Origin of the sequence: Bacillus sp. Root131, assembly GCF_001429475.1 — a bacterium.
Classification (GTDB): domain Bacteria; phylum Bacillota; class Bacilli; order Bacillales; family Bacillaceae_G; genus Bacillus_A; species Bacillus_A thuringiensis_S.
Genome location: NZ_LMJQ01000001.1, coordinates 2,267,873 through 2,498,558 on the forward strand (window position 1 = coordinate 2,267,873; position 230,686 = coordinate 2,498,558).

The window sequence follows — 230,686 nt, forward strand, 5'->3', positions numbered from 1 at the left end:
CCATAATATTACGGGTACAACTCCTAAACTAGTTCGTCCGCCATATGGATCTGCACCAGGATTAAAGGGCGAGGAAATTCGTAACCAAATTGTAGAAGCAGGAATAAAAGTTTGGGATTGGACGATAGATTCAAATGATTGGAAATTAAAAGGTAATCCACAGCAAATTATAGAGAATGTAAAGCGTACAACAACAGAAGATGTGGAAGTAGTTCTAATGCATGAAAAACCACAAACATTACAAGCGCTTCCTGAAATTATTAAATTTTATAAGGAAAAAGGATATGAATTCGGGGTATACAATGAAGCGGATCATTTTCAACTAAACTTCCAGAAAGATCAACGTCTATAGTATAAACATAATTATCTTAAAAAGGTGTTTTCCATTACTAAATCAATAACTAAGCCAAAAGTTGATTTCTTATTTTATAAAGAAATCGGCTTTTTCGTTTGTATATTACGTTACAAGAGTTTTCTTATTTTCTCCGGAATGTCCTTTTTAGAAATGTATGCAACAGAGTCTTTATAGTAAGAGTATTATGTTGGAAATAATCAAAAAAACGTATATTGCAATATAAAAATTCACTTTAATACTAAAGGATACATGACAACGATTCCTATAAATTCTTCTCAATAATTGAAAATAAAATCAATCCAGATTATTATATTGTTATTGTAATTACATTTTATTGAAGGAGGATACAAAGATGAAAAACTCAAAAGGCTCTATTGAATCAGAGATAAGCAAAGCAATTACTCACTGGGAAAAGGACTACCTAGGACGCGGGTCTATATCCGTTAAGACAGATATATTACGGGATATGATTATCGTAAATTTACAAGGTGTTTTAACGCCGGCTGAATATACGGTTTGCGAAACAAAAGACGGTATGCTAACGATAAAGAAAAATCGTTCGGAGCTAGTTGAATCTGGAATTGATGATCTGAAAGAGATTATACTAGAATTAACTGGAGAAAAAGTGAAAAGCTTTCATACGGATATAAGCTCCCGTACAGGCGAACGAGTAATGATTTTTAAATTGCTTCATAATCTTGAGGAGAAATTTTAAAAATACCTTAAGGTTAGTGGAAGGATTAAGAAACCTACAAGTTTTGCACTTTATTAACAGGCTAATAATTAAAAACTTGAAGTTATTTAGGTATAATAAATCTTAATTCTAATAACTCTTAAAAAACGGATAAAGAAATTGACAAACTGCTTAATATGGTTTATCTTATAATTGTTTTAAAAAATTGATAGATGCTCATTTTAACAGTTTGCTATAATTAAGGCTTTAGCATTTTTTTAATATGTAATATTGACTAAATGAAAAAGTTTCTTAATTAAAAGATAGCTTATAACATAAATTGATATATTGATTGCATAGTCTAGGAGATCAGAAATATACATTTCTTTTTAACAGGAGTAATACATACATTATTATCCTCTATAAAATGGGAGCTCTTCAAAAAACTTTATTGAAGTTAGTTGAAGGGAAACCGACAATCTCCATAATTCAATGATGATATAAAATCATTGAATTATGGAAGTTGTCGGTTTTTTTATGGGAAAAAACGATGTACTAAAAAGAGTGAATGAAACTTGAAATTAAAGAACTATCTTACTTAAAAGGAATTTTTATAGGTTATTTTCGTTTGGAAGGGAGTATTGTACATGTTAATTTCGCTGAGTTCATCAACACTGTTAACATTATTTTTTATGGCGCTTAGCGCTTCTTGGCTAAGTGGATTATTGTTTTTACATGCAAGGATACCTTTACGTTTTGTTCATATCCATATTGGTATCGCTGCATTGCCTTCATTGGTTTCTTTACTCGCACTTGTTAATAACAATGGAGATAGAGTTGTGGGACCTTGGCATCTAGATACTTTAGCTTGGTTAATGGCTTTCTTTGTTCTTACAATTGGCTTAATTATTCAGCGCTTTTCTGTACGTTACTTAATGGGGGATCACTCATATCGAAAATACTTTGCACTTTTTACATTTACTACAGGTGTATCTTCGGTTGCATGGTTAAGTGACGATCTTCGCTTAATGCTCATTTGTTGGGGAGCAACGCTTATAGGATTGGTTCTACTCATAGGGCTAAATAAAGGTTGGAAAGTAGTTAGTGAAGCAACTAAAATCTCTGGTTATTTATTTACAATAAGCTGGATCGCCTTGCTATCAGCTATCATTTGGCTTTTTCAAGGCACTGGACAGTGGCAGTTAACATCAATTTTAACGAATGAAAATGTAGCGCTACATGGAACATTGGAGAGAACAGGAATTAACTTATTAATTATATTAGCGGTGATGATTCCAGCAGCACAATGGCCTTTTCAAAGATGGTTAATTGAGTCAGCTGTAGCTCCAACTCCTGTGTCTGCTATTATGCATGCTGGTTTAGTAAATGCTGGCGGTATCATGTTAACTAGATTTTCACCTCTTTTTCATGATGATATTGCACAAATCATTTTACTAATTTTCTCAAGTATTTCTATCTTAATCGGAACAGGAATTAGCCTAGTTCAAGTTGATTATAAACGTCAGCTAGTGGGATCAACTATTGCACAAATGGGGTTTATGCTTATTCAATGCGCATTAGGAGCCTATTTAGCGGCTGTTATTCATTTGATTTTACATGGTTTGTTTAAAGCTACACTGTTTTTACAAGCTGGTTCTTCCGTGCAACGTTTTGGGGCAGTGAAGCAGTCTAATGAAAAGATATCTGATTTATGGATTATGGTCGGACGTGTTTTCGGATTATTTATAGCGATTGCTTTTTGGTTTACGACTTCTGGAGAAGGGTATGAATTAGTTAGTGCGTTCATCTTAGGGTGGTCATTATACTTTTCATGGAAACAGCTTGTTGTTTTTGGAGAGGGAAGAATGGGACGAATTGTTGGCGTATTTATTTTAGCTGGTTTTTCTCTCATTTATTTTACCGTTCATAATTCTTTTTACAAATGGTTGCATACTGACATGTATCAAAGTGTTCAACCTTCAGCTCCAGCTGTTATCTTTGTTATATGTATTTTACTATTTAGTAGTGCTATTAGTACTTTCGTTACTCGTAATCAATCTTCTACTTTATTCGCTGTACTTTATCTTTGGTTAGTTCGAGTAGGTGAGGCGAGAAGAAAGTCAGTAGAAAGTCACCCAGGCTATCTGAAACATTATGTATCAAAGGGAGGTAATTCGTGATGAGCATATTGTCAATATTAAAGAAAGATACAAATATTGATATGCAAGAAAATAATATAAATGATTTAGTTGCATCTGCTAGCCGAGTGATTGCACCACTTTGGCCTATCTCTACGTTTGCAGCTCACCACCCTTGGATGGGACTTGAAAAACAATCATTTGAACAAGTTGCAGATTGGTTAAAAGAAATTCGTAATGTGGATATATATCCGAGTGCTGCTATGATTCATTCGGCAAAGGCAAAAGGGGAGATTGAGGAATCATTTTTACAAAGTGGCTTGTCTCGTTGGCTTGATTCACAATCTTTTCATATCCCGCGAAAGAAAGTGGAGCAGTTTTGCCAAGTAGCTTTAAAATTAGAGGAATTACCTTCTAGTCTATTATCATTGCCAGAAGTAAATAAACTGGCAGAAGAAATGAGTTATATAAATACAGAGAGTATGAAAGACTCTTCTTTGCAACCTGTAAGTTCACTTATAGAGAACCAAAAGGGTGAAAACCTATCTGATATTCTTAATTATCATATCATTAAATGGTGTAAATTATATCTTGATGACTCCGGATCAAGTTGGACGATGCCAAATCGAGAGAAAGGTTTTTATCGTGCATGGCAACACCTTATTAAATTTGATCCAGCGCTCAGTAAAAATGAGCGTAAAGTTTTAAAAGATTGGCCACAAGATGCCCAAGTAGCTTTAGCGAGAGCATTATCTGAACTAGGAATTTCTGAATCTAACATACAAGCTTACCTTGAAGGGCACTTACTTTCTTTGCCTGGGTGGGCAGGAATGATACGATGGCGCTCACAACAATCAATTCAGGAACAGGAACTCCTAATAGAATATTTAGCAGTTCGAATTTCTATGGAGCTGGCTATTACAAAGCCTTATTTACCTTTAAAAAATCAAAAGGTTGAGAAAAAAGTTGCAATCGTCCCGCTTATAGCTTCTTGGATCTATTGGGGGAATATTTCAACACGGGAATGGTTACAAATGCCTGCTGCTGAACAAAGTGAATTATTAGTATTCGCTTATCGTTTTGATGAAAATATTCGTAGGAAACTTTGGCTGGAAGCTTGGGAACAGACGCATGCAGAGCAATTAAGGAAGAAGATTGCTTCTAAACAACGTGCAACTAATGATAAAAAGCGTGTATTAGCTCAATTAGCATTCTGTATTGATGTACGTTCAGAACCGTTTCGTCGCCACCTTGAAAAATTAGGTCCGTTTGAAACATTTGGAATAGCTGGTTTCTTTGGATTACCAATTGCAACTAGTGAACTAGGTAGTAATAACAACCATCCTTCTTTGCCAGTTATACTCAAACCGAAACATCAAATAAAAGAGCTCACAAATGAAAATGAACTTAAATCTTATGAGCAACGTAAGAGGGTAGGCAGTTCGGTACGTTATACATTTAAAACGATGAAACAGAACGTACTGACGAGTATGGCGCTACCTGAGTTAAGTGGTCCTTTATTTGGTCTACAAATGGTGACAAGAAGCTTTGTCCCAAGAGGAGTTGGTGGTTTCATTCGTAACCTTCGTAAAACTATGTTACAAAAACCTGATACAACATTCTCCCTTAATCATGTTCATGACACAAAAGGTGAGATACCTATTGGTTTTACGAAAGAAGAAAAAGTGAATTATGTGCGTCAAGCTTTAAAAATGGTGGGACTGACAGAAAAATTTGCTCCTTTAGTTGTAATGTGCGGACATAGTAGTCAAAGTACGAACAATCCTTATGCGGCAGCACTTGAGTGTGGTGCTTGTGGCGGAGCAGCAGGAGGATTCAATGCAAGAGTTTTTGCGACTTTATGTAATCTTCCAGAAGTGAGAGAGGCGTTGTTTGCTGAAGGTATTAAAATTCCTGAGGATACCATTTTTGCAGCAGCTGAACATAAAACAACAGTGGACGAATTGGAATGGATTTACGTCCCAAAACTTTCGAAAACTGCGCAAGAAGCGTTTGATTGTATTGAGACGATTATGCCAAATGTGAGCCAACATGCAAATAGAGAACGTTTAACGCAATTACCTAATTTTAAAACGAAAATAAAAAATCCGAGTAAAGAGGCACATCGATTTGCAGAAGATTGGAGTGAAATACGTCCAGAATGGGGATTAGCCCGTAATGCATCTTTTATTATCGGACAGCGTGAATTAACTCAAGATTGTGACTTAGAAGGTAGGGCTTTCCTTCATAATTATGATTGGAAACAGGATGAAAGTGGGGATATATTAGCTAACATTATTGCAGGACCAGGAACAGTTGCGCAGTGGATAAATCTACAATATTACGCATCAACTGTAGCTCCTCATTATTATGGTAGTGGAAATAAAACAACCCAAACCGTAACGGCGGGTCTCGGTGTTATGCAAGGGAATGCTAGTGATCTGTTGCCAGGCTTACCTTGGCAATCGGTTATGCAGTCAGATAGTGAGACGTATCATTCACCACTTCGTTTACTAATTGTCATTCAAGCACCTATTGAATATATAGAACGTTTGTTAAATAATGATTTCACATTTCGAGAAAAAGTTCAAAATGGATGGGTTAGACTTGCAAGTGTTGATCCAGAGGGACGCTGGAAAAACTGGTAACAATTATTATTGTTACTAGCTTAAAAGTTTCATAAATACAATAATGAAGAAGGAGTGCTCCATATGAATTCAAAGAATAAAAAAGTTTTATTATTAACAGACATTGAACACGGAATAGAGCCTAGCATCCAACAAGTAACTAACATTCAACAAGAAAACATGTTGACTATACACAGCTATGATTCTGTAATTGTACATCCTTATGGAGATATAATGAGATCTATTATTATTGCTATTTATCAAGAAAATGTTGAAGAAATTTTTGTTGTAGGAATAGAGGATAAAGAAACTTCTCCAGTTAATCTACAAATTCAACGTGATTTCATAAAAAATAACAGGGAACTAGACTATCTCTTTGAAAATTGCATGCCTGAATTTTCAAGTGGTAGCCTCGATGAATGGCTAAGTGGAAAAGAAAATGTTAGTGAAAATATTGAGAAGAGTATAGATATGATTTGTCATCATCCACTAGTACCGTCTGATGTTAAAGTTCATGGTTTCAAGATTGATAGAATAGGGGAAAAAGAAACGGTTGTTAAAATTCCTACTAATAAAATAGTTGAAAAAGTTAACTAATTTATTAAAGACAAATAAATTCTTATGTATAAATTGCTGTTGTATAATAAATTTTATTATGTTTTAAGAATCAGAAGAGGTAGCCATGCAAAATAAAATTATCGCTATGTTTCAAAAAGATTTTCGTTTATATGATAACCCAGCGCTATTTGAGGCTGTTCAGTCCGGTGAGGTTCTTCCGGTATATGTACAAGATGAAGATTTTTTAATGGGGGAGGCGTCAAAGTGGTGGTTGCACCATGCTGTAATAGATGTAAAGAAGCAACTTGAGGCATTGGGCTCTACTTTAATAATTCGTAAAGGACGTACGGAGGAAGAAATACTTTCTCTCATAGAACAATTAGATATAACGGCTGTATATTGGAATATTTGTTATGATCCGGACAGATTACAATCTAATCAAAAAATGAAAATGATGTTAGAGGATAAAGGTATTATTTGTAAGGAATTTAATTCGCATTTATTATTAGAACCGTGGATTATAAAAAAGAAGGATAACACTGAATATAAGGTGTTTACGCCTTTTTACAATGCATTTCAAAAGCAGGTAATACCTAAACCTATTAGCAAAGTGCAGAGTATAAAATGGGGAAGCTCTTTACCAGCAAGCTTATCTGTTTCAGAATTACACTTGCTGCCAACTATACCGTGGACATCTCATATTGAATCAATATGGGAGCCTACAGAGGAAGGGGCATACAAAACATTCAAGAAATTTTTCTCTAGCAAATTAGCCTCTTATAGTGAAGGAAGAGATTTTCCAAATCAAAATGCTCATTCGATGTTGGCGCCATATCTTTCATTTGGCCAAATATCAGTGAAGTTAATGTATCATTACTTAATAAATAAAAGTACCGAAAGACAATGTAGTCTTTTTGAAAAACAAGTGAATAGTTTTATACGCCAATTAATTTGGCGAGAGTTTTCTTATTATTTGCTATATCACTATCCGTTTACAGTATATAAACCTCTTAATAAAAACTTTGAACATTTTCCGTGGAATAAGGAAGAGGAGTTATTAAGAGTATGGCAAAAAGGTGAAACTGGTTATCCGTTTATTGACGCGGGAATGCGGGAGCTTTGGCAAACAGGTTTTATGCATAATCGGACAAGAATGGCTGTAGCCTCTTTTCTTGTAAAGCATTTGTTAATTCCGTGGCAAGAAGGAGCAAAATGGTTTATGGATACACTACTAGATGCTGATATTGCAAATAATACAATGGGATGGCAATGGGTTGCTGGAAGTGGAGCAGATGCATCANGAAGGAGCAAAATGGTTTATGGATACACTACTAGATGCTGATATTGCAAATAATACAATGGGATGGCAATGGGTTGCTGGAAGTGGAGCAGATGCATCACCGTACTTTCGTATTTTTAATCCTATCACACAAGGAGAAAAGTTTGATAAAAATGGAGAGTATATAAGAAAATGGGTACCAGAATTAAGAGATATACCGAATAAGTATATACATAAACCTTGGGAAGCACCTGAGCATATTTTACAAAAGGNTGGAGAGTATATAAGAAAATGGGTACCAGAATTAAGAGATATACCGAATAAGTATATACATAAACCTTGGGAAGCACCTGAGCATATTTTACAAAAGGCCAATATAGAGCTTGGTAATACATATCCTTTGCCAGTCGTTGATCATAAGGCAGCAAGAGAGAGAGCACTGTGTGCATATAAAAGTATGAAAGAGTTCGTATAAAATAGATTAAACGATATGTATTTGAAATTTAAATATTAGAAATTTATCCATTACAAGGACATACTAATCATATAAAGTTTCTAAAACCTTCTATTGAAAAAGGAGAATATTTATGAAAAAATCTAGTATTATAGTATTTTTACTAACATATGGTTTGTTTTATGTTTCTAGTGTTTTATTCCCTATTAATCGTACTTGGTATGATGCGTTAGAAAAGCCGTCTTGGACACCTCCTGGTATGACAATCGGAATGATATGGGCTGTATTATTTGGACTTATTGCATTATCAGTTGCAATTATTTACAACAACTATGGATTCAAGCCAAAAACATTTTGGTTTGTATTCCTTTTAAATTATATATTCAATCAAGCATTCAGCTATTTTCAATTTAGCCAAAAGAATTTGTTTTTAGCAACAGTAGATTGTTTACTAGTCGCTATTACTACGTTACTTCTCATTATGTTTTCTTCCNTTCAGCTATTTTCAATTTAGCCAAAAGAATTTGTTTTTAGCAACAGTAGATTGTTTACTAGTCGCTATTACTACGTTACTTCTCATTATGTTTTCTTCCAATTTATCTAAAGTATCGGCATGGTTGCTAATCCCTTATTTTTTATGGTCTGCATTTGCTACATATTTATCTTGGACAATTTATAGTATAAATTAAAGACGGAACTAAAAATTTGAGCACAATAAAAATGCTCGAGTTTTTATGTTTATTAATGATAATCTAAAGTATAGAATATATACATCTTAGGGAGGTCATACATATGAAGAAATGGATGAAAATTGTTCTGTACTCTTTACTTGGTATTTTACTTATAGGGAGTATTACTTTTTTTACTTGGTCCCAGTTTACTTACAAACCAACGAAAGAGGCTTTGTCGTTAGTGGATGATAAAAAAGATGAAGATAATATAGTTTTTGGACAGAAAGATGCTAAAATAGGGGTTATTTTTTATCAAGGTGCTAAAGTAGAAGCTGAAGCTTATAGTTACTTAGGAGAAGCTCTTGCAAAAGATGGGCATTTTGTAGTAATGCCTAAGTTACCATTAAACTTAGCGATACTTGGAATCAATGCGGTAGATAGTGTAATTGAACAGTACCCTGAAGTTCAAAAATGGTACGTTGCTGGACATTCAATGGGCGGAGCTATGATTTCTAAGTATGCCTTTCAGAATGAAGACAAGGTAGATGGGATCATTTTCTTAGGCTCTTATCCTGCAGATGATTTCTCTACAAAATCGATTCCAATGTTATCTATTTATGGAGAAGTAGATGCTTTAGCAACTGTAGAAAAAATAGAGAACAATAAAAAGTTAATGTCAAAGAATACAACTATGCACATGATAAAAGGCGGAAACCATGCTCATTTTGGCATGTATGGTGAGCAAAAAGGTGATAATGCAAGCTTAATTACGTCAAAAGCACAACGGGATGAAACAGTTAAAGTAATTGAAGAATGGTTGTTAAAACAATGATAACGAACTTAATAAATCGATCGAAAGAATTCTCCAAACGGTAGATGGGAGCGATAATAAAGAGCCAACTCGTACGAATTGGCTCTTTTATTTCTTTGCTATCTCCAATTGTCCCCTTATTTTCTCTGGAATGTCCTTTTCAGAAATAATATCGTAGGAATAGACATACTTACCTTTCACATGAATTTTTAAGTAAATTTTTCTTGTAAAATCATTAGGCGTGTTCGTTCCAACTTTATATTCTTTTTCATTGCTTAATTCATCAACACCTTTTAGTGAGTACATAGCTCTTCCTTTATGATGATAATCTGGAACACCATATCCTTTCGCAACGGCATATACATTCTTTTCTTCAGCAATCGGATTAAATCTGTCTAAATCTCCGCGTAATATGAAAGGTAGTAAGTATATAGGGAGGCCTATTCCTAGTATGCAAATTACAAATTTCTTCATGATCGTTTCTCCTCTTGTTCATTTACATGATTCAGTATAGAAAAAAATTCTTATAAATATAGAGGGAAATTCCTTAAGGTTTTCTTAATAAAGTTTAACCGTGTGAAAAAAGACTAACTTGAGCAGTAAGCTTACGGAATGAATAGCCAAATAACCTGTTTTCTTTATTTTTTGAGGATAGGTTATTAGGTTTTATATTGGTATGAGTGAATTAAGAAATAAGTGAGATTTAGGAAATAGAATAAATTTATTTTACAGTAATAAGAGAATTAACTAAATAAATGAGAGTGAGAACAATTAAAGAAAGCATCTAGTGGGGTGCTTTTTTCTTTTGAAACAGAGAATCTCATGGGTCATTTACATGTAAATTAGTGCTGTGCTTCTAAGTCCTTGGAAAATCCAACAATAAAAAAAGAGGGGGAGGGCATTTTTTATTGAAGTTTGTTAATGATAGATTTTTAATTAGTTAGGGGGGATCGTAAAATAGATTATTAATCTCTTTGATAATTTTTATTTTCCTTATAGTTGGCATACTGTATTAGAAATTTTAAATTTTGAAAGGAGAATCAATAAGTATGGGTAAGAAAAGAAGAACAAGTAATAAGTTATTACTTGTTAGTGCGATTTTTTCAATAACAATTCCCTCAGTCTCATATGCGGAGGAAGTAATTTTACCTGAAAATTTTACGAGTTCTTCAAGTTTGTATGAGGGACGGAATACGGAAGTATTGAAAACAGGATTATATCCTGATACATATAATTATCCGTTTAACCATCAATTTATTTCGAAATTAAAGGAAGCAAACACAACTATAAAAAAAGTAGACAATAGTGATGATGAAAATCCTATTATATCTACTACTCTTTCATTTATTCGCCATATGAATAGTGAAGATTATAAATCTGCATTTGATTTAACCTCAAGGTCATTACAGAAAATAATATCCGAAGAATGGCTGAAGAGCTATTGGGAGGGACTCCCAGTTCAATTACAAGCAGGTTCTTTTATAGAAATTGGAGAGGTTACACAAAAAGAGACAAATCCTGTTCATACAAATGTGGAGATTCAATTAGTTTTTGAAAAAATGACTGTACCTTTACTAATTAAACTAGATCCATCTGGAAAAATAGACGATTTTCAACTCAGCATGTCGTTTAGTCCTGTTGCTGAGCGTCCGTCATATAGTAAGCCTGAATCATTTGTTGATAAAGAAGTAGTAGTTGGAAGTGGTGCATTTCCATTACCAGGAACATTGTCGGTTCCAAAAGGAAATGGTCCTTTTCCAGCGGTTATTCTTGTTCAAGGATCAGGAGCAACTGATCAGGATGAAACAGCGTTTGCTTTAAAACCGTTTCGCGATTTAGCTGAAGGTCTTGCATCGAAGGGAATTGCTGTCCTTCGCTATAATAAAAGAACTTATGAACATGGGTTGAAAACACAATTTAGTCCCTTTTATACAGTTGATAAAGAGACAACAGATGATGCTCTTCTTGTAACTCAATTTCTTAAAAATGAGCCTCTAATAAATAAAAATCAAATTTATATTTTGGGTCATAGTCAAGGTGGAATGATGCTTCCGAAAATGATTGAAAAAGACCAAAATAAAAATATTGCTGGAGCAATTGTAATGGGAGGGCCAGCTCGTACGATCCAAGACGTTGTTTTAGATCAATTTGAGTACCTTTTCTCTATTGGAGCAATGAACCAGGAGCAATATAAATTCTACAAATCGCAATTTGAATTATTAAATGATCCAAATTTCTCTGGTCAGAATCCTCCAAAAGATTTTTACTTAGGATCAGCAATATTTTGGGATTCTATCCGAAAAATTAAAGCAGCCGAAATGTCAAAAGAACAAAAGACACCGCTTCTTATTATTCAAGGGGAAAGAGACTATCAAGTTCAATCAAAAATCGAAATTCCTCTTTGGAAAGAACAATTAAAAGAACGAGATAACGTCGATTATCGACTATATCCGAAGTTAAATCATTTCTTTACAGAAGGTGATGGAGAAATAAGTAAACCGGATGAATATTATAGTCCTGCTAATATCCCTGAGTATGTTATAAATGACATTGCTGCTTGGGTGCAAGGAAGATCGCAATTAAATTAGCAACTATATGTTTTAATAAAGACTTTCTTTCTGTAATCAAACTAGAAACATTATTAGGTTATATGTTTTTTAGCACTCTTTTAAAAAGAGTGCTTTTTTATTTTCCTAGGATTTAATTAACGAAAAAAATATCTTGTACTCCTTTTGTAACTTTTTCTAAATAGAAATTTTCTATAAAACAATGGGCTTGCCTTCCAAACAAATCGTTATTTGTAGCACTTTTATCAAAGCAAACTTCTCGTGACATCGCTGTGATATTCAAAAACATTTATAACTTATTTTATGAAATTTTTTGAAAATTTAGGTTTAACATCTTTAAAATAGGTGTATTACATATTACATAACAACTAAATAAAAAAATAAAAAATCTAAAGGAGGAAAAATACAATGCACAAGAATGAAAGAAAACCGGTGGTTCATGAATATGAAAATGAACAGGAAGTAGTTATGAAAGTAAAAGAGCTAGAATTGCAAGGGATTCACCAAGATGACATGTATGTCTTAACACATGAAAAACATCTAACAAAAAAGATTGCGGATGATACAAACACAAATACGATTGGAGTAAAAGAACAAGGATTGGGAACAAGTATTATCAACTTTTTCTCCAAAAAAGGGGACGAACTTCGAAATCAAATGGAAGAAATGGGATTGTCGAAGGAGGAAGCTAACTTATATGAAGAAAAACTAGATCAAGGGAGGATTTTACTCCTAGTAACAGCTGAAACACCAATGGCGAGTGATAGGAAGTCGCAAACCTATCATTCTCTCTAATAGATTGCAATAGGTAAGGTAATTATTTTAAGTTGTAGCATTGAAGAAAATAAAAGTAGAGAAGGGTGAGAAAAATGAAACATACTATATTTAAATATGCTGTGATTGGGATTACGACCGGAGTCATCGTCTCCCTATTAAAAAAAGAAAATCGGAAAGCTATACAAACAAAAGGAAAAAGCGTAAAAGAAAAACTACAAGAAGGAAACATAAAGGAAACATTGGAGAAGGTAACTGAGACAAGTAAACAATTCTCTGCAACTGCAGCTAATGTTGCAAAACAAACATTACCACAATTGCTTACAGCCACACCAGTTGTCATTTCTACCATTAAAGACTTAACAGAAAACGAAAGTAACAAAAAGAAAAAAGATGAAAAGGATTACGAAATAAATGAAAATAGTAGGAACCTAGACGGAGAAAAAACGAAAAATGAAAAGAAATATGTGAAAGAAGGGAAAGAAGAGAGTGCCTAGATTTAATTCTTAAAAGAGAAAGTGAGGAAAAAAGTATGAAATCTCTGTATGCAATTGATGTAGGAATTGGCTTTACCAAGCGGGCATATCGACAGGATGTAGATTCTGAGATGACGATTAAGAGTGAAGCTTCCACACTAGCCCCTGTACCTAATCATACTGACAGTGAAGATTTAACAAAGGTGAGTTTTATAGACTTAGACTTTGCATACTACATGGGAAATGAAGCACATCAATCTGACGCTTCATTGCTTCCTCCATTTAATGAAGAAATAGAAAATTATTATGAAAGCGAACGTTTTAAACAACAAATATTTGGTTGCATTGCAAAGGATTATAAAGAAAATGTCGTGTTACCTTTAGTTGTTACCGGGCTTCCAGTCACTTGTTTTGGTAGTCAGCACGAGCAATTACAACATGCACTAAAAAAAGAAACTTCCGTGCAAATTGATGGGAAATTTATTAATATTACGGTGGAAAATGCTTTGATTCTTCAGCAACCAGTCGCTTTACATGCCTATTTCTTAAAAGAGGGAATTATTCAGGAACAAGATCGCATCTTAATTATTGATGGTGGATTTCGTACATTAGAAATGGCAGATATGAAACAGAATCTCATTTTAAATCATTATGAGACGGAACTAGGATGTAGCAAGCCTTTGAAAAATATTAAGAATATCCTGCAGAATCATGCGGGTGAAAGTAATCAATTGCATATTAACGACATGCCAAAAATATTAGAAAAAGGATATGGAGATCGAGACGAAAATTATGAGACAAGTCAGGTGGATATTTTAATTCAAAAAGAGTTGGATGCACACTTCCAAGACGTCATGCGTGTATTACAAGAACAATTTAAGTTAGACCAGTATGATACTATTATTTGGACCGGAGGAATAGTAGATATCCACAAAAAACGAATTGAAAAAATGCAAGGTGAAATTGCTTCTTTCCGTATGGTAGACGCTTCAAAAGAGGCCGCGCTTCATGGATACTATATTATTGGGAGTCAAGTATTTGAGGACATCACCAATCAATCTGCACAAAAATCCCAATTATAATAACGATCGAAATGAATTTTGTTGAATAGAACTGCTAAATTATAGGGCTTGATTTCCATATATAATAAATTATTTATAAGAAAAGATAAAAAGTGCTTGTATAGAGGAAATGTTTAAAATTGAGAATAAAAATAACTAATATATAGGGGGTCTTTCTTTTAAAAGAATAAGACCTCCTATGCCATTTATTTTGTAATTTAGATAATCTAAAAACTTTTCCTTCAAGATATGAATACCTACATACAAATTTCATATTACGGATATGATTCGATCAAACATAAAACTATTTAGAAAGGAAGAATAATATGGAATGCATAAAAATGACGAAATGGAGTTGGTATCATGTGAAAACTAGTGAGCTTGAAAAACTTTCTTCTATAATCCCTCGTGATGTAACATCTTATTTCTCTCAATTTGTAAAGAAAATAAGTTCTCCTTGTGAAAATGGATTATATGTTTATACGTTATCACCAAGTCAAACTTGTGTATATGGTTCGTTTTTATATGATCAAGATAAAAAGGATGCCAAAATTCAAAAATTTATTCATTATTTCGTAGCTCATGGAATACTGATAACAGTCCAGGAAAAAGAGGAAGAGGATTTCCAAAAATTAATACATAATTTTCCTATGGGTATAAAAAATTGTAATAGTTCCGCTGAAGGAGTATGTGCTATCTTATCAATATTTATATCTCACTATTTACGAAAGGTTGACTATTTTGAAAACAATTTCAGAAATGTATTATGGGATTTTTATCATCATAATAACATAGCAGTTTTAGAAAGAATTTATCATATTCGTCATGAATTATTTATGAACACACATGTGTTTCGCTTAATACAGGAAGTGTTACAAGGCTTGGAGGAAGCTTGGTTAGAAAACTTAACAAACACCCTTTGTTATAAACAAACACACGTAAAATTAGAGCGTGGATTACAACTTGTTAAAGAGTACCAAGAAGAATTAGACACGATGATTCATTTACAAGAAGTTGTTTCTTCTCATCGTGGGAATGAAATTATGAAAGCTCTTACTGTATTAACTGCTGTGAGTACGCCTTTGACAGCTTTAGGAGCATTATGGGGGATGAATTTTAAATACATGCCTGAACTAGAATGGAAATATAGCTATTTAATCGCTCTCTTATTTATTATTTTCACAACGGTAGGTATGTATATGTATATGCGATTCAAAGGGTGGACAGGTGATTTATTACGAGTAAAGAAAAAGAAATCTTTTTTTAAATCTAATTAGTCCTGTTTATAAAAAATATGATAGATATATAGTTAATAATATTTATTAATTGGGGTAGTGCCATATCCCTATCAAGTTAAAGTTTTGATGTCCCCGCAATGATAAAAATTGTGAATATTTATATGAAAGATTAGAGCTCTCCTTCTTGTAGGAGGGCTCTAATCTTTGTTTAAAAACTATAGCATATACATGGGCAGACTCAATATGTGAACTTTGTCCGGATTCAATTTAGAATATAAAAAAGGAGAACTTGCGTTAGAATACAAGCTCTCTTTAAAAGAAATAACGTAATTGAGATACTTATATATTAACAATTTTTTCTTCTAATTCCATATTTCTTATGTTGAGAAATAAATGATAAGGGGCTTAATAAAACTAAAATGAATTATTGACATAATATTTCGACGATAATATAATAAATCTCGAATTCAAGATAACTTGTAAAGGATTGGTAATTATGAGTGTGATTAATGATGAGAGCTTATCTTTAAAGTTATTTGTTACATTATCAAGGGCAGCACAGGCAATTACTAAGCGTATTGAAGAGGATATAAAAAGTTATGGACTTAATCCAACTGAATTTGCAGTGCTTGAGCTACTATATAGTAAAGGCGATCAGCCTATACAAAAAATTGGAGGGAAAATATTACTTGCAAGTAGTAGTATCACGTATGTAGTGGATAAGTTGGAAAAGAAGAGGTTCTTAATACGAAAACCATGTCCAAAAGACCGCCGTGTCACGTATGCGTCAATTACTTCAGATGGTATTCAGTTAATGGATAGTATTTTTCCTCAGCATAAAGAGGCGATTCGGCATATATTTGGTGGTTTGGACTATATTGAGAAAAAAATGATAATCGAAAAGTTGAAAAAATTAGGGTATTATGCACTCGAACTATAAATTTTTAGAAATATATCTCGAATTAGTAATGTCCTAATTAAATCTAATTTAAATAAATAGGAGGAAAAATTAATAAATGGTAGTAAATTTATTATAATACAAAATGAATAAACCATGTAATTTCAATTGGTATAGCATGAAATAAAGTTGTTATGTTAACGTATACATATCGTCCTTTAAATTATAAATCTTTCATAAAGCGGAGAGTGGGTATCAAGAATGGAATTACGTCATTTAGAGTATTTTATTCAAGTTTGTAATAATAATAGTTTCACTAAAGCTGCGGAAGTTCTAGGTATTTCACAGCCGACTTTAAGTCAACAAATCCGTGTTTTAGAAGGGGAACTTGATACACCCTTGTTTCATCGAGTTGGAAGAGGTATCAAAATGACAGAAGCGGGTAAGCTGCTATTTGATAAAGGAAAATTTATCATGCAACAATTTGATGACGTGTATAATGAAATTTTTGAATTAAAGGGTGTAAAAAGAGGTGTGATTACTATAGGAGGTTTATTAGAGGATCTCACTTATTTAACACCTTATATTATGAAGTTTCAACAACATTATCCCAACATTGTAGTAAAGATTATAGAATCCGAAGTTGCTGTAAATCAAATCGTTGACAAAAATATTGATTTCGGGATTACACGTAGTGCTCAAATTCCAGACATATTAACAAGCACCCTTTTGTATAGTGAAGAGCTCGTCCTTGTAATTCCAAAAAATCATCCTTTGAATGAAAAATCATTTGTTTCTTTTCGAGAATTAGTAGGGCTGAGTAGAATAATGGTTTCATGTAGTTGTCGTGAATCTATTAAGATATATTGTGAGAGTTTAGGGTTATCTTTATCTGAAGCAAATATAGAAACAAAATCTTCTATTTCTCTATTGAGCCTTGTATACAATGGACATGGGGTTGCCATAATACCTCTTTCACTGGTTAACTTTGTTAATAATGATACTTTGAGCATAGTTCGTATTACTGATCCAACACCAAGCCAAGATATTAATCTTATTCACTTTGATGATAAATTTTTAAGTTTTGCAGCACGTATCTTTATGCAGAAGTTAAATGATTCGCAAAAAGTATCAGTGTAATAGAAATAATAATGATTCTAGTGTAACAATTGAAAAATTAAGATCTATATTAAAGTCAAAGGGCAGTGGATTTATATGTGTGGTGTAGTCGATCAAGAGGGGGATACCATTGACTTTTAATTAAGGAAAAAAGGACAGACTTTGCAAGGAGAGAAGGCTATCAAAAACAAGTTAAGTTAATCAATCAATTCTTCGGTCTTATCGCATAGTAACACATTCCATGTAGGGATATACAATGCTATTTCGAATCTACATACCCTTATTGCAGAAAGAAAACCACCGGCATTATACCGGTGGTTTTGACTTAGAAAGCAAAGCAAGTACAACCGATACCCCATGTAGTTCCATCTTTTCCTATTACGGTATGAGTGTGTTGATGGAGAGGGTTACTGCAACTATGTAACTTGTTATCATGGGAATCGTGGGAAAGTATAGTGTTGGCTAGGTTAGCACCACCATAACCATAAACGCCCGTCGGTGACCAATCAGGTGATGCTGGCGGCAATTCAGGTGATAAATTTTTAAATTCATCATTTCCATAAACAACCTGCCCACCCATAATGGTGAGTAATGATTCAAGGTTTTTGATTTCTTCTTCTGGCACAGTAAAGTAGTCAGCAGACAATACAGCAAGATCAGCAAACTGACCTACTGCCAGGGTTCCCTTTTTACCTTCATCATCAGAGAACCACGCACTTCCTTTTGAATATAATTCCAGGGCTACTTTTCTATCAAGTTTATTTTTTTCATCGTATATGGAAAGCCCACCAATGGTTTTTCCGGCAACCATCCAGTAAAGGGCAACCCAAGGGTTATAGCTGGAAACCCTAGTTGCATCACTACCGGCGCCAACAGGTATACCAAGGTCTAACATACGATAAATCGGAGGAGTACGCTTTGCAGCTTCCTTTCCGTATAAATCAACAAAGTATTCACCTTGAAAAGCCATGCGGTCTTGGATGGCAATACCGCCATTTAAAGCCTTAACACGTTCCATACTACGATCTGAGATTGTTTCTGCATGGTCAAACCACCATCGTAGACCATTAAAAGGAATTTCACTGTTAACTTCCTCAAATACATTTAAGAAACGTGTGATTGACTCATCATAAGTTGCATGTAAACGGAAGGGCCAACGGTTTTCCACCAATAGAGAAATTACTTTCTTTAAGTCAGCTTCCATCATCGTAGCTAGTTCAGGCCGTGGCATTTGAAATTTTTCAAAATCGGCTGCTGAGAATACTAACATCTCTCCGGCACCATTCATTTTATACTTATCACTTCCTTGACCTGGAGAAACAATTTTTGCCCATGAAGCAAAGTCTTCATATTCATGATTTGGATTTTGCGTAAATAGATTATAAGCAATACGCAAAGTTAATTGTTCCTTCTCGGCTAAATGTTCAACAACTTTGTAATCATCCGGATAATTTTGGAATCCACCACCTGCGTCAATAGCACTTGTAATACCTAATCTATTTAATTCGCGCATAAAATGGCGAGTTGAGTTAATCTGGTCGTCAAAATTAAGTACTGGTGCTTTACCCAAACTTGAATAAAGAATAGAAGCGTTAGGATTCGCAATTAAAAGGCCTGTTGGATTACCTCGTTTATCCCGCTCAATTAAGCAGCCTGGAGGGTCTGGTGTATCTTTCGTATATCCCAGTGCATGCAGCCCTGCACGATTTACAAGTGCTCTATCGTAAAGATGTAGCACAAAGACAGGAGTGTGTTCAGAAACGGCATTAATTTCTTCCAAAGTTGGCAACCGTCTCTCTTTAAATTGAAATTCAGACCAACCTCCAACTACTCTTACCCACTGAGGAGCAGGTGTACGCCTTGCCTGTTCTTTGAGCATTTCTAGAGCAATAAAAAGTGATGGCACGCCTTCCCAACGTAATTCCATATTATAATGTAGACCACCACGAATAACGTGTATATGAGAGTCATTCAGGCCTGGAATAGCTCTCTTTCTTTTAAGGTCTATTTTCTTTGTTTTTTCCGTGGCACTATTAAGAAGCTCATCTCCACCTACTGCAGTGACTAAACCATCAGTTATGGCGATAGCAGATACCTCAGGTTGAGAAGGGTCAAGGGTAGTAATTTTTCCGTTATATAAGATCATATCCGGTAAAGTCATGTTCACACCTCGTCTACTTTCTATTATTTTGTAACCATGGATGAAATAATTTACCGAAAATCGGCATGACTACCCATGATAGCAAGGACACTATACATACAGAAACAAAAAAAGCTGACATAATAGGATTCATATGTTTTATAATAGGTCCTATCAATTTAGGAACTAACATGCTAAGAGGCCATACACCCAAAAGGGTAACGATAGACATTTTCCATTTTGGCGGTGGAACTGGCGTTTTCGGAGTAACAAACCAATAAGCCAAACTGCTTTCAGTTTTGTAAGTTGGATTAGTGGCTTGAAATTGCTCGGCCGTTTTTAACAAATCCCGGCGAACATCTGATTCTTGCCAAGCACGTAGATGCTCATACGTATCAAAGCGAAAAATAACAGTATACTCTCTGGATTCGTTACTTGGGACTATTAGATTTACACCTAAATGTCCTGGGAATTTAGTAGCCGCAGCCTCAATTTCATGTCTCCATGTTTCAAACTGTTTTTCTTTACCCTGTTGAATTTCCCATGTAACAATCGTTGTTACTGGATTAGCAGCATCCATTGTGTTCTCTGTATGAGTCTCTTCGACAGCTACTCCTTCTAGTTTCATATTTTTCTGCTTGGAAGCGCGCCGTGAACCATAGTATATGCGTATTCTACACCTTGACCATAAGCGCCAGTGTGTTCTTTTACAATCTCCATTACAGCATCATAAGTGTCTTTGTGTGCCCAATCACGTTGGTATTCAAGTAAAACTTGAATTGCTGTCACTGGAATTGCACCAGCTTGTTCTACACGACGCATAGCAGCGTTATGTGCTGTCAAACTAGTACCACCTGAAGCATCATCAACTGCATACACCTCATAGCCAGCTTTAATTGCTTCAAGCACAGGGAATGCAAGGCAAACTTCAGTCCAAAGTGCTGCAAATATTAATTTCTTTCTACCTGTTGCTTTAACTGCTTCAACAAATTTTGGATCTTCCCAAGAATTCATTGAACTGCGTTCTATAATTTCATGGTTTGGGAATATGTCAAGAATTTGCGGCCAAAAATAACCAGAAAAGCTGCGTGTTTCAACTGTAGTAAGAATAGTAGGTACGTTAAAAGTTTTTGCTGATTTAGCAAGCAGCATAACGTTATTAATCAATGTTTGTCTATCAATACTTGCAACTCCAAAAGTCATTTGAGGCTGAAAATCAATCAAAATTAAGGCACTGTTCTCCGGATTTAACAATTCTAAATTACTCATAATAAAACGCTCCTTTTTTAATTGTTTAAAATCAATATTATTGAAAATAATGTTTTTTCTGTTAATTAAAAAGAGAGTGCTGATTTAATCAGCACTAAATGTATACTATCCATTTTTTAAAAAGTGATTTAAAGCTATTTCCTTGAAATACATTTATGCATTTTGTTTACTAAGATCTCGCTGTGCGCCCATATAGCTTCCAATTATATTTTGATAGCCTGGAAGATTGCTAGCAAGCAAATTGCCAAAACCTTCGACATCGTTGCGCCAATCGCGTTGTAATTCGCAAGCTACGCTAAACCAGTTCATAAGTTGCACACCACTATGTGCCATACGAGTATTTGCAGCATCTGCAACTTGTTTATTGAAAGTACCTGAAGCATCAGTAACAGCAAATACTTCATATCCAGCTTTTATAGCGGAAAGTGCAGGGAAAGCAACACAAACGTCCGTAACTACGCCGGCGATGATAATTTGCTTTTTTCCAGTTTCTTCGATTGCTTTTACAAAATCATCATTATCCCATGCGTTAATTTGTCCAGGTCGAGCTATTTTTGGTGCATGAGGAAAGAGATCAACCAATTCTTGCATTAAAGGTCCGTTAGGTCCGTTTTCAAAACTTGTTGTTAAAATAACTGGTAAATCAAAAAACTTAGCAGTATGAGCAAGAGCTAAAACATTGTTCTTGAATTCATCAACACCATAGTCACGTACTAGTCCGGACATAAGACCAGTTTGATGATCTACTAAAAGCACGACAGCATCATCTTTGTTAATACGAGAATAGAGATCAGTCATTATGTATTCCTCCTAAAAATTAAGTAATCGAAGAAAGTTTAAATAGTCGAATACTATCATAAGTTTCTTCGTTTATAACTAAGCTGACCAATAATATTGGTTATAGCAGCATTCACAGAACATGAAGTGCTATACAAACTTATAGTATTTGAAAACTGATTCATTAATCAATTCTAAATTATCTATAATTTGTATAGGTCGTAACTATAGTTGTTTTCACTATAAAATAGATTGGTTTTACCTATACATCCTATAGATAGAACAATATTGATAGTCACCTATTTTTGTTATTACAATTGAATATGAGTAATGTTCAGTAATTATTTTATGATGAAAAAGGTATTAGAGGGGGGATTGTTCCAAACGGAGAAAAAATGCATTGGAACAATAGAGTTTCATACTTAGAGTTCACAACATAAACGTGCATGAATAGCTTATGAGATTCATCCGAATTATTGAAGAAAAGGATACATATTAAAGGAGGTAGGAGAATGGCAAAAATTACTGTAGGAACCGAAAATCAAGCACCAATTGAGATATATTATGAGGATCATGGTATAGGAAAACCAGTTGTACTCATTCATGGTTGGCCGTTAAGTGGTCGATCTTGGGAATATCAAGTTCCCGCTCTTGTTGAGGCTGGATACAGAGTTATAACATATGATCGTCGAGGCTTTGGAAAATCATCTCAGCCGTGGGAAGGGTATGAATATGATACCTTTACTTCTGATTTACATCAACTATTAGAACATTTAGAGCTTCAAAATGTCACACTTGTTGGTTTTTCTATGGGGGAGGCGAAGTAGCCCGGTATATTGGGAAATATGGAACCCATAGAATAGAGAAGGCTGTATTTGCCGGAGCTGTACCACCATTCCTTTACAAGTCAGCAGATCATCCTGAGGGTGTATTAGATGATGTAGCAATTCAAGGATTTGAAAATGGAGTGAAAAGTGATCGCATAGCATTCCTTGATGAGTTTACGAAAGGTTTTTTTGCTGCTGGAGATCGAACTGACTTAGTTAGTGAACCATTTCGACTTTACAATAGGGATATCGCTGCGGGTGCATCACCTAAAGGAACATTAGATTGTATCGCTGCTTTCAGCAAAACAGACTTCAGAAGCGATTTAGCCAAGATTAATATACCTACCCTTGTCATTCATGGTGATTCAGATGCAACTGTACCATATGAATATAGTGGGAAATTAACACATGAAGCAATTCCTAATTCTAAAGTAGCATTAATAAAGGGTGGTCCACATGGGCTCAATGCAACGCATGCTAAAGAATTTAATGAAGCACTCCTATCATTTTTAAAGGACTGATTACAACTATATAATTGTTAATTGAGACATTATAAATAAGTTAAAACAAAGCTTTATAAAAGATGCTCTTGGATAAATCCAGGAGCATCTTTTTAAATATTGATATTGAGATGTTAGGTTAATAAATCGCCATTAGTTTTGGATTGAATATTCTTCTTAACAGCTAAAATGTATTGATTAGAGTTTTTTAGATTTCTTAGAAGTATTGTTATATTACTATCAAGATAATATTTCTTCCTCAAAACAAAGAAATATACATTTTTTTGAGGAAAAAATATCTTGTCAGAAAACAATAAAATCTTATTAATTTTTATAATTGGTAGAATTTTTATGGAAATAATTCTCTTAATATATTAAAATAACATCGTATTATGTCAGATTTTAATTAGGGGAGAGAAATTTTATGTTGAAAAAAATCATTCCAGTTGCTTTAGCATTAAGTACAGTTACTTTTACTAGTGTATTTGCTGCGCCTTCAATCCAAGCGAGTACAGAACCAAACCGCTACATAGATGTGCAAATGCTCGGTATTAACGATTTTCATGGGCAACTAGACACTGTAAAAAAAATTAACAATAAAGATGCAGGGGGAATTGAGTACTTAGGGGCTTATTTACGTGATCGTGAAAAACAAAATCCGAATACATTAAAGGTACATGCTGGCGATGTTGTTGGAGCAAGTACTCCTGTTTCAGCATTATTACAAGACGAACCTACGATTGAATTTCTAAATGATTTGAAATTCGATGTTGGAACTATAGGAAATCATGAATTTGATGAAGGTGTTGCGGAAATGAACCGCCTTATTTATGGTGGATATCATGAGAAAACAGGGAATTTTAAAGGAGCAAAATTCCCATATGTTGCTGCAAATTTCTATAATAAATCCACCGGTCGTTTATTTTTACCACCATTCACTATAAAAAAGGTACAAGGAGTTCCTGTTGGATTTATCGGAGTTGTAACAACGGATGTTCCTAACCTTGTTATGCCTACTATGCTAAAGAATGTGGAAATTACAGATGAAGTTGAAGCTATTAACAAATCCGTAAAGCAATTAAAAAAACTAGGCGTTAAATCTATCGTTGTTCTTGCACATAACGGAGGTACAACAGATGGGAACGGCGTAACGAATGGTGATATCGTCCGATTAGCAAATGAGACTGATCCAGAAGTCGATGTTATTTTTGGTGGGCATAGCCACACGTATGTAAATGGAACTGTTAATAATAAACTTGTCGTACAAGCAAATTCTTATGGTATGGCTTTTGCTGATGTTGATGTAAAGATTGACCGTAAGACACAAGATATTGTTGAGAAAAAAGCAGAAATTGTTACAACTTACCATGAAGGCATGGAGCCTGATAAAAAAATAAAGAAGAAGATGGAGAAATATCAAGCAAAAATCGCACCTCTTGTTAATGAAGTTGTAGGTAAGTCTATTGCTCCACTAGATCGCAAACTCAATACGGCTGGTGAATCTACTCTTGGAAATTTAGTTGCTGATGCCCAGCGTACAACAATGCAATCCCAAATTGCACTTATGAATCCTGGTGGTATTCGTAATGACTTAGATGCTGGTGATATTACATGGGGCGAGATATATGGTATTCAACCATTCGGAAATCAATTAATAAAAGTAAATTTAACAGGCCAAGACATTCGTGATATTTTAAATCAACAATGGCAAAAAGACATAACAAGAATGCTTCAAATTTCAGGGATCCAATATACTTGGGATGCGAACAAGCCTAATGGAGAAAAAGTAACAAGTATTCGCTTAACAAATGGAGAAGAAATTATTCCTTCGAAAACTTACAGCGTCGTTGCGAACGCATTTTTAGCTTCAGGTGGAGATGGATTTGTATCTTTTAAAAACGGTAAAGATGCTGAAAGAGGACCAACTGATTTTGAAGCATTAGTAGATTATATAAAAAAATCAAAAGAACCAATTCAGTCTATTATTGATGGAAGAATTCAAAAAATAAATTAGGTTTTTATTAATCTCAAAAAAAAATAGATTACCTATACTTTTTATTGTACAGGTAATCTATTTTTTGTGGGTTTGAAATAAAGTCTTACTGTGGCCAATTAATAGTGACGGTGAATTTGGCCCCTATGGAACATTAAAATTGGATGATCCAAACAGTTATAACTACATTTTTGGACAGGTCAAAAAAGATCAATTTTTTATTGATTTACGTAAGGCGAACGGCGTGACAAAAACTTGGTTACACGAACAACATCCAATTTTCGCTGGAATAACTACCGAAGGGCCTGATATACCAAAAACTGTTGATATATCATTAGGTAAAGCGTTTGATATACTTGTTCAAATTCAAAAAGTGAGTCCATCTCAAGTACATCAATAAATTTAGAATAATATGCCTTAATGACAAATTTCATAGTGTTTCATATAACACAATGAAATTTGTTTTATATAGCAAGAAGAATAATCGCATTAGAAAAAATTAGCAGTTTAACCTGTTAAGAGTAAAACGAATCTTCAATATGTAAAGCGCAAAAACACTGAAGCGAAAAGCATCGGTGTTTTTTGCGCTTTCGGGCACAGATGCTACTTCAACCCTAGTGTACAAGTGATTTTGTATGTAAGGAATTTGTAAGGAATAGGTAAGAAAAAAGAGATTTTCATTGTGTAGGATAAAAATATAAGGAGTCGTGAAGGGGGGATAAGTACGGCCTATATATAACAATCAGTAACAAGAGTGTTTTGTGAAAATAATGAGTACAATGATTGCAAATGCATTGTTGCCTTTTCATCATTGGGAGAATGGATAGCTGTGTGGTTCGTATATGACACTGCTATCAACTATCTATACAATTTTAATAGAAGAGAGGAATTCTTTATGAAAACACGCAGTAAAATTACATGTGCAAGTCTAGCACTTTTAATAGCTGGAAGTTCCCTGTTATACATAACACCAACATCAATTGTAAAAGCAGAACCTACGCAAAATGTATCTAGTTCGTTACAAACAAGTACGAAAAGCGATCGTACTTCCGTTAAGAAAGCAATGCGAGATGAACTGCAACTTGGATACCCGGGAATACTCGCTCAAATTTCTAAGGGGGGTAAAACTTGGAGTTATAGTGCTGGGATAGCGGATTTGAGAACTAAGAAACCAATGAAAGCAGATTTTCGCTTTCGCATTGGCAGTGTGACGAAAACGTTCATTGCAACAGTTCTACTTCAATTATCTGGAGAGAACCGTTTGAATCTAGACGACTCAATTGAAAAATGGTTACCTGGTGTGATTCAAGGAAACGGATATGATGGTAACCAGATTACTATCCGGCAAATATTGAATCATACAAGTGGTATTGCTGACTATATAAATTCAAAAGACTTTGATATTACGGATATAAAAAAATCGTATACGGCTGAAGAATTTGTAAAGATGGGGATTTCACTTCCCCCAGACTTTGCCCCAGGAAAGGGTTGGTCTTATTCAAACACAGGATACGTATTACTGGGGATCCTTATTGAAAAAGTAACTGGCAACAGTTATGCCGAAGAGGTTGAAAATCGGATTATTGAACCGCTTGATTTGTCAAATACATTCCTACCTGGCAATTCAAGCGTGATTCCAGGGACTAAGCATGCCCGTGGCTATTTGCAACTAGACGGAGCGAGTGAGCTAAAAGACGTTACTTATATTAACCCAGGTAGCTCGGATGGAGATATGATTTCTACTGCTGACGACTTAAGCAAATTCTTCTCTTACTTACTAGGTGGCAAATTACTGAAGGAACAGCAGTTAAAACAAATGCTTACTACAGTTCCTACAAATAGAGAGGGAACCGGATATGGTCTTGGAATCCTTGAAATTAAGCTTCCGAACGGTGTCTCGGTATGGGGACACAGGGGGGCCGTTCCAGGGTTTTCCACTTTTGTTGGTGGAACACTTGGAGGTAAACATATACTCGCTATCAATTCGAACAGTTTAAACATTAATAACCCGGAATTTTTTAAAAACATTTTACTTGCTGAATTTAGCAAGTAGGAAAAACGGATAAATTTTGTCATTTGTAATTTCCATCGGAATGGATTACCGCTTGAAATGAGTATAGAGGGATTAAGTATCTAGAAACAATCAAGCCAATCATGAAGGATGGCTAAGTAAAAGGATTTGTTTATACATTGGCCAATTAAAAGAGCAACACATATAATGAGTGATTATGTATATAGTATTGCATTTGTGTTGGTATCGTCACGGATTGTAAATTTGTATAAGGTGCGAAGTCTAATTTAAGACTTCGCACTTTTGCTGTTTAACAGCTTTTATTACGAAGCTATTAACAATAGAAAAAGGAGAATGTAACTAGTTATGTGGATACTACTGTATGATTGGTGCAACAAATTGTGACTCTAACGCATTTGAAAGGTTTGATAAATTCACCGTTTATCGTCCTGACATTGATATTAAAAAGGCATTTAGTGGTACTGCAAGACATCTTGCTTTTGGATCAAGTATCTATAATTGTGTAGGAGCAGCATTTGCAAAATTAGAAATTGAAATAGATTCAACGATCAAAGATAATATTAGCGGAAAAAAATTGAGGGACATTAAAGATTTTGTGAAGAGGACTTCAAAAATGAAATAACATTGTAATAAGTTATATTTCTATTATTAATTGAAAGTTATTACCCTATAAATTCAGTCATTTATTATATAACTGAGTGCATAAAAAATGAACCGAACTCTATTAAATAACGTAAAAGCTAAAAGGTTTTCGCTTTGGGAACATCTCAAAATATTAAATTGATGGTAACTTTGTTGTAGCTCTTTAAACATACCTATATTAAAACCCAAATTTCTCAATTTAATGCTGAGAAATTTGGGTTTTAATATAGGAATCAATTTTTTAAAAAATTTTTAGAAATTTAAAGATAAAGTATTGTATACATGTAAGTATGATTAAAAATGAAAAGTTGTAAATGCTAAATTTAATTAAATATGCCTTACTCTCTTTAACATTGGCCTGAATGAATAGTTTATAGGAGATTACACTGGCTAAAGATGCGATAATTGTTCCAAGCCCTCCAATATTTACTCCTAGTAATAAAGCTTTCCAATCAGAAGTAAAGTTTGATAGAAGAATTGAAGTAGGAAAATTGCTAATCAATTGACTCAAAAATATGGAACTAAAGAAGACTGAAGTATCTCCTCTTAAATTAGCGCGAGCAAATGTCCCCAGTGCATCGGAATGGGAAATGTTTCCGATAAAAATAAAAAAACAGACAAAGGTTATTAGAAGAAAGTAATCGATCTTAAATAGTAAGTTTCTATCTAACGTAAATGCTGCTATCAGTGTGACTATTAGCGCGATGTAATAATTAATAACACCAAAAATAGATGCAATGATAGTAATAAGTATCAAAATCCAGACGGTAGCTTTTTTTCGATTTTTCACGGTAATAACAGGTAGTTCTATTTTCAAATCTGTTTTTTGAAGTTTTTGAGTAAATATAAATAATAAACTAATTCCAAGTACAGCTAAAAGCAGAATTGAACCTAAAAATGGGATGAGCTTAATTCCATAGTAAGAATATAGGTATAAATTTTGTGGGTTTCCCATAGGCATCAAGCTACTACCGATGTTTGCTGCAATTGTCTGCAGGATGATTGTATCCATCATGTTCATTTGTGTTTTTTTACTAATGAAAAGTGTTATTGGTACAAAAGTGAGGAGAGCAACATCATTTGTTACAAACATGGAGCAAATAAAGCATAACAAAATTAGAATAATAGATATTGACCTGCTGTTATTGCATTTATTTAAAATCGCAACGGCAAGTTTGTCTAATATCTTTAGCTGTTCCAAGGCCTTAATGGCTACCATCAGATTAAATAAGCTAATTAACACTTCAAAGTTAATATATTCGATCTTTGGCGAATGTATTAAGCAGCTTACAATTGCTAGTATCAGTGAAATGGTAAGCACTAAATCCTTTTTTAAAAATTCGAATTTCATAAGGAGTCTTTTTTTATTTTGAACGAATACTATTTCTTTCACAATACACCACCTGTAATCTATGTTAGTAAATATACGTTTTTTGGGATAACTCGATATTGCTAGAAAAGAGGATGTCATAAGGTCCTAAATAAGAGTTTTGTAATGTTTCATCCCTTCAACAAAATCTTTTTTTCTTAGTGTCTTTCATGTTGTAAATATGTGCAATATAGACGAATCCAACTAGGGGGATTAATTGAGAAAACAAATGTTTTTTGTATGATAACATAAATAAATTAAATGTTTTATTTTTTTAATATTCTTATAATATTCCATTGATTCTTGATTTCAAATACTTTATGTGAACTTCTAAAAGAGAAAAAATATGCATGTTTTTATGAAGAAAATAGAGGCTTGTCAGAGGTTAGGTAGAACAGCATCCGCGACGTTTGGATACTGTATAAAATTCACAAAATCTCACTGTTTTTTTAGATGAAAAATCTTAAAATATTTTTTTGTTTTTATAAAAATCTGTACTTTTTCGTAACATTCTGTACTTTTAATTATAAATTAAAGACAAGCTTCTCTTAGTTGAAGATTGAAAGCGCTTCATAGTTTTTCTATAAATTTTTTATCTAGCCTATTTTTGAGATTAGTAGTGAGAAAGGAGATATTTCCATGTTCTTGAGAAAATTAACAAATAACCAGTTAATCACTATTGATTTTATGATTTAAATCACCGGTAAACGAAACAAACATAATAGTACAACAATGTTAGTGGATAAAAATATTAGTTTGCAGAAAGGGGTAGAGCATCCGTTTGTATAAGCGTTAAGTACTTCAAAATTTCAGTTTTACGGTTACATGTTGTGCTGTTTGCTTAAACAGGCCAATCCGATTAATATAGAAAATTTTTATCCTTGTTGTATTTGAATATGAAAGAGGTATTTATACCAGGAAATATAGGTGATTTTATATAAATTATAATATATAAATTTTGGCGTGGAGTGATGATATGGAAAGGTTTTTTGTAGAGTTAGTCGGATCAACAAATGATTTTTTATGGTCTAAATTGTTAATTATTATGCTTGTTATTTGCGGAATTTATTTTACATTTAAATTGAATTTTGTACAGTTTCGAATGTTAAAAGAGATGGTCCGTGTATTAATGGAGGGGAAAAGTGGTTCTAAAGATCAAATCTCTCCTTTTCAAGCGTTTTGTATTGGTATGGCAGCCCGCGTTGGGACAGGGAATATTACAGGAATTGCGATTGCAATTGCATTAGGTGGTCCTGGAGCTGTATTTTGGATGTGGATTATTTCTATTATTAGCTCGGCATCTAGTTTTGTCGAAAGCACATTAGCACAGATATATAAAGTAAAAGATAAAACTGGTTTCCGCGGTGGTCCATCCTATTATATGGAAAAAGGGTTGAATAAACGTTGGATGGGAGTATTATTCTCTATTTTAATCACAATTACTTTTGGACTTGTATTCAATTCAGTACAATCAAATACAGTTACAATTGCTTTTCAAAACTCATTTGGTACAGATCGTCTAACAGTTGGGATAATCATGGCCATTGCTTTCGCTGCGATTATTTTTGGTGGTGTACAACGTATTGCAAAAATGGCTGAATACAAGGTGGTATTTTTAGCGGTATTATACATTGGAGTTGCATTATTTGTTGTAGTTACCAACATATCAAAAATGCCGGAAGTTCTTTCTCTTATTGTTCAAAACGCATTTGGTTTTAAACAAATAGCAGGCGGTTCAATTGGTGCAGCACTTATGAATGGAGTTAAACGCGGTTTATTCTCAAATGAAGCTGGTATGGGAAGTGCACCAAACGTTGCTGCAACAGCAACAACAAGTCATCCGGTGAAACAAGGACTGATTCAAGCATTTGGTGTATTAACGGATACACTAATCATTTGTACTAGCACCGCCTTTATTATTTTGCTGTCTGATGCATATAAACAACCGGGGTTAAATGGTATTGCACTTACACAAGCAGCATTAAGTGAACACATAGGCCCTTGGGCATCGGGTTGTCTTGCTATCTTTGTTTTTTTATTTGGATTTGGTGCGTTAATTGGCAACTATTATTATGGTGAAACAAACATTCGCTTCTTACATACAAGTAAAGTGTGGTTAATGATATACAGAATAAGTGTGTTGGCTATGATTGTATTTGGTTCTGTTGCAAAGATTCAAATTGTATGGGATTTAGCGGACTTATTTATGGGCTTTATGGTTATTATTAATTTAATTGCTATTACCTTACTTTCAAAAGTAGCATTTGCGGCGTTACAAGATTATATAAACCAGAAAAAAGCTGGTAAAGATCCTATTTTTTATAAAGAAAACATTAAAGGACTTGAAAATATTGAATGTTGGGATAGTTATGAGAAAACTTCAAAAAAGAAAAGTGTGTAATAAGAAGGATATTCAGACTGCAATATGTCTGAATATTTTTCTTGGTTCTAGTGCAAATATTATTGATTATAGTAAAGAAAAAATCATTCTATATAAAGTTAATAGTACGGGGGAATATTATTAAATGATAAAGGATTCTAGCGTTCAAGTTGAGGGGCAAGAAAAAGTTTGCTTAGATCAATGGGTAGCTCATTATCGAGCGTATGCAGCTAAGGGACGAAGCGCCAGTTATATTCCCGCTCTGGGGGAAATAAATGTATCGCAGTTAGGTATTTGTATAGTAAAGCCAGATGGAACAATGATAAAATCAGGAGATTGGGAGATACCTTTCACATTACAAAGTATATCAAAAGTAATCGGTTTTATAGCCGCTTGTTTAAGTCGCGGTATTTCTTATGTATTAGAACGAGTTGACGTAGAGCCAACTGGAGATGCCTTTAATTCAATTATTCGTTTAGAGATACATAAACCAGGAAAACCTTTTAATCCTATGATCAATGCTGGAGCGATTACGATAGCTTCACTTTTGCCAGGGACATCGGTGCAAGAAAAATTAGAATCTCTATACGTATTAATTGAAAAAATGATAGAGAAGCGTCCCGCTATTAATGAAATAGTATTTCAATCAGAATGGGAAACGGCTCATCGTAATAGAGCATTAGCATACTATTTAAAGGAGAATGGTTTTCTAGAATCAGATGTGGAGGAGACACTAGAGGTTTACTTAAAACAATGTTCGATTGAAATAAATACAGAAGATATTGCCTTAATAGGGCTTATACTAGCACATGATGGATATCATCCTATTCGCAAAGAACAAGTGCTCCCTAAAGAAGTAGCTAGGTTAACAAAAGCTTTAATGCTTACTTGTGGAATGTACAACGCTTCTGGAAAATTTGCTGCTTTCATTGGATTACCAGCTAAGAGTGGGGTATCCGGCGGAATTATGACACTTGTTCCCTCAAAATCTAGGAAGGATTTATCGTTTCAAGATGGATGTGGTATTGGTATTTACGGACCAGCCATTGATGAGTATGGGAATAGTTTACCAGGAATTATGTTGTTAGAACATATTGCAAAAGAATGGGATTTAAGTATATTTTAAAAAGGAGCACAGATATTTTGGTGTTAGAGCGAGTCCAAAAGTGTTCAGACCTTATATTGTGTCTGAACATTTTTGAGTTATAAAGTATCTTTCTAAAGTAGAAGAGTGTAATGAATACTCACAATCTATAATGCTTTCGTTTATAACTTATTTATCAGTTTTTGAAAAAAATAGAGTAAGTATTGTATTAATGCAAATAGGTTTGTATACTGACTGTTAGGCGAAAGTGAGAAGTGATTATTTTGAATCTTAGTAATTTAGTAAAAAAAGACATCTATATTCTCGTTTTAATGATACTTACAGTACCCTTAGTAGGTGAAATAAAGTCATTTCCCTTAAATGAAACATTTAGAATGAGCTTTGGTGCACCAACATTTTTCTTTTTTTTATTATTGTTTCGACGAGTTCCAGCATTTTTACCGGGTTTTTTAACAGCGATAGTCGTGGTAGTATTTCGTATCTCAATGGATGTCATTATAAAGGAAAATATGGATTGGCTAGCCGCTTTTCATACTCACTATCCTAGTTTTTTCTTTTATTTTACTTATTCGTATCTCTTTCATTTAGCAAAAATCAAACGTTTTTATCATCAACCACTAATGATTGGTTTTATTGGTTGCATGATTGAAATACTGTCAGACTGTGTGGAATTAATGATTCAATATTTCGTATTAAAAACATCGATCACATCCGAGGCAATAAATGAGATCATTGTTATCGCATGTTCCCATAGTTTTATAGTTCTAAGCTTTTTCAATATGATGAAATTGTATGAAGCACAATCAAGGGAGCGACATATAAAGAAACAAAATGAACATATGCTCATGCTCATCTCTAATTTATATGAAGATGCTGTTCATTTAAAAAAAACATTACAAGATGCTGAGAATATAACAAAAAAATCCTATGATTTATATAAAACTTTAGACTCTTTTGAGCATAAACAGATGGATTTTCAGTTTGAGGATTTAAGGCAACAGGCATTACAAATTGCTGGTGAGGTCCATGACGTTAAAAAGGATAACCAACGTATTTTTGCGGGACTTTCAAAACTAATTTCTGATGAAAGTTTTACAGATTATATGTCTGTACATGAACTAGTAAATATCATTATACGGGCAAATACGAAATATGCACAGTTGTTAGAGAAAGATATCCAATTTGTGTATAAAATTGATGGTGTGCATCCTCATTATCATATTTATACAATCTTATCTATTATAAATAATATCGTTACAAACGCTGTAGAAGCTATCCAAGGTATGGGAACCATCACAATTGACATTAATAAAGACCACCATTTTGTTGAATTTCAAATAGGCGATAATGGTCCTGGTATTTCTTCAAAATATAAAGATTCAATTTTTGAGCCTGGGTTTACTTCTAAATATGATGATTTAGGCAATCCATCGACAGGTATCGGATTATCGTATGTTAAAGAAATGGTTGCACAACTTGAAGGTGATGTTACGCTTGAGGACAGAACCGAAGGAAAAGGATCAATTTTTATAATTAGATTAGGGATTGATCATATAATTTCGAAAGGGTGATTCTATGTATTTTTATATAGTAGATGATGAAAAAGCGGTTCGCTCAATGTTGGCTCAAATTATCGAGGATGAAGATCTTGGGGAGGTTATAGGAGAAGCTGAGGATGGTTTATCTTTAGAGCAACAAATGGTAATCCTTAAAAATATAGACATTTTATTTATCGATTTGTTAATGCCGAATCAAGATGGAATAAAAACAATTCGTCAAATAAAGCCTTCGTTTAAAGGGAAAATCATCATGGTCTCTCAAGTAGAATCAAAAGAATTAATTGCTGAAGCTTATTCGCTTGGTGTTGAATACTATATTATTAAGCCAATTAACCGGATTGAAGTATTAACAGTTGTTCGGAAAGTCATTGAACGAATTCGTTTGGAAAAATCAATAAAAAACATTCAAGAATCGCTTAATATGGTACTAAAATTGGATAGTAATTCAAGTGTGCAAGAAAAATACCGTAATGAAAAACATTTAAATACTTTCAATCATTTTCAAAATTCCATTCATTTTCTTTTGTCTGAATTAGGAATAGCCAGTGAAAGTGGAAGTAAAGATTTAATGGATATGCTAGATTATTTATATAAATATGAACAAGATAACACGTTGGAACAAGGCTTTCCCTCACTAAAAGAGATTTTTATGAATTTGGCTCAAAAAAAACTTGGGGATTCAGCTGAAGATGCCGAATTAAAAAGGTTCATAGAAGCTTCCAAACAACGGATTCGGAGAGCTATTTATCAATCATTAAACCATTTAGCATCCCTTGGACTTACTGATTTTTTAAACCCGAAGTTCGAAAATTATGCTTCTAGATTTTTTGATTTTACTACCGTAAGGAGAAAGATGACAGAATTGAATAATGAACCAACATTACCTGCTCGTATTGATACGAAAAAATTTATTCAAGTTCTTTATTTTGAAGCAAAACGAATACACCTGGAGTTAAGATGATAAACTCTTGCTAATTATTATTTTCAATTGCTAGATTGATAATTGTTTTCATGTTATTTGTTTTATATAGTTTTTCTAAGAGAGTATTTTCCTTTATTTCATATTGATTTTAAAATCAGAAAATTCCGTATCGATTCGGTAGAAGTGTATGAACTTAGAACAAAAGAATATGTATTTTTTATTTTTTTAAACATTAATATTCATTAAAAAAAACGAGTATTTTCACAATAAAATATAAATACATAGTAAGTTGAATTTAAAAAAAGATGCTATCTTCTAGCATCTTTTTTTCTTTAAGAGGAAATATCATTGATCCTTATATTATTTGAAATTCAAATGCGGGCATATAAATAACGGAAAAGGAGATAATATTTAACAAATTATAATTGGAAATGGTATTTTAGGTCAGAAATGTTTTTATACTAATTAGGTTATTGGTACTAAATAAGCATAATGTCTCGCTTTTCTGCTCTTTAATCTTATCGTTATTTTTTATTAAGTACATATCGTTTTTTAGAAATCTCAATCCTAGCAGAGTATATAAATTGGGTGATAAAAATGTGGAACATAATTACTTCTTATCTTCCAGATTGGAAAGTCTTTGTACAAGCTTTTATCTTGTTTTTAATTCCGTATACTATCTCAAGAGTTTTTCATTGGGTTCGTATGTCAGAGAAAGAGTGGGAAGAATGAGTTGGTGGAAGTCAAGAGACAAACAAGTGAAAAAAATAATATTCAAAGTAAAACGAAACAAGAGCATAAACCTTCTCAAAATGCAATCGTTCATTTCACAAATGATTTTGCCTCTAACTTAGAACTTATAAAGCAACAAATCGGACATAATTCTGATGTTCGCTTTCGGAAGTTTAATATTGGACGCACAGATATTCAGGCTGGGATCGTTTTTGTTGATGGCCTATCAGATAAAGAGATAATTGACAAACATATTATGAAATTACTAATGGATGATTTTTCTGATGAATATAAAAATGAAACTTCTTATGTGGAGGGGACTGTTTCAAAAGAATATATTAAAAATAAAGTTCTTACAATTAGTGAAGTAGCAGAAGTCCATTACATAAAAGATTTAATACCCAAAGTATTGATAGGTTCAACAGCTCTTTTAATTGATGGTTTAGCAGATGTGTTTATTCTTGGTACAACAAAAGCAAATAAACGAAACATTGAAGAACCAGTATCGGAGGCATTAGTCAGAGGGCCACGGGTCGGTTTTACTGAAGTATTAAGTGATAATACCTCACTTTTGCGACGACATTGTGCGGATGAGAGCTTATCATTAGTAAAGCTACCAGTAGGAGAACGTGCAAAGAAAGAGTTAGTTGTCGCATTTATTAGAGATCTTGCTAGTACAGAATTGGTGGATGAAGTAAAAAACAGAATTCAGAAAATTGACATAGACAGTGTACTCGAATCTGGTTATATAGAGCAACTCATTGAAGATAATTATCTAAGTCCTTTTCCACAGATTCAAAATACAGAACGACCTGATCGTGTTATTAGTGCTTTAATGGAAGGTCGAGTAGCTATTTTGTTAGATGGAACACCATTTGTTTTAATTGCTCCAGTTACATTTAGTATGCTGCTGCAATCACCAGAAGATTATTATGAAAGGTGGCTTCCTGGTACGCTTCTCCGCTTATTACGCTTCATGACAGCTTTTGTTTCATTATTTGCTCCAGCACTGTATATTTCTTTTATTTCATTTCATCCAGGATTAATTCCCACTAAGCTCGCTATTTCTATTATCGGATCGCGAGAAGGAGTTCCTTTTCCCGCTTTAATAGAAGCGTTAATTATGGAAGTAGCTATCGAAGTTTTGCGAGAAGCAGGTTTACGTCTGCCTAAACCGATTGGACCTGCAATGGGAATTGTGGGCGGTTTAATAATTGGTCAAGCTGCTGTAGAAGCAGGAATTGTTAGTCCAATAATGGTTATCGTTGTTGCGGTAACAGCTATTTCTTCTTTTACTATTCCACAATATAGTGTAGGAATTACGTTACGCATTCTTCGTTTTGTAGCTATGTTTTGTGCTGCGATATTTGGTTTGTATGGAGTTATTCTCTTCTTTCTTTTACTTTGCAGTCATTTAGTGAAACTGAAAAGTTTTGGCGTTCCTTATACCAGTCCTGCTGTTCCATATCGATTCAGTGACTGGAAAGATTTTATGGTTCGCATGCCATTAAAAATAATGAGACGTCGACCAAAAATAATGCATACCCAAAAAAATATCCGCAAAAGGTAGCTGATGACGAAAGGAAGTGGCCTTCAGTGATTACTAAACTTAAAGACCGAATAACAACTTCACAGGCAGTTGTTATTATTGTAAATTACATACTTGGGACAGGAATTCTCACTCTGCCTAGAGCATCTGTGGAAAAAGTGAAAACACCAGATGTATGGATAAGTGTGATATTAGGTGGAATACTGGCAATGGTTTCAGGAGTAATTATGGTCAAATTAAGTCAGCAGTTTCCAGAAAAAACATTTTACCAATACAGTCAAGATATTGTAGGGAAATGGATAGGCAGGTTGCTTAGTTTTCTTATTATAGGGTATTTTCTTACAACTTCAGCATTTCAAATTCGTTCAATGGCAGAAGTAATAAGCTTTTTTTTGCTCGAAGGAACCCCCACATGGGCTATTGTTATGCCTTTTATGTGGATAGGTCTCTATTTGATTATGAGTGGTATTAATTCAATTGCACGGATGTTTGAAATAATATTTCCTATTACTGTTTTTATTTTTTTAATCATTTCCTTTATGAGCATCGGAATATTCGAGATAGATAATCTCCGTCCCGTATTAGGTTTGGGAATTAAACCAGTATTAGATGGGATAAAAACAACGTCTCTCGCATATACAGGTCCTGAAATTATGTTAATTCTTTTGGTATTTATGGAACAACGAAATAAAGCAGTAAAAGCTATTTTAGTTGGAATTTCTATTCCGTTAATCTTTTATGTAATAACTGTTGTAATGGTCATTGGTGCATTATCAATTGATGGGGTTGTAACAAGAACATGGCCGACAATTGACCTTATGCGCAGTTTTGAAATTTCTGGATTGATATTTGAACGTTTTGAATCTTTACTGCTTGTAATATGGATTATGCAAATATTTGCTACCTATACGATTAGTTATTATGCAGCTGCATTAGGATTAGCGCAACTCTTTAAAAAGAGTATTCATCCGTTTATTTTTGCTTTGATTCCAATCATTTACATCATTGCTATGACTTCGAAAAATATAAATGACTTGCTTAAATTGGGGGATATGCTCGGTAATGCTGCTTTATTTTTATTTGGTTTACTGCCACTGCTTCTTCTTATTATTACGCGATTAAAAGGAGGAGTAGTGTGAAAAATAAATTTAATTATATGCGGTTCTATTTTGCTTTGTTATGGACGCTTTTGCTTCTATTTTTAACAGGATGTTGGAGCAGTAAAGAAGTAGAAGAGTTGAGTTTAACTGCAGGTATAGCACTAGATAAAGGGAAGAATTCAACAATTGAGAAAGAAGATGAGGAAGGAGGTTATCCTAAAAGAAATCTTATAACAGCTACTTATCAAATTGTTAGTTCGCAAGCACAAAGTAAAGGAAATGGACAACAAAAACGTTATATTAATGTTTCTGAGACAGGTGATTCCATTCATCAAATTGTTCGTGAGTTTTCATTGAAAAGAGAGAGCACAATGTTCAGCCCACATTTAAAAAACATTGTTATTAGTGATAGTCTTGTACGTACATACAGTTTAGAACAATTACTTGAACAGTATCTCCGTGACAATGAAGTTCGGCTTAGCTGTATGCTCTTAATTAGCAAGGGGCTAGCGAAGGAGGTACTGGAATCAAACAAAAAAGGAGAAATTCCAGCATTTCGTTTGTCTGGAATTGCAGATAATAGAAATAGAACAACAAGGATTTTACCTCCTGTATCGCTCGCTAAATTGGAAGGAAAGATGCGGTCAGGGTCCAGTTTTCTTTTGCAAAATGTAATCTCGATAAAAGGGGAAACAAAATTTGCAGGAGCTGCTGTAATTAAAGGGAAGACAAAAAAGTTGATGGGCTTTTTAAATGAACAGGAATTGGAAGGAGTAGTATGGATAAACGGAAAAAGGAATGGTGGTGTGGTAAAAACTTTTGATAAAGAATCAAAGAAACTCATTATATACGAAATAAAGTCAATAAAAAGCAAAATCATACCACATGTTAACGGAAATAATATTTCCTTTGATGTAAACATTGAATCAGAAGGGCGTTTGTCTGAAAATTGGATGCAATCAGGAAAAGATTTTGAAAATGAATTTTTAAAAAAGGAAGAAAAAGCTATTGAAAAAGAAGTAAAGCACTTAGTACATCATGTTACAAAAAAATACAAAAAGAATATCAAGTCGATATTGCGGGTTTTGGCAACCAATTAAGAATTAAACACCCGAGAACATGGGAGAAAGTCAAAAAAGATTGGGATCAAACATTTAGTAAAGTACCGATTAAATATCATATAAATGTAACTATACAAGATTATGGAGCGTCAAGTTTAAAACGATGAGATACCTTAATTGAAATTATATTTGAATCAAAACAAAAAGTTATAAAAGTTTTAATTTGAAAATTTTTGTAACTTTTTGTTTTTTTATGTCCTTCTTATTATAGATTAAAGAAATGATTTTATCCCGCTATTTGCCGGGCAGTAAGACTCACACCTCAAAATTCAGCGAAAGCAAAGAAGTTATTAGAGGTATATGTAAGCTCTATATAGGAAGGAGAATTTTGAAATTCTATTGATAAATCAAGTAATTGTAATAGCCCTTATTTAGAATAATAATTTCAAAATCAATAAAATTTAGAGTAGAAGGAGCAAGAGCAAATTATTATGAATAAACAAATAGGTTTTATCGGATGTGGAAACATGGGTATTGCTATGATAGGTGGGATGATTAAAAAAAATATAGTTTCTCCAGATCAAATAATTTGTTCAGATTTAAATGTCATTAATTTAAAAAATGCTAGTAATGAATATGGCATAACTATAACTACTAACAACAATGAAGTCGCTAACAGCGCTGACATTTTAATTTTATCAATCAAACCAGATTTATACTCATCGGTAATTAACCAAATAAAAGATCAAATAAAAAATGATGTAATCGTTGTAACTATTGCTGCAGGAAAAAGTATTAAGAGCACTGAGAATGAATTTGGTAGAAAGTTGAAAGTTGTTAGAGTAATGCCTAATACACCGGCACTTGTTGGAGAAGGAATGTCTGCGTTATGTTTTAATGAAATGGTTACAGAAAAAGATATAAAAGAGGTACTGAACATATTTAATATTTTCGGCCAGACGGAGGTCATAAATGAAAAACTAATGGATGTTGTTACATCTATTAGTGGTTCTTCTCCAGCATATGTGTATATGTTTATAGAAGCCATGGCAGATGCTGCTGTACTTGGCGGTATGCCGAGAAAACAAGCTTATAAATTTGCGGCTCAGGCTGTATTAGGTTCTGCAAAAATGGTATTGGAAACAGGAATACATCCAGGTGAATTGAAGGATATGGTTTGTTCTCCAGGTGGAACGACGATAGAAGCTGTAGTAACGCTAGAAGAAAAAGGTTTAAGAACAGCTATCATTTCAGCTATGAAACGTTGTACGCAAAAATCTATGGAAATGTCTAGTTTAACTAGTAAGTGAGAAGCGAATTTATATAATATTTCAAATCTATTTAATGTAAAAGAAATATTATGAGGCTAGTTAATAACTAAGTAAATTTATATACAACACTAACGAGAAGAATAAACCTTATTTTAAAGGGGATACAGAAAATATGAGTAATTTACTAAAAAAGAAATCCGTTACACAATTGTTGGAGCATAATCAAAGCAAGACTTTAACGAAAACATTAGGAGCATTTGATTTAATTATGTTAGGGGTAGGCTCGATAGTTGGAACGGGTGTTCTTGTGTTAACTGGATTAGTAGCAGCAAGAAATGCTGGTCCAGCAGTTGTTTTTTCATTTATACTTGCAGCAATTATATGTGGATTTATAGCATTATGTTACGCGGAAATTGCTTCTACACTCCCGGCGTCTGGTAGTGTATATACGTACTCATATGCAACAATTGGTGAGTTTGTTGCTCATCTAGTAGGTTGGTCATTGCTGTTAATATATATCGTGGCAACAGCGGCTGTCGCTGCTGGATGGACAGGCTATTTCCACAATTTAATAAAGGGATTTGGATTAGAGATACCTAAAGCTCTAGTAACGATTCCTTCGCATGGTGGTATTGTGAATCTACCAGCAGTAATCATTACATTGATATTAGCATGGATGTTATCCCGTGGTACGAGGGAAAGTAAACGAATCAATAATACAATGGTATTGATTAAAATTGGAATGATTTTGTTGTTTATTACGGTTGGTATATTCTATGTAAAACCAATGAACTGGATACCAATTGCACCATACGGTTTAAGTGGAGTTTTTACGGGTGGAGCAGCTATTTTATTCGCTTTTACGGGTTTTGATATATTAGCAACTTCAGCAGAAGAAGTAAAAGACCCGAAACGTAATCTTCCGATCGGTATTATTGCATCATTAATCATATGTACAATTATTTATGTTATGGTATGCCTTGTTATGACAGGAATGGTTTCCTATAAAGAATTAAATGTCCCTGAGGCAATGGCTTATGTAATGGAAGTTGTAGGACAAGGAAAAGTCGCTGGTGCAATTGCTGCAGGTGCTGTAATTGGCCTTATGGCTGTTATTTTTTCCAATATGTATGCGGCAACACGAGTATTCTTTGCAATGAGTCGTGATGGATTGTTACCGAAATCATTTGCGAAAGTTAATAAGAAAACTGGAGCACCCACTTTTATAACTGGATTGGCAGGAATAGGGAGCTCTATAATAGCTGGGTTTATTGATTTAAAAGAATTGGTTAATTTAGTTAATATCGGTAGTTTGGTGACGTTTGCGTTAGTTTGTCTATCAGTTATTATTCTACGTAAATCACACCCAAATTTAAAACGTGGATTTATGGTACCTTTTGTACCTGTATTACCAAGCGTTTCAATTGTATGTTGTTTGTTTTTAATGCTAAATTTACCGTTAAGGACATGGATGTACTTTAGTATTTGGATTACTATTGGGGCAGTCATATATTTCTTTTATTCGATAAAACACAGTAATTTAAATGAGGAAACGATCTCGAAATTACATGATAAAATTGCGAGATAATAACGATAGAAAATTTTATTAATAATCATATTGATAGTTGAGTAACATAGAAACAGTTTTTTGACATTTAGCAAGAGATAAAATAAGAGATGCTAGGGCAGCTAAGTACTTTTTTAGAAACCTTGCTTGTTTTTTACGATTTAAAACTGCTAAGGAGAGAGAAGTATGAGTGAATTGCATTTTATGAGTATAGAAGAATTGGATAATAAATTGAAAAAATCTGACAGTGGTATTTATTTCATTAAAGATTATAATGACAATATTATTTATGTAGGCAAGGCTTTTAGTATAAAAAGTAGAGTATTAGCTCATTTTAATAGTTATTCCAATATTGAGGAATATGTACATTTATTTAATAAAGTAGCGTATCTCATTGAAGATAGTTTGTTAAAACGCTCATTGTTACAAGTTACTTATATGATTAAATATAAACCAGTATTAAACAAAGAAGTACAAAAAGAATTCCCAGAGTTGTATACTCAATACATTAAGCAGACAAATAAAAAATCTATGTTGTTAGAAATTGATGAAGCTAAAGAAAAAGGGGAGGAGTTAAAGAATAAATTAGTAAAATTAGTGGGTGGAAAAACTATGTTTTATGACATAATTTCTCTGTTAAACAATGGATATAACTATCATGTTCTCGCAAAAGTATTGAGCATAGAACTTCAAACTTTAATTATAATAAAAGAACACCGAAATAAATTCCCGATACCACATAATTATAAGAGGACAATAAAACATCAAGATATAATGTATGCTTTATCTGGAAAAAAGAATTTAAGTACTTCAAGGTTAAACACTTAACTTTAAAATAGTAAATTCGTTGCTTTTGTAGCTTTTATTGTTATATTGAAATGTAATGTACATTTGTGTTTCAAATTTAATTGGTGGAATAAGGGGAGGGAAAGGGTTCCTATAAAAATACTGGAAGAAATTAGGTCGCTTATGCATAAATAGCATAAGTAGGCACATGTTATTTATAAATATATTGGAAGTGCAATTATAAATATTCAAAGATACGAAAGTAATACAAAGGAAATTCTTATTTCTGCTACTACAAGTACTATTGAGCAAATGAAGTATGAAATTGCTTTTGAACTAAGAGTCACACTGGGACCTGATACATCACATCATCTACAAATGGTTCGGATCGGTGGAGAGTTTACAAAACGCTTAGTTTGAATGGCTGAAAAACAGTTAACAGGTCAATACAGATTACACTAAGAAAATAATCCGTATATATACGGATTATTTTTCCTTTAATTTACAAAAAAATAAATTTCGAAATTGAAAAAACCTCTCAGATTCCTTTGTAATAATCTTTTTTAGTTGTGTTAATGACATAGGTATCGAAAGGTGGTAAATTCGATACGAACGATGTATGATCCCTTAAAAGGGTTTTTGTGTTATTTATAATTTTAATTCCATAATACTTAAGCCGATATAATAAAATGTTTTATGTCTAAATTGATATAAAGTAATAATCATTAAGTGATATTTCTTTTTTTATAGAATAAGTAAAAACTGATACTGTAGTAATTACTGTTTTGAGATCAATTTACTGTGTACCTTAATTATTGAAGTTTTTTGTTGATTAACAACTATTGTGTTTGGAAATTAATAATAAGTTTATCCCGCTATTTGCCGGGCAGTAAGACCCCCACCTCAAAATTCAGCGGAAGCAAAGAAGTTAGGTGGGGGATCAACTGTCTGTAAAAGCCCGATTTGTGTGGGCTAATAATCAGTGGGGGATGAACAAAACCCCCACTGATTAAAGTTTCACTTTATGTGATGCGGTAATAAAACTAGCTATTTTGCTATTCTTAGTATTTGTAAAGTCTATATATTTTTCCCTCTTTTGTGGAAAGTAAAACTAATGTTACGACCAGTAATATAGTGTCATTTTTTGAATATTCCATTCGTTTTTTATTTTTATTTTTAGTTGATGAAAAGACCTTTCTCTCAATTAAATGTTTAATTGAGCACTTGAATTTCCTCCACCTTGTACTTTTCAAAACATAGTGTTTCAAAAATAGCCGTATCGCTTTCCTCTTTTTCCGATTTCACGACTTCTTTATTATCTTTTTCTAAAATTTGGAGCAAAATAGTTTTTCAGTTTCATATTTAAATTAGCAGTATTTATTTTTTGAATTCAATTTGTATAAATGATTGAATTGGAACTTTGACTGTTATTTCTTGCGGTGGTACAGTATCTCCTGTTACTTTCGTTTTATTTGTAATATTTTTCTATCTCGGTCCTCGCATTGACTACCACTGTATTTTGTAGTGCTTCACTGTTTTCTCAAGTTCAATAATTATATCTTGTAGAATTAAGAAAAGAACTTAGCTTATTTCGTTTACTTATCTACTCTGATATTTAGATGCTAACTACAATTAAATAATATATGATTTTTATAAAAAAGATATAGTAATATTTTGTTGTGAATTGTACTAATTTGATATTTTATAGTATTATTTGTCGTGAATTATATCTAACAGAATATATTTTATGGATCTATAAAGGAGAATGTAATGAATACTTCTATCGATATACAACACTTGTGTGATCTTGCACATAAAGCATTTAATGCCCCTGTACATATTTTATCTGCAGACAGAAAAATTTTATATCATTCTACATCTGATAATGTTTGTAGTCCTTTTTATTCTTCAAAAGAAGAACATCTTAGTGATATTTATCAAGAAAACGATCCCTTTAACTTGCCACTTTTCCGAAGTAACAACTATCTTGAAAATTTTGTTCTAATTCATATAGAAAATCATGATGATATTAAAGGGACTATTATAATCGGTCCTACTATACATCCAAAAGATTCAGATGATATGATCATAAAATTTCAGAAAGAATTTAAATCAAATGATAACATTCAAGAAAGACTTGCCTATTATCAGTGTTTATCTGAGATTAAAAAAACTACATTAATTGATATGGGAATTTTATTACATTACATGATTTTCAATGAAAAGTTAGATGTAGATATTGTCTTGGAAAAAAATAAAGTACTAGAGGAAATTCCTAATAAAAATGTGAAACCTGATTTATATATTTTAAAACGTCGACAAAACAAACCTAAAACGCACAATATGTCATTAGTAAATGATTTCTTTTCGACTATTAAAGAAGGGAATAAAAAAAAGTTAATACAGTATATGTATGCGGTTTCGCAAGAAGATGTTGAACTTATGCTAATAGAGGATCCGCTCAGGAATCAAAAAAACCTTGGAATTATTGCGATTACCTTAGCCACTCGATATGCAATAGAAGGAAACCTGCCACCAGATATTGCTTTTGCTCATAGTATTTTATATATACAAACCCTGGAACAATTAGATAATGTAGAATCTGTAAAGCGATTGTCAGGGGATGCTTTACGTACTTTTGCAGATCGTGTGAAAGAATACAATGCAAAAAAGTATTCTTACGCGGTTACTACATGTATAAAACATATTAATAAAAATGTTTACGATGGAATATCTCTGAATGAACTTGCTAATCATTTAGAAATTACGCCTACTTATCTGTCTAAACTATTTAAAAAAGAAATGGGAATTACTTTAAGCGAATATATTCAAAGGGAACGAGTGGAAGAAGCAAAGAAATTATTAACACTCACTACTTATTCGTTATCAGATATCTGTGCTTGGCTTAACTTTAATGACCAAAGTTATTTTATAAGAGTTTTCAAAAAAATCACTAGCATGACCCCTAGGCAGTACCGTGAAAAATATACAATAATATAAGTTTGTTATCTACTGTCTCCAATGTAAAGACTTAAACATGGGTGTAAGTATCCCAAAAAATGAAAATTCACTAACCATTATTTTGCTAAAGGAAACAAAAAGATAGAAGGCTGCAAAGTGTTCCAAGGAAGCTTTGCAGCTTTTTTGTAATTTAAAACCTATGTTTATAACGATGAGAAGTTTATAGACTAATATCTTCATATTAGATATTTATTAATAATGATATTAGGATATTTCGTGAAAAAATCAATAATATAACATATATTACTAAATATATCTACATTTTATGCAATTATATATAACTAAATAAAGGTAAAAAAGTATAAAAAAACCTATTATATTATTCTATAAGTATTTTTTCTAAAATAAAATTTCTTGGTTGAGCTAAAATAGTTATTTTTAACCGTATACACATTAATTTGTAATCATTACAATTACAGAAATGAAATTTACGAATAACTATATTTATATAATTTTTTTCGGTTCATATTTTTATTTAACAGTAAATTATCGAGCATAATCGACAAAATTTTTCTATTTACGCATTAAAAATTTAATGTTTTAATGAACAACATAACTGGTATGACCAGACAGAAAGGAGAAGGTTACGCTAATAGGAATTATAGTGAAGTTATAAGTAACATTATGTCTTTAATAATTTTCTAAATAGTCAATTTATTTACAAGAGGTCAAGAATCAAATTGGTAATAAACGTGTTCTAAGTTTCTGCATAACAAAAGTGAAGTTATTCCGCAATAAAAGTATAAGCAATGTACAGTATAATTTCACCTTTTGTTGTCTACTAAGGAATTTGCTGACAAAACTAAGAGGGATATTATCAAATTGAAATTAAACAATGTTATGACAAGATTAACTGTAAGCATTGGTTTATTGATCCTCACGATTCTGTAAGTTAAACCGCAACTTTAGGAAAGAATTAATAATTTACTACTCATAAGGTGCCTGATTCAAATATAGTTAATAAATTTTTGTTATTTATATTTAAAAAAATAGAGTATCGAAATGAGAGATAAATAAAATCCTTACATCCTATTAGAAGTAAAAAACAACGATATTAACGTATCTGAAAGATTTCTCCTTCTTATCCAGTTTACAAAGAGAGCGGTCGTACAAGTTATATGAATTAAGTTATAAAAACAATGGTAAAGGAGTGTACGGAATGAAAACTAAAATAATGACAGGATTATTAGTCACATCCATTGTAACTGGAGCAACTATTCCTATCAATACTCTCGCAACACCAATCGTTCAAGCGGAAACTCAACAGAAAGGCATGGATATTTCCTCTTCATTACGAAAATTAGGTGCGCAATCTAAATTAATCCAAACGTATATTGATCAATCTTTAATGAGTCCTAATGTACAGCTAGAGGAAGTCCCAGCTTTAAATACCAATCAATTCCTAATCAAACAAGATATGAAGGAATGGTCATCGGAACTCTATCCACAGTTAATTCTATTAAATTCAAAAAGTAAAGGATTTGTAACAAAATTTAATAGTTATTACCCGACATTAAAATCGTTTGTAGACAATAAAGAAGATAGAGAAGGGTTTTCGGATAGACTTGAAGTACTTCAAGAAATGGCTATGACGAATCAAGAAAATGCGCAACGACAAATCAATGAATTAACAGATCTTAAATTACAGCTTGATAAAAAATTAAAAGATTTTGATACTAATGTGGCAACTGCGCAAGGCATACTAAGTACAGATGGAACAGGAAAAATAGATCAGTTAAAAAATGAAATATTAAATACCAAAAAAGCAATTCAAAATGATTTACAGCAAATTGCATTAATACCAGGAGCTTTAAATGAGCAGGGATTTGCTATATTCAAAGAAGTTTATAGTCTTTCAAAAGAAATTATTGAACCAGCTGCTCAAGCAGGGGTGGCAGCGTATAACAAAGGAAAAGAAATTAACAACTCTATTCTAGAAGCGGAGAAAAAAGCGGCGCAAGAAGCGACAGAACAAGGTAAAACTGCTCTAGAGATTGAATCAGCAAAAAAAGCAGCTCGTGAAGCAATTGAGAAAAGCAAACAAGGTGAAATAGCAGCCGCAGCCGCAGCAAAAACACAAGAGTATGACCTGATGAAGGTCATTGATACCGAAAAGATTAAGAAAACATTTGGCGTTTTTGCTGAAGTAAATAAATTAACAGCAGAACAGCGAGCATATTTAGATGATTTAGAGAAACAAAATCAAAAAATATATGATTTAACAACGAAACTATCAATAGCTGATTTACAAAAATCAATGCTTCTTCTTACACAAAATGATTTGCATACGTTTGCAAATCAAGTAGATGTAGAACTGGATCTACTAAAGCGCTATAAAGAAGATTTAAATCTAATAAAAAATAGCATTACAAAATTATCTACTAATGTTGATACAACTAACGAGCAGTCTCAAAAAGATACATTAAGACAATTAAAAAATGTAATAAGTTACCTTGAAGAACAAGTATATAAATTTTAATATTGCGTTTTTAGGGAATCTATACAGATTATAAGCATTTAGCGAAAGAAGGAGAATAGTCATGAAAAAATTTCCATTCAAAGTACTAACTTTAGCTACATTAGCAACTGTTATAACTGCTACTACCGGTAACACTATTCATGCATTTGCACAAGAAACGACCGCTCAAGAACAAAAAGTAGGCAATTATGCATTAGGCCCCGAAGGACTGAAGAAAGCATTAGCTGAAACAGGGTCTCATATTCTAGTAATGGATTTATACGCAAAAACAATGATTAAGCAACCAAATGTAAATTTATCTAATATCGATTTAGGCTCAGAGGGGGGAGAGTTGCTCAAAAATATTCACCTTAATCAAGAGCTGTCACGAATCAATGCGAATTACTGGTTAGATACAGCGAAGCCACAGATTCAAAAAACTGCTCGTAATATTGTAAATTACGATGAACAATTTCAAAATTATTACGACACATTAGTAGAAACTGTACAAAAGAAAGATAAGGCAGGTCTAAAAGAGGGTATAAATGATTTAATTACTACAATCAATACAAATTCAAAAGAAGTTACAGATGTGATTAAGATGCTACAAGACTTCAAAGGGAAACTATATCAAAATTCTACAGATTTTAAAAATAATGTTGGTGGTCCAGATGGGAAAGGTGGATTAACTGCAATATTAGCAGGTCAACAGGCAACGATTCCACAACTTCAAGCTGAAATTGAGCAACTTCGTTCTACTCAGAAAAAACATTTTGATGATGTATTAGCATGGTCAATTGGTGGTGGATTGGGAGCAGCTATTTTAGTTATTGCAGCTATTGGAGGAGCGGTAGTTATTGTTGTAACTGGCGGTACAGCAACACCGGCTGTTGTTGGTGGACTCTCGGCTCTTGGTGCAGCTGGTATCGGTCTAGGAACTGCGGCTGGTGTCACAGCATCTAAGCATATGGACTCCTATAATGAAATTTCTAACAAAATCGGAGAATTAAGTATGAAAGCAGATCGTGCTAATCAAGCAGTTCTTTCGCTTACTAACGCGAAAGAAACATTGGCATATTTATATCAGACTGTAGATCAAGCGATATTGTCTCTAACAAATATTCAAAAGCAATGGAATACAATGGGCGCAAATTATACAGATTTACTGGATAATATCGATTCTATGCAAGACCACAAATTCTCTTTAATACCAGATGATTTAAAAGCCGCTAAAGAAAGTTGGAATGATATTCATAAAGATGCAGAATTCATTTCAAAAGATATTGCTTTTAAACAGGAGTAGAACTGAAATTTAAAACCTAAATTGGAGGAAAATGAAATGATAAAAAAAATCCCTTATAAATTACTCGCTGTATCGACGCTATTAACTATTACAACTGCTAATGTAGTTTTACCAGTAACAACTTTTGCAAGTGAAATTGAACAAACGAACAATGGAGATACGGCTCTTTCTGCAAATGAAGCGAGAATGAAAGAGACCTTGCAAAAGGCTGGATTATTTGCAAAATCTATGAATGCCTATTCTTATATGTTAATTAAGAATCCTGATGTGAATTTTGAGGGAATTACCATTAATGGATATGTAGATTTACCTGGTAGAATCGTACAAGATCAAAAGAATGCAAGGGCACATGCTGTTACTTGGGATACGAAAGTAAAAAAACAGCTTTTAGATACATTGAATGGTATTGTTGAATACGATACAACATTTGACAATTATTATGAAACAATGGTAGAAGCGATTAATACAGGGGATGGAGAAACTTTAAAAGAAGGGATTACAGATTTGCGAGGTGAAATTCAACAAAATCAAAAGTATGCACAACAACTAATAGAAGAATTAACTAAATTAAGAGACTCTATTGGACATGATGTTAGAGCTTTTGGAAGTAATAAAGAGCTCTTGCAGTCAATTTTAAAAAATCAAGGTGCAGATGTTGATGCCGATCAAAAGCGTCTAGAAGAAGTATTAGGATCAGTAAACTATTATAAACAATTAGAATCTGATGGGTTTAATGTAATGAAGGGTGCTATTTTGGGTCTACCAATAATTGGCGGTATTATAGTGGGAGTAGCAAGGGATAATTTAGGTAAGTTAGAGCCTTTATTAGCAGAATTACGTCAGACTGTGGATTATAAAGTAACCTTAAATCGTGTAGTTGGAGTTGCTTACAGTAATATTAATGAAATGCACAAGGCGCTTGATGATGCTATTAACGCTCTTACTTATATGTCCACGCAGTGGCATGATTTAGATTCTCAATATTCGGGCGTTCTAGGGCATATTGAGAATGCAGCTCAAAAAGCCGATCAAAATAAATTTAAATTCTTAAAACCTAATTTAAATGCAGCGAAAGACAGTTGGAAAACATTACGAACAGATGCTGTTACATTAAAAGAAGGAATAAAGGAATTAAAAGTGGAAACTGTTACTCCACAAAAATAGGGAAATATTAATTCTGCGTAAAGTGAACTAAAACATAGAAAGTCTATGATTACACTGTTAAACAGAAAAGTAATAATTAATAAATCCTTATATAACAGAAAGGCGGAGTCTCATTAAAGACTTCGCCTTTCAATTATATATAAGTATGATTCGAATAAAAAATAACCTTGTAGTTTAATTGCTTTTTTAAAATTTGCAACAGAATCGGTTAATTTGAAGCAGATTATATACATTTTCTTTAATACTTAATGATTTGAAGGCTGCTAAAGAAAGTTCAAACGATACTGATAAAAGATGTAGAACTCATTTTGAAAGACATCGCTTTTTAATAAGATTAGAACTTGAAACCATACCTTATATAGGAGGAATACGAAATGATGAAAAAAATCCCTAATAAACTACTCGCTGTATCAGCGTTTTTAACTATAACAACTACTTATGCAGTCATACCACTAGAAACTTTTGCGATTGAAATTGAACAAACGAACAATGAAAATATATCTCTTTCAGCAAATGAAGAACAGATGAAAAAAGCTTTGCAAGATGCTGGTTTATTTGCAAAAGCTATGAATGAATATTCTTATTTGCTAATTAATAATCCAGATGTGAGTTTTGAAGGAATAACTATTAATGGAAATGCAGATTTACCTAGTAAAATTGTACAAGATCAAAAGAATGCAAGAGCACATGCTGTTACATGGAATACACAAGTGAAAAAACAGCTTTTTGATACATTGACAGGCATTATAGAATACGATACAAAATTTGAAAATTATTATGAAACATTAGTAGAGGCGATCAATAATGGAAATGGAGATACTTTAAAAAAAGGGATTACAGATTTACAGGGAGGAATTCAACAAAATCAAAAGTCTGCAAAAGCATTAATAGAAGAATTAATTCAATTAAAAAATGCTATTGGAGAAGATGTTAGAACATTTGGAAGTCATAAAGAGACATTGCAATCGATTTTAAAAAACCAAGGTGCTGATGTGGAGGCTGACCAAAAGCGTCTAGAGGACCTTTTAGGACAAGTAAAATATCAGAAAGACATAGAATCTAAGGGGTTAGACATGGTAAAAATCCCCTTTATTCCAACCTTGATTGCTGGTGGCATAATGATAGGTGATGCAAGAGGTAAGTTAGGTTGGCTAGAACCTGAATTAGCAAAATTGCGTCAGACTGTAGATTATAAAATAACATTGAATCGTGTAGTTGGAGTTGCATTTCATAATATTAGTGATATGCATAGTACGCTTGATAGTGCTATCACTGCTCTTACTTATATGTCTACGCAATGGGAGGATTTAGATTCTCAATATTCGGGTGTACTGGGACATATTGATAAAGCTGATCAAAAAGCTGATCAAAATAAATATAAATTCTTAACCCCTAGCTTGAATGCAGCGAAAAACAGTTGGAAAACATTAAAAACAGATGTTGTCACTTTGCAAGAAGGGATAAAAATTGCAGAGAAAAAAGAACAGGATTTTTTGAATCAGCTTCGTCCATCAAACGTTTTCTACTTTTATAAAAAAATTCATAACGCATACACTTTTGAAATAAAGACTGGAACAAATGCGCCAAATGCGTCTTATAAAGTTATGAATTTAACTAAAAACACTGTTCATAATATGTGGAGTGGAGGGGCTAATACTAACATGTGGGCTGATTGGCTTTCATTCAATCCAAATGATGAATTTGCGGTAGTAGCAGTAGTGGATGGTAAAGAATATGTTGTGTATAAAGACAAAGTACAAAATATAATGAACTGAATCTGAAAGTAACGAAGTAATTGGAGCTGGAGAATAAACTAGACACCAAGTTAATTGAAAAATCTCCTTATATCCTAGAATATTTTGCTCAAGAAAAAGAATTTGTTCAGCGAAAAAGTAAATATTGAACCAAGGAGTTAGTTGTATTATGTGTATGGTTTTACCGAAAGGTTTCAAGTACATTACTCATACAATTATGTAGTTATCCTGAAGCATCTACAGGTGTTCTTATCGACCTTGAAGAACTACTTAGCTTCCTAAGTGGAGTGACTTTATGCAAAATTAAGTGAACGTTTTTGTACATAGATTAGTTGACATTTATATAGATTTTTTCCATTTTCAAAGATAGTTTTGTTTTTTTATGTTATTTTTCAAAAATTACTGTTGAAGTTTCTATATTCATGACTCAGCATATAATCATTGTTTGATGAAATGACATACCACGTCCCTTAGAGTTTCATACGTATTACGATAACTTAAAGAAAAAAGATAATAGTAGTCAACGGTTACTATTATCTTTTTTGAACTATTTTTCATTAAAATATCTCATCTGCTGTGCTCCTTATTTACTTTTCCAGATTTTATCCTAGTTTAAAATTTATGCATTTGAACTGTTTATACAATTTGTAGGATTTTTAGCTTTTTTGTCGAATACACTTAATGCAAGGAGGGACATTACATGATTATTAAAGATTATTTCATCAACCTTTCTATTTTTTCTTTATTAGTTAGCGCAGCAATATTTATTCAAGTGTTTACAATTAATTCTAGTCGATATTTCGAAAAGCTCTATGGAGGGATTATTGCAGTTACGTTAATGTTCTTTTCTTTTCCATACATGGGATTTTCTTACGATCTTCGAGTTGTTCCTCTTATTCTATCTTTTATTTACTTTGGTCGTATTGCTGGTTGGATTACGTTAATTAGCATAATTGTAATGCGTATCTTTTACACAGGAGGGTACTGGGAACCTCCTGTGATTGCTTATTTAGGTATGGGGATTCTATTTTCTACCTTTAAAACTTATTTTAAAAAACTACATCCTTTTAAAAGTGCATCGTTATATTTTTCTGTTTTTATTGGAATAAAGTGGTTAGTTGGCGTATTATTTAATACTACATTACTTTACACAGGAGGCTTATTATATATAGCGTTAGGACTTTTAATTGGGCTATTTCTTATGGAAGCCTACCAGAGATTGTATTATTTAACACAGGACTTATCTAAAATGAATCGAGAATTAAAAAAATCGAAGCAAGAACTTGCAGATACCGTACATGAGCTTCAAGGAGGAATTTTTAAATTTAAAAAAGTGGGTAAGCACTTTATACACACTTTATGTGATGGACAGTTTTATTATCAAAACGGATTTTATTCTGAACAGGTGGTAGGAAAAAGCTTACGTACTATTGATGCTTCTATTGTTCCTCCACATTTAGTTCCACAATTGATGAAGTACTATCTTCAGGCATGGGAAGGAAAAGAAATTATATTTGAATTACCTTGGCCAAATGATAAAACTATTATTCTTATTGCGCTTAGGCCGATTAAACGAAATGGACAAGTTATTGAAGTTGTTGGTTCTACAGTTGATATAACCGAAAGGAAAAAGGTAGAATCAGAATTAAGCGCTACCAAAGAATTATTGGAATCATTTATAAAGCACAATCTAGATGCTATTACCATTTCTGATCGAGAAGGGCATATTTTACAAGCGAATAAAGCTTATGAAAAGATATTTGGGTGGTCATCACAAGAAATCATAGGTAAGAGATTACCTTGTGTACCAGATTTTTTAATGGAAGAATCGCTTAAAAATATTCAGAAAATTCTAACAGGAGAATCTGTGGTTACTAGATTAGAAACTGTTAGACAAAGGAGCGATGGGAGTCTTCTTGATGTCAGTCTGACAGTTTCTCCTATACTAGATGTAAGAGGAAATGTGATAGCTTTATCAGCAATATGTAGAGACATCTCTGAAAGAAAACAAGCAGAAAGAGAACGACATCGATTACACCAGCAATTAAGAGATAGTGAAATGAAGTACCGTGCACTAATTGAACAAGCAACTGATGCGGTATATGTAGTAGAGCTGAATGAAGATAATGCTCCAAGTCGATTTATTGAGGTAAACCCTGTTGGGTGTAGAAGATTTGGATATAGTAGAGAAGAGTTGCTCTCATTATCATTTTCAAATATAGTACCACAAGATTCTCAAATGATCGTAAGGCTATTAGAAAAAATTAAAAAGGGACAAACTTCCTTCACTTTGCAAGATGAATATGTTTTTCCAACAGGAAAAGTAATAACAGCTGAGTTTAGTGTTCGTGTTTTTAACTTAAATGGTAAAAAGGTTTTCCTAAGTATTTCTCGTGATATCACTGAACGGCTAAAAACAGAAGAATTATTACGAAAATCTGAAAAACTTGCTGTTGTAGGACAATTAGCGACTGCAATGGCTCATGAGATTAATAATCCATTAACTGCAATGAAAGGGTTCATGCAATTACTAAAATCAACAGAAAATGAGAATAATCAGGGTTATATTAATATAGTATCATCAGAGATTGAGCGTATAGAGAGCATAACAACTGAATTTATGGCGGTAGCCAAACCACAGGTGGTAAAAATACAACCTAATGATATTAGTTTGCTAATGGATCAAGTTTTAATGCTACTACAACCTCAAGCAATGATGCATAATATAAAATTTAGAATCGATCTTAACCCTGGTATTCCATTGATTTCATGTGAAGGAAATCAATTAAAACAAGTATTTGTTAATATATTAAAAAATGCAATTGAATCTATGCCGATGGGAGGGGAAATTCTGATTCAAATAAATATACTTGATAATAATCAAGTAAGAATTCGTTTTATCGATCAAGGGTGTGGGATTCCAAAAGAACGTATACCATACCTTGGAGAACCTTTTTATAGTATTAAAGAAGAGGGGATTGGCTTAGGGTTAATGATCTGTTATAAAATCATTGAAACACATCAGGGAAAGGTATTTATTGAGAGTGAAGTGAATAAGGGGACTACAGTTGAAGTCACTCTCCCTATTTGTACACTTCAAAATTAATATATTCTTTTACTGAAATTTTTAAAGAAACCATACAGAATGTAATGCTAATGTTACTTAATGAAATAATAAAGAGAAGAACACTGGTAAATTTACCCTATAGAATAGACAATTGAAAAAGCTTGTTATAAAAACATCCTTTCTTTAGAACTAAAAGAAAGGATGTTTTTAATATTGTAATTATGCTCGAAAACATTTCTTATTTTTACTTTTAATACATTTTTTAACTAATTTTGGTTAAGTTATTTTCAAAGGCGTTATTATTAATTCAATAAGTATATTTACATATCACCATCCCTAATTTTAAAAATAGCAATTTCCTGAAAACTATATATAGTTTCTTTCTGAAAGGAAGGGTATTATCAATTGAAACCACATGAAAGAATATCTGTTTACTCTATAGAATCTTTGCAGGATTTAATGAAATTACTAAAAAAATCTAAAGATTTTATAACGTTGGAAATTGCTTCTAATAATTCCTCTATAGTCATTTCATATTTTAGAACATTAATCGATGTAAATATATTTCATGAAGAGGTTTTGACTTATATAAAAGAGAAGAGCTTCGATTCGTTACAAGATATTCACTCTGTCTTACCTTTTGAGAATTCAAAAATAACAAATCAAATGGAAGATATTCAGGATAGTATTTTAAATGGCTATATACTGATTCAGTTCGATACAGATAAATTAAATTGTTTGTTAGTAAATGTGTCAAAGAAAGAAAAAAGGGATATTACAAAAGCCGAAATTGAATACAATATTGTGGGTCCGCAAATCGCATTTGTCGAAGATTTAGATGTAAATTTAAATTTAGTACGTAGAAAGCTTCCAACACCTTATTTACAAATGAAAGAATTGAAAGTAGGATCTCTCTCTAACACAACTGTTGCGATTGTATTTATTGAGGGAATTGTAAATGATCAAAATCTACAAGAAATTATAAAAAGGGTAAGTCAAATAAAAACAGACCATGTTTTGGATAGTACTTATTTGATGCAGTTAATTGCAGACAACCCGAATTCTATATTCCCTCAATTTTTGAATACAGAACGTCCGGACCGTGTGGCAGCTGTATTAGCAGAAGGGAAAATTGCACTTTTTGTAGATGGCTCGCCTTATGCTATCACTCTTCCAACGACATTAATTGACTTTTTTTCTACGACAGAAGATTACACCATGCCTTGGATTATTTCCTCCTTTTTTCGACTGCTAAGGCTTTTTGCTTTTATTTTTTCTGTCTTAACAACTCCATTATATGTTGCAATTTTAACATATCATTACGAGCTAATTCCGAGAGAACTTCTTGAAACGTTAATCATATCGAGAAGTAAAGTACCTTTTCCTCCAGTTATTGAAGCACTTTTTTTAGAAATAACGATTGAATTACTGAGAGAAGCGGGGGCACGTTTACCAACTAAAGTGGGTCTAACTGTCGGTATAGTAGGTGGTATTGTAATTGGACAGGCATCGGTAGAGGCAAGTCTTACAAGTAATGTACTTATTATCATTGTTGCACTTTCAGCCCTTAGCTCATTTACAGCACCAATATATCGAATTGGTAATACAATTCGAGTAATTCGTTTTCCTTTTATAATCGCCGCACACCTGTTGGGTTTATTAGGAATTGTTTTAACAAGCTCTTTGCTTTTAGCACGTTTATTACGTACAGAATCATTAAGACGTCCTTATTTGTTTCCTTTTTATCCTACACGCCTTACAGATTGGAAAGACAGTATTGTACGTATGCCGATTTCAGCGATGTTTCGACGTCCTATTTTTTCAAGGTCTAAACAGCGTTTTCGCTTTAATCCAGAAGAGGTAGAGAAAAATAAAATACTATCAAGAAATGATTTTGATGATTGAATTTAACAGGGAGGAGCATTATGAAACAGATCCCAATTGAGTATCAAGTCTCTCCATATATGGTATTTTTTTTAATTATTACTATACAGATGGGGGTTGGTATGCTTGGTTTTGAAAGGATTAGTGCAAAATTAGTTGGAAATGATGCGTGGATTAGCACGCTACTTTTTGGAATATCTGTTAATCTTATGATTTGGATCATATATCAGATTTTAAATCAGGGTAATGGAGACATCATTGCAATCAATCAAAACGTACTTGGAAAATGGATTGGTGGAATATTCAACTTCATTTTTTTATCCTATATTGTATTGTTAGGTGCAACAACACTACATACTTATATCGAAGTAGTACATGTTTGGATGTTTCCTTCTATTTCATCTTGGGTTATAGCTGGGGCTTTTTTGGGTTTATGCTATTACATTGTTACTGGAGGATTTCGTGTAGTTGCCGGAATCTGTTTCTTTGGAATCGTTATCCCAAGCATTCTAATCTTCACATTTTTTTATCCTTTGCAGTATGCAGATTTCCGAAATTTATTTCCAATTGCACAGCATTCATTCCTAGAAATTATGAAAGGAATGAAAGGAAATATGTTTAGTTTTTTTGGATTTGAAATGTTATTGCTGTACTACCCATTTATTAAAAAGGCAAAAACGTCTCAAAAATATGCGCACTATGCAAATTTAGTAACGACTATTGTCTACACATACCTTATGATTTTAACTCTTGCGTTTTTTAGTGAAAAACAACTAGCGAGTGCGATATGGGCATATTTAAGCATGATTAAAATTATACAATTTCCCTTTATAGAGCGGTTTGAATACATTATTGTTTCTGTTTGGGCTTTTTTTATATTACCCAATGTTTCCTTTACATTATGGGGAGTAAGTCGTGGTATAAAAGAGGCACTGGGAATAAAGCAAAAATATGTTTTGCCAGTTATCATCCTATTCATCTTTGTTTTATCATTTTTCTTGAATAACCGTAATAAAATTAACTTATTAAATACTTGGACAGGTCAAATGGGCTTTATATATATATATGTATACCTACCTGTACTATGGCTAATTCAAACCGCCAAAATAAAGTTAAGGAGATAAACATGAAGCGATGGATACTTTTCCTTATAGTAAGTGTCTTCTTAATAGGTTGTGCTAAAACGAAAATTGTGGATGACATTGACTTAGTTCAAGTTGCGGCATATGATACCGAAGCAAAAGGTAAGCTAAAAGGAACCTTTGCGATTTCAGCTTATAAAGGAGGCGGGGAAGGTGAAACGAAAATCTATTCAGCATCAGGCCAGACTGGTAGAGAAGTTCTTGCAAGAGCATCCGAAAAATCTTCTGGACCTCTAGAGTTGGGGCAATTGCGTGTTATTATATTTAATGAAAAAATAATTGAAAAGGGAATGCAGGAAATTTTAGAGACTTTGAATCGAAATCCTAGTGTAGGAAATGCAATTTACTTAGCAATTACAAATGTAAAAGGGGAATCACTATTAAAGGGGAACTATTCTGAAGAAAAAGAAATTGCTTCCTATCTATCCTCTTTACTGGAGCAAAATATGGATAATGGAACGCAGCCAAAAACAAATTTTTTTATGTTTTTAAACCAACTTAATGATGATGCGAGAGATTCATATTTACCGATAATATCTAAAAAAGGTAATGTGTTGGAGTTAGATGGAATAGCACTTTTTAAAAGATGTAAAATGGTTGATAAAGTAAACCCTAAAGATTTATTTGTATTTAAATTGTTGACAGATAATTTTAAACAAGGTACATACCAATTCAAACTACCTGGTTCCCCAAATACTTACGCCACGATAGAGAATATAAAAGCTAGAACAAAATATAAGATGGAGGGGAATAGTAAGCATCCATTCGTAAATGCTCATATTCAAGTTAAAGCTGAAATTCAAGAATTTACAAAAACAAAAAATCTAGATAATCCTAAAGAAATAAAAAAATTAGAAAAAATTATGGAAAAAGAAATAGAGAAAAAAGCAACTACATTGATAAAGAGATTTATTAAAAAAGACACAGATCCTATAGGACTTAGAAAGCTTGGTAGAACTCACGTAAGAAAATGGAACAGTCAAGAATGGGAAGAATCCTATAAACATTTACGTTTTCGTGTAACAGCTGATGTAAAAGTAACCCAATCTGGTGTTACAGAATAAATCAAATAAGATATGGGGAATTTTAATGAAAAAATATAGTCTCGCAGGAGATTAGGGAGAAGAGAAACGATTAACAAAGAATTTCATAAACATTAAGATGCTTTGTTAATCGTTTTTATACCTGTAGCTTTATCACTTATAGTAATCATAATTATAATAAAAGAACACCGAAACAAATTCCCGATACCACATAATTATAAGAGGACAATAAAGCATCAAGATATAATGTATGCTTTGTCTGGAAAAAAGAATTAAGTACTTCAAGGTTAAACACTTAACTTTAAAGTAGTTGTAGCACTTCAACTAGACTGTGCCCCCGAAAGTTAGAAAGGTCGGTTTATTAAGTAGTCTCTAGGGAATGAGCCTAGTACAATACTGGATTCATTTCCTTTTATTTTTCCTTGATTCTTTCATGATTATAGTACTTTATCTACTTTATCTACTTTGCTAATTCTTGTTTGAATTCTGTTATAATTTCAAATTCTTTCGATACAGAAATAGACATACAAAAACGCCATTCTTTCTTATAAATCTACAGAAAGAATGGCGTATTCTTCAAAAGTGAGTTCCTTTATTGAAAAGCTTTAGTTCTATATGACAGATAAAAGGGCAAGCAACGCTAAAATAGCGAGAAATCCTTGTTTCATGATAATTGATTTATTGGATGTGAAACCTCCGAAAATAGCTGCTACCACTACACAAATGATGAAAAATAATTGAATCATATAACCAATGGGATTATTTCCAAGTATAAGTCCCCGAATGAGGCCAGCTGCTAAGAATTCATTATATAAACCGTTTGCAAATTAATTGTCTAAGTATTTCTAAGTTTAAAGAGTACAGTGTCTTCGTTTTTTATTGAATCAACTTTTACATGTTGGTTCAATATTTTCTATTCTCTTGGAACTTAGTTCTCGTTTACTTCTCACAAAAGCAATAAAATCTATTATCTCTTCTGTTGACAGTGCTTCTCCATCTATTAAAAGTGTTGGATCTGGATCGTTTAGGAGTCTTGTAATATCAATTACATCTTTGTGTTGATGTGAATGTTCAATTCGACCTAATATATAATCTACAGATGTATCAAATAAATCGGCTATTTTTGATAAAGATTGTAATGAAGGTAATCTATAACCATTTTCATACCCGGCATAGGTGCTTTTCGCAATCCCAAGTCGATCTGCTGTCTCTTGTAAGGACCATTTTTGATTTTTTCTTAATTTAGATAAACGTTCCAGCATTCGTCTCATACCCCATCTAATTTTATTAAATTAATTATAACATAGAAAAAGAATCAAGAATAGAAAAAAGTACGCGTATTGAATACAAAATCTTGATTAATTCAAATTAAGTTCTATAATGATAAATATAAATACGCATTACGCGAACGATATATCGTTGTTTATTTTATGGAGGGGTTGTGTATGAAGAAAATTTTATTACTTGCAACTGGTGGGACAATTGCATCTGTGGAGGGGAATGAGGGGCTTGTTCCAGGATTGTCCGCTGAGGAATTATTGAATTATTTTTCGAAGTCTTCTCGAAACTTAGAAATAGATTGCAAAATCTTAATGAATATTGATAGTACCAATATGCAACCTGAGCACTGGAAAGAAATAGCTAATGCTGTTTTTAATCACTATGATGACTATGACGGGTTTGTGATTACACATGGAACGGATACGTTAGCTTATACATCTTCCGCGTTATCTTATATGCTTCAAGGTTTAAGAAAACCAGTTATTTTAACAGGTTCACAAGTACCTATTAGTTTTAAAAAGACAGACGCAAAGAAAAATGTAGCTGATGCTCTTAGATTTGCCTGTGAGGATGTTGGGGGTGTATTTATTGTTTTTGATAGTAGGGTGATTATTGGGACGAGAGCAGTTAAAATGTGAACAAAAAGTTATGATGCATTTGAAAGTGTGAATTATCCATATGTTGCTGAGGTAAATGAAGATGAACTGAAATATCATTGGAAGCCAAAGTCCTCCCATAATGAACTTTCAATAAATACTAATTTATGTACGGATGTTTTTCTTATGAAATTGTATCCAGGTACAAAACCAGAGATATTTGATTGTTTAAAAGATTTGTATAAAGGGGTTATTATTGAAAGTTTTGGTAACGGTGGATTACCTTTTGAAGGAAGGAACTTGCTTTCGAAAATTCAAGAGTTGACTGAAATGGGGATTGCTGTAGTGATTACTACTCAATGCCTGGAAGAAGGAGAAGACATACTTCTCTATGAAGTAGGACGGAAAGTGGCACAACATCAAGTAATATTATCTGGAGATATGAATACGGAAGCCATCATAGCAAAATTGATGTGGGCGCTTGGGAAAACTAATAAATTAGAAGAGATTAAAAAAATTATTGAAGAGCCTTTAGCCTACGATTTAACAATAAAATCTGATAAGGATTGGTAATGACTTCATATGATTTATTTAGGTTTTACATTTAATATGGGGGAGAAATTAAAATGGCAATGACAAACAAGAACGTGCGAGTGGAGAATGATTTTTTGGGAGGAAAGGAATTACCTATTGAGGCATATTACGGAATTCAAACTTTACGCGCTGTTGAAAATTTCCCGATTACAGGGTATAAAATTCATGAAAGTTTAATTAAAGCGTTCGCAGTTGTAAAAAAAGCTGCAGCGCTTGCCAATACAGATGTAGGAAGATTGGAATTAAACAAGGGCGGTGCCATCGCAGAAGCTGCTCAAGAAATTCTTGATGGAAAATGGCATGATCATTTCATCGTAGATCCAATCCAAGGCGGAGCGGGTACTTCAATGAACATGAATGCAAATGAAGTCATGGCCAATCGTGCTCTTGAATTATTAGGGATGGAAAAGGGAGACTATCATTATATTAGTCCAAATAGTCATGTAAACATGGCGCAATCAACAAATGATGCATTCCCAACGGCGATTCATATCGCAACATTAAACGCATTAGAAGGCTTATTACAAACGATGGGTTATATGCACGATATATTTGAATTAAAAGCAGAACAGTTCGACCATGTGATTAAAATGGGTCGTACACATTTACAAGACGCTGTGCCAATTCGTCTTGGACAAGAATTTAAAGCATATTCTCGCGTACTTGAACGTGATATGAAACGNAAAATGGGTCGTACACATTTACAAGACGCTGTGCCAATTCGTCTTGGACAAGAATTTAAAGCATATTCTCGCGTACTTGAACGTGATATGAAACGTATTCAACAATCGCGTCAACACTTATATGAAGTAAATATGGGGGCAACTGCAGTTGGTACAGGCTTAAATGCAGATCCAGAATATATTGAAGCAGTTGTAAAACATTTAGCTGCAATTAGTGAACTCCCGCTTGTCGGTGCAGAAGATTTAGTAGATGCGACGCAAAATACGGATGCGTATACTGAAGTATCTGCAGCACTGAAAGTATGTATGATGAATATGTCTAAAATTGCGAATGACCTTCGCTTAATGGCATCAGGTCCTCGTGTTGGTTTAGCTGAAATTATGTTACCAGCTCGCCAACCAGGTTCTTCTATTATCCCAGGGAAAGTAAACCCTGTTATGCCAGAAGTAATTAATCAAATTGCGTTCCAAGTAATTGGTAATGACCATACAATTTGCCTTGCTTCAGAAGCAGGACAATTAGAATTAAACGTTATGGAACCAGTACTTGTTTTCAACTTACTGCAATCGATTAGCATTATGAATAACGGTTTCCGTGCCTTTACAGATAATTGCTTAAAAGGAATTGAAGCGAATGAAGATCGCTTAAAAGAGTATGTTGAGAAAAGTGTAGGAATTATTACAGCCGTGAACCCTCATATCGGTTATGAAGCAGCAGCTCGCGTTGCGAAAGAAGCAATCGCGACAGGGCAATCCGTTCGAGAACTTTGTGTGAAAAATGGTGTACTGTCACAAGAAGACTTAGAATTAATTCTAGATCCATTCGAAATGACACACCCAGGGATTGCAGGAGCAACTCTTTTAAAGAAAAATTAAAAGAAGAGGGGGGAGAAGTCCCTCCTCTTTGTTTACAATATAAGGATGTTATACGTGAATAGAGGTAGGGAGATTATAAGTAAGTATACAGTGGCGTTTAATGGTTCATAGAAACAAAATTAAGAGGAGCAGCAATATAATCAACATCACTTTTAAATAAAGAGGATTTATTAAAACATCCTATCATGTTAACAACAAGTTTACATGAATCTTTATAAATAACTATGACCAACCATGAATCAATAGTTGGCCATAATGATCTTAAAGACCCATATCTTTTAATCCAGGACTATGCTCATTTGGCATTTCAGGAAGTTCTGGTACAGGAAAACCTTTTGGCGGGTCAGTTACTGCTAATGTTCCTTTGTTTCTACTTGGTGATTCACCTTGGAATATTTCTCCCATTCTTGTTGGATCTAAGCTAAAATTAAATTGTGCGTTATGGAATCCCATGTCTACATACTTTCTGCACTCTGGGTATTTATTAATATCATAGTTCGGCACAGGGAAGAGTTTTCCCCATTCAACACCCAATGTCTCTAAAGCTTTTGCGAAAGCATTTTGATGTGCATTATCACGTACAATTAAAAATGCAAGAGTTTCTCTAAATGTTTGATTAGAACTCATTTCATAAATTCTAGTCTTTTGAAGTACGCCTGTAGATTCAAGTACGACATTATCTAGTAAATCGCTAATTAAGTTTCCATGACTATATACCCAAGATCCATTCCACGGATTTCCAGCTGCATCAACAGGCAATGAACTTTGAGCACCTACAATAAAGTGGTGAGGGTTTGCATGTTTAACCGCTTCATCAAGCGGTGCTTTGTCAATACCAGCATTTCCTGGCGTAGGTTCACCAGATCCAGTTAGTAGCTGATTAATTGTATGTTGTACAAGTTCTACATGGCTTATTTCCTCTAAAAAAACACCTCGAAGTAAATCGCGATATTGCTTCTCTTTACCTCTAAAATTTGAGCTTTGGAAGAAATATTGCATCATTGTACGCATTTCCCCATAATGCCCGCCTAATATTTCTTGTAAAACTTTTGCAGCAGCTGGGTCTGGTTTATCCGGCTTAATCATATTAATTATTTCCTCTTTATAATAAAACATGAAGTACACCTCTTTTAAGTTAGTTAACATTGTTATCGTGTCCGCTATTTGGTTGCTTAATACTTTAATTCATGTTTTTACCAATTATTTATTAACTCAAAATGCAAAGTTTTTGAAAATAACTATTTTAGATTTGAGATGAAAATAGGGGATAGATACTTATCTTTTCATTAAGAATAATGAATTGTAGCTTCAAGGCTTCAGAATGACTTTTATACAATCATCTTCACGATTATTAAAAATTTGATAACCGTAGCTCGCTTCTTCAAGGGGGATTTTGTGTGTAATAATCTCTTTTGGATCAAATTCTTTATTTGTTATTTTTTTAAATAGTTCCGGCATAAAATGAATGACAGGTGCTTGTCCCATTTTAAGATTAATATTTCTAACCCAAAATGCCCCGAGTGGAAATGCATTATAATTGCCACCATAAACGCCAGTCATTTGAACCGTTCCATATTTCCTTACGGCTTTCGTAGCGATTTGAATAGGGCCGAGAGTTCCGCCTTGTAGTTTCAATTTTTGTTCCAGAAATTCTAGAGGCGATTTTTTTCCATCCATTCCCACGCAATCAATGACTACATCGGCACCGCCATGTGTAATTTCCTTTAAATGTTCTCCCATATCTGGAAATTTTGTAAACTCAAATACCTCAACATTGTTAATCTTTTTTGCGTAATTCATTCGATAATCTAAGTAATCCACTGCTATTACGCGCTTAGCACCTTGCATCCAGGCAAATTTTTGTGTCATTAATCCAACAGGTCCACAACCAAGGACGATAACGGTATCACCTGGCTTAACGCCTGCGTTTATTACACTCCAATAGGCTGTTGGTAAAACATCTGATAAAAATAGTAGGGATTCATCTTCAAGATCGCATGATTCCGGTATAACAAATGGAGTGAAATTTCCAAAAGGAACTTTTAAATATTCTGCTTGTCCGCCTGGATGATTACCAAATTTCTCCGTATAACCAAAGTATCCACCAGAATCGTAATGAGGGTTTGAGTTATCACATTGACTTTCCATTTCATGTTGGCAATAGAAACAATGTCCACAAGAAACGTTGAAGGGGATGACAACACGATCGCCTTTTTTCACTTTAGTGACATCTGGCCCGACTTCTTCAACGATTCCCATTGGTTCATGGCCGATAATGTATCCTTGAGGTAAGGGCATGTTACCTTGATATAAATGTAAATCAGAACCGCAAATAGCGGTTGAAGTAATTCTTACAATAATATCATCTTTTTTCTCTAACTTTGCATCATCAACTTGTTTAACTTGTACTTGATTTGGTCCTTGATAGGTTACAGCTTTCATCTCATATCTCCTTTTGGATTATGTCTCAAAACATAATTTTATTTAATCTCTTGGTGAAATAGAAATCTTTCTTTTATTTACTGAAGGGAATTAGGAAGTATACATAGTGTTGTTATGAAAGTATGTTATATCAGTTATTCTTTCTTATATGTTTTGCCCTACTTTAAGAAAAAAATCAATTTTTATTCATAATCTAATTCCCACAAAAAGGATAATTATTATTTCATAATTTGTAGCATATTAAAAACATCGGAGGTGAAACAATATGGCAAACAATAATAGTGGAAGTCGTAATGAATTGTTAGTTGGAGGTGCTGAACAGGCCCTTGATCAAATGAAATATGAAATTGCACAAGAGTTTGGTGTACAACTTGGTGCAGATACAACAGCTCGTTCAAACGGATCTGTTGGTGGTGAAATTACAAAACGTTTAGTAGCAATGGCTGAACAACAACTTGGTGGTAGAGCTAACCGCTAAGTAAATTGGCATACAATATAGCAGATATGTAAATCAATTTCTTTTGTATATGTATAAAAATAAAAACCCTTATAGTAAATGGATTCTCACTCAAAGATTATTGATAATCTTCTTTCATAATCTTTGAGTATTTAATTTGTAAACTACTTTCCTAAACAATAAACACGCAGTGTTGGAAAGGTGTTTTCCATGCATAATAGAAAATCTTTTGCAGGAAAAAGCATACTTAAAAATTTGATTTCAATATTGAAATCAATATTGATTATGATATTTTCGAAAGGGAGGAATTTAAAAATGGGTATTTTAAGTGGAAATCCTCAAAATGAACCGTTACATTACGGAGAAGTATTTGATATTTGGAGTTATCTTCTAGCTGCACAAGGTGGAATCGCAAGCCATCAAGTGTTTATGAATCACACAGGTGACGAAGATTTGAAGAAGTTTTTAGAAAGCTTAATTGAAAATGATATGAACTCGGAAATAGAAGAGTTAAAAACTCTTTTAAAGGTTAATGGCGTAGCTTTACCGCCTGCTCCTCCAGAACGACCAGTTGCATCTATCGAAGACATTCCCCCAGGGGCACGTATTAATGATGCTGAAATAGCAGCAGCTGTTTCTACAGGATTAGCAGCTGGACTTGTGACATGTAGTCAAGTGATGGGAAAATGTCTTCGAGAAGATGTAGGGATGTTATTCGGACAATTTCATATGAAAAAAGCGCAAGCAGGTGTAACTTTGCTGCGTTTAAGTAAGAAAAAAGGGTGGGTAGTTCCACCACCGTTACATGTAAGAAACTCTGATCAAGCTTAATAACCAAAAATAAAAAAGTGGCATTGGCCACTTTTTTATTTTTTAGATGTATCCCCAATTTTGGATTTATTTATTGTAGAAGAATCCATATATTCATCTGACATTTCCATAGCATATTTATCATGATGAATATGCTTGTGATTTCTTAATTCATCGTCGTTACGCAGCACTAGTCTCTTCATATAAATGTGGAAGAAAATTTCTGTTCCACCAATAATTAAAGCGGCTATAAATGAAGAAAGTCCAATATTACGAGTAGTGTCTAAATTAGTGAATAAGTATGTTAGTAACCAAATTCCGAAAAAAGTTAAGCCGAAATCTGCAATTGTAGCAATCATATTTCCGTATTTAGGTAAAATGAAGAGATCGCCGATTAAATAGGCAGCCCCTGTTAAGAAAAGAGAAATGAGTAATACTCTAGGAATTGAAATGCCTTGAAAGATACTGAGTACGATAAGTAATACTGCAGTTATCGCTGTGTATTTAATTAATAAAGCAACAATATGTTTCATCATTTTCCTCCATTATTTAAACGTATATGGAATAAAAGATTTCATTAAAAACGGGTTATGCTATATAGCGTAACCCATTTTAATCAACCTTTAATGGTAAGAAGTACAACCTGGGTAAGAAGCGGGCTTATACTACAGATAGTATTTGAGGAATATCGAGTTTTATTCACAAGGCGTAGTTCTATTCTAATAATAGAGATGTTGCCTAAGTACAGTGTTTTTTATTAAACTTAATAATTTTTTCCGTTTTGATTTTGTTTCTTAAATATAAGAATAAAAATTATTTTCATGCTTAATGTATCTTTTAGTCTACATATTTTCCATAATCGGGTAAAGCGATTTTATCAAATTCTTGAACGAGTGTTTTGAGGCTTGTTGATAGCAATTCACCCGACATCGGTATCCCATGTCCAGTAACAGCGGTTAGAGGCTTTAACTTCTCTAGCTTAATAACTGACTCTTTAGCGGCTTTCCAGTCTGTTGTTAAATAACGAGGCGGACCGCTTATTTCCTGTTCTTGAGTTATTACTTTATACAGATACTCCTGTTTCACTGTAACAAAAGCGTCCCCAGCAATTAAAGTTCGTTCTTTTTCTCGGAATAATGAAATATGCCCTGGAGTATGTCCTGGTGTATGAATCCATCTAAACTCTGGCATATGGGGAACAGTTCCATCGGTAGGTAGCGCTTTTACGTTATTTCCTAAGTCAATTGGTTCGTCTGGGAACAGAGGAGACATTTTTGCTACCATACCACCTTCAACTGTAGGGTCTGGTTCTGGATAGCTTTGTTGTCCGGTCAGGAACGGTATCTCCATCTGATGTGCATAGACGGGAACATCCCAATACTTGATGAGTTCAATTATTCCCCCAACATGATCAAAATGGCCGTGAGTTAAAATAATGGCTTTTGGGCGACTATTGGTACCAAATCGATCCTCAGCGATAGAGATAATTTTATTTGCACATTTAGGCATTCCAGCATCAACTAAAACAAAATCATTGGTCTCAGGATTTCCAGCAAAGCATATATTGACGATTTGAATCGTGTAACAAAATAAATCAGGCAATACTTCAATGCCATGACCACTTTCAATTGAAGTTGCTGGAATAAACTTGTAATCACTTCCATAATTCATTTCATTGTCCAATTTTTCTCCCCCTTAATATATTTTAATACGACATTATAGTTCCCTAATCTTGAAAATTCATTTTGGCGAATTTGAGAAAAGAATTAATGTGGGATTAAAAAACAATAATTTAGTCCTAGAATTAAGAGAGATTCATATCAATTTATATAAAGTGCAAACAGGAAATATTGATTTTACAATTGTAGTTTCTACTATTTTTTGAGGAGGGATTACGAGTTAATAAAAGATTCATCTGGATATTATAATGTAAGTTTATACAAAAATTACATAACAGTAGCTGATATAAATCCATTAAATAAGACGATTACTTGTATCGATGCTTTTCATAATCAAAGAATGTTTAAGTTTGGAGATATAATTGAAGTGAATTCGAGGGGATAAATAAAAAAGATTATCTCTTCCTAACTTAATTATATCATGTAAATTAAGTTCGAAATAGACTGTTTCTTCTCATTTACTACTGATACAATCAAGAACACAAGTAAAGTAAGGAGAGATGTTACATGAGTTCTTTCGTTCTCGATTTTCAGGAAATAGAAAACACGTACCTTTCACTTGTCGGTGGAAAAGGTTTGAATTTAGGGGAGTTATCCAACATTCAAGGGATACAAGTGCCAGAAGGATTTTGTGTTACAACGATAGGGTATGAAAAGGCCATCGAGCAAAATGAAGGGCTTCAAATTTTGTTGCAGCAGCTAACGATGCTAAAAATTGAGGAACGAGATCAAATTTGTGAAATTAGTAAGAAGATTAGAGAAGTCATTATGGCGGTGGAAATTCCAGTTGATGTAGTGGAATCAGTAGCTCATCATCTCTCTCGCTTTGGCGATGAACATGCGTATGCAGTGCGTTCGAGTGCTACTGCTGAAGATTTACCGTATGCCTCGTTTGCTGGTCAACAAGATACGTATTTAAATATTATTGGAAAAGAAAGCATTTTGCAGCATATTAAAAAATGCTGGGCTTCTTTATTTACAGATCGAGCGGTTATATACCGAATGCAAAACGTTTTTGATCATAATCAAGTTTCTATATGTGTTGTCGTTCAAAAAATGGTTTTCCCTGTGGCTTCAGGGATTTTATTTACTGCCGATCCGATTACTTCGAATAGGAAGGTGTTGTCAATCGATGCCAGCTTTGGACTTGGCGAGGCGCTAGTATCTGGATTGGTTTCTGCCGATAATTATAAGGTAAAAGAAGATGAAATCGTCGGAAAGGTCATCGCAACGAAAAAATTAGCCATCTATGGACGAAAAGAAGGCGGAACAGAGACAAAGAAAATTGCTCCTAATCAGCAAAAAGTTCAAACACTTACTGAACAACAAATTTTACAACTAGCACGCATCGGAAGACAAATCGAAGTTTATTTTGGTTGTCCGCAAGATATTGAATGGTGTTTAGTTGATGATACATTTTATATAGTCCAAAGCAGGCCGATTACGACTTTATATCCAATTCCAGGAGTAAATGATGGGGAAAATCATGTGTATATATCGGTTGGTCACCAACAAATGATGACCGATGCGATGAAACCACTTGGGTTATCTTTTTTCTTGTTAACGACTAGTGCCCCTATGCGTAAAGCGGGAGGCAGGTTATTTGTTGATGCTACGCAACAATTAGCTTTACCTGCTAGCAGAGATTACTTAATAAACACTTTAGGAAAATCGGATCCACTCGTAAGAGATGCATTAACGACTATAATCGAGCGAGATGATTTTATTCAATTGTTACCGGATGATGAAAAAGGAAAGAGTGCTAGTAAAAGTAAGCAACCTGCAAGTTCGCAAACAGAAATCGAAAATAATACGGCAATCGTTACGAATTTAATACAGAATAGTCAAGAATCGATCGAAGAGTTAAAACGAAACATGCAAACGAAATCAGGTGTGGATGTATTTGATTTTATTTTGCAAGACATCCAGCAATTAAAGAAAGTATTATTTAACCCGCAAAGTATAGCTGTTATTATGGCTGGTATGAATGCTTCAACATGGATGAATGAAAAGATGGAGCAATGGCTAGGTGAAAAAAATGCAGCAGATACACTTTCTCAATCCGTACAAAATAATATTACTTCAGAAATGGGTTTAGCATTATTAGATGTTGCAGATGTGATTCGGCCGTATCCAGAAGTCATTGCGTATTTACAGCATGTAGAAGATGACAGCTTTTTAGATGAATTAGTTCAGTTTAAAGGCGGGGAAAAAGTTCGGGATGCAATCGAGGCGTTTCTAAGCAAATATGGAATGAGATGCAGCGGAGAAATCGACATTACGAAAACGCGCTGGAGTGAAAAGCCAACAATCATTATCCCGATGATTTTAAATAATATAAGAGACTTTGAAGCTGGCGCTAGTAAGCGAAAGTTTGAAGAAGGACTACAGGAAGCTTTGAAAAAAGAAGAAGAGTTAGTAGATCGATTACAAGACTTGCCGGATGGAAAACAAAAAGTAGAAGAAACGAAGCGAATGATTCGCAACATCCGTAATTGTATCGGTTATCGTGAATATCCAAAATACGGCATGATTAATCGTTATTTTATATATAAGCAGGCGTTATTGAAAGAAGCTAAGCAACTTGTGCAGAGCGGGGGCATTCATGAAGTTGATGATATATACTACTTAACTTTTGAAGAACTTCACGAAGTCGTCCGCACAAATAAACTAGATTACGAGCTTATTCATAAGCAAAAAAATGAGTACAAATTATATGAAAAACTAACGCCGCCGCGAGTTATGACGTCTGATGGAGAAATCATTACAGGTAAATATAAACGAGAAAATCTCCCAGCTGAAGCAATAGTAGGTTTGCCTGTTTCTTCTGGAGTGATTGAGGGGAGAGCACGCGTTATTTTAAATATGGAAGACGCGAATTTGGAAGAGGGAGATATATTAGTTACGGCATTTACCGATCCTGGCTGGACACCTTTGTTTGTTTCTATAAAAGGGTTAGTAACAGAAGTCGGTGGGCTTATGACGCACGGAGCAGTAATTGCACGTGAGTATGGATTACCAGCAGTCGTCGGAGTAGAGAATGCTACGAAACGAATAAAAGACGGTCAACGAATTCGGATACATGGAACAGAAGGGTATATTGAAGTGTTGTAAGTAAAAGAGCATCCACTATTATAGTGGATGCTCTTTTATTATATAGCTGACTTATTTCTTTAAACCAGCCGCATAAAAAGGTCCATGAACTGCAATAGTTGATAAAAAGCGAGCAATCTCCTCAGGTGTTTCTTTTTGTCCATTATTTAACCATTGCTGTATGACACCTATATGTGCAGATGCCATATAAGAAGTTAAGTATTCGCTTGGAACAAGTAAATTTTCCTTATTAATGAGAGGACCATTCGTATCTTCAAATAATGTTTTCCACATAAAATCTTTCAGTTTTGTTTGGAAAGATAAATCTCCATTTGGGCTAAGCACAGCTCTCATAAAATCACTATTTTCATTTAGAAATTCAAGAATAGAAGTGATAAGTATAAATGGCATTGTTGGAGAAGGATTTGTTCCAAGATCAGCAATAACTTCCGGGAATTTCTGTTTGGCAATTTTAGAAAACTCGTACATAATGTCTTCTTGGCATTTTGTCATTAAATCAAATTTATCTTGATAGTGCGCATAGAAAGTACCGCGATTAATGTTTGCTTTCGTTGTAATATCTTTCACTGTAATGGCGTCAAAACCTTTTTCTTCAATTAGCTCCACCAATGCATTTCGTATGGCGGTTTTCGTACGAACAACACGCAAATCTAAATTGCTATCGCGCAACGCATGTCCCTCCTTAATTTTACTCAACACATTTAGAAAATGTGTCTTATAACCGACACATTCCCGATTTTTGATTATTGTATATGGTTCAACTCGAACATATAATTCAAAATATAAATAAACAACACGTTGTTGATTATTATAAATCAAATTAAAGGAGGAAAAAAGAAAATGTTTAAAAATAAACTTTTATTTTTATCACCAGTTATTGCACTGCTTGTTGTTTTTATTTTTTCATTAACGTTATTTCCAACTGTTCAACCGCAGCCGAAAAACTTGCCAATTGCAATTGTAAATGAGGATCAAGGTGTAGAAATTCCAAATCAACCGAAAATGAATATGGGGCAAACAATTGTTGATACGGTGAAAAAATCATCGAAATCAGATGAAGAACCTGCGGTAAAGTGGGTAGAAGTGAAGAATAAGGAAGCAGTTCAAAAAGGGCTAAATAATAAAGAGTATTATGCAGCGTTAGTCATTCCGAAAGAATTTAGTGCAAAACAAGCATCGTTACGAACACCACAGCCATCTTCACCTGAGATAGAAATATATATTAATCAAGGAATGAATACGGCTGCATCAACTATGGCAGGACAAATATTACAGGCGATCGTTGATAATATGAACAATAATGTCCGTACACAAATATTAGAAGGGTTGAAAACAAAAGGAGCTACTGTAACAACAGACCAAGCTGAGAAATTAGTAACACCTATTGTAAAGAACGTGAAAAATGTGAATGAGGTCGGCAAAAATAGTGCGAACGGTAACTCACCAATATCATTATTCCAGCCGTTATGGATTGCAAGTTTAGCTAGTGCAGCGATTATTTTTATTGCGATTAGTAAAATGCCAGTAAGCTCAAGAAAAGAAAACTTTCTGTTAAAAGTAAAACAAATCGTAACAGGGGCTATTGCGACACTTGTAATTGGGTTTGGTCTTACATGGATTGCAGATGGGATGGTAGGGTTAAATATTTCGAACTTTACGGATACAGCTCTATTCTTATCTATTACTTCTTTTAGTTTCTTCTTAATGATATCTGCGGTACTTTCATTAGTTGGACTAAAAGGAATCGGTTTATTCGCTTTATTACTATTCTTCGGAGCGCCGTTATTATCGTTAGCACCTGAGATGTTGTCTCCGTTTTATCAAGACTGGGTTTACTCATGGTTACCAATGAAATTTATGATTGAAGGCCTAAGAGAAATCTTCTTCTTCGGAAAAGGATTAAGCTGGAATACACCTGTTACTGTACTCGTTTGGATTGGTATAGTAAGTATGGTTACTATATTAGCAACTACATTCAAACGTAGTGTAGTAAAAGGGCATAAAACAGAATTGAACGCTTAAAAAAAGCCGTTTCACTAAATTAGTGAAACGGCTTTTTTGTGATGAAATCTAAAAGCTGAAGAATGAGTATCTGCTGTTGTCGCCTTAGAATTAAGTCGGAATCTCTAAAAATCGCGTACGTTCCAAACAATCTCACCACGTTCATCATCCCACGTACTGTGATGACGCTTAAATCCTATCTTTTCTAGTACCCGGAGTGAAGCGATATTCCAAGCGCCTACAGTCGACCAAAGTCTATGGCGCCCAGTAGCAATCGCAGCGTCCAGTACAACGGATGCCGCCTCAGTTGCATAACCTTTACCATGGGCGCTGCGGAACAACTCGTATGCAATCTCCGGCTCTTCAAGTGTGGAACGACCAATAATTAAGCCGCAGTATCCGATGAAATCGCCTTCATTGCGCCTTCGAATAGTGAGAAGGGAAATGCCATTTTCCTCTGCCTTCTTGCGCATCTCAATGAGCCGGTTACGAACGGAATCAACGGCTGGAATGTCCACACCACGTTCGCCAATTAATTTGCTCAGCCAAACGGAAGCGGATTCCTCCCACATACTAAGCTCAAGTCTTTCGGTTTTCAGCTGGAAGGCCATAGGTTTAAATAAAGATGGCATAGTGGTACCTCCTAGTTATATGACTGGATTCATAATAGCTTCGCATCTCAACACCACATCTGGTTGGAAACCTGATTCATTCGCGAATTTATAGCAACAGCGTACAAAAAAATAGTGATATTTTATCCGCTATTTGCCGTGTAGTAAAATCCCCATTGATTATAGTTTCACTTTATGAATAAGCAATTCCTTTGCAAAATAGACCCTTTTCTCAAACTTTACTTTCAATCTAAAGTCGTCCCGTTATATACACAGGCTCCTACTATTTCTAAATGCATAAAATGTTAAGCGAAAGTATGGAGGGATACGATGTATAATTCGAATTATTATGATTGGTATAGACAAAATGATAAGTTGATTAGTGATATTGAAAAAGCTATAAACGGAGAGTATAGCGCTATAAGCTGCTATGCAAAATTAGCGAATATGGCTCCAAATCAAGTAGAACAAAAACAAATTCTTGAAATTCGTAATGATGAAATAAAGCATTTCCACAACTTTGTATAAATTTATACGAGTTTAACTGGTAGGCAGCCAAAACCACAAATTACTGAAGACTGCCCAAATACGTATTTACAAGGATTAGAGTTCGCTATACAAGATGAACAAAAAACAGTAGATTTTTATTTGGAAATTTCAGATGAGACATCGGATGCACATCTGAAAGGGTTGTTGCGGAGAATAGCTGCGGATGAACAAAATCATGCAGTATGGTTTTTATATTACTTCGTGAAGTCGAAGTGAGCATTAAGAATGAACGACTGATGTGGTGCATATATTAAAAAATATTTTAAAACGTAGTGCAACAATTGAATGAAATATTTAAATGTAAGCAGAAGGAAACCGTTTCGCTAGTAGTGGAGCGGTTTTTTTATGATGTACATATGTATCGACAAAATATAGTAATTACATTTGATATATAATGTATGAAATGAAAATGAATAAGTTAGGAGCAAGCATATGAAAAGAGGGATTACAGTAGATATTCTAGATGGATATGATAATTTACTTTGGAAAGTATTAAAGCCAATTGATATTACTGTATTTGATTGGCAAGTCATGGGAAGGGAGGAAGCTTATATAATAATAGGGAATGAATTAGGTTCAGAGTTATTTTCAGAAGATAACGAGATTATGGAAGGATCAGAATTAAAAAAGCTAATAAAAGATAACATATATTATCTTTTATTTTTAGATTTAAAAGCATGTCCAAAAGGAGAGGTACTAGGAGAAATTGCAACATTTGAAGAATTTAAGGAGAGTAAGTGTGAAGTAGTCGTATTAGTAGCGGATGGTGAGTATATACAAATTTATGCGAAAAACCAAGAAGAGATTGAAATGATGTATGAAAACGCAGTGAATCAAGGATTTTATGTAGAATATATTACAGATGAAAATGATGGAAGGATGCATTTGTCAGTATGGTAGCAATTTGAAAGGGGAACGGCAATATGGAGAGAAATATAAGTAAAGAACATGAAATTCGAATTGCTACTGAAATTGAAAGTGATAGTATTCTCCTTTTATTAAAAGAAGTAGCGCAATGGCTACAATATAAAGAAGTGGATCAGTGGCAGTATCTTTTAGGAGAGGAAGCTACGGCTGAAATACTAGAATGTATAAGAGAAAAATATACATATGTTGTTCTGAAAGAAGATGAAATAGTTGGTACGGTTACAGTTTCTCCTAAACAAAATGAATGGGATGAACATATTTTTGGTAAAGAGGAAGTTTCTAATTCATTATATATTCATAGATTTGCGGTGAAACGGAAGTATAAGGGAAATGGAATAGGCGAATGGATTTTACAGTGGGTAGAAGAGAATGTGCAATGTGATAAAGAGTATTTGAAGTTAGATTGTGTGGGGCATAATCGTACGTTGAATGATTTTTATAAGAAAAATGGTTTTGAATATGTTGGAAGTACGGATGGGCTTAGTAAGTTTCAAAAGAAAAGGAGAATGTGAATGCATCTAATTAATGTAAGTTTAGTTGAAAAGTTAATACAGGAACAGTTTCCCGAATGGGCCCATTTAGAAGTGAAACCTGTAAAGTTTAGTGGGCATGATAATAGGACGTTTCACTTAGGGGATGAGATGAGTGTAAGATTGCCAAGTGATGTGGCATATGCACCGCAAGTAGAGAAAGAAAATAAGTGGTTACCACTATTAAGTAAGAGGCTTTCTTTACCGATTTCTACCCCACTTGCGAAAGGAAATCCGTCTGAAGCGTATCCATTGCCTTGGTCTATTAATAAGTGGATAGAGGGGGAAACAGTTACGAAACAAAACGTTCGTGATTTAAATGAATTTGCAGCGGATTTAGGATCTTTTTTAGTAGAATTGCAATCTATTGATGCGAGTAACGGACCTTTAGCTGGAACACATAATTTTTACCGGGGCGGACTTATATCGGTATATGATGAAGAGGCGAGAGTTGCTATTGAAAATAATAAGGATGTTTTTGACGAGGCATTATTAAAGCACCTTTGGAATGTAGCACTTAGTTCAACATGGGACCGTAAGCCAGTTTGGGTTCATGGAGATGTAGCGCCAGGGAATTTACTCGTTAAAGATGGAAAGCTTTGTGCTGTAATTGATTTTGGTATTTTAGGAGTAGGAGATCCTGCATGTGATGCGGCGATGGCTTGGACATTTTTTGATGAAAATAGTAGAAACGTATTTAAAGAAGTGTTACGTATGGACGAAGAAACATGGAATAGAGCGAGAGGATGGGCACTTTGGAAGGCGTTAATTACATATGACGCAAATAAGGATAGTAATGAGAGGGTGGCAGAAGAATCTTATCGTATCATTCAAGTGATTGTGGATGATTATAAAGGGGAATAGAAAAGCCTATTTTAAAATAGGTTTTTTCATATGATTAAATAGTAGAAACGGAAAGAAGGAATATAACATAATTATACAGAATATTTAGATGATAGGAGGTGTCGAATTTTGAGTGAAATTGAATTAAAGAGCAATATAATTAAGGCAGGGCGAGAGAAGGGGATTATTCTCCGGTTTATACTTGCTAGTCTCGTTGGAGTGTTTATGTTTTTCGTTCCTGTTACGATAAACGGTGCATCGTCTATTATGATTGATCATATCGTATCGTGGATTAGGGCTTCGGTTCCTGACGTAGTACCTTATTATGCATTATTTGTTATGGCAATTGGTGCGATTTATCCATTTTATACGAAGAAATGGAATGCATCTATCGTAGACATTTGTTTTTCTATTTTAAAAGTAGTTGGCGTTGTTTTTGGTATATTATATTGTTTAAAAGTAGGACCAGCTTGGTTCTTTGCGCCAGATGTTGGACCGTTTTTGTATGAGAATCTAGTCATATCAGTAAGTTTGCTCGTTCCAATTGGCTCGGCGTTTTTAGCGTTATTAGTCGGATATGGATTGCTTGAATTTATCGGTACATTTTGTCGTCCGATTATGAGGCCATTATGGAATACGCCGGGGAGATCGGCAATCGATGCAGTTGCGTCCTTCGTTGGAAGTTATTCGCTTGCCCTCCTTATTACGAATCGCGTGTATAAAGAAGGAAAGTATACCACAAAAGAAGCGGCGATTATCGCTACAGGATTTTCTACAGTATCCGCTACATTTATGATCATCATCGCAAAAACATTAGATATTATGCATTTATGGAATGTTTATTTTTGGACTACGCTTGTTGTAACATTCATCGTGACTGCTATCACCGTAAGAATCCCGCCCCTCAGTAGAAAACCAGATACATATGTAACAGAAGAAGGGTTCCCAGAGCCTGTTTATAAAGAGAAAATGTTAGAATGTGCTTGGGAAGATGCGTTAGAAGTATCAAAGTCTGCACCGAGCATTATGAAAAATATTGCAGTGAATTTAAAAGACGGATTTATTATGACGATGGGAATTTTACCATCCATTATGTCAGTAGGATTAATTGGTATCGTCTTAGCGAAGTTTACGCCAATATTTGATTGGATCAGTTATATTTTCTATCCGTTTACATGGCTATTACAATTACCAGAAGCAGACTTAGCCGCTAAAGCCGCATCAGTTGGTATTGCAGAAATGTTTTTACCGTCATTATTAGTTGTAAGTGCGCCACTTGTGACAAAGTTTGTCATTGCAGTTGTTTCCGTATCATCTATACTGTTTTTCTCCGCTTCCATTCCTTGTATATTATCAACAGATATTCCGTTAAAAGTATCTGAACTTATTATTCTGTATGTGCAGAGAACGATTTTAACGTTGCTTATCATTACGCCGATTGCTTATTTGTTGCTTTGAACTAGAATGTAAGTTCTAAATATATGACGTTTACTAACTTGTGTAAATGAATATTTATTGTAAAATCGTAGGTAGTGCGAAATTATAAGTGCGATGCTTGAATAAAGGCATCGCATTTTTTATTTTTAGATGTACTACACGTTTACGAAAAAATATTTTTATATATTAATAAAACGATATTGATGGTATGTTATAGTAACAACAAAGGGGGCTTACAAATGGAAATTATTCACGAAAGAGCAAAGTTGCGGTTAATGGATAATACTGATGTCGAAACTTTGTTTTCGATTGTAGAAGGAAATCGGGATATTTGGGCGTATTTAATCTCTAAAATGGATAGTGTGCAAGATATGCAACAATACGTTCAAAAAGCGATAAAGGGTTACGGAAGAGGTACTCAAATACCTTTGGTAGTCGTAGATCAACAGACGAATAAGATTGTAGGAAGTACACGTTTATATAATATTTCAGTAGAAGATAAGACAGTTGAGTTAGGGCAAACGTGGTATCATCCGAGTGTGCAACGTACGAGTATAAATACAGAGTGTAAGTATATGCTTCTCCAGTATGCTTTTGAAAAACTGCATATGCTTAGGGTACAAATTAAGACGGATGCAAGAAATGAAAAAGCACAACGAGCAATTGAAAGGTTAGGCGCAGTAAAAGAGGGTGTGCTTAGAAATGAAAGAAAATTACCGAATGGTTATGTGAGAGATGCGGTGGTGTACAGTATTATCTCGAGTGAATGGCCAGGCGTAAAAGAACAATTGTTAGAAAAATTAGAGTTATATAAAGAAAAGGTATAATTCGTGTTTTGAAAGGTATATTGTTCGTGAGGTATGAAAAATATACCTTTTTTCTTACAAAATGCTACTTTATTTTAATTCCTTTTGTTTCATCGTTCCCTTCTGAGAAAAAATTCGTTACAATGTAGTTGTATGGTAATAAACTTATGAATTTAAAAAAATGTAATGAAAACCGCAAATGAAAATGAATTGATAATCCTCAATTTTAAATGAAAACCCTTTTATATATAAATAACAAGTAAAGTTCCTTCTTTTAAATAAACTCAAACAAAACGATTTGATATAAATGTTTTTTATAGAAGTATGGATGATGTACGGAGGCAATTACAAATGAAAGAAAATAAGAAGAGTAAGAAAAGACGAATCTTTCAAGTATTTTTACTAATGATTTGTTCTGCTATTTTATATGTAAGTTATGCAGCTTACGATATTTGGAGTTATCGTTTTAAAGCAAATGATGACGTGAAAACGGATGCTGGTATCGTACTAGGCGCAGCTTCATGGAACGGAAAACCATCTCCTGTATTTAAAGAAAGAATTAATCATGCGATTTCTTTATATAGGAACGGAAATATTAAAAAGATTATTTTTACAGGTGGTACAAAGTTCGAGGCAGAACTTGAGGAAGCACGTACTGCAAGAGTATATGCAATGAAACAAGGTGTAAAAGAGGAAGATATTTTAATTGAAACAAAATCCCTTTTCACTGAAGAAAATTTAAAGAATGCGAAGCAAGTTGGAATAGAGAACGGAATACACACATACACGATTGTAAGTGATCCACTTCATATGAAACGCGCAATGAGAATCGCAAAACATATTAATATTGAAGCATATGCTTCACCAACGCCGACATCAGCATATAAAACGTTAGATACAGAAATACCATTCTTCTTTAAAGAATTATTCTCGTATATTGGATATGTAACCTCTTTGCCGTTAAAAGCATTGAAGGGGGACTAATATAAGAAAAGGATCTATCCTTAAATAGGAACTTTTCTTATTAGTCAAAAACATTGTATTTTTATCGGAATAGTGAAACAATAGAGAGGTAGCTTCATATAATCATAATGACAAAATGAACGGTTTATGAATCGAGCATAAAGTGAAACTTTAATCAGTGGGTGGGTTTCTCACTGATTATTAGTTGAACCAATCGGGCGTTTACGGGCAGTTGATCTCCCGCCTAACTTCCTTTGCTTCACCTGAATTTTTAGGTGGGAGTTTTACTGCCCGCAAATAGCGGGATAAAGGAGATTATAGTATGGCACTCTCATTTGTTGAAACAGAAGAACAGTCTTTAATTATTGAGAAAATAAATAAATTGATTCCGAAGTTCATGGAAAGGGAGCATCAGCTAAGTGAATTAGGATCATTTCCGTATGAAAATATAAATGATTTGAAAGATATCGGATATACGAAATTAACGTTACCGAAGGAATTTGGTGGTAGTGCCATTTCTTTATATGACTTCGTTTTATTTCAAGAGAAAATCGCGGAAGGCTGTGGAGCTACTGCATTATCGATTGGCTGGCATCTTGGCATTGTGAAGGAGCTAGCGGAAAATCGCTCTTGGAATGATGAGATGTTCAAATGGTTTTGCGAAGAAGTACGTAATGGTGCGCTCTTTAACAGGGCAGCAACAGAACCGAAAACAGGGAGTCCGACGCGTGGCGGCAAACCAGAAACAATAGCGGTTCAACAAGGCGAGAAGTGGGTTATAAATGGAAGAAAAACTTTTACAACGATGGCGCCAGTACTTGATTATTTTATTATTTCAGCAAGTATGGAAGGCCAAGAAGAAGTTGGTGAGTTTGTTATTCCAAGAAATACACTCGGTGTGTCTATTGAAGAAACGTGGGATAGCGTTGCAATGCGAGGGACTGCTAGCCACGACCTTCTCTTACAAAATGTAGAGATAGACAACCGCTTTTTTACGGATGTAAAAGGCGGGAAAGTGAAACAAAAGGGTATTGGCTGGTTGCTACATATACCAGCATGTTATTTAGGAATTGCACAATCAGCAAGAAATTATGCAGTTCAGTTTGCGGGATCATACAGACCAAATAGTTTAAACCATTCTATTAGTTTATTACCGAATGTTAGAAGATTAGTTGGAGAATTAGAACTCGAGCTTATGCAAGCTCGCGTCTTTTTATATCAAATTGCGAAAAAATACGATGAGGCAGAAGATAAACTGTCACTGCAAGCAGAATTAGCGGCAGTGAAATACGCCGTAACAAATGCGGCGATATCCATAGTGGATAAATCAATGCGCATCGTAGGAGCAAAAAGCTTATCAGAAAAAAATCCGCTCCATCGTTACTATTTAAACGTCAGAGCAGGATTACACAATCCACCGATGGATGATGCAACATTGTCTATGCTGGCGGATGCGGCGTTTCGGTCGTAGTTTTTAAAGCTTATATTTTATTGTTTATGGATAAAATAGTTGTTTTGAAAGCACGGGTTTGATTAGTGATCAAATCCGTGCTTTTTATGTGTATGAAGTACTTGGTTGAGATGTAGGTTTTTAATATAAATGATTATCATGGTTTTGTGATTGTTTCTTGTTGAAAAATTCTTGTTGTAATGCCAGTTTGAAGGCTGTATAAACATTTTTCGTATTTAATCCCAAATTAATGGTCTTTCTAAGTTTATCATTCGTAAATATTGTAAAAATTGACCTGCATGGACCGCATCATGATAGGCAATTCGTAATAGCATGTCTCCTAAATATCTTTGATAGCCAACATCGCTTCGATCGATAAGGGTTGAATCTAGCTCTGCTATGTTTATGGATTGAACATACTCTATGAAGTCAGTAAAGTATGATTGTGCCAATTCAATTTCCTTTTTTACACAAGTAATTGGCTCTTCATCATACGGGAAATGTATATCATTTATTGAGCCGTTGTTTTTTAAAATCATATGATAGTAAAAAGTTGAGCTCCATACGTGACGAATCATCTCACCAAAAGAAATAGCCTCATTATCAGGCCTCCAATTAAGAAAATTATCGGGAAGAGAATTCCATAATTTTTCTGAGCGCCTTCTCGTCTCTTTCAAATTTAATATACTAAGATCAATTGCATTCATAATAAATTCTTCTTTACTATTAAACTTAAAATAATTGTATCAATTTAACAGTTAGGGTATCATCGAAATATGAATGTATATCCGAATATCTCATATATAGCTAAACTAATTGCTGAACCTACAAGAGCAATCATCTTAGATTGTCTAATGAATAATCAGGCACTACCTGCTAGCGAATTGGCTTATATGGCAAAAGTGTCACATCCAACAATTAGTTCTCATCTTTCTAAATTAGTAGAGGGGAATCTACTTACAGTTGAACAACATGGTAGACATCGTTACTATCGACTTGCTAATCAAGAAGTTGCAGAAGTGCTTGAAAAGTTAGAGACAATCGCACCAACAGTTCAAGTTCGCTCTTTAAAACAATCAGGTCAACTAAAACAAATTCGTTATGCTCGAACTTGTTATGATCATCTTGCAGGCAAACTCGGTGTAGAGATAACTGAAAAATTACTAGATAGGAAATTTATAATTTTAGGGGATGGAGAATACATTGTAACAGAACAAGGTAAACAATGGTTTCTGAATTTTGGAATAAATGTTGATGAGGCAGATACAAAAAGGAGGGTATTTGCAAAACCTTGCCTTGATTGGAGTGAACGGCGTTACCATATTTCTGGTTGGCTAGGGTCTGCAATTGCAAAACTGCTTTTTGAACAAGGATGGATTACGAAAACGGATAAGAACCGAGCTGTCCATCTTACAAAGAAAGGTGTAAAGTTATTGGAAGATCAATTAGGCATTGATATGAAAACTGAGGAAAGAAAAGCTTGAAATTAGAAAAGTCCGTCAAAATGACGGGCTTTTTCATTATGGTAGGAGTGTACATGAATAATAGGATGTTACCAATAATCGTTGCCAATAAAAAATCTTTCTTTTCATTCTTCTTTTTTAAGTTTTAAAGGAGAAAGCTAGGCTTCTTATTTTTACTAATGTTATAATAAGAAAAAAGCACGAAAAGAGGTCATCTCATGCTAGAGGTTATTGCAACATGTTTAGAAGATGTAAAAAGAATTGAAAGTGCTGGCGGGAAGCGGATTGAATTAATTTCATCTTATACAGAAGGTGGTTTAACACCAAGTTATGCTTTTATAAAAAAAGCGGTAGAAGCGGTGAGTATACCAATTCATGTTATGATTCGTCCGCATGCGAAGTCTTTTACATATACGGAAGAAGAAATTGAAATGATGAAAGAAGATATTATAGTTGCGCAGAAGTTAGGAGCAGCTGGTGTAGTATTAGGCGTATTAAACGAACAAAATGAAGTAGATGAAGAGAAATTAGCGGATTTACTATCTGTTGTAGATGGAATGAATGTAACGTACCACCGTGCGATAGATGATATAGAAAATCCAGTAGAAGCGATGAGAACTTTAAAGAAGTTTCATAAAGTAACTCACGTTTTAACTTCAGGTGGACAAGGAGATATAGTAGACAATATTCCGGTGCTTACAGAAATGCAAAAAGTAAGTGATGGTCAAATTCAGCTTGTAGCTGGAGCTGGCGTGACGAAAGAAAATATAAAGCGATTGCTAGATGAAACTGGAATTTCGCAAGCACATGTCGGTACAGCGGTAAGAGAAGCAAAATCATGTTTTTCTGAAATAGATCCTAATGTAGTACAAGAACTAGTTGAAATAATAAAATAAGTGCTTAAGAAAGAGGAGAAACGATGAAGGAAAATACGAAGAAAGAATTATTCTCTTGGGCTAAAACGATAGGGTTTACCCTTGTATTAATTGCTATTATTCGCGGCGTTTTATTTACACCTTCTTTAGTGCAAGGTGAATCAATGATGCCCACTTTAGAAAATAATGAACGAGTTCTCGTAAATAAGATTGGTTATAGTATAAGTGGATTAGAACGCTTTGATATTATCGTCTTCCACGGCAAAGAAGGATACGATTTAGTAAAACGAGTAATTGGTTTACCAGGTGATACAGTTGAGTATAAAAATGATGTTTTATATGTAAACGGAAAAGCGATGGAAGAACCATATTTAAAAGAGTTTAAAGAAAAAGCAACTGACCGTGTATTAACTCCAGACTTTACGTTAGAACAAATTACAGGGAAAACGAAAGTGCCAGAAGGTCAAGTATTTGTTTTAGGGGATAATCGTGAAGTTTCTAAGGATGGTCGCATGTTTGGCTTTATTTCAGAAGATGAGATTGTCGGAAAAGGACAAGCTGTTTTCTGGCCGTTGAAACAAGTAAGAGCGTTATAAAGTGTAGTGAAGTATGGGAGAGATATTCTTCCGTACTTTTTTATTTGTTTAAAATCTATTGAATGAATTGAAAGAATATTTTATAATTTTAAATTATATGTTTGTTTCGAAAAATGGAATTTAAGTTCCGAAATTCAGAACGAAAGGAAGAGAGAATGAGTATAAATAAAACGGCAGTTAAGACAATGGATATTTTGGAGTTGTTTTATGAGCATGAAGAGCTAAGTTTAACTGAGATGGTTCAGCTTACAAATATGCCGAAAACATCTGTTTATCGTTTAATTGGCTCGTTAGAAGAGATGGAGTTTTTACAAAAAAACGAAAAGGGGAAATATCGTTTAGGGGTCGTATTTTTACGGTTCGGTCAACTTGTTTCACAACGATTATCAGTAAGAAATATAGCAATTCCTTATATGAAAGAACTTAGAGATAGTTTAGGACAGGCAGTTAATTTAATAATTCAAGATGGTAATGACGCAATTTATGTTGAAAAGATGGAAGGTGTTCAGCCAGTACGCGTGTATACGGCGGTTGGAAGAAGAGCACCGCTTTATGCTGGTGCATGTCCGAGAATTTTACTATCGTATTTTTCTGAGGAAGAGAAACGGAGATACATAGAGGAAGTGGATTTAAAACAGTTTGCAGATGGAACAATTGTGGATAAGGAACAATTGCTAGAAGTGTTGCAAATGGCAAAAAAGGAAGGCTACACAATTAGTTATTCTGAGTTAGAAAATCATACAGCCGCAATAGCAGCGCCCATTTTCGCAAGTGATGGAACGGTTGTAGCAGGCATTAGTATTTCGGGATTAGCAATTGAGTACAGCGAAAGTAACATTTCATATTTTATCGCTAAGGTGAAAGAAACAGCACATCGCATTTCGAAAGAACTCGGCTTTTTGGCATAGAAAGAGGGAGTAGGATGAAATTTTCTGCGTTAGGGGATCAAGCAATTATTGTTACATTTGGTGAAGAAATTAAGATGGATATATATGAGAAAGTACAGCGGTTATTTCAAGCACTGCAGCAACATCCGTTTGCAGGAATGATTGAGTGCGTTCCGTCGTTTACTTCATTAGCTGTTTACTACAATGTATACGAAGTATGGAAGAGAAATGAGAGAAATGAAAGGCCATATGATTACGTTCACCAGTATATAAAGGAGCTGTGTGATTCTTATAAAGAAGAAGTAAAACAGGATGTGAAACATATTTCTATACCAGTGTGCTACGGGGGAGAATATGGACCTGATTTAGAAGAGGTTGCGCATTATAAAGGTTTACAAGTAGAAGATGTGATTCGAATACATAGTGAAACTACATATTTTGTATATATGCTAGGTTTTACACCAGGGTTCCCGTATTTAGGAGGACTATCAAAAGAATTAGAAACACCTAGAAAAGAAACGCCACGGTTACAAATCTCTCCTGGTTCAGTAGGTATTGGCGGAAATCAAACAGGTATTTATCCGCTTGAAACACCAGGAGGATGGAATATTATCGGCCGAACTCCTATTTCATTATTTAATCCAGAAGAAGAAATACCAACATATATTCAAAGTGGTATGTATTTACGATTTATCCCAATAACGAAGGAAGAGTACGTATCATTTGAGGGGGCTAAAGAATGGATGTAGAAGTTTTGCATGCAGGAATGTTTACAACAGTCCAAGATTTAGGGCGATCTCATTATCAACAATACGGTGTACCCGTTGGCGGGGCGATGGATCAAAGTGCACTTCGAATGATCAATATGTTAGTTGGCAATGAAGAGAATGAAGCGGGACTCGAAATGACGATTATGGGACCTAAATTGTTAATAAAGAAAACGACTTTACTTGCGATTGGCGGAGCAGATATGGAACCGTTATTGAATGGAGAACGTATCCCGTTATGGCGTCCCATTTTAGCGGAAGAAGGTAGTATGCTTTGTTTTGGAAAAGTGAAAAGTGGTTGCAGAGCGTATGTGACTTTTGCGGGTGGCATCCATATTGATCGTACTATGGGAAGTAAAAGTACGTACATACGTGCTGCGATTGGCGGTATAGAAGGAAGAATGCTCAACAAGGGTGACTACTTCCAAATTGGTGCACAACCAGAAATGGCGAATCGTTTCATTCAAGACTTACAAAAAGATGGGAGAATAAAAACGAAATGGGCAATTAACAACAGCGTACTATCAAAGTATAAGAAACATCCTAAGCTTCGTGTCATAACTGACTTTGAATATGATCAATTTACAGAAGAAAGTAGAAAGGCATTTTTTACGAAAGAGTATAAGGTATCTAATTATGCTGACCGCATGGGCTATAGGATTGAGGGAGAAGTTTTAAATAGGATTGAAGAAAAAGAGGTTTTATCGAGTCCTGTTACATTTGGAACCATTCAAGTTCCAAATGGTGGACAGCCAATTATATTAATGGCAGATAGGCAAACGACAGGTGGCTATCCGAGAATGGGAAATATCATTTCTGTAGATTTACCTCTTCTTGCCCAGCTAAAGCCGGGGGACTATGTTTCTTTTGAGGAAATTACGCTTGAAGAAGCGGAACAATTGTACATAGAACAAGAAGTAAATATAAATCTATTAAAGAAATTTATCGCTTTACGAAGCTGAAATTAGGAGGGATACATTGTGACTACAATCGATTTAAACTGTGATTTAGGAGAAAGTTTTGGAGCTTATAAAATGGGGAATGATGATGAAATTCTTCCGTTCGTTTCCTCTATAAACGTTGCTTGCGGTTTTCATGCGGGTGATCCGTCTGTTATGCGGCAAACTGTTGAAAAAGCTTTGGAGCATAACGTAGCGATAGGGGCGCATCCTGGATTTCCTGATTTAATTGGATTCGGTAGAAGAAACATGAATGTTTCAGCAAGTGAAGTATACGATTATGTTTTATATCAAATCGGCGCATTAGACGCATTTGTAAAAGCGGCAGGCGGGAAAATGCAGCATGTAAAGCCGCATGGTGCCTTATATAATATGGCGGCAACGGATTCGAAAATTGCAGATGCAATCGCTAAGGCAATTTATCATATGAATCCGAGTCTATCGCTTTACGGATTAGCAAATAGCGAGGCGTTTATACAGGCTGCAGAAAAATACAATGTAACTCTCGTACAAGAAGCGTTTGCGGATCGTACATATAAGCAAGATGGAACGTTAACGAGCCGTACAGAAGAAAATGCACTTATAAAAAATGAAGACGAAGCGATAAAGCAAGTGCTTCAAATGGTGAAAGAAGGCTATGTAAATTCGGTCAATGGAGAGGAAGTAGCAGTTCAGGCGCAGACGATTTGTTTACACGGTGATGGAGAAAAAGCAGTACAATTTGCGGGAAAAATATACAGAATATTCGAACGTAATGGTATTTCTATTTGTGCACCGAAATAAAAAATAGGGGGAAGTGCTGGGATGATTAAATTAATCGGAATACTACTTGTTGCAGTGGGCTTTTTATTTAGATTAAATACACTTTTAGTAGTTATGGTTGCAGGTATTGTTACGGGGATGGTTTCAGGATTAAGTTTTTATGATGTGATCAGCATGTTCGGTAAATTTTTCATAGAAAATAGATATATGTCTATGCCAATTATATTAACTTTACCGGTAATCGGAATTTTAGAGCGTTACGGTTTAAAAGAAAGAGCAGAAGCACTTATAACGAAATCAAAAGGAGCAACAACTGGAAGAGTATTAATGTCATATTTTACGATAAGAGAATCGTCAGCAGCACTAGGGCTTAATATTGGTGGGCATGCACAAACGGTAAGACCGCTCGTTGCACCGATGGCAGAAGGGGCCGCGCAAGGTAAATACGGTAAACTTCCTGAAAAATTAAGAGAAAAGATTAAAGCAAACGCAGCTGCTGCGGAAAATACAGCTTGGTTTTTCGGAGAAGATATTTTCATCGCAACTGGTGCTATTTTATTAATGAAAGGGTTCTTCGATTCAGTAGGTATGCATGTGGGTGTATGGGATATGGCACTTTGGGGCATTCCAACTGCAATATCTGCACTTATTGTAAGCTGGATTAGATTTAGAAGGTTTGATAAATATATAGAGAAAACAATGAAGGCAGAAGGAAAAGAAGAGAAGGAGGCAATCTAATATGAACATCATCACAATGGATACAATCTATTATGTATTAGGGATAATCGTTGCTTTTATCGCTGTTCGTATCGCATTCGATCGTGAACATCCCAACAGATTCGGTTCTAGTTTATTTTGGGCATTGTTTGCAGTTACATTTTTATTCGGAAATGTAATTCCTTCGTTTTACGTTGGCTGTATCGTGCTCGCTATGGTCGTTTTAGCCTCGCTAAATAAAGTAACAAAATCAGAGGAAAAAGAAGTTCCAGTACAAGAGCGTGTAAAACATGCTGAGAAATTAAAAAATAAAATTTTTATGCCTGCACTATTAATTCCTATTTTTACAATTATCGGTACGTTGACCTTAGGGAAAATTAAATGGGGAAATGTCTCTCTTGTTGATCCAGATAAAGTAACATTAGTTGCATTAGCGCTTGGTGCATTACTCGCATTCGTTGCGGCGATGCGTATTACAAAATCAAAAATAACAACGCCTGTACAAGAAGGAAGCAGACTATTACAAGCTGTCGGCTGGGCTGTAATTTTACCACAAATGTTAGCAGCACTTGGCGGTATATTCGCGAAGTCTGGCGTTGGACAAGTTGTTTCAGATTTAGTCGGACAAGTGTTACCGACAGAGTATCCGTTCGTTGCTGTTATGGCGTATTGTTTAGGAATGATGCTTTTCACAGTCGTAATGGGAAATGCATTCGCAGCGTTTGCCGTTATTACTGGCGGAATTGGTTTACCTTTAATTGTTCAAATGCACGGTGGGAATCCAGCAATTATGGCAGCACTCGGTATGTTTGCTGGATATTGCGGAACGCTACTTACGCCAATGGCAGCAAACTTTAATATCGTTCCGGCGATGCTTTTAGAACTAAAGGATAAAAATGCAGTTATTAAAGCACAAGTACCAATTGCTCTTTCAATCTTTATTATCAATATGTTTATTATGTACGGCCTTGTATATCGTTTCTAATTAGGAGGGAAAACTATGAAAACAGTATTATTAACAGGATTTGATCCGTTTGGCGGAGAAAGCATCAACCCAGCTTGGGAAGTAGCAAAAAGTTTGCATGAAAAAACAATTGGAGAGTACACGATTATTAGCAAACAAGTCCCAACGGTATTTCATAAATCAATAAAAGTATTAAAAGAATATATAGAAGAACTAAACCCTGAAATGATTATATGTATCGGACAAGCTGGGGGCAGACCAGATATTACGATAGAGCGTGTCGCAATTAACGTTGATGATGCAAGAATTGCTGACAATGAAGGGAATCAGCCCATAGATGTGCCAGTTGCAGAAGAAGGACCAGCTGCTTATTGGTCTACACTTCCGATGAAAGCAATCGTAAAAAGACTGCAAGAAGAAGGTATACCAGCTTTCGTTTCACAAACAGCAGGTACATTCGTTTGTAATCATTTATTCTACGGTCTCATGCATGAACTAGAGAAGCGTGATAAGAAAATAAAAGGCGGATTTATTCATATTCCGTTCTTACCAGAACAAGCGAGTAAATATCCAGGGCAACCGAGTATGTCACTTTCTACTATTCGTAAAGGGATCGAATTGGCAGTTGAGGTAACGACAACAGTTGAAGTAGATATTGTAGAGGCTGGGGGTGCGACGCATTAAATAAAACGAATTGTACAACACCTCCTGTAAACAACTGGTATAATAAGTATAGGAATATACATAGAGGTGATTTTTGTGCAACAATTTGAAGAAGTACGTTCAATTTTAGAAAAAGCGAAGAAAATTACAGTATTAACAGGCGCTGGTGCAAGTACGGAAAGTGGTATTCCAGATTTTCGTTCAGCAAATGGATTGTATGCTGATGCGAATGTGGAGATGTACTTATCAAGAGGGTACTATAACCGAAGTCCGAAAGAATTTTGGAAGCATTATAAAGAAATCTTTCAAATTAATACGTTCCATCAATATAAACCAAATCGTGGCCATCGCTTTTTAGCTGAGCTAGAAGAACAAGGGAAAGATATTACGATTTTAACGCAAAATATTGACGGTTTACATCAATTAGGTGGCAGTAAGCACGTCATTGATTTACATGGAACACTTCAAACAGCACATTGTCCAAAATGTAAATCAGGCTATGATTTACAGTATATGATTGATCATGAAGTACCGCGCTGTCAGAAGTGTAATTTCATTTTAAATCCAGACGTTGTTTTATACGGAGATACACTGCCGCAATATCAAAATGCGATGAAACGTTTATATGAAACAGATGTACTTCTCGTTATGGGAACGTCATTAAAAGTACAACCTGTCGCTTCATTCCCGGAAATCGCAAAGAGGGAAGTAGGAGCAACAACCATCTTAGTAAATGAAGAGTTAACAGGACAGGAATATAACTTTGATTATGTTTTTCAAAATAAAATTGGTGAATTTGTTGAGGGATTATCTTCAATGAAATAAATTATTAAAAAAACTGAGGTATCCACCTCAGTTTTTTATTTGAGTAATCACTGTTTTAAGCCATATGAAAACATTTTGATAATGTAGTAACCACATCTCTATAATTTATAAAAATCAATTTGCCCCATTTTTCTTTTAGAATAATATTCATGTTATTGTGCATTAAGGGAATGGTAATAAATAGGATAATTAATTAAAAAACTGAAAATTAAATCTTTTATTTCTTTTGTAATTAATATAAAATTCTATATATATCATATAAATAAATTTGATACATAATGATTTTGCGTAGAAATGTTAATAGAATGAAGCGAGGGAGCGAAATGAGACAGAAAAAGGAGCAGAAGAAACAATCGAAAAAGAAAAAGACTCATATTCCTTTTCGGTTAAATGTACTATTTTTTATTGTCTTTCTTTTATTTTCAGCTATTATAATTCAATTAGGTAAAGTACAAATCATTGATGGAGAAACGTATAGAAATGAAGTAAACAAAAAGGAAGATGTAACGGTAAGCACTCCCGTTCCTAGAGGGAAAATGTTTGATCGGCAAGGTCACGTTATTGTAAATAATAAACCATTGCGAACCGTTACATATACGAAAATGAGAGGAGTAGACTCGAAAGAAGTTTTACAAGTAGCAAGAGATTTAGCCAAGCTGATTGAAATGTCGCAAGAGGACATGGATAAGTTAACAGAGACAGATAAGAAAGATTTTTGGATGCAGTTAAATGAAAAGCGGGCAGCAGCGAAAGTAACGAAAGAAGATGAGAGTAAATTTAGAAAGCAAGAAATAGAAGGAAAAGAATTAGATAAAAAAGTAGAAGAACTGCGCCGGGAAAGAATTACACAAGAAGAATTAAATGAGCTTTCAAAGGAAGATATAGAAGTATTAGTAATTAAAAGCAAAATGAATGCGGGATATAAAATGACGCGGCAAATCGTTAAAAAAGATGTAAGTCAAAATGAATATGCTGTCGTTAGTGAAAGATTGGCAAGTTTACCGGGGGTAGATACGACAGTAGATTGGGAACGTGAATACCCAAATGATAAAATACTTCGCTCTATACTAGGTAGCGTTTCTAATGAAAATGAAGGGTTGCCAAGAGAACAATTAGATTATTATTTAGTTCGTGATTATAATCGAAACGATCGTATTGGTAAAAGTTACATTGAAAAACAATACGAAGATGCACTACATGGAACGAAAGAACAGTCTAAAAATATTATGGATAAAGCAGGGAAAATTGTTCGAACAGAAAAAGTGACCGAAGGAAAAAGTGGAAATAACTTAATGTTAACAGTCGATATGGATTTACAGAAAAAAGTAGAGGGAAGCCTTGAAAAGAATTTACGAGCTTTTCATGCTGCAGAGCCGATGATGGATCGTGCGTTCGTAGTAATGATGAATCCGAAAAACGGTCAAATTTTATCAATGGCAGGAAAGAAAATTGTAAATAAAGATGGCGGTATGCAAATAGAAGATTATGCATTAGGAACGATGACAAGTTCTTATGAGTTAGGATCAACTGTAAAAGGTGCTACTTTATTAGCTGGATATCAAACAGAAGCGATTAAGCCATATACACATTTCTTTGATGCACCAATGTATTTTAAAGGAAGTTCTAAGCCGAAGAAATCGTGGAAAGAATTTGGGGATATTGATGATTTAAGAGCTTTACAAGTTTCATCAAACGTTTATATGTTTAATACAGCTTTAAAAATGGCAGGCATTAATTATGTCCCAAATAATCCATTAGATATTAAACAAGAAACATTTAATAAAATGCGCTACTATTTTAGACAATTTGGCCTAGGTGTGTCGACTGGTATTGATCTGCCAAATGAAGCAATCGGTCAAGTAGGTAGAACTGATAACATACCCGGATTTTTACTTGATTACGCGATTGGACAGTATGATACATACACGCCTCTTCAGCTTGCGCAATATATTTCCACAATTGCAAATGGCGGTTACCGAATGAAACCACAAATTGTACAAGAAGTTAGAGAGCAACCGAATAGACCAGAGGATGTAGGAAAAGTCGTTCGGTCGATTGAACCAGTTGTATTAAATCGAGTGGATATGGACACTTCGTACATTAATCATGTAAAAGAAGGGTTTAGAAGAGTTTTTCAAGAAGCTGACGGAACAGGTACCGGAACGTTTAAAGGTTTACCATATAAACCAGCGGGAAAAACAGGAACAGCTGAGACAGTATATGGTGGAGAAAGTGATATTGGAAGAGATGAGAATAACAACCGAAAAAAATGTTATAATTTAACTCTTGCCGGTTATGCACCATATGATGCTGATCCGGAAGTAGCTTTTTCAGTTGTTGTACCATGGGTGAATGATGACAAATCAGGAATTAATTCCGCGATTGGTAAAGAGATTTTGGATGCGTATTTTGAATTGAAAACGAAAAGAGCGGGTGGAAATCCAGTCCCAGTAGAACAGCCGAACAAGGCCCAGTAAAAATAGTATCACTGCATGGAGACATATTGTGCAGTGATATATTTTTTGAGTTAAAAAGCGTTTAAATAAGGTGGGAATGGATATGAAACAGGAGATTAAAAGAGGCTGGGGGAAATACATACTCTTCGTGTTTGTTTTGGTAGTAGCCTATCATTCTTTTACTTTATGTAAAGTGGAAGGGGAATCGATGCAGCCGACTTTATATGAAGCAGATTACGTATTTGTAAATAAAGCAGTAGTACGTCTTTCTAATTTACAACGCGGAGAAATTGTCATTATAAAGGAAGCGGATGAATCGAAATATTATGTGAAACGTGTAATAGGGCTTCCGGGTGATGTAATTAACATAACGAACGGAAAGGTATATGTGAACGATAAAAAGCAAGAAGAACCATATACGAACAAAGATTTATTTAACAACACACAAGTGTTTTATAACTTTCAAAAGACAAAAATTCCGCCAAATAAGTTATTTGTAATGGGAGATAACCGCGAAGTAAGTAGAGATAGTCGAAATGGCTTAGGATATATTGAAGAAGATAACATAATTGGCAAGGTGGAATTCGTATATTATCCTTTTTCAAAAATGAAAATGATAGAATAAGTGGGGGAGAAGCAAAACCCCACTTATTAAAGTTTCACTTTATTTTCTTTAAAAAACCTTTTGGATTAAATGATATGAAAAATTTATGTTTAGACTCGTCGATTATGAAGTTATTATTTTTAGTTAAAAACTCATCCACAGCCTCCATCGGACCAGGACCCCAATCGGGAAGAAGCGGATTTCCATTAATGGAGGTATCTTCTACAATCATATAACTGCCAGTAGTGACGATAGATTTATATAGTAATAGTTCTTTGGATACATGCTCTTTACTATGATCAGAATCTAAAATAACTAAAACCACATCATCAGGTTTGCGCATGCTTACTATTGTTTGGACGGCCTGCACAGAAACAGAAGAGGCTGTTAAATACGTAATCCGATTATGTGATGGCCGATTTGGCTGCGGAGTTATATCGATAGTAAGTACGTGACCTTTTCCAATTAAATCTAACATAGAAGCTAAATACAGTGCACTACCACCGTGAAAAGTCCCGCATTCAATAATTAAATCGGGCTTTAATTCATAAATAATTTCTTGATACAAAAAGAGATCAGAGGGAAGTTTACAGATTGGAACTCCGAACCAGTGTGTATCGTTTAACCACACGAGGCTGTTGTAATATTGGTTTAGAAATTCATTGCTTATATTATCGATTTTAAATTCTCCTTTCTAAAAAGGACTCTCTCGTTTGACGTAAAGTGTTTACGCATGAAAGTTGTACTATATATTATGTAGTAAAGAATTGTAAGGCGAGTGTTTTTACTTGAAAATAAGCCAAATAACTCATGTGGAAAATGAAAGGAAATGATTGTATGTACAAATACACAATTTGTTTTATTAGAAAAAGCGATAAAATACTGCTATTAAATAGAAATAAAAAGCCGAATATGGGGATGTGGAATGGTGTTGGAGGAAAAATAGAAGATAATGAAACGCCATACGAAGGAATAATTAGAGAAACGTTTGAGGAAACGGGTATAGAACTTTCAAGTGTAATGTATAAAGGGACTGTTGGTTTTAAAGGTAAAGATGAGCCCCAGGCTAGTGAAGGAATGTATGTGTTCGTTGCTGATTTGCCAGATGGAATGCAAATGAATACACCATTTCGTACGGCTGAAGGATTATTAGAATGGAAAGAAATTGATTGGATATTAGATGGTGATAATAGAGGTGTTGTTAGCAATTTACCAAAATACTTACCGACAGTATTAACAGAAGAAAATAAGTTAAAACATATATTCACGTATGATAACCGGAATATTATTCATTACACAACTGCATGTTTGACGGAAGATGATGCGAATAAGCGATATGAAAAACAACTCATTTCTCAATAGAAGAGGATAGTGAAAAATCACGTTTTTGCTCTCATTATATATGCGAGGTGATTATATGTTTCAGAAATACAATTCATTGGTCAGAATTGTAATATATATGATATAACTTTTCTTATGGTGAAAGAGTAGAGAATATACGTAAACGGAACAAAAAGGAGGTGGCTTTGCCACCTCTTTTTGTTAGCTACGAATCGCCTTAATTATAAATCGATGTTGATTCACATCTAAATATCCTTTTTGCAAAATAATCTCATGTATACGATATAACTCCTCAAAGTACTTTTCGACAGTAAAATCAGGAATTTGCCACGGAATTGCTTTTAAATAATAGATGATAGCGCCAATATCATAAAAACGTTGGAAAGGGAATTCTTCTTTTGCTTCTAAAATAGTAAATCCATTTTGGTTTAACTCACTGCATGCAGTTTCGAGAGACCAATTTGCAAACTCACTATTTAGAGGCGTACCCAATTGTTCATTAAGTTCAACGCAATCAAGACCGCCAACTTGTTGTGTAAGAAATATTCCATTAGGAGAAAGTATTCTATTTACCTCAGAAGCAGAATAGGATTCATGTTGATTCAGGATGAAATCAAACTGTTCATTTTGAAATGGTAAAGCAGTATCATCACTTACTGCCACAACTGTAACCCCTAAAGGTTCTAATTTCTTCTGAGCAATTGGCACGTTTGGAGCGTAGCCCTCAGTAGCGAATGTAGTTGACGGGAACGGTTGTAACATAGATAAAAACTCTCCGCCACCAGTACCCATATCGAGCATTGATTCTGCACGTTGCATAAGCTGAAAAGCAGTACTGCCGTACGACCACGATAATGGCTCGCTCTTCATTCGACCCGTTTCTGAAATGAAAGAAAAATCCCAGCCACTAAAGTTTGTATTTGCACTTTCTAATAAAGTTAAAAATAATGGATCACGTTTCATAAATTTGTCCTCCTATTTTTTAATGGATAATATGATGAGAAAAGAAAAAGGGAGGACCTCTTATTAAAATGAAGCAGTTTTATGTTTCATGTTCGAATAGATTCATATAAATTCGCTCCTTGTGAGAATGGTTATTTATATATTCGGGATAAATAAGTGGAAATCCTTTGATCAAGAGCTAGGGAATTTAGTAGATATGACTAAGGAAGTTCTAAATCGCTTGGAAAGCATGATAAGTGATAAAAATATATTAATTGGAATGCACCGAGAGAAATAATCGTTATTCACGAAAAAATATAGATGGAGGAAGCTTTGTTAAACCTGTTGAAGAATGCAATAGAACATTCTAAACCAGGTGGTAACATAATGATTCAGGTCAAAAATTCTCCAATCTATATCGAACTAGTGATCCAAGGTTTTGGAGAGGGAATTTTAGCTGAAGAATTACCTCATATTTTTGAACGATTCTATAAATCAAGTAGTTCTAAAAAGCTTGGCTCGAATGGAATTGGGTTGGCACTTGTCAAAGCTATTATTTAGGCTAACTAACATATTGTATGTTTCAGTATCTATTTTATAAAAAAGAAAATAGATGTAACGGTCCTCCTTTTAATAAAAAAATCCTATAAAAATATAGTGCTCTTAAAAAATTTTGTTACAAATTTGTTTTGTTTGACTTTAAAAAAGGAAAGTAATATTTATTTGTAGAAAATTTTTAAGGATAAAAATAGGATGAATATCCATGGTAAGAAAAAGGGGGCACTTAAATGTTAACAAATGATTTAGATTTTCGATTAGAACCACGTTTAAAAGAACTGTATGAACAACATAAAATAAGAGCGCAGAAGATAGACTGGGCTTATCATGAGTTTTTACCATGGGATAAGGGAATGGACTTTAAAAGAGTTCCTTGGGATGAAAGTCAAGTTACTCTCCCTTCTGGTGTAATTACGCCGTCTTGCAAAAGATGAAACACTTCATTATGCGTTTTATCGAGACGTTATTCGAACACATTTAGAATTGGAACCAAATTATTGCTACCATATTGCCAATGTGATTAGGAATTTTAAAATGCCAGGTGCCGTCATGCCTGATTTTGAAAATAGAATGGCTGTGATTGCAAAAGAAGCAAACTATGGCCCACTACAATATTTTGATCAAGTACTTGATGTAGTGGTTGAGTATTGGGGGTTAAAAGATTTACGACCAATTGCCCCTCTAGCAGAAAAAGCAAGAATTGAGATTTTGGAGTATCATATAAGATTGAAAAAAATACGGGATCGATTTGGCCGTTTTCAAGGGGAAATTGATCTACGTTAATGGGTGGAGATTTCAGGATATACGCGTATGGATTCCCTTTTCTTTTATTGGAAATCTCGAACGCTCTTTGGTATTTTACGGCTGTTTTACTTGATTTAACTTTTGAAGAAAAAAGTAATTGACACCTAAAATGAACTTGTGATATTATTAAATATTTGATAAAAAACAACATATGTGTTAAGCTTGAAAAGGTTACCACATATGGAGGTGGATTATATGTTTCAAATTGGCGATAACATTGTTTATCCAATGCACGGAGCAGGTATAATTGAAGCCATAGAAGAAAAAGAATTCTCAGGGNATGGAGGTGGATTATATGTTTCAAATTGGCGATAACATTGTTTATCCAATGCACGGAGCAGGTATAATTGAAGCCATAGAAGAAAAAGAATTCTCAGGGGAAAAACAACAGTATTATGTCATCAAAATGTCAATCAGTAATATGCAAGTCATGATTCCTACGGGTAAAATATTGAATTCGAATATACGCCCAGTTACTGATATACTTGCATTAAAACACATTATACACATTTTTCAGCATGAAGAATCATGTAAATTACTGCCGTGGAAACAAAGGCATAAAGTGAACACGGACAAAATAAAAACGGGTGAAATACAAGAAGGTGCTGAAGTTGTACGCGATTTAATGCGTATGAAGAAAGAAAAAACACTGAATACAAGTGAAAAAAAATTGTTGGATGATGCATATAAGTTTTTGGTCAGTGAACTAGAATTAATTAAAGGAATCACTGAAAATCAAATAAAAAGTTTCTGTTAAGGTTTATTATAGATAATGTATTATATCTCCCGAAAACATCCTGAATTTTTCGAGAATATGATGAGTATTAAAAGTAAATCATTTCAAAGACATTCAATTTCTTCAACTCACTTTTAGAGTAGAAACCTCTTTTGTTATTACTTCAATCTAATCCATTTTTATTTTTAAATTTATTTTACGAACATTCGAAGTTTCATTAAATAACTCGATTAAATAGTCACTTGATTTTTGCAATCCTGATTCACACTGGCACGGACAAGGAGCCGTAAGGATGAAAGAGAGGTAGGGCTTTCATTGTTTTAGGTAATATACTATCTAAGTCATTATTTCTAGAAGAAAAAACAATCAATCTCACCGCCAGCTTTAAGAGTTCCTTACATCTACTGAGACAGTGAATAGTAATTGTTTATCTTCTTTACGTAAAATTGATAAACGAACTGGTAACACCATATGGTAAACTACAAAAAATGGTTTCCAGACCAAGAAACCATTTTTTATTTTATTTACATAACAATAGTAAATTAAGCAGTAAGAAGGAGTCCGCACATGAAAAAAATGTTAACAAAAGAATTAAGTAATGAATTAAAGAAGCGAGAAGGGATTATTTCTATTACAGTTGAGCCTTATGAAAAAATCGAAGTTGGTGGAATTCGTGTAGATGGACCAGCTATTATTCTAATTAATCAAGAATAGGTAAAAATAGTTGCATGCAAGGAGAAAAGGATCAGCCTTTAAGAAAAGGGGGATCCTTTTTGCTTGCTGCAGCTAATATGGGATATACATAACTTTTATCTGATGTGTTGGGGTTAAAAGGAAGGAGAGGATGGAGATTATCATGGTGGAAAGCTTAATATTGGTAGGATTTCTTTTTACGTTATATAAATTAGTTGATAAAAAAACAAACTAATTATTTAAAACGATAGATTGTTTCCTTTTTAAGGCCGAGATTTATCTGAGAGTGAAATGGATCATCTAAAGGAGGAATTAAAATGGATGCAAGGAAAGAACGCATAAAATACGAGAAGATGTCAAAGAATTATGATCGTATTTATTTAGTTTCGTTTATCCTATTAATTGTACTTGTTTGTNATGGATGCAAGGAAAGAACGCATAAAATACGAGAAGATGTCAAAGAATTATGATCGTATTTATTTAGTTTCGTTTATCCTATTAATTGTACTTGTTTGTAGTAGTGTGATTATCATAGGAGCTACAGGCGGAAAATATGGAGTGTTTTTATTGTTAGCAATTTTACTTAACGCACGTATTACGAAAGAATCTCAAAAAAAGTATGAGCACTATTCTAATAAAGGGCGTATTTAAAATGATACATAACCAGAAAGGAACAACCTAGATGTATATTCAAAATATCCCTTTATCATCTCCTATTAACTAGTAAAAGTAACTTTATATAAATCATTTTTTTAGCAATGTAGAAATAGAAACCGTACCCTATTAAAATGTTATTTCCGTCCATATAATGAATTATCCTTCTAGCATATTTATAAGATTTATATCATATATTAGTAGAAAGAATGCAAGTTAGAAAGGAGTTTTATAGAATGAGTTATTTGGAGGGAAATGACTTTAGTAAACAAAATATGGTAAGTGTGCCTAATCCCTATGTATATCAGACATTACAATCAGTAATTGGTAAACATGTGGTTACTGAAACTGTAAGAGGCAATATAAGAGGTAAATTAAAGGATGTGAAACTAGATCATTTGCTCATTGAAGATACGGTGCCATATATTGTACGCATTCAACAAATTGTATGGATTATGCCAAAACAATAATCACATGTAATTTGATTTATAATAGATTAGCATTATAAATCAAATAAAAACACAGGGTTTTATCTCTGTGTTTCTTCAAATTTTCGTTTTTGGATATATGCTTGAGCATGGATAATTTCTTTCTGAAGTTCTTTTAATTCTTCCATAGATCCAGATTCAATCCTCATGTACGTAGTAACTAGACTAATCATCATATCCATCTTCTCTACTATATTTTGAATGACCTGTTCAGATTGCTCTTTTTTAGGGTGTTGTATTGCTATTAGAGCATTTTCTATATAATTGTTCTTTCTTTGCTGGATATCATAAATAAACTGTTTTGTGTTTGAGTTCATTTGTTATTCCTCCGTTTTGGATATACTTCTATTCTATCATATTTGAATGGTGAATATTAGATTCCCCTAAATATACACCTGTCACATACATCTCCTCAAATATAGAAACTAATTCCTTAACGTACAGGGAGCTAATCAAAATATGTTAATTTTGTGTCTAAACGTACAATTTTCGTTTTTGATATGGTGAGCCCTAATTGTAGTGCCCAATCCGATGTAAATTCCTCAATAACAACAGATTTTTCCATATCTCTAATACCCTTATGTATTTTGTGCTTGAATATAATATCAGATTTAGATAAGCAAAACTATTTCAAGTGAATAGAATCCACTCTTTAAGAATACATAAAAAATATATATACAAGCGTATTCTAATCACTGCATCATTGGTGAAAGTAGAATTCTATAAATTTTGGAGGAAGAGATATGCAAAAAAAGGTTCTCCTGTTTACAGATTTAGGGATTGATGATGCGTTTGCTATACTGTACACCTTTTTTCGTAAAGACATTCAACTTGTAGGAATTGTGGCCGATTATGGAAATGTATCAAGAGAAGATGTAATAAGAAATATTAACTATTTAAAGTACATTGCGGGAAGAGAAGAAATACCTGTATTCCTTGGTGCTTCTGTACCGTTGACAGGTATAGTGATTCAGTATTTCCCTGAGGTACATGGAAAAGTTGGATTAGGACCTATTATTCCACCTGAAATTTCATATCCAGTTTATCCTTTAAATGATATTTATCAAATTATAGAATCAAATTTAGAAGATCTTACAATTATCAATTTAGGAAGACTTTCTTCGCTAGCTACGACTTTTGTATTAAATTTAGAAACAATGCGAAATGTAAGAGAATGCATTTGCATGGGGGGAGCTTTTTTCTATCCAGGTAACGTAACTGCTGTGGCTGAAGCTAATTTTTACGCAGACCCGTATGCAGCAAACTTAATTCTGCAGCATGCAAAGAACTTGACGATTATTCCTTTAAATGTGACTCAACACGCGATTGTTACACCCGAAATGGTCCAGCAAATTGATGCATTTCATCGGAGTACACAGGATCTTGCAGGACTCATCATCAAACCTATGTTAGATTATTATTATAATTTCTACTCCAAGTCTAATCCTGGTATAAGTGGAAGTCCTATGCATGATTTTGTAACAGTTTGGTATTTGCTAAATCAAGACGCTGTTAGTCTTTCAAGAGTACCTATTAAAGTAATCCCTGATCAAGGAGAAGGATTTGGTCAAAGCATTGCAGATTTTCGTTTTGTTACTAATCCAGGCTATAAAACGCATAATGTAGCTTTTCAGTTTGATTATGAAAAATTTAAGAAAGATATTATGGAAACGTTCCTAAAGAAGAGAGTGTAATAGACTTTATTAACTTCAGATAATACGGATTATGAGAATCAAATGTCACTTAACTTAACTTAACTGTAAATATCAAATTAACAAAACAAGTTCCCCTAAAATAAAAAAGACGTTGACTTCTCTATGTAATTAACTGTCGTTTCATGTCCAGCGATGATGAATAGCCAAATTGTCGAAAGAAGCTCGTTCTTATTCAACTTGTTTTCTTGCTCTCTTGTTTGAATGAGATCGTTTATCAAATCAGAATCAGGATTTAGACGCTTTTCGTTAAGTAATGTCTCAATGTAATGAATAAACTTTTAAGTGTTGTTTTAACTTCAGTTCCCTGAATAGGTTCCACAGAGGTGTCCATGAGTTTTTTGTCTATTTGCGGAACTGGTTTCGATCAGTGGCGGGAATCCCAAGCACCTCTGAAATGAAAATAATGGGTAGTGGTTAAGCAAAATCTGCAATAATTTCCATCTTTCCTTGTTCTTGTACAGCAACTAACAATTCGTCGGCAAGTTGCTGAATACGGGAACGAAGGTCCTCAATCATACGTGGTATAAAGGGTTTAGAGACCATCCGACGCAGGCGAGTATGATTAGGAGGATCTACCGTAAGCATATTCGGACTCTAGATTCTACAACATTTCAACTTACAGACAAGTTTTCTTGACATATACATTATTTTAGACAAGCCTTTTATAATGCATATAGGGTAAATTGTTAAATTTTGATTTTTTATATGTAAAATGATAATAAAGTTATTTAATTTCAAAAGTCCAAATAAGTATAACCCGATCTAAATTTAGATCGGGGTTAAAAATATAGTTGTTTAATCTTGATGTAAGAAACGTCACTAGATTTAAAAATATAACAAAAAAGTTATTGAAAAATGAATCTTTTCACTTGATATATATTTCTTCTGGAGCATTTATACATTTTCATAGTAACCAACCAGCTAATCAATATGATTCCTGCAAAAAGTAATAGTAAATTACTATACAAATGAGTGAAAGAATTAGCATTCATAGGTAGTAATTTTCGGTTTAGCAAATGTATCGATAATAATCCACCTACAATCGCAATCCCCATTCCTTTCGTTAGAAAGCCTGGGAAATTAAGCAAACTCATTCTAGTACCAGCAGCCTTTTGTTCCAAACTACTGAAACACTGATAGAGATAACTGTTTTGGTCATGAACTCACTGTTGTAATATGTCTAGTGTGTCTTCATGGTATGTTTCAAGAAAAGGCCGAATGGCATATTCAGCGTTATTCCTTTTCGTTATTTCATACATGGTGTTGAATGAGGTTTCAAAATCGTTCAGACCATATTTTTCAACGTATTTTGCGATAGGCATGTACATATATCCGTTTGTGAATGTGCCTACTTCTGTTGTATTTTCTGGTCCTAATGTTTTCAGTAATATATGTATTGCTACATTAAAATCTTTTTGTAAAGCATTGTGTAATTCATCTGCTATTACTTCAATACGTTGTTTTAACTCTAAATTTTCAACTTTATATGTTACAGAATCTACAAAGATTCTTTTAGAAAAATTAGGATCGTGTTTACAAATAGAATCAGCTATTTTCTCTGCTAATTCTTCATTAAATAAAAATTTTAACGGAACATATTTACCCATTTTTTCACCTCGGTGGTCAAATGAAAACAATTTTTATTTTTTAATCGACAATCCATAAACTAAAGTCTCACTCGGAGTCGTAATACTAAAACCTGTCGTCTTATAATCAAGTTTCACTGTATCACCAGTGTATTCTTTCGTGAATGAATCCATTTGTACGATAAGCTCTACATCTTCATATACAACATCATCTGCGTTATATGTATCCCAAATTAAATCGACATCAACGAAAATACTACAAGAGTTCGTCATTGTTCCTCTAATGCGAACGATCTTTTTATCTTCACGTTCTAATCTACGTATAGCTGCTTTTGCTTCATCAGTAATACGAATGTTCATTGTATCCCAACCTTTATTTATATTTCCTTTATTATTGCAAAAACAGGAGCGATAATAAAGGAAAGAGGTTTGCAACAAAAAACGAGCAAACAAATTTGTTTGCTCGTTTCACTTTATTTTAGTTCACATTTATCAAGTGGAATCACTTTTGTTTTTTTCGTAAATTTATAACCTAACCATAGTACTAAGAAGAGTGGTAAACCGATGTAAGAAACGAGTACACCGTTCCAATCAATTGCTTCACCCATAAATGCGCCGTAGTTTTGTCCTAAAATTACGATGATACAAAGTGTAAATGCGAAGATTGGACCGAATGGGAACCATTTTGCTCTATATGGTAAGTCTTTTAAATCTTTTCCTTGTGCGATATATGCTTTACGGAAACGGTAATGACTAATTGCAATTCCGACCCATGCGATAAAACCAGACATTCCAGATGCGTTTAATAACCAAATGTATACAACACCGTCACCGAATAAAGAAGCAATGAAAGCAATACTACCAACAATTGACGTTACGATTAATGCGTTAACAGGTACACCGCGGCTATCTAATTTACCAAGAAACTTTGGTGCTTTTCCTTGGCGAGCTAAATCCCAAAGCATACGAGTTGATGCATACATACCAGAGTTACCAGCAGATAGTACAGCAGTTAAAATAACAGCGTTCATAACAGAAGCAGCAAAGGCAACGCCCGCTTTTTCAAAAATAAGTGTAAACGGACTTACTGTTACATCACTTGCAGCAAGGCTTTCAGTTGTATAAGGAATTAGTAAACCGATAACGAGAATCGCAAGGATATAGAATAAAAGAATACGCCAAAAGATTGAACGAATTGCTTTTGGGATATTACGTTCTGGATCAGATGTTTCACCAGCAGCTACTCCTAATAATTCAGTTCCTTGGAAGGAGAAACCAGCTGCCATAAATACACCGATAATTGCCATGATACCGCCGTTAAATGGTGCATCTGCAACTGTGAAGTTTTTAAATCCAACAGTTTCGCCGCCCATAATTCCGAAAATCATCATGAAACCAACAATTAAAAAGATAATAATAGTAACTACTTTAATAAGTGCGAACCAATATTCAGATTCACCAAACCCTTTAACAGATAAATAGTTTAAAAGGAAAATAATAGCTAAACATAATCCACTCCAAATAAGAGAAGGAGTATCTGGGAACCAAAATTTCATAATTAATGTTACAGCTGCAAGTTCAGCAGCAATCGTAATTGCCCAGTTATACCAATAGTTCCATCCAAGTGCAAAGCCAAGTGATGGATCAACAAATTTTGTTGCATACGTACTAAAAGATCCAGTAACAGGCATGTAAGCTGCAAGTTCAGCTAAGCTTGTCATTAAAAAATAAACCATAATTCCAATTGCGGCGTATGCAATTAATGCGCCACCAGGTCCAGCTGTATGGATGACACCACCGCTGGCAAGAAATAGTCCGGTACCAATTGTACCACCGAGAGAAATCATCGTAAGGTGACGAGATTTTAATCCGCGTTTTAATTCACCTTGTCCTTGTGTAGTTTGCGTTTTAGAGGTAGATTGATTTGTTGCGCTATTCATGTTCAACACTCCTTTTCTTGTAGGTTAGGAAGGAGCGGGGGAGAAAAATACAAAAAACCGCCAAAGGAATTAGGCGGAACGTTTCACAAATAACCACCCCATCATACCCTTCCGTTAAGATAGCACCCCACGTTTACACGGTAATTTTGTAAACGTGACAGTTCTGTTCCTTTCGGAGACAGCCCCAGCTCATATTTCCAGAGAAGAAATATAAACTTCGGCAACTTTTCCTTTCAAACGGAGTTGGTGACATTCTCTGTGTCTCGTCCGTTTTACTCATAAAAGTCGCAACCTCTACCTCATCGGATTGATGAGGATTTGATATATTGCTAAGATTTTTAATATATGGCAATTGTAATGACTTTCTGAATATATTGCAAGATATTTTGTTAGAAAAAGTCAAAAAATATCGGTTATTGTATAGGAAACGCTTGCAAAACTCCACCCGAACCTACTATTATGTAGCAATAAGCAAAGAAAAAATTGTTATACAAATGTTTCGCAAAAAATATTGAAAAACCCTCTAAATTAAAAGAAAATTCAGAAAAATATAATTCGACATAACTATCAAAAGAGGATTATTCCTTAAATTCGTTTCAAAGAATAAGTATAAATTTAACGGATAGAATGAATATTCTTTTTATTTTTAGTAAAATTGAGGTATTGTTTAATTGAAAAGGGGAAATCAATATGAAATTAGAAACAGAAAGGCTCTATATAGTGCCGTGTACAGAAGAGAGGATTCAAATTGCTAACGAGCAAGGATACAATAGCGGTCCGCATATTGTAGGGCATGTAAAGAATGTAAAACAAGATGCAGCTATATTACCATGGGGTGCGTGGTATGTTCTTCGGAAAGAAGATGATAGCTTTTTAGGTGATATTGGGTTTAAAGGGAAACCAAACGAGAAGCAAACAGTAGAAATTGGCTATGGATTTATTGAGAAATATTGGAATCAGGGCTATGCAACAGAAGCTGTAAGAGAACTAATCGATTGGGCTTTCAAAACAGGAGAGGTAGAAACAATAATTGCAGAGACACTCCTAGATAACTATAGTTCGATTCGTGTTTTAGAAAAGTTACATATGAAGAGAGTAAATGCTACAGAAACGATGATTAATTGGAAAATAGAAAAATAAAAAATACCGCTCGAAGTATATCGGGCGGTATTTTTATCGTTATGGTAGCATTTGTTTTTGATCATTCGGATATCCGGCTGTCGATGCGTTAGAACGCTTGGAATGATTGCGAACAGCAATGAAAATAGAAATAATAACGACAAGACCAACTGCCACGTAAGAAAGTGAAATAATAGTTGGATCCACTTTAAATGTAGTCAGCAGTGTACGTATATTCGTAAAGATAATAAGACCACCAACTAATACCCCAAGTAAATGTGCTGGAACGATACGAACTAACCATGCAGCAATTGGAGCTGCGACAATACCGCCAAGCATTAAGGCAAATACCCAAACCCAGCTTACTTGTTCCCAGCCAAGTGAGATGAAGAAACCAATTGTTGCAGCGAGTGAAACAGGAAATTCACTCGTATCTACAGATCCAATAACTTTTCTAGCTTCATTTCCTCTTGCTAGAAGAACGGGTGTCGTAATCGGCCCCCAGCCACCGCCACCAGTTGAATCAACGAATCCAGCAAATAAACCAAGCGGCACAAGTTGTTTTGCAGACATACGCTTATTTGAAGCAACAATTTGTTTTTGAAGGACGAATCGTAATAAAATATAAACCCCTAAAGTAAATAAAAAAACGGAAATGTACGGTTTAATTACATCGCCAGGTAAATTACTTAAAAAACATGCCCCAACAAATGCACCAATTGCTCCAGGTAATGTAAGTCTGGAAACTGTATATTTATCAACGTTTCCAAATTTGATATGAGATGCACCGGAAGCGGCGGTTGTAACGACTTCAGCTAAATGAACAGAAGCGGAAGCTACAGCCGGTGCGATACCAAACATTAATAATAGTGAGGTAGATGTTACCCCATACGCCATTCCAAGTGCCCCATCAATCAATTGAGCGAAAAATCCGATAATAGCAAAGACAATTAATTTCTGCATAAATAATCCCCCTGTAATAATAAATGAAAAAGGCACTTTTCCCGTATGAGAAAAGTGCCTTTGGTTTTTCCAATCAGCAATAATTAAATTTGTTTCATTATAATACATATTAATCGTATAAATCAACTGGGTTTTAAAGTTTTTTGAATTGAATGAAAGAAAAATAAAATATACAATAAAAGGATGGAGAGAAAGGGGAGAAGGACATGTTGCGATTTGATCATCTAGTACACGCCGTACATTGTACACCGGAAGAAGCGGCAAAACAAATGCAGGCGCACGGATTTTATACTGCAATAGGTGGAGAGCATATTACTTGGGGTACTTGGAATAGTTTATGTTATTTTGATTTATCATATATCGAATTTTTAGCAGTGCAGCATGAAGAAAAAGCGAAAGAAGCAGACAATCCATTAGTACAAGAAACAGTAGTGAAATTACAAGACGGAGAAGGAATGCTGCAAATCGCAATTCGAACAGATGCAATTGAAGACCTAGCAGTAAAGTTTAGTAAGCACGGTTTACATACGATAGGACCATTTGAAGGGAAACGTATGAGAAAAGATGGTCGCCTTTTAGAATGGAAAATGTTATTTGTAAAGCAAGAAGAGAACGGACCGAAATTACCTTTCTTTATACAATGGAATGAAACGGACGAAGAAAGAAGAAATGATTTACGTAACATTGGAACAATCACGGAACATAAAAATAAAGTACAACAAATTGAAACGATCCATTATGCAGTGAAAAACGTTCGAGAAACGGTGCGGAAATGGAAAGAAGTAATGGGGCTATCTACAAGCTCAGTTGTGAAAAGTGAAAAATGGAATGCCGAGTGTCAAAGTGTAGTATTTGGAGATATTCATGTGCAGTTTTGTGAGCCGATTGGAGAAGGGCTAGTGCTAGAACATCTGAATAAGAATGGCGAAAATCCTTTTGCAGTGGAGTTTAAAGGTGAAAATAAACGAGAGCATGAAGTGTTACATAGTTTGTACATATATTGATAGAGGTGAACGTTGTGAAGGAAATGCTTAGAGAGATAGAGAGTAAACTAGAATGGCCTCGTATTGTAAAGTGTACAGTTATTTCAAAAGGTTTTTCACATGAAGAGAAATATAAAATAGAATTAGAAAACAGAGTAACATATTTTGTGAAAGTATGTGATGCTGTTCATTTTGAACGTAAACAAGAAGAATATATGTATATGAAACAATTAGAGTCATTACATATTCCAACGCCTAAGTTAATTCATTTTATAAAACTTGAACAAATAAATAAATGTGTTCAAGTATTTGAATGGATCCAAGGTATAAATGGTGAAGAAGGTTTAGGGAAGCTATCCGTGGAAGAACAGTACCATGCAGGAAGAAAAGCAGGAGAAGTACTAAAGAGGATTCACTCAATTGAAAGAGAAAGTGCAAGTAATAAATGGGAAACAGTTCGATGGAATAAATACGAAAGATACGTAGAAGCGTTAGCAAATTATGAAATAGACTTCCTTGATTTGAAGCCAGTATTAAGATTTGTAGGGGAGCATAAACAATTATTGAAAAATCGCCCTATTACCTTTTTACACGATGACTTCCATCCAGCAAATAGTATGATTCATAATAAGGAGTTTATCGTTATCGATTTTGGTGGATATGATTTTGGTGATCCAATACATGATTTTTATAACGTAGCGATTTTTACTACAAGAATAAGTAAACCATTTGCGGTTGGACAAGTTCACGGATATTGCGGAGGCGAACCGTCGCTTCATTTTTGGAAACTGTACTCATTATATGCAGCAATGACATTCCCAGCTGATATCGTATGGACAAACCGAAGCACGCCACATTTAGTAAATGATATGAAGGAAAGATTGAACGGAATTTTAGAAGATCATAATCATTTTTCATCCTATATTCCAAAATGGTATCAATCACAACATGAGGATATAATAAACTATAAGTAATGGAGGGATTCATTTGGATAAAATAGCGGTAATTTCAGATATACATGGTAATATTCCAGCATTAGAATCTGTACTGCAAGATATTAAATTAAGAGGAATCGAGCGCGTCGTGTGTCTTGGAGATTTAGTCGGAAAAGGTCCTCATTCTAGCGAAGTGATTGAAATCATTCGTAAAGAATGTGAAGGAGTTGTAATGGGGAACTGGGATGATTTCATTACAAAACCGACTGAATTTGAAACGTTAAAATGGCATCAAAAACAATTATCGGAAGAACAAAATGACTATTTAAGAAGCTTACCATTTTCAATCGAATTTTTTATGAGCGGCAAACTGATCCGTATGTTCCACGCTTCACCGAGAAGTTTATATGAAAGAATTCAACCACATGCCTCAAGAGAAGAGCGTATTAGTATGTTCGAAAATAGTGAGCTCACAGAGAATATAGAAGGGGAAAGAAAACCAGATGTCGTTTGTTACGGTGACGTTCACCAAGCGTTCGTTCAAAATTTCAGAGGGAAAACGTTATGTAATGCCGGTAGCGTAGGAAACCCACTTGAAATAACACAAGCTTCCTATTTAATATTTGAAGGAACTTACAATGAAAAAGAAGCAGCGAGCTTTTCTATTCAACTCGTACGAGTACCGTATGATATTGAATTAGCTATCAGGCTGGCAGAAGAGCTCGATATGCCAGAAATTGAAGAATACAAACAAGAGTTACGGACTGCTTTATATCGAGGGTTTAAGGGGAAGTAAGCCAATCATAATATATCAACGATTTTTCAAATATATCTATCATAACTTAAAATATATCAACGATTTTTTCAATATATCAACGATTCGACAAAGGATATCGACTTACCGACAAATAGTGACATAAAAGTTAATTATAATTTTGTTATGTAAACTAAATGAAGGGAGAAATATCATGAACCGAAAACAATGTATAAAAGAAATTGCTAATCATATTTTAATGTTAAATTTAACGCACCCAACAAGAGTTGGAGTAAGCGGTATTACAGCATCAGGAAAAACAACATTTGCAAACGAATTAGCGGAAGAAATAAAAAAACGAGGGTTACCAGTAACGTGCGCTAGCATTGACGATTTTCATAACTCAAAAGTGATTCGTTATACACAAGGTAAAGAATCTGCAAGAGGGTATTATGAAGATGCACACGATTATACAGCTTTCAAAGAAAGGTTATTAAAACCTTTAGGACCTAATGGGAATTTACAGTATGAAACGATCTCTCATAATTTAAAAACGGATATTCCTGTACATAATGAGCCGTTAATGGCTCAACCCAATATGGTACTCATAGTAGATGGAACATTTCTATTGAAAAAAGACGTTGAGTATTTATTTGATTACAAAATCTTTGTAGATACAGATTTTGAGATTGCGAGAAAACGTGGTGCAAAGCGCGAGACTGAGGCTTTTGGAAGTTATGAAGAAGCTGAGAAAATGTTTTTAAACAGATATCATGCGGCCTGTAAGATGTATATAGATGAGCATAATCCGAAAAGTTGTGCGGATGTTGTATTTCAGAATAGTGATTTAGGAAATCCAGAAGTTATATTTCATGAATGAGCGTATTACATAATCAGAAATATATGTATAGCCTTTTGTTTATTGTTATAATTAAATTAATTTTATGAAGCAAATAAAAGGGGATAAGACAATAAAAAACGCAAAAAGGGGACAAGAAATATAATGAATGAAGTACTAGAACTAAAAGAAGAACTACTACAAATTAAAAATAATAATTATGCTGTACCAGAAGACGTAGATGCTTATCCATATGCACAGTGGATGTTAGATTATATCGGGTCAACTGATGCTGAATTACGCGATGATTTAATTTATAGTACGCTTCACAAATGGATTACAAATGATGTGTTTAGACAAAAAGAATTACGAGGATTAATGCTGCAAGCAATTAGCCCTGATTATTTATTTTATAAAATTGGTGAAAAGGGAACAGATTCTGTCTTTAAACGTGCATTTTCTGTATTAATTCCACCACTTATTTTATCTGTTCATGAAAGAGAACCATTGTTATCTGAAGAACAACTGTACAGTGTGGCAGAACAAGTGCTGGAATATGTATATTTAGAAGAAGATGTAAGAGGCTACGTAGAAGGAAAAGGCTGGGCACACTCTACTGCACATGCAGCAGATGCGCTCGATGCTTTAGCACGTACAATCCAAAATCGTGAGTTCTCATATGCAATACTAGCTGCTGTTCGCCAGAAGGTACGCTTACATGACTACGTATACATTCACTTTGAGGATGAGAGATTAGTAGCACCAATTATGTCGTTACGTAACCAAAATCTTTTAACTGAAGAAGAGTGGAGCAACTGGTTACATAGTATAGCAATTGTTGAAGACATCCCGCATCCTCAATATGATATTTTAGTACAAAATATTAGAGCTTTCTTAAGAAGTTTATATTTTAGAGTTTTAGAGACAGAGGGTAGTACAGCCTTTACAGAGGATATATTGGAGACTTTGAAAGGGTTGCGTAGGTATTAAAAATAGGAATATAAGAAAAGAATAAGAGTAAAAAACCGATTATACTTGTAGGCCCTCTACAAAAATAATCGGTTTTTTAGTTGAATTGAAATTTTAGACTTAACTATACACGAGTGTATTAAATATGTAATTGTGGTTGTTCTTCATATAAACTATTCACGTACTGTTTTAAATTCTTGATGAATAATAGAATATCTTGACTAGGCATTCTAGCATGTAGAAGATGAAATATATTTCCTTTCCCAATTTCAAATTCATCCGAAGTTAAAGTAATAGGGATGTTTTTAAAAACATGCCATGGGAAATATAAGTGTACAAAAGCTTCTCTAAAATATATACCTGATTGACAAATTAATACCCCATCCGATCCTTTCCCCATATTCCCAAGAACAGATGTATCTAAAAAAGCGATGATCTGTTCTTCTTTTGGAATGATAAATCGTGCCTCAATTGCTTTTAACTTTTTTTCTGAAATATGAGTGTCTACAAATAATCCATTATCAGGTTCTAATAATTCATTGTGCGTTTCAAATAAAGAGCAAATAGATTTTATCTCATCCATTTTTATAATTGGATGTATATCCTGTTGTTTTGAATTTTGGAATGAATTCGTAAGAGCTATTAGCAATTCTTTAAATAATAGTGGGGGATAGTCACTCCCGTTAATATTGAAACTTTTTTGTGCATCAAAAGATAAGAAACCATCTTTATCAATTTCAATTTGTTGCACTTTATTTAATTGTTCCCATTTCAAATTTCCTTTACCTAATAACCAATTTTTCCAGTATAAACCCGAACTCGTAAAGTAAACACCATACTTGCCTGATCCTAATAAATTACAACTTAAAAAAGCGACAATTTGATCTTCCGTTGGTATAGAAAAACGTTTTTGAGCAATTGATAAGAAATCTTTAGGAATTCTAGTAACATAAAATCTAGATTGTTGAAACTCTAAACAAATATTAGTTAAACGATTAAAATCTATATTCATCTTAACCATTCCCCATTTCAAATTTTGTTTCGATATATTAAATTATAAGGTTGTTAGGAAAATATTAACACTTAAATTTACCTTAAATTAATAAGTAGAGGGTTTATAAAAAAAATTTATATTAGGATAAAATTATGATTTGCATTATATATTTGGAGTAGTAAAGTCTTGTTAAGTTAATAAAAAGGTACATAAAACCAACACCTCCCAACCATACTAAAAAATGTGTTGGAGGTGAATGTTATGGACAAAAAAGACTTTGAAAAAGTTTATAATGATTACTTACATCAAGGAGAAGAACAAGCTCAATTTGAAGTAGACCATGAAGTTAATTCAGGAGCAGAACAAATTGTTGCTGTTCGTAAAAATGATGATGGTGATTTAATTGCGTTTAAAACAAGTAGCGGGAGAGAGTTAGATTATATGACTGCCCTTGAAGAAGCAAAATCAGGGAAGTTAGCTCATGTAGACGTATTTCATAAGTATGGCAGAGATATTATACGTAGTGAACCTGATGGAATAAAGGAAAATAACTTAGATAATTTACCTTCATTTTAAACGGGTAAACCTCAAGAAGAGAATGTTCATTTGGATATTCTCTTCTTTGTGTTGCGAAGTTTTCCTTGCGAAAAGAAGGTTCATCTTTAATGAGCGATCATACTTTTAAAGAGCGCTCTAAATTTCTCTTTATCTTCTGCTGTAAATGGTTTCGGTCCCTTTGTACGCTTACCGCTTTTTCGAACCATTGCACTTAAATACCGTGTTTGTAACAATTGTTCAATGTTGTCATTCGTATACTTATAGCCTTTATGGTGTAGTACGATACAGCCTTTTGCTAAAGCGAGTGAAGCAAGACCGTAATCTTGCGTTACGATTAAATCTTCTTTTTTTGCTAACTGCATAATCCGGTAATCCGCAGCATCTGCTCCAGAATCAACATAAATTGTTTCGACACCTTTTGGCTGCTCTGCATTAGAATAATGTGAAAAGCTAGTAACGAGGGTAACAGGAATTTCCACATTCGTAGCCTCAAAAATAATTACATCTTTTACAGGACAAGCATCTGCATCAACGTAAATCTTCATTTTATCACTCCTATAAATAGGTTCGAGTTGATAATAATGGTAGATTTAGGTTTTGTCAAACGAGAAAGCTTTATTTAAAGTTATTTTCACATACCAAAATAGCCTCGCGTAAACGAGAAATACCTTCCTCAATTTGATCAATATCCACTTTTCCATAAGATAAACGTATATAACCATCTTTCGCACCGAAAATACTACCTGGCATAAAAGCAATTTCTTGTTTTAAACTTTGCATAATGATTTGTTTTTCGTTTATAGGTTCTTTTAATTTCCCCCAAATGTATATACCACCAGTAGGGTTTGAAAAAGAGATTTTATCATGAAGTTGCTCGTTTAGGGCACGAACGATAACGTCTCTTTTTTCTGCTAGTTGTTTTCGTAACGGTACGATATGAGACTGAAATGGTACAGTTTCAAAAAATTGTTGCATAAGCCACTGCGGGAAAATACTCATTCCTAATTCCATTTGGTGCCGTGCATCTGATAATCGCTCTACGACAGACTGCGGGGCGACAAGCCAACCGACTCGTAATCCTGGCGCAATCATTTTTGATAAAGAATGTACATAAATGACAGTTCCATTTTCATCTATTGATTTCAAAGTAGGACAAGGTTGTTTCTTTTCTAGCGTCAGCAAACTAGATGGATCATCTTCAACGATTGCAATTCGTAAATCTGCGCAAAGTGATAATAGTTTTTTTCTACGGTTTGGATGAAGCATCGTCCCCGTAGGGTTTTGGAAATTTGGATTTAAAAAAATCATTTTAATGCGGTGCTTTCTGTATAGCTCTTGTACATCGTCTGGATTAATGCCGTGTTCATCGACAGGTAATGGGAAAATACGAATACCTGCTGATTGGAATAACGGCAGGGAATAACAGTGTGAAGGACTTTCGAAAGCAACAGCATCACCTGGATTTAATAAACATTGCACGATAAGGTGCAGTGCTTGTTGAGCGCCGGATGTAATCATAATGGATTGTTCAGTCGCCTCAACTTTTAAATATTCTTTCATATATTTTACGACCGCTTGTCTTAGCGGGAGATAGCCTTGCGGATGATCGTAACTTAATGAATGCGTTAACGGTTGTTCACGTAAAATCGTTTGTAGTTGATCGTGAGGATAAAGATTACAACCGAGTTCTCCATTAGCGAAATCTATAATATTTTCATTTTGTTGTACTTCTGCCCGAATATGGCGAAGTAGTGGTAAGTTTGGTAAAAAAGTACCACCTTCTACGAAATTTCTCCAGTTCGGCGTTAATGTTGGAGAAACGCCCCACATATGTGTACTCACACGTGTACCTTTACCAGTCGTACTTTCTACAATTCCCATAGCACGAAGTTCATTATAAGCAGTCGTTACTGTACTTCTGTTTACATTTAACTGCGTAGCTAATTTCCGTTCTGAAGGGAGGAAGCTTCCTGGAGGAAGTTCTCCATATGTAATACGTTTTTCAATAAAGTCAACCACTTGCTGATAAATAGGGATTTTACTGTCACTATCTAGCTTCCATTCCATACAAACGCCTCCGTATCTCTTATATACATTAAGTATAACAAATTGGCTGGGTAAAAAAACAGCCAATTGGACGGTGCTATATCCAGCCAATTTTACTATGCTAAATATGGAAGGGGAGATTCGGATGAAAAGATGGCAAATGGAATGGCTCCTAGTATCAGTAGCGTTAGTATGGGGAGCAAATTATACAATAGGAAAGTATGGCGTGGCATATATGTCATCCATTCAATTTAATAGTTTACGATTTTTAGTAGCATCACCGGTCTTATTACTTATTACATTTATGATGGAACGCTCATTACGTATTGAAAGAAAAGATTGGTTACGATTAGTAGTAGTCGGTATAGTTGGAACGGCAATGTATCAAACGATGTTTATGCTATCTGTGAAATACACTTCAGCAACGAACGCCTCATTATTAATTGCGATGTCACCTATATTTACAGGGATATTAGCAGTATTGCACAAACAAGAACGTTTTTCGATGAAAGTACAAATTGGTTCAATAGTAGCGTTTATTGGTGCAGCATTTGTTTTATTAACAGGACATACAGGAGGAGCTACTTACGAATATGCGTGGCTCGGAAATGTAATTGGATTAGTCGCAGCAATTGCGTGGGGATGGTATCCAATATTAGCGCAACCTCTTATTACAAAATACTCCGCAATGAGAGTTACATCATGGTCTACTTTAATTGGAATTGTACCACTTGTTATATACTGTTTATTCAACGTAAACTCTTTAACATGGCCAGTAGATACGCCAAGCTGGGGTTCACTAGCATATTCAATCATCTTTGCGACCATCTTCGGACTATCAATGTGGTATGTCGGTATTAGTCAAATAGGCTCAACGAAAGTAATGGTTTATATGTATCTCGTACCATTGTTCGCAGTTATCTTTGCGGCAGTTACAATTGGAGAGCAAATTAATATGATGCAACTCGTTGGCGGACTTATTATCTTCATCGGCTTATATGTTGTAAAAAAAGGCGGAATCAAAAAGCCTGCTTTCAATTTGAAAAAAGTCAGTTAATAGTAAAAATGATCTCTTTCATATAGAAGGAGATCATTTTTGTTTTCGTAATAAAAGTGCTTGTTCAACCGCCCATTTTTGATGAGCGTGAATGAGAAGCTTAACAGCAAGTAATGGAGACATCCATCGTAAAACATGATCCTCCCCACAGTTTTCAGTTTGTTTCTGCACCATGTTCGCAATATAAAAGAATCCATCATTCAAATAATATGTATCTTCCTTTTCTGCATAAAAATATCGAACCGCATTACCGATATACTGATCAATTTTAATTGCCCATCCTAATTCCTCTAGTAGTTCACGGTGCAAGCATTCTTCTTTTGTTTCATTACCTTCCATACCGCCACCAGGTAAAAAGTAACGGTCACCTTTTTGGATAACAGCAATCATTGAAGAAGATGAATGGAAAATAACTGCATAACAACTAGGTCTTAATACATAATGAACGGTACGCTTTTTCGAGCCAAACGTAAGTTTTGAAATCATAAAACACGACCTTTCTCTATAAAATACATAAAAGGGATATTAAGGTAAATGTAGAATGATATAAGTATAATCTTAATAGATTGGAGTGGTAACAACATGATAAATCGAAAATGTTCAAGGTGTAAAGAGATAACGGGTACAATACATGGGGGTAAAAAAATTAAGGAAGAATTTTTATGTGAGGACTGTTTGCAAAAAGGAATTGCGAGCGGGGAAATCGAATTATCACAAGTGGAGAAAGAACAAACTTCGTATCTTTCTATAAAAATATTAAAAATAATGAGTGTTATTTATTTAATAGTATCAATTATAACCGCTTTTTCTGCTGGAGCATTTATACAGGATCCAGGGCTTGGTGGAATATCTTTTTCAATAACAGGTGCAGTTGGTGTTATGATAATTGGATCGATATTTCAGTCTGTTCTTGTATTTTGTGGAATATGGGTATTCATCCTTTTAGTAGAAACGGTTATTAAAATTTATGAAAAAATGAAGTGAGTGAAAGGGAGAAACATATGCAAGTAAGAAACATCCAAGGGGAAGATTATGTAAAGATTCATTCTGTTTTAAATGATTGGTGGGGCGGTAGAGATATGGCTGCTATGTTGCCAAAACTATTCTTCGTTCATTTTCAAGAAACGAGTTTTATCATTGAAGAAGATGGCGAAACGTTAGGTTTCTTATGTGGATTCTTTTCACAAACATATAAAGATGAAGCATATGTTCATTTTATCGGTGTCAATCCGAAGTATAGAGGAAGAGGAATCGCATCGACATTGTATTCTTATTTCTTTGATATCGCTCGTGCAAATAATCGTAAAGTTGTAAAAGCAATTACGTCACCAATTAACAAAAAGTCGATACAGTTTCATCAAGAAATCGGTTTTCGAATTGAGGCCGGGGATGATGAGGTAGAGGGTGTATCGGTACATACAAATTATGATGGGAACGGCGGTAGTAGAGTTTTGTTTTTGAAAAATGTGTAAAAGTAGGCTAGCTTAACGGTAGCCTTTTTGTTGTGAGGAGATAAAAATATGGAGAGTAAACAAAGTAGAAATGAATACTTACGACGCATTTATAAAGTGCAAGATTATATAGAATCACACATAAATGATTCACTATCCATTGAAGAGCTAGCGGATATAGCAGGATTTTCAAAGTTTCATTTTCATCGGATTTTCAAGGGGATATTAGACGAGCCATTATCACGGTATGTAAACCGATTGAAGTTCGAAAGGGCAACAAATCTACTTACATATCGCACAGATATGACGATTACACATATTGCGTATCACTTCGGGTTTACAGATTCAGCAGTTTTCTCCCGCACATTTAAAAGTCATTACGGAATAAGTCCATCTCAATATCGAAACGATAATAGCAAGAATTGCAAAGACGTAAGGAGAGCTTCTCAATACAATAAGTGTAAGAAGGTTCGAGGAAATGTTGAAATTGTAACAGCGGACGATATACACGTCGCATACATAAGGCATATCGGTACATATGAAGAGTTAACGATAGCTTTTCCAAAAATGATAGAGAAATTATTTCATTACGCAGCGAAGGAAAACTGTCATGTATTTGAGGATACGAAAGTATTAACCATTTACCACGATCATCATGAATTTACTGAAGAAAATCATTTAAGAACAAGTTTATGTATAAAAATTCCAGAGGGGTCCCCAGTAGAAACGAGCGACATTGGAATAATGGTAATACCTTCTGGAAAGTATGCGGTAGGTCATTTTGAAATATTCCAGGATGAATATAAAGGAGCATGGGATTTCTTATACGGTGAGTGGCTTCCTAATAGCGGATATAAACCGAGAGATTCGTATCCTTTTGAAATGTATAAAAATGACCCAAGACGGCACCCGGAAAATAAACATATAGTTGATATATATGTACCGATCGAACCTTTTTAATTATAGGTTAAAGGGGAATGAATGATGAAAACTGCTGAAAAGTTAGATCAAATTATAAAAGAAGAATATAAAAATATGAATGGTATGTTAGTAGTACAGAAAGAGAATGCTATTTTTGAAAAATATTATAACGGACACGGTCCAGATGATGCATTTCATGTAGCGTCAGTTACAAAAACGATAATCTCTGCGTTAATTGGGATATGTATAGATAAGGGCTATATAAAAAGCGTTGATCAAAAAGTAATAGAGTTTTTCCCTGAATATACACTTAAGGCATCTGACATAACAGTGCGACACCTCCTTACAATGACAGCACCATATCCTTTTACGGATTGGCAGGAACCGTTAGAAGAACTATGTACACAAGAGGATTGGGTACAGTATACACTTAATAGAATGGGGAACGGCGGAGAAATCGGATCTTTTAAATACTCATCTGCAGGAGCTCATTTACTATCAGCAATTATTACGAGCACAACAGGAAAAAGTGCTCGTGAATTTGCAAACAAATACTTATTTCAACCACTCGATATGAGAGAAATTCCAAACTATAATATGAAAGCATTTGGATTTGATGACCTATTCGGAAAAGATGTGAAAGGATGGGTTCACGATCCAAATGGTATTTCAACAGGCGGTTGGGGACTAACGTTAACGGTTAGGGATATGGCGAAGTTTGCACAGATGTATTTGAATGAAGGTATTCATAATGGAAAACAAATACTATCAAAATCATGGATAATAGAATCAATAGCGATGAATTCAAATCAATATGGTTACTTATGGTGGTTACGAGAAGAAGATGGAATCTTTTCATACTGTGCTATGGGTGATGGTGGGAATATGATTTGTTGTATTCCGAAGCAGGATTTGGTTGTAGTAATTGCTTCTGAAATTATACCGAATGCACGGGATAGATGGGAATTGATTGTGAAATATATTCTTCCTTACTTACAAAACAATTAAATTTAAGATATAAAGGCGGTATGAGATCTCATACCGCCTTTATATATGGCATTTTACATAGAAAGGGAGATGGGAAAATAACTTAATGTCATTAAGTTAACTGGAAAATAAATATAGCGTAAAAAAATGTTAAGATTTCGAAGGCTTGATTTTAACCTTTATTTTTCTATGTATAATGAAGCCGCATACTAAAAATCTTTTAAAGAAAGGGGATGAAGTGTGTATGAAAAACGAATTAAAAGCTAATGTGCATTTCTTGATGGCTTAAGGAAACAGAATAATATTTTAAGTTTTTTTGATAAGTACAGCGTTTATATGGAATTTGTCAAAAAGGATATTTATCTTTTTGACGTTTGGAGGGTATATGAATCTAATATTAAAAGAAATAGCAGTGAACATAAAAATATTCATTATGTTATTTATTGGATTTACTTTAACAATTCTGCCCATACTTATAGCGATGTCGATTCGAGATTATTACGATGAAAAATTTTATGAGTATAAAAATGGTTATTTTAAATATTACTATGCTATTCAGCTTACTAGTTTTGGGGAATTGGATTTTAAAGCAATCCAAGCGATAACAGAAACTAGTTTTAAGAATTCAAGTGTTATTACAAATGATATGAGAACCAAACTGCCAGGCATAGGTGAAGTAACGATGGTTGGTCTTATAAATAAAAATTGGTCTCCGCCTTTAATAAAGGGTTCTCATATGGAAGATGGGGAAGAAAATAGTGTAATTGTCGGAAAGAGAATTTATAAAGAATCTGAAACAATAAAACTGTTTAGTAGAGAATATAGAGTTAAAGGCGTGAGCGCTGCGAATACCGGATACGCATATGACTACAATGTTTTTGTCGGCTTAAGTGACATGCCTGATGAGATAAAGCGACGTATGCAAAATGAAAATACATTTGAAATGATAGTAAGGTCTAACGAAAATCCTAAACAAGAAATAGATACATTTATTCGGTATGTTAAGCAAAATAGAACTGATACAAATGCGAAAGTGATAAATGAAAAAGAGAATTATGAGAACGAAAAAAGCTCGAATAAAGCTATGAGAGCACAACTTACTCTTCCGTACAGTCTACTTTTTATTGCTGTAATGAACTGTATAATTGCGAGTTATTTTTGGATTTACACGAAGAAGAAGAGTATTTCCTTAAGGAAAACGTTGGGAGCAAGCAATTTGAATTTATTTGTATTTATATTTAGCCAATTATTCATATGCGCAATCGTTGCAGTCATTTGTGCGATATGTATGCAGTGGATTTTAAGTACAATGAATAAAAGTATAGTATATGTAATGGGTTTTACTATTCATATAGATGTTTTCAAAGTTGTGATGAGTGTAGTAATTTCCTTGTTTATTTCGTTCATCACCGCTGTAATACCATTTTTCAAAATACTTAAAATTGAACCTGCTAAAGCGTTAAAGGAGTAAATAAGATGAGACTAAAAAGTGCTCTTATGGCTTTGAAAAATAGATTGCTCATTTCCATATTTCTCTTAATACAATTCACGTTTGGATTAGCGGCAATAACCCTTTCCATTAATATGCTTTGTAATTTTCACTATCTTGGAAACAGTTCCAACTCGTTGCTAGATTTAGAAAGTACATATTTTATCACTTATGATGAGATGACTACTGATAGGCTGAAGGCAGATCAATTTAATAAAGGGCAAATCGAAGAAGTTTATAAAAAATGCAGCAAAATAAAGATGTGATTTCGTATGGTACATACGAAGAGAGCATAATCGAACTAGAATCAAGCAATCGACTGCTCCAAGAAATTATGTTAGAAGAATTGAAAAATAAAACTTTTCGCGATAAAAACCCTACTATTCTTATAATTACAATAGATGAAAATTATTATAAATTACTGAATATACCTATAAAAGCTGGAACAGGCTTTTCTTATCAAGACTTCCAAAAAAATAGTGAAGAGAAAACGAATGTTTTACTAGGTCCTTACTTTAAGAAATATTTTCAAATAGGGGATACAATCAATAATCAATATACGATTATTGGATTTTTGCCGGAAAATAAATTCATTATAAATGGTAACGGAGCGAATATATACCAGAAATTAGATAAGGCTATGCTATCACCCATGCCAATTGATAGATATGAACATTATGAAATAATGTTTTCAAGATTACATCAAAGTACAATTATGAATTTAAAAAGAGACGCAGATGTAAACAAACTACAAGAAATGATTCAACTGAAGGGAAGCGACGTTACGTTGTACTTGAAAAATTTAGGAGGAGAAATAAATGAAGCCGTTACTAGTAGTATGGATACGGAAAATATCGATCTTATAGTAGGAAGTCTATTTATTTTATTTATAATAGCGGGAATTGTCGTAACGACAATTGTTTCCATCATGATGAGAAAGAGGGAATTTGGTATTAAGATGGTCCTTGGAGAAAGTAAGTTTGGGATGTTCATTCAAATTGTATTAGAAAACATATGTATTGCGATAGTTGGTAAGTTTTTATCGATAGTTTACTTTTTATGGAGATATGAGGATCATCTGCAAGTTTCGAAGGACTTTGATATGGCATCTGTACGCGAAATAAATTTAAATATGCCTATTTTATTATTTGTATTCCTATTCTTATTAGTGATCATCATTATTTCAAATCTCATTGTCTTCTTGTTTATTAGAAAACTTGAACCGAAAACATTAATAGGTGGGATGGAATAATGAGTTTAATTGAATTGAAAGACATTAAGAAGATGTATAGTAACAAGAACCATAATACGTTCGCGTTAAATGGTATAAACTTAACGATAAATAAGGGCGAAATTATAGCGATAATGGGTCGATCAGGGTCGGGGAAAAGTACGCTATTAAATGTTATAGGGTTAATTGATATGCCAAATGAGGGTGAATATACGTTAAATGGAAAACCATTAAATGAAATTAGAGCGAATAAAGTTCATAAAACAAGAAATGAAATGATTGGATTTATTTTTCAATATTTTGCATTGTTAAAAGAACATACTGTACTGGATAATGTAGCACTACCACTCACATATAGAAAGTTAAAGCAACGAGAAAGAGAAAATAAGGCGAAGTTCTATTTAGAAAAAGTAGGTTTAAAAGAACATATGCATAAAACACCGGACGAGTTATCAGGTGGACAACAGCAGCGCGTCGCAATTGCTAGAGCGTTAGTAGGCGAACCAGAAATAATTTTGGCTGATGAACCGACAGGGAATTTAGATAGAAAAACAGGAGAAGAAATTATGGATCTACTATTACAACTGAATGAAGAAGGACGAACGATTATTATTGTAACGCATGATATTGAGGTAGCGAATAAGTGTAATAGAATTATTGAGTTAATTGATGGGGAGATTGTGTAAAGGTAAAGAATGAGCGCTAATAATTACTTTTTATTTTATAGAACTAAGATTATAGTGAAAATCTGCATTCCACCCGTAACTTTTAAGAGCAAAAAATCGTTTAACAAAAGAAAGGATTTTTAATGATGAATGGGGGAGAACCATGAAAATTTTAATACTAGGTGGTACACGATTTTTAGGAAGAGCTGTTGTAGAAGAGGCGTTGAAAAGAGGGCATGAAGTTACAATATTCAATCGTGGAACAAACAATGAAATTTTTCCAGAAGTGGAACATTTAATCGGTGACAGAAATGGTGATGTATCAAGTTTAGAAAATCGAAAATGGGATGTTATCGTAGATACGTGTGGGTTTTCTCCGCATCACATTCGGAATATTGGAGATGTCTTAAAAAATAATATAAAACATTATATATTCATCTCAAGCCTTTCCGTATATAAAGATTGGATTCCGCATGACATAAAAGAAGACTATATATTACAACCTGAACCGACGGAAGAGCAAATAAAGGCTGTAGAGAATGGTGAAGTTTCTCCTTATGAGCATTATGGTGCGCTGAAAGTATTATGTGAAAAAGAAGCAGAGAAGTATTGGCCGAGGTGTGTTTTACACGTAAGAGCAGGACTTCTTTCAGGGATGTTTGATTATACAGATCGGCTTCCATACTGGATTCAGCGTGTAGCAAAAGGAGGTAAAGTGTTAGTTCCAGGAAGAAAAGATCGTCCAGTGCAAATAGTTGATATAAAAGATGTCGCGAGCTTTGGACTCAACATGGCAGAAAATAATAAAGCAGGTACATTCAATATAACAGGTCCGAATGATGAATTGACGATGGAAGAACTATTAAATACGTGTAAAAAGGTTACGAATAGCGATGCTGCATTCGTTTGGGTAGATGAATCGTTTATGAATGAACATAAAGTGCAGCCTTGGACAGAGATGCCTTTATGGCTTCCTGAAACTTTTTCATTAGAAGGTGAGACGAAGCCGTGGAAAGGTGGTTTTTCTATTTGTATTGAAAGAGCTATTAAAGAAGGACTTACTTTTAGAAGTTTAGAACATACAGTTACAGATGTGTATGAGTGGATGAAGAGTGTGGACGAATGGGAATTAAAAGCAGGTATTTCAAGGGAAAGAGAAAAGATGTTATTGGATAAGTGGTATGGAATAAAGAGAGTTTAAATAAGAATCTTGTGAAAAAAGGACTCTGTTTATTGGTCAAACAGAGTCCTAATATGAATCTACCACTCAATCGGTTCTTCCTCATACATCTCCCATAGCTTAGGAAACATCTTTTTTAAACCTTCCTCATCGTCTTCATCCCAATCTAACTCGATATCAACTTCCTCAAACTCTTCATTTGTTAAGACATGGTATAGTGTAAAGTATGTATCATCTTCATCCCCAGTCTTCTCCATGTAAACTTCTTGCCCGAAATATAGAGTAAGTTCTTCAATCTCTGGAACGTCATACTCACTCAAATTTTCTAATACAGGAATTAATCGTTCTGGATCTTCAATACAAGCTTCGTATGTCTCTTTTCCTTGATATAATAACCATCCACGGAAGTAATCGAAAGTATCATCTGAACAGCCACCCATAATAATATAGGCTGCTGCCCATAAACGGGAGGTATAGGAATCTTTCAAAATACGATGCATATGCGTATCGAAAGCAACAATTTCATGTACTGTACGTTTAGCAAGGTGGGAAGTAAGCCATTCTATTTGTTCTACTTGTTCCTCACCTTTCGTTTTTGCACGATTAAGTAGTTCCCAAAATTCTTCTTCGGTTATTGTCTTTTCTTTTATGTAATCTTCCCCTTGAATAGGGTTTATATATCCTTTTTTACGTTTGGAAGCAACTAGTTTATTAGCTTCTTTCATACATTCTTCTTCTGTTTCAAACTCTTTCGCTTTCACACTGCCAGCTGTGCCGATTTTTCCGTAAAACACAACATAGTCTTTTTCTTTCACAATGATTTTCCAAAACTTATTTGATTTCTCAGTTTGCTGGATTAATAACGTTTCCATCCGTACCCCCATAATGTTTTCTAGTGTGCAATGTGATTGTAACATATGTATATACACTTGTAATGATGAAAAATAAGAGTTCGGAAAATTCGAAAACGATTGAATAGAGTGGATAAATTTGGTAACCTTATTTGTACAGTAATTACATAATTGTTTTGTAATAATTCGATATTTATATAAGGGGGCGTTACGGATGGATCTTACGTTTAAAGTAGAGGAAACATGTTTTAATTACCGAGTCGGAGCAATTTGTAAACAAGGTAATAAACTACTTATTCAGCAATGTGACGGTGAAGATTTTTGGTACGTACCAGGCGGAAGAGTGAAAATGTTAGAGAATAGTGAGGATGCGTTAAAACGAGAGCTTGCAGAAGAATTAGGTGTTCCTATGAAAGGGAAAAGATTAATATGGTCAGTAGAAAATTTCTTTACACTTTCTGAGCGAAAGTTTCATGAAATTAGTTTTTATTATGAAGTAGAGCTACATGAGTTACCTGCAAATGGAGTGGATCAATATATTTTGGAAGAAGAGGATAGAACGTATTTGTTTAGGTGGGTGCCAGTAGAAGAGTTAGAGGCATATAATTTACAGCCTGCGTTTATAAAAGAAAAAGTAAATGATATAGCAGTTCATATAGAACATATCGTTTTAAAAGATTAAATGTATTCGGAGGGGGAAATGGTGAAGGGAACTAAAAAAGAGGTACATATAAATGACAAAGTAATTTATTACACACATATCGAAAAAGGTTCTAGTAGGGTTTGCTTTATGTTTTCAGGTTCAGGATACAATTATGATAAGCCGTTATTTTATTATGCAATGATGTTAATGCTTGAACATAAAATAGATGTTGTACATATTCATTATTCTTATGATGGACAATTAATGAATAAACCAATGGAAGAAGTAACGAAAGTAATGATGGATGATATTAATCCTGTAATGAATGAAGTATTAAAAGATGAGCAATACAACTATATTATGTTTTTAGGGAAATCACTCGGAACAATTCCGATTGCAAATGATTTAATGAAGAGAGACGAATTCGCGCAGTCAAAAATGATACTACTTACACCTTTACTGACGTTTGATACAATTTTTGATTCTATCTTACATAGTCGACACGAAGGGCTTTTAGTTATTGGGGATAAAGATCACCAATACAATGCAGCTCAAATTGATCAGTTACATAAAACGAATTTAATGATCGATGTTGTTAAAAATGCAAATCATTCTGTAAATGTTGGGGAATATGAAACAAAGAATTCAATTGAAGCGATAGCAAATATAATAGAAAAGCTTAAAGAAGTTGTTAGGAAAAACTAACTCATCAATACATGCAAAAAGAGGTGCGAATTGCACCTCTTTTACTTTAATAAGCCTTCAGCACATGAAGCAAATAATCTTTCCGGTTCAGCGGATTATAATCAACACGTTTTCGAGTAGGGAAGGGAGCCATAAGCTTTGTGAAACCAGCTGGCTTCGTTGTAAATATGCCGTCTCCTTCTGTAAATGAATGTAGCATTCGTTTAAAATTCTCTGTTTTTGCAACAGGTAATGATCCTGTTAATTGGTAAGAATCATTATATAATATAGGCTCTGCAAAAGTTGCTGGAACGGCAGCGAGCTTATACATCGCGGTACTAATTGCGTGCTCCGGTACAGTTAATTCAAACTCGTTTATTGGCTCATATACATGTGTTTCAGCTTGCTTTAAAGCATTCATTAAAACGAGTGGTGTTAAATTTCTAAAGTCACTTGCTGTTGTAACAGGACTAGCATAACCGGTATGTGTTAATGTGACGATAATATCTGTAACTTCCCAACCATATAAACCTTGTTTTAACGTTTGAAATACCGTATCTTCAATCGCTTTATGGAATGCTAATGGAAGTGATCCAAGCTCAACACCTAAGTTATACGTTATGCCAGAATTAAGTTCACCACGCTCCACTTCGAAGCCAATTGTTGCGTAAAATGGATTCGCTTTTTCGCCCATTACTTCAACGCTATTCCCTATGCCAATTGGTTTCTCAATACATACAACTCGTGTATTTGAGAAAGTAACCTGCAAATTATACTTCTCAAAAAGTGTGGTTTCAATTACTTCTTTTTGCACTTCACCGAAAAGGCGAATGTATAGTTCCTTATGAACATCATCTTTCCACACTTTAATGAGTGGATCTTCTTCACAGAGTTCCATAAGTGCAGCGTATAAATCATGAATTCTTTCTTTTGATACTGCATCAATGGCCGCTTCCATTTGTGGTTCGGCAAAGTGAATATCTTTTATATAACGAGTCCGTTCACCGATAATATCACCAATTTTAATATCATTCAGTCCCCACACTTTGCAAAATTCTCCGCTAGGAACGATAGAAGCTTGAACAACATTCCCGTTATGAAATAGACATATTTTCTTAACCTTTTCTTTATGCCCCAGAACGTCTCCGCGCTGTATATCAACATATTTTCTTACGTGTAAACGACCAGAAAAAACTCTTACATAAGCAACCTTTTCTCCAGAAGGTTCACGTTCAATTTTAAACACAACACCGGATAATGTTTCGTTTTCTGCCGACTTATTAGCTGGAAATAAGGTTGAAATATTTTCGAGCAGTTCAGTTACACCTATACCTGTCATGGCTGAACCGAAAAAGATTGGGTACACACTTGCTTGCTGTATTTGTTTTTCGAGTTCTTCTCTTAATAATACGTCCGGTACGATTTCATCATTTACATATGACGCAAGTAACGATTCATTATATGGCGCTAACAGTTCCGTACAATCGTCATATGATTTGTATGCAATAATCCGGGCTCCTTTCGTTCCTACGTTTAGAACAGAGTAGAAGGGGAATGCTTCATTTGAAAGAATCTCTTTTATTTGTTTCATAACTTTTTCAGTATTTGCGCCATTACTATCAATTTTATTTACGAATAATATTGTTGGTATGTTTAGTTTCTGTAATGTTCGCATTAAAATCTTCGTTTGTGCTTGCACACCTTCAACGGCAGAAATAACTAAAATCGCACCGTCTAAAACGCGGAAGGATCGCTCCACTTCAGCGATAAAATCAGCGTGTCCAGGTGTATCAATTACATTTACTTTTAAGTCATTTATATAGAAAGAAACGACAGATGCTTTAATCGTAATTCCGCGCTGTCTTTCTAATTCCATTGAGTCAGTTTGTGTATTACCACTATCAACTCGGCCAATTTCTTTAATTACATTTGTTTCATAAAGAATACGCTCAGTCAAACTCGTCTTGCCAGCGTCTACGTGCGCGACAATCCCTATATTTATTGTTGTCATATTTAAATATCCTCATTTCATTTTCCATTTTCATTTCCTCATTTCTATTTGTGTATTGCCGCATTACAATCACTCTCCAGTTCTTTAAATTAGTATTATTATAGTGCAATTAACATTATTTGTAACGCTACAAAGCGCCTTAATTTGGAAAAAATAAAATAAAAACAAAATGCTTGCATTCTAAATCGATATAGATTATATTAATTGACATATCAACTATTGATACATCAAATGTTTTTATTTTGATTGTAAAGGAGGGTTAATTTGACAAGTTCATGCTCAAAAGAAGCGATTATTTTATATAAATTACACTTTCTAAATAAAGAAGTAAGTTCGAAATTTGAAGGGTGTACGGGTATGAGCCAGTCTCGATTAGAGCTTATACTTCAATTATTTGAAGTAGGTGAAATTAGTCAAAAAGCACTTCAGCAAGAAGTGAATATTGATAATGCTGCGATAACAAGGCATTTAAAGCAGCTTGAGGCCAATGAAATGATTGTAAGACGTAAAAATCCAGAAGATAACAGAATTACGTTAGTTTCTCTTACTGAAGAGGGACGAAATAAAATTCAAGCGTTTCAAGAGGAAAAAGAACGTTTTGCAGCATCTGCATTTAAAGGATTAAGTGAGGAAGAACGCGATAATCTTTTAAATATGTTAAATCACATTCAAGAAAATATAAAAGAATTATAAAAAAGGGAGAATACAACTATGACTAACTCAGTAAAAACAAATGATTTTAACGAAATTTTAACAGGACGTCGTTCAATTCGTAAGTACGACCCTTCAGTGAAAATTAGCAAAGAAGAAATGACAGAAATTCTTACAGAAGCAACACTTGCACCATCTTCAGTAAACATGCAACCATGGAGATTCGTAGTGATTGAAAGTGACGAAGCGAAAGCAACACTTGCGCCACTTGCGAAGTTCAATCAATCTCAAGTAGAAACATCTTCAGCAATGATTGCTTTATTTGGTGATTTAAACAACTTTGATAACGCAGAAGAAATTTACGGTACAGCAGTAGAGCGTGGACTTATGCCAGCAGAAGTAAAAGAAGATCAAATGAAAAAACTTTCAGCTTACTTCTCTATGGTTACACCAGAAGTAATGAAAGATACAGTATTAATTGACGGTGGTCTTGTAGCGATGCAGTTTATGCTAGCAGCTCGTGCGCACGGTTATGATACTTGTCCAATTGGTGGATTTGAAAAAGACCAAATTGCAGAAGCATTTGGACTAGATAAAGAACGCTACGTACCAGTTATGTTAATTTCAATCGGGAAAGCTGCAGACAGTGGTTACCAATCAGTACGTCTTCCAATTGAAAAAGTTGCAGAGTGGAAATAATTTTATAAAAGAACTTCAATAAGTGAAAGATGAGAGGGGAAGCACCATGATTATTATTCACGCAATATTTCAAGTAGATCCAACGAAACAACAAGCATTTTTAGAAGAAATTCGTCCGCTTATTCATGGTTCAAGAGAAGAAAGTGGAAATGTATCTTATGACTTATATAAAGATACAGAAAAAGAAAGTGTTTATACGATGGTAGAAGTATGGAAAGATGAAGCAGCAGTTGCGAGCCATAATACGAGTGCACACTTCACATCTTTCGTTAGTAAAGCAGCACAATTTTTAACTGCTCCGCTTAATATAAAAGCTTATAATGGAGAATTAGTAAAATAATAAGGTAGAAAAAGATGACTTTAGCATATGGCTGAAGTCATCTTTTTTGTATAAGTAGAATCCATCTTGGACTCAGTTATGTTGATAGATAAGCGTTGCTCGTATCCTCAGTAACTGTGGTGAATTGTATGTTAAATTCGAACATTCGGTTTATTGGGATATTTTTCCGTGTTATAATTTTCTTGTAAATAAAAGGTAGAGGGGAGTAAGTAATGGGAGAATTTCAAAGTAATTTGCATACGGCAACGCAACTTGCAACGAAAATGAGAAATGCTTCAGATAGGATGCAAAGTGCTACTAGTCGCTCTATAAATAAGGCAACGCGTACGACACTATCTGTGAACTTCAAAGCACAAGAAGCAAATCAACAAAATTTACAAATCACGAAACAATTTTGCGCTACTTTTCAACAAACGATTGATAATATCCATTCCGTAGCAAATGAATTTGAGAAAATGGATACTGGACTTCAAAAGACTTTTCAATAATGTAACAACCTACGTAAAGGGGAAAAGGTAGGGAGAAAAGATGAGTCAAGAAATTGAAACGAGAATCAGTCAATGTAATCAAAAATTACGAATTATATTTGAAGAACAAAATGAAAACCGAATCGCGCTGCAAAATCAAGAACGAGCTGAGGCTAGTTTTCATGAATGGAAAAATAGAAGCAATCGTTTATTTAACCGAATACTAGAAACTTGGCACGACGACAAAGAAGTGTTTCACCTTTTTACGAATATGCGGCAAGAAATCGGACAGTATGAAAGAAAACTTACATTCGAATTAGAAAATGAAAAAGAGACGTTGCTTAAAGAAAAACGGCATCTCAGTGAGAAAGAAAACGACCTTTCCTATGAACAGCAGCAACTACAAAGGGAGGCCGATACATGAGTTTAAACATGTATTTGGGAGAAGTACAAAGTCAAACTCAAAGTATGAACGCTATATGTAATGCTACGATTCAAAGTATGGAACAAGCTATTCAATCTATTGATGCCTTTGCGATAGACACAGTATTACAAGGACAAACATACAGTAGTGCAAAAGCCTACCTTGTCCAAACATTCCGGCCATTAGCGCAAGGAATCATATGCTTATGTGAAGAATTAATTCGCCAAAACGAAGCATTTCCAAACGATTTTCAAGCAAAAGTTGCTTCAACAGATGTTATCGAACATGAAATAAGACAACAAATACAAGAAATCAATCAATCCATTGCAAGTATAGAAGCAATAGAAGTGCTTACACCAATGCCTGGAGTAGACGCAATTATTGCAGTCTTAATTGCAATGAGAAAAAAACTAGAAGAAAAACTAGAGCGTCTATATGAATTCAATCATTCGTCCAGCAACAACTACAGCACCGCCCTCCAATTAGCCGCTAGCATCACAGCCGGACTCGCTGAAGTGCAAAGCGGGAAAGGATTTAGTCCTGTGAGTGGGACGTTTAGTACACAAGGGTTGAATATGGATTGGGTGAGTTCTATTCAGGGGATTATAGAAGAAACAGCCCGAAAAAATGATCAGTCAATTAAAGATATAGAAACAAATAACATAATTGAGGAGAAATCTCCGGTTAGAAATGCTTGGGACGATGCGGCAGACAGTATAGTTGGTACGTTTGAAACAGCGAAAAAGATGTGGGAAGCTATTCAAAGAGGATCGGGGAAAGCTATTGGTGATGAAATCGAGTCCGCAATAGCTTTAAGTAATATGGACATAGGAACTTTTATTAATGTAACCTATGCACTTTTCCATTTGGATGAAACTGCAAAAAATATGTGGCATGCATTTTCAAATAAAATAAAACGAGATATGATAGAGGGAGATGCAGAGAGTCGTACAGAATTGACTACCTATGGATTAACACAAATAGCTACCACAATATTAGGCGATAGGGCACTAAATAAAGTAGGCCATATCACAAAAGGAGCAAAAGCATCAAGTGGAGTAAGTACATTTGCTAATGCAGTAACACTAGCAAAAGAATTGAAGCCTACGCTTGAAATGTTACAATCATTTAAGAGAGATGCTTCTTATGCATTCTCTAGTGTTGGTGGAACTATTGTAACCAAAATATACCTCAAGGCGAATTAATAGAAGCTTATTATAAGTTTGCGAAGTCTAAAGATGGCGGTAAGGGTAAGACTACAGAACCATACGATGTAGTACCGTATAGACCAAGCAATTCACCATTAGAAAATCATCATGGCGTTATGGATGTATGGGCTGAACATAATGTCCCTGATTATGTTAGTAGAGGGGCGAATACTCCAAATATAGCTTTAACTAAAGAGCAACACAATGATACTAAAGCGGTTTATAGACAATGGCTCTTTGATAAAACAGGGAAAAAGGTTGGAGGTAAAGTAGAGTGGAAATCTGTTTCAACAAAGGAAATACAAGAATTGACGGAAAAAATGTTTGATGCTGCGAATGTACCACGTTTAGCTAAGCAAGAGTATTATAGGGCTTTTAATCAATATAATTTTAGGGAGTAATTCAGATGGAAAATATTAATCAGTTGATTAAAAAAGTAAAATCATTACCTAATTGTCGAGTTCAGGAGCCTACAGAATTACCGTTAATTGATAAGAATAAGCATATGCTACCAGGTGATTTAAAAGAATTTTATAGTCTTTGTGGTGGTCTAACTTTATTTGAAAATGAGGAATATCCTATTCATATTGTTACCCCAAAGGGGTTTATTTTGGCTAATCCCGTAATTGTAGGAGAGTTATGTGAAGAAGATATTTCATCAACTTGGTATATTATATGCAATGATGGCAAGGATGAATATTTAACAATAGATCTTAGTGAAGAAAGACTAGGTAGATGTTATGATAGTTTCTTTGATCGGCATGGAATAGTTGGGGAGTCGCAAATTATTGCCACTTCATTCACTGACTTACTTGAAAAACTTATTAAGAATAATGGACAATATTGTTATTGGCTAAAGAGTGAATTTGAATCACTGGGTGATGCTTATGATGATCAAGAGTGAAAAGAGAATCTTTAAGTGAGATAGGAAAGTGACAGGGTGTTTGAAAATACGTATTCTATGATGGTTGAACCATTATGGAGTACTATGTGCAATTATAGAATAGAAAAAGAAGTACGAGTTTAGGTGAGATGAGACCATGAACAGAGAAGATTCTCTGAAACGATGTAACAATGGCAAAAGAGAATTTGTAGAACGAGAGATATTATTCCGTTATATGAGTCTGTTCGTTATGGTGAAAAGACGTATACGGATTTAGATGTGGAAGAAATAATGAAGTGGGTAGAGGAAGATGGGAAGGTGGATACATAAATATCCACCTTTTCTTTTTTTATACGGAAATTTGATTAACATGAATTCTTTTTTTATATGAAACCGTCTTCAAATAGGTAAACAAAATTAACTTTATTTACTTATACTTTATTACATGTTAACCTATACTTAATTTTTATAAAATATAATTAATTTTTGATTTTTTAAGGGTGTGAAAATGTAATGAAATCGGTATTAAAAAGCATACTTATTTCCTTTGTTTTTTCTGCAGTAGGCATGTGTTGGTTACTGTACGTATTATTCAAAGGGGACGGAGACTGGTTATTGTCTTGGATAGGTGTATTAATGGCATATTTATCTTTATATACTTTAATAGATTTATATTGTAAAAATACATACGATAAAAAAATAAATAAATGGCTTATAAAAACATCGGTAACTAGTTTTAGTTTTGCTGTATTAGGAATCTCATTTTGTATCATACATGAGCTATTAACACCATGGAGTCTTAGTTTAATGGTGTGGTATTGGTTGCTAATGTTAGTATTATTTTTAACGACTATAATATCATTAATCAGTTTAGTATTTGTTAATCGTAAAAATCATAATTTCACTGTTGGATATAGAATGCTCATACTTCTAAATGTATTTCTTACATTGGGACCAGTATTATGGCCGCTATTACTTTCTATTATTGGAAATGGTATGAATGCTAGTGCGGGCTGGTAAAAAGGAATTTAGATTAGTTGTGTAAAGAATAGGATGAAAAGTTAATATAGAATTTTAAATGTTTATGAGAACATGTTTACATAAAAAATGAAAACATGTTCTCTTTTTATTTGCATGCATAACTCTTCCTCAGTTTACTGTATTTAAACGTAAGTATTTCGTAAGGAATGGATAAGAAAAAAGAGGGATTTATCATATAGGATGAAAGTATAGCTTGAATTAATGCGATATTAATGGAGGAGACAAAGCCTTATGAAAAAATGTAATTCAATTAAGTTGGCAAGTTTAGCAGCTTTATTAGCGGGTACTACCCTATTCACACCTGGTTTTACTGTGACTGCAGAGTCAACTCAAAATATTTCTAGTTCGTCACAAGTACATGATCAAAAGAATCGTAATGGCTGGAAACAAGTAATGCAGGAAACAGTACAGCTTGGTGCTGTAGGAATATTAGCTAAGGCGTCTAATAACGGAAAAACTAGTAGTTTTACTGCTGGCTTGGCGGACTTAAGTACAAAGAAACCGGTGAATTCGGATTATCGCTTTCGGATTGGTAGTGTGACGAAGTCGTTTACTGCCACGACTATTCTTCAATTAGTAGGAGAAAAGCGCTTACAACTTGACGATCCAATTGAAAAGTGGCTACCGGGTCTTATTCAAGGAAATGGGTATGATGGTAATCAAATTACGATACGACAACTTTTGAATCATACGAGTGGTATCGCTGAATACTTAAAGTCAAAAGACGCGGACATAATGAATTCGAAAAAAACGTATACAGCAGAAGAAATAGTGAAAATAGGCCTTTCGCTGCCTCCAGATTTCTCGCCGGGTAAAGACTGGTTGTATTCAAACACAGGATACGTAATACTAGGAATGCTTATTGAAAAAATAACTGGAAATAGTTATGCGGAAGAAATCGAAAAGCGAATTATTGAACCTTTGGACCTATCAAATACGTTTTTACCAGGAAATTCACCCGTCATCCCAGGAAAGAATCATGCTCGTGGATATGTGAAAATAGAGGGAACAGGCGAGTTGAAAGATATTACGTATTATAATCCGAGTTTAGCTAATGCAGCTGGAGATATGATTTCTAATGCGGATGATTTAAATAAGTTCTTTTCATCTTTACTCGGTGGTAAGTTACTAAAGGAACGCGAGCTAAAAGAAATGCTTACTACAGTTCCTATAGAAGGAAAAGGGGTTGGTGACGCATACGGTCTTGGAATCTATGAGACTAAACTTCCAAACGGTGTTTCAGTTTGGGGGCATGGAGGAGGAATTCCTGGATTTACAACTTTTGCTGGGGGAGTAATTGGAGGCAAACATACATTGGCTATCAGTCTCAACTCTATAGGTGGGGTCGATATTGTTCCACAGTTTAATAAAATGATGCAAATTGAATTTAATAAATAGATGAAAAGAAAGTGAATGGAATTTTTTTGTAGTTATATTTAAAAGAGGTGCTTTTTTAAGTTCGCAACTATGGACAGTAGTTGCATTTATGATATGGCATCAAGTGTATTTCAAAGTGAAAATCAATCTTAATGCTTACGATAAAAATAAAAAGGATGTCAGTTGCATGGCATTCTTTTTATTTTGAAGAAAAGAAATGTATTTATTTCTGAAAATTGTTATTTTTATAATCTTTTCATATAATGAAAGTAATAGGGGGTATAAAGGGGAGTTATGAATAGATGATACTTTAGTTTGTTAATTATTTCTAATATTAACTAATATAACAGTGGAGTTGAATACAATGGGACAAAATCATTTTAAATGGAGTAATAAGCAATTACGAGAACATGTTGAAGTACTAGACGGCACAAGAAGTCCACACATATTATTAAAGAATGCAACATATTTAAATTCCTATATGCGCGAGTGGATGACAGCGCACATTTGGATATATAATGATCGAATTGTATATGTAGGGGAGCAGCTGCCAAAGCAATTAACGGAGTGTGAAGTTGTTGATTGTGAAGGAAAGTATGTCGTACCCGGTTACATAGAACCCCATGCACATCCATATCAGTTGTATAACCCAGAGACGCTAGCGAATCATGCGATGCAGTTTGGGACAACAACTTTTATTAATGATAATTTAACTTTATTTTTCACATTAAAGCGTGAAGAAGCATTTCGTTTATTAGATGAATTCAATAAGATTCCAGCAAGTATGTATTGGTGGTGCCGTTTTGATGGACAGACTGAATTACAAAACGGGGAATCTTTGTTTAATAGTGAAGAAATAGTAGAGTGGCTACAGCATGAAGCGGTGATTCAAGGCGGCGAGCTAACAGCATGGCCCAAATTATTACATGGTGATGATGAAATGTTACATTGGGTGCAGGAAACGAAACGATTACATAAAAAAGTAGAAGGACATTTTCCAGGTGCATCTGAAACGACTTTAGCGAAGTTAAAACTGTTAGGTACAGATTGTGATCATGAGGCGATGACAGGGCAGGAAGCTTTCGCTCGTCTTATGCAAGGTTACACTGTTTCCCTAAGAAATTCTTCAATCCGTCCAGATTTAGAAGTTTTACTGAAAGAATTGTTGGAACTAGGCGTAAAGCAGTTTGATAGATTTATTCTTACTACAGACGGCTCACATCCTTCGTTTTATGCAAATGGAATGACAAACGTTATGATTTCTACCGCGATAAAACAAGGAGTGCCAGTAATAGATGCATACCATATGGCAAGTTATAATATTGCTCGCTATTATAATATGGAGCATGTGCATAGTTCAATTGCGACAGGTAGAATCGCCAATGTCAATATTTTAGAAAGTAAAGAAAATCCGGTGCCAACGAGTGTAATCGCAAAAGGACAATGGGTAAAGCGTGATAGAGTAAACAAAAATGAATCGTTACTTATAGAATGGAGTAACTTCAAAGTAACTCCACTACTGTTAGACTGGACCATAGAAAAAGAGGATATGGTTTTTTCTAATAAAGCAGGTATACACTTATTGAATAACGTTATAACAAAACCATACGTTAGCGAAATCGACTTAGGCCTTAATGAACTGTCTATTGTTCATGATGAATGTTTCCTCATGATGATTGCCCGTGATGGCAGTTGGCGAGTGAATACAGTTGTGAAAGGTTTTGCGAATGAATTAGGTGGCCTTGCTAGTTCTTATTCAGGTACAGGTGATATCATTCTTATTGGAAAGAGTAAAGAAGATATGCTTACAGCTTTTCATAGAGTAAAAGAGCTTGGCGGAGGGATTGTAATTGCTGAAAAGAATGAAGTATTGCACGAAATTGCATTACCATTGCTCGGGATTATGTCGGATGTAAAGATGAGTGAATTAATACAAGAAGAGAAAAAGATGGTGAACTTACTGCAAGCGCGAGGATATGCTTATAACGATCCAGCATTTACGATTTTATTCTTTTCTGCGACGCACTTGCCTTTTATACGAGTAACACCTATAGGATTATATGATGTGAAAAGTAGTAAGGTAGTTGCCCCGCCCGTGAATTTGATAAAGCAATATTAAAAGGAAAGGTCCTATAAAAAATTTATTTTATAGGACCTTTCTCATTTCTAGCATAAGAATATTGTAAGCCTCAAATAATATAGTATCTAAATCATTTGAGGTGATATGTAATTATGAAAAAAATATTGTACATCTTAAGCATATTTATTTTGTGTGTATCGATACAACACGTTGTACATTCTCAAACAGATGCACCAAAGTTAACTTCAGATTGTCTCGAAGAAAGTAAAATTCGGGATCAAAAGTATGTGGAAAATATTATGAAGGACATTAAATCCGTATTTCATTTGAATTTTGATGAAGGTGGCTTTTGGGAAGTTAATAAAAGAGATTTAGAAGCTGCACATTTAATGTATGGTGGTCGGATTGATGATACGTATTATAATTCGTTAACTAAAGTTTTTGAAAGTGGTGGATATAGAGGAGAGCCAAGATTGTTTGTAAAGCCGCTTGAAGCATTTTTACTCTATAAAGAAATAGACGATACAAATGTGATAAAACACCTTGAACTTGAAAAAGGGGAATGGGTTGTTACTGAAACGCAAAAGAAGCAAGGGAAAATAGTGGAATACAAACCGTTGCAATGTGAAAAAGATTATTTGAAAAAGAGATATGAGTATCATAATCCCAAATGAAATAACGGAAATTTTGAAGGAGAAAAATTTCGTTAATACTTGTAAATGAGGCGGTAGAAATTCCTAGTAATTTCGCCATAAAAAAAACGTCATTTTATAGATTAAAAATGACGTTTTTTTTATTCTCAAAGCTTTTGTATTGCACTCTCAATTTTATTCACCAAATCAGCTGACACTTTATGAAAATACCCCAAAACTACCTTTCGAATATCATCGGATATAACTTTCAAATCACTAGCTAAGTTTTCAGCGAGATGTTCTTTTTCTATCGGCTGTAACTTCGTATAAAATTCACCAGCCTGCGTAAAGTCATTTTGTTTTGTTATAGAAGTTCTTTCAAGTTTACCTTCAACGTATCTTCCGTCACCGCTCGTTATTTGCTTAGTCGGTGTCCAATCTTGCTGCTGGTTAATCGTTAATTTGCGAAATTCGGGACCAATTCTTCTTCGTTGTGAATCACTGTAAATATTAGCGCGCCCTTGCAGCATTTTATCATCTGATAGTTCTGCACCATCCAGTAAATTAGAAGGGGAAAATGCGACTTTTTCTACTTGTTCCATAAAATTTTCAGGATTTTTATTTAATACCATTTTCCCGACTGGTATGAGAGGATACGTCTGTTCATCCCATACTTTTGTGTCATCTAAAGGATCATAAGATAGGTGCGCTTCATCTTTCGGATTCATGAGCTGGACGTATAAGCCATACTCCACTGGTTTACCATTTTCAATTGCATCATATAAATCTTTCCCGCTATAATCAGGATTTTCGGCAGCTAGTTTAATTGCTTCTTTACTAGTAATGTACTGTACACCTTCAAATGGGTACCAATGATACTTTACATACTTTCGATTACCTTCCGCATTTCTCCAAATGTATGTATTTACACTATGTCCTGGTATGTGGCGAAGACTTTTGACTGTACCATTATTAGAGTATAAACGGACAACAAAATGAATAGATTCAGGTGCTTTAGCGACAAAACTCCAAAATCTATTAGGGTCTATTAAGTTATTTTTAGGTGAAGGCAATAATGCTTGAATTGTTTCAGGGAAACGCATAGGATCACGAACAGAAAAAACAGGGATGTGATTGCATAAAAGGTCAAAAATGCCTTCTTTCGTATAAAATTTTGTGGAAAAACCGCGTACATTTCTAGAAGTATCCGGTGTTCCTTTCGTACTAACAGCTAACGAAAATCGCACCATAACAGGAACTTTCTCATTAGAATTTTGTAAAAAACTTAATTTAGTATGTTCAGACATCGAATATATCGTTTGAAAATAACCGAACGCACCAAATCCTTTTACATGAACAGGTCTTTCTAAAATTTTTTCATGAATAAATTCTTGTAATGACTCATGCAGTACACTATCTTGCTCTAGTACGGGTCCACGTGAACCAACTGTTTGAGAGTGAAGTTTAGCTTGTTCATTACGTTCGTCATTTTCATTAAAGTCTTTCCCTAGTATAGATTGCCCCTGTTTATCATAGTTTTCATCCATCGATATAGCCTCCAAATCTTTTTTGTCCATTGTTACTAAATATGATTCTATAGCCTTAATTATGTATGACACGCACAGTTCAAAGCAGTAACATACCGCTAGATGAAAAAAACACATATGTAGTGGACCTGTTGAAATAGAAGAAATTATGGAAAAATGAATATCGGGAAGAGAAAGCACACGTTTTACTAAAAATGTGGAAGAAAACCACTATTAAAATTTCAATCTTAAAACTTAATTTATAAACGATTATATAGAGAATGAACGTTAAAAAAGGGAAAATAACTAGGAGGAATTTAGCATGTCGGATTGGTTTCAATTAGATAAAGAATATATGATGTCTACATATTGTCGTACAGAGGTTGCAATGGAAAGGGGAGAAGGGTGTAAACTGTATGATGTAGATGGTAAAGAGTATTTAGATTTATTTTCTGGCGTAGGAGTAAATGTATTAGGATATAATCATCCTAAAATTGTACAAACGACAATGGAGCAAGTTGCGAAATCGTTGCATTTACCGTTTCATTTTTTAAACCCAGTTGCAATTGAGTATGCAAAGAAATTAGTAGGTTGTACTTTAAAAAGCGGAAAAGTCTTTTTTACAAACTCTGGTACGGAAGCGACAGAAACGACATTAAAATTAATTGATAAATATAGATCTATTGCGAATGAAGAGCGTGATGGAGTAGTTGTGTTAAAAGATAGTTTTCACGGGAGGACGTTAGGGGCACTACATTTTACGAGACAAGAAAAAGTATATCAAAATTTTCCTAAAACATCTATTCCTGTATATGAAGTAGAGCGCGAGAATATAGACCAATTAGAAGAAACCATTATTAAAGAAAATCCAATTGCGATTATGCTAGAGCCTGTTTTAGGTAGCGGGGGGATTTATCCTTTATCAAGTGAATATTTACATGGTGTTCAAAATTTATGTAAAAAATATAATGTACTTCTTGTCGTTGATGAAGTTCAAAGTGGAATGGGTCGAACGGGAAAACTATTTGCTTATCAAAATTTTAATATTACACCGGACATTATTCAAATCGGTAAAGGAGCAGGAGGCGGGATACCGCTAGGGGGAATTATTGTAGGTGAAAAGTTATGTGATGTATTTTCACCAGGAGATCACGGGACAACGTTTGCTCACTCATCAATGGGAACAGCATTAGGTTTAACTGTATTAAATACATTACTTGATGATGGGTTAATGCAAGAAGCTTATGAAACGTCACTATATTTAAATGACAAACTGCAAGACATTCAGAAAGAAAATTCTTATTATATTCAGGAAGTGCGTCATGCGGGGATGATGTTTGGGATAAGTGTGAATGACACGAATGAAAATGTGAAGAAATTACAGATTGAGTTAATGAATAAAGGGATGTTAGTCGATGTAACACAAGGGAATATTATTCGATTACTTCCGCCGTATATTATTACGAAAGAGGAAATTGACGCATTCACTTATGAATTTATTTCCTGTGTTCATAACATAGCTGCTACAGCAAGTATTTAAAAAAATATAAAAAAATATAAAAAGCTAAAGAAGCCGCTATTTTAGCGGCTTCTTTAGCTTTTTAAAATAGTAAATTACTTAACATAGAGAGCATCTCATTGGACAAATAATTAATTATGTGAAACAATAATAACAGATAAGGAGACGTTAATTTTCCTTAAGTGCTTCGAATTAATTTTATTCAATAAGAGAAGGTGTGCTTAAAGAAGTTAAATTAAATAAGGAGCTGTTTTATTATATGCAACAAAATAATGATTTAAATTTTGAACCTCAAGACGTTAATATTGTCAATCCTAAACAAGCCAGGAAAGCAGTAATTGCTACTGGTATAGGAAACGCAATGGAGTGGTTTGACTTCGGATTATACGCGTATTTAGCGGTTATTTTAAGTCAATTATTCTTCTCAGGTGTTGATAATAGTGGATTGCAGCTTGTACTTACATTCGGTACATTTGCAGCAGCCTTTCTCGTTCGACCAATCGGAGGTGTATTCTTTGGTAGAATAGGAGATAAGTACGGCCGAAAAATCGTGTTAAGTACTACTATTATTTTAATGGCACTTTCTACATTATTCATCGCATTACTACCAACCTATGAACAAATTGGTGTATGGGCACCAATACTACTTTTAGTTGCCCGAATGATTCAAGGCTTCTCTACAGGCGGCGAATATTCAGGTGCAATGGTTTATATCGCAGAATCTTCTCCAGATAAAAAGCGTGGTATACTCGGTAGTGGTCTTGAAATTGGAACACTCTCAGGTTACATTGCTGCATCGGTAATTGTTACCATTTTGACGTTATTGTTAACAGATGAGCAAATGCTCAGCTGGGGATGGCGTATTCCGTTCTTAGTAGCTGCACCAATTGGTTTGGTCGGTTTATACTTACGCCGTCATCTAGATGAATCTCCAATCTTTGAAGAGATGGAAAAAGCACAAGAGGAATCTGAAGACAATGAACAATTTTCATTTATGGATATTATTAAATATCACAAAAAAGACTTCTTATTAAGCACAGTAATTGTCGCCTTCTTTAATATTACAAATTATATGATTCTTTCGTATATTCCTTCTTATCTAACTCAAGTACTTAAAGTCGAAGAAACAACAGGCTTATTAATTATTTCTATTACGATGGCACTTATGATTCCACTAGCACTATATTTCGGTAAGTTAAGTGATAAAATTGGTAATAAACGCGTTGTGCAAATTGGTTTACTTGGTTTAACTGTATTTGCAATTCCAGCATTTTTACTAATAGGTAACGGACATATTGCAGCTATATTTGCAGGTATTTTCGTACTAGGTTTCTTCTTAAGTGTATATGAAGGAACATTACCTTCATTATTACCATCACTCTTTTTCACCGATGTACGTTATCGAGCACTTTCCATCTCATTTAATATTTCTGTATCGATATTCGGTGGAACAACACCGCTCGTATGTTCATACTTAGTTCATGCAACTGGTAACCCGCTCGCACCGGCATTTTATTTAGCAGGTGTAAGTATTATTGGATTAGTTGTATTTAGTGTACTATTTGTTACGACTTCAGGGCGTGCGCTAAAAGGTTCATATCCTACAGTAGAAACGAAAAAAGAAGCACACCTAATCGCTAAAGAAGACCCTGAAGAAACACTTTGGTGGCATGAAGAGTCATTAGAAATTGAAGCAGGGAAGAATGCTTCCATTTAAAAAGCAACGTAGAAGTATAAAAAGACTCCTATGAATAAATAACGGGTTCAGTTACGGGAGAGAAAATATAAAATAACAAACAAAAAAGGGATGTAAATCACATATGATTTAGCATCCCTTTTTATATTGTTATTAAAATGTTTAAGCACTTTTATGTACTCTTGCTATTTTATATACTAAAACCATTGCTAAATTGGTTGTCTAGAAAGACCTTTAATGATAGCTCGTGGAGATGGTAAAAGTTATATCTATTCTAATTTTAATCCAAAATACGCACAAATGGCTCTAACGATAATTCGAACCCATTATAACTTTTGTATGCCATTTACCACAAACGAAGGGAAAAAGAAAACAGTAAAAACACCAGTATAACGATTGGGTATTACTGGAAAATTGTTTGATTTAAAAGATATAATTTAATTTAGATAGTTCACTCAAATAATGGTGGACTATATTTTTTTAAAGGTAAATGGAAAATTACGTTAAAATAATTATAGAGATTGTGAAAAAATGTTCTTAAACTAACGGTCAGGTTACTTTAAGCAGGATTTTTCAAAGGAAATGGTGAATATCATATTTTGAAGGGGTGATTGCAGTGAAGTAAGTGATTTTTTTATCTTGGTTAAATACTTTGAAGAAAGGGATTTATAATTATGAACACAAAACTAATAATAGTAGAAGGTTTACCTGGATTTGGAAAATCAACCACTGCAAAGCTAATAAATGAAATTCTAAGCCAAAATAAAATTGAAGTTGAACTATTTTTAGAGGGAAATTTGAACCATCCAGCCGACTATGATGGTGTATCTTGTTTTAATAAATTTGAATTTGATAGATTATTATCTAACAGTGGAGATTTTAAAGAAGTGCTTCTTAAAAGAGTTCTAAAAAAAGGAAGCAATTATTTATTACCATACAGAAAGATAAAAAATGAGTTTGGTGATCAGTTTTCGGACGAATTATTTAACGATATTTCAAAAAACGATATATATGAATTGTCATTCGATAAAAATGTTGAATTAATTGCTGACAAATGGAATAACTTTACTGAAAGTGCTCTAGAAGACAATAAGGTTTATATCTTTGAATGTTGTTTCATACAAAACTCATTAACTATTGGGATGATTAAATATGGTGAACAAAAAGAAAAAATAATAAATTATGTAATGAAAGTTGCAAAAATTATAGAGAATTTAAATCCAATGTTATTGTATGTAGAACAAGATAATCTTGAATTTTCATTTAGGAAGGCACTAAAAGAAAGAACTCCAGAATGGTCCACAGGAATCGTCGACTATTACACTAACCAAGGCTATGGGAAAGAACATAACCATTCAGGTGTAGAAGGAGCGATAAAAGTTCTTGAAGCTAGAAGGAATTTAGAATTAGAAATATTCGATATGTTAAAAATGAAAAAAGAAAAAATCAATAATACAAAATATGAAATTGACTCATATAGCTCAATGTTAAAAGATAAGTTAACAATACAAATGGTGAAATAGCTTTTTGCACTAACTGGTACTTTAGTTGAAGAAGGAAATGAAAACGCTCAGAATATTTTCTGAGCGTTTTAGTTTGCTATTTATAATGCGAAATACATACAAATTATTGTGTTATTTCTAATGGTTATTAGCATTTTTCTCTCCCTAAACTGAGCACATGAATGAAAAAATAGGAGTCTTTTGTTGTCTTATTTCTTTCTTTTCTTCAAATGTTTTTGATATGCATAAAGCTTATGAATCTCTTCCTTAAATTCATGCAGAAGTACAATGCTTTTACCATTTGAATAACGCACCGTATTATAAGCATCTATAATAATATCACTTTGAATATTTACATCTTCTTCATCATGTATTCTTTCTAGCCAAGCCTCAACAGTTTCTCCCCGTTTTCTATTTAAAGGAGGGGTTAACTTACTCTCTAGCTTGAAAATTTCCTTCCGAATTTCGTTATGTGGCGGTTTATTTCGTTTAAAACGATTTTGGCTCATTCCTTCTTTATCAGTAATGATAGTAGATTCGAAGACGTGCATATTTGGTAAACTTAAATGTTTTCGTTTTTTTACTATTTTCCAAACGACGTAAATAGCGATAGCTGTACAGACTATTATTGTAGCGCTATTTATGAGTATTGGATCAAAATCAGGAATTTTTTTTCCGTCTTCAATTTTTGGTTTTAAGAGATGTCCTTTATTTGCCCAAACATCTTCAGTATCTTTTAATTCCGCTGCTTTAATTAATGGCATTAAAGCATAGCCGACGCCTAATGCGACTACTTCCGTTATAAAACCAAAAATAAGTCGAATGAAAGGAAATATTTGAACAATTAATATACTCATTAAGCCAATCGTAATGATAGAAGCAAAACGTAATAGTTGTTGTTTGCGATTTGCCCCGGTTAACCAAAATGTAATCATAAGATGCAAGGCTAACATTAATAGTTTCCAAAACGGTGGAAAGGGTGCATAAAATATAACTGAAACGACAAACCATACAATACCACCTAAAGATTTTTGAACTGGATATCCAGGTCCGACCACATGTACGATAAAGAAAAATAGTGGTAATATGATTGTGCCAAAAAGAGAAAAAGGTAAAAATAAAGAGAAAAGAACGATTTGAAGAACTAAAAGTATTACAAATCCTGTTGTTTTTTTCTGCATAAATTTATGAATAAGAAATACTCCAATATAGCCTGTTGTTAAAAATATTGCAATACTAATTAGTTCATCTCTTTCTGTTAATAATGAAAGCAGGAGGAGCAGAATGAAATCATGAATGTGATATAGCCAAGTTTTCAACCGATTCCACCATCCCTTCACTAGTAATGAGAAACGTTGGCTGCGAGAGAAGAGGGAGTTCATTTCTTTGTAAACCAATGTATATCATTGTAGACGATCGTTCTCTCTTTCTCGTTACATAATGAAGGAATCCTTGTTTCGGAAGTAACGTACTATCATCTGAAATACGGGCTAATTCTTCTAAAGCTTTTGCATATTGCGTTTGCCCTTCATGTAACGATAAATGTAATGCACCACCTTCTGCTAATACACTAATAAATAATTCAAACGGTATTTGATGCTTCGTTGCATATTGGCAAATGTATGTTGCGAATGAAATTAAATCTTCAACATTATCTTTCCAACCAAATCCACGATCGGCAGCTAAAGAAAGACAAATCGTCCAACTATAATTTTTTACAGGTTCATATTGCTTCGCTTGTAATTCCTGCATTTTAGCAGATGCCTTCCAATGAATAGAACGGAATGATTCACGTTCATAGCGTTTTACACCTATAATAGATGTTTCGTCATTGTAAAAAGAAAAATTCGTTTGATAGGATCCGATTAAAAGTTGCTGAAGTTCTTGCAAACCTGCTACTTCTTTAGGAGAAGGATACACAATAATTTCAGTCCTTAATTTATCAAAAACAGGTAAATGTACAGTTAATAGATGAAATGGATCTTTTAATACACATTCAAACTGTTCAATTTGAAACACCCCACGCTTCGTAGCGGTTAATGTTAAATCCCATTTTTGTGCCGAATGTGCAGGTTGTGAAAATGGGAAAGAGAATAACGTTTTTGATATTTGTTCAATGCCTTGCTCTTTATGCGGTATAAGGGACGAATTTAAATGAAAGTAACAAACACCATTAACGAGCGGTATGCTGGCTCCATTTTTTAAATGAATAAAAAACTGTCCAGATTCCTCAGGAAAAAGCCGTGTAGTTTGTTTCTCATTTATGATTTGAAACTTCTTCTCTATGAAAGCGACATATTTATAAATAAAAATCGCAAATATATAATAGAAGAAAAAGAGAAACATAAGCATTCGTTGCGGGAAAAAGAATGTGAAAAGTAACGCGATTGGAACGGTTAGTTGAATAATATGAAGTTGAAAAAATAAAGGTACAGTTACAACGCGCTGTCCATTCATGCTTGCTCAATCTCCACGGGTACATCAACTTCTTTTAAAATACTTTGCATAATATCATTTTTTGTCGTACGTAATGCACCTTCCATTGATAAGACGATACGGTGATTCCAAACAGAAGGAACTAACAATTGTATATCTTCTGGTGTGCAATATTCTCTCCCATGTAAAAAGGCTAAAGCTTGAACAGCACGTACTAAAGCTAATGTGGCACGTGGGCTTACACCGTTAGCGATATAATCATGATTTCTTGTAGCATGAGCAAGTTTAATAATGTAATGTTCTAACGGTTCCGAAACAAATATTTCTTTTACTCGTTTTTGAGCTTCTAAAATATCTTCTAATGAGATGACAGATGTGACACTTTCTAATGGTAAATCGTTCCGAAAACGTCGCATCATTTGTAACTCATCTTTAGGAGTTGGATAACCAATTGAAATCGTCATTAAAAAGCGATCAAGCTGTGCATCTGGAAGAGGGAAAGTCCCTTGTGATTCGATTGGGTTTTGCGTCGCAATAACAAAGAACGGTTTCGGCAGAGGCGTAGATTTTTTTTCGAGCGTCACTTGTCGTTCTTCCATCGCTTCTAACAAACTCGACTGCGTTCTCGGCATTGCACGGTTAATTTCATCTGCTAGCAAAATGTTTGTCATAACCGGTCCAATTCTTAATTCGAATTCGCTTGTTTTTGGGTTGAAGTATTCAATACCTGTTACATCACTTGGAAGTACATCAGGGGTGAATTGAACGCGAGAAAAACTACCACCAATACTTTTGGAAATGGTTTTCGCCAGTAACGTTTTCCCAGTACCAGGCACGTCTTCGAGTAGTGCATGCCCATCAGCAAGAAGTGAAACGAGCAGTAGATCAATAACATTTTCTTTCCCAACAAACACAGATCCGATGTTTTCTTTCAATTTATGTATCATATGTACCATTCCTTTCATTATAAAAGAGCTAATATTTCTATATTTTAACAAATTATTCAGGAAATTTGTATGGTTTTTTAATTCAAAGAAATGGATATTTAATTATTAAATTACTCTTGCATATTTTGGAATATGATTATACAATATCGATATATGAAGTATCGCAAGTCGATATATCATAAGGCGATGCATCGGAGGTAGTTATAATGAATGCGAAGGCGCAAAAATATATTCCGTTAACTGAGGCGACATATTACATACTGTTATCACTAGTGAAACCAATGCACGGATATGGAATTATGCAAATGGTAGAAGAGATGACAAATGGGGAAGTAAAGCTTGGTCCTGGTACTTTATACGGGAATACGACGAAGTTACTAAAAGAGAAGTTAATTGTTGAAGTTGCCTCTACAGATAGAAAGAAGTGCTATGAGTTAACGCCGTTTGGGAGAGAAGTGCTGGAACTGGAGTACAACAGATTACAGCGGTCTGTAAAGAATGGAAACAGTATATTAGGGGAGTGAATGGAAGATGGAGACAAAGAAGATATTCAAACCTTTCGCAGTATGGAGCTTAGAAAAAGAAGAAGCGTATTTACGTAAAATGCATCAACAAGGCTGGGCGTTACAAAAGTATAACGTAATGTATAGGTTTAAGAAAACTGAGCCGAAAGATGTAGTATATAAAGCAGACTTTAGATTAGAGTATAAAGATTCGACAGAAAAACAAAAAGAATATATCGAAATATATGAAATGTGTGGTTGGAAACATGTAACGAGTTTTGCGAAGTGGAATTACTTTTGTAAAGAAGTAGAAGAGGAAAATGAGTTACCTGATATTTATTCAGACAAAGAAACGAAGATACAAAAACTTGTTGAATTGATACAGTTCGTTGCAATTATGTTTGTAATGTTAATTCCAGTGCTTTACTTATGTTTTCTTGGAGTATCAGAATCAGGATTATATAAAGGTATGGTAGGGTTTTTAGTTTGTATATATTTATATGCGTTTATTAATTTATTTAGGAAGATTAAAAAGTTAAAAAAGGAAATATTTTAACAAAGAGTGATATTCTTAGAGAAGATATATATTGATGGGAATCAACTTCTCTAATTTCTATATATATTTTTTTTGTTCATTCTTTTTTATATAATAAAAGACCAACTTTTTAATTCATAGAACTAACAGTTACAAAGATAATATCAGTAACAACACCTAAAAAAATCATAAATGAAGAAGAAATAATCAATAATAACGAACTAGCAATTAATATTAATTTATTAGATTTTTGATTTTAAAAATGGTAGTAAAGTAAAAGACTACAAATAGTAGAAACAATCCATATTGTTAGATCGTAAGGAGTCGTTATTTTCTCCCAATCGAAGATCCAAAAGTAAAAGATGACTATATGACAAGTTAATAGTAGAAATATTGATGGAAGCGTTATCTTTTTATTGTTTGTTTTACCTCTCTTATGTAAACATTTCCAAAAGAGTGCGAAGTTTAACATATAATAAGGAAGAAACACATTTTTAATTAAGTTATTAAACGGAAAAATCCCTTATAGAAAAATCTATTTCTATAAGGGATAATAATGTTTTTATTAGAAAGACTGATTTTGAGCAGGTTTAATAAATTGTTCTGGGTTTTCAACAAGCCCACATACAGCGCATTGGACGCGATAAGTAGGTCCTTGATAGGCCATATGAAAAGCATTCATCGTGTCATTTGTATATTCTTCTTCTACTTGACCAGTTTGTGGATTTAATTTGACTGGTTTTACTTGTTGCTCAAGAATATTAAAGCGAGTACGGTTCGTTTTACAACTTGGACATAGCATTGGTTCCATATGTATACACCTCCATTTGTATCATTTCTTAAACTCTTTAATTTTATGCAAGCAAAAAACTTTCTCAATATAAATAGGTGTTTAATGTATTTAAAATTCAGAAAAAATAAAATATAATAAGAGTACGAACTGGTTATGTCCAAACCAAATCTCCTGTTTTATGCCAATAAGCTAGGGGGCCGAGAAATCGGCCTCATTTTTTTTGCTCATTACTACAAAGAACAAGGTTTTTATGAGACTTTTGTCGAAATTTTAGGGGTAGATATAAAGGGGGATGTAAAATGGATTTGAAAATGAAGTACATCATTTTATATGTAGAAAAGTTTGAGGAATGTTTAAAATTCTATAAAGATATTTTACAGTTACCTATAAAAGCAGAGCACGGTACATATATTGAATTTAATACTGGAACTACCATTTTAGCGATGAATACGCGGCAAGATGTGAAAGAATTAACAGGACTACCGCTTACAGAAGGTGAATTACAGTCTTCTCATTTCGAATTAGGATTCGTTGTTGAGAATGTACAAGAAACGATTGAGCAATTTAGAGAACAAGGTATTAAGATTTTAGTTGAACCTATTGTAAAACCGTGGGGACAAACAATTTCCTACATTGCTGATCCAGATGGAAATTATATTGAAATTTGTAGTTCATTAGAATAGAGGGAGAAAGAGAGATGGGATTTCCGAAACTAGAAACAGAACGTTTACGACTAAGAGAACTTACACTATTAGATGCGGAAACGATGTTCCGTTATTTTTCGAAAGAATCTGTTATACGTTATTTCGGAATGGATTCTTTCCAAAATATTGAGCAAGCGAAAACAACGATTCAAACGTTTAAAAATCGTTATGAAGAAGGAAGTGTATTTCGCTGGGGAATTGAGAAAAAAGGGACGGGCCAATTAATTGGGACGTGTGGATTTCATTTAATTAACAATCATCATAGACGAGCTGAAATTGGTTATGAATTAGATGATACATATTGGGGACAGGGGTATGCATCTGAAGCATTACAAGCAATTTTAGCTTACGGATTTGAAACATTGCAACTTATAAGAATCGCAGCGGTTGTATATGTAGAAAATAAAGCTTCACAACAATTGTTAATAAAAGCAGGATTTCAAGAAGAAGGATTACTTCGAAAACATATGATTCAAAATGGTGTCGCTCATGATACCATTCTATACTCGTTATTAAAAGAAGAGTGGAAGAAGTAATGAGTACAAACGAACTTATAAAGATTATGAAGAAGCATAGGGAAAATAGATTCATTTTAGGTATAGATGGTTTAAGTCGATCTGGAAAAACAACATTCGTAGCAAATTTAAAAGAAAATATGAAACAAGAAGGCATTCCGTTTCATATTTTTCATATTGATGATCACATAGTGGAGCGTAATAAACGCTATCATACAGGATATGAAGAATGGTATGAGTATTATTGTTTACAGTGGGATATTCCATACTTGAGGCAGAAGTTTTTTCAGAAGTTACAACATGAGACAAAACTGACTTTGCCTTTTTATCAAGAGGAAACAGACTCATGTGAAATGAAAAAAGTACAGATTCCTATTGTAGGCGTAATTGTTATTGAAGGAGTCTTTCTACAGCGAAAAGAATGGAGAGATTTCTTTCATTATATGGTCTATTTGGACTGTCCAAGAGAGACAAGGTTTCTACGTGAGAGTGAAAAAACGCAGAAAAACCTTTCAAAGTTTGAAAATAGGTATTGGAAAGCAGAGGATTATTACTTAGAAATGGAATTGCCGAAGGATAGGGCGGATTTAGTCATTGAATGATTTGAAAATAGAAGGTGAATAGAATGAATATTTTATGGGATTTTGATGGGACGTTATTTGATACGTATCCTGCATATACAATGATGCTTTCTGAAATATTAGGTGATTCAGTAGAAAAACAAGAAATATACAAAAACTTAAAAATATCATACTCTTATGCAATTCAATATTATAATATTTCATGCGAGCAGGAAGAAAAAATTAAAGTTTTGAAGGGGAAATTTACTCCAAAAGATATGGAACCTTTTGCGGGTGTCGAAGAGGTTTTGAAATTTGCAAATAAAAATGTGATTATGACCCATAAACATAGGAAAGGGGTTATGGCCATTTTAAAATATTACGGCTGGGAAAAATACTTCGTAGATATGGTTACAATTGACGATGGCTTTCCTCGAAAGCCGAACTCTTTGGCTTATAATCATCTGCATAAAAAATACAATATTGATTTAGCTATTGGAGATAGAGAATTAGATTTATTACCTGCAAAAGAATTAGGTATTTCAACATGTATGTTTCAAGGTAATTGTGATGTAGCGGATTATTCTTTATCACATTACTCGGAGTTTTTTAAGGTAGTGATAAATAGAGAGTTTTCTTTATAAAATAAGTTAGTATTTAAGACTGTATATTTCATTTTAAAGGTACAGTCTTTATTTTTTAGAACTATTTCATTTTATTTTCTGTATATAAAAATTGCTAGGAGTTAAAGAATGTCCGTCCATCTTTATTAAAGAAGTAGCCAGGTTAATTGTTAGATAGAAATAAACTGAAGGATAAAGTGATAGCGTCCACTTTATCTTTTTTATGTTTTAACCAAATTATGGTTATTCGTGTTAATATGAACTCATAGCTATATAGAAGGGGTGGGGTTAGTATGAAAACAGAAATAGTTCCTAAAAAGAAGTACAGTATAATAAGCTATATATCTTTACTCATCGGTATTTTGTGTTTTCTATTCGTGTTTATAACGCCAACAAGGATAGCGAATGCAGGTAATATAGTTGGAGATTATATTACAATTGCCCTGACAGGTGTAGGTATCATGCTTTCAATAATCACAATGACGAAAAGAACAGAGAAGAAGGGAATTGCTATTCTTTCATTAATACTGTCCTCATCATTTTTTATATTTTGGATCATAGCAATTATCCTATTGTTTACTGGTCAAATTAGTTTTGCGCCGTAATGTGTAATAAAAAGAGTCCTTCTCGTATGAAGGACTCTTTTTATTCGGTTTCTTCAGGTTGATATTCTAAAATATCACCCGGTTGGCATTCTAATGCTTTACATATTGCTTCTAAAGTTGAAAACCGAACTGCTTTTGCTTTTCCGTTTTTCAAAATAGAAAGGTTAGCCATTGTAATTCCAACCTTCTCCGAAAGCTCTGTTACACTCATTTTTCTTTTCGCTAACATTACATCAATATTAATGATAATTGCCATATTATTCACCTCAGACCGTTAAATCATTTTCTGATTTTATATCTATAGCATCTTTTAATAGTCTTTGGAGAACGGCAGCAAAGACCGCGATTACCATTGAAGCAAAAATCATAATCATTCCGATAATAATAATGCCAGGGGCGTCATCTCTCTCTGCCACAAGATAGAAAAGTGGCATACCTAATACATATAATACACTAATTGCCAATGCGCTGTACTTAATATTTTTTAAAGCTTTAACAGATAACTCTGAAAATGCGTTGTTTTTATCAATATAGTTTAAAAGCTTAAATGTTTGGTACAGTGCGAAGTAATAAGGTAGTGCTGTTGCGTATAAGTTGATAAATACAAGATATTTAATATATGCAATATCTGGATATAATTCTGCGGCGAAATTTCCTATTTTAGGGACTAAAAAAATGCACATAGCAAGAACAGGGATTCCGATCAGAATCACAACGGTCTTTAAAAAGAGTGTGGATCCTTGTTTCATAAAAAGCACCTCATTTATTTAATATCTTATTAATTTAACATGAAATTTATTGTTTAACAATAAATTTTTATTTCTTTTAATCGAGGATTTATTGTTAAACAAGTAATTAATGAAAAGAATGCTAAATCTTTTTTATAAGATAGATGAAACATACCGATATTTAATTAAAGAAAGAGAAGGTAACTATTGTTAGCTTTATGAGAATTGGGAACTAATAAAACATATGTAGGTTTTGGAATGGAAAAGGAAATAAGGTGTATTTAAATGAATGCAAAGTTTATGGAGGAACAATCATGTTGAATTATGGTGTGAAGATAAAAAAGTTGCTATTAGTGGCAGCTATAATAGTAAGCGTATTAAGTACGGAAAGTATGATGAATTATCATGCGGCCAAAGCTAAGGTGAAAAAAGTAGAACATCAGCCTAAAAATATAATTATGATGGTTATGGACGGGACTAGTTCAACGGCGACAACATTGGCTCGCTGGTATAAAGGGGCACCGCTTACGTTAGATCAAATTGTAACAGGAGGTGTTCGTACGTTTTCGGCGGAATCAGCTATTACAGACTCAGCGCCAGCAGCAACAGCATTAGCAACTGGAAATAAATCGAATTCAGGATATGTAGGTGTACTACCTTCTATTGTAAATTCACCTAGCTTAAAGCCAATAAAAGAAGAGGACAAGTTACGGCCGGTCGCAAACGTATTAGAAGGTGCAAAACGTACTGGTCGTGCAACGGGAATTGTTGCTACATCTGAAATTCAGCATGCTACTCCGGCGGGATTCTCAGCTCACCATGTCAATCGCAAGCAATTTAACGTAATTGCGAAGCAGCAAGTATATCAAAATATAGATGTCGTATTAGGCGGGGGAAAAGCGGCGCTTCTACCTATAAAAAGTAATGGAATCCGAAAAGATGGTGAAAATTTAGTAAAGGTGATTCAAGACAAAGGGTACGATTTTGTTGAAACGAAAGATGCGTTATTGAACTCCAAATCTAATAAAATTTGGGGCTCTTTCTCACATCATGCTCTTGCGTTTGATATGGATCGTATAGCAACAAATCCAGAACAACCGACACTTTCTCAAATGACAGAAAAAGCAATTCAAACATTATCAAAAGATAAAGATGGCTTTTTTTTATTCGTAGAAGGTAGTAAGCCAGATTGGGCAGCTCATGCTAATGATCCGATTGGGATTATTAGCGATGTATTGGCATTTGATGAAGCGGTAGCAAAGGCGTTACAATTTGCGAAGAAAGATGGGGATACGATGCTTATCGCTTTAACTGATCATGGTAACAGCGGCATCTCTATAGGGAATAGGAATACGACAAAAGGATACAATACTACACCGGTTTCTGCATACATTGATCCATTGAAAAAGGCGAAAATGACACTTGAAGGAACTATAAATAAACTGAAATCTGATTTATCAAATGTAGAAGATGTAGCTAAACTATACGGTTTGGATAATCTAACTCATGATGAAAAAGAAAAATTAAAAGCGGAAAAAAAGAAAATGGATGTAGGACGAATCCTTACTACATTATTGGCTAATCGTGCAAATATCGGCTTTACGACAGGAGGACATACAGGTGAGGATGTATTCTTATATTCTTATGGACCTCAAAAACCAGAAGGCTTAATCCAGAATACAGACATTGCGAAGACGATGGCCAAAGCGATGGGCTTTAACTTAGAAGAAGTAACGAATAAAATATTTTTAGAGAGTGAGCAAGCCTTTAAGAAAATCGGTGCAACTGTAACAGCCGACAAAACCGAAGGAGTAAACCCGTTACTTGTGGTAAAACATAATAAAGTAGAAGCACAACTATTTGGTAACAAAAATATAATTCGTATCAATGGTAAAGGGTATGAATTAGGAAGTATTATTGTAGAGAGTAATGGAAAGTGCTATGTACCACAAGAAGCAATTCAACTATTTGTAAAGCATTCTCGTTAAAAAATTGCCAACCAGTTAAGCTAACTGGTGGCAATTTTTTGTGTTCATTCTAAATATAAGGGCTCGGATTGTTTTGTAAAGTTTTTCAGAAGAGACTTGTATAAATGTTAAAGGGGAATTATATTCTTTTCTTACATTAAAAAATTTCGTTTTGTAGAATAGAGAATTTATACATATAGTAAAGTCTAATGTATTATCAATTAATATTTACGAAAAATATATTAATACTTTAGAATTTCTTTAATTTTCATTATTTTTTATTTAAGGTTATCCGTTATATTTATAATGTGTTTATTTCAATTTATCGTATTGTAGCGCAGTTTCATATAATTAGAAAGCAATCCTCAAAATAAAATCTCCACTAGAGTAAATTTATTATTTTTTTGCGTTTTTTATTTACAAAAATTATTATGCCGCTAAGAAAACTGTAGTTTATTGAATTAGAGATATATTAGAATTTATTTGAAGAAAGAGAGAGGGAATAAAATGAATATAGTGCACTTACGTCCTAAACAGCGTTCTAAGTATCGAATTATGCTAGGGACGTGGTATTACTCTACAAAGAGGTATATTCAGTGGTTATCAGACGGAAAAACATATGCAAAAAGGTTCCAACAAGAAAAGCTACCTTGTACAGCAATTCAGCACCGAACGATATTACTCCGTAAGCTCAAAGATGTAGATATGTGGTATCAACAGAATAAGGTTGTTAATTTGAAAATTGCTGTTAAAAAACTAAATGGTATCGTCATTAGACCAGGAGAAACATTTTCTTACTGGCGTTTAATAGGTAAGCCTACGAGGAAAAAAGGGTATGTAGAAGGTATGGTATTACATTACGGATCTTTTCAAACAGGTATTGGAGGAGGTCTTTGTCAGCTTTCGAATTTAATATATTGGATGACTTTACATACACCACTGACAGTAACAGAACGATATCGTCATAGCTTTGATGTCTTTCCTGATTCTAGGCGAACTCAACCGTTTGGGAGTGGAGCAACTTGTTCCTATAACTATTTGGATTTACAAATTAAAAATGAAACGGACCAACCGTATCAACTTCATCTTTATATGACAGATGAATATTTAGTTGGTGAATGGAGAACAGTCTATCCGCAACTTTATCAATATGAAGTGTATGAGAAAGAACATTCAATTCAACCTGCATACTGGGGCGGTTATATACGACATAATGTGATTCAACGTAAAGTATATAATCAACAGAAACAGTTAATAGAAGATCAATATGTAACAGAGAATCACGCTATAATGATGTACGAACCACTATTAGCTTGTAATAATGAGAATAGTGAGTAATATGGTAATCCATAGATTAAATAGTATAGAAAATATTTAATTCTTATTTTTATTAAAAAAGTATGAATCCCAGATTTACTGGATTTTAATTGTAACTAAGAACATATAAAAGTTCACTGTTATTTATAGGAGAGTCTGTTTGTTTTTATATCTTATGTATTTCACCCTGCATAAAAAAATATTTCTCAACATTTTATTTGTTGAAAAATATTGAATATTCGTATTATAACGAATATTATGTTGTTATCGGCGAAAAACGATAATTTGCAGACACTGGGGAGGAAATACATTGAAAAAGAAAAAGAAATTAAAACCATTAGCGGTATTAACAACAGCAGCAGTACTAAGTAGTACGTTTGCTTTTGGAGGTCACGCAGCTTATGCTGAGACACCAACATCATCTCTACCAATAGATGAGCACTTAATACCGGAGGAGCGTTTGGCAGAAGCGCTGAAACAACGGGGGGTAATTGATCAATCTGCATCACAAGCTGAGACGTCAAAGGCTGTCGAAAAATATGTTGAGAAAAAGAAAGGGGAAAACCCTGGGAAAGAAATCTTAACAGGAGATAGTCTTACACAAGAAGCTTCTGATTTTATGAAAAAAGTAAAAGATACAAAAATGAAGGAAAATGAACAGGCACAGCAGCCTGAAGTAGGCCCAGTAGCTGGACAAGGTGCAGCATTGAATCCAGGGAAATTAAATGGAAAAGTACCTACTACATCAGCGAAGCAAGAAGAATACAATGGAGCTGTTCGAAAAGATAAAGTACTTGTTTTACTTGTAGAATTTAGCGATTTTAAGCATAACAATATTGATCAAGAGCCAGGATACATGTATTCTAAGGACTTTAATCGTGAACATTATCAAAAAATGTTATTTGGTGATGAACCATTCACTTTATTTGATGGATCGAAGATTAACACATTTAAGCAATATTATGAAGAACAATCTGGTGGTAGCTATACAGTTGATGGGACTGTAACAGAGTGGCTTACTGTTCCAGGAAAAGCATCAGATTATGGTGCTGATGCGGGTACTGGGCATGATAACAAGGGGCCTTTAGGACCAAAAGATTTTGTGAAAGAAGCATTAAAAGCAGCGGTAGCAAAAGGAATCAATTTAGCAGACTATGACCAATTTGATCAATACGATCAAGATGGTGATGGAAATAAAAATGAGCCAGATGGCATTATTGATCATTTAATGGTTGTACATGCTGGCGTTGGTCAAGAAGCTGGCGGCGGTAAATTGAAAGATGATGCGATTTGGTCACATCGTTCAAAACTAGGTTCAAAACCATATGCAATTGATGGCACGAAATCTTCTGTTTCGAACTGGGGCGGAAAGATGGCTGCATATGATTATACAATCGAGCCTGAAGACGGAGCAGTTGGTGTGTTTGCACATGAGTATGGCCATGATTTAGGCTTACCAGATGAATATGATACAAAGTACTCAGGACAAGGTGAACCTGTTGAGTCATGGTCTATTATGAGTGGTGGTAGCTGGGCTGGAAAAATTGCAGGAACAGAGCCAACGAGTTTCTCACCACAAAATAAAGAGTTTTTCCAAAAGAATATGAAGGGGAACTGGGCGAATATTCTTGAAGTAGATTATGACAAACTTAGCAAAGGAATCGGTGTTGCAACATATGTAGATCAAAGTACTACAAAATCTAAACGACCTGGAATTGTTCGTGTTAACTTGCCGGACAAAGATATAAAAAATATCGAATCGGCGTTTGGTAAGAAGTTCTATTACAGTACAAAAGGAAATGACATTCATACAACACTTGAGACACCAGTATTTGACTTAACAAATGCAAAGGATGCTAAGTTCGATTATAAGGCATTTTACGAACTTGAAGCGAAGTATGATTTCCTTGACGTATATGCGATTGCAGAAGATGGAACGAAGACACGCATTGATAGAATGGGCGAAAAAGATGTAAAAGGCGGCGCGGATACAACTGATGGTAAATGGGTTGATAAATCATACGATTTAAGCCAATTCAAAGGGAAAAAAGTAAAACTGCAATTTGAGTACTTAACAGATATTGCAGTAGCTTATAAAGGATTTGCGTTAGATAATGCAGCCTTAACTGTAGATGGAAAAGTTGTTTTCTCTGATGATGCAGAAGGTCAGCCAGCAATGACGTTAAAAGGCTTTACTGTGTCTAACGGATTTGAACAGAAAAAACATAATTACTATGTAGAGTGGAGAAATTACGCTGGTTCTGACACTGCGTTACAACATGCACGTGGCCCAGTATTTAATACAGGAATGGTTGTATGGTATGCGGATCAAAGCTTTACAGATAACTGGGTAGGCGTTCATCCAGGTGAAGGGTTCTTAGGAGTAGTAGATTCTCATCCAGAGGCAATTGTAGGGACATTAAACGGACAACCTACTGTGAAGAGCAGTACGCGTTATCAAATTGCCGATGCGGCATTCTCATTTGATCAAACACCAGCATGGAAAGTAAATTCACCAACACGCGGTATCTTTGATTATAAAGGATTACCAGGAGTGGCAAAATTTGATGATTCTAAGCAATACATCAACAGCGTTATTCCTGATGCAGGACGTAAGTTACCGAAGCTAGGACTGAAGTTTGAAGTAGTAGGCCAAGCTGAAGACAAGTCTGCAGGTGCAGTTTGGCTTCATCGATAAAATAAGGTAAAAAGAAGAGAAGCTGCGATAAGTCGGTGAAACTGACTGATTGCAGCTTTTTTCTTCTTGTGAAAAAACTCGCTGTTTTTTATGTACTTATTGGAAAAATATGAAGTTTTTTTGATACATAAAATGCTCCGTCTGTCCAATTATAGAAGCTATTTTGGACGTAAGAAATTTGTAAGTAATGAGTAAGAAAAAAGAGATTTTCATAGTATAAAATATTTATTATAGCTACTTTTAACACCTGATACTAATAGTGTGCTATAATATGAATTAGCAACAAAAAGGAAAGGAATTAGAACAATGACCTTAGAAAATACTAAAAATTTAAAAAAACAAGTTGCTCCTTTTGAAAAATCAACGATTAAAAAAAGTGTTTGGCAACTGATCAACACAATCGTGCCATTTATTATTTTATGGTACCTTGCTTATAAAAGTTTGTCAGTTTCTTATTGGTTAACATTAGTTCCAGCACTGTTAGCCGCTGGATTTATGACAAGGATTTTCATTATTTTTCATGATTGTACCCATTATTCATTCTTTAAAAGTCGACGTGCAAATAGAATAGTTGGAACGTGTATGGGTGTTTTAACATTATTCCCATTTGATCAGTGGGGGCATGAGCATTCTATTCACCACGCTACGAGTGGTAATTTGGATAAGAGGGGTACAGGGGATATTTGGACGCTTACAGTAGATGAATATGTAGCAGCACCATTTAGACTCCGTTTAGCATATCGTTTATATCGCAATCCATTCGTTATGTTTGGGTTAGGCCCAATTTATGTTTTCCTGCTTAAAAATAGATTTAACCGAAAAGGTGCTAGAAAAAAAGAACGTATGAACACTTATTTAACAAATATTTTAATCGTTGCTGTAGTAGCTATACTTTGCTGGGCGATTGGGTGGCAATCGTTTCTGTTAGTACATGGTACTATATTCTTAATAGCAGGTTCAGTAGGGATTTGGCTGTTTTACGTACAGCACACATTTGAGGATTCTTATTTTGAAGAGGATAAAGATTGGGAATATGTGAAAGCGGCAGTGGAAGGAAGTTCTTTTTATAAGCTTCCCAAAATTTTGCAATTTCTAACGGGTAATATTGGATTCCATCATGTTCACCATTTAAGCCCAAGAGTACCTAACTATAAACTAGAAGAGGCACACAATAATACGCTTCCTTTAAAAAATGTACCAACGATTACGCTTGCTACAAGCTTACAATCACTGCGTTTCCGTCTTTGGGATGAGAAAAGTAACAATTTTGTTAGCTTTAAAGATGTCAAAAATATAATTAAAAATAATGTTTCTGTTCGGGTGAAATCTGAACTATAATTGCATCGCATATAAAACTCCCCTTAATCATTTTCGATTTAAGGGGAGTTTTTGTTATATATAACTGATATCGAGGACGTGGAATACTCATATGTAGGTATAAATTTAAGGATACGGTAATTATATTATGTAAATAAGATTAATCATCATAATTTTTTATTATTGTGAAGGATATCATACATATATAATGGAAAGCAGAAGGTAGATGATAGTAATTATAAGAACAGAAACAACGTAATATAATAATTCTTTCAAAAGGAAGGGGACATGAAAGATGTTGAAATTACAAGGAAAATACAATGAAGCGAAAGTATTTACGAATAACGTTGATGAGACTGCGACTGGGCAGATTATTGATCTTTGTAATCAAGAATTCGTAAAGGATAGTCAAATTCGTATTATGCAGATACACATGCGGGAGCAGGTTGTACGATTGGAACAACAATGACAATACAAGATAAAATTGTTCCTAATCTTGTAGGGGTAGATATTGGGTGTGGAATGGAAGTTGTTGTAATTGATAAGAAAAAAGAAGAAATTAATTTCGATTGTTTAGACGAAATAATTCGTAAATTTGTTCCAAGTGGTTTTCGTATACGAGATAAAGAACATCGATTCTCAAAAATGATTGATTTTGATGGTGTGAGAGCTCCATTTACATTACAACGCGCTCAAAAAAGTATAGGTACTCTTGGGGGAGGAAATCATTTTGTCGAATTAAATGAAGATGAAAAAGGAAATGTATATATTGTCATTCATAGCGGTTCTCGTAATTTAGGTAAGCAAATTGCAGAGTATTACCAAAAATTTGCATATGAACAACTCACTGACGTTACATCAATGAAAGATGAGATTATTAAGAGATTAACTGAAGAGGGTAGAGCAAAAGAAATACAAGAAACTTTAAGAGGAATTCAGAAGCCTAAGATTCGTAAAGAACTAGCTTATTTAGAAGGGCAAGGATTCAAAGATTATATGAATGACATGAATATTGCTCAAAAGTACGCTACGTTAAATCGTAAAGCAATGATTGATGAAATTGTTATGAAAATGGACTGGAAAATAACGGATCAATTTACTACAATACATAACTATATTGACATGGAAAATATGATTCTACGAAAAGGTGCTATTTCAGCTCAGAAAGATGAACGAGTCATTATTCCAATTAACATGAGAAATGGTTCAATTATTGCATTTGGTAAAGGTAATCCAGACTGGAACTTTTCTGGTCCGCATGGGGCAGGACGTATCATGAGTCGTAAGAAGGCTAAAGAATTATTGAGTCTAGAGGACTTCCAAAATACGATGACAGAGGTGTGGACTACATCGGTAGTAGAGAGCACAATTGATGAGGCACCAATGGTATATAAGCCAATGGATGAAATTATCGAAAATACGAACGAAACAATAGATATAAAGCATATTATTAAGCCATTATATAATTTTAAAGCGAATTAGAAGGGTTAAATAAGCAACTAGAAAAAACTATTTTTCGCATTTTATGTTCGCAAACAATCTAATCAAGGGAAGTAGTTTCATTTTATGGTGATGGGATACGAAAAAAAGTCGATTTCCTGTGGAGTTAAGAAATCGACTTTTTTATTTATTATGTGAAATGAAAACAATCATTAGCTTAATAGTAAATGATTATAACCGTCTATTTCTCCCAAAGTTCAATCAATCGACCTTCAGGATCCTTAATCCAAATAAACTTTCCAAATTCACTCATTTCTTCTTTCTTTTCAAGAGGTACACCAATATTCTCAAGATGCTTTATAGTCTTGTTTAGATTATATACTTGGAAATTTAACATTACTTGTTGTTCTGTTGGAAAATAATTGTCATTCTCAGTAAAGAAAGAAAAGATGGTCTCATTTCCTAACTGGGGTTTAATCACAGTCCCATTCCAATCTTCTATATCAAGTTTCAACACTTCACTGTACCATTTTTTTATAACATCAAGATTCTTAGTTCTCCAAAATATTCCTCCGAAACCTTTTATCATCGTATCTAACTCCTGTCTGTCTTTAAATATATATTAAATATATCAAAACAAAACAGTAATAGTAAGCTGAATCATCAACTTATGAGCAGTAAAAATCATAATTGCTAGTATTGTAGCATTTACTACATTAACACTTTCAACATCATCATTGGCAAAACTTGAAATCTGGGGGGAAGGTATTGAAATGCTCACTTTTCAACCCATAGTTCATCTGAGAAATTCAGAACTTAAAGTGTTATAAATAATCCTTTCAATAGTAGGGAGAAATGAAAGAAGGAACGATAAAAGACCATACATGAAGTGAAGCGCCACGTGTGGTCTTTTATGTATCGTCAAATATTACATAGTCTCGCTAATTTTACTTTCACTATGAGTGTTAGTAGATATTCTTTTCTTAACTTTAAAGTGATAGTAGGTATAGCAAAAGATGATAAATGGTACAGTGCAATAGATTCCAAGTCGTTGTTCTGGGATAAAAATAAGACTGATTAATATAATGCCATACAATCCAAAACCAAGAATTGGTACGAGTGGATAAAGTGGTGTTTTAAATTTTAAGTCTTCTAATTTTCCACCGTCTGCTAAATAATGTTTGCGGAAAAAGAATTGAGAAACACAAATTGACATCCAAACAATAATGGTAATGACTCCGGAAATTGAAATGAGCCATAAGTAAACCGTTTCAGCAGCTACTACGCTTGTCAAAAGAGAAAAAGCAGAAATAGCTATCGTCATGATTAAAGCGTTGAGAGGAATTCCACGTGATGATAATTTCTTTAAAAAGGTTGGAGCCATTTCGTTTTTTGATAAAGACCAAAGCATTCGAGTAGCAGCGTATAGTCCTGAGTTTGCAACAGAAAGAACAGCAGTAAGAATAACAAAGTTCATAATATCAGCTGCATATGGAATACCGATATTATCAAAAACAGCAACGAATGGGCTCTTTGTTAATCCAGCTTCTTCCCAAGGAATTAAAGCAACAAGAACAAAGATTGCTAAGACGAAGAAAAACATCGTGCGCCATATAATATTTCTAATAGAACGAGGTAAAGTTTTTGCTGGATCTTCACTTTCACCTGCTGCGATTCCAACAAGTTCTGTACCTTGGAAGGAATAGTTGACTGTAACCATTGTTAAAAGAATAGCGGCAAGTCCATTTGGGAATAAACCACCATGATTTACGAAATTTGATAATAGCGGAGCGGGTTCGTCGCCTTTTAAATCAATAAAACCGAACATAGCGGCGCCGCCAAGAATAATGAAAGCGATAATGGCAGATACTTTTATACTTGAAAACCAAAATTCTGTTTCTGCATAACTACGAGCAGATAATGCGTTAATAGTGAAGATTGTAACGCCAAATATTAAACACCAAACCCAAACAGGAATATCAGGAAACCAGCGCTGCATTGTAATGCCGGCAGTTGTAAATTCAAGACCGGTCGTATTCGCCCAGCTTAACCAATACAACCATCCGATTGTAAAGCCAGTTGCAGGATTGATGAACTTAGTGGCATATTCCTGGAAAGAACCTGAGACAGGCATGGCTACAGCGAGTTCACCAAGACATAGCATAACGAAATACATTAATAATCCACCGGCCATAAAGGCAAGTACGGATCCACCAGGTCCAGCTTGACTTATTATAAAGCCAGATCCGTTAAATAACCCCGTTCCAATCACACCACCGAGTGCAATCATGAATAAGTGTCTACTTTTCATCGTTCGTTTTAATTCATTGTTTGTATTACTTACTTGGGCCATTGTTTTCCTCACTTTCGTAGTTGATAGAATAAAGTTTGATGTTTTTCCGTATTATGGAATGTATTCCGTGATGTGAAATCTTGTTATAATTTTCAGATAATTAAAAAGAAAAGTCAATATTTTTTTGTTTGCGTTTTCAATTCTTTGTTAGTGATATGTTTTTATTGTTAGAAAATTAAATAAATAAATTGATTTCATTTCGAATGTTTGCTAAATTGATAGTTAATTAAGCATACTAACATATTACGAGTAAAGTTGAGGCGAGTTATGGTACAGTCCATTGATCGAGCGATAAGTATTATTAAATTATTGAATTCTACAAATGAAAAAGAGTATTGGGCTATTTCTGATATAGCAGATGGAACACATCTCCCAGTTAGTACAGTACATAGATTACTTAACTCTCTAATGGAGCATGGGTTAGTTACACAAATACCAGAGACAAAACAGTACAAAATTGGACCAATGTGGATGGAAATAGGGTTACGTCAATTGGAGAAGGTAGACTACAGATCAGTTGCAAGAGAAGTGATGAAGCGGTTGGCCTTTGAAGTCGAAGAAAGTGTCTATTTAAATATTCCAAACGGAACACATTCTATTATCATTGAAAGAATGGATAGTCCTTTAAAAATTCGAGTTATCGATAATCTAGGGGAACAAATTCCACTTTCAATTGGTGCCGCAAATAAAACGATGCTTGCTAATATGAAAACGAATGAAATGGAACATATTGTAGAACATTTACTTTCTTCATTACCAGAACAAAAGCAAATTCTTCTTAATCAAATAAAGCAAATAAAAAATGAAGGATATGCTGTCAGTTATGGTGAAAAAACAGAAGGGACAGCTTCAGTAGCTGCACCTATTATCGGATTTAATCATAAAGTAGTAGGAGCATTAAGTGTTGGGTTAATTAGTCATCGTATTAATGATGATCGACTATCTTTTCTTATTAGCAAGGTAAAACAAGCAGCTCATGAAATATCAATAAAAATCGGCAGTACATCAGAACTATAATTTTGATAGCTGTCGTCATTTTTTTATTCATATACTGGAATTCGTTTTCATAATGCGGAAAAATAGGGGGATTTATATGTCAAAGTGGCAATCAAAAGAACAATTGATTCAATTATTAAGCAGTCTTGTTGAAATTCCTAGTATTACCGGTTCAGAAGCTGAAGTAATATTGCCAGACTTTGTTGTGGAACAATTATCTGAATTACAGTATTTCAAAGAAAACCCGCATCATTTACAAAAAAATCCGACAGGGGACGGACGATATTTTGTTACAGCACTAGTAAAGAAAAAAGATAGTACAAAAAATACTGTAATTCTAGTAAGTCACTTTGATGTTGTAGATGTACAAGATTACGGAGTGTGGAAAGAAGATGCATTTAATCCTAAAAAGTTAACATCTATGTTTTATTCTCATAAAGATGAACTTCCAGAGCATGTGCGTGAAGATATAGAACATGGGGAATGGCTGTTTGGTAGAGGAACAATGGATATGAAATGCGGTCTAGCATTACAAATGGCAATGATTGAACAAGCATGTGAAGGAAGATTCGATGGGAATGTTCTTTTATTGGCTGTACCAGATGAAGAAGTGAATTCTGTAGGGATGAGGGCCGCTGTTCCGGGACTGTTAGATTTAGCTAGAGAGCATAACTTAGATTATAAAACGGTCTTAAACTCAGAGCCTATGTTTTCAAGACATCCTGGTGACCAAAATAAGTATATTTACACTGGCTCTATTGGTAAAGTGTTACCTGGTTTTCTTTGCTATGGAAAAGAGACACATGTAGGTGAACCTTTTGCAGGCTTAAATGGGAGTTATATGGCTTCATTAATAACAGCAGAATTAGAGTTAAACACAGACCTTTGTGATATTGTAGAAGGGGAAGCGAGTCCTCCGCCAACTAACTTACTTCAAAGGGACTTAAAGGAGGATTATTCTGTACAAATTCCGCATCGTGCAGTTACATTATTTAATTTGTTTTTATTAGAAAAATCAATGACAGATGTAGTTTCATTGTTACGTCAAAAAGTAACGAAAGTAGCAGAGAAAATAGAAGAGTCGTATGAAAAACATGCATATCGTTTTTCTAAATATAATCCATTTATACCACCTAATCTCAAAGTAAATGTATTAACGTATGAAGAGCTTATCACATATGCAATTGAGCAACATGGACAAGAAAAAATAAATCATATTCAATCTAATATTATAAAAAATAGAGAAGATAAAGATGATCGTGCGGTAACGATTGATTTAGTAGATAAATTAGCGATTTTATGTAAAGAAAAGGCACCGATGATTGTACTTTTCTTCGCTCCGCCGTACTATCCAGCTGTGAGTTCACGCAACAATCCTTTAATAAAAGAGGTGGTTGTAGAAATGGAAAAGTATGCACACTACAATCATAAGATTACATTTGAAAACCAAAATTATTTTGGGGGGATTTCAGATTTAAGCTATGTAGGCTTGCAGTATCCACTGGATTCAATGAGTTCGCTTGTAGACAATATGCCATTATGGGATAAAGGTTATTCAATTCCGCTTCAGGAATTAGAAGAGTTTGATGTTCCAGTATTAAATATGGGGCCGGTAGGAAAAGATGCACATCAATGGACAGAACGTCTAGATGTAAACTACGCATTTGAAACACTATTAGATATGTTACCGAAATGCATTGAAAAATTATTAGTTTCTAATAAAATTACACAATCATAGTAGGGAATAGGTAAGGGATAAAACAGAACCTTTAAAGAAAATTCGAATGAAATTATTTTAATATAATTAAAAACGGAACGGCCAAGCTCAATTTTATATGAGTTTGGCCGTTTATCATGTAGTGAATTTTTAATTAAAATTATGTGAATTCATAGCTAACGTAATCTCTTTTATAGTTTTATTTTTTAGTTTGACCAGATAGTTCAACAGACTTTTGCGTACAACGCTGCATAGCTGAAATAATCGCTGTTCGTAATCCTTTTTCCTCTAATGTTGCTACAGCTTCTATTGTCGTTCCACCAGGAGAACAAACCATATCTTTCAATTCACCTGGATGTATTCCTGTTTCTAGTACCATTTTTGCAGAGCCTAACACAGCTTGAGCAGCGAATTTATATGCTTGATTTCTAGGCATACCATCTAGTACAGCAGCATCTGCCATCGCTTCTATAATCATATATACATATGCTGGTGAAGAACCACTTACAGATGTTACAACATCCATTAATTTTTCACTTACGATCTCTGTTTGACCAAAACTATTGAAAATGTTTAGTACATCTTCTAAATCTTTTTCTGTCACCATTTCATTAGGGCATAATGCAGACATTCCTTCTCCAACAAGAGCAGGAGTATTAGGCATTACTCTTACAACTTTTAATTTTTTATTAAAGGCATTTTCAGTACTTTCAATACTTTTACCAGCAGCGATCGTAACGATGATAGCATCGTTTTTGATTACTTCTTTTATTTCATTAATTATTGATGCGTATAGGTCTGGTTTAATTGATAAAATTAAAATATCAGCATTTTTAGCTACTTTATTGTTGTCGGTAGTTGTAGTTAGCCCATATTTTTCACTAGCATTTTTTAAATTAGCAGTGTTTAAATCTGAACAAATAATATGATTTGAAGACACTATCTTTTTGTTTAGCATCCCGCCAATCATAGCCATTCCCATATTTCCGCAACCGATGAATCCAATTTGTTTATCCATAATAACTCAATCTTGCTCCTTTTATAATCAATTATATCGGTTTGATATTGTTATCTTAGAATAATAATAATATCCCTGTGCAATATAAAGAAACATTCTAAGAGAATATATTCCTTTTTGCAACACTAAAAGATAAAAATTAATTATATTCGACATTATGTAAATATATACACTATAATGTAAGGTTTTATGTTTATGAATATGAGTTAAACTTATATCAATTTGTATTTTCATTCAGTAGGGCAATAATTTCATACAAGTCACTTGTGGCACTATTTATTTTTAAAAATACCTCTTGACACCGAATTGAACTATATCGCATAATATAAAAAAATTAGATTGAAAATCGTTGAAGGGAATTAGTACATATGTCTTCTTGCGAAAGAGAGTGGAATTCACCGGCTGAAAGATTCCTCGTATAGAATGTATCGAACCTATCCCCGAGTCTTAAATGAAAGTTTAGGCGTTCGCCTGCGTTATAGGCACCAAGTGGATATCTATGTATATCAATTAAGGTGGTACCGCGGAACAATGACCGTTTCGTCCTTTTTATTTTATTAAGGGCGAAGCGGTCATTTTTATTTTGCTCTTAAATACTTCAATGCAGCATTGATGAGAATAGATATAGTTGCAAAGTGAATGAAGTGTAAACTATAAAAACTTTGATTTTAGACTTGGGGGATAAAAAGGTGAAAAAACAACGAATTGTTGTAAAGATTGGAAGTAGTTCCTTGGCAGATAGTCACGGAGGCATCTCTACAGAACAGCTTTCAGATCACGTTGCCGCATTGGCTCGGTTGAAAGAGGAAGGGCACGAGGTTGTGTTAATTACATCTGGAGCCGTCGCTGCAGGCTTTTCAGCGCTAGGATATCCTAGTAGACCTGTAACGATTAAAGGGAAACAGGCTGCAGCAGCTGTCGGACAAAGTTTGTTAATGCAGGCGTACACGGAGGAATTCCGTAAATATGGCATCGTTACTGCGCAACTTTTGCTGACGAGAAGTGATTTTTCTAGAAAAGAACAATATAGTAATGCTTACGCTACGTTAGGAGAATTACTAAACCGTTCCGCTCTTCCAATTATTAATGAAAATGATTCCATCTCTTTAGAGGAGCTGACGTTCGGTGATAATGATATGCTGTCAGCTTTAGTAAGCGGGCTTGTTTCGGCGGATATGCTTATGATCTTTACGGATGTGAACGGGTTATATGACAAAAATCCTCAGAAAAATGCGGATGCAAAAAAATATTATTTTCTTCCTGAAGTTACGGAAGAAATTTCTTCTCTTGCAGGAGATGCTGGCTCAAAACTTGGGACTGGTGGTATGAAATCAAAAATCGATGCTGCAAAGACAGCACTCTCTCTTGGTGTGAGTGTATTTATCGGGACAGGACGTGGACAGGAAAAGTTTGTAGATGTTTTGAAGGGTAAGGGTGATGGAACGTATGTTGGTAATGCTCCTCAAAAAGAAATGAAGATGAACAAGCAATGGATTGCCTTGCATTCGCTTGTTAGCGGACAAATTGAAGTAGATGCTGGGGCGGCTACTGCCATCATTCAGCATGGTAAGAGTTTACTTCCAGCTGGTGTTACGAATGTATCAGGATTTTTCCAAGTGGGTGAAGTTGTAGAGGTTGTAACGCAACAAGGGCGCGTAATAGGAAAAGGACAATGCACATATAGTGCAGAGGAACTAAGAGATGTAAAAGGTATGCAAAGCCAAGATATTCAAGTAAGAGGCGAGAGACATAGTTATGAAGTCATTCATAGAGATCATTGGGTTTCACTTTAAAAAGGAGGAAATGAAAATGAATGAAGTGTTGGCAAAGGGGATAAAAGCAAAAGAGGTTGCTAGAGAACTTGTGCTTAAAACTACAGATCAAAAAAATGAAGCACTTGCTGCAATTGCTAATCAGTTGATAGTAGAAACAGCTTATATTTTAGAAGAAAACAAACGGGATATTGAAGAAGGTAAGGAGAAAGGATTTTCTGATTCACTCCTTGATCGCCTTTTGCTGAATGAACAGCGAATTGTTGATATGACAGAGGGTATTAAGCAGTTAATTGAATTACGTGATCCTATTGGAGAATGTGTAAGTGCATGGGAACGACCAAATGGACTATCTATTCAGGAGATGCGCGTACCACTTGGTGTTGTCGGAATGATTTATGAGGCAAGACCGAATGTAACTGTTGATGCTGCTACAATTTGTTTAAAAACAGGAAACGCAGTAATACTACGTGGTAGTTCTTCTGCTATCCATTCTAACAAAGCCATCGTTAGCGTTATTCACCGGGCGCTTAAGCAAACTAGCTTGCCTTCAGAAAGTGTACAGCTCATAGAAGATACAACGAGAGATAGTGCAAAACAGCTGTTTACATTGAATGAGTACTTGGATGTTCTTATACCAAGAGGCGGTAAACAATTAATTGATACAGTAGTGAGAGAAGCGTCTGTTCCAGTACTTGAAACAGGTGCGGGAAATTGTCATATATTCATTGATGAAACAGCGGATAAACAAATGGCATTTAATATTATTATAAATGCAAAAACACAGCGCCCATCTGTATGTAATGCAATTGAGACGATTGTACTTCATGAGAATTGGGCAGAGCAATATGGTAGCGAGTTGTTTTCTTCTTTGAAGGAAAGAGGAGTAGAGCTACGCGGTGATAATAAAGCAGTGGCGATTGATACTTCTATCTTACTTGCGACAGAAGAAGACTGGGAAACAGAGTTTTTATCTCTCACACTAGCAGTGAAAGTGGTTGCCACTGTTGAAGAAGCGATTCATCATATAAATACGTATGGATCTATGCATTCTGAAGCGATTATTACTGAAAACGAGGAAAACGTCAGCAAGTTTTTTACTTCTGTAGATGCCGCGGCACTTTATCATAATGCATCGACTCGTTTTACAGATGGATCCGAATTTGGATTCGGAGCGGAAATTGGTATCAGTACGCAAAAATTACACGTAAGAGGACCAATGGGGCTTCCAGCATTAACTTCCACAAAATATGTAATTCGTGGAAATGGACAAATTCGGAGCTAAGAATAACAAAAGACATCCAATTTAATTGAGATGTCTTTTGTTATTATAATATCCATTTACCATACAAAAAGCCCTACAAGCATAGCGCTTAATAAAGAAACAGCCATCCCGCTAACAAGAAGCTTCCAAACATTTTTACCGATGACTGATGATTTTTCCCCGCCAAATAATGAATTGTAAGTTCCGTAAATCATACCTACTGTACTAAAGTTAGCAAAAGAAGCTAGAAATGTTGTTGCAACCGCAACCGTATGCGGTTGTAGCGACTTTAAGTTTGATTTTAAATCCATCATAGCAACAAATTCATTCGTCGTAATTTTTATTCCCATTAATTCAGCTACATACATAGCATCTTTGCCGGATAAACCGAGTAAAAATGCAAAAGGACTAAAGATAATGGAGAAGATTTTTTGAATTGTTAACCCCGTTACAAAAAAGCCTAAAATCCCATTTAAACATGCTGTTAAAGCTACATACCCAATTACCATGGCTAAAATAACGATAACCATATTCATTCCAACTAACATACTGTTTGAAATAGTAGAAAAGAAATCCTTTTTTTCATGCTTTGAAGGTGTATATACGACATCATCTTCTTTCGTAACTTCCACAGGATTTAATACATTGGCTAAAATTAATGCATTAATACAGTTTAAAGGGATTGCACTGAAAATATATGTAGCTGGTACCATTGATAAATAAGCGCCAAGAATGGATCCGCTAACGCTACTCATACTCATAATTCCAAAAGTCAACAAACGATTTTCTTTTAAAACAGATAATTGATCACGAACAACTGCAAGTGCTTCAGTGTTTCCTAAAAACATCATTTGAATGGAAAAGAAACTTTCTAACTTTGGTAAACGAGAAATCTTTGAAATAACCGCACCTACTTTATCAATAATCCAAGTTAAGATTCCGAAATACGAAAGAATATCGAAAAAAGTAATAACAAAGATGATAGGCAGTAATGCACTAAAGAAGAAATCAATGTGTGGACTGTCCATAGCGGAAGGAAATGCAAATCGAATACCTTCGTTCGCGCATGCCAGTAGCCAACTGAAAAATGACGCAATTTTATTAATGATAATACTGCCGAGCTTCGTGCCTAACATAAACCACGTAATAAAAAGCTCCAATATGATGAGAATTACAATTGGTCTCCATTTTATATGGTTTTTGTTAGGTGAACATAAGAAAACGATTAATATGACAACGAAAATCCCTAACATATTTAATATGAAATGCATGTCAACCACTCCTTGAGCTTTATTATTTGTATATAAAAAAGCTCTTATTCTTCTTAATTTAGAATGAATGTGGTTTAATTTATATTTTTATAAATTCTAAAAATATAGAAGGTGAAATTCGATAAAAATAGAATTTAATACATAGCAAACAAGGAGGGGATAAAAATGGAGGTCTATCACATAACGAGTAGAAAGAGGGAAACATACAACGTTCAGGTGAAATATTCGATACTTTTCGAATGTGCACTTGGCATTGCAGCAATTACTCATAAAAGGTTAATTAATACACTTGAAAAGACTGAAAGTGAATGGGAAGGAATTAGACAATCATTAACAAATGAGATGAGAGAACACTTACAGTTTGTAGAAGAACATAATACGTGGAAAGCATTGCTTCAGTTATTGTATGAAGAGGATTTTCAGGACTTATCGCAGTTTAATTTTAAAATTGATTCACTTTCAGAAGAGGATTTGAAATTTATATGTTTACCGTTTTTAGGAGAGAAATATGAAGAGAAAAGACGTTTAGCTGCAACGGGAGTTGTATGTGCAATACACGAACTAAAGGAACTAACAGATGATCATCCGTTTTTTTCTACTTATATTAGCTTTATATGTGATGTAGATGTACAAGTGCTGAAATCTCATTTAATCGCTGTTATGACAGGTTGGTATGAGAGTGTAATTAAGAAAGAGGAGGAAGTACTTTCTATATTAAAACGAGATTATGAAGCAAAAAATGAAATGAATAAAAAGATGAAGCCGGAAGAGTTTGTCGAGTGGGCGACTGGCGGAGTGAACTATATGCCAGAGCCAAGTATTCATCACGTACTTCTTATTCCGCAAATGACGTACAGACCGTGGAATATTGAAGCAGATATTGATGATACGAAAGTATTTCATTACCCAGTTGCGAATGAAAGCATTCATCCTGAAGATCCGTATGAACCGAATTATTTTTTAGTTCAAAAACATAAGGCTCTTGGGGATGAAGCGAGATTGCGAATTGTAAAAATGTTGTTTGAAAAAGAACGTACATTACAGGAAATAACGGAAAGATTGCAGCTTGGTAAATCGACAGTACACCATCATTTGAAATTGTTACGTGCAGCGAAGTTAGTTGATATACATGACGGAAAGTATGTATTAAGGAAGAAAGTAGTACAGTCGTTAGCAAAAGAATTAGAAGCATTTTTAAATAGATAATATGCAACGAGAATGTACATAAAGGGAGGAATATAAAAGAAAAGTTGGTGTGTGAAATTGAAAAATATATTGAAAAATCGTTCGTTCTTTTTTATGTGGATTGGGAGTGCAATCTCAGAATTAGGAGGGGCTTTCGGAACGTTATGTAATTCAATTCTAGTATATGAGTTAACAGGATCGGAAATGGCTTTAAGTAGTATGTGGCTATTATATTTCATCCCATCACTCATACTGCAATTAATAAGTGGCCCATTTATTGATAAATGGAGCCGGAAGTGGATTATGATTTTTTCACAATGGATACGAGCGTCCGTATTCTTATTACCTTTGATGATGCTAGTTTCGGGTAGTATAGAAGTTTGGCACATTTATGTTGTTCAAATTGTAGTGGGACTTATTACACCTCTTTATACACCTGCGAGTCAGGCAATTACACCGAGCATTGTAAGTCAAGAACAACTTCAAGACGCAAATGCGTACATTGATGGAATGACTCGCCTTATGATGTTTCTTGCGCCAGTATTAGGTGGAGTAGTAATTCATTACATTGGAACAGAATTTACATTATCTTTTGTATGTATTTGTCTATTTGTTAGTGGTGCTTTCTTACTTTATATAAAAGAAAAGAGAACTACAACAGATATAAGAAAAACGTGGCTAGAACAATTTCTTCAAGGTTTTACATATTTTTTTACAAAACCAATCATCGTTTGGCTCGTTATATTTCTTACTTTCGTGCAGTTTGGAGTAGGGGTAACGATGGTCACAAATCTTCCTTATATAAAAGACGAGCTGTCAGCGGGATATGCAGAGTACGGCTATTTCATGGCAGGTTTTCCACTTGGCTACGTAATTGGCTCAGTATTAGTCGGAAAAGTAACATATAAAAGCCGGCGTATACTTATGCTTGGAGGATTGTTTATAGGGGGGCTCACATACATTTCATTAGGGTTCAATCATAGTATTGTCATTGCAATAATAATTGAAGTAATAGCAGGGATTTGTATTGCATTTTTCAATGTTCATAACACGACAATATGCCAACAAACCGTCCCAAATAATATGATGGGACAAGTATTTTCAGTGCGTTTATTTTTTATACGATCCGCTATGCCATTAGGTGTGTTAGTAGGGGGAATATTGAGTGAAATGTGGGGAGTAAGAGCGCTATATGTAATCATCGGTGCAATTATATGTGTTACATCTTTAATAGGGATGTTACTTCCATATTTCAAATTTTTAGATGAGGCGATAGAAAAGAAATCAGCATAATTCAAAAAATTAAAACTTTACAATTGAAAATAATTATCATAATCAATTATAATAGAAGCATACTAGTATTCGTATTACAAAGAGGGAGTGGGATATATGTTTATCGAAACGAAAACATTTACAGTAAAAGAAGGTACATCAAATATAGTTGTAGAACGTTTCACTGGAGAAGGTATTATTGAAAAATTTGAAGGCTTTATCGATTTAAGTGTTCTCGTGAAAAAAGTAAGACGCGGCGACGAAGAAGTTGTCGTAATGATTCGCTGGGAATCTGAAGAAGCATGGAAAAACTGGGAAACAAGTGAAGAACACTTAGCTGGACATAGAGCAGGCCGTGGTAAACCAAAACCAGATCATATTATTAATGTGGATCACGCAGTTTATTATGTGAAATCATCGAAATCGGCTTATCAACAGTCTTAATATACAAGCAGAGGATACATGTTGTAGAAGCAAACATGTATCCTCTTTTTTATTACTGGGGGATGTAAATGATAGGAAATCTTTCATTCATTAAAAAAATGTTCTAGGATATAGAAAAAAATATTAGACTTATAAAGCATAGTCTTAGATGGAACGCTTGAATATCTTGCCTTACATATTTAAGGGTTATGAAAATGAGTCTATATCCCTTCTGTTTACAAGGAGATGAGTACATGAAGCTGAATCATTTAAATTTATGTGTTGATGACTTATCAGAAGCGAGACATTTCTTTGAAACATTTTTTGATTTTCAATTTTTGGAACAAAAAGGGAAAGCACTTGTAGTTATGAGTGATGAGAGTGGATTTATACTTGTGCTAAGTGATCCAAAAGCATTTAAAGGGAATAAGGAAGTTACGTATCCGGAAGCTTTTCATATTGGTTTTTTAGTGGAAACTACAAATGAAGTGGATCAAGCGTATAATCGTTTAGTAGCAGGCGGCATTGAAATAGATAAGGAACCTTATTCGATGCGAGGTAGTAGTTATGGTTTTTATTTTACAGTATTTAATGGCTTATTAATTGAAGTGTCTTGTCTTGATTATAGAGAAGGTAAGAAAATTTCAAAGCTTAATAGTAATCACCAAGAGTAATCATTTGAAGGTGTATATTTAGCCCCTTATCCAGTTTGGAAAGGGGCTTGTTTATTTTATTACCTTATTTATCTTACTATTTGTGGATTGATTATAGTCTCACCTTATTTGTCTATCTGAATTTCAAATTCAAGCACAGCTTGATCTTTCCTAAACGGGATACTGAGTTCTTTAAATCGTAAGCTTATTCCAGACAAATTATCAGGAAGGACAGGAGATATAACGAATTGATGATTCATATGTCCATCGGTGCCACCACCACCTTCTGACCAGCAATCGTATGTATCATCTATTGATAATTGGAAGAAACTATGAGGCTTATTTTCAATAAAATCTTCATCCGTGGAATCCCAATCGCTATATAAATAAACTACACTAGCATTTGCATATTGCCGAATAAAAGTTACAGTATACATGACGCCATTATGTTCATAAGTTTTAAAAACAGGTACATGTTTTTTGAAGCCAGTTGGTTCAACGCGAGGTTTAAATTCTTCTTCATCCATCATGGAAGAGAATAATGAGTTTAGATAGTCTGGATAAAATTCGTATTGCTTAGCCCATTTATAAATCGCTTCATCATGTGGAAAACCTGGGTCATCACCTGAAAGTTCTTTTCGTTCTTTTAATAGGGCGCAAATTTTTTCATCAATAGAGTATAAGCGTTCATCGTAATGATCGGTAGGACGTTCGAAAGTCATTCTTCGCATAATCATTCCTCCTTTACTTTATTTTAACAAAAAAGACAGACTAATAAATAGTCTGTCTTTTTACATTAATTCTTCACATCATCATAAAGTTCAAGCGCCTCTTTCACATTCAATCTATTCTTCACAATACCATGTATTGCTTGAATCATCGCAGCTGGGTGCTCAGATTGCCATATGTTTCGGCCCATGTCTACTCCGATCGCGCCTTCTTGCAGTGCATTGTACGTAATGTTTAATGCGTCTTCGATTGAATCTAGTTTTGGGCCACCCGCGATGACAACTGGGGCAGGGCATGTGCTCGTTATTTTTTCGAATCCTTCGCAGTAATACGTTTTAATAATATCAGCACCCATTTCAACACATACGCGGGAAGCAAGTGCTAGAAAGCGAGCTTCACGTTTTTGTAATTCCTTTGCGACTGCGGTAATACCGAGTACTGGTAGGCCGTAATCGTGAGCTTCAGAAACTACATTTGCGAGATTCGAAACAGTTTGTGTTTCATAGTCTGATCCGACAAAAACAGAAACGCCAACGCCAATTGCGTTTTGCTTCACTGCTTCTTTTACAGGTGTAACAATTGTTTCATTCGCTAAATCTTTACCAACGACAGTAGCGCCGCCAGATACACGCATAACCATCGGTGTACTGCAGTTTTCAGGAATACAGGAGCTAAGTACACCGCGCGTTAAAAAGAGGGAGTCTGTATAAGGAAGTAAGTTTTTTACTGTTTCAAGTGGTTGTTCTAGTCCGTGAATTGGTCCTAAGAAATATCCGTGATCTATTGCTAACATAACCGCTCTACCATCAGGTAAAATTGTATTTAATCGATTTTTAAATCCCCAAGTCATTCGAAATCACTCCTTCGTTAATGTTGGATTTTCCGTTTGTACCGTATCTTTATTTGGTAAATGTGGTGACTTTATAAAAACAGCTTTAAAAGGTTTATCAGAATGGTTAATCAGATAGTGAGATTCATGAGGGCGAACTTGCAGGACATCACCTTGTTTAATCGGAACTCTTTCGTTATTTACATAGAAGTCTATTTCACCTTCTAACGCATAAAAAACTTCTTCACACGTTGTATGATAGTGATTTTGAAACTCTTGCCCAGGCTGAATGACAACAAGACCAAGATCAATATTCGGGCCTTGTATTAAATATTTCGGCCCGTTATCACCGAAGCGATAGGAGAAATCATTTTCATTCGCTTTTAACATACAGTTCACTCCTTTATGTAAATGAGTTACAGTGCACCTGGCGCAATCCACATATGTGTTGTAAGTCCTTTATCAGCTAAAGTGAGCTGACTGTTATACACGGTTTTCCATGTTTCATAGAATTCCTTGTATAGCTCGTGATTTTCCGTGATTGGTTCAAATGTATTTTCCCACTGTAAAAATTGTTCGGCAGCCTCTTCCATAGATGTATATATTCCAGCGCCAACTCCAGCAGCAATCGCAGTTCCTAAAGCAGCTGCTTCTTTCACAACTGGTACTTTTACAGGAATGCCGAGTACGTCTGATAGAATTTGTGGCCATAGTTTCCCTTTAGCGGCACCGCCAGCAAAAACAACTTCAGAAGGGAATGTATCAGTAAGATTTTCAATTAGTTTTAAGTTTCCAAGTGTAACGAAGGCCGCATTTTCTTCAATAGCACGGAACAGTTCCTTTTTTCCGCATTTGTCAGCGTCTAAACTTAAATTTAAGAATGAAGGTGCGGCATGACGCCAAGAAATGTAGTTCATAACGTTTGAAAAAGTAGGGATAATACCATATGAACCGACAGGTACGTCTTTCGCTTGTTCTTCTAATAATTCATAAGCGTCTACACCGAGTTTTTCAGCGAGCTTTTTTTCTTCTTGGCAAAAAGCGTCTCGAAACCAGCGCATAACAAGACCAGGGAAAAAAGCGATTGTTTCATATTGCCATAGATTCGAAATGACATGGCAATTTACACGAATCGCAGCATATGGATCTGTAATTGGTTCTGTAATATTTACTTCTTGTTGCCAAAAGCTGCCTCCGCATATTAATGTTTGATTTGGTTTCACGACTCCAGTTCCGAGTGATGCCATTTGAGCATCTCCGCCGCCAGCGACGACAGGAATTCCTGCCAGTAATCCAGTTAATGCTGCACACTCTTTTGTAACGTTTCCGATTACTGTACCAGCCTCATTTACTTTTGGTGAAAATGGCAAAGTTATACCACACTCTTTAGCGACATCGTTATCCCAATTTCTATTTTGTAAATCAAAGATTCCAGACGTACAACCGTTGGAAGGGTCGATTTGCAGTACATCGCTTAATTTATACAAAATCCAATCGTTTAACATCGTAAAGGAGTGGATATTACAATAGATTTCTGGTTCATGTTTTTTAATCCAAAGTAGACGTGGTAAAGCACCTAATGAAAAAGTTTGCCCAGATTTTCTGTATAAATCTTCTTCAAGATGTGAGCGGATTTCTTTTAGCTCACTAACTTCAGCGGATGCACGGCCATCAACATTTGCACATGCCCATATTTCTTGCCCATTTTTATCATATAAAACAAAACCTTCTCGCATACTTGTAGCGCTAATAGCTTGAATAGAAGAAGGAAGTATATTACTTTTTTGTAGAACTTCTTTCGTACACTGTTGTACGAGTTGCCAGTTTGCTTTTACATCAAAATTCATAGAACCGGGGTAACGAGGATCAGTTTTATGAACCCATTCTTTTTGGCTTACTGCAATTTGATTGCCTTGTAAATCAAAAAGAACAGCTCGAATGCTTCCTGTACCAGCATCGAAAGCTAATAAAGTAGACATTAAGAATCACCTTCCTTTCTTAATAAGGAGAGCGCAGTTTCTTCATCAGTAATTAATGTATGAATAAATTTCCCTTTTAAAGCCCCATAAATGGCATCTATCTTTTGAGTACCTCCAGCCACACCAATGACATGCTTCATACTGCGAAGAATCGTAAGTGGTGTGCCAATTAGACGATTATGATGCGAGAGCTCTAATAAATCACCATTCGTATTATAAAACTGTCCTAAAATATCGCCCGCCCCGTTTTGACTTCGAATATATGTCATTTCACGTAGCGTTAATTTTTCTTCTTTTACAATCGTAGCGTCTTGAGATAACCCGCCAATACCGACAACTGCCGTATGTGCAAGTGAAGCGACATGAAGCATATCTTTCACGCTTGGTTCTGATAAAATACTTTGTGCCATTTCAGTAGAAGATGCTAGAAAAGGAGTAGGAATAATATGAAGATCACCTTGCATGTAGTGTAAATAGTTTTGTTTTCTTGGGAGATAGTGGTTTACTCCGCCTGTTAGCGTTACGAATGAAAGATTAATAGAACTTTCAAAATGAATGTTTTCTAGCATTTTACTTATTGTTTCACCCCAGCCGATGCCGAGTAAATCACCTTGTTGGAGATGAGTCTCTAAATATTGTGCAGCGGCTTTTCCGAGAGAAGCGTGATAATTGTCTATTGGAGTAGGGATAATGAAAGCATCTTTTAAGTGGAATTTTTTCATTAGGTCACGCTCAATACTTAAACAGTGTAAACCAGTTCCTTTTACGTGAAATGTAACGATACCTTCACTGCGTGCCTTATCTAATAACCGGACAACTTTATTTCTTGAAATGTGAAGAAGTGAAGCAATTTCCTGTTGTGTTAATTGGTCTTTATAATAGTACCAAGCTACTTTAGTTAATAAATTCTCTTCAAAGTTCAGCTGTGTCATACTCTTCATCCCTTTCAACAATTGACCACTCCTTAAACATATGTGCCACATATTTTGTTTATTCCAGTTGAAACGATTAATTGTACGTAGAAAAAAGTGTTCTAGATATAAAAAAAGGAATATACAATGCTACAAAACAAGTAGAACAAATAATCATTTTCTCAAAAAATGTTCTGGATAAAGGCAGGTGACATCATGTGGAGAACGTACCTTTATTACAAATAAAGAAAATGAGTAAGGCGTTTTTAAATCAACTTGTATTAAAAGAAGTGAACTTACAAGTAGAGCGTGGAGATATATACGCTTTAGTGGGGGAGAATGGCGCCGGGAAATCAACATTAATGAAAATATTAACGGGGTTATATTCGTATGATGATGGAGAGATGTATGTAAAAGGAATGAAGCAACAGTTTTCAAATCCGTCAGAAGCACATAGAAAAGGTATTTATTTAATACCGCAAGAACCACTCATTTTTCCGCATATGACTATTGAAGAAAATATATGTATCGGGTTAAAAGAAAAGAAAAAGAAACTAAGAGTACAGATTCAGCAATTGATTAACAGTCTAGGGTGGGATATTGACCTTTATGAGTTAGGAGCATCATTATCCATTGCGCAGCAACAGTTAGTAGAAATCGTTAGAGGATTAATAAGAGAAGCTGAGATTCTTATTCTAGATGAGCCAACATCGACATTAACAACACACGAAATTAAGAGTCTTTTTGTGTTGATGAAAAGTTTACAAGAAAAAGGAATTGGGATGATTTATATTACGCATCGTTTTCCAGAAATCTTTGAAATTGCCAACAAAGTAGCAATACTACGTGATGGAATGATTGTAAGTCAAGGTGATGTATGTGACTATACATATGACATGCTAATGGAGGGACTATTGCCAAAAGGATATAAACAGAAAGAGAAAATAGAAGTAGTTCAAGAGACAGCAAGGACGAAAAAAATATTAGAAGTGGTTGATATAAATGGTCACGCATTCAAAAATATATCATTCACTGTACATGCGGGAGAGGTTGTAGGTGTTGCTGGCATTATAGGATCTGGCAGAACGGAATTAGCAGAAGCGATATTTGGATTGAAAACTATAAAATCAGGGTCTATCTTATTAGATGGAAAATCAATTGATACGTGTTCTTTGCATAAAAGGCTAGACGAAGGACTAGTTTATGTGCCAGAGGATAGGGCGAGGAATGGAATTTTCTCAATGGCTTCTGTTAAAGAAAATATTGCAGCAGCAAGTTTACAGCAAAATAAGCGCTTTTTTATAAATCAAGAAAAAGAAAGCGCTTTAGTTAATTTTTTTATAGAACAATTCCGAATTGTTGTACAGAATATGAATGAAGAACTCGCATCTTTATCGGGAGGAAATCAGCAAAAAGTCGTACTTGCGAAGTATCTCGCATGTAATCCGAAAATTATTATTCTTGATGAACCGACTCGCGGAATTGATGCGAAAGCAAGGCTTGAAGTGTATGAGACGATAGAAAAAATGAAAAGGGAAGGGCTTGCAATTTTATTAATCTCTTCAGATGTTGAAGAAATTGTTCAATTAGTAAACCGTGTATATGTAATGAGAAATGGACGATTTGTTTCTCATATGGAAAAAGAACAACTGAGTGTGAATGAAGTTACACGCCTTGCAAACGGAGGTGTAGCGAAATGAAACGTATGTTAAAAATGCATGAAACGTCTATCATACTGTTACTACTAATTTATATAGCCATGGTCGGGATAATAAATCCTAGTTTTGTTCAGTTTAACTCGTTATCGTTAATGATGAAATCAAGCGTTATTTTAGTCGTTCTAGCAATTGGCCAATCGTTCGTTTTATTTACGAAAAATATAGACGTATCAGTTGGCTCAATTATGGGATTAAGCGCGGCAGTTTGCGGGATGTTATTAACGAACGGATATAGTGCAGTCTTGTCGATACTTGCTGCTATAATGCTTGGTGCTATTATCGGTTTCATAAACGGGATTGGAGTTGCAAAGTTTCGGGTACCAGCCATTATTATGACATTAGGGATGTTAGGAATTGTTAGAGGTGCAATGTTAATCTTCACAGGCGGGAAGTGGATTGAAGATACTCCAAATAATTTTAAGAAACTTTCATCTATCGTCATACTTGGTCTGCCGATAATTGTATGGGGTGTTCTTATTATTTTATTACTACTATACTTCTTTTTAAGGAAGGTACCATACGGAAGATACTTCTATGCGGTAGGTGACAATGAAGATGGTGCGAGGCTCATTGGGATACCTGTTAATAAAGTAAAGATAAATGCGTTTATTATATCGGGCATAAGTGCGGCAATCGCTGGTTGCATATTTGTTATGAATATCGGGTTCGTTCCAAATCAAACTGGTACAGGAATAGAACTACAGGTGATCGCAGCTGCTGTGCTAGGAGGAATTCATCTAAAAGGAGGAACCGGTTCTATATTTGGAGCCGCATTAGGAGCATTATTTTTAGAAGCAATAAGCAGTTCACTCGTCTTTTTAAAAATACCAGCATTTTGGAATAATGCTATTTCGGGTTTTTTACTATTACTTATTATCATACTAGATAGTGTCATGAAGAAGTGGAAAGTAGAGAGGAGGATGAATCTATGAAGTATTTTTACAGATGGGAAGGTGTTCTAATCGTATTACTTCTTATAGAATTCATTCTCTTTAGTTTTATAAATCGTGATTTTTTAAATATTAGAAATCTCCTTTTTAGTACAAATGATTTTCTGTTTATAGCAATCGCAGCGATTCCAATGACTTTCGTTATTGTAACAGGAGGAATTGACGTATCTGTAGGATCTATTATGGGGCTAACTTCGATTTTAATTGGTGTACTTTGGATGAATGGGATTCATATTTTATTAGCAGTAATAATGGCACTTATAGTCAGTTGCTTAGCAGGAGCTTTAAATGGATTCATTATAAAAATGACAGATGTAGAACCACTAGTTGTTACACTCGGAACGATGTTTTTATATGGAGGAATTGCACTCGTCATTTCAGGAGGGGCGGGTGCTTCTGGATATGAAGGGATAAGTGGTTTACCTGATGCTTATGTACAACTAGCAAATGGTAGTTTTATAGGAATACCTAACTTATTATGGCTTCTTATCGCATTAACAATTGTATGCACGATTTTGTTTCACCGAACGATATATGGACGCCACGTACAATTAACAGGAGCGAACGAAAATACAGCAAAATACACCGGGATTCAGACGAAGAAAGTAGTAATCATTGCTTACATACTTTCTGGGTTAGGAGGTGGATTAGGGGGTGCTTTCTTAACTGCATATTTCGGTTCCGCACGTGCTGATATGGGAAGTGAAACAATATTACCAATCATTACAGCAGTCGTATTAGGCGGGACACTTATTACGGGAGGAAAAGGAAGTATTATTGGTACTGTACTAGCGAGTATTTTTATAGGCCTTATGCAATATGGCCTACAAATGACAGGTTTAACAAATGAACAATCAAATGTAGTAATAGGTATTATCCTTATTCTTTCAGTTATTATGAGACATTTCAAATTACATCAATTCTTAGCAGGGAAAAGACGGAATTTGCATAAGGGGGAAATGTCATGAAGAGAAAACTAGGGATTGTATTGATCGTATGTATTTGTTTAATTGGTTTAATCGCTTGTTCCAGTCAAACGGCAGATAAGAAAAAAGCAGATGATGTGAAATTTGCATTTATCCCGAAATTAACTGGAGTTGGCTTCTTTACATCGGGCGGTGAAGGAGCAAAGGAGATGGGAGATAAGCTAGGCGTACAAGTGAAATATGATGGGCCGTCTGAAGCGAGTGTATCAGGGCAAGTAAAGTATATAAATAATTTCATTAATCAAAACTATGATGCACTTATGGTTTCCTCTACATCAGTTGATGGTTTATCGCAATCACTGCAGCGTGCTAAGAAAAAAGGAATGACTGTCTTAACGTGGGATTCTGATGTGAATCCGAAAGACCGTTCTTTTTATATAAGTCAAGGGACACCAGACCAACTTGCTAACTTATTAATTGAAATGACTTCCAAGCAAATTGGAGATAAAGGAAAAGTAGCTTTCTTTTATTCTAGTCCAACAGTAACGGATCAAAACCAATGGGTAACGAAAGCGAAAGAAATTATTAAAAAGAAATATCCGAACTGGGAAATTGTAACGACGCAGTACGGTGAAAATAATGCGCAAAAATCGTTATCAGTAGGGGAGAACATATTAAAAACGTATCCAGATATTAATGCAGTCATTTGCCCGGATGCAACGGCACTACCAGCGATGGCACAAGCAGCTGAAAACTTGAAAATGGATAAAAAAGTTGTTGTAACTGGCTTCTCTACACCAAACGTTATGCGTGATTACGTAAAACGAGGAACAGTACAACAATTTGGATTATGGGATGTAAAACAACAAGGTGCACTCGCAACGTATGTAGCAAATGAAATAGTAGTAAAAGGGAAGAAGTTAAAAGTAGGGGATAGTTTTGAAGTAAAAGGAATCGGAAAAGTGAAAGTAGAGCCAAACTCCATCCAAGGTTATGATTATGAGGCAGAAGGAAATGGAATTATTGTATTGCCAGAGCGGGTTGTATTTACGAAAGAGAATATTGATAAATATAATTTCTAGTAACGAAAAAACGTCCGAATATATCGGACGTTTTTTATTTCTTCATTAGTTATGAACTGTTTCTTTTTCATTTAATCCAAGCGTACGACCTGTAGAAGTGTGTAGGTCTTGGAACAACCTTGGATTTTCAGTTAGTGAAATGCCATATGAAGGAATCATTTCTTTTATTTTTTCTTCCCATTCTACCATGCGGCTTGGGAAACATTTTTCTAATACTTCAAGCATGACGTGAACAGCAGTAGAAGCACCTGGTGATGCGCCTAGTAATGCGGCGATTGAGCCGTCAGCTGCACTTACTACTTCTGTACCAAATTGAAGTGTTCCTTTACCGCCAGCATCAGTATCTTTAATTACTTGTACACGTTGTCCAGCAACTACAATATCCCAATCTTCACTTTTCGCGTTCGGAATGAATTCGCGTAATTCTTCCATGCGTTTTTCGTGCGATAACATAACTTGCTGAATTAAGTATTTTGTAAGTCCCATTTCTTTTACACCAGCAGCTAACATCGTTAAGACGTTATTCGGTTTTACAGAACCGATTAAGTCAAGATTTGAGCCAGTTTTTAAGAATTTAGGTGAGAACCCTGCGAATGGTCCGAATAATAAAGCTTTTTTATTATCTATATATCTCGTATCAAGGTGAGGTACAGACATTGGCGGAGCGCCAACTTTAGCTTTACCGTATACTTTCGCATGATGTTGCTCTACAACTTTTTGGTTTTTACATACCATAAATAGTCCACTTACTGGGAATCCACCGATATGCTTTGATTCAGGGATACCAGTCTTTTGAAGTAGAGGTAGACTACCGCCACCACCGCCAATAAAGACGAATTTAGCAGTATGATGCTCAATTTTACCACTATTCATATCGTGTACTTTCACTTCCCACAAACCATTTTTCGTGCGCTTAATATTTTCAACACTATGCTTGTAGTTTAGCTCGACATTTTTCGTTTTTAAGTAATCAAACAACATACGTGTTAATGCACCGAAGTTAACATCTGTTCCAGAGTCAATCTTCGTTGCCGCCATCGGTTCATTAGATGTACGGCCTTCCATAATGAGTGGAAGCCATTTTTTTAATGTTTCAGGAGCGTCGGAAAATTCCATTCCTTGAAACAGTGGATTTTTTGAAAGCGCTTCAAAACGGTTTTTTAGAAACTCAACATTTTTTTCCCCTTGTACTAAACTCATATGAGGTAGTGGCATAATAAAATCTTGTGGATTACGAATTAATTTGCTTTTTACAAGATATGCCCAAAATTGTCTTGAAAGCTGGAATTGCTCATTCACTTTTACAGCCTTACCAATATCTATAGATCCGTCAGATTTTTCGGAAGTATAGTTCAGTTCGCATAGCGCAGAATGCCCTGTACCTGCATTATTCCATTCGTTAGAGCTTTCTTCCCCGGCACTTGCGAGTTTTTCAAAAACTTTAATTTCCCATTCAGGTGCTAATTCTTTTAGTAATGAGCCTAACGTTGCACTCATAATTCCTGCACCAATTAAGATAACGTCTGTTTTTTGCTGCATGTTGCTCATGATAATCTCTCCATCCCCTATATTGGCAAAAAAGTGTAGGTGTTTTCTATGTCTAAGCCGTAAAAGAGAAACACCGCCTAGGCCCCACCTAGGTGTATACCTTTTTTGTCTCAATTATATAACCATCTCATACTCTATTATAATAATTAATAGACTAAAATATCTAGTGTTATCTGATAATTTTAAACTATTTAACGTTTTATTCGCTAAAAATCTTATTTAACAAGCTCTTTTAAGGTGGTAAATAGAAAAAAATTACAGTTTGAAATTATCTCGAAAAAGCTTACGTATCCTTAAGTGACTAAATCGAGTACCTTTTTATGGGATTATTCTTTCTGTAATGGTAAGATTATTCTGAAAAAAAGGAGGGACTCTAATGTGTACAAAAGAACAAATTTCAAACTTATTTCGAAACTTTTCAATAAAGGAATGTAAAGGGTCAAGTGATTTATATGAATATTTATCAATGAAAATTGCTGAAGATGAGGAAGTACTTACACTATCGTCCTATGCTCAGGTAGGTCAACCAGTCCCAAACTTACTATTAGGTGCAGTACATTATTTATTGCTAGCAGGGAAAGAACATCATTTAAAACGTATTATAGTAGTTTAGTTGAAAATGCTGATACAAATTTAGATAAAGCTTTTAATCATTTTAAAGATTTCTGTAAAGAGTACCGAGAAGAAATCATTACTTTGTTACAAACGAAACTCGTTCAAACAAATGAAGTAAGACGGTGCGCATACTTATACCCAAGTTTCTGCTACATATTTAACAAAGTGAAGAAGCCGTTAGCGTTAATTGAAATTGGGACAAGTTCTGGGTTGCAACTGTTCTGGGACCAATATCGTTATTCGTACGGGACGGATGAAATGTACGGAAATATAAATTCAAATGTGCATGTAACTTCTGAAATAAGAGGGGAGAATGTACCGCATTTTCTAAAAGAAAGCCCATCTGTCGTAGAAAGAATCGGACTGGACTTACATGTGAATGATTTACATAATGAGGAAGATTATTTATGGTTACGTGCTTTAATTTGGCCAGAACATAAAGAAAGGCTTGAGATGTTTGATCAAGCTGCATCTTTAGTGAAAAATGAATCTGTCCAATTCATAGAAGGAGACGGTGTAGAGCTATTATCATCTATTATTGAACAAATAAGTGAAGAAGCTGTTATTTGTATTTTCCATACACACGTCGCAAATCAAATACCAGAACAAGTTAAACATAAATTAGAAAAACAAATACAAGAAATCGGCGCAAAACGTGATGTATTCCACCTGTATAACAATATGTGGGATCGTGACCTTCATATTGATTATTATATTAACGGAAACGAATATCGTGAAACGGTTGGAGAAACAGAAGGACACGGGAGATGGTTTAGCTGGAAGATTGGAAATGAGACGCTTATTTAGATTAATATTGGCGCTCTCACTTGTAAAAAGTGAGGGCATAGGTTCAAGCATTAACTAAATGACTAAGGAATAAATATTATTAGTACAATACAAAAAAAGCTTGGGAGAAATCCTAAGCTTTTTTTGTATTACACTTAAACCCCATAATGGATCATGTACTTTTGTTCTGTTGTAGCTTGTTCAATTTTTGAAGCTAACTCAATCAGCTCATCAGAATTTTTGAAGAACTTTGAAGATGTAACTGTTTCATAGAATATTGCTAATGATTCAGGCGGGATAATTGTAATACCGTAATAAGCTAAACCGTATTCCTGATTTTTGACTGTATGAAAGTAGGTTTTCATAATTGATAAATTTCGATTTAAGCTACTGATAATATCATCATCAACAGAAATACAATGATATTTCTCTGGTGTATAATCTTCGTAATTTTTTTGAGAAGTAAAATCGTCAATTATTCCAAAATCATGGACACATGCCATCATTATCATCCTTTCAATTTTAATAAAGTGAGTTCTATTAAAGTAAAATGGTCATTCGTTTAAGTGTAATAGAAATAGTTATGTAGTTCATAAAATATCTTCGGTTCTTCTTCGTGAAGACAGTTTATTTATCGATAAACTCATCGGGAGCCCAAGTGGCGATTTCATTCCCAGGTGCAGCGACTACAAGCCATTGCTCACATAGAACACCAGATTGCCAACATTCATAATAATCATGAAAACCATTTACAAAAATAATTTGTCCACTATCTAATGTAATAATTAAATGAGGGCTTTCTAAGCCAAGTTGTATATCGGTAACTTTTTGTCTTCTTATCTTAAATATTCTTTCATATTCTTCTTCCCCAGAATAAACTTCAAATTCATCTTCATTTAATGGGTATCTTTTTTGAGGTTTATTAAATAAACACCATTTTGATTCGATATTGATATATAATTGTCCGTCATAATCAACTGAGTCGTGAAAGTTTGTGAAATGAATCTTTATAGCGCCTGGAGAAATACCAAATTGTAATCCATCAACTTGTGATCCGATGAATAGATTTTTCAACACCTTTTCAGCGTAAATTTTATCCTCTTGATTCATTCTTGAAATCCTCCTTTTCTTAAAAATATACCTTATATTTTTATTGTAATAAATAAATTTTCATGTAAAATGAACCTTTTGTGAAAAACGAGCGAATATATTGTGAAAGATCATGAGAAGGGGTTGTAATGTTGGATGAAGTAAAATTGAAAGAATGGCTATAGAGTAAAGTATTTCATATAAAAATCACGCATTCATTCTAAGTCATTTACCCAAATTACGATATGTTCAATTTTCATAGGTTTCATCCATCCTATCTGTAGCAATTAGGCTTCCACTGTATTAAGTTTGCATTTGCATTGCAACAATTTTGCTTTGGTGTTAAAGCTAGTTGTTAAAGCTAGTTGTTAATTTTTGATTATGTACGTACATACAATATGTAATTAAGTAAATGATCAACATAGTAATTACAGAAAAGGGTGAATGAAGCATATGAATCAATTTGAGCAAATGATGTACGTTGGTGTCATCATGTCTATTGTACTATCCGTTATGATTTTAGGGTCCTTATATTATAATCCTCGACTTTCATTAACTGATTATCCGAAAGATATTCAAAAAGTAGTTTTTCCAAAATCGATTCATGAAAAAAAGCAAACCATTTACTTTAATATTGTATATAATGCTATTCTTTTCAGTTGTCCTTTCGTTTCTACATATATATTACATAAGCATGAAAAATTATTGTATATTGATGCTTATTTACACACTTTTGGTATTTTAATGATTTTTAATTTAGTAGATTTATTTATAATTGATTGGCTAATTTTTTGCTGGATTACTCCGAGGTTTGTTGTGATTCCTAGTACAGAAGGAATGAAGGGATATAAAGATTATAAGTTTCATTTAAGAGGTGCTATAGTCGCTACTAAAATTTTAGCAATCGTAAGTTTATTTTTGGCGGGAATTGCAACAACTATTTAGTGTGAAGAAGGGCATGAAGCTTTTATAAAAGATAAGGATATTTATAATATATAGAATTAGAAATAAGAATTTGATAGTATTGGAGTAAGGAGTTTTAATAACAGTATATTAAACAATATTAATATACTGTTGCAAATGTTTTGATATTATGTAAAATTATACAATTTTACAGAGGCATTTGATAAAATTCAAAAAATATAATGGAGGCTAATATGAAAAAAGTAATTGGCGCAGCAACAGCAACTATTTTTGGATTGGGGGCGTTTACCTCAACTGCTACCGCAGAAACAATCGTAACAGCAGATGTACTTAACGTACGTGAAAAACCGACTACAGAATCAAAAGTGGTCGAAAAAGTAAAGAATGGGCAAGAGTTAAAAGTCATCAATACCGAAGATGGTTGGTCAAAAATTGAATTGAACGGTAAAGAAGTGTTTGTAAGTTCGGAGTTTACAAAAGATGTGTATCATGTAACGGCGAATTTGTTAAATGTACGTACCGAAGCAAACACAGAATCAGAAATTCTTGGCAGACTGAAAAAAGATGATGTAATTGAATCAACGCATCAAGTAAAAGACGGATGGCTGCAATTTGAGTATAAAGGAAAAACAGCTTATGCAAACGTTTCTTTCCTATCAAGTACAGCACCAACTGAAAAGAAAACCGAAGAGAAAACGAAGCAAGTAGCGAAAGTACAAAAATCAGTTAAAGAAAAGAAAGAAGTAAAGACGCAGAAAGTAGCAAAAGCGAAAGAAACAACGAAAGCACAAGAAATAGTAAAGCCTAAAGAAGAAGTAAAAGTTAAAGAAGAACCGAAAGCGCAAGAAATAGTAAAGCCTAAAGAAGAAGTAAAAGTTAAAGAAGAACCGAAAGCGCAAGAAATAGTAAAGCCTAAAGAAGAGGCAAAAGTCAAAGAAGAAGTAAAAGTTAAAGAAGAACCGAAAGCGCAAGAAATGGTAAAGCCTAAAGAAGAGGCAAAAGTTAAAGAAGAAGTAAAAGCTAAAGAAGAAGAAAAAGTGCAAGAAATAGCAAAAGCTAAAGAAGAAAAAGCGCAAGAAATAGCAAAAGCTAAAGAAGRAGAAAAAGYGCAAGAAATAGCAAAAGCTAAAGAAGAAGAAAAAGYGCAAGAAATAGCAAAAGCTAAAGAAGAAGAGAAAGCAAGAGAAATAGCAAGAGCTAAAGAAGAAGAGAAAGCAARAGAAATAGCAAAAGCTAAAGAAGAAGAGAAAGCAAGAGAAATAGCAAAAGCTAAAGAAGAAGAGAAAGCAAGAGAAATAGCAAAAGCTAAAGAAGAAGAGAGAGCGAAAGAAGTATCAAAAAACAACATAGAGTCTGCTAAACGTGAATTAACGGTAGTAGCGACAGCGTATACTGCTGATCCAAGTGAAAATGGTACATATGGTGGACGCGTTTTAACTGCGATGGGGCATGATTTAACGGCAAATCCGAATATGAGAATTATCGCAGTTGACCCGAAAGTAATCCCATTAGGATCTAAAGTATGGGTGGAAGGTTATGGAGAAGCTATCGCTGGTGATACTGGAAGCGCAATTAAAGGTAATCGTATTGATGTATTAATGGGTTCAAAAAGTAAAGCTATGAATTGGGGAAGACAAACTGTTAAAGTGAAAATTTTATAGTAACTATAATGATCCAAATAGAAGTCAGTTCTCTTTATTGAGGCTGGCTTTTATTTTTTTAGTGGAAGTATAATAGGATTCTTAAATGACTTATTAATAAAACTGTAATAAAACATAAAAATTGTATCATGTTTAGAAAAACTATTAAGAATGAGGTAAGGAAGTAGAACAGAAGGGTATTGAGAAGTAGAGAAGAATAGTATGTTGCTACAATTACACAAGATATCGAGGAACGTGAACTTATTTCAGTAGTTGATTTCCAGTTTGGGGAAATGAATATCTATTTTTATTTATGTCAAGATTGTTCTGTAATGAAGACCGAGATACAAGGTACATAATGTAAATAAGACTGATTGATTATGTCAGTCTTATTTGTATATCTTAATATCATTAAAAATCACATCAAATATTTCTTTTTGCGTAAAGTTATCTGTAAAAATAGTTTCTCTCGCAACCTCAATTGTATCGTGCGGATTATACCATTTTTGTAGGGAATCTTCACCAAATTCATGTCGTTTGTCCCTTGTGTTATGTCGTCTAATAGTTTCCTCTAATGATAAATCAAAGTAATATGTAAATGCATTTTTATCAAAATAACGAATTAATTCTTTTAACATCTCACCATACCTACTACTGTTCAATATACCTTCTAAAATAACAAATTCACATTTTCCTTTTCCGTACTTTGTAATTTCAAATAGTAAATCATGTGATAAATTCCCCATTGTGTCGTGTACTCTAAGCATATCTCTACGCACAACATCCTGTGATACTAAAAGTGTACCTTGTCCGAAATGTTCTTGTAGTTGCTTTGCAATCGTTGTTTTACCACTTGCGGAGTTTCCTCTAAGAATGATTAAAGTGGATGTAAATATAGGATTAGACATAATGTATTCCCCCCAACAGTATTAATTATATAGAAAATTTTAACAAATAAAGTGAGGAAAGTGTATAATTAATATGATGGATATTTAAGGAGGGGGTTAGATGGGGGATATATTAAAAAATGCACGACCTATATGGAAACGGACTTGGTTTCGTTATCTAGGGGCATTTTTTATTGTTCAGTTACTGTTTATTTTGTGTGAAATAACTGCGTGGGCACCAAACTTTAGGCCAGGCGGAGAGTTTTTTAATAGAATATTAAATTCTCAATTTTTCACTGAATGGTTCACACTCTATACAATCCCGCAATTTAACGTATTTACAGCATTTTTTGCGATTACATTACTACCATATGCATTAGTAGGTGCAATGAAAGATATAACATCAAGAAAAAATATAAAGGAATAATAGAGGTATAATATGCTTTTTCAAAAAGAAGGTTTATTGATTAGATACGTAATGGAAGATGATGCATCTATCGTTTCTAAATGGTTAACGGACCCAGCAGTCCTGCGGTATTACGAAGGACGAGATAATCCGCAGTCTGTAGAAAAGGTGCTTGATCATTTTATACATAATCCAAACAGTAATGAAAAAAGATGTTTAATAGAATTTGATACCGTTCCGATTGGTTACATGCAAATGTACCCAGTTGATTCAGAGTGGAAAGCGTTATATGGCTATAAAGAATCACAAAATGTATGGGGAATGGACCAATTTATCGGTGAACCAGCCTATTGGGGAAAAGGAATTGGACAAAAACTCGTTCAGGCAGCAATTACATACATTATGGGTGAAATGGGAGCAGAAGCAATCGCAATGGATCCGAAAGTAAATAATGAACGAGCGATAAAGTGTTATGAAAAATGCGGATTTAAAAAAGTAAAGATTTTAAAGGAACATGAGCTGCATGAGGGGAAATTAGAAGATTGTTGGATGATGGAATACAAACAATTATAATGAATATGCAATGGCTTATATAAACGAAGGGAGCTGTGCGAAATGAAAAAAGCGTTAATCGTAATTGATGTGCAAGCGGGTATGTATACAGCTGGAATGCCAGTACATAATGGGGAAAAGTTTTTACAAACATTGCAAGAGCTTATTGGGGAATGTCGTTCAAATGATATCCCAATTATTTATGTCCAACATAACGGTCCTAAAGACCATCCGTTAGAAAAAGGTACGGATGGGTGGCGAATCCATGCGGCAATCGCTCCGCAAGAAGGAGATAATATTGTTGAAAAGACGACGCCAGATTCATTCCATAAGACAAACTTAAGCGAAGTGTTACAAGAGAAAGGAATTGAACACGTTATTCTTTCGGGAATGCAATCAGAGTATTGTGTAGATACGACAACGCGCAGAGCATGTAGTGAAGGATATAAAGTAACGTTAGTGAGTGATGCGCATAGTACATTTAATACAGAAGTGTTACGTGCTGAAGATATTGTGCAACATCATAACGCAGTATTGGGAGCGTTTGCGGATGTTGTTGCATTAAAAGACTTGAAAGTGGCTGCCTCTAAATAAGAGGTAGTTTTTTTATTAGAAAAAAGCGTCAAATATTGTCGGTAAGTCGATATTTTGAAATAATCGTTTATATAATTTCACGTACCATAATGAAAATATACAAAAAAGAAGCACCACATAATTAAAAAGGGTGCTCCTGCATTAAAATGTTACTTCTTCTTGTCTTTATCCAATATATTTTGTTCTTCAGCAAACTCCGTACCATATGCAAAGCGGCGATTAATACGAATGTTATCATTGTTGTGCCTTGTATGAGAGTTTGAGAAGCGATGAACGATTACTTCAGATAAAGTGAAGACGATGGCAGAAAGGATACTGCCCCATGCAATTTGCATATAGTTGTCTAATAAAATATTACCGAAAATCCATACGCTTAAATATGTTAATAAGAAATCCGACATAATGGCACCAGTATTGCCAATTCGATTTAAAATAATTTTATCAACGAACATGTAGGATACGATTGTAACAAAGAGACTGAATGAAATAATTTGAACAAACGTTGCAGGGAAAAATAAAGCAAGCCCAATGCTAAATGCGATAATGCACGATATAAACTTGATAAGCACTACTGTGAAATCATTCAAAATTCACACCTCCGATTTATACATAGTTTTTCAATAAATTCTGGAGTTCATACATTGTAACGGATTTATTTACGTAAAACTTTTTCATGTTCGGAATTTAGTCTAAATATTATAAAAACAACGGAAAAATGTTATAGTAAAATGAGAGTGTATGACATTTTTAGGTAAGGGGGAATCCAGGATGTGGATTACTTCAGAAGTAGAAATTCCAGATGAGTTAATCGATCACCTTGAGCAAGGAAAGTTAGTGTTATTTGTTGGAGCGGGAGTTTCTATGAAAGGGAAATCAAACTTACCGAATTTTGATGATTTAGTTGATGCAATTGCAAAAACGTTATATGTCGAAAAACGTGAAATAACAGAACCACATGATTATTATCTTGGTAAAATTGCAAAAACAAAAGATGTACATCAAGTTGCAAGAGATCTTGTTCATATAGAGAAATCAAAACCGAATCCATTGCATTTTGCAATTCCAAGGTTATTTCCTTTAGATACAGATATCCGCATTGTAACAACAAATTTTGATCAACATTTTACAACTGCAATTAAGGAAACAAATAGAGATATCAATGTTTATTATGCTCCAGCTTTACCGACTGGGAGAGCATTTAAAGGTCTTGCTTATATACATGGTAATGTAGAACAGGAGAAAGAGGCTTTAATTTTAACAGACGGTGATTTTGGAAGGGCTTACTTAACCGAAGGGTGGGCGAGAAGATTTTTAGTCGATCTATTCTCGAATTACACCGTTTTATTCGTTGGATATAGTCATAATGACCCAGTAATGAAATATTTAGCAACTGGTTTACCACCAAGTACAAGACGATTTGCTTTTGTCGCACAAGGGGAAAATACGTACCACTGGGAACATTTAGGGATAAGACCAATTGTGTATCCGAATAAAGTGAATAATCATCAATCCCTCGTAAAAGCGGTAAAACGCTGGGCGGAATTAATGGGCGATAATTATATTACGAAAAGAATGCGTATTCGGGATATTGTAACGGTTCCCCCGTCAGTAGAACAGGAACAATTATCATACATAAAGCAATCAATTAAAAAAATTGAAACAGTTCGTTACTTTGTGGAATTTGCTCATGATTATGAATGGGTCGAATGGTTAGAAGCAGAAGGTAAATTACAAAATTTGTTTATGCTTACGCCAAACTATAATGAAGTAGATGAATTACTTGCAGAATGGTTAGTGGAACAATTTCTTTTTAGTCATCAGAAAGAATTATTTCAATTAATTTATAAAAACTATTCTAAAATATCACCGTTATTATGGAGAACGATTTGTAACTACTTAAACGAAACGAAGAGTAAGATGGATCCGTTGTTGTTTGCAAGATGGACACTCTTTTTATTAGAAACAGCTGAAAAAGATAGTAGCTCTATAGAAAAGATTTCTAAGTTACTGCAAAAATGTTCTTTTCCTGAGCATAAGGAAATTGCCTTATTGTTACTAACTTTTATTTTAGATGGAAAACTGAAGTTGAAACGTGTAAGAAAATGGGGAAATGATACGCAAGAATCAATAGAACTCGAGGAATCGAGTCGCTTACCAGTATCTACATTTTCTCATGTGGAGCAAATTTGGAACGAAAAGATGAGGCCATATATCACCCATTATGCTGTTCCAATTATGATGATCGGATTAGAAAAATTGAGAATGTTGTCGTTAAGACAAACGGCACTGAAAAAAAGAAATAAGGAAGATGTAGAAAAAGATTTTCATCAAAATGATCTTGCATTTTTAATACAAATTGTAAAAGAGTGTCTAACTTATTTATGTGAAAACAATGAGAAAAAAGCGGATTATTATATTACAGAAATGATAGAAGCAAATAGTGTACTTCAAAAGCGAATTGCAATTGACGCGATGAATAAAAATATTTTTGTTCGTGTAGATGACAAAATGAAATGGTTGTTACATGAAGGACTTCTTTTAGATTTCACTTATAAACACGAAGTTTTTCAACTTTTAAAAAGGCATTATGCACATTGTTTAGAAGAAACAAAAGAAGAAGTCACTCGAACTGTAATAAAGCATCTTACAGAAGAGAGGGTATTTGATGCATGTCTCGTATTAGACTTATTATTCAAGTGTGATTCAAATAGTCCATCTACGGCAAATGGGTATGAGTTAATGAAGCAAAAGCATCCTCATTTTCATTCTGAACGATACAGTGTACAAAAGAAAGAGGATACAGCGCAAAGCATTACTTGTAATGTAACAGCTGACGGATTATTGCAGCTGAAAGATGTTGAAATTATGAAGCAAGTTCGGCAATTTTCGCAAGATGGTGTTTTTGAACAACGCCATTTTTTAGAGATGTTATCAAAAGCATGTAAATTGAATACAGAGTGGAGTATTTCATTCGCATATCAATTAGTAGGAGTGCAAGAAATAAGTAATGAAGTATGGTTTGTTTGTATTAGAGAATGGCGAAATAACCGAGGATTGACAAATGATCAAATCCAAAAAATTATTCCGCTATTGCAGAAATTTGTTAGAAATACTGCTTATCATTGGTTAATTAGTAGTTTTCTATATGAAATTAGTAATCGACTAGAAGAGTTAGAAGAGAATAGTATACGTGTTGTAAAACGCTTTGCTTTTTCAGTGTTTCCTCAAGTTATGAAGAGTGATACGGATTTTAAGCTTGGAAAACAAGATTTTTACAATGAATCAATTCAGCATCCTGTTGGGAAAATGACGGCTGTATTATTAAAGTTGTTATCATATGATCATTTATACGATCGTAATGTATATGAATATTTATTTTTATTTGAAGAACAAGTAAGAGTTAATTTGGAACGAACAAACTTTATGTTTGCTCGTTTAATAGCAGATATTACATTTCTATATCATATTGAAAAGCAATGGTGCCGAAAATATTTGTTACCATACTTAGATTTAAAAAAACAAAATGAAATTACGGAATATGCATGGGCTGGTTTATGTTACACGCAAATAAATTTACCTTTATTTACAGAAATGAAGCGTTTTATTAAGTATGCGATAGAACATTTGGAAGTATTACATCCGCATACGAGGGAAGCTTTCTTGAAGTGGCTTAGCTTTGTATTTATTAAATGTGTACTATATTGGGAGCAAAAAACAGAGTGGTTATACCCTTTACTCATACTAGAAAATGAAGAAAATAAAATTAAATTTATGCAGTTTTTATGCTATTACGTCAAAACATTAAGCGTAAAAGAACAACAAAAATTTTGGACAGCTTGGCTCAGTGTATTTTTACGAGAACGACCAAAAATGGGTGAGATAACTGCGAGAGAATATGTAATGCTTTTACGTATTATCTTATACATGGATGAAATATTAGAAAAAGGATTATGTATTATGTCTCGTGCATTTTCAAGTGTACATGGTAAATGTACAGGTGAGGAAATGAAGCAGTTATTGATTGAAATGCTTCATAAAAAAGAAAGTATGAAAGCGCATAAAGAAATGTTTGCAAATGTGTTTTTTATTTTACTACAAACATGTCACGAAGCCGTTTTATTTGAAAAAGAAATCATACAAATAAAAGAATTATTAGTTCAGTATGAAGTAGAGGAATATGTTTTACATTTACTAGAAAATGAAATAATTCGCATAGGAATTGTAATGGGTGATTTACAAAAAGAATTATAGGATGAAAGTGGAATTTTAAAAAAATATATAAAAAGTTGTTGACAGTGTTTTAAAAAGCGTTCTATAATACGAATCATACTTATTCAATTTCAAAAACATTTGAATAAACAAAGTGCAATGAAGAGATCACAGTAGTGGTTAGTCTTACTGTAACAGAGAGCTGGTGGTTGGTGTGAACCAGTACAGGGATAATCATGAATTACAGTCTTGGAGCATCTTTTTCGTAATAAAGATAGTTTGTCTTTATGAGGAAAAAGCGGTCAATTGATCGTTAACAGTGAAGAGAGGTAGACGGAAAGTTAGTCTACAACTAGGGTGGTACCGCGATAAATATCGTCCCTACTGATTTATTCAGTAGGGACTTTTTGTATTTTAGTGGTCCAACTTGAAAATAAAATAGTCATGCATTGAAAGGAAAAGCAGTAGTTGTTGTTTCCCTGTAACAGAGAGCTGGTGGTTGGTGCGAACCAGTACAAAAACAAGAGCGAATTACAGTCCTGGAGCATCTTTTTCGTAGTAAAGATAGTATTTGTCTTTATGAAGGGAAAGACGGTCAGATGATCGTTAACAATGAAGAGAGGTAGACGAAAGAAGTCTACAACTAGGGTGGTACCGCGATAAATATCGTCCCTACTGATTGCATCAGTAGGGCTTTTTTGTACAAAAAAGTGGGTTTTTAACTAGTAGTTCATGTCTTTGTACGAATTATTAGTTTAAAATAAGAAGAGGTATCGATTCCACTATAAATTTGTATAATTAACCAGTTCAGAAAATAGAGAATCTTTTATTCTCTTACTATACTTTTAAAACATTAGAGGAGGATTTCCAAATGGCAAATCATGAATTAGATCAATTACGTAAACAGGTAGATGAAATTAACTTACAACTATTACACCTTTTAAACAAACGTGGTGAAATTGTTCAAAAAATTGGAGAGCAAAAGCAAGTACAAGGTACGAAACGCTTTGATCCAGTACGTGAGCGTGAAGTACTTGATATGATCGCAGAGCATAACGAAGGACCATTCGAAACATCAACTGTTCAACATATTTTCAAAACGATTTTCAAAGCAAGCTTAGAGTTACAAGAAGATGATAACCGCAAAGCGTTACTAGTATCACGTAAAAAGAAACAAGAAAATACAATCGTTGATGTAAAAGGTGAATTGATTGGAAACGGAGCACAAACGTTCATCATGGGACCTTGTGCAGTAGAAAGCTTAGAGCAAGTTCGTCAAGTAGGGCAAGCGATGAAAGATCAAGGCTTAAAATTAATGCGCGGCGGTGCATTCAAACCGAGAACATCTCCATACGATTTCCAAGGTTTAGGAGTAGAAGGACTTCAAATTTTACGTCAAGTAGCAGACGAGTTCGACTTAGCAATTATTAGTGAAATTTTAAATCCGAACGATGTTGAAATGGCATTAGACTACGTTGATGTAATTCAAGTTGGTGCACGTAACATGCAAAACTTCGATTTATTACGTGCTGTAGGTAAAGTTAACAAACCAGTATTATTAAAACGTGGATTAGCAGCAACAATTGATGAGTTCATTAACGCAGCGGAATACATCATTGCGCAAGGCAACGATCAAATTATTCTTTGTGAGCGTGGTATCCGCACATACGAAAGAGCAACACGTAACACATTAGACATTTCTGCAGTACCAATTTTAAAGAAAGAAACACATTTACCAGTTATCGTTGATGTAACACATTCAACTGGACGCAGAGATTTATTATTACCAACAGCGAAAGCGGCACTTGCAATTGGCGCAGATGCAGTAATGGCTGAAGTGCATCCAGATCCAGCAGTTGCATTATCAGATTCTGCACAACAAATGGACATTCCAGAATTCCATAGATTCATGGATGAGTTAAAAGGTTTCAAAAATAAATTATCTTAATTTCATATCATATATGCATTGAAGAGGAAACAGTAGTGCTTATCTCACTGTTAAAGAGAGCTGATGGTCGGTGTGAATCAGTACAAAGGTAAGCATGAATTACAGCCTTGGAGCATCTTTCCCGACAACTTATGGAGGGGAAGACGGTCAAACGATCGTTAAAGAAGAAGAGAGGTAGACGACAGTTGTCTACAACTAGGGTGGTACCGCGATAAACATCGTCCCTACTGAGCGCTCAGTAGGGACTTTTTTGTACAAAAAAATAGTAAAGGGGCAAGAGAAATGAGATACATTACAGCTGGAGAATCACATGGACCGCAGTTAACAGTTATTTTAGAAGGTGTACCAGCAGGTTTGACACTTACGGCGGAACATATTAATAAAGAATTATTAAGAAGACAAAAAGGTCATGGACGCGGAAGACGCATGCAAATTGAAACAGATACAGTTGAAATTGTAAGTGGTGTTCGTCACGGGATGACACTTGGATCACCGATTACGTTAATCGTAAAAAATGATGATTTCAAACATTGGACGAAAGTAATGGGTGCCGAGCCAATTTCGGAAAAAGAAAGTAAAGACATGAAACGTACAATTACAAAACCACGTCCCGGACATGCGGATTTAAATGGAGCAATTAAATATGGTCATCGTGATATAAGAAACGTATTAGAGCGCTCATCTGCAAGAGAAACGACAGTTCGTGTAGCTGCTGGTGCAGTTGCAAAACAAATTTTAAGCGAATTAGGCGTGGAAATTGCAGGACATGTTCTTGAAATTGGTGGAGTAAAAGCAAAACATATTTCAAACTTATCAATTGAAGAAATTCAAACAATTACTGAAAACTCACCAGTTCGATGTTTAGATAAAGAAGTAGAGCAAGAAATGATGAATGCGATTGACAACGCAAAAAGTAGTGGAGATTCAATCGGTGGCATCGTGGAAGTCATTGCAGAAGGTATGCCAATTGGCGTTGGTAGTTACGTTCATTACGATCGTAAATTAGATGCAAAACTTGCTGGTGCAATTATGAGTATAAATGCATTTAAAGGTGCTGAAATTGGCGTAGGTTTTGAAGCGGCACGACAACCTGGAAGCAAAGTGCATGATGAAATTCTGTGGGATAAAGAAAAAGGATACACGAGAAAAACGAATAATGCCGGCGGTTTAGAAGGCGGTATGACAACAGGTATGCCAATTGTCGTAAGAGGCGTTATGAAGCCAATTCCTACTTTATACAAACCGTTAGCAAGCGTTGATATTGATACGAAAGAAGAATTCCAAGCGAGTATTGAAAGATCTGATAGTTGCGCAGTACCAGCAGCGGGTGTAGTAGCTGAATCTGTTGTGGCATGGGAACTTGCAGATGCACTAGTCGAACAATTCGGAAAAGATCGTATGGAATTATTAAAACAAAACATTATGCAACACAATAACTACGCAAAAGAATTTTAATAAAAAGGTGGGTTTAACGTGCAAGTAAAGGATCAACTATCATCATTACAACCATATAAACCAGGTAAATCACCAGAACAAATGAAAGAAGTGTACGGAGATCATTCGTTTGTGAAATTAGCATCGAATGAAAATCCATTCGGTTGTTCACCGAGAGTTTTAGAAGAGTTGCAAAAATCTTGGTTGGAACATTCTTTATATCCTGACGGAGGTGCTACAACGCTCCGTCAAACAATCGCAGATAAGTTGCATGTGCAAATGGAACAAGTACTTTGTGGTAGTGGTTTAGATGAAATCATTCAAATAATAAGCCGCGCCGTATTACGAGCGGGAGATAACATTGTAACAGCAGGTGCAACATTCCCGCAGTACCGTCATCATGCGATTATTGAAGGCTGTGAAGTGAAAGAAATTCCTTTAAATAAAGGTGTATACGATTTAGACGAAATTTCGTCAGCGGTAAATAATAATACGAAAATCGTATGGATTTGTAATCCGAACAACCCGACGGGCACATATGTGAATGAGCAAAAATTAACTCAATTTATTGAAGGCATTAGTGAAAATACGTTAATTGTCATTGATGAAGCGTACTATGAATACGTAACAGCAAAAGACTTCCCTGAGACATTATCGCTTTTAGAAAAACATAAAAACATTCTTGTACTTAGAACGTTTTCTAAAGCATACGGATTAGCTTCTTTCCGCGTTGGATATGCGATCGGACAGGAAGAGCTAATTGAGAAATTAAATGTTGTACGTTTACCATTTAACGTATCTTCATTAGCGCAAAAAGCAGCTACAATTGCTTTTAGTGATGACGAGTTTATTAAAGAAATAGTTCGCGTGAATACAGAAGGATTACAGCAATACGAGAGTTTCTGTAAGGAAAACGGTATACCATTTTATTCGTCACAAACTAATTTCATCTTCTTACCGGTAGATAATGCTGGAGAGATTTATGAAGCTTGCGCACATGCAGGGTTTATTATTCGTCCATTCCCAAATGGTGTCCGTATTACAGTTGGAACAAGGGAGCAAAATGAAGGAGTGATTTCAGTGTTAAAACAACACTTTGAAAATAAAAAAAGTAAGTCTCGAGATGAGGCAAATGCGTAAAAAGGTAGTATTAATTGGAACAGGTTTAATAGGAGGCTCTCTCGCATTAGCAATTAAGAAAGAGCACGATGTAATGATAACAGGTTATGATATATTTAAAGAGCAAGTAGAGCGTGCAAAAGAATTACACGTAGTAGATGAAATAGCAGTTGATTTACAACATGCATGTGAAGAGGCACATTTAATTGTTTTTGCTTCTCCAGTTGAAGAAACGAAGAAGTTATTACACAAACTTGCGTCATTCCGTTTACGAGAAGATGTTATAGTGACTGATGTTGGTAGTACAAAAGGGTCTATTATGAACGAAGCGGAAGCTTTATTTTCAAAGGAAGTTTCTTTCATTGGGGGACATCCGATGGCGGGTTCTCATAAAACGGGAGTTGAAAGCGCAAAGGCGCATTTATTTGAAAATGCATTTTACATTTTAACACCGATGAATCATGTACCAAATGAACAAGTGGAAGACCTTAAAGTATGGTTAAAAGGAACAGGATCACATTTTCTTGTTTTAAATACAGAAGAACATGATTATGTAACAGGGATCGTTAGTCATTTCCCGCATCTTATCGCAGCAGGTTTAGTAAAGCAAGTTGAGAAGCATGCAGGAGATAATCCGCTCATTCATCAGCTAGCTGCTGGAGGTTTCAAAGATATTACACGTATCGCATCTAGTAGTCCGAAAATGTGGAGTGATATTGTAAAGCAAAATCGAGAGCATTTAATGGTATTATTAAAAGAGTGGATCTCTGAAATGGAAGGTTTATATAAGACAGTTTCTACTGGAGATGCAGGCGAGATTCAAAACTATTTTGCAGATGCGAAAGAATACCGTGATTCTTTACCAGTAAGAAAGAGTGGTGCAATTCCTGCTTATCACGACTTATACGTTGATGTATTAGATAAGGTGGGGGCATTGGCTCATATTACGAGTATTTTAGCGCGCGAGGAAATTAGTATTACGAACTTGCAAATATTAGAAGCGCGTGAAGGACTGCTTGGGGTATTACGTATTAGCTTCCAAAGGGAAGAAGATCGTATGAAAGCAAAGCTAGCGCTTGGAGAAGAAGAATACCAAACTTATGAAACAATTTAAATGAGAAGGTGAAAAACGTGAAAGAAAGAACAATACAACCTGTTAATAACGGATTGAATGGCAATATTACAATCCCAGGTGATAAATCCATTTCACACCGTGCTGTTATGTTCGGTTCGATTGCAGAAGGGAAAACAACAATTAAAGGTTTCTTGTCCGGTGCAGACTGTTTAAGTACTATTTCATGTTTTAAAGAAATGGGAGTAGAAATTACGCAAAACGGTGATGAAGTTACTGTAGTTGGTAAAGGATTAGAAGGTTTACAAGAACCGAAAGCTGTATTAGATGTTGGTAATTCTGGTACAACAATTCGATTAATGTCAGGTATATTAGCTAACACACCATTTTTCTCTTGCGTACAAGGTGATGAATCTATCGCAAAAAGACCGATGAAGCGTGTAACAAACCCATTAAAACAAATGGGTGCAAACATTGACGGCAGAGAAGAAGGAACATTTACACCGCTAACAATACGTGGTGGAGATTTAAAAGCAATTGAATATATTTCTCCTGTTGCAAGTGCACAAGTAAAGTCAGCTATTTTACTTGCAGGGCTTCGCGCAGAAGGTGTAACAGCTGTTACAGAACCACATATTTCCCGCGATCATACGGAAAGAATGCTTGAAGCATTTGGTGTTAAAGTAACTCGAGAAGGAAAGACAGTGAAGCTTTCAGGTGGACAAAAATTAACAGCAACAGACATTCAAGTGCCAGGTGACGTATCATCAGCAGCATTTTTCTTAGTAGCAGGTGCAATCATCCCAAATAGTAAACTAATATTACAAAATGTAGGAATGAATCCAACTCGTACAGGTATTATTGATGTTTTAGAGAAAATGGGTGCTACATTTACTATAGAGCCGATTAACGAAGGCGCATCAGAACCAGCTGCAAACATTACGATTGAAACATCTTCATTAAAAGGAATTGAAATTGGTGGGGATATTATTCCAAGACTAATCGATGAAATTCCAGTTATCGCTTTAGCGGCAACACAAGCAGAAGGTATTACAGTTATTAGAGATGCACACGAATTAAAAGTAAAAGAAACAAATCGTATTGATACAGTCGTTGCGGAGTTAACGAAACTAGGAGCTCGCATAGAAGCAACTGATGACGGCATGATCATTTACGGAAAATCAGCTTTAAAAGGCAATACAGTAAATAGTTACGGTGATCACCGCATCGGAATGATGCTTGCGATTGCTGGCTGCCTGGCAGAAGGGAAAATAATTATTGAAGATGCAGAAGCAGTAGGTGTATCATATCCTACATTCTTTGATGAACTTCAAAAGTTAGCTAAATAATAAAGATGGAAAGCAGATACGTGATGTATCTGCTTTTTTTGTTAAAACGTCCTTGTAATTTCACTTACCGAACTATAATAGTGAGAATTGTGATACAATTCAAACAGAGAATGGAGGAGAATTATATGAATGTCATGCAATTAAAAGAAGATAAGTTCAGAGAAGCATTACGTTTATCAGAATACGCTTTTCAATATAAAGTAGATGAGGAACGATTACAGCAGCAACTTACAAAGATGAAGGAAAGTCATGAAATATACGGCATTATGGAAGGGGAAGACTTAGCAGCAAAACTACATCTTATTCCGTTTCATATTTACATAGGTAAAGAAAAATTTAAAATGGGTGGCGTTGCAGGAGTAGCGACGTATCCAGAGTACAGAAGAAGTGGGTATGTAAAAGAGCTACTTCAACATTCACTTCAAATAATGAAAAAAGATGGCTATACAGTCTCTATGTTACATCCATTTGCTGTTTCATTTTACCGTAAATACGGCTGGGAACTTTGTGCGAATTTAGTCACATGTCATATGACTAAGAGCGATTTAGTGATGAAAAAACAAGTAAATGGCACTGTGAAACGTTTCAATAAAGAAAATCATCCAGAAGAAGTCGAGAAGCTCTATGAAGTATTTGCAGAACGTTTTTCAGGTATGTTAGTTCGAGAGAAGAACTGGTGGTTACAAGCAGTTTATGATGATTTAACATTAGCGATTTACTATGATGAAAATAAAAAGGCAGCAGGTTACATGTTATACAAAATAGAAAACTATAAAATGACAGTAGAAGAATTTGTACCACTGCATAATGAAGCACGAAATGGTCTGTGGAACTTTATTTGCCAGCATGATTCTATGATTAAAGAACTTGAAATGACAGTAAGTGAAAACGAACCGTTGCTATATTCATTGCAAGAGCCACGCGTGAAGACAGAAATAAAACCATATTTTATGGGAAGAATTGTAGATGTAGAGCAGTTCTTAAAACAATATGAGTTGAGCTGGAACAATGTACAGCAAGAAGTGATCCTACACATTACAGACGCATTTGCTCCGTGGAATAACGTAACAGTGAGACTTGCGAATCATGAAATAACAATTATGAAAGAGGAAACAATAGATAAAGGAATTAAGCTGGATATTAACGCATTATCTACAATAATGTTTGGCTACAAGCGTCCGTTAGAACTTAATGAACTAGAATTCATTAGCGGAAGCGAAGAGGAAATACAAGCATTTGAGAATATAGTTCCAGTACGTAAAGCTTTTATTTATGATTTCTTTTAAGCTTTAAATAGGAAATGGGGCTGTCCCAAACAAAATTTGGGACGGTTTTCTCTTTGGTTCTCGTTTTTGTCGGTAAGTCGATGTATTCTAAAAACCGCTGATATAAATTGATTCACAAACAAGGGATTAAAATTGCAACTATACGTAGTTACGCACTTGACTTTTAGTCCTTGTAATTTATAATTAAAAACGGAATGAATTTTCATTCCTAAAAATAGAGGTGGAAAAAATGGCTAAAAACAAACAAGAGGATATTTTTGATGCTGCGATGCAACTTTTTGCAGAGCGTGGTTACGATGGTACGACAATTCCAATGATCGCTGAAAAGGCAAAAGTCGGTGCGGGTACTATTTATCGCTATTTTGAAAATAAAGAGGCACTAGTTAACTCATTATTTTCAAAAAGTATGTTAGAGCTTTCTGAAATGATAAAAACAGATTTTCCTGTTGAAGCAAATATTCGTGAACAGTTTAGTCATACGTACAACCGTTTATTTGAATTTGCGAGAAACAATGTGGACGCTTTTTTATTTACAAATTCTCACTGTGACAGTTATTTTCTTGATGAACAAAGTAAGAAAATATTTGACGATTTTATAGGCTTCTTTATGAATATTATTGAAGATGGAATCGCAAAAGGTTTTCTTCGTCCATTGCCTCCAGTTGCTTTAATTATTATTGTATATCAGCCGCTAGAAGCATTAACGAAAGTAATTGCAACAGGGCAATTAGAATACTCGAAAGAGTTAGTAAAAGAATTGGAAGAAAGCTCTTGGAATGCTATTAGAATCATTTGATTCTATAGCTTTATAAGGACAGGAATGAATATTCATTCCTAAATAGATTTAAAAAATGAAAGTAGGAGAGGGTATTTGTGCAACCAAAGGAATGAACATTCATTCCGGAAAAGATTAGTTTAATAGGGTCTATAGAATAAATCAATAGAATGATAGGAATGAACGTTCATTCCTAAAAATAGTTTCAAAATAATAGGAATGAATATTCATTCCGGAACTAACATTATACTTTCAAAACGGGAGATGATTAAAATGAGTAAGCTAAAAAATTGGAGAAGTTTATCTTTTCTATTATGGATAGTTATTACTATTACAATGATCGTAACGATGCCTAATATGGATAAATTAGTGAAAGAAAAAGGGCATATTACGATTCCGAATACAGAGCAAAGTAGTATCGCTGACAAAATGATAAGAGAGATGGATAAAGACGGGACAGAAAAATATGATGTTATAGCTGTTTTTAATAGTGGAAGTAAAGCAGCTTTAACAACTGAGCAAAAAGATGAAATAATAAAAACAATCAACGCTTTACAAAATGAAAAAGAGCAATTAGGAATTAAGGAAGTTGTTTCACATTTAGATAATAAAGACTTGGAAAAACAATTGATATCTAAAGACAATACGACCATTTTAACGCAAATTTCTGTAGATAAAAAACATGGTGAAATATCAAAAATTGCAAATGGGCTTCATAATAAAATTAAACCGAAGGGAGTTAAAACGTACTTAACAGGAAGTGATTTAATAGCGGGTGATTTTCTTACATCCTCTCAAGAGGGAGTGAAAAAGACAGAAGTTATTTCTATCATTTTCATTTTAGTTGTATTAATCATTGTATTTCGTTCACCAATTGTTCCAATCGTTTCTCTGCTTACAGTGGGTGTATCATATTTAGTTTCAATGGGGATTATTGCCCATCTAGTAGATCAATTTAATTTTCCGTTTTCTAACTTTACACAAGTGTTTGTAGTTGTTGTCCTGTTTGGGGTTGGAACAGACTATAACATTTTATTATATACAAGGTTTAAGGAAGAATTAAGTAAACAAGAAAATGCATTTTTAGCTACGAAAGAAACGTTTAAATCGGCAGGGAAAACCGTTTTATATAGTGGGATAGCAGTACTAATTGGTTTTGCATCTCTTGCTTTAGCGAGTTTTAAATTATATCAATCTACTTCAGCCGTAGCAATTGGTGTCGCAGTATTATTACTCGTATTAACTACGTTAAATCCATTTTTTATGGTGCTTTTAGGAAAAGGAATGTTTTATCCAGTAAAAACATTTAAAGGTCATGAGGATAGTCGCTTATGGGGATTCTTTGCGAAAAATTCAGTAGCAAGGCCATTTATCGCTTTAATCATCGTACTCGTAATATCGATTCCTTTCGTATTAAAATACTCTACTACACTGAATTACAATGATTTATTTGAAGTGGATAATAAGTATGAATCAAAGATAGGTATTAACGTAATAGAAGATCATTTTCCGCCTGGTTTCTCTTCACCGAGTACATTAGTCATTCAATCTGATAAAAGGCTGGATGAAGGAACTTCTCTACAAATTTTAGATGAATTAACTGATAAAATTTCGAAAGTTAAAGGTGTGTCAGAAGTATATGCACCAACACGTCCAACTGGTGAGAAGATAAAAGAATTATATTTAAATAAGCAAGCGGGAGAATTGAATACAGGATTAGGAGATGCCGATGGTGGCATAAAGGAAATTAATGATGGATTAACGGATGCGAAAAATAAAATGGGAAGTAATGATTCAAATAGTCTTGCGAATGTTCAAAAATTAATTGATGGAACGAACGAGGCGAAAAATGGGGTATCAGCATTAGGAACAGCTTTACATCAATTATCCAGCGGCATAAACGGAGGTGCACAAGGAGCGCAGCAAATTGAGAGTGGGTTAACTTCAGTAAATAAAAATATAAATGTCCTATCCAATGCAACGTCACAGCTTCATACTGGTTATGCACAGTTAGAAAAAGGTTTAAGTTCTTACGATCAATACTTCGGAAGTATTGATCAAGCGATTGACGGTGCGAAAAAAGGATATGAACAAATTGAAATGTTAATGACCAATTTCGTTCAAACGAAACCAGAATTAGCGAATGATCCAAACATACAACAAATGATAGGGATTGCTAAAGAGGCACAAAAAAAATTAAGCGTACTTTCAAATGAATTAAATCAATTAGCAACCCAGCACAAAACGGCGATGAGTTCATTTAAAGAAGCGAATCAATCGTTATGGAAAGTGGATAATGGCTTAAAAGAAATGGGCATTGGAGTTAATAAGTTACAAAAGGGAGCAGCGGATCTTAAAAATGGATTAAATGAAGGTACTGCAGGTTCAAAACAAATTGCAAATAAATCAGTTGAGTTACAATCTGGATTAACGAAAATAAACGATGGACAAGGACAACTTTTAACGGGCCTTAAAGACCTGCAAGAAAAGATGGGGCAATTACAATCCGGTTTATCTAAAAGTACAGAAGGGCTTGGAAAAGTAAGTAATGGTCTGCATGACGCACAGAAATATTTAGGGGAGCTCAATGAGTCGAAAAGCTCTGAGAAGTTTTATATTCCAAAAGAAGTGCTAGAGGGAGAAGATTTCCAAAAAGCATTGAACACGTACATGTCACAGGATAGAAAAATTGCTAAAATGACCATCATTTTAGATGTAAATCCGTATTCCAAAGAAGCGATGCCAATTATTCAAGAAATTAATAAAACAATCGATGGCACTGTAAAGGGAACGGAATTACATGATGCGAAAACAGCGATCGGCGGAACAACATCTAGAAACGTTGATTTAAAAGAAGTAACAGGTCAAGATTTTTTACGTACAGCTACAATTATGTTAATTGGAATTGCCATTGTATTAATCGTAATTACACGCTCACTACTAAACACAATATTTATTATTGGCTCATTACTATTAGCGTACTTCGCATCACTTGGTATAAGCGAACAAATTAGTGCACATGTATTACATGTAGATACATTAAGCTGGAATGTTCCATTCTTTAGCTTCATTATGATTGTCGCTTTAGGAGTGGATTATAGTATTTTCGTAATGATGCGCTATAACGAGATCGAAGGGGATTCGGTAACAAAAATTGTAACTGCATCTCGTCATATAGGAGGAGTTGTATTATCGGCGGCGCTAATTTTAGTAGGGACGTTTGCAGCATTAATTCCATCAGGTGTGTTAACACTTATACAAGTTGCATCAGTTGTTGGCGTTGCACTATTACTATTAGCTTTAATCGTGATGCCGATATTGTTACCTGCTTTAATGGGGTTAACGAGTAAATTGAAGAGTTATAAAGAAAAAATAATAAATACGAAATAAGTGAAGACTGTAGGGGATGATTTCTCTACAGTTTTTCTATATATAAAATCTTAAATGGAAAATGAATCCAATGTATTACACAACGAGAAGTGAATGGTAACATGAGAAAGAGGTCGATGATATACATACCATAGCTAAGGGAATGGATAAAAACTATCCGATTTCATTGTAGAAAGGTAATCAACCGTTGCTATTCATCCAGCTTCTACTATATAATAGCTATAGTCTACAATAATTGAGTCGTAATATGCGATTTTTTAAGACAATCGGTGAGAAAACGCTGAAATAAGCGGTATTAGTAGGAGGACACAAATGATTACAGTAAGTAACGTTAGTTTGCGTTTCGCGGATCGCAAATTATTTGAAGATGTTAACATAAAATTCACGCCAGGTAACTGCTACGGTTTAATCGGAGCAAACGGTGCTGGTAAATCAACATTTCTAAAGATTTTATCTGGAGAAATTGAACCATCAACAGGTGATATACATATTACGCCAGGTGAGCGTCTAGCAGTATTAAAACAGAACCACTTCGAATATGAAGAGTTCCCAGTATTAGAAACAGTAATTATGGGTCACACGCAACTTTACAAAGTAATGCAAGAGAAAAATGCTATTTACATGAAAGAAGACTTTAGTGATGAAGATGGAATGCGTGCTGCAGAACTTGAAGGTGAGTTCGCTGAGCTTAACGGTTGGGAAGCTGAGTCAGAAGCTGCAATCCTTCTAAAAGGTCTTGGTATTGGTGAAGATCTTCATGACAAAAAATTATCAGAATTGACTGGTGCAGAGAAAGTAAAAGTATTACTTGCTCAAGCATTATTCGGTAAACCTGATATTCTATTACTAGATGAGCCTACCAACCACTTGGACTTAAAAGCGATTCAATGGTTAGAAAACTTCTTAATGAACTTTGAAAATACAGTAATCGTTGTATCCCATGACCGTCACTTCTTAAATAAAGTATGTACGCACATGGCTGATCTTGATTTCGGTAAAATTCAACTTTATGTTGGTAACTATGACTTCTGGTATGAGTCAAGCCAATTAGCTTTAAAATTAACACAAGATGCTAATAAGAAAAAAGAAGAGAAAGTAAAAGAGTTACAAAACTTCATTGCACGCTTTAGCTCAAACGCATCTAAAGCGAAACAAGCAACTTCTCGTAAAAAATTATTAGATAAAATTACATTAGATGATATTAGACCATCATCACGTCGTTACCCATTCGTTGGCTTCACACCTGAGCGTGAAATAGGAAATGACTTATTAACTGTTGAAGGCCTTTCTAAAACAATTGATGGCGAAAAAGTGTTAGATAATGTGTACTTCACTTTAAATAAAGGTGATAAAGTTGCATTTATCGGTCGTAACGATATCGCGATGACAACATTATTTAAAATCCTTATGGGTGAAATGGAGCCAGATAGCGGTTCATTCAAATGGGGTGTTACAACATCTCAATCTTACTTCCCAAGAGATAACTCTAAATACTTTGAGAACAGTGACTATAACTTAGTTGATTGGTTACGCCAATTCTCTCCACAAGATGAGTCAGAAAGCTTCTTACGTGGTTTCTTAGGCCGTATGTTATTCTCAGGTGAAGAAGTTAAGAAGAACGTTTCTGTATTATCTGGAGGCGAAAAAGTTCGTTGTATGTTATCTAAAATGATGTTAAGTGGTGCGAACGTAATCACACTTGACGATCCAACGAACCACTTAGACCTTGAGTCTATCACTGCATTAAACAACGGTTTAATTGCTTTCAAAGGTACAATGTTATTCACATCTCATGACCATCAGTTCGTACAAACAATTGCAAACCGCATTATCGAAGTAACGCCAAACGGTGTAATCGATAAAGAAGCAACTTACGATGAGTACTTAGAAAATGAAGAACTTCAAAAACAAGTAGATGCAATGTACAAAGGTCAATAATATATAATGAAAAACTCGCTCTTTTTAGAGCGAGTTTTTTTGTCGAGAAAACATAACACCATTGGTGGGGGCAAATGAATAATTATTCAAATATAATATTAGTGAACATGAGGATTTTTCATGTATGGAAGAGATGTAATGACTTTAAGATTTAGTTGAAGCAGGGGAATGTAAGGTGAGCAATATAATTAAATAACATTATTTTGTCATGTGAAATATGTACCAAAATTGGAGATAGAATAGTTTGCGAATGAGTTTATAAAGGTATATAGTATGGGATGTCATAATTAGTGGATGAATCTTGGGAAAAAACAGGAAATGTTACAAATTTATTTTATTAAATAGAAACCAAGGTCAAAATGTTTAAAAAGAAATAGTTGAATAAATACAAGCTTCAAATTATAATTACTAATATTCTTCATATAGTTAAATAAAAAAATCTATTTGAAGAAGAAAAATCGAATAGAGAGACAGACTTATAAAAAATAAGCCTTGGATGATCAAAAGAGGTGGAGAAATGAAACAGTTCTTATTAAAGAGCAAAAGTGTGTTAAGCAATCATTTTGGATTCTTTCTGTTTGCCGTTATTTTATTGTGGCTCAAAACGTATGCAGCCTATGTAACGGAATTTAATTTAGGAATTTCAAACACAATCCAAAAATTCTTGCTGTTTTTTAACCCGCTTAGTTCAGCAGTTCTATTTTTAGGACTTGCATTATTTGCAAAAGGGAAGCGATCTTATATTTGGTTAATTGTTATCAACTTGTTATTGTCGATTCTTTTATATGCAAACGTAGTTTACTATCGCTTTTTCAGTGACTTTATTACGTTCCCAACATTAACACAAACGAATAACTTTGGAGATTTAGGTGGTAGTATTCTTGCGTTGCTACATCTTTATGATCCACTATACTTCTTAGACACGATTATATTAATTGTGTTAGTTGCAACAAAATTTGCAAATCCAAAACCAATTCGTGTTGCGAAGCATAAAGTATCTCTAGTATTTGTAGCAGGTATTTTATTATTCAGTGTTAATTTAGGTCTTGCAGAGTCTGACCGTCCGGAATTATTAACAAGAACGTTTGACCGTAATTATATTGTGAAATATTTAGGGGCATACAACTACACAATTTATGATGGAATTCAAAGTGCGAAAGCATCGACAGAACGAGCATTAGCTGATGGCGATAATATGACAGAAGTACGAAATTATTTAACATCAACTTATGCAAGTCCAAATCCTGAGTATTTCGGTAAAGGAAAGGGAATGAACGTAATTTATATTCATTTAGAGTCATTCCAAAACTTCTTAATTGATTACAAATTAAATGGTCAAGAAGTTACACCGTTCTTAAACTCATTTACAAAAGATGCGAATACGCTATACTTTGATAACTTCTTCCATCAAACAGGACAAGGGAAAACATCTGATGCGGAGTTTATGTTAGAGAATTCAATGTTTGGTTTACCGCAAGGTTCTGTCTTTACAACGAAATCTCATAATACGTATCAATCAGCACCAGCTATTTTAGGACAACAAGGATACACATCAGCAGTATTCCATGGTAACTACAAAACATTCTGGAACCGTGACGATATTTATAAATCATTTGGTTTTAATAAATTCTTTGATGCGTCATACTACGATATGAATGAAAAAGACGTAGTAAACTACGGATTAAAAGATAAACCGTTCTTTAATGAATCTATTCCGTTATTACAAACGTTGAAACAACCGTTCTATACGAAGTTTATTACGTTATCGAACCATTTCCCTTATCCAATTGATAAGGCAGAAGCAACGATTGAACCAGCAACAACAGGTGATTCATCAGTAGATACGTATTTCCAAACAGCACGCTATTTAGATGAATCTGTAAAAGGCTTCATCGATTACTTGAAACAATCTGGTTTATATGATAACTCAATTATCGTTATGTACGGAGACCATTACGGTATTTCAGATAATCATAACGCAGCAATGTCAAAAGTAATGGGTAAAGAAATGAACTCATTTGAAAATGCACAGTTACAACGTGTGCCTTTAATCGTTCGTGTACCAGGAGTGAAAGGTGGCGTACAACATCAATATGGCGGTGAAATTGACGTTCTTCCTACGTTATTACACTTACTAGGTACAGATACGAAAAACTATGTTCAATTCGGTTCAGATTTATTATCACCAGAGCATAAACAAGTCGTTGCGTTCCGTAACGGTAACTACGTAAGCCCAACTGTTACTGCACTAAACGGCAAATACTATGATACAACAACTGGAAAACCTGTAGAATTTACAGATGAAATAAAGAAAAATGAACAAATGGTTCAAAACTCACTAAAATACTCTGACCAAGTCGTAAATGGTGACTTATTACGATTCTACACACCGGAAGGATTCACTCCAGTAGATCGTTCGAAGTATAACTATAACAATCGTGATAAAAACAAAACGAAGGTAAAAACGACTCCGGAAGGGGAAGCTAAATAATAAAAGGCGCTATTCATATGAATAGCGCTTTTTATTTGTAAATATACCATCATTATTAGACAGAACTAGCTGTTGCTTTTTGTTTTGCTTTTCCGAAGAACACTACACCAACAATGATCATAATGATAAATGCCCATTTAATGAAAGGGTTACTTTCGAAAAATCCAGCGAACCATTTCTCATCTACAATCATTTTTGCAGCAGTATAAGCTAAAACCACTGCTCCAATCGTAATGATGACAGGAAAACGATCTACCCATTTTAAAATCAATGTACTGCCCCATACGACTACAGGAATAGAAACTAATAGCCCGATGATTACTAAAGAAAAGTTACCATGCGCAGCTCCTGCAACAGCGAGTACATTATCAATACCCATTAACGCATCAGCAATGATAATGGTTTTAATAGCAGACCAAAATCCTTCTTCTGCCTTAATATCATGGTCTTTGCCTTCAGCAATTAATTTGTAAGCAATCCATATAAGAAGTACACCACCAATTAAAAGTAATCCTGGTATTTTTAATAACCAAACGACAACTAAAGTAGCAAGAGCTCTTATAGCAATTGCTCCAACGGTTCCCCAAATGATAACTTTCTTTTGTTGATCTTTCGGTAATCGTCTTGCTGCTAATCCAATTACAATGGCGTTATCTCCGGCTAACACTAAATCGATTACGATAATTGCTAATAAGGCAGACAAATATTCAGGTGAAAGAAAATCCATAAATATATCACTCCTTATAATTAATATGTACTTATAAGCTATTCCGTATTAAGAATTCTAAGGATTATTTATTAAAATACAATCTCTTCAAATAGTAATTAAGGATTATAATTATGGTGCATAAACACTTAAAAAGATGGATACGGTACAATTCTGGAACCATCTTTTAAGTGCTTAATTTTTAATTATCATTTTTTGTTTGAAGATTTACTTTCGTATCTTTGATTATTACTTTTTTAGGCGTGAAACATGCAATAATTAAAGCCACAATAGATAAGACTAACATAAATACGTACGCATCACTTGAGCTATAGATAGAAGATAAGTTTGTTACTTGCATAGCTGATATATTTCCATTCTCACTAGATAACTGTGAAATGTGTGAAGTGGATTGAATTGTATACACCGTGATAATAACTGCTGTTCCAATAGCACCTGCTAATTGGCGAATCCTACTATTTCAAGCTTAACGGTTCAGAAAATCGCAACAAAAGCAGGGTTAAATCGAACAACATTTTATTTGCATTATCAAGATATTCAAGATTTACTAGACCAAATCACTAGCGAAATTTTAAATGAGCATTCAAATAAAATTGTTGATTTAATACATGCAAAAGATTTATCAGAAAAACAAAAGCTAACACAATTGCTAGATTATTTATATATTCACCGAAATTTTTTATTTATATTATTTAAAATGAATCAATTTGAGGAGCAATTGTTTTTATTTTTAAAGCAATTAATAGAAACGAGAAGAGAGAATACGAAAAAGAATTTACCTGATGATTACGTTGCAGTTGATATTAAAACAGCCTCTTTGGTAGGGATTATCATGTGGTGGATAAGGAATGGACTTCACTTTAGTTCAGATTATATTGCAAATCAAATTTATTTAATGTATAAAGGATGATATGTTAAAATCAGTCATATGTATTAGTAAATAAAAATCATTATATCTAAGAGTTGAAATTAATGGGAGATAGAAAGTGTCTTACAAGTTAAGAAAGGCGTATAAATTTCAAATTTATAAAGTAAAAGTTTTATAGCAAGAAGAGGAGGAATTTATGAATTTTCAAAATAAAAAAATAGTATTACATTTAGAGGTGGTGAAATACCAATTTAAAGATGCAAAAGAGGAGTGTGATAGAAATTGGCTAATAGTAAAAGCGAAACTGTCAGAAGGAAATAAAGTTTTTGAAACGATGGATCCTTTTCTACAAACGTTCGACTTACAGCGTATGAAAAAATGGTTTCAATCATTACCGAATCCTACATATACCGAACTAGATTTCATAGAGCCTAATATAGCGTTTGAATTAATGGGGGAAAATGAAGATGAGTTTCAAATTGTAGTCCGATTATCTCAGGAACTTACCCCTTCATGGTGTAAGGAAGAGGAGTACGAATTTTCTATAAGTATTACACAAGAGGACAGAGAAAAGATTATTCTTTTTATTGAAGAGCAACAAAGAAATTTCCCAAAACGATAAAAAAGACTTGATAACCTACTAGAGGGAATCAAGTCTTTTCATTACATACGATTATCATGCCAGAAGTTTAATGGGAAGTGTTCGTTCTCATTATATGCTTCTAATTCATATCCTTTTTCTTTCAGTCCTTTAATAATTCCAGGTACTGCTTTTACCGATTGTGGATGAATATCATGCATAAGGATAACTTCTGTTGGATTTGTAGCACCATGTAGTACGTTCTCTACAATTTTAGCAGATGCAGCATCAACTTGCATTTTGTTATATTTCCAGTCTAAAGAATCAATTGTCCAATCCCAAACCTTTAAGCCATTTTCTACAACTTTGTTGCGAAGAGCTTCGTTTAATCCTGGCATTGATCCGTAAGATGGGCGAGTTAATACTGGTGATTTACCTAAAACACCAGCGATTAAGCCTTGATCTTCCTTCATTTCATCTACATAATGACCTTCAGTGTAAAGTTTCTTGTAGTTATGAGTCATACTGTGCATCCCAACGTAGTGGCCTTCAGCATCTTCGCGTTTTACAAGATCAGGGAAAGCTTTTACGTTTGAACCAATTAGGAAGAATGTTGCTTTTGCATTTTCTTTCTTTAACATATCTAAAAGCTCAGCTGTGTATTTTCCGGGACCGTCATCAAATGTTAAGTAAGCGACTTTTCTAACTTGTCCGTTATAATGCTTTGGAGCCTCTTTCGGAGCAAGAGATGTTTGAATCTCACTTACAAGTTGAACAGATTTTGCTTCATCCTCTGTACTAGCTAAAGCAGTATGTACTGATCCTAAAGCGGCTTCGTATGTAAATAATACCCCCGCACAAACCAACATAGCCCTTTTTACCAAAGTTGTCATTCGAATTCCATTGTGCATAATTTTCCTTCTCTCTATAAAAGTTCTACTCTACTATATTAGCAATTATAGGTAGGGAAATGCAAAAAAACTTTTTTACAAGTGTAAAAAAGTTTGGCAAAAAGTATGCAAGATTTTAAAGGAATGTCATTTTGGAAGAAACATCACAAATGATTGGATAAATTGAATGGTGAATTGGAAACAATACAAGGGATATTAATTTTAGGAGGTGCTTTAATTGAATTATAAAAAAATACTTTCAATATTAATGACAAGCATATTTACAGTAGGATTATTAATTGGCTGTAATCCAGCTCCAAAAGATGAAAAGGAGCCAGATCCAACGGAGGAACCTTCTGAACAAAGACAGGAGGAAAAAAATAATGAATTAAACAAAAAGGATAAGCAAGAACCAGATCCAACAGAAGAGCCATCTGAGGAACAAAAGAAGAAAAAAGAAAATGAGTAGTTGTAGTTTAATGAAATGTGTAGCATGATTTTGTAACAAAAAATACTTTTTAAAACATACAACCACTTTTCTTGCTTTATAAAAAAGTGGTTGTATAAAATTGTATATGAATTTAAACATTTCATGGATATGACTTTTGCTTTAAGGCTACTTTTTAATTCATGTAGTTTGTGATGTTTATTTCCCCTAAAATGAAGCTTGAAATCAATATTCATCTCTCGTTACAAACTCTTCAATCATCAAATTTAATTGATCCGATATTTCTATCAACAAACTTCTATATTAAATACCTCGTACAACATAATAGCACCTAATGCAGTAATTCCTTCATAAAGCATTATAATGCTTTTTATTAAAATCTTTCCTTAATTTAAGCCTAATATCCCCCTGATGTGTGTTAGTAAGTATTGTTGTGTTAAAATTTTGACAAAAACTATTAATTTATTCGTTTATTTTATGAAGATTTGCTCCTTCTTTTAACGATTAAAGGATTAAATATATTAGAAAGTTTTAATAAAATTAAAACTCTATTTTCTTGGAAGTAGGAAATAAAAAATTTATAGGAATTAGACTAAAGTCTTAAAACGAAAGGAGACTAATCATACTTTCGTATCACTTCATTTTCGTTCCAATTATTGATTCGAATATTTTTGTTTTTTATTAAAATATTGGTAAAGAAATAATTACATAAAAAAAGGAGTGGGAATATGAATAATTATATTTGTACTACATGTGGAGTACAGTATCCCGAAAATGAAGAAGCACCTTCTCGTTGTAAAATTTGTAATGAGGAAAGACAATATGTTAATCCAATTGGGCAGTCATGGACAACATTAGAAACAATGCAAAATAGCAATTTATACAAAAACGAAATAATAAAAGAAGAAAGCGGTTTGTATAGCATTACTACTAAACCTAAATTTGCGATTGGACAAACAGCATTTTTAATACAAAGTAAAACTCTAAATGTTATGTGGGATTGCATTAGTTATTTAGATGATAAAACGATACAACGTATATATGATTTAGGTGGTATTCAAGCAATAGCACTTTCTCATCCACATTATTATTCTACACAAGTTAAATGGGCAGAAACATTCAATGTACCTATTTATATTCATGAAGATGATAAAGAGTGGGTGGTTCGTCCGAGTAAGCAAATTAAATTTTGGTCTGGGGAGCATCTTTTGTTATCGGAAGAACTTATATTACATCGCTTAGGAGGCCATTTTAAGGGCGGGACTGTTATACATTGGAAAGACGGTAATGAAGGGAAAGGTATTTTGTTATCAGGTGATATTATACAAGTAGTTTCGGATCAAAAATGGGTAAGTTTTATGTATAGTTATCCCAATCTTATTCCATTACCAGCGAATAAAGTTAGAGATATGGCAGAGAAAGTAAAAGATATCCAATTTAGTCGACTATATAATGCATTTCATGGTGTGGTGGAAGATGCAAATAAAGCTGTACAAAGATCTGCTGATCGGTATATAAAGGCCCTGCAAGGAGAACTATTTCATACGTAATAGCTTGTATTTCATCTCTACATTTATATAACTAATTTTATATGAATTTTATACGAAAGTCCTATTGTTTATTAACTTATAGGTCTTTCAACTTAGGAAGCTCACACTAATGAGGGATGTTAAAGGGAATATATGTAACCTATACTAATTACTATAAAGCTTTGGAAAATGAAAAGGAGGAGATTTGCATGAAGAATTGGGTTCAATTTAGAATTGCAAGACCAACAGATAGATTTGAAGAAGTGATAAGTTTTTATGAAACAGGATTAGGATTAAAACGTATAGGGGAATTTCACAATCATGAAGGATATGACGGGGTTATGTTTGGTTTACCAGATGAAGAATATCATTTGGAGTTTACTACACATGTTAATGGAAGTCCATGTCCGGCACCGACAAAAGATAATTTACTAGTTTTTTATATGCCTAATAAAGGTGAAATTGAAAAGATAGTGAATCGATTAAGTAATATGGGCTATCATGAGGTGGAACCAGAAAACCCGTATTGGATAGAGAAAGGAACCACAATAGAGGATCCAGATGGTTGGAGAATTGTGCTTATGAATGCATCTGAATAAAGAAACTATTATTATATGAAATAGAGTGTAACAAAATGATTTAGACATAAATCCCTACAGTGTTTGTAGGGATTTTTATATAAGAAAATCTTATTGAGAGAGTTATTAAAATGTAGAAAGATTTTGGCTAAGAGCAAATGTAATAAACATAATTTATGAAGGAGGTATAAAAGTATGATAGTAAAACATTTTAAAGAGTTTTCTAAACATGTTGGAAATACACCTCTCATGAAATTAGAATGCGAAGAAACGAAGAACCTTTCTATCTATGCTAAATGTGAATGGCATAATCCTACAGGATCAATTAAGGATAGGGCCGCACTTGGAATGATTAATAAATATTTACAAGAAGCGGACAAAAAACAAAATATTTTAGAGTATAGTGGTGGAAGCTTAGCGAGGTCAATTGGGTGTATTTGTAATTGTTTAGGGATTGAATGCACGTTAGTGTTAAGTTCTGCAACTGGTCAATCTCTATTAAATAAACTCAAATATTATGGTGCTAACGTAATCTTAGTTGATAAATGTAAGGGGTTTTACGCAGTAATTGAGAAGGCAATAGAGATTAGCAAACAAAATCCAGAATTATACTTTTTATTCCAACATTATAATAATGCAAATATAGTAAGTCATATTGAAGGTACAGGGCGAGAAATTATTGCACAAATGATTGGAAAACCAATACATGCATGGGTAGCATCTGCTGGTACTGGTGGAACTCTAATGGGAGGCTATACAGCAATAAAGAATTATACAAAAAATGTTGAACTACATTTAGTAATGCCTGCTGAATTGCCTTATGCTTCGGAACAACCACCAAATGATTTAAAGAAATATGCTGGATCAGGTGGGTTCGGCTTAGGAAGGAAACAACATTTCATAGAACAGGAAGAAAATTTGATAGAAAAACAATGGACTTATTCATATGAAGATACCCTGTATGAAATGGCACGTTTTTACAAAGATACTGGTATAAAAATAGGAACTTCTGCGGCAGCGAATTTATTAGCTGCTAAACAAATTGGGAAAGAAAAAGGTGCGAATTTTAATGTAGTTACAGTTTTTCCGGACGCAGGGTCAATAGAAGAGTGGTCAGATGTAAAAAAATTAGTTGAAAAATAGGGGATAGACCAAATGATAGAGAGGACCATCAAAAAACTGTATGTTTAACTGGTACAGTTTTTTGATGGTGTGGCTGTGTAATGTTTAGAAATTTCACATACCGTATTTTAAAAATAAATATAGGAAAACCAAAAAGTAATGTAGAATATATCGTGCATACATGTATAAAGTCAACATAAAAGATAAAGAGGTGGGTATATGTTTCTTGAGGAAGTAATGCAGCAACTAGAGAAATATGGAACAGAACAAAATCGTAAAACGTATAAAAACCACGGAGCGAAAGAGCCACTATTCGGAGTTAGTTTTGCGAATTTAAAATTGTTAAAAAAGAAGCTAAAAAAAGATCATGATTTAGCAGTTGAATTGTGGGAAACAAAAAATATGGACGCAATGACATTAGCAACTTATATTTTAGATCCGAAGAAAATAACGACAGAACAGCTTAATAGTTGGGTTCAGGATGTTGATTATTACTGTTTAATGGATCTTCTTATGACATCTATATGTACTTCGCCAATTGCAATAGAAAGAATGGAAGAGTGGACAAAGTTTAATGATGAATGGATTGGAAGAGCTGGCTGGTCTTTATTAGCAAATATAGCGATTAAAAATAAAGCGTTACATGATGATTTCTTCTCCCCGTACTTAGAAGAGATTAAAGAAAATATACATAATGAAAAAAATAGAAAAAAAGAAGCGATGAATAGTGCTTTAATCGCAATAGGAATTCGTAATGAAGACTTAGAGCGACAAACGATTGGAATTGCGCGTGAAATTGGAAAAGTAGAGGTTGATCACGGTGCGACATCATGTAAAACACCAGATGCAGAAAGCTATATAAAAAAAGCGAGAGAAAGAGCTGAAAAAAAGAAAGTGAAATAAGAAAAGAGGAACGGTTATGAAACCAATTGAAGCAGCACAAAACATAATTACATCACAATTTCCGAATTGTGATGTAGCTTTACTCGGCGGAAGCGTTGCACGAGGAGAAGCGACGAAAACATCTGACCTTGATATTGTAATAGTCGATCAAAGTTTAACTTCTTGTTATAGAGAATCTTTCTATAGTAATGGATGGCCTGTTGAGGTGTTTGTTCATAATTTTGAAACATATAAAACCTTTTTCAAAATGGATTGTGATCGAGGGAGACCTTCGTTACCACAATTAGTTTCAGAAGGGATTGCATTAAAAGGGGAAAAGGAAATTGTTGAGAAATTAAAAAAAGAAGCGAATGGTTTACTACATAAAGGACCAGATAAATGGACGGAAGAAACGATTAAGCAGAAGCGATATTTTATTACGGATACTTTAGATGACTTTATTGGTGCAACGAAAAGAGAAGAAGAATTGTTTATCGCTAATCTATTAGCGGATTTAGTACATGAATATGTATTAAGAGTAAATGGTAGGTGGCTTGGGAGTTCAAAATGGTTCATTAGAGTGCTAAGAAGGTATGATGAGCAATATGCAAACAAATTTGTAGCCGCTTTTGATCATTTTTATAAAACGGGAGAGAAAAATGAATTAATTCATTTTATAGAAAAGACGTTAGAACAGTATGGTGGAAGAGTGTTCGAAGGATTTTCTATTGGTAAATAAAAAGGGGAGAGAAAAATGAATGTACCATATGTTCAATTAAGAGAATTGACATTAGATGATGTAGAAGATCGCTATCAATGGTCATTAGATAGAGATGTAACAAAGCATTTAGTCGTACCAGATCAATATCCTCCGTTCACTCGTGAAGATACGAGAAACTGGATTGAAGCTTGTATAAGCCGAAAAAATGGTTATGAACAAAGGGCAATTGTTACTGAGAAAGGTATACATATTGGATGGGTAGACCTTAAAAATTTTGATAAAACAAATAAAAATGCAGAACTAGGAATTGCGATTGGAAATAAAGACTATTGGGGTAAAGGATTTGGAATGGCAGCTCTAAACAGCATGTTACATATAGGTTTTTCCCAGTTTGAATTGGAGAAAATTTGGTTACGTGTAGATGAAGATAATACACAAGCTAAAAAGAGTTATGAACATGCCGGATTTGTATGTGAAGGGTTAATGAGAAATGATCGATTGAGACAGGGGAAGTTCATTCATCGCTATCGTTACAGTATATTAAAAGAAGAGTATGAATTAAAAAATAATAACCTATAAAAATATTATGTAAATGAAAAAGGGGAAGATAAAATGATTCGATTACTTACAAAAGCGGATGCAAAACAATATTGGGAGTTACGTTTACAAGCACTACAAGTAAACCCAGAAGCATTTGTAACGACTTATGAAGAAGCAGTACGTCAAGAAAACCCTCTTGAACGCGTTGCTAGTAATCTTTCATCTAACAGTAGTTTTACATTTGGTGCTTTTAATAATGAAAATCGTTTAGTTGGGGTTGTTACTTTATTAACAGAAGAAAAGGATGCATATAAGCATAAAGGGCATATCGTTGCAATGTATGTAGATACTGAAAATCGAAGAAGTGGTCTTGCACGTGATTTAATACGTAAAGCAATTGAAAGGGCAAAAGAGATGAAGCTAGAGCAATTGAACTTAGGGGTTGTGTCAACGAACGAACCAGCCAAACGATTATATGAATCAATGGGATTTAAAACGTACGGAATTGAAAAAAGGGCTATAAAAATGAATGGTGTGTATAGTGATGATGAACATATGGTGTTGTTCTTTTAAGAGAGGAAGTTTAGCATGAAAGATCTCCATTTAGAAAGAAATATGGACCTTCAAGTAGCGATTTTGTATGCGACGGTTGCTGATACGTTTAATAGATTGCAAAGGTTAGTAGAAGGTACTGAAGAGAACGAACTATCCTATAAAGGGTCTGAAAATAATGAAAATAGTATTGGGCAGTTACTTCAGCATTTAGCAGTTGTCGATTTACATTGGGTGTATCGTTTCAAGGGAGAAGATGTTCCAACAACATTTGAAAATAAATATGGTCCTATGTTGAATGAAGTAGGAGAAATGCCGAGTTTAAGAAAATACACGTTGCAAGAGTTAATGCAAGATTATGAAGCAGTGCAAAAATTGTTTCATGAAGAATGTATGAAACTAACAGAAACTGATTTAACGCGGGAAGTTTTGTATGAAAAAGGGGAAACTGCGACTATAAGATGGGGAATTTGGCATATAGCAGATCATAATCGATATCATCAAGCACATATAAGTCGATTGAGGAAATTATATAGAGCTAGATTACATACAAGTTAAAGATTGTGAATTTTAATTATATTTATTTTGTTGTATAGTATTAGGGAGAAACTAAACAAGGGGTTTTACAATGAAAGCAATTGTTATAGGGATACTGGCATCATTTTTCTTTGCCTTTACCTTTGTTTTAAACCGGGCAATGGACTTAGAAGGTGGAAGCTGGATTTGGAGTGCATCATTACGGTATTATTTTATGGTTCCAATGCTATTACTTATTGTTATGTATAGAGGGAACTTAAAGCAACTCTTTCAATATATGAAAAACAATCCGAAAGAATGGTTAGTATGGAGTATCGTTGGATTTGGTCTCTTTTATGCACCGCTTAGTTTTGCTGGAGCGTTCGGACCAGGTTGGCTTGTTGCATCAACATGGCAAATTACAATCGTTGCAGGGATTTTGTTAACACCATTTTTTGCGGTGGATCCACTACATAAAAAACTTCCGATGAAGGAATTAGTTATGTCGGGTATTATTTTATTTGGTGTTGTTCTCATGCAAGTAGAACATGCTTCTTCATTAGGTATTCGTGAAACCGTTTTATGTGTAGTTCCTGTACTTATTGCAGCATTTGCGTATCCTCTTGGAAATCGAAAAATGATGCAAGTTTGTAAAGGGGAATTAGATGTATTTCAGCGAGTACTCAGTATGACATTAGCAAGTTTACCATTTTGGTTTTTATTATCTGGTTACGAAGTATCAACTGGCGGATTACCGTCAAGTAGCCAAGTTTTTCAATGTTTTATTGTAGCAGTTAGTTCGGGGTTAATCGCGACAGTATTATTTTTCTTTGCAACAGATCTTGTGAAAGATGATCCACAAAAACTAGCAACAGTGGAAGCGACGCAGTCTGGTGAAGTTTTATTTGCGCTAGTAGGAGAGCTGATCTGGTTATCTGCACCAATTCCGTCATCATTATCTTGGATTGGTATGAGTCTCGTTATTATTGGGATGATACTTCATAGTTATGTAGCTGTCGTTGTAAAAAAAGAAGAAAAAATAACGGCGTAATGAGACTAGCTCTTTTTATTAAGAGCTAGTATTTTTTCGTAGAAAGGGATGAAAGTATGAATTTACAACTTGTTGAACAACTTGAAAAAGATTCAATATTAAATGTGCTACAATATGCCGTCGGTCCAAATGAAATAAGCTTAAAGAAAGCAGTATTACTTTATCAAAATAATAAAGGGACTTTGTACAAATATGAAGAAAAAGCTTGTATAGGTATAGAAGTAATCGGAGCAACTAAAGCACGAGTATGTCATATAGCAGTGGATCCAGATTATCGTCAAAAAGGAATTGCACTGCAAATGATTAAAGAGGTTGTAAGAATATATCAATTGACTTATATAGAAGCAGAGACAGACGATGGGGCGGTAGAATTTTATAAAAGAATTGGTTTTCGAGTTAAAAGTTTAGGAGAAAAATATAAGGAAATCGAAAGATTTCATTGTTATTTGGAAAAATAGTATAAAAATATGCATATGGAGTATAGTCTGAAAAAATAAGATCTACATTTTTCTTCATTTCAAAAAACTCTCGTTCATCATTATCTACGATTTTAATAGAGTTTTGAGTCTTCAGTATAATAATATACATATTTTTGTAGTAATGAATATGATTAAGTTAAAAATTAAGAAAAATATGATAATATATTTATATAAAAGTTTAAATTTACATGGCTAGTGGGGGAACCAATATGAAAATGAATGATATAGTAGCAAGTACAAAATTTCCAAATACAATCGAAACAATAACAAAAGATTTAAAAGCATTAGGAATCGAAAAAGGAATGACAATTATCGTTCATTCATCACTAAGTTCTATCGGGTGGATATCTGGTGGTGCGGTTGCCGTAGTAGAAGCATTAATGAAAGTTGTTACGGAAGAAGGAACGATAATAATGCCAACGCAATCTTCGGATTTATCCGATCCGAAACATTGGTCAAGACCACCTGTACCGGAAGACTGGTGGCAAATTATCCGAGATAACGTCCCGGCATTTGATTCACGTATAACCCCAACAAGGGGAATGGGTGAAATAGTTGAATGTTTTCGTACATATCCGAATGTAGTACGTAGTAATCATCCGTTAGGAAGTTTTGCTGCATGGGGAAAACATGCAGTAGAAATAACAATGAACCATTCGTTATCAATGAGCTTTGGAGAAGAATCTCCATTAAGAAAAATATATGATTTAGACGGGTACGTATTATTAATTGGTGTTGGATATGATTCCAATACGTCTGTTCATTTATCCGAGGTGCGTACTGGTGCATGTGAGTTAATACAAGTAGGAGCACCTATTATAGAAAACGGTGAGAGAGTGTGGAAAGAGTTTGTTGAAATGGATTACGAATCTGAGAAGTTTGTTGAAATTGGTGTTGAGTTTGAGCGAAAAGGAACTGTAAAAAATGGGAAGATAGGGAATGCAACGTGTCGTCTAATGAAACAGCGTGATATAGTTGACTTTGGAACAGAATGGTTTCGTAAGAAAAATTAGTAAGGGATGGTTACAATGAAAGGGAAAAAGGTATTAATTACGAGCGGTGGTTGTCTAGAAAAATGGGATCAAGTACGCGGGCATACGAATATGGCTAAAGGTACAATCGGAAGGATAATCGCAGAAGAACTTCTAGCTAAAGGGGCACATGTTATATATTTACACGGTTATTTTGCGGAGAAACCGAGCGATGTACATAGAGGGTTAGAATTACATCCATTTGAAGGGATTGTTGATTTACAAGATAAAATGAAAAGTATCATCACACATGAAAAGGTTGATGCGGTTATTATGGCAGCGGCTGGATCAGATTGGATTGTGGAGAAGATCTGTGATCAAGATGGTAATGTTCTTAATATGAACGGAAAAATTTCAAGTGATATTGCACCGATTATTCACTTTCAAAAGGCTCCAAAAGTATTAAAACAAATAAAAGAATGGGACCCAGAAACAGTACTTATTGGTTTTAAACTTGAAAGTGATTTAAATGAAGAAGAACTGTTTGAAAGAGCGAAAAATAGAATGAAAGAAGCAAGGGCGAATGTAATGATTGCGAATTCACCACATTCTTTATATTCGCGCGGAGCTGTGCATTATGTAATTGGACAAGATGGTAAAGGGAAGTTGTGTAATGGGAAAGATGAAACAGCGAAAGAAATTGTCAAAAGCTTAGAGGTATTATGTAATCGTGTCACTGCTTTTTAAAATTAAGTTTTTAGATAAGAATGAATCCGCATAGTAATAAGTAAGCGAAACTTTAATTGGTGGGAATTTTACTTTTACACGAATGTGAAGCGTATATCAATCAAGAGCTATACACAGAATAATTGGTGAGGAGTGGATTCTATGGAACATTTATTAAAGCAAGCTATTAAACTTAGAAACGAAAAGAAATATGCGCAGTCTAAAGAGATGCTTATAGGATTAACAAACTTTACAAAGGATGCAGAAGTACTGTATCAGTGTGCGTGGATACATGATGTAATGGGGCTAGAAACAGAAGCAGTTCCGTATTATGAGCAGGCAATCGCAAATGGACTTGATGGCGAATCCCTTTGCGGTGCTTATATTGGTCTAGGAAGTACATATCGTTGTATAGGGGAATATGAAAAGGCAATTACAGTATTAGAAGCTGGGGTGAAAAAATTCCCAGAGAACGATCCGATGAAAGTATTTTTATCATTAGCAAAATATAACGTAAACGATCACGAGTCAGCGATGAAATTATTACTTGAAACTGTCGTGAAAGTAGAGGAAGTAAAAGAATT

General features: G+C 34.2%; 203 protein-coding genes, 25 pseudogenes, 1 riboswitch and 4 other annotated features (2 of these 233 cut by a window edge). Of the genes and pseudogenes, 171 read left to right on the forward strand and 57 right to left on the reverse strand.

Going from position 1 to position 230,686, the window contains the following annotated elements; all coding sequences use genetic code 11:
• The 11 genes and pseudogenes from ASE54_RS11390 to ASE54_RS11425 all read left to right on the forward strand — a co-directional run.
• A protein-coding gene (locus tag ASE54_RS11390; protein WP_000665156.1) for a polysaccharide deacetylase family protein crosses the window boundary here: on the forward strand, positions 1-352 show its end. 491 nt of this gene lie to the left of the window's left edge; only the last 352 of its 843 coding nucleotides appear in the window; the start codon falls outside the window, past its left edge; its stop codon occupies positions 350-352.
• Between the two features lie 355 nt (positions 353-707).
• Positions 708-1,070 carry a DUF2294 domain-containing protein gene (locus tag ASE54_RS11395; protein WP_000798170.1) on the forward strand — a complete coding sequence of 121 codons (363 nt, stop codon included), beginning with the start codon at positions 708-710 and terminating at the stop codon, positions 1,068-1,070.
• A gap of 605 nt (positions 1,071-1,675) precedes the next feature.
• Positions 1,676-3,208 carry an NADH dehydrogenase subunit 5 gene (locus ASE54_RS11400; protein WP_000908918.1) on the forward strand — a complete coding sequence of 511 codons (1,533 nt, stop codon included), beginning with the start codon at positions 1,676-1,678 and terminating at the stop codon, positions 3,206-3,208.
• The gene (locus tag ASE54_RS11405; protein WP_000025796.1) at positions 3,208-5,814 is read left to right on the forward strand and encodes a putative inorganic carbon transporter subunit DabA; all 2,607 of its coding nucleotides are present in this window, start codon (positions 3,208-3,210) and stop codon (positions 5,812-5,814) included. The genes ASE54_RS11400 and ASE54_RS11405 overlap by 1 nt, the downstream gene beginning before the upstream one ends.
• Positions 5,815-5,877: 63 nt before the next feature.
• Complete coding sequence (locus ASE54_RS11410; protein ID WP_001086244.1) at positions 5,878-6,390, forward strand: hypothetical protein; 513 nt, start codon at positions 5,878-5,880, stop codon at positions 6,388-6,390.
• An 85-nt stretch (positions 6,391-6,475) separates the two neighbouring features.
• A partial coding sequence (locus ASE54_RS11415) for a deoxyribodipyrimidine photo-lyase (RefSeq protein WP_057187474.1) occupies positions 6,476-7,651 on the forward strand: 1,176 nt, incomplete at its 3' end.
• A 1-nt stretch (position 7,652) separates the two neighbouring features.
• Positions 7,653-7,902: pseudogene (locus ASE54_RS36815) on the forward strand (FAD-binding domain-containing protein); the annotation flags it as partial.
• A gap of 1 nt (position 7,903) precedes the next feature.
• Positions 7,904-8,105 (forward strand): annotated as a pseudogene (locus tag ASE54_RS36820) (FAD-binding domain-containing protein); the annotation flags it as partial.
• Between the two features lie 112 nt (positions 8,106-8,217).
• Positions 8,218-8,577: TspO/MBR family protein (locus tag ASE54_RS36825; RefSeq protein WP_057187475.1), on the forward strand; the 360-nt coding region annotated here is incomplete at its 3' end.
• Between the two features lies 1 nt (position 8,578).
• Positions 8,579-8,773: pseudogene (locus ASE54_RS36830) on the forward strand (TspO/MBR family protein); the annotation flags it as partial.
• 103 nt (positions 8,774-8,876) lie between these two features.
• On the forward strand, positions 8,877-9,587 hold the full coding sequence (locus ASE54_RS11425; RefSeq protein ID WP_000759148.1) for an alpha/beta hydrolase: 711 nt from the start codon (positions 8,877-8,879) through the stop codon (positions 9,585-9,587).
• 87 nt (positions 9,588-9,674) lie between these two features.
• Here the strand turns inward: ASE54_RS11425 and ASE54_RS11430 are convergent, their stop codons facing one another.
• On the reverse strand, positions 9,675-10,040 hold the full coding sequence (locus tag ASE54_RS11430) for a YxeA family protein (protein WP_000714889.1): 366 nt from the start codon (positions 10,038-10,040) through the stop codon (positions 9,675-9,677).
• Between the two features lie 575 nt (positions 10,041-10,615).
• Here ASE54_RS11430 and ASE54_RS11435 point away from each other — a divergent pair.
• Positions 10,616-12,154 carry a DUF3887 domain-containing protein gene (locus tag ASE54_RS11435; RefSeq protein ID WP_000516864.1) on the forward strand — a complete coding sequence of 513 codons (1,539 nt, stop codon included), beginning with the start codon at positions 10,616-10,618 and terminating at the stop codon, positions 12,152-12,154.
• A 112-nt stretch (positions 12,155-12,266) separates the two neighbouring features.
• On the opposite strand, the gene ASE54_RS36835 is transcribed toward ASE54_RS11435, so the two are convergent.
• The gene (locus tag ASE54_RS36835) at positions 12,267-12,422 is read right to left on the reverse strand and encodes an acyl dehydratase (protein ID WP_074789697.1); all 156 of its coding nucleotides are present in this window, start codon (positions 12,420-12,422) and stop codon (positions 12,267-12,269) included.
• A 119-nt stretch (positions 12,423-12,541) separates the two neighbouring features.
• Between ASE54_RS36835 and ASE54_RS11440 the strand changes: the two genes are divergently transcribed.
• From ASE54_RS11440 to ASE54_RS11465, 6 genes are all read left to right on the forward strand, one after another.
• The gene (locus ASE54_RS11440) at positions 12,542-12,928 is read left to right on the forward strand and encodes a general stress protein (protein WP_000549431.1); all 387 of its coding nucleotides are present in this window, start codon (positions 12,542-12,544) and stop codon (positions 12,926-12,928) included.
• Positions 12,929-13,002: 74 nt separating this feature from the next.
• The gene (locus ASE54_RS11445) at positions 13,003-13,404 is read left to right on the forward strand and encodes a hypothetical protein (RefSeq protein ID WP_000683213.1); all 402 of its coding nucleotides are present in this window, start codon (positions 13,003-13,005) and stop codon (positions 13,402-13,404) included.
• 35 nt (positions 13,405-13,439) lie between these two features.
• Positions 13,440-14,465, forward strand: a complete 1,026-nt coding sequence (locus ASE54_RS11450) for a ParM/StbA family protein (RefSeq protein ID WP_000839445.1) — start codon at positions 13,440-13,442, stop codon at positions 14,463-14,465.
• A gap of 305 nt (positions 14,466-14,770) precedes the next feature.
• Positions 14,771-15,721: a magnesium transporter CorA family protein gene (locus ASE54_RS11455; protein ID WP_000388931.1), complete on the forward strand. Its 951-nt coding sequence runs from the start codon at positions 14,771-14,773 to the stop codon at positions 15,719-15,721.
• 457 nt (positions 15,722-16,178) lie between these two features.
• Positions 16,179-16,622 carry a MarR family transcriptional regulator gene (locus tag ASE54_RS11460; RefSeq protein ID WP_000111431.1) on the forward strand — a complete coding sequence of 148 codons (444 nt, stop codon included), beginning with the start codon at positions 16,179-16,181 and terminating at the stop codon, positions 16,620-16,622.
• A 219-nt stretch (positions 16,623-16,841) separates the two neighbouring features.
• Positions 16,842-17,720, forward strand: a complete 879-nt coding sequence (locus ASE54_RS11465; protein WP_000423185.1) for a LysR family transcriptional regulator — start codon at positions 16,842-16,844, stop codon at positions 17,718-17,720.
• Between the two features lie 304 nt (positions 17,721-18,024).
• Here the strand turns inward: ASE54_RS11465 and ASE54_RS11470 are convergent, their stop codons facing one another.
• From ASE54_RS11470 to ycaC, 4 genes are all read right to left on the reverse strand, one after another.
• A complete protein-coding gene (locus ASE54_RS11470; RefSeq protein WP_000174494.1) occupies positions 18,025-19,860 on the reverse strand; it encodes an amidohydrolase in 1,836 nt (611 codons plus the stop codon).
• 13 nt (positions 19,861-19,873) lie between these two features.
• Positions 19,874-20,467 (reverse strand): antibiotic biosynthesis monooxygenase, encoded by a 594-nt coding sequence (locus ASE54_RS11475; protein ID WP_000763041.1) that lies wholly within the window; start codon positions 20,465-20,467, stop codon positions 19,874-19,876.
• Complete coding sequence (locus ASE54_RS11480) at positions 20,464-21,108, reverse strand: hydrolase (protein ID WP_000067162.1); 645 nt, start codon at positions 21,106-21,108, stop codon at positions 20,464-20,466. Before ASE54_RS11480 ends, ASE54_RS11475 begins: the two co-directional genes overlap by 4 nt.
• Before the next feature lie 153 nt (positions 21,109-21,261).
• On the reverse strand, positions 21,262-21,906 hold the full coding sequence (gene ycaC / locus ASE54_RS11485) for an isochorismate family cysteine hydrolase YcaC (RefSeq protein WP_000131212.1): 645 nt from the start codon (positions 21,904-21,906) through the stop codon (positions 21,262-21,264).
• A gap of 491 nt (positions 21,907-22,397) precedes the next feature.
• Here ycaC and ASE54_RS34060 point away from each other — a divergent pair.
• The 5 genes and pseudogenes from ASE54_RS34060 (at position 22,398) to ASE54_RS11515 (ending at position 27,859) form a co-directional block, all read left to right on the forward strand.
• Positions 22,398-23,233 (forward strand): annotated as a pseudogene (locus ASE54_RS34060) (alpha/beta hydrolase).
• 403 nt (positions 23,234-23,636) lie between these two features.
• Positions 23,637-25,226 carry a 5'-nucleotidase C-terminal domain-containing protein gene (locus ASE54_RS11500; RefSeq protein ID WP_000913770.1) on the forward strand — a complete coding sequence of 530 codons (1,590 nt, stop codon included), beginning with the start codon at positions 23,637-23,639 and terminating at the stop codon, positions 25,224-25,226.
• Positions 25,227-25,326: 100 nt separating this feature from the next.
• A pseudogene (locus ASE54_RS35710) lies at positions 25,327-25,605 on the forward strand (erythromycin esterase family protein); the annotation flags it as partial.
• Positions 25,606-26,034: 429 nt separating this feature from the next.
• Positions 26,035-27,258, forward strand: coding sequence for a serine hydrolase domain-containing protein (locus ASE54_RS11510; RefSeq protein ID WP_015945838.1), 1,224 nt, complete (start codon positions 26,035-26,037; stop codon positions 27,256-27,258).
• Between the two features lie 340 nt (positions 27,259-27,598).
• The gene (locus ASE54_RS11515; protein WP_000578626.1) at positions 27,599-27,859 is read left to right on the forward strand and encodes a hypothetical protein; all 261 of its coding nucleotides are present in this window, start codon (positions 27,599-27,601) and stop codon (positions 27,857-27,859) included.
• 261 nt (positions 27,860-28,120) lie between these two features.
• On the opposite strand, the gene ASE54_RS11520 is transcribed toward ASE54_RS11515, so the two are convergent.
• Positions 28,121-29,272, reverse strand: a complete 1,152-nt coding sequence (locus tag ASE54_RS11520) for an anion transporter (protein ID WP_000659276.1) — start codon at positions 29,270-29,272, stop codon at positions 28,121-28,123.
• Between the two features lie 952 nt (positions 29,273-30,224).
• Here ASE54_RS11520 and ASE54_RS11525 point away from each other — a divergent pair.
• The 11 genes and pseudogenes from ASE54_RS11525 to ASE54_RS34070 all read left to right on the forward strand — a co-directional run bounded on the left by ASE54_RS11525 (position 30,225) and on the right by ASE54_RS34070 (position 43,700).
• Complete coding sequence (locus ASE54_RS11525) at positions 30,225-31,649, forward strand: alanine/glycine:cation symporter family protein (protein ID WP_000439283.1); 1,425 nt, start codon at positions 30,225-30,227, stop codon at positions 31,647-31,649.
• A gap of 124 nt (positions 31,650-31,773) precedes the next feature.
• Complete coding sequence (gene glsA, locus ASE54_RS11530; protein WP_000588648.1) at positions 31,774-32,754, forward strand: glutaminase GlsA; 981 nt, start codon at positions 31,774-31,776, stop codon at positions 32,752-32,754.
• Between the two features lie 233 nt (positions 32,755-32,987).
• Complete coding sequence (locus ASE54_RS11535) at positions 32,988-34,304, forward strand: sensor histidine kinase (protein ID WP_003261227.1); 1,317 nt, start codon at positions 32,988-32,990, stop codon at positions 34,302-34,304.
• Between the two features lie 4 nt (positions 34,305-34,308).
• On the forward strand, positions 34,309-35,253 hold the full coding sequence (locus ASE54_RS11540; protein WP_000274088.1) for a response regulator: 945 nt from the start codon (positions 34,309-34,311) through the stop codon (positions 35,251-35,253).
• 697 nt (positions 35,254-35,950) lie between these two features.
• Positions 35,951-37,516, forward strand: coding sequence for a spore germination protein (locus ASE54_RS11545; protein WP_003310393.1), 1,566 nt, complete (start codon positions 35,951-35,953; stop codon positions 37,514-37,516).
• Positions 37,517-37,542: 26 nt separating this feature from the next.
• Complete coding sequence (locus tag ASE54_RS11550) at positions 37,543-38,634, forward strand: spore germination protein (RefSeq protein ID WP_000628928.1); 1,092 nt, start codon at positions 37,543-37,545, stop codon at positions 38,632-38,634.
• Positions 38,631-39,823: pseudogene (locus ASE54_RS11555) on the forward strand (Ger(x)C family spore germination protein). The gene ASE54_RS11550 and the pseudogene ASE54_RS11555 overlap by 4 nt, the downstream one beginning before the upstream one ends.
• A gap of 324 nt (positions 39,824-40,147) precedes the next feature.
• A complete protein-coding gene (proC, locus tag ASE54_RS11560) occupies positions 40,148-40,966 on the forward strand; it encodes a pyrroline-5-carboxylate reductase (protein ID WP_001041290.1) in 819 nt (272 codons plus the stop codon).
• A gap of 133 nt (positions 40,967-41,099) precedes the next feature.
• Complete coding sequence (locus tag ASE54_RS11565; protein WP_000067456.1) at positions 41,100-42,515, forward strand: amino acid permease; 1,416 nt, start codon at positions 41,100-41,102, stop codon at positions 42,513-42,515.
• Between the two features lie 165 nt (positions 42,516-42,680).
• On the forward strand, positions 42,681-43,322 hold the full coding sequence (locus ASE54_RS11570) for an excinuclease ABC subunit C (protein WP_001292159.1): 642 nt from the start codon (positions 42,681-42,683) through the stop codon (positions 43,320-43,322).
• A 198-nt stretch (positions 43,323-43,520) separates the two neighbouring features.
• Positions 43,521-43,700, forward strand: a complete 180-nt coding sequence (locus tag ASE54_RS34070) for a small, acid-soluble spore protein, alpha/beta type (protein WP_042598237.1) — start codon at positions 43,521-43,523, stop codon at positions 43,698-43,700.
• A 792-nt stretch (positions 43,701-44,492) separates the two neighbouring features.
• Here ASE54_RS34070 and ASE54_RS34075 read toward each other — a convergent pair.
• A complete protein-coding gene (locus ASE54_RS34075) occupies positions 44,493-44,621 on the reverse strand; it encodes a hypothetical protein (protein WP_003281887.1) in 129 nt (42 codons plus the stop codon).
• A gap of 429 nt (positions 44,622-45,050) precedes the next feature.
• Here ASE54_RS34075 and ASE54_RS11575 point away from each other — a divergent pair, with 429 nt between their 5' ends.
• From ASE54_RS11575 to ASE54_RS11615, 10 genes and pseudogenes are all read left to right on the forward strand, one after another.
• A complete protein-coding gene (locus ASE54_RS11575; protein WP_001097907.1) occupies positions 45,051-46,280 on the forward strand; it encodes a helix-turn-helix domain-containing protein in 1,230 nt (409 codons plus the stop codon).
• 1,180 nt (positions 46,281-47,460) lie between these two features.
• The gene (gene hblC / locus ASE54_RS11580; protein WP_000850241.1) at positions 47,461-48,780 is read left to right on the forward strand and encodes a hemolytic enterotoxin HBL lytic component L2; all 1,320 of its coding nucleotides are present in this window, start codon (positions 47,461-47,463) and stop codon (positions 48,778-48,780) included.
• Between the two features lie 61 nt (positions 48,781-48,841).
• A complete protein-coding gene (hblD, locus tag ASE54_RS11585) occupies positions 48,842-50,062 on the forward strand; it encodes a hemolytic enterotoxin HBL lytic component L1 (RefSeq protein ID WP_000714435.1) in 1,221 nt (406 codons plus the stop codon).
• 36 nt (positions 50,063-50,098) lie between these two features.
• Positions 50,099-51,226: a hemolytic enterotoxin HBL binding subunit HblB gene (gene hblB / locus ASE54_RS11590; protein WP_000591960.1), complete on the forward strand. Its 1,128-nt coding sequence runs from the start codon at positions 50,099-50,101 to the stop codon at positions 51,224-51,226.
• 374 nt (positions 51,227-51,600) lie between these two features.
• The gene (gene hblA, locus ASE54_RS11595) at positions 51,601-53,001 is read left to right on the forward strand and encodes a hemolytic enterotoxin HBL binding subunit HblA (protein ID WP_000976159.1); all 1,401 of its coding nucleotides are present in this window, start codon (positions 51,601-51,603) and stop codon (positions 52,999-53,001) included.
• Positions 53,002-53,021: 20 nt separating this feature from the next.
• Positions 53,022-53,234, forward strand: a pseudogene (locus ASE54_RS36840) (hypothetical protein); the annotation flags it as partial.
• Positions 53,235-53,680: 446 nt separating this feature from the next.
• On the forward strand, positions 53,681-56,086 hold the full coding sequence (locus ASE54_RS11600; RefSeq protein ID WP_000584302.1) for a PAS domain S-box protein: 2,406 nt from the start codon (positions 53,681-53,683) through the stop codon (positions 56,084-56,086).
• A 366-nt stretch (positions 56,087-56,452) separates the two neighbouring features.
• A complete protein-coding gene (locus ASE54_RS11605; protein WP_000802307.1) occupies positions 56,453-57,952 on the forward strand; it encodes a spore germination protein in 1,500 nt (499 codons plus the stop codon).
• A 20-nt stretch (positions 57,953-57,972) separates the two neighbouring features.
• The gene (locus ASE54_RS11610; RefSeq protein ID WP_000809702.1) at positions 57,973-59,055 is read left to right on the forward strand and encodes a GerAB/ArcD/ProY family transporter; all 1,083 of its coding nucleotides are present in this window, start codon (positions 57,973-57,975) and stop codon (positions 59,053-59,055) included.
• 2 nt (positions 59,056-59,057) lie between these two features.
• Positions 59,058-60,137 (forward strand): Ger(x)C family spore germination protein, encoded by a 1,080-nt coding sequence (locus ASE54_RS11615; RefSeq protein ID WP_000832876.1) that lies wholly within the window; start codon positions 59,058-59,060, stop codon positions 60,135-60,137.
• A gap of 590 nt (positions 60,138-60,727) precedes the next feature.
• On the opposite strand, the pseudogene ASE54_RS34090 reads toward ASE54_RS11615, so the two are convergent.
• Together ASE54_RS34090 and ansR are read right to left on the reverse strand one after the other, a co-directional pair.
• Positions 60,728-60,943, reverse strand: a pseudogene (locus ASE54_RS34090) (DUF1304 domain-containing protein); the annotation flags it as partial.
• 57 nt (positions 60,944-61,000) lie between these two features.
• Entirely contained in the window at positions 61,001-61,378 is a 378-nt protein-coding gene (ansR, locus tag ASE54_RS11620) for an HTH-type transcriptional regulator AnsR (protein WP_000893566.1), read from the reverse strand.
• A 183-nt stretch (positions 61,379-61,561) separates the two neighbouring features.
• Between ansR and ansA the strand changes: the two are divergent.
• From ansA to ASE54_RS36850, 3 pseudogenes are all read left to right on the forward strand, one after another.
• Positions 61,562-62,566 (forward strand): annotated as a pseudogene (gene ansA, locus ASE54_RS11625) (asparaginase).
• 53 nt (positions 62,567-62,619) lie between these two features.
• Positions 62,620-63,174 (forward strand): annotated as a pseudogene (locus tag ASE54_RS36845) (lyase family protein); the annotation flags it as partial.
• A gap of 96 nt (positions 63,175-63,270) precedes the next feature.
• Positions 63,271-64,146: pseudogene (locus ASE54_RS36850) on the forward strand (lyase family protein); the annotation flags it as partial.
• 261 nt (positions 64,147-64,407) lie between these two features.
• On the opposite strand, the gene ASE54_RS11635 reads toward ASE54_RS36850, so the two are convergent.
• Together ASE54_RS11635 and ASE54_RS11640 are read right to left on the reverse strand one after the other, a co-directional pair.
• A complete protein-coding gene (locus ASE54_RS11635) occupies positions 64,408-65,262 on the reverse strand; it encodes a manganese catalase family protein (protein ID WP_000500336.1) in 855 nt (284 codons plus the stop codon).
• Between the two features lie 192 nt (positions 65,263-65,454).
• On the reverse strand, positions 65,455-66,588 hold the full coding sequence (locus tag ASE54_RS11640) for a zinc-dependent alcohol dehydrogenase (RefSeq protein ID WP_000649089.1): 1,134 nt from the start codon (positions 66,586-66,588) through the stop codon (positions 65,455-65,457).
• A gap of 265 nt (positions 66,589-66,853) precedes the next feature.
• On the opposite strand from ASE54_RS11640, the gene sasP reads away from it, so the two are divergent.
• Both sasP and ASE54_RS11650 read left to right on the forward strand, forming a co-directional pair.
• Positions 66,854-67,066, forward strand: coding sequence for a small acid-soluble spore protein, SasP family (gene sasP, locus ASE54_RS11645; protein WP_000002835.1), 213 nt, complete (start codon positions 66,854-66,856; stop codon positions 67,064-67,066).
• Positions 67,067-67,360: 294 nt separating this feature from the next.
• Positions 67,361-67,876: a DUF3231 family protein gene (locus ASE54_RS11650; protein ID WP_000512140.1), complete on the forward strand. Its 516-nt coding sequence runs from the start codon at positions 67,361-67,363 to the stop codon at positions 67,874-67,876.
• A gap of 35 nt (positions 67,877-67,911) precedes the next feature.
• Here the strand turns inward: ASE54_RS11650 and ASE54_RS11655 are convergent, their stop codons facing one another.
• Positions 67,912-68,388, reverse strand: coding sequence for a YndM family protein (locus tag ASE54_RS11655; RefSeq protein ID WP_000680680.1), 477 nt, complete (start codon positions 68,386-68,388; stop codon positions 67,912-67,914).
• A gap of 304 nt (positions 68,389-68,692) precedes the next feature.
• Positions 68,693-69,538 carry an MBL fold metallo-hydrolase gene (locus ASE54_RS11660; RefSeq protein WP_000368265.1) on the reverse strand — a complete coding sequence of 282 codons (846 nt, stop codon included), beginning with the start codon at positions 69,536-69,538 and terminating at the stop codon, positions 68,693-68,695.
• 503 nt (positions 69,539-70,041) lie between these two features.
• Between ASE54_RS11660 and ppsA the strand changes: the two genes are divergently transcribed.
• Positions 70,042-72,648 carry a phosphoenolpyruvate synthase gene (ppsA, locus tag ASE54_RS11665; RefSeq protein ID WP_000094219.1) on the forward strand — a complete coding sequence of 869 codons (2,607 nt, stop codon included), beginning with the start codon at positions 70,042-70,044 and terminating at the stop codon, positions 72,646-72,648.
• Positions 72,649-72,699: 51 nt separating this feature from the next.
• Here ppsA and ASE54_RS11670 read toward each other — a convergent pair whose 3' ends face one another.
• Positions 72,700-73,317 carry a TetR/AcrR family transcriptional regulator gene (locus ASE54_RS11670; protein ID WP_001205690.1) on the reverse strand — a complete coding sequence of 206 codons (618 nt, stop codon included), beginning with the start codon at positions 73,315-73,317 and terminating at the stop codon, positions 72,700-72,702.
• 171 nt (positions 73,318-73,488) lie between these two features.
• On the opposite strand from ASE54_RS11670, the gene ASE54_RS11675 reads away from it, so the two are divergent.
• A complete protein-coding gene (locus tag ASE54_RS11675; protein WP_000475846.1) occupies positions 73,489-74,670 on the forward strand; it encodes a DUF3533 domain-containing protein in 1,182 nt (393 codons plus the stop codon).
• Positions 74,671-74,774: 104 nt separating this feature from the next.
• Here the strand turns inward: ASE54_RS11675 and ASE54_RS11680 are convergent, their stop codons facing one another.
• Complete coding sequence (locus tag ASE54_RS11680; RefSeq protein WP_001139516.1) at positions 74,775-75,281, reverse strand: GNAT family N-acetyltransferase; 507 nt, start codon at positions 75,279-75,281, stop codon at positions 74,775-74,777.
• Between the two features lie 309 nt (positions 75,282-75,590).
• Here ASE54_RS11680 and ASE54_RS11685 point away from each other — a divergent pair.
• From ASE54_RS11685 to ASE54_RS11720, 8 genes and pseudogenes are all read left to right on the forward strand, one after another.
• Positions 75,591-76,025, forward strand: a pseudogene (locus tag ASE54_RS11685) (ferritin-like domain-containing protein).
• Positions 76,026-76,241: 216 nt separating this feature from the next.
• Complete coding sequence (locus ASE54_RS11690) at positions 76,242-76,709, forward strand: DUF2691 family protein (RefSeq protein WP_000820198.1); 468 nt, start codon at positions 76,242-76,244, stop codon at positions 76,707-76,709.
• Positions 76,710-76,732: 23 nt separating this feature from the next.
• Positions 76,733-77,248, forward strand: a complete 516-nt coding sequence (locus ASE54_RS11695; protein ID WP_000440746.1) for a GNAT family N-acetyltransferase — start codon at positions 76,733-76,735, stop codon at positions 77,246-77,248.
• Positions 77,249-78,130, forward strand: coding sequence for an aminoglycoside phosphotransferase family protein (locus ASE54_RS11700; protein WP_000550180.1), 882 nt, complete (start codon positions 77,249-77,251; stop codon positions 78,128-78,130).
• A 108-nt stretch (positions 78,131-78,238) separates the two neighbouring features.
• Positions 78,239-79,567 carry a YjiH family protein gene (locus ASE54_RS11705; RefSeq protein ID WP_001289410.1) on the forward strand — a complete coding sequence of 443 codons (1,329 nt, stop codon included), beginning with the start codon at positions 78,239-78,241 and terminating at the stop codon, positions 79,565-79,567.
• Positions 79,568-79,785: 218 nt separating this feature from the next.
• Complete coding sequence (locus tag ASE54_RS11710) at positions 79,786-80,373, forward strand: GNAT family protein (RefSeq protein ID WP_000402590.1); 588 nt, start codon at positions 79,786-79,788, stop codon at positions 80,371-80,373.
• A gap of 330 nt (positions 80,374-80,703) precedes the next feature.
• Complete coding sequence (locus ASE54_RS11715) at positions 80,704-81,336, forward strand: YdcF family protein (RefSeq protein ID WP_000662217.1); 633 nt, start codon at positions 80,704-80,706, stop codon at positions 81,334-81,336.
• 301 nt (positions 81,337-81,637) lie between these two features.
• Positions 81,638-82,786: an acyl-CoA dehydrogenase family protein gene (locus ASE54_RS11720; RefSeq protein ID WP_001218363.1), complete on the forward strand. Its 1,149-nt coding sequence runs from the start codon at positions 81,638-81,640 to the stop codon at positions 82,784-82,786.
• A 215-nt stretch (positions 82,787-83,001) separates the two neighbouring features.
• Here ASE54_RS11720 and ASE54_RS11725 read toward each other — a convergent pair whose 3' ends face one another.
• Positions 83,002-83,472, reverse strand: a complete 471-nt coding sequence (locus ASE54_RS11725) for a DinB family protein (protein WP_000991277.1) — start codon at positions 83,470-83,472, stop codon at positions 83,002-83,004.
• 69 nt (positions 83,473-83,541) lie between these two features.
• On the opposite strand from ASE54_RS11725, the gene ASE54_RS11730 reads away from it, so the two are divergent.
• From ASE54_RS11730 to lepB (ASE54_RS11790), 13 genes are all read left to right on the forward strand, one after another.
• A complete protein-coding gene (locus ASE54_RS11730) occupies positions 83,542-84,249 on the forward strand; it encodes a helix-turn-helix transcriptional regulator (protein WP_001103797.1) in 708 nt (235 codons plus the stop codon).
• Between the two features lie 197 nt (positions 84,250-84,446).
• Entirely contained in the window at positions 84,447-85,124 is a 678-nt protein-coding gene (locus tag ASE54_RS11735) for a copper homeostasis protein CutC (protein ID WP_000895107.1), read from the forward strand.
• Positions 85,125-85,147: 23 nt separating this feature from the next.
• Positions 85,148-85,699, forward strand: a complete 552-nt coding sequence (gene lepB / locus ASE54_RS11740; protein WP_000662494.1) for a signal peptidase I — start codon at positions 85,148-85,150, stop codon at positions 85,697-85,699.
• A gap of 155 nt (positions 85,700-85,854) precedes the next feature.
• Positions 85,855-86,607: an IclR family transcriptional regulator gene (locus tag ASE54_RS11745; protein ID WP_000026365.1), complete on the forward strand. Its 753-nt coding sequence runs from the start codon at positions 85,855-85,857 to the stop codon at positions 86,605-86,607.
• A gap of 14 nt (positions 86,608-86,621) precedes the next feature.
• The gene (pxpB, locus tag ASE54_RS11750; protein ID WP_000672262.1) at positions 86,622-87,335 is read left to right on the forward strand and encodes a 5-oxoprolinase subunit PxpB; all 714 of its coding nucleotides are present in this window, start codon (positions 86,622-86,624) and stop codon (positions 87,333-87,335) included.
• Positions 87,326-88,315, forward strand: a complete 990-nt coding sequence (locus ASE54_RS11755) for a biotin-dependent carboxyltransferase family protein (RefSeq protein WP_000382228.1) — start codon at positions 87,326-87,328, stop codon at positions 88,313-88,315. Before pxpB ends, ASE54_RS11755 begins: the two co-directional genes overlap by 10 nt.
• Before the next feature lie 18 nt (positions 88,316-88,333).
• Positions 88,334-89,095, forward strand: coding sequence for a 5-oxoprolinase subunit PxpA (gene pxpA, locus ASE54_RS11760; RefSeq protein WP_000207324.1), 762 nt, complete (start codon positions 88,334-88,336; stop codon positions 89,093-89,095).
• Positions 89,096-89,116: 21 nt separating this feature from the next.
• Positions 89,117-89,812 (forward strand): DUF969 domain-containing protein, encoded by a 696-nt coding sequence (locus ASE54_RS11765; RefSeq protein ID WP_000593392.1) that lies wholly within the window; start codon positions 89,117-89,119, stop codon positions 89,810-89,812.
• Position 89,813: 1 nt separating this feature from the next.
• Positions 89,814-90,776 (forward strand): DUF979 domain-containing protein, encoded by a 963-nt coding sequence (locus tag ASE54_RS11770; RefSeq protein ID WP_001021658.1) that lies wholly within the window; start codon positions 89,814-89,816, stop codon positions 90,774-90,776.
• Between the two features lie 15 nt (positions 90,777-90,791).
• Complete coding sequence (pcp, locus tag ASE54_RS11775; RefSeq protein WP_000859747.1) at positions 90,792-91,439, forward strand: pyroglutamyl-peptidase I; 648 nt, start codon at positions 90,792-90,794, stop codon at positions 91,437-91,439.
• 75 nt (positions 91,440-91,514) lie between these two features.
• A complete protein-coding gene (locus ASE54_RS11780) occupies positions 91,515-92,243 on the forward strand; it encodes an NAD-dependent protein deacylase (protein WP_001183807.1) in 729 nt (242 codons plus the stop codon).
• A gap of 323 nt (positions 92,244-92,566) precedes the next feature.
• The gene (locus ASE54_RS11785) at positions 92,567-94,720 is read left to right on the forward strand and encodes a penicillin-binding protein 2 (protein WP_001249194.1); all 2,154 of its coding nucleotides are present in this window, start codon (positions 92,567-92,569) and stop codon (positions 94,718-94,720) included.
• Positions 94,721-94,802: 82 nt separating this feature from the next.
• Positions 94,803-95,324, forward strand: coding sequence for a signal peptidase I (lepB, locus tag ASE54_RS11790; protein ID WP_000806879.1), 522 nt, complete (start codon positions 94,803-94,805; stop codon positions 95,322-95,324).
• A gap of 34 nt (positions 95,325-95,358) precedes the next feature.
• On the opposite strand, the gene ASE54_RS11795 is transcribed toward lepB (ASE54_RS11790), so the two are convergent.
• Positions 95,359-95,982 (reverse strand): CmcI family methyltransferase, encoded by a 624-nt coding sequence (locus ASE54_RS11795; protein ID WP_265736909.1) that lies wholly within the window; start codon positions 95,980-95,982, stop codon positions 95,359-95,361.
• 158 nt (positions 95,983-96,140) lie between these two features.
• Between ASE54_RS11795 and ASE54_RS11800 the strand changes: the two genes are divergently transcribed.
• On the forward strand, positions 96,141-96,665 hold the full coding sequence (locus tag ASE54_RS11800; protein ID WP_000280180.1) for an 8-oxo-dGTP diphosphatase: 525 nt from the start codon (positions 96,141-96,143) through the stop codon (positions 96,663-96,665).
• Between the two features lie 180 nt (positions 96,666-96,845).
• Here the strand turns inward: ASE54_RS11800 and ASE54_RS11805 are convergent, their stop codons facing one another.
• Positions 96,846-97,607, reverse strand: coding sequence for a class I SAM-dependent methyltransferase (locus ASE54_RS11805; RefSeq protein WP_000817593.1), 762 nt, complete (start codon positions 97,605-97,607; stop codon positions 96,846-96,848).
• A gap of 112 nt (positions 97,608-97,719) precedes the next feature.
• Between ASE54_RS11805 and ASE54_RS37545 the strand changes: the two are divergent.
• From ASE54_RS37545 to ASE54_RS11835, 7 genes and pseudogenes are all read left to right on the forward strand, one after another.
• Positions 97,720-98,144: pseudogene (locus ASE54_RS37545) on the forward strand (sensor histidine kinase); the annotation flags it as partial.
• Positions 98,145-98,374: 230 nt separating this feature from the next.
• Positions 98,375-98,927 (forward strand): annotated as a pseudogene (locus ASE54_RS34105) (acyl-ACP desaturase).
• 216 nt (positions 98,928-99,143) lie between these two features.
• Positions 99,144-99,227: CarD family transcriptional regulator (locus ASE54_RS35715; RefSeq protein WP_002131741.1), on the forward strand; the 84-nt coding region annotated here is incomplete at its 3' end.
• A 16-nt stretch (positions 99,228-99,243) separates the two neighbouring features.
• Positions 99,244-99,705 (forward strand): CarD family transcriptional regulator, encoded by a 462-nt coding sequence (locus tag ASE54_RS11825; RefSeq protein WP_000486293.1) that lies wholly within the window; start codon positions 99,244-99,246, stop codon positions 99,703-99,705.
• Between the two features lie 546 nt (positions 99,706-100,251).
• Positions 100,252-100,398 (forward strand): BC1881 family protein, encoded by a 147-nt coding sequence (locus ASE54_RS34110; RefSeq protein WP_000738546.1) that lies wholly within the window; start codon positions 100,252-100,254, stop codon positions 100,396-100,398.
• Positions 100,399-100,794: 396 nt separating this feature from the next.
• Positions 100,795-101,028 (forward strand): hypothetical protein, encoded by a 234-nt coding sequence (locus ASE54_RS11830; protein WP_000340032.1) that lies wholly within the window; start codon positions 100,795-100,797, stop codon positions 101,026-101,028.
• Positions 101,029-101,267: 239 nt separating this feature from the next.
• Positions 101,268-101,501: a YuzF family protein gene (locus ASE54_RS11835; RefSeq protein WP_000120819.1), complete on the forward strand. Its 234-nt coding sequence runs from the start codon at positions 101,268-101,270 to the stop codon at positions 101,499-101,501.
• A 59-nt stretch (positions 101,502-101,560) separates the two neighbouring features.
• Here the strand turns inward: ASE54_RS11835 and ASE54_RS11840 are convergent, their stop codons facing one another.
• Entirely contained in the window at positions 101,561-101,836 is a 276-nt protein-coding gene (locus tag ASE54_RS11840; protein WP_001087711.1) for a hypothetical protein, read from the reverse strand.
• A 426-nt stretch (positions 101,837-102,262) separates the two neighbouring features.
• Between ASE54_RS11840 and ASE54_RS11845 the strand changes: the two genes are divergently transcribed.
• The gene (locus ASE54_RS11845; RefSeq protein WP_001170286.1) at positions 102,263-103,213 is read left to right on the forward strand and encodes a nucleoside hydrolase; all 951 of its coding nucleotides are present in this window, start codon (positions 102,263-102,265) and stop codon (positions 103,211-103,213) included.
• 122 nt (positions 103,214-103,335) lie between these two features.
• Here ASE54_RS11845 and ASE54_RS36855 read toward each other — a convergent pair.
• From ASE54_RS36855 to ASE54_RS11865, 5 genes and pseudogenes are all read right to left on the reverse strand, one after another.
• Positions 103,336-103,825, reverse strand: a pseudogene (locus ASE54_RS36855) (cytochrome P450); the annotation flags it as partial.
• Between the two features lie 254 nt (positions 103,826-104,079).
• Positions 104,080-104,361 (reverse strand): annotated as a pseudogene (locus ASE54_RS36860) (hypothetical protein); the annotation flags it as partial.
• A gap of 39 nt (positions 104,362-104,400) precedes the next feature.
• Positions 104,401-104,841, reverse strand: a pseudogene (locus ASE54_RS11855) (hypothetical protein); the annotation flags it as partial.
• Positions 104,842-104,874: 33 nt separating this feature from the next.
• Positions 104,875-105,180 carry an iron-sulfur cluster biosynthesis family protein gene (locus ASE54_RS11860; protein ID WP_001026197.1) on the reverse strand — a complete coding sequence of 102 codons (306 nt, stop codon included), beginning with the start codon at positions 105,178-105,180 and terminating at the stop codon, positions 104,875-104,877.
• A 113-nt stretch (positions 105,181-105,293) separates the two neighbouring features.
• Positions 105,294-106,760 (reverse strand): amino acid permease, encoded by a 1,467-nt coding sequence (locus ASE54_RS11865; protein ID WP_001083394.1) that lies wholly within the window; start codon positions 106,758-106,760, stop codon positions 105,294-105,296.
• Between the two features lie 112 nt (positions 106,761-106,872).
• A riboswitch (Lysine riboswitch) is annotated at positions 106,873-107,065 on the reverse strand.
• 385 nt (positions 107,066-107,450) lie between these two features.
• Here ASE54_RS11865 and ASE54_RS11870 point away from each other — a divergent pair.
• The gene (locus ASE54_RS11870; RefSeq protein WP_000764593.1) at positions 107,451-107,900 is read left to right on the forward strand and encodes a GNAT family N-acetyltransferase; all 450 of its coding nucleotides are present in this window, start codon (positions 107,451-107,453) and stop codon (positions 107,898-107,900) included.
• Positions 107,901-107,939: 39 nt separating this feature from the next.
• Here the strand turns inward: ASE54_RS11870 and ASE54_RS11875 are convergent, their stop codons facing one another.
• Positions 107,940-108,950: a sulfite exporter TauE/SafE family protein gene (locus tag ASE54_RS11875; RefSeq protein ID WP_002082558.1), complete on the reverse strand. Its 1,011-nt coding sequence runs from the start codon at positions 108,948-108,950 to the stop codon at positions 107,940-107,942.
• A 98-nt stretch (positions 108,951-109,048) separates the two neighbouring features.
• Here ASE54_RS11875 and ASE54_RS11880 point away from each other — a divergent pair, with 98 nt between their 5' ends.
• From ASE54_RS11880 to ASE54_RS11900, 5 genes are all read left to right on the forward strand, one after another.
• Positions 109,049-109,846, forward strand: coding sequence for a VOC family protein (locus ASE54_RS11880; protein WP_000943330.1), 798 nt, complete (start codon positions 109,049-109,051; stop codon positions 109,844-109,846).
• A 14-nt stretch (positions 109,847-109,860) separates the two neighbouring features.
• Positions 109,861-110,799: an aminoglycoside phosphotransferase family protein gene (locus tag ASE54_RS11885; RefSeq protein ID WP_000661761.1), complete on the forward strand. Its 939-nt coding sequence runs from the start codon at positions 109,861-109,863 to the stop codon at positions 110,797-110,799.
• Between the two features lie 13 nt (positions 110,800-110,812).
• Entirely contained in the window at positions 110,813-111,556 is a 744-nt protein-coding gene (locus ASE54_RS11890; RefSeq protein ID WP_000357646.1) for a metallophosphoesterase family protein, read from the forward strand.
• A 172-nt stretch (positions 111,557-111,728) separates the two neighbouring features.
• Positions 111,729-112,394: a uridine kinase gene (locus tag ASE54_RS11895; RefSeq protein WP_001080476.1), complete on the forward strand. Its 666-nt coding sequence runs from the start codon at positions 111,729-111,731 to the stop codon at positions 112,392-112,394.
• A 123-nt stretch (positions 112,395-112,517) separates the two neighbouring features.
• Positions 112,518-113,342: a DUF2785 domain-containing protein gene (locus ASE54_RS11900; RefSeq protein ID WP_001006698.1), complete on the forward strand. Its 825-nt coding sequence runs from the start codon at positions 112,518-112,520 to the stop codon at positions 113,340-113,342.
• 118 nt (positions 113,343-113,460) lie between these two features.
• Here ASE54_RS11900 and ASE54_RS11905 read toward each other — a convergent pair whose 3' ends face one another.
• Complete coding sequence (locus ASE54_RS11905; protein ID WP_001017805.1) at positions 113,461-114,333, reverse strand: hypothetical protein; 873 nt, start codon at positions 114,331-114,333, stop codon at positions 113,461-113,463.
• 243 nt (positions 114,334-114,576) lie between these two features.
• Here ASE54_RS11905 and ASE54_RS11910 point away from each other — a divergent pair, with 243 nt between their 5' ends.
• Positions 114,577-114,891 carry a DUF3892 domain-containing protein gene (locus ASE54_RS11910; protein ID WP_000358166.1) on the forward strand — a complete coding sequence of 105 codons (315 nt, stop codon included), beginning with the start codon at positions 114,577-114,579 and terminating at the stop codon, positions 114,889-114,891.
• An 86-nt stretch (positions 114,892-114,977) separates the two neighbouring features.
• Here ASE54_RS11910 and ASE54_RS11915 read toward each other — a convergent pair whose 3' ends face one another.
• Together ASE54_RS11915 and ASE54_RS11920 are read right to left on the reverse strand one after the other, a co-directional pair.
• Positions 114,978-115,418, reverse strand: coding sequence for a YaiI/YqxD family protein (locus ASE54_RS11915; protein ID WP_000708771.1), 441 nt, complete (start codon positions 115,416-115,418; stop codon positions 114,978-114,980).
• Between the two features lie 70 nt (positions 115,419-115,488).
• Positions 115,489-116,940 (reverse strand): PLP-dependent aminotransferase family protein, encoded by a 1,452-nt coding sequence (locus ASE54_RS11920; RefSeq protein WP_000454934.1) that lies wholly within the window; start codon positions 116,938-116,940, stop codon positions 115,489-115,491.
• Positions 116,941-117,064: 124 nt separating this feature from the next.
• Here ASE54_RS11920 and ASE54_RS11925 point away from each other — a divergent pair, with 124 nt between their 5' ends.
• Positions 117,065-117,976 (forward strand): DMT family transporter, encoded by a 912-nt coding sequence (locus tag ASE54_RS11925; protein ID WP_000832992.1) that lies wholly within the window; start codon positions 117,065-117,067, stop codon positions 117,974-117,976.
• A 33-nt stretch (positions 117,977-118,009) separates the two neighbouring features.
• Here the strand turns inward: ASE54_RS11925 and ASE54_RS11930 are convergent, their stop codons facing one another.
• A complete protein-coding gene (locus ASE54_RS11930; protein ID WP_000624006.1) occupies positions 118,010-118,462 on the reverse strand; it encodes an NUDIX hydrolase in 453 nt (150 codons plus the stop codon).
• A 96-nt stretch (positions 118,463-118,558) separates the two neighbouring features.
• On the opposite strand from ASE54_RS11930, the gene ASE54_RS11935 reads away from it, so the two are divergent.
• From ASE54_RS11935 to ASE54_RS11970, 8 genes and pseudogenes are all read left to right on the forward strand, one after another.
• The gene (locus ASE54_RS11935; RefSeq protein ID WP_000610481.1) at positions 118,559-118,960 is read left to right on the forward strand and encodes a DUF3980 domain-containing protein; all 402 of its coding nucleotides are present in this window, start codon (positions 118,559-118,561) and stop codon (positions 118,958-118,960) included.
• Positions 118,961-118,977: 17 nt separating this feature from the next.
• Positions 118,978-119,448, forward strand: a complete 471-nt coding sequence (locus ASE54_RS11940) for a GNAT family N-acetyltransferase (RefSeq protein ID WP_001198085.1) — start codon at positions 118,978-118,980, stop codon at positions 119,446-119,448.
• Positions 119,449-119,496: 48 nt separating this feature from the next.
• Positions 119,497-120,387: a GyrI-like domain-containing protein gene (locus ASE54_RS11945; protein WP_000444274.1), complete on the forward strand. Its 891-nt coding sequence runs from the start codon at positions 119,497-119,499 to the stop codon at positions 120,385-120,387.
• Positions 120,388-120,411: 24 nt separating this feature from the next.
• Complete coding sequence (locus ASE54_RS11950; protein ID WP_014895287.1) at positions 120,412-121,356, forward strand: serine hydrolase; 945 nt, start codon at positions 120,412-120,414, stop codon at positions 121,354-121,356.
• 364 nt (positions 121,357-121,720) lie between these two features.
• Positions 121,721-122,806 (forward strand): ABC transporter permease, encoded by a 1,086-nt coding sequence (locus ASE54_RS11955; protein WP_001048976.1) that lies wholly within the window; start codon positions 121,721-121,723, stop codon positions 122,804-122,806.
• A 5-nt stretch (positions 122,807-122,811) separates the two neighbouring features.
• Positions 122,812-124,076: pseudogene (locus ASE54_RS11960) on the forward strand (ABC transporter permease).
• Positions 124,076-124,741: an ABC transporter ATP-binding protein gene (locus tag ASE54_RS11965; RefSeq protein ID WP_000052371.1), complete on the forward strand. Its 666-nt coding sequence runs from the start codon at positions 124,076-124,078 to the stop codon at positions 124,739-124,741. Before ASE54_RS11960 ends, ASE54_RS11965 begins: the two are co-directional and overlap by 1 nt.
• A gap of 142 nt (positions 124,742-124,883) precedes the next feature.
• Positions 124,884-125,921, forward strand: coding sequence for an SDR family oxidoreductase (locus ASE54_RS11970; protein WP_000697750.1), 1,038 nt, complete (start codon positions 124,884-124,886; stop codon positions 125,919-125,921).
• 59 nt (positions 125,922-125,980) lie between these two features.
• Here the strand turns inward: ASE54_RS11970 and ASE54_RS11975 are convergent, their stop codons facing one another.
• Entirely contained in the window at positions 125,981-126,772 is a 792-nt protein-coding gene (locus ASE54_RS11975) for a DUF4240 domain-containing protein (protein WP_000449104.1), read from the reverse strand.
• 193 nt (positions 126,773-126,965) lie between these two features.
• Between ASE54_RS11975 and ASE54_RS11980 the strand changes: the two genes are divergently transcribed.
• Together ASE54_RS11980 and ASE54_RS11985 are read left to right on the forward strand one after the other, a co-directional pair.
• On the forward strand, positions 126,966-127,433 hold the full coding sequence (locus tag ASE54_RS11980) for an NUDIX hydrolase (RefSeq protein ID WP_000366255.1): 468 nt from the start codon (positions 126,966-126,968) through the stop codon (positions 127,431-127,433).
• 18 nt (positions 127,434-127,451) lie between these two features.
• Positions 127,452-128,099: an alpha/beta hydrolase gene (locus tag ASE54_RS11985; RefSeq protein ID WP_226790179.1), complete on the forward strand. Its 648-nt coding sequence runs from the start codon at positions 127,452-127,454 to the stop codon at positions 128,097-128,099.
• 46 nt (positions 128,100-128,145) lie between these two features.
• Here ASE54_RS11985 and ASE54_RS11990 read toward each other — a convergent pair whose 3' ends face one another.
• Complete coding sequence (locus ASE54_RS11990) at positions 128,146-130,089, reverse strand: TetM/TetW/TetO/TetS family tetracycline resistance ribosomal protection protein (RefSeq protein WP_000207821.1); 1,944 nt, start codon at positions 130,087-130,089, stop codon at positions 128,146-128,148.
• A gap of 264 nt (positions 130,090-130,353) precedes the next feature.
• Here ASE54_RS11990 and ASE54_RS11995 point away from each other — a divergent pair, with 264 nt between their 5' ends.
• From ASE54_RS11995 to ASE54_RS12050, 12 genes and pseudogenes are all read left to right on the forward strand, one after another.
• Positions 130,354-130,782: a MarR family transcriptional regulator gene (locus ASE54_RS11995; RefSeq protein ID WP_000204164.1), complete on the forward strand. Its 429-nt coding sequence runs from the start codon at positions 130,354-130,356 to the stop codon at positions 130,780-130,782.
• An 18-nt stretch (positions 130,783-130,800) separates the two neighbouring features.
• A complete protein-coding gene (locus ASE54_RS12000) occupies positions 130,801-131,439 on the forward strand; it encodes a nitroreductase family protein (RefSeq protein WP_000185391.1) in 639 nt (212 codons plus the stop codon).
• Between the two features lie 46 nt (positions 131,440-131,485).
• Entirely contained in the window at positions 131,486-131,779 is a 294-nt protein-coding gene (locus ASE54_RS12005) for a putative quinol monooxygenase (protein ID WP_000583832.1), read from the forward strand.
• Positions 131,780-131,991: 212 nt separating this feature from the next.
• A complete protein-coding gene (locus tag ASE54_RS12010) occupies positions 131,992-132,267 on the forward strand; it encodes a TIGR04197 family type VII secretion effector (protein ID WP_000503638.1) in 276 nt (91 codons plus the stop codon).
• Positions 132,268-132,307: 40 nt separating this feature from the next.
• Positions 132,308-132,670, forward strand: coding sequence for a DUF3958 family protein (locus ASE54_RS12015; protein WP_000076591.1), 363 nt, complete (start codon positions 132,308-132,310; stop codon positions 132,668-132,670).
• Positions 132,667-134,279 (forward strand): annotated as a pseudogene (locus ASE54_RS36865) (T7SS effector LXG polymorphic toxin). Before ASE54_RS12015 ends, ASE54_RS36865 begins: the two are co-directional and overlap by 4 nt.
• 5 nt (positions 134,280-134,284) lie before the next feature.
• Complete coding sequence (locus tag ASE54_RS12030; RefSeq protein ID WP_000427920.1) at positions 134,285-134,782, forward strand: SMI1/KNR4 family protein; 498 nt, start codon at positions 134,285-134,287, stop codon at positions 134,780-134,782.
• 135 nt (positions 134,783-134,917) lie between these two features.
• Positions 134,918-135,091: pseudogene (locus ASE54_RS34130) on the forward strand (signal peptidase II); the annotation flags it as partial.
• A 183-nt stretch (positions 135,092-135,274) separates the two neighbouring features.
• On the forward strand, positions 135,275-135,781 hold the full coding sequence (locus ASE54_RS12035) for a DUF3902 family protein (protein WP_000843839.1): 507 nt from the start codon (positions 135,275-135,277) through the stop codon (positions 135,779-135,781).
• Between the two features lie 252 nt (positions 135,782-136,033).
• The gene (locus ASE54_RS12040; protein WP_000710641.1) at positions 136,034-137,200 is read left to right on the forward strand and encodes a serine hydrolase domain-containing protein; all 1,167 of its coding nucleotides are present in this window, start codon (positions 136,034-136,036) and stop codon (positions 137,198-137,200) included.
• A 343-nt stretch (positions 137,201-137,543) separates the two neighbouring features.
• Entirely contained in the window at positions 137,544-139,298 is a 1,755-nt protein-coding gene (locus ASE54_RS12045; protein WP_000531323.1) for an adenine deaminase C-terminal domain-containing protein, read from the forward strand.
• Positions 139,299-139,411: 113 nt separating this feature from the next.
• On the forward strand, positions 139,412-139,933 hold the full coding sequence (locus ASE54_RS12050) for a hypothetical protein (protein ID WP_000723220.1): 522 nt from the start codon (positions 139,412-139,414) through the stop codon (positions 139,931-139,933).
• A 125-nt stretch (positions 139,934-140,058) separates the two neighbouring features.
• On the opposite strand, the gene ASE54_RS12055 is transcribed toward ASE54_RS12050, so the two are convergent.
• Complete coding sequence (locus tag ASE54_RS12055; protein ID WP_014895285.1) at positions 140,059-141,438, reverse strand: catalase; 1,380 nt, start codon at positions 141,436-141,438, stop codon at positions 140,059-140,061.
• Between the two features lie 301 nt (positions 141,439-141,739).
• Here ASE54_RS12055 and ASE54_RS12060 point away from each other — a divergent pair, with 301 nt between their 5' ends.
• The 3 genes from ASE54_RS12060 (at position 141,740) to ASE54_RS12070 (ending at position 146,155) form a co-directional block, all read left to right on the forward strand.
• Positions 141,740-142,957 (forward strand): aminotransferase class III-fold pyridoxal phosphate-dependent enzyme, encoded by a 1,218-nt coding sequence (locus ASE54_RS12060; protein WP_001286468.1) that lies wholly within the window; start codon positions 141,740-141,742, stop codon positions 142,955-142,957.
• Between the two features lie 238 nt (positions 142,958-143,195).
• Complete coding sequence (locus ASE54_RS12065) at positions 143,196-144,653, forward strand: MFS transporter (RefSeq protein WP_001186930.1); 1,458 nt, start codon at positions 143,196-143,198, stop codon at positions 144,651-144,653.
• Positions 144,654-145,306: 653 nt separating this feature from the next.
• The gene (locus ASE54_RS12070) at positions 145,307-146,155 is read left to right on the forward strand and encodes a hypothetical protein (protein WP_001093194.1); all 849 of its coding nucleotides are present in this window, start codon (positions 145,307-145,309) and stop codon (positions 146,153-146,155) included.
• A gap of 188 nt (positions 146,156-146,343) precedes the next feature.
• Here the strand turns inward: ASE54_RS12070 and ASE54_RS12075 are convergent, their stop codons facing one another.
• From ASE54_RS12075 to ASE54_RS12085, 3 genes are read right to left on the reverse strand one after another with little or no spacing between them, the layout of a single operon-like run.
• A complete protein-coding gene (locus tag ASE54_RS12075; RefSeq protein ID WP_000860491.1) occupies positions 146,344-147,453 on the reverse strand; it encodes a DUF4018 domain-containing protein in 1,110 nt (369 codons plus the stop codon).
• The gene (locus ASE54_RS12080) at positions 147,425-148,591 is read right to left on the reverse strand and encodes a DUF58 domain-containing protein (protein WP_001014386.1); all 1,167 of its coding nucleotides are present in this window, start codon (positions 148,589-148,591) and stop codon (positions 147,425-147,427) included. The genes ASE54_RS12075 and ASE54_RS12080 overlap by 29 nt, the downstream gene beginning before the upstream one ends.
• The gene (locus ASE54_RS12085; protein ID WP_000581417.1) at positions 148,588-149,517 is read right to left on the reverse strand and encodes a MoxR family ATPase; all 930 of its coding nucleotides are present in this window, start codon (positions 149,515-149,517) and stop codon (positions 148,588-148,590) included. The genes ASE54_RS12080 and ASE54_RS12085 overlap by 4 nt, the downstream gene beginning before the upstream one ends.
• Before the next feature lie 206 nt (positions 149,518-149,723).
• Here ASE54_RS12085 and ASE54_RS12090 point away from each other — a divergent pair, with 206 nt between their 5' ends.
• Complete coding sequence (locus ASE54_RS12090; RefSeq protein ID WP_000991890.1) at positions 149,724-150,041, forward strand: PadR family transcriptional regulator; 318 nt, start codon at positions 149,724-149,726, stop codon at positions 150,039-150,041.
• Positions 150,042-150,120: 79 nt separating this feature from the next.
• Positions 150,121-150,576, forward strand: a complete 456-nt coding sequence (locus ASE54_RS12095; protein WP_003263013.1) for a DUF2812 domain-containing protein — start codon at positions 150,121-150,123, stop codon at positions 150,574-150,576.
• Between the two features lie 109 nt (positions 150,577-150,685).
• Here the strand turns inward: ASE54_RS12095 and ASE54_RS36870 are convergent.
• Together ASE54_RS36870 and ASE54_RS12100 are read right to left on the reverse strand one after the other, a co-directional pair.
• A pseudogene (locus tag ASE54_RS36870) lies at positions 150,686-151,027 on the reverse strand (hypothetical protein).
• Positions 151,028-151,120: 93 nt separating this feature from the next.
• Positions 151,121-151,366 (reverse strand): hypothetical protein, encoded by a 246-nt coding sequence (locus tag ASE54_RS12100; RefSeq protein ID WP_000433605.1) that lies wholly within the window; start codon positions 151,364-151,366, stop codon positions 151,121-151,123.
• A 281-nt stretch (positions 151,367-151,647) separates the two neighbouring features.
• Here ASE54_RS12100 and ASE54_RS12105 point away from each other — a divergent pair, with 281 nt between their 5' ends.
• From ASE54_RS12105 to ASE54_RS12125, 5 genes are all read left to right on the forward strand, one after another.
• Positions 151,648-152,031 (forward strand): VOC family protein, encoded by a 384-nt coding sequence (locus ASE54_RS12105; RefSeq protein ID WP_000364500.1) that lies wholly within the window; start codon positions 151,648-151,650, stop codon positions 152,029-152,031.
• 14 nt (positions 152,032-152,045) lie between these two features.
• Positions 152,046-152,588 (forward strand): GNAT family protein, encoded by a 543-nt coding sequence (locus ASE54_RS12110; protein ID WP_000506680.1) that lies wholly within the window; start codon positions 152,046-152,048, stop codon positions 152,586-152,588.
• Entirely contained in the window at positions 152,588-153,169 is a 582-nt protein-coding gene (locus tag ASE54_RS12115; protein ID WP_000106089.1) for a kinase, read from the forward strand. Before ASE54_RS12110 ends, ASE54_RS12115 begins: the two co-directional genes overlap by 1 nt.
• 23 nt (positions 153,170-153,192) lie before the next feature.
• Positions 153,193-153,771, forward strand: a complete 579-nt coding sequence (locus ASE54_RS12120) for an HAD-IA family hydrolase (protein WP_001024247.1) — start codon at positions 153,193-153,195, stop codon at positions 153,769-153,771.
• A 272-nt stretch (positions 153,772-154,043) separates the two neighbouring features.
• Positions 154,044-154,355, forward strand: a complete 312-nt coding sequence (locus tag ASE54_RS12125) for a hypothetical protein (RefSeq protein WP_000845550.1) — start codon at positions 154,044-154,046, stop codon at positions 154,353-154,355.
• A gap of 40 nt (positions 154,356-154,395) precedes the next feature.
• Here the strand turns inward: ASE54_RS12125 and ASE54_RS12130 are convergent, their stop codons facing one another.
• Positions 154,396-154,611 (reverse strand): helix-turn-helix transcriptional regulator, encoded by a 216-nt coding sequence (locus tag ASE54_RS12130; RefSeq protein ID WP_000974622.1) that lies wholly within the window; start codon positions 154,609-154,611, stop codon positions 154,396-154,398.
• Positions 154,612-154,621: 10 nt separating this feature from the next.
• On the reverse strand, positions 154,622-155,104 hold the full coding sequence (locus ASE54_RS12135; RefSeq protein ID WP_000809121.1) for a DUF2975 domain-containing protein: 483 nt from the start codon (positions 155,102-155,104) through the stop codon (positions 154,622-154,624).
• Between the two features lie 293 nt (positions 155,105-155,397).
• On the opposite strand from ASE54_RS12135, the gene ASE54_RS12140 reads away from it, so the two are divergent.
• The 5 genes and pseudogenes from ASE54_RS12140 to ASE54_RS12165 all read left to right on the forward strand — a co-directional run bounded on the left by ASE54_RS12140 (position 155,398) and on the right by ASE54_RS12165 (position 163,864).
• Complete coding sequence (locus ASE54_RS12140) at positions 155,398-157,071, forward strand: alkaline phosphatase (RefSeq protein WP_000935910.1); 1,674 nt, start codon at positions 155,398-155,400, stop codon at positions 157,069-157,071.
• A 486-nt stretch (positions 157,072-157,557) separates the two neighbouring features.
• Positions 157,558-158,388 (forward strand): VanW family protein, encoded by an 831-nt coding sequence (locus ASE54_RS12145; protein ID WP_001028246.1) that lies wholly within the window; start codon positions 157,558-157,560, stop codon positions 158,386-158,388.
• A gap of 289 nt (positions 158,389-158,677) precedes the next feature.
• Positions 158,678-161,065, forward strand: a complete 2,388-nt coding sequence (locus ASE54_RS12150) for an immune inhibitor A domain-containing protein (protein ID WP_000727453.1) — start codon at positions 158,678-158,680, stop codon at positions 161,063-161,065.
• A gap of 306 nt (positions 161,066-161,371) precedes the next feature.
• On the forward strand, positions 161,372-162,403 hold the full coding sequence (locus ASE54_RS12155) for a fatty acid desaturase (protein WP_000171500.1): 1,032 nt from the start codon (positions 161,372-161,374) through the stop codon (positions 162,401-162,403).
• Positions 162,404-162,677: 274 nt separating this feature from the next.
• A pseudogene (locus tag ASE54_RS12165) lies at positions 162,678-163,864 on the forward strand (RtcB family protein).
• Between the two features lie 199 nt (positions 163,865-164,063).
• On the opposite strand, the gene ASE54_RS12170 reads toward ASE54_RS12165, so the two are convergent.
• Both ASE54_RS12170 and ASE54_RS12175 read right to left on the reverse strand, forming a co-directional pair.
• Positions 164,064-164,411 carry a glyoxalase/bleomycin resistance/dioxygenase family protein gene (locus ASE54_RS12170; protein ID WP_000589588.1) on the reverse strand — a complete coding sequence of 116 codons (348 nt, stop codon included), beginning with the start codon at positions 164,409-164,411 and terminating at the stop codon, positions 164,064-164,066.
• A gap of 339 nt (positions 164,412-164,750) precedes the next feature.
• A complete protein-coding gene (locus ASE54_RS12175) occupies positions 164,751-166,175 on the reverse strand; it encodes an amino acid permease (protein ID WP_000079997.1) in 1,425 nt (474 codons plus the stop codon).
• A gap of 267 nt (positions 166,176-166,442) precedes the next feature.
• Between ASE54_RS12175 and ASE54_RS12180 the strand changes: the two genes are divergently transcribed.
• Both ASE54_RS12180 and ASE54_RS12185 read left to right on the forward strand, forming a co-directional pair.
• Positions 166,443-167,192 carry an IclR family transcriptional regulator gene (locus ASE54_RS12180; protein ID WP_000250748.1) on the forward strand — a complete coding sequence of 250 codons (750 nt, stop codon included), beginning with the start codon at positions 166,443-166,445 and terminating at the stop codon, positions 167,190-167,192.
• Between the two features lie 52 nt (positions 167,193-167,244).
• Entirely contained in the window at positions 167,245-168,909 is a 1,665-nt protein-coding gene (locus tag ASE54_RS12185) for a M20 family metallopeptidase (protein ID WP_003309623.1), read from the forward strand.
• A gap of 178 nt (positions 168,910-169,087) precedes the next feature.
• On the opposite strand, the gene proC (ASE54_RS12190) is transcribed toward ASE54_RS12185, so the two are convergent.
• Positions 169,088-169,906, reverse strand: coding sequence for a pyrroline-5-carboxylate reductase (gene proC, locus ASE54_RS12190; protein ID WP_000360732.1), 819 nt, complete (start codon positions 169,904-169,906; stop codon positions 169,088-169,090).
• Between the two features lie 340 nt (positions 169,907-170,246).
• Positions 170,247-170,457 (forward strand) — a binding site (T-box leader).
• Positions 170,458-170,595: 138 nt separating this feature from the next.
• On the opposite strand from proC (ASE54_RS12190), the gene proB reads away from it, so the two are divergent.
• A complete protein-coding gene (gene proB, locus ASE54_RS12195) occupies positions 170,596-171,699 on the forward strand; it encodes a glutamate 5-kinase (RefSeq protein ID WP_000744738.1) in 1,104 nt (367 codons plus the stop codon).
• A 16-nt stretch (positions 171,700-171,715) separates the two neighbouring features.
• Positions 171,716-172,963 (forward strand): glutamate-5-semialdehyde dehydrogenase, encoded by a 1,248-nt coding sequence (locus ASE54_RS12200; RefSeq protein WP_001006616.1) that lies wholly within the window; start codon positions 171,716-171,718, stop codon positions 172,961-172,963.
• Between the two features lie 56 nt (positions 172,964-173,019).
• Here the strand turns inward: ASE54_RS12200 and ASE54_RS12205 are convergent, their stop codons facing one another.
• Positions 173,020-174,213 (reverse strand): nucleoside transporter C-terminal domain-containing protein, encoded by a 1,194-nt coding sequence (locus tag ASE54_RS12205; protein WP_000545489.1) that lies wholly within the window; start codon positions 174,211-174,213, stop codon positions 173,020-173,022.
• A gap of 165 nt (positions 174,214-174,378) precedes the next feature.
• Between ASE54_RS12205 and ASE54_RS12210 the strand changes: the two genes are divergently transcribed.
• The 4 genes from ASE54_RS12210 to ASE54_RS12225 all read left to right on the forward strand — a co-directional run bounded on the left by ASE54_RS12210 (position 174,379) and on the right by ASE54_RS12225 (position 177,767).
• Positions 174,379-175,419 carry a metalloregulator ArsR/SmtB family transcription factor gene (locus ASE54_RS12210; protein WP_000454581.1) on the forward strand — a complete coding sequence of 347 codons (1,041 nt, stop codon included), beginning with the start codon at positions 174,379-174,381 and terminating at the stop codon, positions 175,417-175,419.
• 51 nt (positions 175,420-175,470) lie between these two features.
• Positions 175,471-176,691, forward strand: coding sequence for an MFS transporter (locus ASE54_RS12215; RefSeq protein WP_003260725.1), 1,221 nt, complete (start codon positions 175,471-175,473; stop codon positions 176,689-176,691).
• 96 nt (positions 176,692-176,787) lie between these two features.
• On the forward strand, positions 176,788-177,114 hold the full coding sequence (gene hmoA, locus ASE54_RS12220; RefSeq protein ID WP_000469498.1) for a heme-degrading monooxygenase HmoA: 327 nt from the start codon (positions 176,788-176,790) through the stop codon (positions 177,112-177,114).
• Positions 177,115-177,347: 233 nt separating this feature from the next.
• On the forward strand, positions 177,348-177,767 hold the full coding sequence (locus tag ASE54_RS12225; protein ID WP_000773089.1) for a VOC family protein: 420 nt from the start codon (positions 177,348-177,350) through the stop codon (positions 177,765-177,767).
• A gap of 104 nt (positions 177,768-177,871) precedes the next feature.
• Here ASE54_RS12225 and ASE54_RS12230 read toward each other — a convergent pair whose 3' ends face one another.
• The 5 genes from ASE54_RS12230 to ASE54_RS12250 all read right to left on the reverse strand — a co-directional run bounded on the left by ASE54_RS12230 (position 177,872) and on the right by ASE54_RS12250 (position 182,233).
• Positions 177,872-178,477 carry a hypothetical protein gene (locus ASE54_RS12230; RefSeq protein ID WP_001253821.1) on the reverse strand — a complete coding sequence of 202 codons (606 nt, stop codon included), beginning with the start codon at positions 178,475-178,477 and terminating at the stop codon, positions 177,872-177,874.
• A gap of 65 nt (positions 178,478-178,542) precedes the next feature.
• Positions 178,543-179,325: a 3-hydroxy-5-phosphonooxypentane-2,4-dione thiolase gene (gene lsrF / locus ASE54_RS12235; RefSeq protein WP_000219780.1), complete on the reverse strand. Its 783-nt coding sequence runs from the start codon at positions 179,323-179,325 to the stop codon at positions 178,543-178,545.
• Between the two features lie 6 nt (positions 179,326-179,331).
• Positions 179,332-179,694 carry a cupin domain-containing protein gene (locus ASE54_RS12240; RefSeq protein WP_000909986.1) on the reverse strand — a complete coding sequence of 121 codons (363 nt, stop codon included), beginning with the start codon at positions 179,692-179,694 and terminating at the stop codon, positions 179,332-179,334.
• A gap of 26 nt (positions 179,695-179,720) precedes the next feature.
• A complete protein-coding gene (gene lsrK / locus ASE54_RS12245; protein WP_000105712.1) occupies positions 179,721-181,283 on the reverse strand; it encodes an autoinducer-2 kinase in 1,563 nt (520 codons plus the stop codon).
• Complete coding sequence (locus ASE54_RS12250) at positions 181,283-182,233, reverse strand: sugar-binding transcriptional regulator (RefSeq protein ID WP_000677766.1); 951 nt, start codon at positions 182,231-182,233, stop codon at positions 181,283-181,285. The genes lsrK and ASE54_RS12250 overlap by 1 nt, the downstream gene beginning before the upstream one ends.
• 179 nt (positions 182,234-182,412) lie before the next feature.
• On the opposite strand from ASE54_RS12250, the gene ASE54_RS12255 reads away from it, so the two are divergent.
• The 4 genes from ASE54_RS12255 to lsrB are packed head-to-tail and all read left to right on the forward strand — an operon-like array spanning position 182,413 to position 186,870.
• Positions 182,413-183,894 (forward strand): sugar ABC transporter ATP-binding protein, encoded by a 1,482-nt coding sequence (locus ASE54_RS12255; protein ID WP_000432600.1) that lies wholly within the window; start codon positions 182,413-182,415, stop codon positions 183,892-183,894.
• Positions 183,891-184,844 (forward strand): sugar ABC transporter permease, encoded by a 954-nt coding sequence (locus ASE54_RS12260; protein WP_000827500.1) that lies wholly within the window; start codon positions 183,891-183,893, stop codon positions 184,842-184,844. The genes ASE54_RS12255 and ASE54_RS12260 overlap by 4 nt, the downstream gene beginning before the upstream one ends.
• The gene (locus tag ASE54_RS12265) at positions 184,841-185,830 is read left to right on the forward strand and encodes an autoinducer 2 import system permease LsrD (protein WP_000873533.1); all 990 of its coding nucleotides are present in this window, start codon (positions 184,841-184,843) and stop codon (positions 185,828-185,830) included. Before ASE54_RS12260 ends, ASE54_RS12265 begins: the two co-directional genes overlap by 4 nt.
• Positions 185,827-186,870 (forward strand): autoinducer 2 ABC transporter substrate-binding protein LsrB, encoded by a 1,044-nt coding sequence (gene lsrB / locus ASE54_RS12270; RefSeq protein WP_000823653.1) that lies wholly within the window; start codon positions 185,827-185,829, stop codon positions 186,868-186,870. The genes ASE54_RS12265 and lsrB overlap by 4 nt, the downstream gene beginning before the upstream one ends.
• A gap of 45 nt (positions 186,871-186,915) precedes the next feature.
• On the opposite strand, the gene ASE54_RS12275 is transcribed toward lsrB, so the two are convergent.
• A complete protein-coding gene (locus ASE54_RS12275; RefSeq protein WP_000069147.1) occupies positions 186,916-188,418 on the reverse strand; it encodes a malate:quinone oxidoreductase in 1,503 nt (500 codons plus the stop codon).
• A gap of 376 nt (positions 188,419-188,794) precedes the next feature.
• Between ASE54_RS12275 and ASE54_RS12280 the strand changes: the two are divergent.
• Positions 188,795-189,840: pseudogene (locus tag ASE54_RS12280) on the forward strand (DUF2332 domain-containing protein).
• 134 nt (positions 189,841-189,974) lie between these two features.
• On the opposite strand, the gene ASE54_RS12285 reads toward ASE54_RS12280, so the two are convergent.
• Together ASE54_RS12285 and ASE54_RS12290 are read right to left on the reverse strand one after the other, a co-directional pair.
• Positions 189,975-190,325: a hypothetical protein gene (locus ASE54_RS12285; protein ID WP_003309616.1), complete on the reverse strand. Its 351-nt coding sequence runs from the start codon at positions 190,323-190,325 to the stop codon at positions 189,975-189,977.
• A 121-nt stretch (positions 190,326-190,446) separates the two neighbouring features.
• Positions 190,447-190,929 (reverse strand): hypothetical protein, encoded by a 483-nt coding sequence (locus tag ASE54_RS12290; protein ID WP_001070897.1) that lies wholly within the window; start codon positions 190,927-190,929, stop codon positions 190,447-190,449.
• A 432-nt stretch (positions 190,930-191,361) separates the two neighbouring features.
• Here ASE54_RS12290 and ASE54_RS12295 point away from each other — a divergent pair, with 432 nt between their 5' ends.
• Both ASE54_RS12295 and entB read left to right on the forward strand, forming a co-directional pair.
• A complete protein-coding gene (locus ASE54_RS12295) occupies positions 191,362-191,853 on the forward strand; it encodes a hypothetical protein (RefSeq protein WP_001071238.1) in 492 nt (163 codons plus the stop codon).
• 212 nt (positions 191,854-192,065) lie between these two features.
• A complete protein-coding gene (entB, locus tag ASE54_RS12300; RefSeq protein ID WP_057272984.1) occupies positions 192,066-193,493 on the forward strand; it encodes a cell wall-binding protein EntB in 1,428 nt (475 codons plus the stop codon).
• 368 nt (positions 193,494-193,861) lie between these two features.
• On the opposite strand, the gene ASE54_RS12305 is transcribed toward entB, so the two are convergent.
• Entirely contained in the window at positions 193,862-194,380 is a 519-nt protein-coding gene (locus tag ASE54_RS12305; RefSeq protein ID WP_000070085.1) for a kinase, read from the reverse strand.
• A gap of 100 nt (positions 194,381-194,480) precedes the next feature.
• On the opposite strand from ASE54_RS12305, the gene ASE54_RS12310 reads away from it, so the two are divergent.
• The 3 genes from ASE54_RS12310 to ASE54_RS12320 are packed head-to-tail and all read left to right on the forward strand — an operon-like array spanning position 194,481 to position 195,911.
• Complete coding sequence (locus ASE54_RS12310) at positions 194,481-194,786, forward strand: YfzA family protein (protein WP_000502347.1); 306 nt, start codon at positions 194,481-194,483, stop codon at positions 194,784-194,786.
• 12 nt (positions 194,787-194,798) lie between these two features.
• A complete protein-coding gene (locus ASE54_RS12315; RefSeq protein ID WP_000898780.1) occupies positions 194,799-195,338 on the forward strand; it encodes a GNAT family N-acetyltransferase in 540 nt (179 codons plus the stop codon).
• 42 nt (positions 195,339-195,380) lie between these two features.
• Positions 195,381-195,911, forward strand: coding sequence for a cysteine hydrolase family protein (locus ASE54_RS12320; protein ID WP_000709528.1), 531 nt, complete (start codon positions 195,381-195,383; stop codon positions 195,909-195,911).
• A gap of 149 nt (positions 195,912-196,060) precedes the next feature.
• Here ASE54_RS12320 and ASE54_RS12325 read toward each other — a convergent pair whose 3' ends face one another.
• Positions 196,061-196,498, reverse strand: coding sequence for a YndM family protein (locus ASE54_RS12325; RefSeq protein ID WP_000997702.1), 438 nt, complete (start codon positions 196,496-196,498; stop codon positions 196,061-196,063).
• 181 nt (positions 196,499-196,679) lie between these two features.
• Here ASE54_RS12325 and ASE54_RS12330 point away from each other — a divergent pair, with 181 nt between their 5' ends.
• The 11 genes from ASE54_RS12330 to ASE54_RS12380 all read left to right on the forward strand — a co-directional run bounded on the left by ASE54_RS12330 (position 196,680) and on the right by ASE54_RS12380 (position 216,922).
• Positions 196,680-200,162 (forward strand): DUF4020 domain-containing protein, encoded by a 3,483-nt coding sequence (locus ASE54_RS12330; RefSeq protein ID WP_000265191.1) that lies wholly within the window; start codon positions 196,680-196,682, stop codon positions 200,160-200,162.
• Positions 200,163-200,270: 108 nt separating this feature from the next.
• Positions 200,271-200,506 (forward strand) — a binding site (T-box leader).
• Between the two features lie 54 nt (positions 200,507-200,560).
• Positions 200,561-200,797 (forward strand) — a binding site (T-box leader).
• A gap of 194 nt (positions 200,798-200,991) precedes the next feature.
• Complete coding sequence (locus tag ASE54_RS12335; protein ID WP_001273573.1) at positions 200,992-202,068, forward strand: bifunctional 3-deoxy-7-phosphoheptulonate synthase/chorismate mutase; 1,077 nt, start codon at positions 200,992-200,994, stop codon at positions 202,066-202,068.
• Between the two features lie 9 nt (positions 202,069-202,077).
• Positions 202,078-202,297, forward strand: a binding site (T-box leader).
• 53 nt (positions 202,298-202,350) lie between these two features.
• Positions 202,351-203,523 (forward strand): chorismate synthase, encoded by a 1,173-nt coding sequence (aroC, locus tag ASE54_RS12340; RefSeq protein WP_001269426.1) that lies wholly within the window; start codon positions 202,351-202,353, stop codon positions 203,521-203,523.
• An 18-nt stretch (positions 203,524-203,541) separates the two neighbouring features.
• Entirely contained in the window at positions 203,542-204,642 is a 1,101-nt protein-coding gene (gene hisC / locus ASE54_RS12345) for a histidinol-phosphate transaminase (RefSeq protein ID WP_001197269.1), read from the forward strand.
• Positions 204,635-205,735, forward strand: coding sequence for a prephenate dehydrogenase (gene tyrA, locus ASE54_RS12350; RefSeq protein ID WP_001228126.1), 1,101 nt, complete (start codon positions 204,635-204,637; stop codon positions 205,733-205,735). Before hisC ends, tyrA begins: the two co-directional genes overlap by 8 nt.
• Before the next feature lie 17 nt (positions 205,736-205,752).
• Entirely contained in the window at positions 205,753-207,042 is a 1,290-nt protein-coding gene (gene aroA / locus ASE54_RS12355; RefSeq protein WP_000664636.1) for a 3-phosphoshikimate 1-carboxyvinyltransferase, read from the forward strand.
• Between the two features lie 125 nt (positions 207,043-207,167).
• Positions 207,168-208,328 (forward strand): GNAT family N-acetyltransferase, encoded by a 1,161-nt coding sequence (locus ASE54_RS12360; RefSeq protein WP_001102037.1) that lies wholly within the window; start codon positions 207,168-207,170, stop codon positions 208,326-208,328.
• Positions 208,329-208,557: 229 nt separating this feature from the next.
• A complete protein-coding gene (locus ASE54_RS12365) occupies positions 208,558-209,124 on the forward strand; it encodes a TetR/AcrR family transcriptional regulator (RefSeq protein ID WP_001107300.1) in 567 nt (188 codons plus the stop codon).
• Positions 209,125-209,376: 252 nt separating this feature from the next.
• Positions 209,377-212,493: an MMPL family transporter gene (locus tag ASE54_RS12370; RefSeq protein WP_000040247.1), complete on the forward strand. Its 3,117-nt coding sequence runs from the start codon at positions 209,377-209,379 to the stop codon at positions 212,491-212,493.
• 312 nt (positions 212,494-212,805) lie between these two features.
• Positions 212,806-214,431: an ATP-binding cassette domain-containing protein gene (locus tag ASE54_RS12375; RefSeq protein ID WP_000633860.1), complete on the forward strand. Its 1,626-nt coding sequence runs from the start codon at positions 212,806-212,808 to the stop codon at positions 214,429-214,431.
• 517 nt (positions 214,432-214,948) lie between these two features.
• Complete coding sequence (locus ASE54_RS12380; protein ID WP_000808776.1) at positions 214,949-216,922, forward strand: LTA synthase family protein; 1,974 nt, start codon at positions 214,949-214,951, stop codon at positions 216,920-216,922.
• A 55-nt stretch (positions 216,923-216,977) separates the two neighbouring features.
• On the opposite strand, the gene ASE54_RS12385 is transcribed toward ASE54_RS12380, so the two are convergent.
• Positions 216,978-217,649, reverse strand: a complete 672-nt coding sequence (locus ASE54_RS12385; protein ID WP_000346949.1) for a TerC family protein — start codon at positions 217,647-217,649, stop codon at positions 216,978-216,980.
• Between the two features lie 181 nt (positions 217,650-217,830).
• Positions 217,831-218,109: pseudogene (locus tag ASE54_RS12390) on the reverse strand (MFS transporter); the annotation flags it as partial.
• On the opposite strand from ASE54_RS12390, the pseudogene ASE54_RS12395 reads away from it, so the two are divergent.
• Together ASE54_RS12395 and ASE54_RS12400 are read left to right on the forward strand one after the other, a co-directional pair.
• Positions 218,098-218,559, forward strand: a pseudogene (locus ASE54_RS12395) (TetR/AcrR family transcriptional regulator C-terminal domain-containing protein); the annotation flags it as partial. The pseudogenes ASE54_RS12390 and ASE54_RS12395 overlap by 12 nt on opposite strands.
• Before the next feature lie 154 nt (positions 218,560-218,713).
• A complete protein-coding gene (locus ASE54_RS12400; RefSeq protein ID WP_001010973.1) occupies positions 218,714-219,139 on the forward strand; it encodes a hypothetical protein in 426 nt (141 codons plus the stop codon).
• 41 nt (positions 219,140-219,180) lie between these two features.
• Here the strand turns inward: ASE54_RS12400 and ASE54_RS12405 are convergent, their stop codons facing one another.
• Positions 219,181-220,008: a peptidoglycan-N-acetylglucosamine deacetylase gene (locus ASE54_RS12405; protein WP_000551449.1), complete on the reverse strand. Its 828-nt coding sequence runs from the start codon at positions 220,006-220,008 to the stop codon at positions 219,181-219,183.
• Positions 220,009-220,225: 217 nt separating this feature from the next.
• Between ASE54_RS12405 and ASE54_RS12410 the strand changes: the two genes are divergently transcribed.
• From ASE54_RS12410 to ASE54_RS12475, 14 genes are all read left to right on the forward strand, one after another.
• Entirely contained in the window at positions 220,226-220,456 is a 231-nt protein-coding gene (locus tag ASE54_RS12410; RefSeq protein WP_001106976.1) for a hypothetical protein, read from the forward strand.
• A 707-nt stretch (positions 220,457-221,163) separates the two neighbouring features.
• Entirely contained in the window at positions 221,164-221,985 is an 822-nt protein-coding gene (locus tag ASE54_RS12415; protein WP_001067271.1) for a hypothetical protein, read from the forward strand.
• Between the two features lie 188 nt (positions 221,986-222,173).
• Positions 222,174-222,563, forward strand: coding sequence for a VOC family protein (locus ASE54_RS12420; protein ID WP_000800678.1), 390 nt, complete (start codon positions 222,174-222,176; stop codon positions 222,561-222,563).
• 174 nt (positions 222,564-222,737) lie between these two features.
• Positions 222,738-223,685, forward strand: coding sequence for a pyridoxal-phosphate dependent enzyme (locus tag ASE54_RS12425; protein WP_000635842.1), 948 nt, complete (start codon positions 222,738-222,740; stop codon positions 223,683-223,685).
• Positions 223,686-223,883: 198 nt separating this feature from the next.
• A complete protein-coding gene (locus ASE54_RS12430; protein WP_000478212.1) occupies positions 223,884-224,567 on the forward strand; it encodes a DNA alkylation repair protein in 684 nt (227 codons plus the stop codon).
• A 16-nt stretch (positions 224,568-224,583) separates the two neighbouring features.
• Entirely contained in the window at positions 224,584-225,285 is a 702-nt protein-coding gene (locus ASE54_RS12435) for a nucleotidyltransferase domain-containing protein (RefSeq protein WP_000802430.1), read from the forward strand.
• Between the two features lie 15 nt (positions 225,286-225,300).
• Positions 225,301-225,846, forward strand: coding sequence for a GNAT family protein (locus ASE54_RS12440; protein WP_001102493.1), 546 nt, complete (start codon positions 225,301-225,303; stop codon positions 225,844-225,846).
• Positions 225,847-225,879: 33 nt separating this feature from the next.
• The gene (locus ASE54_RS12445) at positions 225,880-226,380 is read left to right on the forward strand and encodes a GNAT family N-acetyltransferase (RefSeq protein WP_000620322.1); all 501 of its coding nucleotides are present in this window, start codon (positions 225,880-225,882) and stop codon (positions 226,378-226,380) included.
• Between the two features lie 15 nt (positions 226,381-226,395).
• Complete coding sequence (locus ASE54_RS12450; RefSeq protein WP_000653847.1) at positions 226,396-226,917, forward strand: DinB family protein; 522 nt, start codon at positions 226,396-226,398, stop codon at positions 226,915-226,917.
• Between the two features lie 70 nt (positions 226,918-226,987).
• Positions 226,988-227,926: a multidrug resistance efflux transporter family protein gene (locus tag ASE54_RS12455; RefSeq protein WP_000644598.1), complete on the forward strand. Its 939-nt coding sequence runs from the start codon at positions 226,988-226,990 to the stop codon at positions 227,924-227,926.
• 56 nt (positions 227,927-227,982) lie between these two features.
• Entirely contained in the window at positions 227,983-228,384 is a 402-nt protein-coding gene (locus ASE54_RS12460; RefSeq protein ID WP_001053229.1) for a GNAT family N-acetyltransferase, read from the forward strand.
• Positions 228,385-228,620: 236 nt separating this feature from the next.
• Positions 228,621-229,418, forward strand: coding sequence for an AAC(3) family N-acetyltransferase (locus ASE54_RS12465; protein WP_127726076.1), 798 nt, complete (start codon positions 228,621-228,623; stop codon positions 229,416-229,418).
• A 15-nt stretch (positions 229,419-229,433) separates the two neighbouring features.
• On the forward strand, positions 229,434-230,123 hold the full coding sequence (locus ASE54_RS12470; protein WP_000676727.1) for a phosphopantothenoylcysteine decarboxylase: 690 nt from the start codon (positions 229,434-229,436) through the stop codon (positions 230,121-230,123).
• Positions 230,124-230,264: 141 nt separating this feature from the next.
• Positions 230,265-230,686: the 5' portion of a tetratricopeptide repeat protein gene (locus ASE54_RS12475; protein WP_000400637.1), read on the forward strand. 52 nt of this gene lie beyond the right edge of the window; 422 of the gene's 474 nt are visible here — the first part of the coding sequence; its start codon is at positions 230,265-230,267; the stop codon falls past the right edge of the window.

Excerpts from the sequence above, each read along its gene's own strand:
- ASE54_RS11650 (WP_000512140.1), top strand. The coding sequence starts at position 67,361 with ATGGGTATTTTAAGTGGAAATCCTCAAAATGAACCGTTACATTACGGA.
- ASE54_RS12050 (WP_000723220.1), top strand. The coding sequence starts at position 139,412 with ATGAAAAAAATATTGTACATCTTAAGCATATTTATTTTGTGTGTATCG.
- ASE54_RS11860 (WP_001026197.1), bottom strand. The coding sequence starts at position 105,180 with ATGAACATTCGTATTACTGATGAAGCAAAAGCAGCTATACGTAGATTA.
- ASE54_RS12405 (WP_000551449.1), bottom strand. The coding sequence starts at position 220,008 with ATGCACAATGGAATTCGAATGACAACTTTGGTAAAAAGGGCTATGTTG.
- ASE54_RS11400 (WP_000908918.1), top strand. The coding sequence starts at position 1,676 with ATGTTAATTTCGCTGAGTTCATCAACACTGTTAACATTATTTTTTATG.
- ASE54_RS12360 (WP_001102037.1), top strand. The coding sequence starts at position 207,168 with ATGAATGTCATGCAATTAAAAGAAGATAAGTTCAGAGAAGCATTACGT.
- ycaC (WP_000131212.1), bottom strand. The coding sequence starts at position 21,906 with ATGACTGATCTCTATTCTCGTATTAACAAAGATGATGCTGTCGTGCTT.
- ASE54_RS11565 (WP_000067456.1), top strand. The coding sequence starts at position 41,100 with ATGAGTAATTTACTAAAAAAGAAATCCGTTACACAATTGTTGGAGCAT.
- hblA (WP_000976159.1), top strand. The coding sequence starts at position 51,601 with ATGATGAAAAAAATCCCTAATAAACTACTCGCTGTATCAGCGTTTTTA.
- ASE54_RS11730 (WP_001103797.1), top strand. The coding sequence starts at position 83,542 with ATGAATGTATATCCGAATATCTCATATATAGCTAAACTAATTGCTGAA.
- ASE54_RS12000 (WP_000185391.1), top strand. The coding sequence starts at position 130,801 with ATGACTAACTCAGTAAAAACAAATGATTTTAACGAAATTTTAACAGGA.
- ASE54_RS12055 (WP_014895285.1), bottom strand. The coding sequence starts at position 141,438 with ATGGATGAAAACTATGATAAACAGGGGCAATCTATACTAGGGAAAGAC.
- ASE54_RS11445 (WP_000683213.1), top strand. The coding sequence starts at position 13,003 with ATGAAACATACTATATTTAAATATGCTGTGATTGGGATTACGACCGGA.
- ASE54_RS12060 (WP_001286468.1), top strand. The coding sequence starts at position 141,740 with ATGTCGGATTGGTTTCAATTAGATAAAGAATATATGATGTCTACATAT.
- ASE54_RS11655 (WP_000680680.1), bottom strand. The coding sequence starts at position 68,388 with ATGAAACATATTGTTGCTTTATTAATTAAATACACAGCGATAACTGCA.
- ASE54_RS11440 (WP_000549431.1), top strand. The coding sequence starts at position 12,542 with ATGCACAAGAATGAAAGAAAACCGGTGGTTCATGAATATGAAAATGAA.
- ASE54_RS11690 (WP_000820198.1), top strand. The coding sequence starts at position 76,242 with ATGAAAAGAGGGATTACAGTAGATATTCTAGATGGATATGATAATTTA.
- ppsA (WP_000094219.1), top strand. The coding sequence starts at position 70,042 with ATGAGTTCTTTCGTTCTCGATTTTCAGGAAATAGAAAACACGTACCTT.
- ASE54_RS11475 (WP_000763041.1), bottom strand. The coding sequence starts at position 20,467 with ATGAAACTAGAAGGAGTAGCTGTCGAAGAGACTCATACAGAGAACACA.
- ASE54_RS12460 (WP_001053229.1), top strand. The coding sequence starts at position 227,983 with ATGAATTTACAACTTGTTGAACAACTTGAAAAAGATTCAATATTAAAT.
- ASE54_RS12305 (WP_000070085.1), bottom strand. The coding sequence starts at position 194,380 with ATGTCTAATCCTATATTTACATCCACTTTAATCATTCTTAGAGGAAAC.
- ASE54_RS12110 (WP_000506680.1), top strand. The coding sequence starts at position 152,046 with ATGGGATTTCCGAAACTAGAAACAGAACGTTTACGACTAAGAGAACTT.
- ASE54_RS34110 (WP_000738546.1), top strand. The coding sequence starts at position 100,252 with ATGAAAAAAATGTTAACAAAAGAATTAAGTAATGAATTAAAGAAGCGA.
- ASE54_RS11770 (WP_001021658.1), top strand. The coding sequence starts at position 89,814 with ATGAACATCATCACAATGGATACAATCTATTATGTATTAGGGATAATC.
- ASE54_RS11600 (WP_000584302.1), top strand. The coding sequence starts at position 53,681 with ATGATTATTAAAGATTATTTCATCAACCTTTCTATTTTTTCTTTATTA.
- ASE54_RS12285 (WP_003309616.1), bottom strand. The coding sequence starts at position 190,325 with ATGATGGCATGTGTCCATGATTTTGGAATAATTGACGATTTTACTTCT.
- ASE54_RS12205 (WP_000545489.1), bottom strand. The coding sequence starts at position 174,213 with ATGCATTTCATATTAAATATGTTAGGGATTTTCGTTGTCATATTAATC.
- ASE54_RS11570 (WP_001292159.1), top strand. The coding sequence starts at position 42,681 with ATGAGTGAATTGCATTTTATGAGTATAGAAGAATTGGATAATAAATTG.
- ASE54_RS11840 (WP_001087711.1), bottom strand. The coding sequence starts at position 101,836 with ATGAACTCAAACACAAAACAGTTTATTTATGATATCCAGCAAAGAAAG.
- ASE54_RS12420 (WP_000800678.1), top strand. The coding sequence starts at position 222,174 with ATGAAGAATTGGGTTCAATTTAGAATTGCAAGACCAACAGATAGATTT.
- hblC (WP_000850241.1), top strand. The coding sequence starts at position 47,461 with ATGAAAACTAAAATAATGACAGGATTATTAGTCACATCCATTGTAACT.
- ASE54_RS11970 (WP_000697750.1), top strand. The coding sequence starts at position 124,884 with ATGAAAATTTTAATACTAGGTGGTACACGATTTTTAGGAAGAGCTGTT.
- ASE54_RS12175 (WP_000079997.1), bottom strand. The coding sequence starts at position 166,175 with ATGGCCCAAGTAAGTAATACAAACAATGAATTAAAACGAACGATGAAA.
- ASE54_RS11525 (WP_000439283.1), top strand. The coding sequence starts at position 30,225 with ATGGAAAGGTTTTTTGTAGAGTTAGTCGGATCAACAAATGATTTTTTA.
- ASE54_RS12145 (WP_001028246.1), top strand. The coding sequence starts at position 157,558 with ATGAATATAGTGCACTTACGTCCTAAACAGCGTTCTAAGTATCGAATT.
- ASE54_RS11830 (WP_000340032.1), top strand. The coding sequence starts at position 100,795 with ATGGATGCAAGGAAAGAACGCATAAAATACGAGAAGATGTCAAAGAAT.
- ASE54_RS11725 (WP_000991277.1), bottom strand. The coding sequence starts at position 83,472 with ATGAATGCAATTGATCTTAGTATATTAAATTTGAAAGAGACGAGAAGG.
- ASE54_RS12140 (WP_000935910.1), top strand. The coding sequence starts at position 155,398 with ATGTTGAATTATGGTGTGAAGATAAAAAAGTTGCTATTAGTGGCAGCT.
- ASE54_RS12010 (WP_000503638.1), top strand. The coding sequence starts at position 131,992 with ATGGGAGAATTTCAAAGTAATTTGCATACGGCAACGCAACTTGCAACG.
- ASE54_RS12035 (WP_000843839.1), top strand. The coding sequence starts at position 135,275 with ATGAAATCGGTATTAAAAAGCATACTTATTTCCTTTGTTTTTTCTGCA.
- ASE54_RS12275 (WP_000069147.1), bottom strand. The coding sequence starts at position 188,418 with ATGAGCAACATGCAGCAAAAAACAGACGTTATCTTAATTGGTGCAGGA.
- proC (WP_000360732.1), bottom strand. The coding sequence starts at position 169,906 with ATGGATAAACAAATTGGATTCATCGGTTGCGGAAATATGGGAATGGCT.
- ASE54_RS11930 (WP_000624006.1), bottom strand. The coding sequence starts at position 118,462 with ATGATTTCAAAACTTACGTTTGGCTCGAAAAAGCGTACCGTTCATTAT.
- ASE54_RS12120 (WP_001024247.1), top strand. The coding sequence starts at position 153,193 with ATGAATATTTTATGGGATTTTGATGGGACGTTATTTGATACGTATCCT.
- proC (WP_001041290.1), top strand. The coding sequence starts at position 40,148 with ATGAATAAACAAATAGGTTTTATCGGATGTGGAAACATGGGTATTGCT.
- ASE54_RS12260 (WP_000827500.1), top strand. The coding sequence starts at position 183,891 with ATGAAACGTATGTTAAAAATGCATGAAACGTCTATCATACTGTTACTA.
- ASE54_RS11540 (WP_000274088.1), top strand. The coding sequence starts at position 34,309 with ATGTATTTTTATATAGTAGATGATGAAAAAGCGGTTCGCTCAATGTTG.
- ASE54_RS11500 (WP_000913770.1), top strand. The coding sequence starts at position 23,637 with ATGTTGAAAAAAATCATTCCAGTTGCTTTAGCATTAAGTACAGTTACT.
- ASE54_RS12240 (WP_000909986.1), bottom strand. The coding sequence starts at position 179,694 with ATGTTAAAAGCGAATGAAAATGATTTCTCCTATCGCTTCGGTGATAAC.
- ASE54_RS11480 (WP_000067162.1), bottom strand. The coding sequence starts at position 21,108 with ATGAGTAATTTAGAATTGTTAAATCCGGAGAACAGTGCCTTAATTTTG.
- ASE54_RS11675 (WP_000475846.1), top strand. The coding sequence starts at position 73,489 with ATGTTTAAAAATAAACTTTTATTTTTATCACCAGTTATTGCACTGCTT.
- ASE54_RS11635 (WP_000500336.1), bottom strand. The coding sequence starts at position 65,262 with ATGTTTTATTATAAAGAGGAAATAATTAATATGATTAAGCCGGATAAA.
- ASE54_RS12365 (WP_001107300.1), top strand. The coding sequence starts at position 208,558 with ATGGCTAAAAACAAACAAGAGGATATTTTTGATGCTGCGATGCAACTT.
- ASE54_RS12125 (WP_000845550.1), top strand. The coding sequence starts at position 154,044 with ATGAAAACAGAAATAGTTCCTAAAAAGAAGTACAGTATAATAAGCTAT.
- ASE54_RS12310 (WP_000502347.1), top strand. The coding sequence starts at position 194,481 with ATGGGGGATATATTAAAAAATGCACGACCTATATGGAAACGGACTTGG.
- ASE54_RS11965 (WP_000052371.1), top strand. The coding sequence starts at position 124,076 with ATGAGTTTAATTGAATTGAAAGACATTAAGAAGATGTATAGTAACAAG.
- ASE54_RS11865 (WP_001083394.1), bottom strand. The coding sequence starts at position 106,760 with ATGAATAGCGCAACAAATCAATCTACCTCTAAAACGCAAACTACACAA.
- ASE54_RS11465 (WP_000423185.1), top strand. The coding sequence starts at position 16,842 with ATGGAATTACGTCATTTAGAGTATTTTATTCAAGTTTGTAATAATAAT.
- ASE54_RS12430 (WP_000478212.1), top strand. The coding sequence starts at position 223,884 with ATGTTTCTTGAGGAAGTAATGCAGCAACTAGAGAAATATGGAACAGAA.
- ASE54_RS11710 (WP_000402590.1), top strand. The coding sequence starts at position 79,786 with ATGGAAATTATTCACGAAAGAGCAAAGTTGCGGTTAATGGATAATACT.
- ASE54_RS12115 (WP_000106089.1), top strand. The coding sequence starts at position 152,588 with ATGAGTACAAACGAACTTATAAAGATTATGAAGAAGCATAGGGAAAAT.
- glsA (WP_000588648.1), top strand. The coding sequence starts at position 31,774 with ATGATAAAGGATTCTAGCGTTCAAGTTGAGGGGCAAGAAAAAGTTTGC.
- ASE54_RS11805 (WP_000817593.1), bottom strand. The coding sequence starts at position 97,607 with ATGAAACGTGATCCATTATTTTTAACTTTATTAGAAAGTGCAAATACA.
- ASE54_RS11835 (WP_000120819.1), top strand. The coding sequence starts at position 101,268 with ATGAGTTATTTGGAGGGAAATGACTTTAGTAAACAAAATATGGTAAGT.
- hblB (WP_000591960.1), top strand. The coding sequence starts at position 50,099 with ATGATAAAAAAAATCCCTTATAAATTACTCGCTGTATCGACGCTATTA.
- ASE54_RS11925 (WP_000832992.1), top strand. The coding sequence starts at position 117,065 with ATGAAAAGATGGCAAATGGAATGGCTCCTAGTATCAGTAGCGTTAGTA.
- ASE54_RS11910 (WP_000358166.1), top strand. The coding sequence starts at position 114,577 with ATGGACAAAAAAGACTTTGAAAAAGTTTATAATGATTACTTACATCAA.
- ASE54_RS12015 (WP_000076591.1), top strand. The coding sequence starts at position 132,308 with ATGAGTCAAGAAATTGAAACGAGAATCAGTCAATGTAATCAAAAATTA.
- ASE54_RS11715 (WP_000662217.1), top strand. The coding sequence starts at position 80,704 with ATGAAAGAAAATAAGAAGAGTAAGAAAAGACGAATCTTTCAAGTATTT.
- ASE54_RS11875 (WP_002082558.1), bottom strand. The coding sequence starts at position 108,950 with ATGTATTATAATGAAACAAATTTAATTATTGCTGATTGGAAAAACCAA.
- aroC (WP_001269426.1), top strand. The coding sequence starts at position 202,351 with ATGAGATACATTACAGCTGGAGAATCACATGGACCGCAGTTAACAGTT.
- ASE54_RS11940 (WP_001198085.1), top strand. The coding sequence starts at position 118,978 with ATGCAAGTAAGAAACATCCAAGGGGAAGATTATGTAAAGATTCATTCT.
- ASE54_RS12105 (WP_000364500.1), top strand. The coding sequence starts at position 151,648 with ATGGATTTGAAAATGAAGTACATCATTTTATATGTAGAAAAGTTTGAG.
- ASE54_RS12290 (WP_001070897.1), bottom strand. The coding sequence starts at position 190,929 with ATGAATCAAGAGGATAAAATTTACGCTGAAAAGGTGTTGAAAAATCTA.
- ASE54_RS12370 (WP_000040247.1), top strand. The coding sequence starts at position 209,377 with ATGAGTAAGCTAAAAAATTGGAGAAGTTTATCTTTTCTATTATGGATA.
- ASE54_RS12070 (WP_001093194.1), top strand. The coding sequence starts at position 145,307 with ATGAACACAAAACTAATAATAGTAGAAGGTTTACCTGGATTTGGAAAA.
- ASE54_RS11825 (WP_000486293.1), top strand. The coding sequence starts at position 99,244 with ATGTTTCAAATTGGCGATAACATTGTTTATCCAATGCACGGAGCAGGT.
- ASE54_RS12415 (WP_001067271.1), top strand. The coding sequence starts at position 221,164 with ATGAATAATTATATTTGTACTACATGTGGAGTACAGTATCCCGAAAAT.
- ASE54_RS11755 (WP_000382228.1), top strand. The coding sequence starts at position 87,326 with ATGGATGTAGAAGTTTTGCATGCAGGAATGTTTACAACAGTCCAAGAT.
- ASE54_RS11990 (WP_000207821.1), bottom strand. The coding sequence starts at position 130,089 with ATGACAACAATAAATATAGGGATTGTCGCGCACGTAGACGCTGGCAAG.
- ASE54_RS12315 (WP_000898780.1), top strand. The coding sequence starts at position 194,799 with ATGCTTTTTCAAAAAGAAGGTTTATTGATTAGATACGTAATGGAAGAT.
- ASE54_RS11405 (WP_000025796.1), top strand. The coding sequence starts at position 3,208 with ATGAGCATATTGTCAATATTAAAGAAAGATACAAATATTGATATGCAA.
- ASE54_RS12030 (WP_000427920.1), top strand. The coding sequence starts at position 134,285 with ATGGAAAATATTAATCAGTTGATTAAAAAAGTAAAATCATTACCTAAT.
- ASE54_RS11410 (WP_001086244.1), top strand. The coding sequence starts at position 5,878 with ATGAATTCAAAGAATAAAAAAGTTTTATTATTAACAGACATTGAACAC.
- ASE54_RS11935 (WP_000610481.1), top strand. The coding sequence starts at position 118,559 with ATGATAAATCGAAAATGTTCAAGGTGTAAAGAGATAACGGGTACAATA.
- ASE54_RS11470 (WP_000174494.1), bottom strand. The coding sequence starts at position 19,860 with ATGACTTTACCGGATATGATCTTATATAACGGAAAAATTACTACCCTT.
- ASE54_RS11615 (WP_000832876.1), top strand. The coding sequence starts at position 59,058 with ATGAAGCGATGGATACTTTTCCTTATAGTAAGTGTCTTCTTAATAGGT.
- ASE54_RS11945 (WP_000444274.1), top strand. The coding sequence starts at position 119,497 with ATGGAGAGTAAACAAAGTAGAAATGAATACTTACGACGCATTTATAAA.
- ASE54_RS12375 (WP_000633860.1), top strand. The coding sequence starts at position 212,806 with ATGATTACAGTAAGTAACGTTAGTTTGCGTTTCGCGGATCGCAAATTA.
- ASE54_RS12040 (WP_000710641.1), top strand. The coding sequence starts at position 136,034 with ATGAAAAAATGTAATTCAATTAAGTTGGCAAGTTTAGCAGCTTTATTA.
- ASE54_RS12330 (WP_000265191.1), top strand. The coding sequence starts at position 196,680 with ATGTGGATTACTTCAGAAGTAGAAATTCCAGATGAGTTAATCGATCAC.
- ASE54_RS11680 (WP_001139516.1), bottom strand. The coding sequence starts at position 75,281 with ATGCCATCTTTATTTAAACCTATGGCCTTCCAGCTGAAAACCGAAAGA.
- ASE54_RS12435 (WP_000802430.1), top strand. The coding sequence starts at position 224,584 with ATGAAACCAATTGAAGCAGCACAAAACATAATTACATCACAATTTCCG.
- ASE54_RS11610 (WP_000809702.1), top strand. The coding sequence starts at position 57,973 with ATGAAACAGATCCCAATTGAGTATCAAGTCTCTCCATATATGGTATTT.
- ASE54_RS12425 (WP_000635842.1), top strand. The coding sequence starts at position 222,738 with ATGATAGTAAAACATTTTAAAGAGTTTTCTAAACATGTTGGAAATACA.
- ASE54_RS12180 (WP_000250748.1), top strand. The coding sequence starts at position 166,443 with ATGGTACAGTCCATTGATCGAGCGATAAGTATTATTAAATTATTGAAT.
- ASE54_RS12090 (WP_000991890.1), top strand. The coding sequence starts at position 149,724 with ATGAATGCGAAGGCGCAAAAATATATTCCGTTAACTGAGGCGACATAT.
- ASE54_RS12210 (WP_000454581.1), top strand. The coding sequence starts at position 174,379 with ATGGAGGTCTATCACATAACGAGTAGAAAGAGGGAAACATACAACGTT.
- ASE54_RS11450 (WP_000839445.1), top strand. The coding sequence starts at position 13,440 with ATGAAATCTCTGTATGCAATTGATGTAGGAATTGGCTTTACCAAGCGG.
- ASE54_RS12440 (WP_001102493.1), top strand. The coding sequence starts at position 225,301 with ATGAATGTACCATATGTTCAATTAAGAGAATTGACATTAGATGATGTA.
- ASE54_RS11515 (WP_000578626.1), top strand. The coding sequence starts at position 27,599 with ATGATTGGTGCAACAAATTGTGACTCTAACGCATTTGAAAGGTTTGAT.
- ASE54_RS11640 (WP_000649089.1), bottom strand. The coding sequence starts at position 66,588 with ATGAAAGCTGTAACCTATCAAGGACCAAATCAAGTACAAGTTAAACAA.
- ASE54_RS12465 (WP_127726076.1), top strand. The coding sequence starts at position 228,621 with ATGAATGATATAGTAGCAAGTACAAAATTTCCAAATACAATCGAAACA.
- ASE54_RS11845 (WP_001170286.1), top strand. The coding sequence starts at position 102,263 with ATGCAAAAAAAGGTTCTCCTGTTTACAGATTTAGGGATTGATGATGCG.
- ASE54_RS11765 (WP_000593392.1), top strand. The coding sequence starts at position 89,117 with ATGATTAAATTAATCGGAATACTACTTGTTGCAGTGGGCTTTTTATTT.
- ASE54_RS11460 (WP_000111431.1), top strand. The coding sequence starts at position 16,179 with ATGAGTGTGATTAATGATGAGAGCTTATCTTTAAAGTTATTTGTTACA.
- ASE54_RS12005 (WP_000583832.1), top strand. The coding sequence starts at position 131,486 with ATGATTATTATTCACGCAATATTTCAAGTAGATCCAACGAAACAACAA.
- ASE54_RS11575 (WP_001097907.1), top strand. The coding sequence starts at position 45,051 with ATGAATACTTCTATCGATATACAACACTTGTGTGATCTTGCACATAAA.
- ASE54_RS12135 (WP_000809121.1), bottom strand. The coding sequence starts at position 155,104 with ATGAAACAAGGATCCACACTCTTTTTAAAGACCGTTGTGATTCTGATC.
- ASE54_RS11955 (WP_001048976.1), top strand. The coding sequence starts at position 121,721 with ATGAATCTAATATTAAAAGAAATAGCAGTGAACATAAAAATATTCATT.
- hblD (WP_000714435.1), top strand. The coding sequence starts at position 48,842 with ATGAAAAAATTTCCATTCAAAGTACTAACTTTAGCTACATTAGCAACT.
- ASE54_RS12445 (WP_000620322.1), top strand. The coding sequence starts at position 225,880 with ATGATTCGATTACTTACAAAAGCGGATGCAAAACAATATTGGGAGTTA.
- ASE54_RS12335 (WP_001273573.1), top strand. The coding sequence starts at position 200,992 with ATGGCAAATCATGAATTAGATCAATTACGTAAACAGGTAGATGAAATT.
- ASE54_RS11905 (WP_001017805.1), bottom strand. The coding sequence starts at position 114,333 with ATGAATATAGATTTTAATCGTTTAACTAATATTTGTTTAGAGTTTCAA.
- pcp (WP_000859747.1), top strand. The coding sequence starts at position 90,792 with ATGAAAACAGTATTATTAACAGGATTTGATCCGTTTGGCGGAGAAAGC.
- ASE54_RS12065 (WP_001186930.1), top strand. The coding sequence starts at position 143,196 with ATGCAACAAAATAATGATTTAAATTTTGAACCTCAAGACGTTAATATT.
- ASE54_RS11920 (WP_000454934.1), bottom strand. The coding sequence starts at position 116,940 with ATGGAATGGAAGCTAGATAGTGACAGTAAAATCCCTATTTATCAGCAA.
- ASE54_RS12225 (WP_000773089.1), top strand. The coding sequence starts at position 177,348 with ATGAAGCTGAATCATTTAAATTTATGTGTTGATGACTTATCAGAAGCG.
- tyrA (WP_001228126.1), top strand. The coding sequence starts at position 204,635 with ATGCGTAAAAAGGTAGTATTAATTGGAACAGGTTTAATAGGAGGCTCT.
- ASE54_RS11975 (WP_000449104.1), bottom strand. The coding sequence starts at position 126,772 with ATGGAAACGTTATTAATCCAGCAAACTGAGAAATCAAATAAGTTTTGG.
- ASE54_RS12085 (WP_000581417.1), bottom strand. The coding sequence starts at position 149,517 with ATGATACATAAATTGAAAGAAAACATCGGATCTGTGTTTGTTGGGAAA.
- pxpB (WP_000672262.1), top strand. The coding sequence starts at position 86,622 with ATGAAATTTTCTGCGTTAGGGGATCAAGCAATTATTGTTACATTTGGT.
- ASE54_RS11430 (WP_000714889.1), bottom strand. The coding sequence starts at position 10,040 with ATGAAGAAATTTGTAATTTGCATACTAGGAATAGGCCTCCCTATATAC.
- ASE54_RS12320 (WP_000709528.1), top strand. The coding sequence starts at position 195,381 with ATGAAAAAAGCGTTAATCGTAATTGATGTGCAAGCGGGTATGTATACA.
- ASE54_RS12185 (WP_003309623.1), top strand. The coding sequence starts at position 167,245 with ATGCGGAAAAATAGGGGGATTTATATGTCAAAGTGGCAATCAAAAGAA.
- ASE54_RS11880 (WP_000943330.1), top strand. The coding sequence starts at position 109,049 with ATGTTGCGATTTGATCATCTAGTACACGCCGTACATTGTACACCGGAA.
- lsrK (WP_000105712.1), bottom strand. The coding sequence starts at position 181,283 with ATGTCTACTTTATTAGCTTTCGATGCTGGTACAGGAAGCATTCGAGCT.
- lepB (WP_000662494.1), top strand. The coding sequence starts at position 85,148 with ATGAAGGAAAATACGAAGAAAGAATTATTCTCTTGGGCTAAAACGATA.
- sasP (WP_000002835.1), top strand. The coding sequence starts at position 66,854 with ATGGCAAACAATAATAGTGGAAGTCGTAATGAATTGTTAGTTGGAGGT.
- ASE54_RS12045 (WP_000531323.1), top strand. The coding sequence starts at position 137,544 with ATGGGACAAAATCATTTTAAATGGAGTAATAAGCAATTACGAGAACAT.
- ASE54_RS11695 (WP_000440746.1), top strand. The coding sequence starts at position 76,733 with ATGGAGAGAAATATAAGTAAAGAACATGAAATTCGAATTGCTACTGAA.
- ASE54_RS11395 (WP_000798170.1), top strand. The coding sequence starts at position 708 with ATGAAAAACTCAAAAGGCTCTATTGAATCAGAGATAAGCAAAGCAATT.
- ASE54_RS11980 (WP_000366255.1), top strand. The coding sequence starts at position 126,966 with ATGGATCTTACGTTTAAAGTAGAGGAAACATGTTTTAATTACCGAGTC.
- ASE54_RS11700 (WP_000550180.1), top strand. The coding sequence starts at position 77,249 with ATGCATCTAATTAATGTAAGTTTAGTTGAAAAGTTAATACAGGAACAG.
- ASE54_RS11455 (WP_000388931.1), top strand. The coding sequence starts at position 14,771 with ATGGAATGCATAAAAATGACGAAATGGAGTTGGTATCATGTGAAAACT.
- ASE54_RS12455 (WP_000644598.1), top strand. The coding sequence starts at position 226,988 with ATGAAAGCAATTGTTATAGGGATACTGGCATCATTTTTCTTTGCCTTT.
- ASE54_RS11800 (WP_000280180.1), top strand. The coding sequence starts at position 96,141 with ATGTACAAATACACAATTTGTTTTATTAGAAAAAGCGATAAAATACTG.
- ASE54_RS12230 (WP_001253821.1), bottom strand. The coding sequence starts at position 178,477 with ATGCGAAGAATGACTTTCGAACGTCCTACCGATCATTACGATGAACGC.
- ASE54_RS36835 (WP_074789697.1), bottom strand. The coding sequence starts at position 12,422 with ATGTTTTTGAATATCACAGCGATGTCACGAGAAGTTTGCTTTGATAAA.
- ASE54_RS11745 (WP_000026365.1), top strand. The coding sequence starts at position 85,855 with ATGAGTATAAATAAAACGGCAGTTAAGACAATGGATATTTTGGAGTTG.
- ASE54_RS11950 (WP_014895287.1), top strand. The coding sequence starts at position 120,412 with ATGAAAACTGCTGAAAAGTTAGATCAAATTATAAAAGAAGAATATAAA.
- ASE54_RS12200 (WP_001006616.1), top strand. The coding sequence starts at position 171,716 with ATGAATGAAGTGTTGGCAAAGGGGATAAAAGCAAAAGAGGTTGCTAGA.
- ASE54_RS12385 (WP_000346949.1), bottom strand. The coding sequence starts at position 217,649 with ATGGATTTTCTTTCACCTGAATATTTGTCTGCCTTATTAGCAATTATC.
- hmoA (WP_000469498.1), top strand. The coding sequence starts at position 176,788 with ATGTTTATCGAAACGAAAACATTTACAGTAAAAGAAGGTACATCAAAT.
- ASE54_RS12100 (WP_000433605.1), bottom strand. The coding sequence starts at position 151,366 with ATGGAACCAATGCTATGTCCAAGTTGTAAAACGAACCGTACTCGCTTT.
- ASE54_RS11720 (WP_001218363.1), top strand. The coding sequence starts at position 81,638 with ATGGCACTCTCATTTGTTGAAACAGAAGAACAGTCTTTAATTATTGAG.
- ASE54_RS12295 (WP_001071238.1), top strand. The coding sequence starts at position 191,362 with ATGAATCAATTTGAGCAAATGATGTACGTTGGTGTCATCATGTCTATT.
- ASE54_RS12130 (WP_000974622.1), bottom strand. The coding sequence starts at position 154,611 with ATGGCAATTATCATTAATATTGATGTAATGTTAGCGAAAAGAAAAATG.
- ASE54_RS11915 (WP_000708771.1), bottom strand. The coding sequence starts at position 115,418 with ATGAAGATTTACGTTGATGCAGATGCTTGTCCTGTAAAAGATGTAATT.
- ASE54_RS11435 (WP_000516864.1), top strand. The coding sequence starts at position 10,616 with ATGGGTAAGAAAAGAAGAACAAGTAATAAGTTATTACTTGTTAGTGCG.
- ASE54_RS12080 (WP_001014386.1), bottom strand. The coding sequence starts at position 148,591 with ATGAATGGACAGCGCGTTGTAACTGTACCTTTATTTTTTCAACTTCAT.
- lsrB (WP_000823653.1), top strand. The coding sequence starts at position 185,827 with ATGAAGAGAAAACTAGGGATTGTATTGATCGTATGTATTTGTTTAATT.
- ASE54_RS12450 (WP_000653847.1), top strand. The coding sequence starts at position 226,396 with ATGAAAGATCTCCATTTAGAAAGAAATATGGACCTTCAAGTAGCGATT.
- ASE54_RS11735 (WP_000895107.1), top strand. The coding sequence starts at position 84,447 with ATGCTAGAGGTTATTGCAACATGTTTAGAAGATGTAAAAAGAATTGAA.
- lsrF (WP_000219780.1), bottom strand. The coding sequence starts at position 179,325 with ATGACTTGGGGATTTAAAAATCGATTAAATACAATTTTACCTGATGGT.
- ASE54_RS12095 (WP_003263013.1), top strand. The coding sequence starts at position 150,121 with ATGCATCAACAAGGCTGGGCGTTACAAAAGTATAACGTAATGTATAGG.
- ASE54_RS11895 (WP_001080476.1), top strand. The coding sequence starts at position 111,729 with ATGAACCGAAAACAATGTATAAAAGAAATTGCTAATCATATTTTAATG.
- ASE54_RS12170 (WP_000589588.1), bottom strand. The coding sequence starts at position 164,411 with ATGATAAAAGGTTTCGGAGGAATATTTTGGAGAACTAAGAATCTTGAT.
- ASE54_RS12380 (WP_000808776.1), top strand. The coding sequence starts at position 214,949 with ATGAAACAGTTCTTATTAAAGAGCAAAAGTGTGTTAAGCAATCATTTT.
- ansR (WP_000893566.1), bottom strand. The coding sequence starts at position 61,378 with ATGCTGGAACGTTTATCTAAATTAAGAAAAAATCAAAAATGGTCCTTA.
- ASE54_RS11985 (WP_226790179.1), top strand. The coding sequence starts at position 127,452 with ATGGTGAAGGGAACTAAAAAAGAGGTACATATAAATGACAAAGTAATT.
- lepB (WP_000806879.1), top strand. The coding sequence starts at position 94,803 with ATGAAACAGGAGATTAAAAGAGGCTGGGGGAAATACATACTCTTCGTG.
- ASE54_RS11870 (WP_000764593.1), top strand. The coding sequence starts at position 107,451 with ATGAAATTAGAAACAGAAAGGCTCTATATAGTGCCGTGTACAGAAGAG.
- ASE54_RS11425 (WP_000759148.1), top strand. The coding sequence starts at position 8,877 with ATGAAGAAATGGATGAAAATTGTTCTGTACTCTTTACTTGGTATTTTA.
- ASE54_RS12265 (WP_000873533.1), top strand. The coding sequence starts at position 184,841 with ATGAAGTATTTTTACAGATGGGAAGGTGTTCTAATCGTATTACTTCTT.
- ASE54_RS11900 (WP_001006698.1), top strand. The coding sequence starts at position 112,518 with ATGAATGAAGTACTAGAACTAAAAGAAGAACTACTACAAATTAAAAAT.
- ASE54_RS12155 (WP_000171500.1), top strand. The coding sequence starts at position 161,372 with ATGACCTTAGAAAATACTAAAAATTTAAAAAAACAAGTTGCTCCTTTT.
- ASE54_RS12400 (WP_001010973.1), top strand. The coding sequence starts at position 218,714 with ATGAATTTTCAAAATAAAAAAATAGTATTACATTTAGAGGTGGTGAAA.
- ASE54_RS12470 (WP_000676727.1), top strand. The coding sequence starts at position 229,434 with ATGAAAGGGAAAAAGGTATTAATTACGAGCGGTGGTTGTCTAGAAAAA.
- ASE54_RS11785 (WP_001249194.1), top strand. The coding sequence starts at position 92,567 with ATGAGACAGAAAAAGGAGCAGAAGAAACAATCGAAAAAGAAAAAGACT.